This window comes from Paraburkholderia sp. CNPSo 3274 (genome assembly GCF_024206475.1).
Lineage (GTDB): Bacteria > Pseudomonadota > Gammaproteobacteria > Burkholderiales > Burkholderiaceae > Paraburkholderia.
The window spans coordinates 1-206,368 of the sequence record NZ_JAMBPR010000006.1; the positions used below are offsets into that span (position 1 = coordinate 1).

Genomic DNA, 206,368 nt, shown 5'->3' on the forward strand with positions numbered 1-206,368 from the left:
AACGACAACCTTCGAAGCAAACGTGGCTTGCGGCAGGTTCGCCAGCGCGGCGAGCATCTGGCCGGTCTGGTTCGAATCGTCGTCAATGGCCTGCTTGCCGAGGATGACCAGTTGCGGCTGTTCCTTGTCGACCAGCGCCTTCAGGAGCTTGGCGACGGCCAGCGGCTGCAGGTCTTCGTTCGACTCGATGAGGATCGCGCGATCCGCGCCGATGGCCAGCGCCGTGCGCAGCGTTTCCTGCGCCTGCGTAACGCCCGCCGACACCGCGATGACTTCAGTCGCCACGCCCGCTTCCTTCAGACGCACCGCCTCTTCCACGGCGATTTCATCGAACGGGTTCATCGACATCTTGACGTTGGCGATGTCGACGCCCGTGCCATCCGACTTCACACGAACCTTCACGTTGTAATCGACTACGCGTTTGACTGGCACAAGGACTTTCATTCACATGCTCCGAAGTTACGAATACGTCAACCTGGCGGACATTATAGCGATAGCCCTGTCGGGCCGATCTGCCACCAGCAATTTTCACGAACCACCGCTGCCGCACCCCGGTCGTCAGTAGCGAACGATCGTGCGATTTTACGGTGAAAAAAACCCGGGCATCAAGCCCGGGCGCCGAAAAATATCTCTAATTTCACGGCCTGGACGGGGCCTACCAGGCGGTGATGACCGCCCCGCCAAACTTCGTTTCGATGTACTGCTTCACTTCCGGCGAGTGGTACGCGGCGACCAGCTTCGCCACCCAGGGCTTGTTGCGGTCGGCCTCGCGGATAGCAAGGATATTCACGTACGGCCCCTTCGGGTCTTCGATTGCGATCGCGTCCTGTTTCGGCTTCAGGCCCGCTTGCATGGCGAAGTTCGTATTGATCGCCGCGGCGTCCACGTCGTCGAGCGAACGCGGAATCTGCGCCGCGTCGAGCTCGACGATTTTCAGCTTCCTGGGGTTTTCCACGATGTCGAGCGGCGTCGCCTTCAAACCTGCGTCGGCGCGCAACTTGATGAGACCCTGGCTCTGCAGCAGCAGCAATGCACGGCCGCCATTCGTTGGATCGTTAGGCACGGCGATGCGAGCGCCCGGCTTCAGTTCGGAGAGCGATTTGATCTTCTTCGAGTAGATGCCCATCGGGAACGTGACCGTGTCCGCGATCTTGATGAGCTTGTAGCCGCGATCCTTCACCTGCGCGTCGAGATACGGCGCATGCTGGTAGCTGTTGGCGTCGAGGTCGCCGCCCGCGAGCGCCGCATTCGGCTGCACGTAGTCGGAGAACTCGATGATCTTGATGTTCAGGCCGTTCTTCGCGGCCACGCTCTTCACGATTTCCATCACCTGCTCGTGCGGGCCGCCCGTCACGCCCACCTTGATGGTTTCGTCCGCGTGCGCAGCAAGCGGTGCGACGAGCGAAGCCGCGCCAAGCGCCGCCACGAGCCGGATCATGAAACGACGTTGCATACCCAACCTTTGTCTTGTGTAGTGGTGTTGATCGAAAAACTGCCTGTTTTAAGGCTTATTTATGGCTCAGGCGCCGCACGAGCCAGTCGCCGAACGACTGCACGAGCTGCACGAACACGATCAGGATCACGACCACGATCAGCATGACTTCGGGTTCGAAGCGCTGATAGCCGTAGCGGATGCCAAGGTCGCCAAGACCGCCCCCGCCGATCGCGCCAGCCATCGCCGAATAGCCGACGAGCGAGATGAACGTGATGGTGAGCCCCGCCACCACGCCAGGCAGCGACTCGGGCAGCAGCACCTTGAAGACGATCTGGCTCGTGCTCGCGCCCATGGCCTGGGCGGCTTCGATCAGGCCGCGATCGACTTCGCGCAGCGCCGTCTCCACGAGTCGCGCGATAAACGGCGCAGCGGCAATGGTGAGCGGCACGACGGCGGCCGCCGTGCCGATCGACGAGCCGACCACGAGGCGCGTGAACGGAATCACCGCGACGAGCAGGATGATGAACGGCGTGGAACGCACGGCATTGACGATCACGCCCATCACGCGATTCGCGGCGATGTTCTGCAGCACGCCGTTGCGGTCGGTGAGATAGAGCAGCACGCCGAGTGGCAGGCCGACGGCCGCGCCGACGAGTCCCGAGATACCCACCATGACGAGCGTCTCCCGGAACGACTGGACGAACATGTCGAACATTTCACTCCACATGGGACAGTTCCTCCACCACGACACCTTGCTCGCGCAGCCACGCCATGGCCTGCGCCACCTTCAGCGGATCGCCGCCCGCGAGCACCGCGAGCGAGCCGAACGCCTGCCCCTGGATCTCGTCGATCTGGCCGTGCAGGATATTGAAATCGAGTTCGAAGCGGCGAATCGTTTCCGAAAGAACCGGCTGGTCGACGCCCGTGCCCTTGAACGCGAGGCGCAGCAAGTGGCCGCTACCCTTCGCGAGATGCTCGGCCACGCGCGCCTTGAGCGCGGGCGGCAGCTCCTGGGCGATCACATCGCCGAGCAGCGCGCGCGTGACTTCGTGGTGCGGTTGCAGGAACACGTCGATCACGGGGCCGCTTTCCACCACGCGGCCCGCATCGAGCACGGCCACGCGGTCGCAGACCTGTTTGATCACTTCCATCTGGTGCGTGATCATCACGATGGTCAGGTTCAGTTCGCGATTGATCTTGCGCAGCAGGTCGAGAATCGCGCGCGTGGTTTCGGGGTCGAGCGCCGAGGTCGCCTCATCCGAAAGCAGCACCTTCGGCTTGCTCGCGAGCGCGCGCGCAATCCCCACGCGCTGCTTCTGGCCGCCGCTGATCTGCGAGGGATAGCGGTCTTTCTGCGCGGTGAGGCCGACGAGTTCGAGCAGCGGCAGCACCGTCGCTTCGATCTCGGCGCGCTTCACGCCGGCGAGTTCGAGCGGCAGCGCGACGTTGTCGAACACCGTGCGCGACGACAGCAGGTTGAAGTGCTGAAAAATCATGCCGATCTCGCGGCGCGCTTCGCGCAGGTCGGCCGACGAGAGCGACGTGAGCGTGCGCCCGTTGACGACGATGTCGCCTTCGGTGGGCCGCGTGAGCAGGTTGAGGGTGCGCACGAGCGTGCTCTTGCCTGCGCCGCTGCGCCCAATGATGCCGAACACTTCGCCCGGCGGAATCGTCAGATTGACGTTGTGCAGCGCCTCGATCCAGCCTTGTGGGCCGGCGAAGCGCTGGGACACGTTTCGAATTTCGATCATGGAAAAAAGCAAAACGGCGGGTGTGCCGCGCGCCGCTCGCGCAGGCCGCCCCTTTCGGGTAGCGGAAAACGCGTCGCGCCGGCAGACAGCCGCCGTTTGATGGACTGGATTTAGCTCGCCATTTTACCCTGGCACGCAAAATTCCTTTTAATAATCAATTTCGATAATTTCATAACTGGATTGCATTAGAGGGTTCTGGCAGCGCGTGGCCGCCCGCGCGGCCGCTACACTGCTGCCGACAGACTGATACCGAAAACGAACCGCCACGAAACGCCCAAACAGGGAGCGAGATGGAGACCAGTCAGAACATCGCCACGGCGCAAGCCGACGAACCGACCGCGCAATCGACGCTGCCTACGCGTGACGGCGTGGAACTGCCGCTCTACGTCTGGCGCGCGAGCGCGCCGCCGCGCGCGGCCATCGCGCTGCTTCATGGCCTGGCGGAACACGCGGGCCGCTATGCGGCCCTCGCCGCGCAGCTGAACGCCGTGGGCATCGATGTCTACGCAATCGATCTGCGCGGTCACGGGCATGCACCTGGCCGCCGCACCTGGATCGCGCACTTCGACGAATATCTCGACGACGCCGAGGCGCTTCTCGCCCATGCGAGCGCGCAATGCGCGACACACAGCGCACCGCTCTTCCTGATGGGACACAGCATGGGCGGAGCAATCGCCGCGCTTTATGCCGTCGAGCGCCTGCCGCAATCGCGCGTGCGGCTCGCGGGCCTGCTGCTCTCGAGCGCGGCGCTCGCGCCGGGCCGCGACGTACCCGCGTGGAAAATCGCCGCGAGCCGTGTGATCAGCGCGATCTGGCCGACCTTTCCGGCCATGAAGGTCGACGCGGCGCTGCTCGCGCGCGAGCGTAAAGTGGTCGAAGCCAATCGCGCCGATCCGCTCGTGCATCACGGCGCGATTCCCGCCCGCACGGGAGCGCAATTGCTGGAAGCGATGAAGCGCATCGAGGCGGGACGCGCGCACCTGCGGCTACCCGTGCTGATCTGGCATGGCACCGAGGACAAGCTCACCGAACCCGAAGGCAGCCGCGCATTCGGCGCGCACGTGGGATCGCCCGATCGCACGCTCACGCTCTATGAAGGCAGCTACCACGAAACGCTCAACGACCTCGATCGAGAGCGCGTGATTGGCGCGCTGATCGATTGGATCGACCGGCACTGCTGAGCGGCCTGGCGCGTTACTTCGCGCCGCGTTTCTCGATGAACGCCTGCACGCCGTCGAGCGCGGGGTCGGTCATCATGTTGCAGGCCATGGTCTGCCCGGCCAGTTGATACGCGGCTTCGATGCCCATTTCGAGCTGCCCGTAGAAGAGCCCCTTGCCCGCCGCGACCGCCTCGCGCGGCTTCGCGCAGATGCTCGCGGCCAGCGCGGTCACGGCGGCGTCGAGTTCGTCGGCGGGAACCACGCGGTTCACGAGGCCTTCGCGCAACGCCTTTCCCGCATCGATGAATTCGCCCGTCATCAGCATCTCGAATGCCGCCTTGCGGGAGACGTTGCGTGAGAGCGGCACAGCGGGCGTCGAGCAAAAGAGCCCGAGATTGATGCCCGACACCGCAAAGCGCGCCGAGTCCGCCGCCACCGCCAGGTCGCACATCGCGACGAGCTGGCAGCCCGCCGCCGTCGCCACGCCCTGCACGCGCGCGATGTCGGGCTGCGGCATCTTTTGAATGGCAAGCATCATCTTCGAGCAGCGCTCGAACAGTTTCGCGTAGTACTCATGCGAGGGCGCCGCGCGCATTTCCCTGAGATCGTGGCCCGCGCAGAACGCGCGCCCCGCCGCTGCGATCACGACCACGCGCGCGTCGGATTTCGCTAGCGCCGCGAGTTCGCCCTGCAATGCATCGATGAGCGCTTCGGAAAGCGCGTTGAACGCATCCGGGCGGTTCAGCGTGAGGCGCACGACGCCGGGCACGCCATACGCGTCGCGCGTGACTTCGACCAGCGATGGCGATGAGGAGGGAATGGCGCTCACGATGCGTGTCTCCTTCGTTCGAATGTGTGCGATGTGGGTCCGCGCTCAGGGCCGCGCAGACCGTCTAGATATCCGCCAGCACGCGCAGATGCGCCACCACGCTGCGGCCAAGCGCCGAGAGGTTATAGCCGCCTTCGAGGCTGCTCACGATGCGCCCGTTCGCATAGCGGCCCGCGATCTCGCGAATCTGTTCCGTGATCCACGCGAAGTCGTCCTCCACGAGCCCCATGTTGCCGAGGTCGTCTTCGCGATGCGCGTCGAAGCCCGCCGAGACGAACACCATCTCCGGCTTGAACTCGTGCAGCCGCGGCAGCCACATGATGTCGATGGCCTCGCGCACTTCCATGCCCTTCGTGCGCGCCGCAATCGGCAGATTGACCATGTTCGGCGCCGGATTCTCGGCCCCCGTGTACGGATAGAACGGATGCTGAAAGAAGCTGCACATCAGCACGCGCGAGTCGCCCGCGAACGCCGCCTCGGTACCATTGCCGTGATGCACGTCGAAATCGACGATCGCCACGCGTTGGAGGCCATGGACTTCGAGCGCATGGCGCGCCGCGATCGCGATGTTGTTGAAGAAACAAAAGCCCATCGCGCGCGCGGGCTCCGCGTGATGGCCGGGCGGGCGCACGCTGCAGAATGCGTTCTCGTAGCGCCCCGCGAGCACCGCGTCGGTGGCCGCGATCGCCGCGCCTGCCGCACGCAGCGCCGCCTGCCAGGTGTGCGGATTCATCAGCGTGTCGGGGTCGATGCTCGCGTAGCCTTCCGTGGGCGCCGTGTCGCGGATGAAGTCGATGTGCGCCTGGGTATGCACGCGCAGGAGGTCCGCCTCGGTCGCAAGCGGCGCTGATTCGTCGCGCTCGATCAGCGCGTCGATGCGGCTCGCGATCAGCTGGTCTTCGATGGCCTGCAGACGCGCGGGGCATTCAGGATGCCATTCGCCCATCTCGTGCAGCAGAAAATCGGGGTGAGAGAAGAAACCGGTCGTCATGAGTCGCACTGGCCGCGGGCTTCGCGCATGCGCGCGGCCGCGGGTCTCCGTCTGTCTTTTGTCTGGCGGCGCGCCGGTTGGCGCGCGAACAGACACCACGTTACCACAGCGACCTGGTGCTCATGCGCCACGGCGGCGCGCAACGGCCCAATTCCCATAAGGCGCTCGGTTATACTGCCCGGGTTCTTCCTGGACCGCTCTCCCCCTCTCTCTCATGACGCTCAAGACCGCTCTGTCCGCCTCCAGCCGCCCACGTCGCACGACCCTCGCACTCGCGCTTTGCGTCGCGGCGTCGTTGTGCACCGGCGCGGCGCGCGCGCAAACTGCCGCGCCGAAATCGCGACAGACGCCGCTCACGCTCGCGCAGGCACAGCCGCAGACGCCGACGCAGGGCCAGACGTTCGAAGAGGAGATCGTCCCGCAGCGCTACGCGAACAATCCGGACGTCGACGGCTTCATCAACGACATGGTGGCGCGCTACGACTTCGATCCCACCGCACTGCATGCGCTTTTCGCGAGCGCGAATTATTCGGCGACGGCGGTGAAGCTCGTCACGCCCTCGCCCGTTCCGGGCGTCAAGAACTGGCGCGCATATCAGGCACGCTTCCTCGACCCAGTGCGCATCAATGCGGGCGTGCGCTTCTGGCGCGCAAACCAGGCCACGCTGCAGCGCGCGTCGGAAGAGTTTGGCGTGCCGCCCGAAGTGATCGTCGGCATCATCGGCGTGGAGACGATCTACGGCCGCTACATGGGCAACTTCCGCGTGCTCGACGCGCTCACCACGCTCGCCTTCGATTATCCGAACACGCCGAACCGCGCCGAGCGCATGGCAACGTTCCGGAAGAATCTCGAGGATTACCTCGTGTGGACGCGCGATGCGCAGATCGATCCGTCGTCGGTGCTCGGCTCGTACACGGGCGCGATCGGCATTCCGCAGTTCCTGCCAAGCAGCATCGTGCAGTACGCGGTGGACTACGAGGGCAACAACCACATCGACCTGCGCGCGAGCACGGCCGACGCGATCGGCAGCGTAGCGAACTATCTGCGCCAGAACGGCTGGGAATCGGGGCGGCCCGTGGTCTGGAATATCGCCACCGATGCGGGCAGCCTCGGCATCGCACAGGCCGCTGCCGACGGCAAGCCAGAACCGCGCTGGCCGCTGAGCCAGTTGCTGCGTTCGGGCCTCGTGCTCGACCAGCCGGACGTCGACCTCGCCGCCGAGGCAGGCACGCCTGTCACGGTGATCGACCTGCCCTCGCCTGGCCGCGGCACCGAGTACAAGCTCGGCCTCAAGAACTTTTATGTGCTGACGCGCTATAACCGCAGCTTCTTCTACGCGCTCGCGGTGTATCAGTTGGGCATGCGCGTGAAGGCGCAGATGCTGGCGACGCAGCCGGGCGTGGGTGTGGGCCCGGCGAACGGAAATGGCGGCAATGGCGGCAATGGCGGCAATGGCGGCAACGGCAATGGCAACGGCAATGGGATGAACAGCGCCCCGAACGGTACGGGCACGACGCCACCCGGACAGCAAGACTAATTTCAGTGGTACAAATCAAAACGGCCTTCGGAAACACCGAAGGCCGTTTTTTTGCGCCCACGCTTCAATCAAGCGGGAAACACACCCGTAGAGAGATACCGGTCGCCACGATCGCAGACGATGAACACGATCGTCGCGTTCTCGAGCTGGCGCGCAAGACGCATCGCCACCTCGCATGCGCCGCCCGACGAGATACCCGCGAAAATGCCTTCGACCGAGGCAAGACGGCGCGCCATGTTCTCAGCGGCAGCCTGGCTCACGTTCTCCACGCGATCCACGCGACTGCGGTCGAAAATCTTCGGCAAATACGCTTCAGGCCACTTGCGAATGCCCGGAATGCGCGAGCCTTCTTCCGGCTGCGCGCCGACGATCTCGATCGCCTGATTCTTTTCTTTCAGGAACTGGGACGTGCCCATGATCGTGCCGGTCGTGCCCATCGACGAAACGAAATGCGTGATACGCCCTTCGGTGTCGCGCCAGATTTCCGGTCCGGTGGTCTCGTAGTGCGCAAGCGGATTGTCGGGATTGGCGAACTGGTCGAGGATGATGCCCTTGCCGTCGCGCTGCATTTGCTCGGCGAGGTCGCGCGCATATTCCATGCCGCCCTTGACCGGCGTGAGCATGATTTCCGCACCGTAAGCTGCCATGCTCTGGCGACGCTCGACCGAGAGGTCTTCCGGCATGATGAGCACCATCTTGTAGCCGCGGATAGCCGCCGTCATGGCGAGCGCGATGCCCGTATTGCCGCTGGTCGCTTCGATGAGCGTGTCGCCCGGCTTGATGCGGCCGCGCTCTTCGGCTTTACGGATCATCGAGAGCGCTGGACGGTCCTTCACCGACCCAGCCGGGTTGTTGCCTTCCAGCTTGGCTAGCACGACGTTGTTGCGGGCGCGGATGTCGTCGTCCGGCAGGCGAACGAGCTGCACGAGCGGTGTATTGCCGATCGTGTCTTCAATGGTCTTGTAGGGCATGGAAATGGCGGTGAGGCGCGATGACGTGATCTGTCGATTCTAAACCACGCGGGCAGCGACCGCAGGGGATCCATAACGCTGGTATGGACGCAGTCTGGCGACCCAACCTCCACGCGCGGCAAAAAGCCCGCGGCCCGAGCCGCGGGTCAACGTCGCGGGTCGACATCACCTGAGCGACACCTGAAGGAGACTGCGCCCCGCGACGGTGAAGCGCGACGCGCGGGGTAAAACGCAAACGCAAGCGGACGGCTACTTCTTGACCGCCACCGTAGCAGGCTGCGGTGCGCCCGTCTTCGCGGGCGTTGCCTGTGCAACCTTCGCCTGCGCCGCTTGGGGCTGCGCAGGACCGATCGCCAATCCTTCGGCCTGCAAACGTTCGACGGTATGGCCGCCCATGCCCTTCACGCGCTTGCCGAGATCACTGGCATCCTTGTACGGGCCGTGCGCGCTGCGCTCGTCGAGAATGGCCTTGGCGCGCGCGGGCCCAACGCCCTTGATGCCGCGAAGCGCGTCTTCGTTGGCGGTGTTGACGTCCACGGCCGCGAAGGCGTGGCTGAATACGGCCAGAAGCGCGGCCGCCGCAAGGACTTTTCGGAACATGCTGGATCTCCCTGAAAACGCCAGCGACCATCGCCGGCGAGGAGAATCCAGTTTATGAAGTCAGGGCTTCGCGTTACACCTGGCCAGAAAGCCAACGTACGTAACGATCCACCCCTTCCTGCACCGTCAGGAACGGCGCGTCGTAGCCCGCTGCGCGCAGCTTGGATTGGTCCGCTTGCGTGAAGCACTGATACTTGCCGCGCAGCGCATCGGGGAACGGGATGTACTCGATCAGCCCTTCCTTGACCTGCTCCGCGAGCGAGAGCGCGGACTTGCCATCCATCGCACGCAGCGTGTTCACCACGGTCGTGGCAATGTCGTTGAACGGCTGTGCACGGCCGCTGCCCAGATTGAAGATGCCCGTCTTCTCCGGATGATCGAAGAAGAACAGGTTGACCTTCACCACGTCCTCGACGGAGACGAAGTCGCGCGTCTGCTCGCCCGGCGCATAACCGTTGTATTCGCCGAACAGCTTCACGCGGCCTTCGGCGCGGAACTGGTTGAAGTTGTGGAACGCGACCGAAGCCATGCGCGCCTTGTGCGTCTCGCGCGGGCCATACACGTTGAAGTAGCGAAAGCCCGCAATCTGGCTTTGCGAAGTGGGCAGCACGCGGCGGATCACCTGGTCGAACAGGAACTTCGAATAGCCGTACACGTTGAGCGGCGCTTCCACGTCGCGCTCTTCGACGAAGCGCGTCGAGCCGCCATAGATCGCCGCCGACGACGCATACAGAAACTGCACGCGCTGCGCGAGGCACGTGTCGAGCACGGCGCGGCTATAGCGGAAGTTGTTGTCCATCATGTAGCGGCCGTCGGTTTCCATCGTGTCCGAACAGGCGCCTTCGTGGAACACCGCGCGCACATCACCGAAATCGCCGCGTGTGAAGCGCTCGACGAACTCGGTCTTGTCGATGTAGTCGTCGATCTCGCAATCGACGAGATTCCTGAATTTGTCCGCGCGGGTGAGATTGTCGACGGCGATGATGCGGTCTTCGCCGCGTTCGTTCAGCGCCTTGACGATGTTGCTGCCGATGAAGCCGGCCGCGCCGGTGACGATGAGGGTCATGATAGGTCTGCGGTGACGAGGTTCACGCGAGGTTGATACCCCGCCGGAAAAACGCTCCGGAAATTCCGGCCGGGGTGCGAGCGGTGCATGCTCGCGTACGCAACATTATTGAAAGAGTTCGTCGTAGTCGACGGTGGCCGTACCGAGCTTGCCGACCACGATGCCGGCCGCGCGATTCGCGAGCGCTACGCCCTCGACGAGCGGCAAGCCCGCGCCCAGCATGACCGCGACGGTCGCGATCACCGTGTCGCCGGCGCCCGACACATCATACACTTCACGCGCGTCAGCCGCCGCGTGCACCGCGCCGTCGTCGGAAAAGAGCGTCATACCCTCTTCCGAGCGCGTGAGCAGCAGCGCGTCGAACTGCAATTCGCGGCGCAGCTTCGTCACGCGCGCGTGCAGATCCTCCTCGGACTTCCAGGTACCCACCACTTCGCGCAGCTCCGCGCGGTTCGGCGTGATGAGGCTCGCGCCGCGGTAGCGCTCCCAGTCATCGCCCTTGGGATCGACGAGCACCGCCTTGCCCGCGGCGCGCGCCTTCGCGATCATCTGCGTAACGTGCGTGAGGCCGCCCTTGGCGTAGTCGGAGAGCAGAATCACGTCGTGCGTGGGCAGCAGCGCGTCGAAACGCGCGAGGCCGGCGAGCAGGATCTCGTGCGCGGGCGTGTTTTCGAAGTCCACGCGCAAAAGCTGTTGCTGGCGAGAAAGCACGCGAAGCTTGATGGTGGTCGGCAACGAGGGATCGCGCTCGAGATACGCGTTCACGTTGCTTTCGTCGAGCAGCTCGACGATGCGCTCGCCGGGTTCGTCGTGTCCCACCACGCACAGGAGGCCCGCATGAGCGCCGAGCGCCGCCGCGTTGCGCGCGACGTTCGCGGCGCCACCCAGGCGGTCTTCCTTGCGCTGCACATGCACGACCGGCACCGGCGCTTCCGGCGAGATGCGGTTGACGTCGCCGAACCAGTAGCGGTCGAGCATGACGTCGCCCACCACCAGCACGCGCGAGGTAGCGAGCTTTTCGCGCGGCACGACGCGCACTTCGGGCGCGATAGCGGTGGCAAGCGCTGCGACAGGCGTGGCTTCAGGCTGCGGAGTTTGCGAGATTGACATGAGGCCGCCCAATCGAGTGATAGTCAATGCCGAGCTCCGCCATGGTGTCGGGCTCGTAGAGGTTGCGTCCGTCAAAGATACGCGGTGCCTTGAGCACCTTCTTCAAATGCGCGAAATCGGGCGCCTTGAAGGCGGTCCACTCGGTGACGATCACGAGCGCGTCCGCGTCCGTGAGCGCGTCGTCCTGGCTCGACGCGAACGTAAGGCGCGCGTGCTGCTCCGGCGCGTGCGCGAGATCGAGCGCGAATACGCGCTGCGCCTCCTCGGCCGCGACCGGGTCCCACGCCGCCACGGTGGCGCCGCGCGAGAGCAGGTCGGCGATCAGGCGGCGGCTCGGCGCTTCGCGCATGTCGTCGGTGTTCGGCTTGAACGCGAGGCCCCACACTGCGAAGTGCTTGCCGGTGAGGTCATCGCCGCAGACTCTCGCGATCTTCTTCACGAGCACTTCCTTCTGGCCGTGATTGACCTCCTCGACGGCTTCGAGCACGCGCAGGTTCTGGCCCGATTCCGCGGCCGTGCGGATCAGCGCCTGCACGTCCTTCGGGAAGCACGAGCCGCCATAGCCGCAGCCCGCATAGAGGAAGTGATAGCCGATGCGCGGATCGGAGCCGATGCCGCGGCGCACAGACTCGATGTCGGCGCCCACGCGGTCGGCGAGATTCGCCATCTCGTTCATGAACGAGATGCGCGTGGCGAGCATGGCGTTGGCCGCGTACTTCGTGAATTCGGCGGAGCGCACGTCCATGTAGATCGTGCGTTCGTGATTGCGGTTGAACGGCGCGTAGAGACGCTTCATCTTCTCGCGCGCGGCGGTGCCGTTCTCGTCCTCGTCGAGGCCGATGATGATGCGGTCCGGGCGCATGAAATCGTCCACGGCCGCGCCCTCTTTCAGGAACTCGGGGTTCGAGACGACCGAGTAGCGGTGATCCACGCTATGCGCGAGGCCGCGCTTCGCCAACTCTTCGGCCAGCACGCCGTGTACGCGCTGTGCCGTGCCGACCGGCACCGTCGATTTGTCGACGACCACCTTGAAGCCGTTCATGTGGCGGCCGATGCTGCGCGCCGCCTCGAGCACGTATTGAAGATCGGCCGAGCCGTCTTCGTCAGGCGGCGTGCCCACGGCGATGAACTGCACTTCGCCGTGCTCGACGCTCGCCGCGATGTCGGTAGAAAAGGTAATGCGCCCGGCCGCCCGGTTGCGCGCGATGAGTTCGAGCAGGCCCGGCTCGTGAATCGGGACGCCGCCGCCGTTCAGGATATCGATCTTGCGCGGATCGACATCGAGGCAAAACACGTCGTGGCCGATTTCGGCGAGACACGCACCGGTGACGAGGCCGACATAGCCGGTACCGACAATGGTGATCTTCATAGGCGCTCCGGTGACAGATGCAGATGTTGGAATGACTGTGGGCGCGGCCGGCTAGGCGCGGCCGGCGAGGCGCGGCCGGCTAGGTGCCCGGCTGGGCGCGCGCGCCCATACGCTCAGCTCGACGCGGGAACCGGCTCGACACGGCGCGGCGCATAGGTTTCCCAGCCGCTGCAGCCCGGACACTGCCAGTAGAAGAGGCGCGCCCGGAAGCCGCAGTTCTGGCAGGTGTAGCGAGGCAGGTTCTTGGTGCGCTGCTGGAGCAGCTTGCGCATCAGCTCGAGCTCGCTGCGGCGAGGCTCTTCGGCCGTGGCCTGCTGCGCTTCGAGCAGGCGCGCCATGCCGGCGAGGTTCGGCGACTTCTGCATCTGCGTACGGGCGAGTGCGTGCGCCGCATCGGCGCCGCGCAGCGCGGCAACATACTTGTAGGCGACGTCGAGCAGATCGTTCGACGGATACGCGTCGACCCAGGTCGTGAGCAATTGTGCGCCCTCTTCGGCACGGCCAAGCGTCTCGTAGGCCTTCATGACCTTTTCGGCAACGAGCGGCAGATAAGCGGAGTTTTGCGCCTCGACTTCGCGCCAGTGGCCTAGCGCAGTCTCGCAATCGCCGCTTGCAGCATCGACGTCGCCCGCGAGGATCGTCGCGCGCACGTTCTGCGAGTTGGCCTTGAGCGCGAGCGCCAGTTGACGGCGCGCTTCGTCGGGCTTCTTCTGCTGGAGCGCTTCCTGCGCGAGTTCGCAATGGAACTGTGCGATCTCGAGGTCGAGCGACGCCGCGCCCATCGCTTCGAGATGACGTGCGGTGTCGATGCAGCGGTTCCAGTCCTTCTCGATCTCGTAGATCGCGAGCAGCGCGCGCTGTGCGCCGAGCGCGAAGTCGCCCGACTTGAGCTTGCCGAAGGTTTCCTCGGCGCGGTCGAGCATGCCGGCCTTCAGAAAATCCTGGCCGAGTTCATAAAGCGCGTGGTCGCGCTCGTTCACGGGCAGGTCGGAACGCGACAGCAGATTCTGATGGACGCGGATCGCGCGGTCGGTCTCGCCGCGGCGGCGAAACAGATTGCCGAGCGCGAAGTGCAACTCGACGGTTTCGGGGTCGAGCTTGGCGACCTCGATGAACGCGTCGATGGCCTTGTCCGGCTGCTCGTTGAGCAGAAAATTCAGGCCGCGAAAATACGAGCGCGGCAGGTTGGCGCTTTCGGAAAGCAGTGCCTTCAGGTCGTAGCGCGACGCCATCCAGCCGAGCGCGAAAGCCACGGGAATGACGAGGAGCCACCAAAAATCGAGATCCATGCGAGCGATGGTATGAGCGGGAAATCAGCCGCACGCGTTCAGGCGCGCGGCACGGCAATACAAATCAGATGAGCGGCGGCAGCGGCGGCTCGACGCTCGGCGTGGGCGTTTCACGCGCCACACGCAAATCGCGTTTGAGGCGCCCGTTTTCCATGCGCAGCCGGAACACGCCGGGCAGCGCGGAAAGCAGCCCCGCCAGCAGCCCCACGACAAAAAACGCGAGGCCGATCAGGATCAGCGGGGCCTGCCACGAATATCCGGCCAGAAAGTTCAGCGTCGCGGTTTGCGTGTTGGCGAGCGCGAGTACGAGCAACAGTACGAACACCAGCACACGGATCACCCAGGCGATCAATCTCATTGAAGGATTCTCTTGGCAGTTGAGAAAGGCGCCGGCGTGGCGGACATGCTGCGCCGCAGCACAAGCCGCGCCGAAGTGTCCCGTATTGTAATTGAACGGCTCGCGGGCCGACACGTGTGCGCGAGCGCAGCGCCAGATCAAATCGGGGCGCCCGCGCAAACAGCGTCGAAAAGGCGCAGACGAAAAAAAAGCGCCGGGGTTGTTCACCCCAGCGCTCTTTACCGGTCCATGCATTCTGGCCATCTGGCATTGACCGCCGACAACCGCAATCGCCCGATCGAAAACGATCCAACGCTTACAGGTCGTCGTCCGGCTCGTCCGCCTTCAGCGGCTCGCCCGAATTACGGTCCACGCGCTCACGCAGTTCCTTGCCCGGCTTGAAGTGCGGCACGAACTTCTCAGGCACCAGCACCTTTTCACCCGACTTGGGATTGCGACCGACGCGCGACGGCCGACGATTCAGGCCGAAGCTGCCAAAGCCACGAATTTCGATGCGATGGCCCTTGGCAAGTGCCTCGGACATCGCATCGAGCATCGTCTTGACCGCGAAATCCGCGTCCTTGAGAACAAGTTGCGGAAATCGCGTAGCCAGCTGCGCGACCAATTCAGATTTGGTCATACTTCAGCTTGCCCCCGTTTGAGGCTTACTGGTTCTGGCCGTCGAGCTTGGCCTTCAGCAGCGCGCCGAGGTTGGTCGTGCCGGTGGCAGCCGAACCCGTATCCGACGACATGCTGCGCATTGCTTCCTGCGTCTCAGCCGAGTCCTTCGCCTTGATCGACAGGTTGATGCCACGCGACTTGCGATCGATGTTGATGATCATCGCGTTGACCTTGTCGCCTTCCTTCAGCACGTTGCGAGCATCTTCCACGCGATCTTGCGCGATTTCCGAAGCACGCAGGTAGCCTTCGACGTCGGCGTTCAGCGTTACGACTGCGCCCTTGGCGTCAACCGACTTGACCACGCCGTCGACGATCGAACCCTTGTCGTTCATCGCAACGAAGTTGCTGAACGGGTCGCCTTCGAGCTGCTTGATGCCGAGCGAAATGCGTTCCTTCTCGACGTCGATGCCCAGAACCACGGCTTCGACTTCGTCGCCCTTCTTGTACTTGCGAACGGCTTCTTCGCCCGTTTCCGACCACGACAGGTCCGAAAGGTGAACCAGACCGTCGATGCCGCCAGGCAGACCGATGAAGACGCCGAAGTCGGTGATCGACTTGATTGCGCCTTGCAGCTTGTCGCCCTTCTTGAAGTTGCGGCTGAAGTCATCCCACGGATTCGGCTTGCACTGCTTCATGCCGAGCGAGATGCGGCGGCGGTCTTCGTCGATCTCGAGGACCATGACTTCGACTTCGTCGCCCAGCTGGACAACCTTCGACGGAGCAACATTCTTGTTGGTCCAGTCCATTTCCGACACGTGAACCAGGCCTTCGATGCCCGATTCGACTTCGACGAACGCGCCGTAGTCGGTGATGTTCGTGACCTTGCCGAACAGGCGCGTGCCCGACGGGTAACGGCGCGAAATGCCTTCCCACGGATCGTCGCCCAGTTGCTTGATACCGAGCGAAACGCGGTTCTTTTCCTGGTCGAACTTGAGGATCTTCGCGGTGACTTCCTGGCCAACCGAGAGAACTTCGCTCGGGTGACGCACACGACGCCATGCGATGTCGGTGATGTGCAGCAGGCCGTCGATACCGCCGAGGTCCACGAACGCGCCGTAGTCGGTGATGTTCTTGACCACGCCGTTGACGATCGCGCCTTCCTTCAGCGTTTCGAGCAGCTTTGCGCGCTCTTCGCCTTGCGTGGCTTCGATCACTGCGCGGCGCGACAGCACGACGTTGTTACGCTTGCGGTCGAGCTTGATGACGCGGAATTCGAGGGTCTTGCCTTCGTACGGCGTCGTGTCCTTGACCGGACGCGTGTCGACGAGCGAACCCGGCAGGAACGCGCGGATGCCGTTGACCATGACGGTCATGCCGCCCTTGACCTTGCCCGTGATCGTGCCGGTCACGAGTTCGTTGTTGTCGAGGGCCTTTTCCAGCGACAGCCACGAAGCGAGACGCTTCGCCTTGTCGCGCGACAGGATGGTGTCGCCATAGCCGTTTTCCAGCGCGTCGATCGCGACGGAAACGAAATCACCCGCCTGAACCTCCACTTCGCCCTGGTCGTTCAGGAATTCCTCGAGGGGAATGTAGGCCTCGGACTTCAGGCCAGCGTTGACGACCACGAAGTTGTGGTCGACGCGCACGACTTCAGCGGAGATGACTTCGCCGGCGCGCATGTCCTGGCGGGTCAGCGACTCTTCGAACAGAGCCGCGAAAGATTCGGTATTCGGGGTGGAGGTTTGCAGGTCGGACATAAAAATCTGGATTTGCATGGTTTTCGCTGCACCCCAGCCAGTTTTGACTGCGGGGCGTTGAGGCCGGAACGCTTATGCTCGCGGCACAGATGCAAAAGCCATACTAGGTTAAAGGGTTTAACATACGCCCTGTTGCTTTCCAGGGCACCAACTGGCACTGCTTACTGCTTTCTTTACTGCGCTTTGCCCCGTTCGTGGATTACCGTACGGGCCGCAGTTGGCTCGACTCCTGATACCACTGCGTCACCTGTTCGACCGCCTGGTCGACGGAGAGCGCCGAAGTATCGAGAAGCTGCGCATCCGCTGCGGGCTTGAGCGGCGCGGCCGCACGGTTACTGTCGCGCGCGTCGCGTTCACGCAAATCCCGAAGCAAGTCATCCATATTAGCAGAAAAACCTTTTTGGATCAATTGCTTATGCCGGCGAGCCGCACGGGCCTCTACGCTAGCCGTCAAAAACACCTTCAGAACGGCGTCCGGGAAGATCACGGTACCCATGTCGCGGCCGTCCGCGACGAGCCCGGGAAGCTTGCGAAACGCCCGCTGGCGCGCCACGAGCGCGGTGCGCACGGCCGGATGCGCGGCGATCATCGAGGCGCGGTTGCCCACTTCCTCGGCACGGATTTCGTTCGAAACGTCAACGCCGTCGAGTTGCGCAAGCCCCTCGCGGAACGTGATGTGGAGATCGTCGATCAGCTTCGCAAGGCTCTCGGCGTCGTCGGCCGCAATCGCGTAGCGCACGCTCGCGAGCGCCGCCAGCCGGTACAGCGCGCCGCTGTCGAGCAGGTGAAAGCCGAGTTGCGCGGCGACCAGCGCGGCCACCGTGCCCTTGCCGGAAGCGGTCGGGCCGTCGATCGTGATGACGGGAGTCGGATAAAAGGGACGGGTCGATTTCATGCGGCAAAGGTACTCGGCATCATTTGAATCAAGGTTGCGCGAGCGCCAGGAAGCGCTCGAAATAATCGGGGAACGTCTTGCCGACGCACTTCGGGTCGTTGATGCGCACCGGCACGCCGCCGAGGCTCACGAGCGAGAAGCACATCGCCATGCGGTGATCGTCGTAGGTGTCGATCGCAGCGTTCGGCGTAAGTTTCTCGGGCGGACGCACGATCAGGTAGTCGGGACCCTCTTCCACGTTCGCACCGACCTTGCGCAGTTCCGTGGCCATCGCGGCGATGCGGTCGGTTTCCTTCACGCGCCAGCTCGCGATGTTGCGCAGCGTGGTCGCGCCATCGGCAAAGAGCGCCGCCACGGCGATCGTCATGGCCGCGTCGGGGATCAGGTTGAAGTCCATGTCGATGGGGTCGAGCTTGCCGTGATCGTTGCCGATACCGCGCACCTCGATCCAGTCGTCGGCGACCGTGACGTTCGCGCCCATGCGCATGAGCGCCGCGGCGAACGCAACGTCGCCCTGGATGCTCGAGCGTCCCACGCCTTCCACACGCAGCGGGCCGCCGCCAATCGCGCCCGCAGCGAGGAAGTACGACGCCGAAGACGCATCGCCTTCGACCATGATCTTGCCCGGCGACTGGTAGCGCACGCCCGCCGGGATCTCGAAGCGATGCCAGCCGTGGCGCTCGACCTTCACGCCGAAGCGCTCCATCAGCTTGATCGTGATTTCGATGTAGGGCTTGGAGATCAGCTCGCCGTCCACCTCGACGATCGTCACGCCTTCCTTGGCGCGCACGAGCGGTAGCGTCATGAGAAGCGCCGTGAGGAACTGACTCGACACGTCGCCGCGCACGCGGATGGGCGCCTCGACCGAAATCGGCGCCGGGCGGATGCGCAGCGGCGGAAAGCCTTCGTTTTCTTCGTAATCGATCTTCGCGCCGATCTGGCGCAGGCCGTCCACGAGGTCGCCGATAGGCCGCTCGTGCATGCGCGGCACGCCGTGAATGCGGTAGTCGCCCCCGTTCACCGCGAGCGCGGCCGTGAGCGGACGCACCGCCGTGCCTGCGTTGCCGAGAAAGAGATCCGCGCGCACCGCCTGAAACGCGCCGCGCGTGCCCTGCACGACGCAGGTGTCGTCCTCGCGCTTGAGCTTCACGCCGAGCTTTTCGAGCGCGTCGAGCATCACGCGCGTGTCGTCGGAGTCGAGCAGGTTCGTGATGGTCGTTTCGCCCTCGGCCAGCGCCGCGAGCAGCAGCACGCGGTTCGAGATGCTTTTCGAGCCGGGCAGACGGATCGTGCCGGACGCACGGGTGAACGGTCCGAGATCGAGGTGTTCCATGAGCGTGTCCTGATAATGCCTAGCGTTGCGGCGCTCGCGCCGTCGGGCTTGGTCCTGTTTGCTTATTTGCCTGGTGCTATATCGATGGACGCTGCCGCGCCCTTGCCGCCGCGCTCCTGCCACGCCTCGCGCGCCGCGCGCGAGCGCGCGAAGACGGTTTCGAGCGCTGCGCCGTCGCTCGCGTCGATGGCCGCGCGCAGCCTCGCCAGCACTTCAGTGTAGCCGTCGAGTTCGGCGAGCAGCGCAGCGCGGTTCGCGAGGCACACGTCGCGCCACATTTCGGGGCTCGACGCCGCAATGCGCGTGAAGTCGCGGAAGCCGCCCGCTGCGAACGAGAATTTCAGCTGCGCGTCGGGCGAAGCGAGAATCTGGTCGACGAGCGCAAAGGACAACACATGCGGCAGATGACTCACCGAAGCGAACACGCGATCGTGCTGCGCGGCCGGCATCTCGCCGATCACGGCGCCCGTGGCGCGCCACATCGCGGCAACGCGCTCGACCGATGCCGGCGCGTTTTCCGCGAGCGGGCACAGCACGACGTTGCGGCCCACGTAGAGATCGGGCAACGCAGCGTCGACGCCGCTCGACTCGCGCCCGGCGATGGGATGCCCCGGCACGAACTGAGCGACGCGTGCGCCGAGCGCGGCACGGGCCGCAGCGATCACGTCGCTCTTGGTGCTGCCGGCGTCGGTGACGATGGTTTCTTGCCCCAGGTGCGGTGCGATGCGCTCGAGTAGCGCCTGGGTTTGCGCAACGGGAGCGGCGATCAGCACGATATCGGCGCCGTCCAGCGCGGCGGCGAGCACCGCTTCGTCGTCGAGCGTCGCGGCGGCGTCGATCACGCCCAGTTCGAGCGCGCGCGATACCGACTGCGCGCTGCGGCCCACGCCGATCACCTGCGCGCCTTTTCCACCATGCGAACCGCGCTCGCGCAACGCGCGCGCCAGCGACCCGCCGATCAGGCCCACGCCGAAAATCACCAGTTTGTTAAACGAAAACGCACTCACAACGTCACCGAATAAAGTAAGGGTTGCGCGCTCACGGCGCGCCAAGCGCTCGCTCGAGGGCCGCGACGAATGCAGCGTTCTCTTCGGGCAAGCCGATCGTCACACGCAGCCACTGCGGCAGGCCATAGTTGCCCACCGGTCGCACGATCACGGCTTGCTTGAGCAGCGCGAGATTCACGCGCTCGCCGGCGCCGTCGTCCGCTGCGTCCTTCGCCACGCGCACCAGCACGAAATTGCCGTCCGAAGGCACATATTCGAGGCCGAGGCGCTCGAACGCCGAGGTGAGCGTGCGATAGCCTTCGGCGTTGAGCGCCGCGCTGCGCTCGAGGAACGGCGCGTCGCCGAGCGCGGCGATGGCGGCTGCCTGCGCGAGCGTGTTGACGTTGAACGGCTGGCGCAGACGGTTGAGCAGATCAGTCAGTTCCGGCTGCGCGATCGCAAAGCCAATGCGCAGGCCGGCGAGTCCGTAGGCCTTCGAGAACGTGCGAGAAACGAGCAGGTTCGGATAGCGGCGCACCCACGCGATCGAGTCATAGCGCTTCTCAGCCGCGAGGTATTCCATGTACGCCTCGTCGAGCACGACCGCGACATGCGCGGGCACCTTCGCGACGAACGCCTCGAGCTCCGCGCCATCGACGAACGTGCCGGTCGGGTTGTTCGGGTTCGCCACGAACACGAGACGCGTGTCCTCATCGATCGCCGCCAGCATCGCGTCGAGATCGTGGCCGTAGCGCACGGCCGGCGTCACGATATGGCGCGCGCCGAGGCCCTGGGTCGCGAGCGCGTAGACCGCGAACGAGTACTGCGAATAGACGATCGACTGACCGCGCTCGACGAACGCATGCGCGGCCATTTCGAGAATGTCATTGCTGCCGTTGCCGAGCGTGATCCACTCGGGCGGCACGTCGTAGCGCGCGGCCAGCGCGGCCTTCAACTCGAACGCGTTCGAATCGGGATAGCGGCCCAATTCGCTCACGGCCTGCACGATCGCACGTTGCGCCGATTCGGGCATACCGAGCGGATTCTCATTCGACGCGAGCTTCACGATGCGCGCTTCGTCGAGCCCGAACTCGCGGGCAACTTCGGAAATCGGTTTGCCGGCGATGTAAGGCGCGATTGCGCGCACATACAAGGGGCCGAATTGCGTGGTCATGCGTCTCTCCAGGGCTCAGGGCGCCGGGCGTACAACGGTGTGTTCCGGGCGGATCGGGAAAGGCACGCCGCCCGGCATCCTCATGCGGCGGGCGGCGGTTGGCGGCGGGCCGCCCGCGCCTTCCGCGCTCTAGCGTGCGCGCGGATACGAGCCGAGGATCTTCAGATACGCGGCTTTCTTGCTGAGTTCGTCGAGCGCGGCGGCCACGGCGGGTTCGTCGCGGTGACCTTCGAAGTCGATGTAGAAGTAGTACTCCCACGTGCTGCCAAGGCGCGCCGGCCGCGACTCGAAACGCGTCATCGACACGCTGTGGCGCGCGAGCGGCTCGAGCAGCTTGTACATCGCGCCCGGCTCGTTCTTCACCGACACGATCATCGAAGTCTGGTCGCGACCCGTCGCGCCCGCCGGCTGCTTGCCGATCATGACGAAGCGCGTGCGGTTGTGCGGGTCGTCCTGGATCAGCGCGTTCACGATCAGGAGACCGTAGTGCGTAGCGGCGCGATCGCCGGCAATCGCGGCGACCGTCGGGTCGGCAGCGGCGAGGCGCGCGGCCTCCGCATTGCTCGACACGCTCTGCCGCTCGAGCTGTGGCGCGTTCGCCGTCAACCAGTGCTGGCACTGTGCAAGCGCCTGCGGATGCGCGCACACGCGCGTAACGCCCTGCAGGTTGCCGCTTTGCGTCATCAGATTGTGCCGAATCGGCAAGGCGATTTCGCCGCCAATGACGAGTTGCGTTTCGAGGAACAGGTCGAGCGTGCGCGAAACGGCGCCCTCGGTCGAATTCTCGACCGGCACGACGCCGAATTCGGCGGCGCCCGCCTCGACCGAGCGGAACACCTCGTCGATCGACGGACACGGCAGGCCTTCGATCGACTGACCGAAGTACTGGTACATCGCCTGTTCGCTATAGGTGCCGACCGGGCCGAGGAACGCGGCCGAAATCGTCTTTTCGAGCGAGCGGCTCGCGGCCATGATCTCGCGCCAGATCGCGCTGATGTGATCGTTGCCGAGCGGACCGTCGCTCATGTTCTGCAGGCGCTCGATCACCTGTTGCTCGCGCTCCGGGCGAAACACCGGCGCGTTGAAATGCTTCTTGACCTCGCCCACTTCGAGCGCGACCGAGGCGCGCTGGTTCAGGAGCGCGATGAGCTGTGCGTCGATCGCATCGATGCGTTCGCGCAGCGGCTTGAGTTGGGAGTTGAGTTCGTCGTCCATGCGTGAAACCGGCAATCTGAATGGATGCGCGCGGCCCCGCTTCGCCAGGTGGGCGAGGGGCGCTTACGCGTGCTTCGCCTCGAATTCCTTCATGTACTCGACCAGCGCCTTCACTGCTTCGAGCGGCACCGCGTTGTAAATCGATGCCCGCATGCCGCCGACGGACTTGTGGCCCTTCAGCTGCAACAGCCCGCGCTCTTTGGCGCCGGCGAGGAAATCTGCGTTACGTGTTTCGTCGGCGAGGAAGAACGGCACGTTCATCCGCGAACGCGCGCGGCGCTCCACCTTGTTGATATAGAAGCTGCTTGCGTCGATCGTGTCGTAGAGCAGCTTCGCTTTTTCCACATTGCGCGCCTCGATGACTTCGAGACCGCCCTGGCGCTTCAACCACTTGAACACGAGCCCGGCGATATAGATCGCGTAGGTTGGCGGCGTGTTGAACATCGAGTTGTTCGCGGCCACGGTTTTCCATTCGAACGCCGAAGGACAGATCGGCATCGAGCGCTCGAGCAGGTCTTCGCGCACGATCACAACCGTCACGCCCGCCATGCCGATGTTCTTCTGCGCGCCGCCGTAGAGCACGCCGTACTTGGCGATGTCCATCGGGCGCGACAGGATGTGCGACGAGGCGTCGGCCACGAGCGGAATGTCGCCGAGGTCGGGAATCTCGAAGGTCTCGACGCCGTCGATCGTCTCGTTCGTGCACAGGTGCACGTAAGCGGGGTCGTCGGAGAGCTTCCATTCGCTCTTCGGCGGCGAATGCGTGAAGCCAGCCTCGGTGCGGCCCGTCGCGGCGATATGCGCTTCGCCGTACTTGAGCGCTTCCTTCTGCGACTTCTGCGACCACGAGCCGGTGACGACGAAGTCGGCGCGCGGCTTCGAGCCGAACAGGTTGAGCGGCACGATCGCGTTTTCGCCGATGCCGCCGCCCTGCAGGAACAGAATCTGGTGACTTGCGGGCACCTGCATCAGCTCGCGCAGATCGAGCAGCGCCTCGGCGTGGATCTGCATGAATTCCGGGCCGCGATGGCTCATTTCCATCACGCCCATGCCGCTGCCGTGCCAGTCGAGCATTTCGTCAGCGGCCTGACGCAGGACCTCTTCTGGCAACGCTGCCGGTCCGGCTGAGAAGTTGTAGACGCGCATCGTAAAAAGGATCCCCGAGGCAGGCGCTGTGGCAAAAACCGCCGGAAACACGCCAGAAAAAGAAAATGGCCGCTTGCGCTTATCGCGCAAACGGCCATTATCGCATTGTCGCCGGTAACCCGCCACGCGTGCCGCGGCGGTGGGCTTCCCGGCCTACGCAGCCGATCCGGCCCCGCTACCGTACATCATGGCTGCGGACCAGAGGGTGCGTGATGCCAGCGTGCTTACTTGCCGACCTTGACCGAAGCGACTTCCTTGTCGGCCTGGTCGCGCGTTGCCTTGATCGACTGCGGCATGTACTTCTGCATCAGGCTGTTCACGACGTCGCGGCCAACCTGGTCTTGAACCTGAATGAACTTGCGGCCGGTCGGGCTGCGGTAGAACGTGGTCAGGTCCTTGATTTCCTGCGTGCTGTAGTACTTCGCATAAGCGTCGTACTGAGCTTGCATGGCGTCCGTCTTGAACGAGTCGGTCGCGAAGACCTGGCCTGCCGAGTCAACCAGCTTCGGCACGGCATTCTTCTGCAGCGACGGTACGGCAGCTTGCTTCTGCTTGTCCGTCATCGTCTTGTTTTCCGAGAGCGCGTCCGACAGGATGGCCGGGACGAGCTGCTTGGCTTGCATCTGGGCGCTGTTGCCGATTGCGCCGACGAGCTTCTGTGCGTCGATCGCGTCGAGCAGGTCCTTGATCGCGGCTTGCTTGGCCGGATCGACGGGTGCTGCAGCCGCTGCCGGTGCCTGGGCGGGCGCCTGGTTCTGGAGCGCCTGAGCCATGGCAAACGTCGGCACGAGAGCGGCCAGCAACATCACCTGCTTGAATCGTTTTTGCATCATTACTCCCTTTGAGAAATTAATCGATTTGCGCTGCCGTGCGGACTGCGGGGCGCCGCGTTGCGTTATGCGCCCGCTCACCAGTCCACCCGACACACCATTCATTTAGCTGACACTAACAAGGTTCGCTGAAACCCACCTTAAAGCCCGCGTAAGCGCATCGATTGAACACACTTCTGCGGGCCTGGATGACGCGTCACTCTTCGACTTCGCCTGGTTCGCCCTCACCTTCGGCGTCCACTTCTGCGTCCGCTTCGGCGACCTGCTGCAGCCCGGAAAGCTTCGTACCTTCGTCAAGGCTGATGAGTGTAACACCTTGCGTTGCACGGCCCATTTCGCGAATTTCCGACACGCGGGTGCGAATCAAAACGCCCGTGGTGGTGATCAACATGATCTGCGCTTCGGAGTCGACGAGTGTGGCCGCAACCACCTTGCCGTTACGCTCCGAAGTCTGGATCGCGATCATGCCCTTCGTGCCGCGGCCGTGGCGCGTGTACTCCGTGATCGGGGTGCGCTTGCCATAGCCGTTCTCGGTCGCGGTGAGCACCGACTGCTCCTCGTCGCCCGCCACGAGGAGCGCGATGACCTGCTGATTGTCTTCGAGCTGCATGCCGCGCACGCCGCGCGCTTCGCGGCCCATCGGACGCACGTCGTTCTCGTCGAAGCGCACCGCCTTGCCGGCGTCGGAGAACAGCATCACGTCGTGTTCGCCGTCGGTGATCGCAGCGCCGATCAGGTAGTCGCCGTCGTCGAGACCGACCGCGATAATACCCTTGCGCAGCGGGCGGCTAAAGGCTTCGAGCGGCGTCTTCTTTACCGTGCCCAGCGCCGTGGCCATGAAAACAAACTTGTCGGCCGAGAATTCCTTGACCGGCAGCACGACGGTGATCTTCTCGCCGTCCTGCAGCGGGAACATGTTGACGATCGGTCGACCGCGCGAGTTGCGTGAACCCTGCGGCACTTCATACACCTTCACCCAGTACACGCGGCCGCGATTCGAGAAGCACAGGATGTGATCGTGCGTGTTGGCGATGAAGAGCGTGTCGATCCAGTCGTCGTCCTTCATCGAGGTCGCCTGCTTGCCGCGACCTCCGCGTTTCTGGGCGCGATATTCCGACAACGGCTGCGATTTCACGTAACCGGCGTGCGACATGGTCACGACCATGTCCTGCGGTGTGATCAGGTCTTCGGTATTGAGCTCCGTGGCGTTCATCTCGATCTTCGAGCGGCGGGCGTCGCCGAATTCGCTCTTGATCGAGGTGAGTTCGTCGGAGATCATGGTCGTTACGCGCTCGGGGCGCGCAAGGATGTCGAGCAGGTCGGCGATCTGCGCCATGACTTCGCGGTACTCGCCGATGATCTTGTCCTGCTCCAGGCCGGTCAGGCGCTGGAGGCGCATTTGCAGGATTTCCTGCGCCTGCGTGTCGGACAGACGGTAGAGGCCGTCGGACTGCATACCATATTGCGGGTTCAGCCCTTCCGGACGGTAGGCTTCGCGCCCGCCTGCCGCCACATTGTCCTGCTCCGCGCGCGTCAGCATCTCACGCACGAGCGACGAATCCCACGAGCGGTTCATCAACTCCTGCTTCGCGATAGGCGGCGTGGGCGCGGCCTTGATGAGCTCGATGAAATCGTCGATGTTCGCGAGCGCAACGGCGAGACCTTCGAGCACGTGGCCGCGTTCGCGCGCCTTGCGCAGTTCGTACACCGTGCGACGCGTGAGCACTTCGCGGCGATGCGAGAGGAAATGCTCGAGCATTTCCTTCAGGTTCAGCAGCTTCGGCTGGTTGTCCACCAGCGCGACCATGTTCATGCCGAACGTGTCCTGCAGTTGCGTCGCCTTGTACAGATTGTTGAGGATGACCTCGGGCACTTCGCCGCGCTTGAGCTCAATCACGACACGCATGCCGCTCTTGTCGGATTCGTCGCGAATATCGGAGATGCCTTCGAGTTTCTTCTCGTTGACGAGCTCGGCAATGCGTTCGAGCAACGAACGCTTGTTCACCTGATACGGCAGCTCGTCGACGATGACCGCCATGCGCTGACCGCGATCAATTTCCTCAAAGTGCGTGGCCGCGCGCATCACGACGCGGCCACGGCCGGTGCGATAGCCGTCGCGCACGCCGGCGACGCCATAAATAATGCCGGCGGTCGGGAAATCGGGGGCGGGAATGATCTCGATCAGCTCGTCGATCGTTGCCTGCGGGCTCTTCAGCAGATGGTGGCAAGCGTCGACCACTTCGTTGAGATTATGCGGCGGAATATTCGTGGCCATGCCGACCGCGATACCCGACGAACCGTTGATGAGCAGGTTCGGAATGCGCGCGGGCAGGATCTGCGGCTCGCTTTCGCTGCCGTCGTAGTTCGGCCCGAAGTCGACCGTTTCCTTGTCGATGTCGGCCAGCAGCTCGTGACCGATCTTCGCCATGCGGATTTCGGTGTATCGCATGGCGGCGGCGTTGTCGCCGTCGATGGAGCCGAAGTTACCCTGGCCGTCGACCAGCATGTAGCGCAGGGAGAAGTTCTGCGCCATCCGGACGATGGTGTCGTAGACGGCCGTGTCGCCATGCGGGTGGTACTTACCGATGACGTCGCCGACGATACGCGCCGACTTTTTGTAAGCGCGGTTCCAGTCGTTATTCAGCTCGTGCATTGCGTAGAGCACGCGCCGGTGGACAGGCTTGAGGCCGTCACGAACATCCGGAAGTGCTCGCCCGACGATCACGCTCATCGCGTAATCGAGATACGAGCGGCGCATTTCCTCCTCGAGGGAGATTGGCAGAGTCTCTTTGGCGAATTGATCCATTATCGATGTCTTATTTGGGCACGCGGTGTGCTAGCGCCCCGCCCCAACTGGAAGAGCGGAGGTCGCCGCAATCACCGCGAGACGCCCAGCTGTCGCATGGACGCCGCGGACGCAGCGCATCACGCGATTCTACCATGCACGACACCCTCGCCCGCCGCCTGCGTATACCTATTAGAGGAGTGAAGCCGAAGCGCTCAAAAGCGCTTTGAGCGTGGCGCAAACGCCGCAGTGCGAACCGGAATCAGATGCACCGGCACCGATTTGGATGACAATGTGTGACGCTTCCCCTACCCAGGCGCACTACCAGGTAAAATAACGGGAACTTTTTTGTTGCGGGCGTACCACGTTCGACTAGCCGCAGTGAAAGGGGCGGACTTTTTTTATCGTCGGAGGGGAACGATATGGCAAAATGCCAACGCACAAAGTTAGACACTGCTCGAAGTCTACACAACGCAAAGCGTTCCCCACAACTTGCCAATGTTATACTTCGAGCAATGTATGACTTGTCTTCGTCATATGGCTCGCAGTAAACCTGCGGTAATCTCAATTTCGAGAGGAGAAATATGAATAAACTTTCAAAGCTCGCGTTCATTGCAGCTACCGCAGTTGTGGCTGCATCCGCTCAGGCACAATCGGTGCCGGCGTCGCGACAAGCCGTCAATGACAACTGGGTGAATGGTACCGGCGAATACGTGTGGATGAACGGCACGAACGAGCTTTGCTGGCGCGATGCATTCTGGACGCCGGCCACCGCCAACGCCAAGTGCGATGGCGCCCTGGTCGCCCAGGCACCGCAGCCGCCGGTCGCTCCGCCGCCGCCGGCCATCACCAGCCAGAAGATCACGTACCAGGCTGATGCCCTGTTCGACTTCGACAAGGCCATCCTGAAGCCGGCTGGTAAGGAAAAGCTGGACGACCTGGCAAGCAAGATCCAGGCTCTGAACCTCGAAGTCGTCGTCGCGACGGGCTACACCGACCGTATCGGCTCGGTTGCCTACAACGACCGTCTGTCGCTGCGCCGTGCGCAAGCCGTCAAGTCGTACCTGGTCAGCAAGGGCGTTCCGGCAGAGCGTATCTACACGGAAGGCAAGGGCAAGCGCAACCCGGTTACGACGGGCTGCAACCAGAAGAACCACAAGGCTCTCATCGCCTGCCTCGCACCGGACCGTCGCGTGGAAGTCGAAGTCGTCGGCACGCAAAAGCAGTAATCGCGAGCTTTCGACCGCAAGTCTCAAAAGCCCCGCTTCGGCGGGGCTTTTTTTATCCCGCGCTTTATCCTTCTTTCATTTCGCCTCTCTCCGCGGCTTCATCGTTTTGGAAAGAATTACGGCACGGCGGGGCATTTTGCCGCCTTGTGCACCCGCCTATATACTCGGGGTTTATTCTTTCCGACCCGCACCGCGCTTGAGGCTGCCACGACATGACGAATGCCGATCCCCACGAGCTCCAGAAATTCAGCGATCTCGCTCATCGCTGGTGGGACCCGAACGCCGAATTCAAGCCGCTGCACGAACTCAACCCCATTCGCCTGAGCTGGATAGACGGCCATGGGCATCTGCCGTCCAAGCGCGTGCTCGACATCGGCTGCGGCGGCGGCATCCTCTCCGAATCGATGGCGGGACTTGGCGCAACCGTAAAAGGCATCGACCTTTCGCGTGAGGCGCTCGGCGTGGCCGACCTGCATAGCCTCGAGAGCGGCGTGACGGTGGACTACGAGCTGATCGCGGCCGAAGCGATCGCCGCGCGCGAACCTGAGTCGTTCGACGTCGTGACCTGCATGGAAATGCTCGAACACGTGCCGCAGCCCGCCGAGGTCGTGAAGGCCTGCGCAACGCTCGTGAAGCCTGGCGGCTGGGTGTTCTTTTCGACGCTCAATCGCAACGTGAAGTCGTATCTTCTCGCCGTGATCGGCGCGGAATACATCGCGCAGATGCTGCCCAAGGGCACGCATGACTACGCGCGCTTCATCCGCCCCTCAGAGCTTGCTGCGTTCGTGCGCGACGCCGGCATGCATGTCGCCGAGATCAAGGGCATTACGTATAACCCGCTCACGCGGCACTTCGCGCTTTCAAACGATTCCAGCGTCAATTACATGATCGCTTGCCGGCGCCACGCCTGACGGCGTTTGCGCGAGCGGCGCCGCCGGATCACCCTGCTCCGGCGGCATTTCCTGCACACCGGCGCGCAGCGCCATCGCTTCCAGACATGAACTCATCCACGAACGCCCAAGCTGCCACGGACAGCGCCGCAGCGCTTGCCGCCTGCGACGCCGTGCTGTTCGACTTCGACGGCACGCTGGCCGATACGGCCCCCGACCTCGCCGCCGCAGTCAACCAGATGCGCCACGCGCGCGGCCTCGCGCCCGCGCCGCTCGAGAAGCTGCGTCCGCTCGCTTCGGCGGGCGCGCGCGGCCTGATTGGGGGCGCGTTCGGGATTGGCCCCGACGATCGCGAGTTCGCCGCCATGCGTGAGGAGTTTCTCGCTAACTACGAGGCGAATCTGCGCATCGAGACGGCACTCTTCGCGGGAGTCGACGCGGTCCTCGACGATCTCGACGCCCGCGGCGTGCGCTGGGGCATCGTGACCAACAAGGTCGCCCGGCTAACCGAGCCGCTCGTGAAACTGATGCATCTGGACACGCGCGCAAGCTGCGTGGTGAGCGGCGACACGACGCCCTATTCCAAGCCGCATCCGGCGCCCTTGCTGCACGCGGCCGAGGCGCTCGGCATTGCGCCGCAGCGCGTGGTGTACGTTGGCGACGATCTGCGCGATGTGCAGGCTGGCGCAGCGGCCGGCATGGCGACGATCGCCGCCGCCTACGGCTACTGCGGCAACGATGTGCCGCCTTCGCAGTGGAATGCGCAATTTGTCGCCGACACCACGGCGACGCTGTTCGCCCTGCTTCAGCACATCGGCAAGCCGGCCTGAGGCGTACCCACACGACTTTTGCACGGGGACAGCCCGCGCGCCCTTGAACCGGGCGCGGTTCGCCTCATCTCGCGAACTATGGGATAATTGTTTTTCCCTCTGGGGCCGACCTGGTTTCGACAGGGGTTATGAAGTAATCAGGGCATGCCGAGGACCCGTCACCTCGTTAATCAATGGGAAAAACGTAACTGCAAACGACGAAACGTTCGCACTGGCAGCCTAACGGCCGCCGTCCTCTGCCTGGCTCACTGACGGGCTAGCGTCGCAAGACCGGTAGCAATACCGCCAGAGGTCATTTACGTCAGTTAAGCCTTGGTGGCGTCACGACGCCAAGGTCGAAAATTTAGTGAATCGCCGTAGCGCAGCGTGTTCGTCCGCGTCGCTCCGGTTAAATCAAATGACAGAACTACGCATGTAGAACTGCTTATGGACTGCTTCTGGACGCGGGTTCGATTCCCGCCGGCTCCACCAGACATTTCCGGTCGTCCACGACGAACGGACTCGAGCCCCGGCGCCGCAAGGCTGTCGGGGCTTTTTTCTTGCCACGGTCATGACGCCGGCCGCGCCGCCAAAGCGCGCACAAAAAAACTCGCGACAGCCCGTTCGGGTCTCGCGAGTTTTTCTTGATTCCGCACGCGGCGCAGCTGCCTGAGCCTTTACGCCATCAATTGTCCTGCGGGCACTGCAGATTACAGCCGTTCTGATCACCCAGATCGCCACGCTTGCGTGCGGCAGTCGGCTTGCCATGCTGATACTTGGCCGACGGCGCCGACGCGGCGAACGGCATTTGCGGATGCTCGTTGAACTTGAACTGATCGCTCAGAATGCCACCAGGGACGCCCGGCGAGTTCTGCGCAAAGGCAATGTTGAACGTAGCAAACAACGCTGCCGCCGTAACGGCGGCTGCACCAACTTTGAGAACAAATTTCATGGTCGATCGGCGCGACGAGCGCGCATCTGAAACGTGAGAGCGAATACAAACTGAAAGTATCACAAAAAGCGCCTAAGTCTGCAGCGTAGCCCTGCCAATACGTTGCCTTCTATTACAACGGCCGCGGCTCGCCCCATGCGGATTCGAGTTCCACCACGTCGCCGCACGCCGCCGGATCGTATCCCTCCAGTTGCGCAACGGACGCACGGAATCCTGCGCCGCGCAGCAAACCCAGCACGGTCACCAGCGGTTCGTGCGCGAGATGACCCCGATCACACGCGAAGTAGTAGTCTTCGTCGGCAATTTCGATGAAATCGAGCCCAAAATGGTGCGCAGCCGGCTCCACGCCGAAGCCCACGTCGGCCATTCCGCTCGCCACGAACGCGGCGATCGCCGAATGCGTGAGCTCCGACGACGCGTAGCCGTTCACTCGCTCGGGATCGACGCCAATGCGTGTGAGCAGCAGATCGATCAGCATGCGTGTGCCCGAGCCCGGCTGCCGGTTCACGAAGCGGATATCGCCGCGCGCGAGGTCGGCCAGGCCCGTGACCTGCTTCGGGTTGCCGCGCCCGACAAAGAGCCCTTGCTTGCGCTGCGTGAGATGGATGAGCACGTGGCGCTGCGGGTCGAGCCACCTGCGGTAGGCGTTGGCACAGGCGGCCCGAAAATCGCCGCGCGGCAGATGAAAACCTGCCAGATCGCATTCGCCGCGCGCGAGCGCCGTGATCGCGTCCGCACTGTCGCGGTACTTGATCTCCACGGGCACCTGATCGGCGACGAGCGCCGTCACGAGCGCCGCCACCGCGTAGCCGTGCGAAGCATGGATGCGCAGATCCTGCGCATCGGGCGCGAGCCAGCGGTTCAGGTCGCTCGCCACTTCACTTGCCAGTGCCTCGAGGTTACCCTGCAGCCGCTCCCCGCACAGGCGCTGCGAGCGCAGCACAGCCTCGCCCAATTCGGAGAGCACGGACCCGCGGCCACGCGCTTTCGCGATCAACGCGCCCCCCAGGCGCTCCTCCACTTCACGCAATACACCCCACGCATGGCGATAGGACAAACCCTTACGCTGCGCGGCCTGCGCAATGCTTCCTTCTTCGGCGACGAGCGCAAGCAACGGCACAACGTCCGTCAGGCTTGCCTCGCGGCCTTCCGCGTCGCGCACGACTAGCTGCGCATGGCACTCGACCTTGATCATTATGAAATTTTCCTTCCTATTGCGTCTGCCTTTGCACGGGCCTATTGTTCGGTCAGACAACAAGACAACCGCAGCATAGATGCACACTTTATGAATAACAAGTGCATATATGCCCAGGAGAAGCCCCATGACGGAAGAGACAGCTGTTAGCGCGCCGGACGATCTCGTCCTGCGTCACGCGCAACCAGGCCGCACGCTGCTTGCGATCCTGCATGCGATCCAGGACGAAGTCGGCTTCGTGCCGCCGGCCACGGTCGTGCCGCTCTCGAAGGCGCTGAATCTTTCGCGCGCCGAGGTCCACGGCGTGATCACCTACTATCACCACTTCCGCACGGCGCCGCCCGCGCCGGTCACGGTCCAGCTGTGCCGCGCCGAGGCCTGCCGCAGCATGGGCAGCGAGGCGCTCGCGCAGCACGTCGAGGCGCATACCGGCTGCCGATTCGGACAGCACGGCCACGACGCCGAACACGCGCACGCGCATGAAGGTCCGGTCGCGCTGGAGTCCGTCTATTGCCTGGGCCAATGCGCGCTCTCGCCCACCATGATGATTAACGGCACGTTGCACGCAAAAGTGACCCCGCAGAAGTTCGACAAGCTCTACGCCGCCGCGCTCGCCACGGTCCGCACCGAGGAGGCCGCATGATACGCGTCTACGTTCCCCGTGACTCCTCGGCCCTCGCGCTCGGCGCGGACGCCATCGCCGAGGCCATCGAACGCGAAGCCGCCGCGCGCGGCGCGAGCATCGAGCTCGTGCGCAACGGCTCGCGCGGCCTGCTTTATCTCGAACCGCTCGTCGAAGTCGAAACGGCCGACGGCCGCGTCGGCTATGCGAACGTCGAACCCGATGAAGTGGGCGCGCTCTTCGACGCCGGCTTCCTGCAAGGCGGCCAGCACGCACGCAGCGTCGGCCTCGTCGAGCAGATTCCGTATCTGAGCAAGCAGCAGCGCCTCACGTTCGCGCGCATCGGCATTACCGACCCGCTTTCCACAGACGACTACGCCGCCCACGGCGGCCTCGAAGGACTGCGCAATGCGTTGAAGATGACCGGCGCCGATATCTGCGAAGCGCTGGTCGAATCGGGCCTGCGTGGCCGCGGCGGCGCGGCGTTCCCGGCCGGCATCAAGTGGCGCACGGTCGCGAACGCGCAAGCCGACCAGAAGTACATCGTCTGCAATGCCGACGAAGGCGATTCGGGCACGTTCTCCGACCGCCTCGTCATGGAAAGCGATCCGTACGTGCTGATCGAGGGCATGACGATCGCGGGCATCGCGGTGGGCGCGACCGTTGGCCATATCTACGTGCGCAGCGAGTATCCGCATTCAATCGCGGCGCTCGAGGAAGCCATCCAGCGCGCGTGCGCGGCGGGCTGGCTCGGCGACGACGTGCTCGGCAGCGGCAAGCGCTTCGAGCTGTTCGTGGCCAAGGGCGCGGGCGCTTACGTGTGCGGCGAGGAAACGGCGCTGCTCGAATCGCTCGAAGGCAAGCGCGGCATCGTGCGCGCCAAGCCGCCGCTGCCGGCGCTCGCCGGTCTCTACGGCAAGCCCACGGTCATCAACAACGTCATCACGCTCGCCACGGTACCAATCATCTTTGCAAAGGGCGCGGCGTTCTACAAGGACTTCGGCATGGGCCGCTCGCGCGGCACGCTGCCGTTCCAGCTCGCGGGCAATATCGCGCGCGGCGGGCTCGTGGAGCTTGCGTTCGGCGTGACGTTGCGCGAACTGATGGTCGACTACGGCGGCGGCACCGCGAGCGGCCGTCCGGCCCGCGCCGTGCAGGTGGGCGGCCCGCTCGGCACCTATTTGCCGGAAAGCCAATGGGACATTCCCATGGACTACGAAGCGTATGCGGCGGTTGGCGCGGTCGTGGGTCACGGCGGCCTCGTCGTGCACGACGACACGTCGAATCTCGCCGAACTCGCGCAGTACGCCATGGAGTTCTGCACGCTGGAATCGTGTGGCAAGTGCACCCCGTGCCGCATCGGCTCGACGCGCGGCGTCGAGGTAATCGCGAAGATCCGCAAGGGCGACACGTCCGAAAAGCAGGTCACGCTGCTGCGCGATCTGTGCGACACGATGGTGTCCGGCTCACTGTGCGCGATGGGCGGCATGACGCCCTACCCCGTGATCTCCGCACTCAACCATTTCCCGCAAGATTTCGGTCTCGAACCCGTCGCCCAACACGCAGGCCAACAACCGGCGGCCGCCTGAACGAGGAACCACCATGTCCGACACGCTCATGTCCCAAGCCGGTGGTTGCGGTTCCGGCAATTGCGCCTGCAAGTCCCTGGCAAAGAAGCAACGCTCGCCCTTCGACGAAACCGATTTCGGCACGCCGCTGGTCCACGCCGACGTGGACGTCACGCTCGAAATCGACGGCCAGTCCGTGACGGTGCCGGCCGGTACTTCGGTGATGCGCGCCTCCATCGAGGCCGGCATCAACGTGCCCAAACTCTGCGCCACCGACTCGCTCGAACCGTTCGGCTCGTGCCGTCTGTGTCTCGTGGAAATCGAAGGCCGCCGCGGCTATCCCGCTTCGTGCACGACGCCCGTCGAAGCGGGCATGAAGGTGCACACGCAAAGCAATCAATTGCAGAAGCTGCGCCGCAACGTGATGGAGCTGTACATCTCCGATCACCCGCTCGACTGCCTCACCTGCCCCGCCAATGGCGACTGCGAGCTGCAGGACATGGCCGGTGTGACGGGCCTGCGCGAAGTGCGCTACGGCTTTGACGGCGCGAATCACCTCAAGGACAAAAAGGACGAATCGAATCCGTACTTCACGTACGACCCGTCGAAGTGCATCGTCTGCAATCGTTGCGTGCGCGCGTGTGAAGAAACGCAAGGCACGTTCGCGCTGACCATCGCCGGTCGCGGTTTCGAATCGCGCGTGGCTGCGGGTGCGAGCGAATCGTTCATGGAGTCGGAATGCGTGTCGTGCGGCGCTTGCGTGGCCGCGTGCCCGACCGCCACGCTGCAGGAAAAGACCGTCGTGATGCTGGGCCAGGCCGAGCACTCGGTCGTGACGACCTGCGCCTATTGCGGCGTGGGCTGCTCGTTCAAGGCCGAGATGAAGGGCAACGAAGTCGTGCGCATGGTGCCGCACAAGAACGGCCAGGCCAACGAAGGCCATGCCTGCGTGAAGGGCCGCTTCGCGTGGGGCTACGCGACACACAAGGACCGCATCAAGAAGCCGATGATCCGCGCGAAGATCACCGATCCGTGGCGCGAAGTGAGCTGGGAAGAAGCGATCAACTACGCCGCGAGCGAGTTCCGCCGCATCCAGGCGAAGCACGGGCGCGATTCGATCGGCGGCATTACGTCGTCGCGCTGCACGAACGAGGAAACGTACCTCGTGCAGAAGCTCGTGCGCGCCGCGTTCGGCAACAACAACGTCGATACCTGCGCACGCGTGTGCCACTCGCCCACCGGCTACGGTCTCAAGACGACGCTCGGTGAATCGGCAGGTACGCAGACCTTCGCTTCCGTCGATCACTCCGACGTGATCATGGTGATCGGCGCGAACCCCACCGACGGGCACCCGGTGTTCGGCTCGCGTCTGAAGCGACGCGTGCGTCAGGGCGCAAAGCTGATCGTCGTCGATCCGCGCCGCATCGACATCGTCGATACCGCCCACGTGAAGGCCGAGCATCACCTGCAACTGCGCCCGGGCACCAACGTCGCGATAGTCAACTCGATCGCACACGTGATCGTCACCGAAGGGCTCGTGAATGAAGCGTTCGTGGCCGAGCGCTGCGAAACCCGCGCGTTCGAGCAATGGCGCGATTTCGTCTCGCTGCCGGAAAATTCGCCCGAAGCGATGGCCGAAGTAACCGGTGTGCCGGCTGAGCAGGTGCGCGCCGCCGCACGCCTCTACGCGCAGCAAGGCAATGCGGCGATCTACTACGGCCTCGGCGTCACGGAACACGCACAAGGCTCGACCATGGTGATGGGCATCGCCAACCTCGCGATGGCCACGGGCAACATCGGCCGCGAAGGCGTGGGCGTGAATCCGCTGCGCGGCCAGAACAACGTGCAGGGTTCGTGCGACATGGGCTCGTTCCCGCACGAGCTGCCGGGCTATCGCCACGTGGGCGATTCGATCGTGCGCGGCGAGTTCGAGGCGGCCTGGAACGTCGCGCTGCAAAGCGAGCCGGGCCTGCGCATTCCGAACATGTTCGAGGCGGCGCTCGACGGCACCTTCATGGGCCTCTACTGCCAGGGCGAGGACATCGTTCAGTCCGACCCGAACACGCAGCACGTGGCGGCGGCGCTTTCGTCGATGGAGTGCATCGTCGTGCAGGACATCTTCCTGAACGAAACGGCGAAGTACGCGCACGTGCTGCTGCCGGGCTCGTCGTTCCTCGAAAAGGACGGCACGTTCACCAACGCCGAGCGCCGCATCTCGCGCGTGCGCAAGGTCATGCCGCCGATCGCCGGCTACTCGGACTGGGAAGCGACGATCCTGCTCTCGCGTGCGCTCGGCTACGAGATGGACTACACGCATCCGTCGCAGATCATGGACGAGATCGCGCGCCTCACGCCCACGTTCCACGGCGTCTCGTACAAGAAGATCGACGAGATGGGCAGCATCCAATGGCCTTGCAACGAAGAAGCGCCCGAAGGCACCCCGATCATGCACATCGACGAATTCGTGCGCGGCAAGGGCAAGTTCGTCATCACGAAGTTCATCGCCTCGCCGGAGAAGGTCACGCGCCGCTTCCCGCTCCTGCTCACGACGGGCCGTATCCTTTCGCAGTACAACGTGGGCGCGCAGACCCGCCGCACCGAGAACTCGCGCTGGCACGAGGAGGACCGCCTCGAGATCCACCCGGTGGACGCCGAAGATCGCGGCATTCGCGACGGCGACTGGGTGGGCATCGAGTCGCGCGCGGGGCACACGGTGCTGCGCGCGAAAGTCAGCACGCGCATGCAGCCGGGCGTGGTCTATACGACGTTCCACTTCCCCGAGTCGGGCGCGAACGTCATCACCACGGATGCCTCCGACTGGGCCACGAACTGCCCCGAATACAAGGTGACGGCCGTGCAGGTCAGCCACGTGCAGCAGCCTTCGGAGTGGCAGCGCGAATACTCGCGCTTCAACACGACCCAGCTCGAGCTGCTGAGCCAGCGCGAACCGCTTGCAACCTCAGGGAAATAAGGCGATGAAAGCTGATCACTTGATCGAAATGGCGAACCAGATAGGCATGTTCTTCGACTCGCTGCCCGATCGCGAGGAAGCGCTCACGGGCATCGCGGAGCACATCCGCAAGTTCTGGGAGCCGCGCATGCGCCGCACGCTGCTCGCGGCGCTCGATGGCGAAGGCGAGCAAGCGGGCTTCACGGAGATCGTGCTCGCCTCGCTCACGAAGCATCGCGAGGCGCTCGTTCCTGCGGCGGCTTGAGCCGGGCCAGCCCGCCCGTCACGTGAGACGCATGGCGCCGCGCGGTTCAGACCGGCGGCGCCTGTCCAAAGCCCGCAGCCGCGTACCATGTCTCACAGTGGCGCAGCAGCGCATTGAGGTCCGACGCGGGACGCCCCCGCGCACCGATATAGCCGTCGGGCCGCATCAGATAAAACGCGGGCCGCGTGCGCCCGTACGATTCGCTTAGCGAGGCCGCGCCCTCGCCCGCCAGCGGCGTCTCGCCGTTGGCAAGCTCGGCGATCCACCAGACCCGCAGCGCCTGCGGAAACAACCGCTCGACGGCTTCGGCAAAACGCTTGAGCGCGGCGCTCACTTCCGCGCCGTTTTTCGCCGCTGCAGCGTCGGCGTCGCCCTCCACCAGCAGGAACAACGAAAAGCACGCCGGGTCGTGCAGATCGAAGATGCGCCCCTTGCCCGGCGCCTTGCCTAGCGGACCGTCCACCACGCGCACGAATGCGTCCGGGGCGCGCTCGCCCGCGCGAGGGCCGCCGTCCAGCACGCGCTCGAGCGTAAGCGGACTACGGCGATACTGGATCGACAGCTCGCTCACCGCCTGGCGCGCCGCGTCGCGCAGCGGCCCGAGCGCGACGAGCGCCGGCATCACGCGCTCGCGCAGCAGCTTGAGCGGGCCGTGATCGGCCTCCACCAGTTGCGTCATGAAGCTCGTCTGCTGCAGCACGAGCCGCTCGATCGGATAACGCTCCGCGTGATAGGTATCGAGCAGGCGCTCGGGCGCGCCGCGCGCGTGCACGCGCGCGATCTTCCAGCCCAGATTGAAGGCTTCCTGGATGCCCGTGTTCAAGCCCTGCGCGCCTGCGGGGCTGTGCACGTGTGCGGCGTCTCCGGCAAAGAAGGTGCGCTCGACGCGCAGCTGCCGCACCATGCGGCTGTTTACGCTGAAGTACGAAGCCCAGCTCATGTCCGAGACGGACACCGGATGGTGCACGCGCTGCAGGATGATGTTGCGGCATTCCTCCAGCGTGGGCACGGGGATCGTGCCTTCGGGCGCGGCGGGCAGCATTGCCTTGTGATCGGCGATCAGGCGGTAACGGCCTTGGCCGAACGGAAAGAGCGCGGCGAGACCGTCGCCCGAGGCGAAGATGTGGAACTCGTCGTCGGACCAGGGTGTGCTCGCGCTCAGGTCCGCGAGCAGGAACGATTGCGCCATCGTCTCGCCGTCGAACTTCATGTCGAGTCGATGGCGCACGGTGCTATGCGCGCCGTCGGCGGCGATCACGTAAGCGCAGCGCACCGACTCGACGCGCCCGTCGGGGCGGCGCACTTCCGCGCTCGCGCCGGCCGAGCCCTGGGTGTACTCCAGCAGCTCGCAGCCGCGCTCGATCTCCACGCCGAGCGTCGCGAGATGCCCGCCGAGAATGCGTTCGGTAACGGTCTGTTCAATAAAGAGCAGATAGGGATAGCGCGTGAAGAGCGGATCGAAGTCGAGCCGCGCGCGGCGCTGGCCGTTCGAATAGAGATTCGCAATATGCGCGCGGTGGCCGAGTTCGAGAAACGGCTCGACGATACGATGCTGCTCGAACAGTTCGAGCGTGCGCGCCTGAATGCCGATCGCCCGCGAGTGGCGTCCGGGCTGCGGCGCACGATCGATCAGCCGCACCGGGATATGCGCGCGCGCAAGACTCATCGCGGCGGCGAGCCCGGTGGGTCCCGCGCCCACGATGAGCACGGGCGCGAGAGAAGAAGCCACGGCCATGCAGACCTCCATGCGCTCGACACGATACGTAGTGTATCGCCCGCGCCCCGGCCGGTCGCGCGGCAGCGCATCAAATGCGGTCTGAATGGCGCGAGAAGTCGCTGCGCGTATTGCCGCGCTTCAGTGTGCGTGCGGATGCCCGTACGCTTGCGTGTGCCTGTGCGCGCCGTCCGGCATGTCCAGCGCGCAGCGATGCTCGCTCGTGCCAAGGTCCACCTGCAACGTCACGTGCCGCATGCGGAAACGCACCTGCAGCGACTCGACCATCTGATCGAGCGCGGCGTCACCGGGGTGCCCCGCCGGCATCACGAGATGCGCGCTCAGCGCGCAGCCCGTGGTCGAGAGCGCCCAGACGTGGAGGTCATGCACGTCGACTACGCCCTCCTGCTGCGCGAGGAAGCTGCGCACGCGCACGATGTCGACGTTCTCGGGCACTGCGGCAAGGGCAAGCCGCACGGACTCGCGCAACAGCCCCCAGGTGCCGTACACAATCACGAGCACGACCGCGATAGACATGAGCGGGTCGATCCAGCTCCAGCCGGTCGCAAGAATCAGCAGACCGCTCACGGCCACGGCGGCGGAAACGCCGGCGTCGGCGGCCATGTGCAGGAAGGCGCCGCGAATGTTCAGGTCGTCCTTTTGCCCGCGCATGAAAAGCCAGGCCGAAAAACCGTTGATCACCATGCCGATGGTCGCCACGACGAACACGTCGAAGCCCGCGACCGGCGCCGGATGGAACAGCCGGCCAAGCGCTTGCGCGAGGATCGCGCCACACGCGAGCAGGAGCAGCGCGGCGTTGGCGAGCGAGGCGAGAATCGACGAGCTGCCGAACCCGAACGTGAAGCGCGCCGACGGACGGCGTGTTGCGAGCCACGCGGCACCCCAGGCGAGCAGCAGGCCCAGCACATCGGAGAGATTGTGGCCGGCGTCGGCGAGCAGCGCGGTGGAATGCGCCAGCACGCCGTACACCGTCTGCACGACGACGATGATGACGTTCAGCGCGACGGCGATGGCGAACGCGCGGCCGTGCCCCGCGACGCCCGCGTGATGATGGTGATGGTGGCCGTGCGCGTGACCATGCCCGTGCTGCGCGTGGGCGTCGTGCGCATGGCCGTGGTCGTGCTCGCCCTCGCGCTTCCCGGCGCCTTCGGCGTCATGCGCGTGTTCGTGATCCGCTGCGCTCATGCGCCCTCCTGCCATTGCGCCGAGGGCTCGGCCACGTGTTCGAGCATGCCGGCGATCATCGCGCTGATATGCGCGTCCGCGGCCGCGTAGAACACCTGCTTGCCCTCGCGCTCGGCGCGCACAACGCGCGCGGCGCGCAAAAGCCGCAGATGGTGACTCACCAGTGACGGCGACAAACCGAGCGCATCGGCAATCGCCCCCACGGCGATCCGGTCCTGAACACAGGCGAGCACGATACGCAGGCGCGTGGCGTCGCCGAGCAGACGGAAGAGGTCGGCGAGCGGTACGACTCGCTCGTCATCGGAAACTGGGGTCATGAATACACACAATACATATGAATAGGTGTTCATATGTTAGTTCAGCAACGGATTCCGGTCAACTTTCGATCGACATTCGGCCAACTTCGGGAACGGGTCCGCGAGTATGGGAAAATGCCGCCTTTGTGTCTCGATCGTTTTGCTTCTTCTGCCATGGAACAGCTTTTTGTCCGCGCGTACGCCGCACATCGCGACGGCCGGCTGGACGACGCCGAGCGCGACTACCGCGCGACGCTCGCCGCCGATCCCGTGCACGTCGATGCGCTGCATCTGCTCGGCGTGCTACGGCATCAGCGAGGCCAGCACGCCGAAGCCGCGGACCTCGTGCGCCGCGCGGTCGCTTTGCGCCCCGACGACGCCGCTCTCCAGCTGAACCTCGGCAACGCGCTGAAGGCGCTCGGCGAACTGGAAGGCGCGATCGAGCGCTTTCGCAACGCGCTCACGCTCGCGCCCGCCTTTGCCCTCGCGCATTACAACCTCGGCAACGCCTATGCGGTGATCGGCCGGCACGAGGACGCGATGTACGCGTTCGGACAGGCCGTGCGCCTGCAGCCCGGCGACGCCTCGTCGCACAACAATCTCGGCAACGCGCTGCACGCGCTCGGCCGCCATGCCGAAGCCGCCGACTCGTTTCACCGCGCGCTGAAGATCCGCCCGGGCCACGCAGGGGCGCACAACAACCTCGGCATGTCGCTCAACGCGCTTGGCGACAGCGCGAGCGCGGTCGAACATTTCCAGAAGGCGCTGCGCGTGCAGCCGCGCTTCGTCGCCGCGCATTTCAATCTTGCGAATACGCTCGATGCGACCGGCCATCACGGCGAAGCCGTGGCCGCCTTCGAAACGGCGCTTTCGCTGCAGCCGCATCTCGCGCCGGCCCTCTTCGGGCTCGGCAACGCGCTTGTCGCGCTCGGCCGCCACGACAAAGCCATCGGACCCTACGAGCGTGCGATCGGCTTCGACCCGAAGTTCGCCCTCGCGTGGCTCGCGCTCGGCGCGGCGCATCACGCGCTCGGCCGGCATGCGGCCGCGCTGCGCGCCTTCGACGAGGCGCTGCGCGTGCGGCCGGACCTGGCCGCCGCGCATTTGAATCGCGCGCTCACGTGGCTCACGCTCGGTGACCTCCGGCGCGGACTGCCCGAGTACGAATGGCGGCTCGATCCGGCCGCACGCGACGACGCGCACGCCAACGCACCGCGAGGTGCAGGCTACGCCGCGCCCCCGCAGGGGCAGGCACAGATTGCGCCGCGCACGACGCAAAGCACGCTGCCACGCTGGCACGGCGAGGCTCTGAACGGCCGCACGCTGCTGATCGAGGCCGAACAGGGTTTCGGCGACACGCTGCAGTTCGTGCGCTTCGTGCCGCAAGTCGTGGCCACGGCACAGAAAACCAACGCGCGCGTCGTGCTCGAAGTGCAGCGCGCACTCGTGCCGCTCATCGCGCCCGCGGCCGAAGCCTGGCGCGTCACGCTCGTCGAGCAGGGCGCGCCTCGGCCCGCCGCCGACCTGCACTGCCCGCTCCTCTCGCTGCCGCTCGCGCTCGGCACGAGCATCGAGACACTGCCCGCGCGCACGCCCTACCTCAACGCCAGTGCTACCTACGGGCGCAAGTGGCGCGGCTCGCTGGGCGGCCAGGCGCGCCGCAAGATCGGCCTCGCGTGGTCCGGACGCATCCAGAAGCACGAGAATCGCGCGATTGCGCTCGCCGCGCTCGAACCGCTCTTCGCGCTCGACGGTATCGACTGGATCGTCCTGCAACCTGAACTCAGTGCCGAGGAACACACTGCACTCGACGCGCATCCACGGGCGCGCGCGATCCACCGACTTGGCGGCAAACTGCAGGATTTCGCGGATACCGCCGCCGTGATCGAACGTCTGGACGGTGTCGTGTCGATCGATACCTCGATCGCCCACCTCGCGGGCGCGCTTGGCGCGAAACTCTGGGTCATGCTGCCGTTCGCCGCGGACTGGCGCTGGTTTGCGGGCACCGACGAAAGCCCCTGGTACCCGCGCGCTCGGCTCGTGCGTCAGCCGCGCCCGCATGCATGGGCGGAAGTCGTGGAAACGGTCGCGCGCGAGTTGCGCGACGCGTAAGCGGCACAATGAAAAACGGGGCGCCTGAGCGCCCCGTTTTTCATTGCTTTCGCCGCGAGATGGCCGGATCAATCGATCGATCCGCCGGTCAAGCCGCCCTGTACTGATTGCGCGCTTCCGGCGTGCGATAGAGCACGAGCGTCGCAATAAGGCCGCACACGCCCGCGACGCCCATCCACGCCCCCGGCGCAGCCTTGTTGCCACTCACGTGGATGAGGTACGTCGAGATCGCCGGCGTGAAACCGCCAATCGTCGTCGCGAGGCTGTAGGCAAGCGAGAAGCCGGCTGTGCGCACGTCGGCGGGCATGACTTCGGTGAGCGCCACGACCATCGCGCCGTTGTAGCAGGCATAGAGGAACGACAGCCACAGTTCGACCGTGAGCAGGCGGCCGAACGACGGTTCCGTCACGAGCCACTGCACCGTGGGATACGCGGTGAGGATCGTGAGCACGGAGAAGGTGATCAGCATCGGGCGGCGGCCCACACGGTCCGAAAACGCGCCGGAAACCGGCAGCCAGAAGAGGTTCGACAAGCCGATGCAAACCGTCACGAGCAGCGTGTCGATTTCGTTCAACCTGAGCACTTCCTTACCGAAGGTCGGCGTGTAGGCGGTGATGAGGTAGAACGATACGGTGGTCATGATGACCATGCCCATACCGGCGATCACGACACCCCAGTTCTGCACCATCGACGCCATGATTTCGCCCATCGACGGACGATGCTTCTTCCTCGCGAACTCCGCCGTTTCCTGGAGCGAGCGGCGAATGATGAACAGGAACGGCACGATCAGGCAGCCGATGAGGAACGGCACGCGCCAGCCCCAGGCCGTCATATGCTCGACGGGCAGCAGGCGATGCAGCACCACCCCCAGGAGCGCGGCAAACACCACGGCGACCTGCTGGCTGCCCGACTGCCACGAGACGTAGAAGCCCTTGTTGCCCTTGGTCGCGATCTCGGAGAGATAGACCGAGACGCCGCCCAGTTCCACCCCCGCCGAGAAGCCCTGCAGCAGGCGCCCCAGCAGCACGAGAGCCGGCGCGAGTATGCCGATGGTCGCGTAACCTGGCACGACGGCGACCGCGAGCGTGCCGAACGCCATCAGGCCGAGCGTGAGCATGAGGCCCTTGCGGCGGCCGTGATGGTCGATGTATGCGCCGAGGATGATGGCGCCGAGCGGACGCACCAGGAAGCCTGCGCCGAACACGGACAACGTAAGCATCAGCGAAGCGAACGCATTGTCGCTCGGGAAGTAGGTCCGGGCGATCGCCGAAGCGTAGTAGCCGTAGACCATGAAATCGTACATTTCCAGGAAGTTGCCGCTGACGACGCGGAAAACGGTCCGGAATTTTGATTCGCTTGGGGATGCGTGGGACGCGGTAGACATGACATTCTCTGAAGAGACTGTCCGGGAAACCTGAGCGGCTCGCGGGACAGTGAAAGACAATCACTCGCGGTAAAGCGAGGGTCGCGCGGGCATTTTATTGTGCGGTACGCGGCGGGAGTCAGATATTCAGGCATTTCCTTAAAAGAGGCTAGCAAAAAGCATCAATACATGCCAATTCTTCCATTTTTGTTACGATAACAATTCACAATTCTTTCATGATTGGCGAGCCCGCCGCGAGCGTCCTCGAATGGGGCAAAATACCTTGCAGCAGGGCTCGGCGCGCGGCCCCCGACGCGCGCCCTGATCCGGACGCCCACACGTCCTCCATCCGCATGACCGAAATCCCAGCCCTCACGCTGCGCCCGGCCACCGTCGCCGATGCTCCCTTGCTCGCCGCCATGCACGCCGCAAGCTGGCAGGCCACGTATCGCGCGCTGCTGCCCGCCGCGTTTCTCGAACGCGAAGTCGACGCCGAGCGCGCGGCTTACTGGCGTGCGCGCATGGAGGCGCCAGGCGGCGAACGGCGGCTCGTTCTGATCGCCGAGCTTGCATCGGGTGCGGCCGTGGGCTTCGTGTGCGTCGAGCGCCAGCCGGGCTCCCCTTGGGGCGTGTTGCTCGACAATCTTCATGCGCTACCGGCGCATCAGGGCACCGGCGTCGGCAAGCGGCTCATGCGTGCCGCGCAGGACTGGGCGCGCGCCCAGGGCGAGACGCAGCTCTATCTGTATGTGCTCGACGGCAACACGCCCGCGATAGCGTTCTACGAGCGCCAGGGCTGGACCTATTCAGGCTCGGAGCCCGACCGCATGGGCGGCATCGACATTACGGCACTGCGTTACGTGTACCGGCTCGACGGCGAGTGAAGCTCGCTCCATACGCAGCACAAAGAGCCCAGGCTTTTAAGACCTTCCGATGGAACCGCGAAATCGTGACGGTCATGATCAGCGGCATCCCTTTAATTAGATGCGCCGCAGGCGACCCATCAACACGCGCCGTCGATGAGGACTCCGACGAAGGAGACCGAAATGTAAACGCCGCGCGCAGGTTGCGCGCGGCCAGGACGGGGTTCGTGCGATTCGTTGTGATCGCCCGTGGTTTGCGATCAGAAGCGTGTCTCGCGCGCAGTTCGCAAGAAGGTGTCGAGCAGCGGCGTGCAGTCGAGCAGTTCGGGGCCGCCCGCGCGATGGAACTCGGGGTGCCACTGCACGCCCACGACGAACGGCGAGCGCCGGTAACGCACCGCCTCGATGAGCCCGTCGCCCGCCGAAACGGCCTCGACGGTCAGGTCGCGCCCGAGGTGCTTCACAGCCTGATGGTGAATCGAGTTGACGATCGCCTCGCGCCGCCCGGGGAACATGGTCGCGAACGTCGAGCCTTCCGGGAACGTGACCGCGTGGCGATGCTGGTCGTAGTGCTCGCTCACGTGCACGCCAGCCGTCGGCACTTCGGTTGCGATGTCCTGAAAAAGCGTGCCGCCAAACGCCACGTTGATGAGCTGGCAGCCGCGGCACACGCCCAGCACCGGCTTGCCCGATTCGACGAACTCATGCAGCAGTTCGAGTTCGTACATGTCGCGCACGCGGTCGCCCGGCCATTCGGGGCGCGGCGAGACTTCCGCATACGTCTGCGGCGAGACGTCGGCGCCACCCTGCAGCAGCAGGCCGTCGAGATGCTTCGCGTAATCGCGTAAGCGGATATTGCTCGGGTGCAGCATCCCCTGGTGCCCGACCGTCGGGATCATGAACACGATGACGTCTCGAGACATCACCCAGTGTGCGATCGATTCCTCCAGGTATTGCAGCGTCTTGCCGCGCAGCCCTTGTGCACCCGGCTCCGGGTGGAAGATCCGCGCCGAGACGCCAATGCGCAGTGTGCGCTGCGTGATGCGCTGACCGGCGCGGTCGAACAGTTGCCGCGCATGCGCCACGACGATGCGGCCGAACACCGCCCAGGGCGAATCGCTCGGGCGCAGATAGCGCGGCGGTTCCGGCGGAATGGCGCTGGGCGGCGGCGGGTGTTGCGCCGTGAAGTCGGGCGCCTGGCCGAAGCCGGCGGGCGCAGCACCCGGACGTTGCGGCGCAGCAGACGCTGCCGTCTCGCGAGTGCTCGCCGGTTCGGTATGCGGGGCCGGCGCGGGCGCGGACTTGCCGGCCTCGGCGGTTTCGCTGATCGGAATACTCGGCGTAGTGGGTGCCGGCGCCTGCTTCGGCAACTCGCCAGCCGTGGATGCCGCGGCGGCCTCCCCAGCGCGAGGCGTGACGGTCGAAGCGCTTTCGGGCGCATCGGTCGAAGCGCGTTGCGCGGCTTCCCCAGAGGGCGGAGCGGAGGGCGATGCAGAGGGAGAACCAGCAGGAGCGCCGGGAGATCCGGCGGGAGGAGAGGACGAGGGCTCGGGGGCGCCGGCAGGACCGGCATCGGCAGGACGGCGTGCGCCGTCAGGGACCTCGGGGTGGTCTGATTTGTTATCGCTCATGACGTGGGGTCAGGCGCGCGGCGCGCGAACGAATGAACAGGCTTCGATTATCCGTCGCACGGCACGCCGCCGCCACCCCCGCGCACAATTGCTCACAACCCGTCACACCAGGGGCGCCCCGAACACGCTTGCGAGACGCGCCGCTTGCTAACCGCTGTCCAAGCGCTGGGTAACTTAGCGAGGTCAGGCATCCGGCCGCTCGTCGAGGGTCTCGCGCAACGCAATCTGCATCGACGCGTGGATCTTCACGCACCAGCGCCATAGCAGCATGGTGAGCGCTGCCGCGCACACCAGCACGCCGACGAGGAAGCCCGTGGGCGGCAGGATCGTCCCCGAGAGCGCCGCCACGAGCAGGAACACGCCGAACATCGAAACCACGGGCACTAGTTCCGCAATCACATGACGGATCGCGCGCGTAAAGCGCCCCGCCTTCTCCGGCTGCACGCTCACTTCGGCGAGCAACAGCGCGAGCGATTGCGTCTTGCGCCACACCGCCACGAGAAACGGCATCGCGAGCAGGAGCGCGGCGCTCCAGAGGACAACGCGCTGAATGCGCTCGTCGCCGATCCAGTGCGCAAGCAACGGCGACGCGTAGCGCGCGCCATACGAAACGCCGATGAAGATCGCCGAGACGAGCGCGAGATTCACCGCAATCTGCACGACGATGCGCTTCGTGAGCGAAAAGATCGTGGGGCCGTCCGAGCGCGGCACGAGGCAGCGCAGCCATTGGCTGTACATGCCGAACACGTTCGAGACGGCGGGCGGCATGGCGCGCGCGAGGCGCTGCGAGAGCGGATCGGCAATGCGGATGAGGTAAGGCGTGGTGAGCGTCGTGATGGCCGAAACGGTCACGGCGATCGGATAGAGAAACCCGCTCGTCACCTTCAGCGTGAGACCGAGCGAGGCGATGATGAACGAGAACTCGCCGATCTGCGAGACGGTCATGCCCACGCGCATCGCGGTGCGTCCGTCGCGGCCCGCGAGAAAGGTGCCGAGGCCGCACGACACCAGCTTGCCGAGCACCACGGCAATCGAGATCACGGCGATCGGCCACGCATAATCGACCAGCACGAGCGGGTTGAGCATGAGCCCGATCGTCACGAAGAAGATGGCGGAGAACGCGTCACGCAGCGGCGCGACGAGATGCTCGATGCGATGCAGATGGCGCGACTCGGCCATGACCGCGCCGATCAGGAACGCGCCGAGCGCGATCGAATAATCGAGCTTCACGACGAGCAGGCAAAAGCCGAAGCAAAAGCCCAGGACCGAGACGAGCAGCATCTCGTCGTTGCCCACGCGCGCGATATAGCCGAGCACGCGCGGCACGATCAGAATGCCCGCGAGCAGCGAGACGAGCATGAAAAGCAACAGCTTGCCGAGCGTGATGAGCGCGATGCCCGGCGAGAGCTCGCCCGTCTGCGCAATGCCGCCCAGCAGCACGAGCATGGCAATGCCGAGAATATCCTCGACGATCAGGATGCCGAACACGAGCTGTGCGAACGGCTCGCGCTTCACGCCGAGATCGGAGAGCGCCTTGACGATGATGGTGGTCGAAGAGATGGCGAGAATCGCGCCGAGGAACAGCGAATCCATCGTGGCCCAGCCGAACGCGCGGCCGATCTCGTAGCCGAGCCACAGCATCAGCACGATTTCCGAGAGCGCCGCGACGATGGCGGTCGCGCCCACCTGGAAGAGCTTGCGCAGGCTGAATTCGAGGCCGAGCGAGAACATCAGGAATACCACGCCGAGCTCGCCGAGCGTCTGGATGGTCTGCTCGTCGTGAATGAGCTGGAACGGCGGCGTGTACGGCCCGATGATCACGCCCGCCGCGATATAGCCGAGCACGACCGGCTGCTTCAGGCGATGAAACAGCACGGTGACGACGCCTGCCAGCGCCATCACGACTGCCAGATCCTGAATGAAGCCGATTCCGTGGTGCATGAAGGTCTTTCCTTACAAATAGCTATCGATTCTGCGCATGTTACCCGATGCGCGGCGTGAGCCAAATCGCACGCAAGGAAAAAAGCCGACCTACAATGATGCGACCCTTGCAGGCGCCACCGGCCCTCGGCGCCCTTCGCCGGCGGCCTGACCGCCTGCTCCGCTGAACTTCGCGCAGCGCGCCGCCGCGCATTGACCGAGTCCTCCGCCGCCATGACCACCGCTTTCACGCCATTCCCTCCCCTCGCCCAGCTCGCGGCCGACCTCGCCGCGGGCCGCACGACGAGCCGTGCGCTCGCCGAAGCCGCGCTCGAGCGCATCGCCGACCCGGCCGGCCAGGGCGCGACCGTCTTCACGCATGTCGATGCCGAGCGCGTGCGCGCCGCCGCCGACGCACACGACCGCCTGCGCGCGTCCGGCACGGTGCTTTCGCCGCTCGCGGGCATCCCCGTCTCGGTGAAGGATCTGTTCGACGTAGCGGGCGAAGTCACGCGCGCGGGCTCCACGGCGCTCGCGAATGCGGCGCCCGCCAAAGAGGACGCCACCGCCGTCGCCCGGCTGCGCCATGCCGGCGCGGTGCTGGTCGGCCGCACCAACATGAGCGAATTCGCGTTCTCGGGGCTCGGCCTGAATCCGCACTACGGCACGCCGCTCTCGCCCTGGCGCCGCGGCGTGGCAGGCGACGCGCGCGTGGCGGGCGGCTCGTCCTCGGGCGCGGCGGCCTCGGTCGCGGACGGCATGGCCGCCGTCGCGCTCGGCACCGACACCGGCGGCTCCATCCGCATTCCCGCCGCGTTCTGCGGCCTCACGGGCTTCAAGCCCACCGCCGGGCGCATTCCGAAAACGGGCGGCGTGCCGCTCTCCCCCACGCTCGACTCGTTTGGCCCGATCGGCAACACGGTGGCGTGCTGCGCGCTCGCGGACCGCGTGCTCGCCGGACTCGCGCCGCACGTGCCGGCCGCGCGACACCTCGAAGGCGTGCGCCTCGGCGTGCTCACCAACTACGTGACCGACGGCGTGGACCCCGAAGTCGCGGAAACGATCGATACGGCGCTCAAGCATCTGGATGCGGCCGGCGCGATCGTGAGCGAAGTCCGCTTCGCCGCCTTCGAGCGCCTCGCCGAAATCAACCGCATCGGCTTCTCGCCGATGGAAGCGTATGCGTGGCATCGCGAGCTGATTGCAAAGCATCGGGATCAGTACGACCCCCGCGTGCTGGTGCGCATCCTGAAGGGCGAGCACGCTACGGCAGCCGACTATCTGGACCTGATCGCCGCGCGCGCATCGGTCATGGACGAAGCCCTGGCCACGCTCTGGTCGCGCTTCGACGCCGTGATCGCGCCGACTGTCCCCATCGCGCCGCCTCCCGTCGCTCCGCTTGCCGCCGACGACGATGTCTTCGCGCGCACCAACGCGCTTGTGCTGCGTAACCCGAGCGCGTTCAACTTCCTCGATGCCTGCGCGCTCTCGCTGCCATGCCACCACCATGGCGCAGCGCCGGTCGGCTTGATGCTCGCCGCCGCGCCTGACAACGACGACGCGCTGCTCGCCATTGGCCGCGGCGTCGAGGCGGTGCTCGCGCCGTTGCGCTGACCTGAGCGCGAATCGCTCAAACAACCCCTGCGCGCGGGCAAGGACACGTCCGCGCCGCGCGCAACCTTCGCGCTAGAATCCCGTCACGCCGTCGCAGCCGCCTGTGCGCTGCGCCAGATAACCCGAACGAAAGAGCCTCATGAACGACGATAACGCGCTGTTGCGCCGCGAGCGCGGCCTGCTGGTCCTCCTTGGCCTGATCTGCCTCGCGCTTCTGGGCGGCGCCCTGTACTTCCAGTATGTCGAGCATCAGGACCCATGCCCGCTGTGTATCCTGGGGCGCTATTTCCTGATTCTGATCGCGGTCTTCGCCTTTCTCGGCGCGCGCATGACGAGCTGGCGCGGCGTGCGCGTGCTCGAAGCGCTCGTGGTGCTTTCGGCGGCAGGCGGCGCGGTCGCGTCCGCGAAGCTCGTCTGGGTGCAGGCGTTCCCCAACTACAGCTGCGGTTTCGACACGCTGCAGCCCATTGTCGACGGCCTGCCTTTCGCGCACTGGCTGCCCGGCGTGTTCAAGGTGCAAGGCCTTTGCGAAACCACCTATCCGCCGACGCTCGGCCTGACCATGCCGGTGTGGTCGCTGCTCGCATTCGTCATCGTGTTCCTGACCGTGATCCTGAGCCTGTTGCGCAACCGGCGCCGCCAGGTGTCGTGGCCCGGCATCCGCCGCTGACCGGCTAAAGGGCACGGCGCAGGCGCGCCGCGCCTATTCGATCTCTTCCAGCTCGGCCGCCTCATCCGCCGCCCAGCCATCGGGCGGCTCGCCCCGCCAGCGCGATTCGAGCGTCAGCCCTGCACGGCAGCCTCGAATCGCGCACGACTTCCGCACCTTCCCCCGCCATCCAGGCGCGATCGCCGCACGCAATGGCTTGGCACCGCCATGCGCGCTGTGACGGCGTCATGACCCAAGTCACATAACCCCCATCTTGCGGGGGAAATACTTTCCTGCGGCAAGCGGTGCTATCTTCGGAACTGGATGGCGATCTACGTGCGCGAGGCCGGTGTTGGCGCGCCCCTCTCGTAACGCGCGCCTGATCCGCAATGTCCCCGGGTCCACCATGACAACGCAAACCATCCGCTTCCTCCACCGAGGCTCCGTGCACGAAGTGCGCGACCTGCCTCCCACGCGCACGGTGCTTCAGCATCTGCGCGAGGATCTGCACGCCTGCGGCACCAAGGAAGGCTGCGCGGAGGGCGACTGCGGCGCGTGCACGGTCGTCGTGGGCGAACTCGACCGCGAAGGCCATCTCGCGCTCAAGGCCGTCAACGCCTGTATCCAGTTCCTGCCGACCCTCGACGGCCGCGCGCTTTACACCGTCGAAGACCTGCGTCAGCCAGACGGCGCACTGCACCCGGTCCAGCAGGCGATGGTCGATTGCCATGGCTCGCAGTGCGGCTTCTGCACGCCGGGCTTCGTCATGTCCTTGTGGGCGCTTTACGAGAACCAGCCTGCCGGCGCGGGCCTGCCGAGCCGCGAGGAGATAAACGAAGCGCTCTCGGGCAACCTGTGCCGCTGCACCGGCTACCGGCCCATCATCGAGGCGGCGCTGCGCATGTTCGACGAAAGCTGCCATGCGCGCGTGGCGCTCGATCGCGCTCGCGTCGAGGCGCAGCTGCGCGCGCTGCAGCGCGCCGGCACCTTCGAATATCGCGGCCCCGACGTACGAGGTGCCGCGCACGGCGAAAGCACGTTCTACGCGCCGTGCACGCTCGGCGCCTTCGCGGCGCTGCGTGCCGCGCATCCTGACGCGCGCGTGCTCGCAGGCAGCACCGATATCGGCCTGTGGGTCACGAAGCAGTTCCGCGACCTTGGCGACCTCATCTACACCGGCAACGTCGCGGAAATGGCGACCGTCGCGCGCGACGCCCAGACACTCACGATCGGCGCGGCCGTCCCGCTCGAACAAGCCTACGCCGCGCTCGCCATCGATTACCCCGAACTCGCGGAACTGTGGGCGCGCTTCGCCTCGCTACCCATTCGCAACGCAGGGACGCTTGGCGGCAACGTCGCGAACGGTTCGCCGATAGGCGACTCGATGCCCGCGTTGCTCGCGCTCGACGCCACGCTCGTGCTGCGCCGTGCGGCGCGCGTGCGAACGCTGCCGCTCGCGGCCTTCTACACGGGCTACCAGAAGAACGCGCTCGAAGCGGGCGAATTCGTCGAAGCGGTCCGCGTGCCGCGCCCCGCGCCGACACTGCGCTTTCGCACCTACAAGGTCTCGAAGCGCTACGACCAGGATATCTCGGCGGTGTGCGCCGCGTTTGCACTCGACGTGCGCGAGGACGGCACACTTGCGAGCGCGCGTATCGCCTACGGCGGCATGGCCGCGATCCCGCAGCGCGCCGCGCTTGCCGAAGCCGCCCTCAACGGCGCGCGCTGGGACGAAACCAGCGCACAGCACGCGATGGCTGCGCTCGCCACCGACTATCGGCCGCTCACGGACATGCGCGCGAGCGGCGCCTATCGCCTGAAGGTCGCGCGCAATCTGCTGTGGCGCTGCTGGCTCGAAACGCGCGACGACGCCCCGCTCGCGCTGTGCGACGTCAACGCGTTCGCTTTCGCCGAAGGCGACGACGATGGCCCCGGCTTCGCAGCCGCCGGAGTCACGCCATGAACGATCAGGCCGAACCGCTCGTCATGCGCCAGGAGCCAGGTGATGAGCCCGCCCACGAGCGCGCGCTCGGCGCGCCGCTGCCGCACGAATCCGCCGATGCGCACGTGAGCGGCGAAGCGCGCTACACCGACGACATCCCCGAACTGCACGGCACCGTGCACGCGGCGCTCGGCCTTGCGCGCCATGCGCACGCGCGCATCGTCGCGCTCGATCTCGAACACGTGCGCTCGTCGCCGGGCGTGCTTGCGGTGCTAACGGCCGCCGACATCCCCGGCGAGAACGACTGCGGTCCGGTCGTGCACGACGATCCGGTACTCGCGGGCGACGTCGTGCAATATCTCGGACAGCCCGTGTTCGCGGTGATCGCCGCGAGCCAGGAGCTCGCGCGCCGCGCCGCGGCGCTCTCCGCGAGCGAAGACGTCGTTCGCTACGAACCGCTCGAGCCCGTTCTCAGCATCGAAGAGGCGCGCACGCGCCAGCACTACGTGCTGCCGCCGCTGCGTCTCGTGCGCGGCGCGCCCGATGCTGCGCTCGCCGCTGCGCCGCATCGCCTCGCGGGCACGTTTGCCGTGGGCGGCCAGGAGCAGTTCTATCTCGAAGGCCAGGTGGCCTACGCGCTCCCGCAAGAGCAGACAGGCATGCTCGTCTACAGCTCGACGCAGCACCCGAGCGAAATGCAGCAAGTCGTCGCGCATCTGCTCGGTTGGCCTGCACATCGCGTCGCCTGCGAATGCCGGCGCATGGGCGGCGGCTTCGGCGGCAAGGAATCACAGTCGGCGCTGTTCGCGTGCGTCGCCGCGCTCGCGGCGCACAAGCTGCAGCGGCCCGTGAAACTGCGCGCGGATCGCGACGACGACTTCATGATCACCGGCAAGCGCCACGATGCACTCTACACATACGAAGCGGGCTACGACGACGAAGGACGGCTCCTCGGCGCGCGCGTAGAGATCGCGCTGCGTGCGGGCTATTCCGCCGATCTTTCGGGCGCAGTCGCCACGCGCGCGGTCTGTCACTTCGACAACGCCTACTTTCTTTCGGATGTCGAAATTGTCGCGCTCTGCTGCAAGACGAACACGCAGTCGAACACCGCGTTTCGCGGCTTCGGCGGCCCACAAGGCGCGCTCGTGATGGAGGTGATGCTCGACGAAATTGCCAGGGCGCTGGGCCGCGATCCGCTCGATGTACGGCGCGCGAACTATTACGGCATTGGCGAGCGTGAGCACACGCCGTACGGCCAGCGCGTGGAGGACAACGTGCTCGCGCCGCTCACCGACGAACTGGTCGCGTCGAGCCGCTATCACGAGCGTCGCGCGACCATCGCCGCGTACAACCGCACGAGCCCTGTGCTCAAGCGCGGCATGGCGCTCACGCCAGTCAAGTTCGGCATCTCGTTCAACGTGCCGCATCTGAACCAGGCGGGCGCGCTTGTCCATGTGTACCGCGATGGCTCGGTGCTCGTGAACCACGGCGGCACCGAAATGGGCCAGGGGCTCAACACCAAGGTCGCGCAGGTCGTGGCGGGCACGCTCGGATTGCCGCTTGCACGCGTGCGCGTGAGCGCCGCCGATACATCGAAGGTCGCCAATACTTCAGCCACGGCGGCCTCCACGGGCAGCGACCTCAACGGCAAGGCCGCCGAGGATGCAGCGCTCACGATCCGCGCGCGCCTCTCGGCGTTCGCGGCAGCACAATACGGCGGCGCGGCCGAAAACGTCGCGTTCGAAGATGGCCTGGTGCGAGCGAACGGCAAGGCGATAGCCTTTGGCGAATTCGTCGAACTCGCGTACATGAAGCGTGTGCAACTATGGTCCGATGGCTTCTACGCCACGCCCAAAGTGCACTGGGACGCGCGCACGCTCACCGGCCATCCGTTCTACTACTTCGCCTATGGCGCCGCGGTGTCCGAAGTGGTCGTCGATACACTCACGGGCGAATGGAAGCTCGTGCGCGCCGACGTGCTGCACGACGCGGGCCAGTCGATCAATCCGGCCATCGATCTCGGCCAGGTGGAAGGCGGCTTCATCCAGGGCATGGGCTGGCTCACCACCGAGGAGCTTTGGTGGAACCGCGACGGGCGGCTCATGACGCATGCGCCGTCCACGTACAAGATTCCGGCGGTGAGCGACACGCCAGAGGCGTTCAACGTGAAGCTCTATCGCAGCGGGGGCAACGACAACGTCGAGGCGACCGTGTTCCGCTCGAAGGCCGTGGGCGAACCGCCCCTGCTTTTGCCGTTCTCGGTATTTCTCGCTATTCGCGACGCCGTGGGCGCCGCGGTGCCCGAGGCACGCGAGGCCGCGCCGCTGCGCGCGCCCGCGACGCCTGAAGCGATTCTCGATGCACTGGACGCGCTGCGGGAAAACCACCGCAAATAGACTGACCGCGCGAACCTGCCGGCGCCTCGCACACTCCAACCGCGAAGCGCAGCCCGCGCGAAGCCACGAAGATTAACCGGCGGCACAGGCAACAACGTGCCGCCCCGTAGGGAGAACCGCCAGATGCAAGCCTGGCTTTCCAATCTGCAGCAACTGCTCGCGCACGGCGACGCCGCCGTGCTGGTCACCGTTGCGCGCGTCGAGGGATCGGCGCCGCGCGAGGCCGGCACCAAGATGATCGTCACGCGCGAAGCGGCCCGCCACACCATTGGCGGCGGCCACCTCGAATGGAAGGCCATCGAAATCGCGCGCCAGGTGCTGCGCGAAGGGATGCGCACGCCGCACGCGCGGCGCCTCGAGCGCCTCGCGCTCGGGCCGAGCCTCGGCCAGTGCTGCGGCGGCGCCGTGGTGCTCGCGTTCGAGCGCCTCGACGTAGCCGACCTCGGCTGGCTCGCCACCCTCGCGCGCCGCCTCGCGGCAGGCGCGTCGACCGTGCGTAGCGTATCATTTCGCTCCTCGCGGAACGGGAGCCCGGAAGGGGAAGGCACCGCAGCCGATCCGGCCATGCTGTCCGAGCCGGAACCGGGCGTGGAAGCGCCCGACTGCCTGCTTTGGGAAACGGGCGGCGCGCTGCTGCTCACCGAGACCATCGCGCCGAACGATTTTCCCGTTGTGCTGTTCGGCGCGGGCCACGTGGGCGCGGCGCTCGTGCGCGTGCTTGGCACGCTGCCCTGCCGCGTGCTGTGGGTCGACGAGCGCGACGCGGCGTTTCCGACGCCTGAGGCGTTCGCGCTGCTGAACGCGCCCAACGTAGCGATCGACGCCAACGACGCGCCCGACGAAGCCGTCGACACGGCCCCGCCCGGCACGAGCTTCATCGTGATGACGCACGATCATTCGCGCGATCTCGATCTCGCCGAGCGCATCCTGCGTCGCGGTGACTTCGTGTTCTTCGGCATGATCGGCTCGCACTCGAAGCGCAAGCAGTTCGAGCACCGCCTCGCCGCGCGCGGCATCGATCCCCTGCAGATCGCGCGCATGAACTGCCCGCTCGGCGTGGACGGTATCGTCGACAAGTCGCCCGAAGTCATCGCCGTCTCGGCCGCCGCGCAATTGCTGCAGGTGATCGAAGCAGCGAAGCTGGCGAGCGCAGCGCATGCCCCCGCCACCCATTCCGCGTGATGTCAAACACTGAAGAACCCATAAGCGAATCGAACCGAACATGACGATCACGACCACCGCCAACACCGCCGCCAACGCAAAGGCGCTCGTCGACAAGGCCGCCAAAGCGCCGAAGGCCGAACTGCACATCCATATCGAAGGCTCGCTCGAACCCGAGTTGATCTTCGCGCTCGCCCAGCGCAACAGCGTGAAGCTCGCCTACGACTCGATCGACGCGCTGCGCGCCGCCTACGCGTTCACCGACCTGCAGTCGTTCCTCGACATCTACTACGCGGGCGCGAGTGTGCTGCTCTCGGAGCAGGACTTCTACGACATGACGATGGCGTACTGCGAGCGCGCGCTCGCCGATAACGTCGTGCACACCGAAATTTTCTTCGATCCGCAAACGCACACCGAACGCGGCGTGGCGATCGAAACCGTGGTCGCGGGCATCGACCGGGCGCTCGCCGACGCCGAAAAGCGCGGCCTCACGAGCAAGCTGATCCTGTGCTTCCTGCGCCACCTGAGCGAAGCCGATGCGCTCGCCACCTTTGAAGCCGCGCGCCCGCTTTTCGAGCGCTACGCGCGCCTGATCGGCGTGGGCCTCGACTCGTCCGAGCGCGGCCATCCGCCGTCGAAATTCGAGCACGTGTTCGAGAAAGCGCGTGCGATGGGGCTGAAGCTCGTTGCGCACGCGGGCGAGGAAGGCCCGCCCTCCTACATCTACGAAGCGCTCGATCTGCTCAAGGTCGACCGCGTCGATCACGGCGTGCGCAGCATCGAAGACGCGGCGCTCGTCACGCGTCTGGCCGACACGCGCGTGGCGCTCACCGTGTGCCCGCTCTCGAACACCAAGCTGTGCGTGTTCGACGACATGACGCAGCACACGCTCAAGGCCCTGCTCGACAAGGGCGTCGCAGTGACCGTCAATTCCGACGATCCCGCCTACTTTGGCGGCTACGTCAACGAGAACTACCGCGCCATCATCGAAGCGCTCGAGCTCGACGACGACGAGGTGTACACGATCCTGCGCAATGGCTTCGAGGCTTCGTTCGTGACCCCCGAAGAGCGCGCCGCGCTGATCGCGAAGCTCGACGCGAACTGGAATCGCGCAACGGCTTAAAGCGTGAACTCAGGCGCAAACTAAAACGCGGACTCGTCCGCACAGCAAGCCCCAGCCCGGGCTGTCACACGAATCCGGTCCAGCGCGCGAGCGCCGGACCGTGGGCCCTCTTGCGTGCATTTTCAGGAGCGGCACGCGTCATGCGGGGCATGCATTGGACGAATACCTGAATCTATCGGAGACGAAGTTCCCATGACTCAATCGGCTTACCGCGCAAAACTGTTGACGTTCACTGGCGACCCTGCGCAATCGTCCGACGCCGCTGTCTTTGACGACGACGGCGTCGTGATCGTCGAAGACGGCCACGTGGTCGCCTCGGGCGCGTGGTCCGCGCTCAAGTCGCGCGTGAGCGCTGGCGCGACGGTTCACGATCTGCGCGACAAGCTGATCGTGCCAGGCTTCATCGACACGCACATCCACTATCCGCAGACGGACATGATCGCCTCGCCCGCGCCGGGTCTGCTGCCGTGGCTGAACACGTACACGTTCCCGACCGAGCGCGGCTTCGAAAACGAAGCGGTGGCGCAGGACACGGCGCGCTTTTTCGTCGACGAGCTGCTCGCTTGCGGCACGACCACGGCGCTCGTGTACTGCACCGTGCACAAGCAGTCCGCCGACGCCCTCTTTACGGCTAGTGAAGCGAAGAACCTGCGCATGGTAGCGGGCAAGGTGCTGATGGACCGCCATTGCCCCGAGTTCCTGCGCGACACACCGCAAACGGGCTACGACGACAGCGCCGAGCTGATCGAGCGCTGGCACGACCGCGGGCGCCAGATGTACGCGCTCACGCCGCGCTTCGCGCCGACTTCGACCGAGGCGCAGCTCGAAGCGTGCGGCGCGCTCGCGAAGGCGCATGGCGACATATTCATCCAGAGCCACGTGGCCGAGAACCCGGACGAGGTGAAGTGGGTCAAGGAATTGTTTCCGGGCCATCGCAGTTACCTCGACGTGTACGATCACTATGGACTCCTGCGCAAGCGGGCGGTGTACGGCCACTGCATCTGGCTCGACGACGAAGACCGCCGCCGCATGGCGCATACGGGCACGGTCGCCGCGCACTGCCCGACCTCGAACCTGTTCCTTGGCAGCGGCCTGTTCGACTTCGACAAGGCGGGCGAATCGTCAATGCCCGTGACGCTCGCCACCGACGTGGGCGGCGGCACCTCGTTCTCCATGCTGCAAACCATGAACGAGGCGCACAAGGTCGCACGCATGGGCGGCCACCACCTCACGGCCACCCGCATGTTCTGGCTCGCGACAGCGGGCGCGGCGCACGCGCTCGATCTCGCCGACAAGATCGGCACGCTCGCGCCCGGCAGCGAAGCGGACTTCGTCGTGCTCGATGCGCAGGCCACGCCGCTGCTCGCGCGGCGCACGGCGCGCGCGGAATCGCTGGAGGAGTTGCTGTTTGCGCTTGCCCTGCTCGGCGACGACCGCGCCGTGTTCGAAACCTACGCGGCAGGCAAACGCGTGCACAGCCGCGACGGCGCGCGCCGCTGACAGCCACACCCCGCGCGGGTTGCAGGAAAAAGCGCCATACTATGCGCCTCATTGGGGAGTAGCCGCCTCGCATCGCGCCGCAGCGCCGGTCTTCGGATCTCAGGCTTGCCGTGCGCGAATTCGCGGGGGCGTCCGTCAACAGACCTGGCCTGTAGGCCATGGCGGACGCAGCCTTTATCCCGGGCCTGGCGAGACCGATGACCCATGACCGCCGCAACAGGGCCCGGCGGTCCGTGGGTCGTCGCTCGCACACATCACGGCCCGAGGATCCATCACAACGTGAACCAAGCCTTTTTGGTCTCGACCGGCGCGGTCGCGCTCGCCGAAATCGGCGACAAGACGCAGTTGCTTTCGCTCGTGCTCGCTGCGCGCTACCGCAAACCGCTGCCGATCATCCTCGGCGTGCTCGTCGCCACGCTCGTCAATCACTCGGGCGCGGGCGCGCTCGGCACGTGGCTCGGCGCGCTCGTCACGCCGGGTGTCATGCGCTGGGCGCTCGCCGCCTCGTTCGTCGCCATGGGGCTCTGGATCCTCGTACCGGACAAGCTCGAAGAAGGCGAAGCGAACGTGAATCGCTCGCAGCTCGGCGTGTTCGGCGCAACAGTGGTGACCTTCTTTCTCGCGGAAATGGGCGACAAAACGCAGATCGCGACCGTGGCGCTCGCCGCGCGCTTTCACGACTTCTTTGGCGTGGTGGCGGGCACGACGCTTGGCATGATGATCGCCAATGTGCCCGCGATCCTGCTCGGCGACCGTTTCGCCCACAAGCTGCCGACGAAACTCGTGCATGCCGTTGCGGCGCTGCTGTTCGTCGTCCTCGGCGTGCTCGCGATTCTGGGCGTGGGGTTCTGACGTGCTGTCGCAAATGGCATAAAAAAACGCGCCGGACACAAGGCCCAGCGCGTCACCTGGTGGGCGGGCACGACGATTCGTGCCTATTGCGCCGGCGCGCTCCCCGTCGCAGTCGCACCGCCCTGCCCCGCACCCGCCGGTGCCGCACCCGTCTCATTCGGCGCGCCGCCGTTCTTGCCGACCGGAATCTTGACCTCCGTGACGGTGCCGTTGGCCAGCGGGAAATTCCCCAGCGCACTCTGCACGAGAAAAGGCATCACGCGTACGAGCGAGGGATCGTCGCCCGAGGTGCGCGCCTGCACGTTATAAACCTCCTTGCCACTCGCCTTTTCCGTGATGCGAATGCCAAGCGCATGCGAATACACCGGGTAGCTCTGGTTCACGTAGGCGGGCTGGTACGGTCCCCACGCGCCCCACGGGTTCCACGGTCCCCAGTACGGGCCCGGCCAGGGGTTGTAGAACACGGGCTGCGCGACCGTCACCGTGTCGGTGCGGCTGCCGTAGGCGAGGCCCACCAGATAGCGCGCCTGCGGGTCGGCCACCAGGCGGAACGCGTGCATCGCGAGCCCGTTGGCCACGAACTGCTCGTAGGTGCTTTGCTCGATACTCTGGCTCTGCTCAGGGCTGCGTGTGAACGCAAAGGTGCGCGTGGCGTCGCTACCGCCGTCCCATGCGGAGAAGGCGGTCACCTGGCTCGTCACGTAAGTCGTGCAGCCGGAGAGCGTGAGTGCGAGCGCCGCCAGCATCAGGAGGGCGCGGCGGGTCCATCTGTCGTGCATCATGGTCTTCTCGTAGCAGTGTTGCTTCAGTTGGAAAAGTGCAGTCGTGGGGGCCGCTCTCTCCGATACGAACTTTCCGCCGCGCTTATTCCGTGTTGTTCCACGTCCGAACCGTGCTGATTTCACGCCGGTCGTGTCTTGTTTTGCGCTCCGCTTGCCGCGCGGCAGGGCCTGATCATACTGACTCGTGGCGCGGCGCGAAAGTTCGGAGGCCGAGCCCCGACGGACAAAGCGGCCCGAGCCTTTGTACAATGGGGCGAACCGCCGCGCTCGCGCGACGGCAGGCAGCGCCCGACGGGCGCACACGCCGCCGCGGCCGGCCAATCCGATCCACACCGAGCGATCCATACCGATCCGACACGCCCCTATCCAGACCATGTCCGATACCGCCACGCCCACCGTGATCCGCCGCGAAGACTACGCGCCGCCCGCGTTTCTGATCGATACCGTCGACCTCGAATTCGACCTCGTGCCCGAGCGCACGATCGTCAAGAGCACCTTGCGCGTGCGTCGCAATCCCGACGCACAACCCACCGCGCATCTCGAACTCATGGGCGAGCAGCTCGAATTCATTGGCGCGGCGATCGACGGCAAGCCTTACGCGAATGTGCATGCACACGAACACGGGCTCACGATCGAGAACGTGCCCGATTCCTTCGAGCTCACGCTCACCGGCGCGTGCGATCCCGCCGCCAACACCACGCTCTCGGGCCTGTACGTGTCGAGCGGCAACTTCTTCACGCAGTGCGAGGCCGAAGGTTTTCGCCGCATCACCTGGTTCCTCGACCGACCCGACGTGATGGCGACCTACACGGTCACGCTGCGCGCAGACAAGATCGCCTACCCGGTGCTGCTCTCGAACGGCAATCTGATCGCCGAAGGCGAGCTGCCCGATGGCCGTCACTATGCGAAATGGGAAGACCCGTTCCGCAAGCCGAGCTATCTGTTCGCGCTCGTGGCGGGCAAGCTCGTGGCGCTGGAAGAGCGCATCCAGAGCGGCTCGGGCAAGGAAAAGCTGCTGCAGGTCTGGGTCGAGCCGCACGATCTCGACAAGACGCGCCACGCCATGGACTCGCTCATCCACTCGATCCACTGGGACGAGCAGCGCTTTGGCCTCGAACTCGATCTCGACCGCTTCATGATCGTCGCGGTGAGCGACTTCAACATGGGCGCGATGGAGAACAAGGGACTCAACATCTTCAATACGAAGTACGTGCTCGCGAATCCGGAAACCGCCACCGATGTCGACTTCGCCAACATCGAGGCCGTGGTCGGTCACGAGTACTTCCACAACTGGACCGGCAACCGCGTGACCTGCCGCGACTGGTTCCAGCTGAGCCTGAAGGAAGGCCTCACGGTGTTCCGCGATCAGGAGTTCTCGGCGGCGATGTCGGGCGGCGACGAGAACGAAGCGGCGCGCGCGACGAAACGCATCGAAGACGTGCGCGTGCTGCGCCAGATGCAGTTCGCCGAAGACGCGGGCCCGATGGCGCACCCGGTGCGCCCCGAGAGCTACGTCGAGATCAACAACTTCTACACGATGACCGTCTACGAAAAAGGTGCGGAAGTCGTGCGGATGTATCAAACGCTGCTCGGACGCGACGGCTTCCGTAAAGGCATGGACCTGTACTTCCAGCGCCACGACGGCGAGGCCGTGACCTGCGACGACTTCCGCCACGCCATGGCCGACGCCAATGGCCGCGACCTCGCGCAGTTCGAACGCTGGTACAGCCAGGCGGGCACGCCGCGCGTGAGCGTGACGACGAGCTACGACGAAGGCACGCGCTGCTACAGCGTGACGCTCACGCAGGGCTACGCCAACGGCTCGCCCGCCGCGCGCGAAACACAAAAGGGCCCGCTGCACATTCCGTTTGCGATCGGCCTGATCGGCCCGGACGGCGCGGACCTGCCGCTGCGCCTCGAAGGCGAAGCCGCCGCACACGGCACGACGCGCGTGCTGGAGCTGACCGACACGCAGCAGACCTTCACGTTCGCCGATGTGATGGCCAAGCCCCTGCCCTCGCTGCTGCGCAACTTCTCGGCGCCGGTCATCGTCGACTACGACTACGGCAACGACGAACTCGCGTTCCTGCTCGCGCACGACAGCGATGCGTTCAACCGCTGGGAAGCGGGTCAGCGCCTCGCCACGCGCGAACTGCTCGCGCTTGCCGGACGCGCCGCCGCGGGCCAGCCGCTCGAAATCAACGACGCGCTCGTCGATGCATTCCGCCGCGTGCTGACCGACGAATCGCTCTCGCCGTCGTTCCGCGAGCTTGCGCTCATGCTGCCTTCGGAAACGTATCTCGCCGAACAGATGACCGAATCCGATCCGGCCGCCGTGCATGCCGCGCGCCAGTTCGTGCGCAAGCAACTGGCAGCGGCGCTGCAAGGCGAATGGCTCGCGGCCTATGAGCGCAATGTCACGCCGGGCGCATACGAGCCGACGCCCGAGGCGGCCGGACACCGCGGGTTGAAGAACCTTGCGCTCTCGTATCTCTCGGAACTCGACGATTTCGCGCAAGCGGTGCGACTCGCCACGGCACAATACGATGCCGCGAACAACATGACCGACCGTTCGGCGGCGCTTTCCGCGCTGTTGAACGTGCAAGCGGCCACGGGCGGCGACGTCGCGCGCCGCGCGCTTGAAGACTTCTACGTGCGCTTCGAGAAGGAACCGCTCGTGATCGACAAGTGGTTCGCGCTGCAAGCCACGCAACGTGGCACGGCGCGACGCCCGACCATCGAGACGGTGCGCGCGCTCATGGGCCACCCGGCGTTCAACATCAAGAACCCGAACCGCGCACGCTCGCTGATCTTCAGCTTCTGCGCGGCGAACCCCGCGCAGTTCCACGCCGCCGACGGCTCGGGCTACGCGTTCTGGGCCGACCAGGTGATCGCGCTCGACGCGCTCAATCCGCAGGTCGCGGCGCGCCTCGCCCGCAATCTCGAACTGTGGCGCCGCTTCACGCCGGCGTTGCGTGACGCGATGCGCGCCGCGCTCGAGCGGGTAGCCAGCGAGGCCAAATCGCGCGACGTGCGCGAGATCGTCGAAAAAGCGCTGGCTTGATCAGACGAAACGGCACAAAGCGCGCGGCGCCTGAGCAGCGCCGCGCGGCGACCCACGAACCGGCCTTCGCGTCGGTTTTTTTGCGCATTTTTTTCGCGATTATTTTTGGCGGTGCGAAGAGAACCGTCACCGCGCGAAACGCCGCTCCAGCAAGCCCGACCGCGCCCCGGCGCTTTATTTTGGGCGGCTGTGCGGCGGGCGGTCACAGTCGAGCGGGTAGAATTGCGCTATTCCCAAGCGTATCCGGAGTACTGCAATGGCTTTGCAACGTCGCACCACCCTCACCAAGTACCTGATCGAGCAGCAGCGCGAGCACCGCAACCTGCCGGCCGACTTGCGTCTTCTGATCGAAGTCGTCGCGCGCGCGTGCAAGGCGATCAGCTTCAACGTCAGCAAGGGCGCGCTCGGTGACGCCCTCGGCACGGCCGGCAGCGAGAACGTCCAGGGCGAAGTGCAGAAGAACCTCGACATCCTCTCGAACGAAATCCTGCTCGACGCCAACGAATGGGGCGGCAACCTCGCCGCGATGGCCTCGGAGGAAATGGAAACGTTCTTCCCGATCCCGGCCAACTATCCGAAGGGCGAATACCTGCTCGTGTTCGATCCGCTCGACGGCTCGTCGAACATCGACGTGAACGTGTCGATCGGCACGATCTTCTCGGTACTGCGCTGCCCGGACGGCCAGCAGGCGAGCGAGGAATCGTTCCTGCAGCCCGGCACGAAGCAGGTCGCCGCAGGCTACGCCGTGTACGGCCCGCAAACGGTGCTCGTGCTCACGACCGGCCACGGCGTGAACTGCTTTACGCTCGACCGCGAACTGGGCTCGTGGGTGCTCACGCAAAGCAACATGCGCATTCCCGAAGACACGCGCGAATATGCGATCAATGCGTCGAACGCTCGCCACTGGCATGAGCCGGTGCAGAAGTACATCGGCGAGCTGAACGCCGGCAAGGACGGCGCGCGCGGCGACAACTTCAACATGCGCTGGATTGCGTCGATGGTCGCGGATGTGCACCGCATTCTGAATCGCGGCGGCATCTTCATGTACCCGGCCGACAAGCGCGACCCGTCGAAGCCCGGCAAGCTGCGCCTGATGTACGAAGCAAACCCGATGTCGTTCATCGTCGAACAGGCGGGCGGCATGGCGACCAACGGCGAAGAGCGCATTCTCGACATCCAGCCGAAGGGCTTGCATGAGCGCGTAGCCGTGTTCCTCGGCTCGAAGAACGAGGTCGAGCGCGTCACGCGCTACCACCATGAAGCGAAAAAATGAAAAAGATGAGGAATGGGCTTGCATAGTTCGCAGCAACTTCCTATAATCTTGCTTCTCTGATGCACGCCGGAATAGCTCAGACGGTAGAGCAGCGCATTCGTAATGCGAAGGTCGGGGGTTCGATTCCTCTTTCCGGCACCAGGATTCAAGCAAAAAGCCCAGTCTTCGGACTGGGCTTTTTGCTTTGCGCCTTCGGCGCACGGCACTGCGTGTGCGACGCCCATCCAGCGCCTCGCCAACCTCTACGATTTGCGGATCACATCATCCCATCGCCCCGGCTCGCGCTACGTGAGCCTAGGCACCCTCACGCTTCTCGCGCAGAAATCGATGAACGCACGCAGCTTGGGCGGCAGCTGCGCGCGGCCAGGTCGTCCGGAGTGACGGGCCGCGCGTGACGCTCGAAGTATTCCGGCGAGCCCACCACGACGATGCGAATCGGCCCGCCGATCGGCACCGCCGCCATGCCAGGCGCAACCGATTCGCCCAGGCGGATGCCTGCGTCGAAGCCGTCGCCCACCAGATCGGCAAAACCGTCGTCGAGCGCAAGCTCGAGCTTGATCTGCGGATAGCGCGTCATGAATTCCGCGAGGTGCGGCATGACGAGCAACTCGCTCGCTACGCGCGGCAGGACCCGATTTTTCCACAAAACGGAAAAGCGCAAGATGAGTTCGCGTTCGCCACTCACTCTTTGAGGAAACCGCCATGAAACTCGACAGCTACACCCTGCTCGGCCGCTCAGGCCTGCGTGTCAGCCCCATCGCCCTCGGCACGATGACGTTCGGGACCGAATGGGGCTGGGGCGCCGACGAAGCCGCCGCACAGCGACTCTTCGACCTCTATGTCGACGCAGGCGGCAATTTCATCGACACCGCCGACCTCTATACAGAAGGCACGAGCGAAACCTGGGTGGGGCGCTTCGCGGCGGCGCGCGGTCTGCGTGAGCGGCTCGTCATCGCCACCAAGTATTCCTACAATGCGGAAGCGGGCAATCCGAACGCGGGCGGGAACCATCGCAAGAACCTGCTGCGTGCGCTCGACGGCTCGCTCAAGCGCCTCGGCACCGACTACATCGATCTCTATTACCTGCACACGTGGGACCGCATGACGCCCGCCGACGAAGTGATGCGCGCCATGGACGACGCGGTGCGCGCGGGCAAGATCCGCTACGTGGGTCTCTCCGACGTGCCCGCCTGGTACGCGGGCCGCGCGCAGACGCTGGCCGACTGGCGCGGCTTCGAGCCGGTAGCGGCCATGCAGCTCGAATACTCTCTAGTCGAACGCAACGCGGAGCACGAATTCGCCGATCTCGCGACGCAACTCGGCATGGGGCTCGTGCCGTGGAGTCCGCTCGGCATGGGCGTGCTGTCGGGGAAGTATCGGCCGTCGCAGGCAAGCGAAAGCGTGAGCGGTGCGGGCCGCTTGCAGACGGTGGGCGCAAAGCCGCCGCCCGGCTTCGACAAGCTCTCGGCGCGCAACTTCGCGATCGTCGCCGAGCTCGAGCGGGTCGCGCACGAGGCCAACCGGCCCATGGCCCAGGTAGCGTTGAACTGGCTGTATCAGAAGCGCGGCGTGGCGAGCATCATCGTGGGCGCGACCAAGGCCGCGCAACTCGAAGAGTCGCTTGGCGCGCTCGACTTCACGCTCGCCCCCGAACTGGTCGCGCGTCTCGACGCGGCCTCCGAGCCCGCCCACCCGTTTCCGTACTACATGTTCGCGGACGGCCACCAGTCACGCATTCATGGCCAGGTGGACGTGCGCGCGACGCCCGCGAACCACGCTCAGGTGCAGCGCGTGCCGGCGCCGCCGGAGGCCCAAACGTAACGAATTATCGGAGTGCATCAATACGCCGCGCCCGAATGCGCGGCTATTTACGCACGTTCGTCATTAAATCGCGGCCAAATGACGCGCAACAAAGTATTAATCGCCCAACCGGATAGAAACGGACGCTTACATAGTTTTAATTCTTATTAACGTTTCGACGTCAACGGCTAAGCATAATCGACCGTTGTAGACGAATGGTGGATGCACGTCGAGCCGGAGGGAACGGCCTGCGCTTGCGGCGCCGCGCAACACGAACGCGGCAAGACGCCAGCGCGAACGCGGTTCTCAGAGCCGGGGGAAGAGCGATTGACGCGTTGTGCGGCTGCAGCAGCAGCCGCGCGGGAAATTGGGAGAAGCGTGGAACGCGCGATTCACGCAGCATGCGGCAGTGCGAAAGACATCTCAACAATTATATTCCCGCGCCGTTAATCATTTGTATGGCTGTGCGAAGAAAGCAACACGCGTGCGAGAAAAGCACTGTTACGGTAAGCGGGACTAGCGCAGCAGAAGTGCCGAGCCGGATAATCGGCTTACATAGGAGAAAGATCATGGACGCCAAACCGCCAAGGATTCCGACCCCGGACCAAGTCTTCAGCCCGGATCCGGAACCTGTGGCCGTTGAGTTTCTCGGCGACGAATTGCCCGCTCACGTGCGGGCGTTTCTTGACGAGCAACGCAAGGCACACGAACAGAAGTGACGGGGAAGCGCACACGTACGCGCTCGCGCGCTCACGCGCGCTGCGGACGTTCGTGTGCACATCAACACGCGTAGTTCGGGGACGCGCGTGTCATGCTACGCGCGCAGTTTTGCGTCGTAGTGGTTAGCGCTCGTCGCGCTCGATCGCGGGCGCGCCTTCATGCGACCATCTCGATTCGACAGCGCCGTTAGACGCAAGCGCACCATAACCGGCTATGCTTCGGTTTTTATTGCCGGCGTCTTCCTTCCACTCGATGACATTGCTGACCCGCGCGAGCGCGCGTTGCGCTGCTGCGCTGCTCTTCGCCCTGCCTATCGCATCCGTCCACGCCGACGGTGACGACACTGCCCTGACCAACCTCGTCGCGCTCGTTTCGCAGCGGCTCGCGCTCGCCGAGCCGGTCGCGCACTGGAAATGGCAGCATCACAAGCCGATCACCGATACGCCCCGTGAAGACGCCCTGCTCGCCGACGTGCAGAAGCGCGCCACGGCAGCCGGCGTCGATCCCGCGTTTGCGCGTGCGTTCTTCCGCGATCAGATCGATGCCAGCACGCAAATGCAGAAGTCGCTGTTCGACACGTGGCGCGCCTCCCAGGCACCCAGCGACCCAGCACCGGATCTCGCCACGGCGACGCGGCCCCAACTCGACAAACTCACCGGGCAATTGATCGGCGCGCTCGCGCGCGTGCAACCCCTGCGCGGCGCACCGGATTGCCCGGCGCGCGTCGCAAGAACCGTTGCGAACTGGAAGGAACTCACGCGATACGACTCCGCGCGCACAAATGCGATGAATCAGGCGCTGGAACACGTCTGCGAATCGGGCGGCGTAGGCGGAGTCGCCTAAGCGCCGTTATGCCGCGCTCGTGAGGCCGTCAACTTCGGAAGGCTGCAGCACCTGCACGCGCAGGCCGCGTTCGAAGTGCGTCTGCAGAATGCGCCAGGTCGAAAGCTCGAACACCCGCTCGGCGCCGCGGTCCACCAGCGCCTCAGCCTCGGCCGTGCTGAAAAAAGCGCCCATATAGCACCAGCGATCGATCAGGTGATAAATGTCGGCGCCATTCGTCGAGTCCTGCTCGAGCACGACCACCGCGCCGCCGAATGGCCAGGGTGCCGCCCCAAGGTCGGCGGGGTCGCGCTTCGACACACGCGGCACGCGGTTGAACGAAGGTTTGAGCGTAGCGATCCATTGTGCCTCGACAAGGAGCGCGCCAAGCTCGCCGCCTGTCGCACGCCACTCCACGCGGCGGACCTGTTGCGCCATCCGTTGTTCGCGCGAAGAGCGCCGCTCACCCGAAAGATGCGCGCGCACGCGCTGGCGCACCCGCACGCTGCGTCCCACGTAGAGCGGGACGTCGTTTTCGCCATAGAACGCATAAACGCCGTGACCTGCCGGCGCCGTATCGATGAGATCGTCGGTAATGTCCCCGGCCAGTACGTGACGGCGCGTCGTGCGCTCGATCTGCGACGCCAGCGCTTCCCCGGGCACCAGCGCTGGCAGGCGCTGCCAGAACTGCCAGAGGAGATCGGCGTCGGCGAGCGCGCGATGCCGATCCGACGGCACGAGCGCGTGGCGCTCGACCAGCGCATCGAGGCCGTGGCGCTTCTCACCCGGAAAAAGCGCCCGTGACAGGCGAACGGTGCACAGCACATCGGGGTTGAAGGAATAACCGGCACGCTCGAACTCCGCGCGCAGAAAGCCGCGGTCGAAGGCCGCGTTGTGCGCGACGAAGAGCTTGCCGGCGAGTCGCGCATGGAGTTCCACGGCAATGTCGGCGAAGCGCGGCGCGCCGCGCACCATCTTGTCCGTAATACCGGTGAGTTGCTGGATAAAGGGCGGGATAGGCTGGCCGGGATCGACGAGGGTGCTCCATCGTGTGACCTGCCCTTGCGCCACCTCCACAACGCCAACTTCGGTAATGCGGTGCTCGCCTGCCGAACCGCCCGTTGTCTCGAGGTCCACGAAGACGATGGGAAGGTCGCCGGCGGCCTGTGCGGCGCTCAAGGAGGAATCAAACATGGTGAAACGATGGGGGAAATGGAAAACGGCCCAAGTATGCACTGTTTGGACGCCACGCGCCGACGGTTCCGGCAGTGTCAGTGTGACTTTTGGCTTTTAGTGAAAACCCGAATCGAGAAAATCGCGGATTCCCAGGGTTTCCCCGATTAAATCCGTGAGTAAAAGACATGGCCATTAATATTGACTAAAAATCAATATGTCAAAAATAAAAAGCCCCGGGGTTTGCCCGGGGCCTGGTGCTGCATGAGCGCTCGCGAAGCGAGCGCTCGCACGCTGTACTTACAGCGGCTGGATGTTCGCGGCCTGCTTGCCCTTCGGACCGACCTTGACGTCGAACGACACACGCTGGTTCTCCTTCAACGACTTGAAGCCGTCGGAACGGATTTCCGAGAAGTGCGCGAACAGATCGTCGCCGCCCGCGTCAGACGTGATGAAGCCAAAGCCCTTCGCATCATTGAACCATTTGACGATACCGGTTTCCATGTTTCCGTTTCCCTCGAGATTTTAATGACGCGGGTAATAACCCTCACGCCGTATCCAGCCAATTCCCGCCGTCCCGCTTCAGTGAATTCCACGTTTTGAAATTGCAGCAGAACGAAAATCAGCTTTGCCGTTATACGGGGAACGACAATCGCCAGTCAAGAGAATTTTTTATAACAGCTTTCCCGATTCAACGATAAAAGCGGTATGCATCAAACAGCTGCAAGAAAATCGTATGCGATTCGAATCAGTATATAAAGTTACGTCATTTTTACTCGATTATCTCACTCACGTCATTTTTACCGGGAAGATTTCCCGGAATGTAACAATTCGTGTCAAACGTAAGTGTTTCTCCCGGTTGTTCGAGTAATACATTCAATTCATGATCCATATTGTTAGCGGCATCGGAGGTCATCATGCTGACGACTCTGCGGCGATGGATTCATTGGCTCGTACAAACGGACGGGATTGCGCCAACGGCTGAAGAAGCCGCAACCTATGGCGCATGGCACGGGGACCACTGGCACAACCTGCTGTGTTCCCCTATGGACGCAAGGCACTACGTAATGGAAGACTGGAGCCTGCAGCCTGAACCGCCGCAAGCGGGCACCCAATAAGGTACGCGTAGCGCGCGTGGCCTGAAGACGGGCAAAAAAAAAGCGCGGCTGAAAAGGCCGCGCCGACAAAGGTTTGGAGATCTTTTTCGTCAACGAAAAAGTCTGCTTCGGAAAGCAGCCATTGAAGTATAGCTGGACGCAGGTCTGACGATTAAGCATGCGGCGCACAATCATCTGTTACGCTGGGCGCAATAATCAGCTGAGACCGTTTTAAACGGTTTTCCGCAATCAATTGTTGTAGCGATCGCACAACGCTCGCGCGGTTGACAGTTTCACCCCCTCCCTCCGAAATCCGCTCAAAGCCTTTACCAGCAGGGCTTAAGACGAGCGAGATAATCATTTCAGATAGCGCAATACTTTATTGCGGAATTCGGAATACCCCCTCTTCGAGCACCCTCTCTACACTCTGCCTGTCTGGAAACCGACTCGCACGGATCGTCTTGGACGGATTAATTCGTACCACGCGAACTTTGCCTCTCGCTGCGCTTCGCATGGACGGTTTCCCAAACAGGGTTCAACGAAACCCACCTCTGTTCTCGGAGTTTACAAAGATGAAAAAGACTCTCATGGTCGCCGCCCTGACGGGCGTTTTTGCAACGGCTGCACACGCGCAAAGCAGCGTTACGCTGTACGGCCTGATCGACGCAGGCATCACGTATTCGAACAACCAGCGCGTGAACGCTACGAGCGGTCACAGCGCGTTTCAAGCTACGAGCGGCACAGTCAACGGCAGCCGCTGGGGCCTGCGCGGTGCTGAAGACCTCGGTGGCGGTCTGAAGGCAATCTTCACGTTGGAAAACGGCTTCAACATCGACAACGGCAACCTCGGTCAAAAGAGCCGTATGTTCGGCCGTCAGGCGTTCGTCGGTCTCGCAAGCGACCAGTACGGTGCAGTCACCCTCGGTCGCCAGTACGACTCCGTGGTCGACTACCTCGCACCGCTGTCGAATACCGGTACGCAATACGGTGGCACGATCGCCGCTCACCCGTACGATAACGACAACCTGAACAACTCGGTTCGTTTCAACAACACGGTCAAGTACTCCAGCGTCAACTACGCTGGCTTCAAGTTCGGCGGCACGTACTCGTTCTCGAACAGCACCGAATTCGCGAACAACCGTGCCTACAGCTTCGGCGCGACGTATAACTACGCCGGCCTGAACGTTGCAGCTGCTTACCTGCACACGAACAACGACATCAACAACCAGCAGTTCAGCCAGTCTTCGTTCTCGGGCGCACAAGCAGGCGACTACACCTTCGGTGCTGCTCGCCAAGCCACGTTCGGCGGCGGCGTGAACTACACGTTCGGCCCGGCGACGGCAGGCCTCGTCTACACGCAGACGCAACTGGGCAACGCGATTGGCATCTCGCCCACGCAGTCGGGTACGTCGAGCGGCATCAACCTTCACGGCACCAGCGTGCGCTTCCAGAACTTTGAAGGCAACATCCGTTACGCTCTGACCCCGGCCCTGAGCCTGGCTGGCGCGTACACGTACACCCGCGCGAACTTCGGCGGCGGCGTGAACCCGAACTACAACACGGTTTCCCTGCAGTCGGACTACGCTCTGTCGAAGCGCACCGATGTCTACCTCCAGGGCAACTGGCAGCACATCTCGTCGAACTCCGCAAACATCGGACCGTACCTCAACGGCCTGACGTCGGCTTCGGCAACGCAAGACCAGGTTGCTGTGACGGTTGGTATGCGTCACCGCTTCTAAGCAGCACGCTGCTGGCCGCCTCGGCCAGCACTGCAGCTGAAAAAGGCACCCTCGGGTGCCTTTTTTCATTTCTGAGGCAACGGATGCGCTCAGGCGCGCGGCGGCGGATAGCGCACATCGAGCACGTCGATGGGTTGCGGACCCGTAGGCGTATAGAGCGTCACCTGGTCGCCGATCTTCGCCTTCAGGAGCGCCCGCGCGACGGGTGAAACCCAGCTCACGTGGCCGCGGTCGAGATCGACCTCGTCGATGCCGACGATCGTGATCGTATGCGCCTCGCCGTCCTCGGTGCCGTACTCGACGGTCGCACCGAAGAATACCTGGTCCACGCTCTCCTGCCGGCTGCTGTCCACGACTTCGGCCAGATCCAGCCGCTTCGTGAGAAAGCGGATGCGACGGTCGATTTCGCGCAGCCGGCGCTTGCCGTAGATGTAGTCGCCGTTTTCGGAACGGTCACCGTTCGAGGCCGCCCACGAGACGAGCTTGACCACTTCGGGCCGCTCCTCGTCTATCAGGTGCAGCAATTCGCTGCGCATGCGCTCGTAGCCGGCGGGCGTGATGTAGTTCTTCGTGCCAGCGGGAATTTCTGGATGACCGGCTTCGAGATCGTCGTCGTCGTTGTCGGTCGATTCTTTGACAAAGGCCTTGTTCATGATGGGATCACTGCGTTACGTGTACTGATTCACTCACTAATGCCAGCGTACACGAACCTCGCCCCAAGACAAATCACAATAAGGGCCTTCCCTTTTTTCGAACCCCTGCTATAATCTCACTTCTGCGTGCGGCTGTAGCTCAGTTGGATAGAGTACTTGGCTACGAACCAAGGGGTCGTGGGTTCGAATCCTGCCAGCCGCACCATTCATTCGAAGCGTTTCCCGTCTATTTGATCTGGGAAGGGTTTCAAGCAGTATAGCGTTGTAAATAGTATCGCTTTAGCGTGCGGCTGTAGCTCAGTTGGATAGAGTACTTGGCTACGAACCAAGGGGTCGTGGGTTCGAATCCTGCCAGCCGCGCCACCAATTGAAGGGCCTTTCCGAACGGAAAGGCCCTTTGTCTTTTCAGCTGCAGAATTGGGTGCGCCTGGCGGCTCGCGACAAGCGAGACCCTAGCGCGGCGGCGTGCCGATGTCGCCGATCTGGGCATCGGGACGCGGCAGGTCCTCCACGTCGCCGACTGCGCTGGGCTCCGCCACAGGCTCCATGCCCATGCCCAGCAACGCCTGGGGCTGCCGCAGCATCTCCCCTACCGTCTCACCAAAACGGCTCGCGACGAACGCCCGTAGCAGCGCCTCGCGCGTGGTTTCTCCGTAGGCTTGAACAGCACCCGATTCACCCTCGAACTCGGCCACACAGGAAGACGGCTCGCCTTCGCGCAGTTCGACGCGCCTGGCGCGGTCGAGCACCACGCCGGCCGCCTCCCACGAATCGGTGGGCATGAAGCGGCCATCCCACGGACGCCCGCGGTCGTTGCCGCGCACGGCAACCGTCTCGCCACTGTCGGTGAAATAGATTTCGCGCACGAAGTCCGGCAGACTGCGCGCCACCCAGTAATCGAGCGCGAGGCCAGTCAGTTCAGCTACATTCATTGCTAGTCCCTCGTTTCGGGTCGAAGGAAGGTGGCGACGTGAGCGGCAAGCCCGGTCAGGCTGCCGCAAAGGTGCGGCCGATGAGATATCGATAGATTACCGCGCGAGGCGCGCTGTGGGAGCGGTCCGTGACACGAACCGGCGCCTCGCGCGAGCTCGCCGCTCGCAGCTACGCGCCCCGATCAATAATCTGCGCGCTCGCGCTCGATGCGCATGCCGCCGTCGTGGCGATGGTGCCCGTCGTCGCTCGAGCGCTCGCGCGCGATGCGCATCACGTCCGGATTCGTACGCACGCGGCGCATGACGTTCGCGAGGTGCACACGATCGCTCACCTGGATCACGAAGCGCAGCATGTTCGATTCCTGTGCCAGATCGTCGTCCATCGCGATGTGCACGATGTTGGCGTCCGCCGACGTAATATCGGCCGCCACGCGCGCGAACACGCCCTTGGTGTTCTTCACGAGCACCTTCACCGCAACGTCGAACAGACGCCCCGGCTGCGGCGCCCACGCCACGTCGATCCAGCGGCCCGGGTCGCGCCGGTGAATGCGCTGCGCGACGCGGCAGTCGGTCGTATGGATCGCCATGCCAAGACCAATGCCGATGTAGCCCATGATGCTGTCGCCGGGAATCGGGCGGCAGCAAGCCGAAAGCTGCACCGACATGCCCTCGGTGCCCGTGATGACGACAGGCGGCGCCGGCGGCGCATTCGGGTCGCGCGGCGGATGGTGATGTTCGGCGTCGTCGGCGTCCTGGCCGCTCAACAGCACTTCGATGCGTTTGGCCATGACCGCCGCCACGCGCCGGCCAAGACCGATGTCCGCGAAAATTTCCTGGCGATTCTTGTTGCCGGTCCACAGGACCAGCTTCTCCCACACTTCCGGGGTGACCTCCGAAAGCTGGTAGCCATAGCCCTTGAGCGCCTGATCGACGAGCCGCTCGCCCAGCTGGACCGACTCCGTGAGACGCATCGTCTTCAGGTAGTGCCGGATCGCCGAGCGCGCCTTGCCGGTACGCACGAAACCGAGCCAAGCCGGATTCGGCTTGGAGTACGGTGCGGTGATCACCTCGACGATGTCGCCGCTCTTCAATTCCGTACGCAGCGGCAGCAGTTCGTTGTTGATCTTCACGGCCACGCACTGGTTGCCGAGGTCGCTGTGGATCGAATAAGCGAAGTCGAGCGCCGTGGCGCTGCGCGGCAGCGCCATGATCCTGGACTTCGGCGTGAACACGTAGACGGCGTCCGGGAACAGGTCGATCTTGACGTGTTCGAGGAATTCGCTCGAGTCGCCTACTTCGCTCTGGATGTCGAGCAGCGACTTGAGCCACTGGTGCGCGCGCTTTTGCACGTCGTTGAGATCCGCGCCGCCGTTCTTGTAGAGCCAGTGCGCGGCCACGCCGGCTTCGGCGATCTCGTGCATCTTGCGCGTGCGCACCTGGAACTCGATAGGCGCGCCGAACGGCCCCACGAGCGTGGTGTGCAGGGACTGATAGCCGTTCACCTTGGGAATGGCGATGTAGTCCTTGAACTTGCCCGGAACCGGCTTGTAGAGCGCATGGAGCGCGCCGATGCAGGTATAGCATTCGAGCGCCGACTCGACCACGACGCGAAAACCGTACACGTCGAGCACCTGCGAGAACGACAACTGCTTGTCGCGCATCTTCTTGTAGATGCTGAAGATGGTTTTCTCGCGGCCGGTGACTTCGGCGTCGAGCTTCGCGTCGGCAATGCCGCGCTGCACCGCTTCGAGAATCTTGCTCACCACCTCGCGGCGATTACCGCGCGCGGCCTTCACCGCCTTTTCGAGCGTGGCGTAGCGATTCGGATTGAAGTTCGCGAAGCTCAGGTCCTGCAGCTCGCGATAGGTGTTGTTCAGGCCAAGACGGTGCGCGATGGGCGCGTAGATGTCGATGGTCTCGCGCGCCACGCGGCGGCGCTTTTCGGGCGGCACCGCGCCGAGCGTGCGCATGTTGTGCAGCCGGTCGGCGAGCTTCACCAGAATCACGCGCACGTCGCGGGCCATCGCGAGGAGCATCTTGCGGAAGTTCTCCGCCTGCGCTTCCTCGCGGTTGCGAAACTCCATCTTGTCGAGTTTCGACAGGCCATCGACCAGTTCCGCGACCTTCGCGCCGAAGCGCTCGGCGAGCTCCGCCTTGGTCACGCCCTGGTCTTCCATCACGTCGTGCAGGAGCGCGGCCATGATGGACTGCGCGTCGAGCTTCCAGCCGGCGCAGATTTCCGCGACGGCGACGGGATGGGTGATATAGGGTTCGCCGCTCTGGCGATATTGCCCGAGGTGGGCTTCATCGCTGAAGTGGAACGCCGCCTTGACCTCCTTGATTTCCTCGGGTGTGAGGTAACCGGAGAGCGCGGCGGTCAGATTAGCGATGGAGACGACCCCGTGCTTACGGGGCTGCTCCGGCGTCGCGGTCGGCCCGAACAGATGGCGAAACGACTGTTCGAGGACCGCGTCGATGTAATTGCGCGCAGGGCTCGCAGTCTCGGCTTCCTGGTCCACCTCGGTGGCCGGCGAGGGCGTGATGCTCATGTTCCCCTCCGTTTCAGGTTTGGCGTTGACGGTTAAGCCGGTTGACGCAACTGCGCGCGGTACGAACTACGTGGCTAACAGAATGCGTGCGAACGCGCCCTTAGACTGACAACGTCAAACGGGCACCTTCTTCAGCATTTCGAGGCCGACCTGGCCAGACGCGATCTCGCGCAGCGCGACAACGGTTGGCTTGTCGCGGCTTTCGATCTTGGGCGTGTGACCTTGTGCGAGCTGGCGGGCGCGATACGTCGCGGCGAGCGCCAGTTCGAAGCGGTTCGGAATCTGTTTCAGACAGTCTTCGACGGTGATGCGGGCCATGTCGGGTTCCTTCTCATTCTCAGCAGATTCTTATTCTACCTTATGTGCCCGATGCGCCGGGCTGCGGGTGGTGGATACCGAGCTGCACGAAGAGCTCGGTATGCCGCGCGTATTGCGAAGCGAAGCGCAAGCGCGTGGCGCTCACGATGTTACGCAGATCCTGCAACGCGCGATCGAAGTTCTCGTTGATCACGACATACTCCGATTCGCTCGCATGCGCGATCTCGCTGCCCGCTGCAAGCAGGCGTCGCGTGATGACGTTCGGCTCGTCTTCGCCGCGCTTTTTCAGGCGGTCGGCGAGCGCTTCGAGCGATGGCGGCAGGATGAAGATTTCCGCAGCATTGCGGAACTGCTTCTTCACTTGCTGCGCGCCTTGCCAGTCGATTTCGAGCAGGACGTCATGGCCGATTTTCATCTGGTCTTCGATCCACACGCGCGACGTGGCGTAGTAGTTGCCATGTACTTCCGCGCTCTCGAGAAACTCGCCCGCGGCGTGCCGCGTGAGGAAGTCGTCGACGGTCGTGAAGTGATAGTGCTCGCCATCGCGCTCCTTCGAACGCGGCGCGCGCGTCGTGTACGAAACCGACAGGCGGATCGCGCTGTCTTCTGCGAGCAGCGCGTTGACGAGCGTCGACTTGCCCGCACCCGAAGGCGCCACCACCATGAAGAGGTTGCCGGGGTACATGCCCGCGTACGGATTGCGCTTCTTGTCGTGCTTCGCGTCCGCTTTAGGGACGCTACTGTGGTCGGTCATGTTGGTTGCTTCCTTCATTCGAGATTCTGAACCTGCTCACGCATCTGCTCGATGAGCAGCTTGAGCGTCATCGAGGCGTCCGCGAGTTCCTTCGCCGCCGCCTTCGAGCCGAGCGTGTTCGCTTCGCGGTTGAGCTCCTGCATCATGAAGTCGAGACGCTTGCCGACGCGGCCGCCCTTCTCGATCACGTGGCGCGTTTCGTTCAGGTGCGCCGTGAGACGTGTGAGCTCTTCGGCAATGTCAATGCGAATGCCATAGATCGTCACTTCCTGGCGAATGCGCTCCGCGATCTCTTCGCGCGAGATGTTGCCGATGCTGCCGCCGTTGCCGTTGCTGTCCGGCGCGGCAATGCCGAGCGCTTCCTGCAGACGCTCGACGATCTTCTGCTGGTGCTTCGCGATCAGCTCCGGCACGAGCGGCGTGATGCGCGCGACGATCGCCTCCATTTCGGTCACATTCGCAAGCAGCATGTTGGCGAGCTGCGCGCCTTCGCGAGCACGCACTTCGATCAGATCGGCGATGGCCTGCTTGCCACAGCCGAGCACGGCGTCGCGCAGCACCTCGGCCGCCACGCCGCTCTCCGCCAGCACGCCGGGCCAGCGCAAAATCTCGCCCGTGCGCAGACGGCCCGACTCGGGAAACGCGTCGAGCACGGCGCGCTCGAGCCCGGCGAGCTGATCGAGCGCGTCGCGGTTGAGCGCGCCCGCGTTGGCGCCCTGCTCGCTGCGCTGGATGTTGATGCGGATGTCGACCTTGCCGCGCGAGAGCTTCGTCATCAGCATTTCGCGCAGCGTGGGCTCGCACACGCGCACGTCTTCGGGCATGCGGAAGTTCAGGTCGAGAAAGCGCGAATTCACCGTGCGCAATTCGACGGAGACACTGGCGCCGCCCGTGCCCGAAGCCTCAGCAAGCTCGCGCGTGGCGCTGGCATAGCCGGTCATGCTGTAAATCATGGTTCGTCTCGCGAAGAAAGCCGTGGCGTCGTGCGCAAGGCGCGCGGGTCACGGCGAGGAAATCGAGGCGCCCGGCGTGTTGTCGCGAATGGACGAAAAGCGCGGGGCGGAGAAACACCATTATCCCATTTTTGAGGGCGCGCCTTCGCAACCGCGGGCTGCAGGGTTCGCCCGGCCGGGGCGGCCCACTTTCCGCCTTCCCGCCACCTTCCGGCCGCGCCCATCGCGAGACGCGCGGAGGCGGTAAAATCACGGTTTCCCCTTCCCTCTCGTGCGCTCGCGCACCTTCACGATGACCCAATCCAACCAGCGCCCCTCCGGCCGCGCCGCCGACCAGCTTCGCGAAGTCCGCATCACCCGCAACTACACGAAGTACGCCGAAGGATCGGTCCTCGTCGAATTCGGCGACACGAAGGTGCTGTGCACCGCGAGCGTGTCCGAAAGCGTGCCGCCGTTCCTGCGCGACAAGGGCCAGGGCTGGCTCACCGCCGAATACGGCATGCTGCCGCGCGCCACGCACACGCGTAGCGACCGCGAAGCCGCGCGCGGCAAGCAAACGGGCCGCACGCAGGAAATCCAGCGCCTGATCGGCCGCGCGATGCGCGCGGTGTTCGACCTCGAGGCGCTCGGCGCGCGCACCATCAACCTCGATTGCGACGTGCTGCAAGCCGATGGCGGCACGCGCACGGCCAGCATCACGGGCGCGTTCGTGGCGGCCCACGACGCCGTCTCGAAGCTGCTGGCCACGGGCCGCATCGAACGCTCGCCGATCTCCGACTACGTGGCGGCGATTTCGGTCGGCGTGTACGAAGGCGTGCCGGTGCTCGATCTCGACTACGACGAAGACTCGCAGTGCGACACCGACATGAACGTCGTCATGACGGGCTCGGGCGGCATGGTCGAAGTCCAGGGCACGGCAGAAGGTGCGCCGTTCTCGCGTGAAGAACTGAATGCGCTGCTCGATCTGGCGCAAAGCGGCATCCGCTCGCTGATCGAGAAGCAGAAGGCGGCGCTGGAGATCTCGCATGGCTGATTTACAGCCAGATTCGGCGGCTAAAACCGCGGCTCGCGCGCTGTCGCGCGTCGTGCTCGCCTCGAACAACGCAGGCAAGCTGCGCGAGTTCGCGGCGCTCCTCGGCGCGGCCGGCATCGAGCTCGTGCCGCAAGGCGCGCTCAACGTGCCCGAAGCCGAGGAGCCGCATCCCACCTTCGTGGAAAACGCCCTCGCCAAGGCGCGCCACGCGGCGAAGCTCACGGGCCTGCCCGCGCTTGCCGACGACTCAGGCCTGTGCGTGCGCGCGCTGCGCGGCGCGCCGGGCGTGTATTCGGCGCGTTACGCGCAGCTCGCGGGCGGCGAGAAGAGCGACGCGGCGAACAACGCGCTGCTCGTCGCGAACCTGAAAGAACACGCGGATCGGCGCGGCTACTACTACTGCGTGCTCGCGCTCGTGCGCCATGCCGACGACCCCGAGCCGCTCATCGCCGAAGGCCGCTGGCACGGCGTGGTGCTCGACGCGCCGCGCGGCGATAACGGCTTCGGCTACGACCCTTACTTCTACGTTCCGGAACTCGAGGCCACGGCCGCCGAGCTCGATCCGGCGCTCAAGAACGCGTCGAGCCATCGCGCAATCGCCCTGCGCCAACTGCTCGCGCGACTCCAGGAGGAAGTGTGAGCCAGCAGCATCGAATTGGCATCGACGTGGTCCAGTCGTTCACGATGCCCGGCAGCATTCGCCTCACTTCGCTGCCACCGCTCGCGCTCTACGTGCATTTCCCGTGGTGCGTGCGCAAGTGCCCGTATTGCGATTTCAACTCGCATGAGTGGAAGGGCGAGCGCTTCCCCGAAGACGATTACCTCGACGCGCTGCGCGCCGATCTCGAACAGGCGTTACCGCTCGTCTGGGGCCGCCAGGTGCATACGGTGTTCATCGGCGGGGGGACGCCTAGCCTCCTTTCCGCAGCGGGTCTCGATCGACTGCTTTCGGACGTGCGCGCCCTGCTGCCGCTCGACGCCGACGCCGAGATCACGCTCGAAGCGAACCCAGGCACCTTCGAAGCCGCGAAGTTCGCGCAGTTTCGCGCGAGCGGCGTGAACCGGCTCTCGGTGGGCATCCAGAGCTTCAACGAGGCGCATCTGAAGGCGCTCGGACGCATTCACGACGCGGCGCAGGCGCGCCATGCGGTCGAGGTCGCGGCGCATACTTTCGACAACTTCAACCTCGACCTGATGTTCGCGCTGCCGCAGCAAACGCTCGCCGAATGCCAGGCCGACATCGAGATGGCGCTCTCGTTCAGGCCGCCGCATCTGTCGCTGTATCACCTGACGCTAGAACCGAACACGCTGTTCGCCAAGTTCCCGCCTGCCTTGCCCGACGACGACCAGTCCGCCGACATGCAGGACTGGATTCACGAGCGCACGTCGGGCGCCGGATACGGACGCTATGAGGTTTCGGCTTACGCACAGCCGGATCGCCAGAGCCGGCACAACCTCAACTACTGGCGCTTCGGCGACTACCTCGGGATCGGCGCGGGCGCGCATACGAAGCTCTCGTTTCCGAACCGCATCGTGCGCCAGGCGCGCTACAAGCATCCGGCGACCTTTATCGATCAGGCGCGGGCGCGCACGCCAGTCCAGGAAGAGCACGAAGTCAGCGCGCGCGATTTGCCGTTCGAGTTCATGCTCAATGCGCTACGGCTCGTGGAAGGGTTCCCGGTGCATCGTTTCATCGAGCGCACGGGACTGCCGATCACGACGATCGAACCAGCGCTGCAGGAAGCCGAGCGGCGCGGGCTCATCACGCGCGATTACGAAAAGATCGCGCCGACCGAGTTGGGGCAGCGCTTCCTGAACGACTTGCAGGCGCTGTTCCTGAAAGATCCGCACTGAGGTCGAAGCAGATCGACTGGGCGACTGCCGTCGCGTGTGCGTTTCGGGTTACAATGCGCGGCTCCGGAGGTGTGGCAGAGTGGTTGAATGCACCGGTCTTGAAAACCGGCGAAGGGGTAACCCTTCCGTGAGTTCGAATCTCACCGCCTCCGCCAATTCGTGAAACCTGGCGCGTCTCAGCGCCAGCGTGTCGTCAAAGTGCCGGCCGCCAGGCCGAAACACCACTGATCAACGAGATACGGTCCCTGTGCCGCGAGAGAACGCGTGGCCAACATCGCGCCGTTAATAATCAGGACTGCGAGTTATTTTGCGATGACAGATCGGGCGCACGCAGACCGCAGCGACACGCCGATCGCAATTAAAGGGTCAAACCCAAAAATCGCCCCACCAAATCGTCCTCAATTCACTAGGTGAAAACCCTAATCATGAGGTAAAATCCGACCCATTGATGGGAAAGATCGCCATGCCGCACCAATACCAACTGCTCGAAAAATTCGCGTTTTCGCTTGTCGTCCTGTTCGCCGTGATGTGCTCCAGCTACATCGCGTGGAAGAGCTCGCCCGATCTGCGCGACAACCTCCAGGTCGGCAAGGAACTGTTCCTGAAGAGCGGCGAGTATTCGTACGCCTGCGCGACGACCGTGGCCGATCCCTGCGCGCAGTTCCCGGTCGAATAAGTCGCATCGAGCATCCTCGTCGTTTCGCACGTCCCGTGAACTACGCGGGACAGTTCTAATTGCTTCCCGCTGCGTATCGTCTAAGCTCGATTCAGGTTCCGCTTCCGAGCTTGTTCGACATGCTCATCCGCGTCCAGTGGTCTTGCGGTTCATCCGCACCTCGCGCCTCCCTCGCACGGCGCCTCGGTCTGGTTTTGCTGCTCGCGATTCTCGGGTGCCTCGGCGCCTGCACGATCACGCCGCCGCCCAAGCCGCTCCTCGTCATCCCCCCCGCGGCGATCAACAGCGCCACACTCGACGACTACCGCACCACGGTCGCGAAGCACATCGTCGAGCACAATCCGTCCTACGTTCTGCACGGCGCGCCACAGGCCATGCTGCGCTCGCTCGTAGTCGTGTCGTTCACGATCAATCGCAGTGGCCAGATCGTGAAGTCATCGGTTTACCGGACCAACGGCGACGACGAAGCCGAAGCCACCGCCCTCGCAACACTGCGCCGTGCCGCGCCGCTGCCGCCGCCGCCCGGCGGCCTGCTCAATTCCGCGGGCCAGCTCGACATGTTCGAGGACTGGCTCTTCAACGACAACGGCAAGTTCCAGTTGCGCACGCTCGCTTCGCCGCAGGCGCAGAACTACCAGTGACCAACCACCTTCGCGCTGATGCCTGACGCGCGCCCGCCTGCTTACGCCCGCCTTGCCGCACGACGCGCACGGTCGTTATAATTTTTCGCTATCCCCAGCCGGCGCCCGCCGGCCATGCCTCTCGCCACGCGCCATCCGCGCCGCCGCGCGAGGCTTCGACCGCGCTCCCGCCCTTTTGCGCCAATCGGCGCGCGCCCTGGCCGGTCAGGAATCAACGCGTACGGCCAGCGCTGTGCGATGCATACTGGCGAAGCGTCGCCGCCTGACGGACGCTGCTGGAGCGTCGAGCGCAAACCATGCGCGCCGCCACGCTTCGAGCCTGAACAAAGACGCCCGCGCAAGCCTCGCAAGACTCAGGCGCAAGCGCGTCACAACGACTGGAGACCCTTGAATGTCCACCTCCCCCATTTCGCCCGCGCGCGCCGATCAGGCAAACGCAGCGAAGCAGCAAAGCACCGCGCGCGTGATCTTTGCGAGCTTTATCGGCACCGCGATCGAGTTCTACGACTTCTATGTGTACGCAACGGCCGCCGCGCTCGTGATCGGCCCCGTGTTCTTCCCGCACGGTTCGGCCACGGCGCAGGCGCTCTCGGCGTTCGTCACCTTCGGCATTGCGTTCGTCGCGCGGCCGATCGGCTCGTTCATCTTCGGCCACTTCGGCGACCGCATTGGCCGTAAATCGACGCTGGTGGCGTCGCTGCTCGTCATGGGCCTCTCCACCACGCTGATCGGCTTCCTGCCCGGCTATGACGCGATTGGCAGCCTCGCGCCGATCCTGCTGTGCATCCTGCGCTTCGGCCAGGGCATCGGCCTGGGCGGCGAATGGGGCGGCGCTGCCCTCCTCGCGACGGAATATGCGCCGCAAGGCAAGCGCGGCTGGTTCGGCATGTTCCCCCAGCTCGGGCCGTCGGTGGGCTTCCTCGCCTCGAATGGCCTTTTCTTCGGCCTCGCCTCGACGCTCTCCGACCAGCAGTTCCGCGACTGGGGCTGGCGCGTGCCGTTTATCGTCTCGGCAGTGCTCGTCGCGCTCGGTCTGTACGTGCGTATGAAGATCGCCGAAACGCCCGCCTTCAAGGCCGCTGTCGAGCGCGAGGAACGCGTCAAGGTACCGGTCGCGACACTGCTCTCGCAGTACTGGTGGCCGACGCTGCTCGGCGCGCTCGCCATGGTGGTGTGCTACACGCTCTTCTATAACGCCACGGTGTTCTCGCTCTCGCACGGCGTGACGGCGCTGCACATTCCGCGTCCGACCTTCCTCGGCATGCTGTGCATCGCGGTGGTGTTCATGGGCATCGCCACCCCGATCTCGGCCTGGCTTTCCGACCGCTTCGGCCGCAAGCCCGTGCTGATCGTCGGCTGCATTCTGGCGATTCTCTCGGGCTTCACGATGGAGCCGCTGCTCGGCAGCGGTGCGACGCCGCTCGTGTTGCTCTTCCTCGTGATCCAGTTGTTCCTGATGGGCGCCACGTTCGCGCCGATGGGCGCGCTGCTGCCCGAGCTGTTCCCGACCAGCGTGCGCTACACGGGCGCGGGCGTCGCGTACAACCTGGGCGGCATTCTGGGCGCTTCGGTCGCGCCGTATATCGCGCAGGTGCTGGCCGCGCGCGGCGGTCTCTCGTGGGTCGGCGCGTATGTATCGATCGCCGCCTGCGTGAGCCTGTTCGGTGTCCTGTGCATGCGCGAGACGCGCCATACGTCGCTCTCGTAACGCATCGCCGCATCAACGAAAAAGCGCAACGAAAAAGCGGAGGTCGCCAGGCGGCCTCCGCTTTTTTTATACCCCTTTTTTTATACCCTTTTGGATCGCGATTTTTTGATCGCTATGGGTACGCGCAACGCGTGTCTATACTCGAATCAACAAGCGGGGAGCGATCTTCCGGGGGAGCCGACGATGAACCTGCATCTGAGCAACGCCGACATTGTTCTGATCATCGCCCTCGCCCTGGGCATCTCGCTCCTGCTGGCGTTTCGCCTGCGCACCGCGAGCTGGCGAGCGGTCCTGCTCGAGGCGCTGGCGGCGAACGCCGCGGCAATTGCCGCGGTTATCGCGATTGAAATGCTGCTTGCCTGAAGGCCGCCATGCCGCTGGTGCCGCTGGTGCCGCTTGTGCGGGACCGTTCGGCGGCGATCAGCGATAGTAATAGCCGTGATGGTAGCCGCCGCCGTAGTAGCCGCCGGCCGGCACCACGACGCAGCCGCCCAGCGAAGCCGCGAGCAATGCGCCGGCGATGAGGGTAAGCGTCAATCGTTTCACAGTGTTCTCCCTTCAAGTCAGTGTCTGTGTCCGGCCATGCGATGTCGGGCTGAACAGTTACGATTGAACACGACGGCGAAGGCGCGAGGCGTTGCAATTTGTAAGCAGCGGTGTGGCCCATGTAACAGCATGGGCGCTCAAAGCCTTTTGCATGCGCTGTTAGACGCGCCCATGCAATACAAGCGCGACACTTTTAACAAGCTCGTAATGGGAAACGGCGGGGAAAACACCCGAGGACACGCCGCAACGCGCGCGCCGAACCGCGAAGACTCAAGCGGCGTGAACGCGCGATGACGGCGTAGATGCGCCGCCGTCGCGCGCCGGGTAGATGCGATCGACGGCATCGATCGCCACCTGCACGGGCGGCACGTGATGGCCGTCGCCGATCGAGATCGAGCGATTGGGCGCACGCACGCCGCTGTGCTCGGCGTCGGTCGAAACGAAGACCATCACGGTCGGCTTGATGAGCGCGTGCGAGAGATGCACGAAGCCCGTGTCGGTGCCGACCACGAGCGCGCAATCCTCGATGCGCTGCGCGACCTGAGAAACCGTGAGGCGCGGCAGCACCGTCGCGCCCGGGATAAGCGCCGCGATCTCGCGCGCCGTGGCGTGCTCGTTATCGGAACCCCACGGCAGTTCGATGCGCAGGCCACGCGCGATCAACGCGTTGCCCAGCTCGCCCCAATGCTCGACCGGCCACTTCTTCTCGTCTTTCGAAGTCGCGTGAAAGAGCAGCGCCGTGGGCGCGTCAGGCGCGGGCAGCGCGGTGCCGTCGCGCGGAACGCGCATCTGGAACTCGGGCGGCGTGTCGACGGTGTAGCCGAGCGCCTCGCCGGCGCTGATGCGCATGCCGTGCCACGCATCGCACTTCGGACGCGGCCCGAAGCGGCCGTTGTACGCGAAGGCCGCACCGCGCTCGCCGAGGTCCTGCGAGAGATAGCCGAAGCGGCGCCGCCCGCGCGCGAGAAACGCAATGATCGCGCTCTTGTACACGCCGTGAATGTCGACGATGGCGTCGTAGCGGTAGGCGCGCAGTTCCGAAATCGACGCCCAGATCGCCTTGAAGTCGCTCCAGCGGCGTGCCTTCTTGAAGCGGCGCAGTGGCGCGCAGAGTACGCGGTCGACGCCGGCGTTCCAGCGCACGATGTCGGCGAAGGCCTCGTCCGCGGCCCAATCGACCTTGACACCCGGGAAGGCGCGCTGCACGTCGGCCACAACCGGAAGCGCCTCGACGATGTCGCCGAGCGAAGTCACTTTGACAATCAAAACTCGTTTCATTGTGCTGCGGACCGTAGGGCCCGATATTCCAGTCTTCAAGGGATTTCCGGAGATTCTAGCGGACGAACCTTGCGTCAACCTGCGAATAGGCGATCCAGGACGAGCAAAATCTGTCCCTTTCTTACTGATTCCTCGTGTGGCATCGACAATGCACGCCGTAAAACGCGCCGGGCCCGACACGCCAATGCGCGCCGGGCCCGGTCGGGGCGATCCGTCGAGGGATCGATAAAATCGGTCAACGACTAGTAGATGACGACCGGTGCGGATCTCACGTACATGGGCCGCGCCGGCACGACGATGCAGCCCGCCAGCATAATCGCGAGCACGGCCGCCGCGAGCAGTTTTTTACTCATGATAGCGCTCCCTCTGGCTTAAAAGATCAGGCGGCCCAGTGGCCTTCGACCCAGTGCCAGTTCGGGCCGTGCGCGATCCAGTGGCCCGGCACCCAGTGATAGCCGACACGCTCAGCCTGCCAGTGGCCCCTCACCCACACGTACTGGCCGTGGTCCCAACGCCAGTGGCCCTTGTCCCACTCGTAGCCCACGCGCGGCGCCGGCACGACTTCCACGCGTTCGACTGGCGGCGGCGCGCTCGGCTCGACCACGACGATTTCGGCCAATGCGGGAGCCACCACAGCGCACGTGCCGGCAGCGACGATCGCGGCCTTGGCGATGAAGAGGCGAATGGAGTTGTTCATGTTGATCACCCTTGATTTTTTGACGCCTTGATTGGCGTTACCCGATCAATGCGCGAGCACGGCGTTGCGCTGACAGCGGCGGTGTAACGGCGCAGGGTGAAGTGAAACGGAATATTTCGGTATGGCGGGCGGCCGCAGCGCGCGAGCAGAACGGCGCGTAGGGAAAAGCGGGGCGAATACGACGAACGACGCGCGCAGCGCAGCGCAGCGGCTGCGCGCGTTAAAACTCAAGCCTGCGGAATCTCGATCTTGACCTCGAGCACTTCGAGATCGTCCTGACGTTCGAGGCTCACGCGAATGTCTTCATCGGAGATCTTCACGTACTTCGAAATCACCGCGACCAGTTCACGTTGCAGGGCCGGCAAATAGTCGGCGGGCGGATGGCCGCCTGCGCGCTCGTGAGCAATGATGAGCTGCAGGCGTTCCTTCGCTACCGAAGCGGACTTCTTCTTCTCGCCGAGAAAAAACGTAAGAAACGACATGACGTTCGCCTCCCTTACTTGCTACCGAAGAGGCGCTGCAAGAGGCCCGGCTTCTGGTAATCGGTGAAGCGAAGCGACTTGTCCTCGCCAAGAAAGCGCGACACGACGTCCTTGTACGACTCGGCGACGTCGGTGCCGTCCAGATGCACAGCCGGCAGGCCCTGGTTCGATGCGTGCAGCACCGCTTCCGATTCGGGAATCACGCCGATCAGTTCGATGCGCAGGATCTCCTGAATGTCGTTCAGCGAGAGCATCTCGCCTTCGCTCACGCGCTTCGGGTTGTAGCGGGTGATGAGCAGGTGCTCCTTGATCGGGTCCTTGCTTTCGATCGCTCGCTTGGTCTTCGACGACAGCATGCCGAGGATACGGTCCGAGTCGCGCACGGAAGACACTTCCGGGTTCGTCACGATGAGCGCTTCGTCGGCGAAGTGCATCGCGAGCAGCGCGCCCGACTCGATGCCCGCGGGCGAATCGCACACGATGTACTCGAAGTCCATCTTGCGCAGGTCCTCGATTACCTTCTCCACGCCTTCTTTCGTGAGCGCGTCTTTATCGCGCGTTTGCGAGGCCGGGAGAATGAAGAGGTTTTCACACTTCTTGTCCTTGATGAGCGCCTGATTGAGATTCGCCTCACCCTGGATCACGTTGATCAGGTCGTACACGACGCGGCGCTCGCAACCCATGATGAGGTCGAGATTGCGCAGGCCCACGTCGAAGTCGATGACCGCGGTCTTGTGGCCGCGCAACGCGAGGCCCGATGCGAAACTCGCGCTCGTGGTCGTTTTACCGACACCACCTTTGCCCGAAGTCACCACAATGATTTTTGCCATTCCCTTACCTTGCGTTCGTCAGTTTCTCAGTTTGGTCTCATCGCGTGCCGGTCATGCCCCTGCTCGCCTGCGCACGACGCTCGAGCTGCGACTCAGGTGAGCCTCAACGGTTCGATCAACAGCTTTTCTTCCTCGAGCCGGATTTGAGCCGGCTTGCCCCGCACGTCGTCGGCGAGTGGAACTTCAGTGGTACGGTAGATGCCCGCAATCGAAATCAGTTCCGCCTCGAGGCTCGTGCAGAAAATGCGCGCCTCGTGGTTGCCGTGCACGCCCGCGAGCGCGCGGCCGCGCAACGGCGCGTAAATGTGGATGTTGCCCTCGGCGATCACTTCCGCGCCGTTGGAAACGAGGCCGAGCACGACCACGTCGCCCTTCGCGTAGATGCGCTGGCCCGAGCGCAACGGCCGGTCGATCACGAGCGTAGGTTCCGCACCACGTGCGCCGGACGCGCCAGCGTCGAGCGCCGCCGCTGCGTTCACCGTTGCCGCCGCGCTCGCTTCGGCGGCGGCCGGATCCGTGTCGGCGGTAAAGAGTTCGGGCTGCGCAGCGGTGGCTTGCGGCGCGGCCGGAGCGGCGGCCGAAGCGATGGCAGAAGCATTCGATGCCTCGCCGTCGCTTGCGCCTTCTTCGGCGGCCGGCTTCGCGCCCGCGCCGCGGCGGTCGCGTGCCTCGAGGAACGGCAGGCCTGCCGCAGCGGCCCAGCCGTGTTGTTCAGGTTGTGCAACCACGCCTACCGGGCGCATGCGCACGCTTTCGAGCAGACGCGCAATGTCGCCGAGCGCAACCTGCTCGCCGTCGGCGAGACGCCGCACGTCGATCGCGACAGTGTCGTTTGCGAAGAATTCGGGTGTCGTCTCGAAGCGCCGCGTGAGCTCGGCGCGCATGGCATCGAGCTCGGTCGTCTTGACCACGAACAGAAGCGTATCGACTGAACCGCTCTTCAGTTCAAAATATGGCGATTTTCTGGGCGACATGGCGTTCGGCTAAAAATTTTGCGTATTTTACAGGCGTGGACGCACACGGCCATTATTTTTAATGGTGTATTCGGCCAAATTCGCTGCCAGATACGCACAAACAAAAATGGCGCAAAAAAGCGCGCGGCGCGTGCACGAGCGATCTGGCTCGGTGTGTCGTCCGGAGGGAAGCGAAACGCGGGCGCTAGCGCGCGCAGCGGCGCGAACGCCGGGCGTTACGGCGAGGAAGCCGACTTCGTGTGCTCGCCGAGCGCGCGCATGAGCAGCGTTTCCCACTGCTCGGGCTGCTGCTGGCTGCGCGCGTGGTCGCCGGTGGCCACGAAGCCGAGGCGCTCGTAGAAGCGCATGGCCGTGGTGTTCGTGTCGGTGATCCAGGCGTAGACCTGCGTGGCGCCTTCGCTCACGAGCCAGTCGATGGCGCTGTTGAGCAGCAATTCGCCGCCGCTCAGATGACGCACCGCAGGCGCGACCCACAGCGCCGAAACGAACGCGCGGCGCGCCGGCGCGCTTTCGAAGCTCGCGCCGATCAGACCGGCCGGATGGCCCTCGGTATAGAGAATGAACGACGTGCCCGTGTGCGAAACCGCATGCCGGGCCGCCGCAGCGTCGAAAACGGCGGCATCGGCGGATAGCGCGTCTTCGAGCGTGTCGCCGAATGCATAAGGCGCGTCGCGCAGCGAAGCTGTTCGAAGCTCGCGGAGCACGGCACCCTGATCGGCGGCGATACGGCGAACGGTCAGTGACGGACTCATGCAGTCGTAAACCCCAATAAAGCGCTAACGCGTAGCTTTAACCGAACTGGCTTGAGAGTCAAATCCTTATTTGACAATTGCCGGCACGCGACGCCCTGCGCGCGAGCCTTGACAGACGGGCCCAGAGGCCGCACAGCCACGCTCATGGGGCCTCGTAGGCGCCCGTGCCGTCCGGCCAGGGCGTAAGGAGTTCGTAGCCGTCGTCGGTGACCGCGACCATGTGCTCCCACTGCGCCGAGAGCGAGCGGTCCTTGGTGACGACCGTCCAGCCGTCGCGCTGCACCGTCGTGCCGGCGCGGCCCGCGTTGACCATCGGCTCGATCGTGAAGACCATGCCCGGCTTCAGGCGCACGCCCTGCCCCGGCTGGCCGTAGTGCAGCACCTGCGGTTCCTCGTGGTAGACCTTGCCGATGCCGTGGCCACAATACTCGCGCACGATCGAGAAGCCGTCCGCCTGGGCGCGCTTCTGAATGGCGTTGCCGACGTCGCCGAGCGTCGCCCCCGGCATCACCTGGCGGATGCCCGCGAGCATCGCCTCGTAGGTCGTGTCGATCAGCTGGCGGCCCACCGTGCTCGGCGTGCCGACGCAGTACATGCGGCTCGTGTCCCCGAAATAGCCGTCCTTGATCACGGCCACGTCGATGTTGATGATGTCGCCGTCCTTGAGCACCTCGCCGCGATTCGGAATGCCGTGGCAGACCACGGAATTGACGGACGTGCAGATCGTCTTCGGAAAGCCGAGATAGCCGACATTGGCCGGCACGGCCTTGAGTGTGTTGACGATGTAGTCGTTGCAGAGCGCGTCGAGGTCGTCGGTGGAGACGCCCGGCTTCACGTGCTCGCCGATCATCGCGAGCACGTCGGCGGCGAGCCGGCCCGAAATGCGCAGGCGGGCGAGATCGTCGGCAGACTTGTAGGTGATAGGCATCTGTGGACCGAAGTGGGCGCGGCGGTGCTAGAGAACACTGCGCCGCAAATTCAAAGGAGCGATTGTACCGGCGCTGCCGCGTCGCTAGCGCAGCAACCCGCAGCAACCCGTGTCATCCCTGTGACGCCGGGCGCGGAATTTTCAGATATCTCCGATTGTTCGAGCACGAGCCGCCGTCAAGAATGAGAAATATCTTACATCGCGAGCAGGCAGTCCGATCACGACCTCAAGCAATCCCGCCTCCATCCCCTCCACGCCGAACGCTATTTTTTGAGCCATCGCGAGTTCAGCAATCTGCTCTTTCTCGACACGGACATGGACTTCTCGCGCGAAGCGGTTCTGCGCCTGCTCGCCGGCGACAAGCCCGTGGCCGGCATTGCCCGCCCGTACCGCTTTTTCGACCGGGAACAGCGGATCACGAGCGCCGACGTCGGGCTCACGCTGCGCGAATGGCAGGAAGAGACCGTGGACTACACGGCGGTCCTCGCGGATCAAGCGGGCAGCAGCGTCGTATCCGACGGCTGGGCCGAAGTAAGTCATGTCGGCACGGGCATCTTCCTCGTGCGGCGCGACGCGCTGGAGGCGATCGCCGCACATACGGCGCTTTACCGGCCCCCCGCGCAGTACGCGGGCTACCTGCCGCACGGCAAGTTCCATGCGTTCTTCGACACCGTTAGTGAGAAAGGCGTGTACCTCTCGGAAGATTTATCGTTTTGCCGGCGCGTGCGCGCCGCGGGCAAGTCGGTGTGGGCGCTCATCGACGAGAAGATCGTGCATCACGGCGCATCGTCGATCTCGGGCACCTACCTGCATGCGCTGGAGATGCGCGGCCACATGCGCAAGTGAAAATGCGCTCCGGTATGCACACCGGAACAAGAGCAGAAAAGCAAAAACCCCTGCAGCGGTCAAGCGTGCAGGGGTTTTCTGAATCTGGCGGAGAGGGTGCCCGCCGGGAGTCGTGCCGCGAGAATCCGCCGCAATCCGCAGACCCCAATGCTGGTGGGCCTTCCATCAAATCGCCGTGTCGCCGTATACCGCACCAATCTTATTTACTAACGCTATGTAAGCTATTGCTGACAATTGTTGACAAAAATCAGTCCCGCCCTGTTGTCTCCGCTTTCCTGTTCGGGCTAGTGTTCGTTGAGGTAATCCGCACCCACTTAACAGGAACGCGAATCTGCCATGATTATCAGCCCGCCTTTTCTGCCACAACTGGACCCATCGAAGCTCGATCCCAGCAAACCTGACCCGATGATGGACGCCGTGGACGAGTTTGAACTCTTTCACGGCATCTATCCGATCGCCTTTGACCGCCGCCGACACTGCGGCGTGCATCTCTCACCCGACATGCACGGCGCGGTTTATGCCATCGCCGACGGCGAGGTGGTGGCCTACCGGGTCTGCCAGCACGCGATTGACCCTGACAACAGCCATGTGGGGTTTGTGCTGCTCCGGCACATGGCCGAAACGGGTGACGGTCGCAAGCTGACGTTCTATTCGCTCTACATGCATCTGCTGCCACTGGCCGAGTACCACACGTTCGGATACGACGCGAAGGGGCTGGCCAATTTTCTGCACATGCCGACCGGCGACACCCGGAAGGGGAAGGCCACACAAGCGGCAAAGGGCGACGGCAAAAGGGTGCGTCGCAAGGACATTCTGGGTTACCTGGGACAGTATGAGGGGCGAACCCATCTGCACTTTGAAATTTTCATGGTGCCGGATGATTTCGCTGCCTACTTCAATCACACGCAGCTTGGCCATCCCGCGCCGGATACGCCAAAAGGCACGGACTGCTGGGGACATGCCTATTACACGATCCCTGGCGGCCAGTCATTCCATGCGCAACCGCCCTACACCGGGGCGGACAGCAAGCTGCAGGGGATCGAGTTCAAGTCGGGCCACGAGGGCAGGAACGATCTGCCGCTGGCGGTCGAGACATATTTCTGCAACGGGACGAAATACACCAACGTCTGGAGCATCGCGGCGAACGGTGTCCGCACGCTGCTGACGCCGGAGCCGGTGCCCGAAGCAGGTTACGAATACGATCTTTACACGCGTGCGACGGCCCTTTACGCATGCCCGAGTGACGGGTACGAGATGCTGCGCTTCGGGCGTGTCCGGTCCTCAGCCGCGACGCCGTTGACATGGGCGTACGTGACTTATGCAAGCGGGAAGCAGGGCTACATCGATATCAGCAACGCGGCAATCAAGAAACTGTCCGACGCGGATTTCCCGGAGTTTATGGGCTGGCAAAAGGTTACCGATGGCAACACGCCCTTCGACAGCAACGGCATGTGTGATATCGACGTGCTGAAGAAACTCGTCAAGGATGCTGGGCCGGGCAACGAGCCTCCGGTGATAGAGGATGTGACGGAGGCCGGGAAGATGCAGCCGCTGTCAACCTACCTCATACTCGAAAACACGGTACGGCAGGCGCTACGTGGTTTTATCTGCTACGCGCCCAGCGAATGGGACAGCACGAACAACGAGACGCGCTACGCAAAGTTGCGCGATGAAGGCGGCTTCTATCACGGCAACGACGACGGCTACAACAAGTTCCTCAAGTACCTCAAGGAGGTTCAGTTCTGGGACGTGACCGGTTTGACCGCCGGGGGAAATCTCTGGTTCTTTCATCCACTCGCGTTCATCCGGCATTTCAGAAAGTGCGGCTGGCTCAGTGAAAGCGAATTGCTCAGTATGCTGCCAATGTCGGCACTGCGCTACGCCAAACCACCACATGTCCCGGGATATTGGACTTCCGAACAAATAAAAGTCATGGAAGTAACAAAGCGCCTTGTTGGTCAAAATTTAGCCTCCCTCAACGGGGCAATGCAGAAATTCGGTATTTCACCTCGCCCGTGGCGCATGGCTGCTTTTCTTGCGAACGCAATGGAGGAAACCCAATGGTTTAGTAAATTGCACGAAAACAATCGTTTAGCTAAATACTGGCCCTGGGACGGTCGTGGTTTTCTTCAACTCACCTGGCCAGATAACTACGTAAAATATTGGGAATTTATTGGCCGAAAAATCCCTGATGCTTTGAAGAAAGAGTTAAGCGAATCGGCGAAAATGGCTGACAAGGATGGAACTAATGCCCCCCTGCAAGACGGCAAGCACCCCACGCTAACAGCACAAATTCTTCAATGGCGTGAAGATGCGGGCGACAAAGCAATTTCAGCCACTGAAAGCGCGGGCGCGTATTGGGCATGGACGAAGGCGGCGGTGTATGCTGACAAATTCCCAATATTGGCTCTTCAAATTCAAAATATCACCAAACCTGGTTTCCAGCCTGTAATTTATTACAGTTGTCAAAGCTATGGGCAAGTAGCTGCCACGGTTAATTTTGGTAGCGCACCGAAGGACACCGCAAAAATTGCTCGCGTCAATGGAATATTGGCAAGATATCAAGCCTATACATCTGCATTGATAGTCCTTGCGGACGGGACACTCTTTCCTCGTTCTGAAGGCCAAGGCTGGGATAACCCCTCAGGTTATGAGCGGAGAAATATGTGATGAAATATTGTTTTTTGATGCTTGCAGCCTGCTTATTCACCAACTATGCATACAGCAAGTCCGCCGTTGAACTTCAGGTAACTTTAGATCAATGTAATTTCAATCTGAGCGATCCCTATAATGGAAAAATTTCCATTGATAATGAAAGCACGCCACATTCCGCTATTTACACATCAACAATTTCTCAAGACTCCAAGCATCCATTTGACACAAAAATTAAATTCGACTGCCATACCGATGTTGATGCAAGCAATCTCTCTGATTTGTCCGGCGCATCCAAAAAAAATGGAAAATGGATGATTGATGCTGGCGGAGATGCGGGAGCCGTTAATACAAAATTATATTTACTGCAAGGGAAAGGATGGGATGGGGCTGGAATTACCCAGGATCAAACATTTGGGGACGAGGATAGACGCACTCGTGGGTTTACGTTTTGCCTGGTTCACGGTACTAAGGCTCTATGCGGATTGGACGATACAGTTATGTACCTAGCCCATCCCAATGAAACCGTATTGCCTCAAATCATCCGATTGCTCAATAGCATCCGATTCTTAAATTAACCGCCTTGTGATGGCGCAGTAGCCTGCATGTGCCACCACACCGATTCGCGACGGGTGGTCTTCGGACCTTACGCAAGGTCAACGGTTTGACACACCATGTATCGGTGTGGAGACAGCCATTGCCACATGCGCCGTCGCGAGTCGGCGACCGCTACGTGGGTTATTTTGTGGGTCGAAAAAACGAAAGCCCCGTAAGTCATTGACTAGACGGGGCTTTCGCCATGAATCTGGCGGAGAGGGTGGGATTCGAACCCACGGTACGGGGAAACCGTACGCCTGATTTCGAGTCAGGTACATTCGACCACTCTGCCACCTCTCCGGGGTACTGCTTTTTTACTGCTTCCCCGGCGTTGGTCGGCAACCGGAGAAGCGAAGATTATAGAACATGTTTTGAATTTTGCAAGCCCTCATTGGAAAAAGTTTCGAGGGCAAGGAATTCAAACGTTCTGCGCGCGAGACAGCGCCTCAGGCGCCTGCTTCGAGACGCGCCACGCCGCCCATATACGGCCGCAGCACTTCCGGCACCTTGACCGAGCCGTCGGCTTCCTGATAGTTCTCCAGCACGGCAACCAGCGTGCGGCCCACGGCGAGGCCCGAGCCATTGAGCGTGTGTACGAGTTCCGGCTTGCCCTGCGCGTTGCGGTAGCGCGCCTGCATGCGGCGCGCCTGGAACGCTTCCGTGTTCGAGCAGCTCGAAATCTCGCGATACGTGTTCTGCGCGGGCAGCCACACTTCGAGGTCATAGGTCTTGGTGGCCGAGAAGCCCATGTCGCCCGTGCACAGCGTGATGACGCGATACGGCAGGCCGAGCTTCTGCAAGATGGCTTCAGCATGAACGACCATCTGCTCGAGCGCGTCGTACGACGTTTCGGGCGCAACGATCTGCACCATCTCGACCTTGTCGAACTGGTGCTGACGAATCATGCCGCGCGTGTCGCGGCCATACGAACCGGCTTCCGAGCGGAAGCACGGCGAGTGCGCCGTGAGCTTGATCGGCAGCGCGCTGCCTTCCACGATGCTCTCGCGCACCGTGTTCGTGAGCGAGATTTCCGAGGTCGAGATGAGGTACTGCGTGACCGTGTTCTCGCCGCCGCCCTTTTCCACGCGGAACATGTCATCGGCGAACTTGGGCAGTTGGCCCGTGCCGTACAGGATTTCCGGGTTGACGATGTAGGGCGTGTACGTTTCCGTGTAGCCGTGGTGGAGCGTGTGCGTGTCGATCATGAACTGCGCGAGCGCGCGGTGCAGGCGCGCGATCTGGCCGCGCAGCATCGTGAAGCGTGCGCCCGAGAGCTTCGCGCCCGTCTCGAAGTCCAGCCCCAGCGGCGTGCCGACGTCCACGTGATCCTTCACTTCGAAGGCGAACGTGCGCGGCGTGCCCCAGCGGCGCACTTCCACGTTGTCGGCCTCGTCCTTGCCCGCGGGCACGCTCTCGTGCGGCAGGTTCGGCACGCCGAGCAGCAGGTCCGAGAGCTTCGACTGGATCTCCTCGAGCTTGGCGGCCGACGTCTTCATCTCGTCGCCGATGCCGCCCACGTCGGCCATGACCGCCGAGGTGTCCTCGCCGCGGCCTTTCATCGCGCCGATCTGCTTCGACAGGCTGTTGCGGCGTGCCTGGAGCTCTTCGGTGCGGGTCTGGATGGCGCGGCGTTCCGCTTCGAGCGCGGAAAACGCCGCGACGTCGAGGGTGTAGCCGCGGTCGGCGAGGCGCTTCGCGACGCCGTCGAGGTCTTTGCGCAGCAGCTGGATGTCGAGCATGGGATTGTGAGACGCAGTTTCGTTGTGTGAAGGGACGATTTTAACGCACCGGCCAGGGCATCCCGGCGCGGCGGGCATCGCCGTTGTTCAGGGCGATTCAGCCCTTGCGCTTCCTCTCGCGGAGTTCATCGCGGTGCTCATCGCGCCATTGCGCGTCGAGGTCGGCAAGACGCGCGAGCTTTTCGCCGATCTTGCCCTCCAGCCCGCGCGGCGTGGGCTGATACCAGCGCGGTTCGCGCATGCCATCGGGCAGATACGTCTCGCCGGCCGCGTAGGCGTCGGGTTCGTCATGCGCGTAACGGTACTCGTGGCCGTAGCCCAGTTCCTTCATGAGCTTGGTCGGCGCGTTGCGCAGATGGATGGGCACCGCGCGCGACTGGTCCTTGCTCACAAAGCGCCGCGCCTCGTTATAGGCGTTGTAGCCCGCGTTCGACTTCGGCGCGACCGCCAGATAGATCACGGCCTGGGCGAGCGCGAGTTCGCCTTCGGGCGAGCCGAGGCGCTCGTAGGTCTCGGCGGCGTCGAGCGTGATGCGCCCGGCACGCGGATCGGCGAGGCCGATGTCCTCCCACGCCATGCGCACGATGCGCCGCGCGAGATAACGCGGGTCCGCGCCGCCGTCGAGCATGCGGCAGAACCAGTAGAGCGCGCCGTCCGGGTTGCTGCCGCGCACCGACTTGTGGAGTGCGCTGATCTGGTCGTAGAACGCGTCGCCGCCTTTGTCGAAGCGGCGCAGGTTTTCCGCTAGCGCGCTGCCGAGCAGTTCGCCGTCGATCTCGGTCTTCTTTTGCTGAGCGGCCGCGCGCGCGACGATTTCGAGGTTGTTCAGGAGCTTGCGACCGTCGCCGTCCGCGGAACCGATCAACGCCTTCTTTGCTTCGTCCGTGAAGGTCAGGCCGCCCAATTCCTTGCTCGCGCGGGCGAGCAGTTCGCCCTGCTCCTCCTCGTCGAGGCTCTTGAGCACATACACGGCGGCGCGAGAAAGCAATGCGCTGTTCACCTCGAACGACGGGTTTTCCGTCGTCGCGCCGATGAACACGAACAGGCCCGACTCCACATGCGGCAGGAAGGCGTCTTGCTGGCTCTTGTTGAACCGGTGGACCTCGTCGACGAACACGAGCGTCTGATGGCCACGCGCACGATGCAGTTGCGCCTGCTCCACGGCCTCGCGGATGTCCTTTACGCCCGAGAGCACCGCCGAGAGCGCGATGAATTCGGCGTGGAAGGCATCGGCCATGAGGCGCGCGAGCGTGGTCTTGCCCACGCCCGGCGGCCCCCAGAGGATCATCGAATGCGCTTCGCCGGACTCGAACGCGACGCGCAGCGGCTTGTTGGGCCCAAGCAGATGCTTCTGGCCGATGACCTCGTCGATGGAGCGCGGGCGCAGCCGTTCGGCGAGCGGGACGTTGGCACGGGTTTCTTCAAACATGACGTTTTCGCGATAATGACGGCTTTCCGGCTGGCCGCTCGTTCGTGACAGATTCGGGGACACAGCGCCCGACGCCACAAAACGGCCCGCCGCACCGGATGCAGTCGTGCATTATGACAGCGTGCGCCGCGGCGCGAAGCGCGGGTAGAGCCGCTCAAGCTAAAGCAACCGGACAAAACAGACAAAACAGACGATATAGAGGAAAGCGTTCCACATGACTCAAGATTCGCACGCCGGCCAGGCCGGCTCCACCTACGCGCCGAACGTCCCCGTGCCCGACGCGCGCCGTCAGTTCCGCACCGGCGACGCCTTCGCGCTGTGGTTTTCGCTCGGCATCGGCCTCCTGGTCGCGCAGGCGGGCGCGCTGCTCGTGCCGGGCCTCTCGCTGCCCCACGCGCTCATGGCCATCGTCATCGGCAGCGTGATCGGCGTCGTGCTGCTCGGGCTCGCCGGCGTAATCGGCACGGACACGGGCCTCGCCGCCATGTCGTCGCTGCGCCCGACGCTCGGCGTTCGCGGCGTGTCGGTGCCGGCCGTCATCAACATGGTGCAGCTCGTGGGCTGGGGCTCGTTCGAAATCATCGTGATGCGCGATTCCGCCGATGCGCTCGCCAGGCAAGCCTTCGGCCTCTCGATGCCGCTCGTCTGGACCGTGATCTTCGGCGTGCTCGCCACGCTGCTCGCCGTGAGCGGCCCACTCTCGTTCGTGCGGCGTTTCCTGCGCACCTGGGGCATCTGGCTGCTGCTCGCGGGCGCGGCCTGGCTCACGTGGAGCCTGCTCGTGAAGCAGGACGTGGGCGCGCTGATGCGCCGCCCCGGCACGGGCGAAATGCCGTTTGGCAGCGCCATCGACCTCGTGGTTGCGATGCCGCTCTCGTGGCTGCCGCTCATCGCCGACTACACGCGTTTCGGCCGCAAAGCGGGCGAAACCTTCCGCGGCACGCTGTTCGGCTATGGCATCGCGAATCTGTGGTTCTATGCGCTCGGCGCCATCTACGGCCTCGCCGCGGGCGGCGGCGACGCGCTCCTCACCACGGCGCTCGCGCAGGCCGGCGGCGGCTTCGCGCTGCTGCTCGTGCTGATCGACGAAATCGACAATGCCTTCGCCGATATCCACTCGGCCGCGGTCTCGACCGGCACGTTCTGGACGCGCGCCAGCGTGCCCTGGCTCTCGGCGGCGTTCGGCGCGCTCTGCACACTGATCGGCCTCGTCGTGCCGATGGCGAAGTACGAGAACTTCCTGCTCTTCATCGGCTCGGTGTTCGCGCCGCTCTTTGGCGTGGTGCTCGCCGATCACTTCATCGTGCGCCGCCGCCGTATCGACACGCAGGCGCTCGCCGATCTGAACGGCGCCTACGGCTATTCGGGCGGCTGGCACGTGAGCGCGTTCGTCGCGTGGCTGGTCGGTTTCGGCGCGTATCAGGCGCTCAACCAGTGGCTGCCGAACCTCGGCGCGACGCTGCCTTCGCTCGTGATCGGCGCGCTGTGCTATCTCGTGCTCGCGGGGCGCCGGCGCGCGGCTTACGCGTAACGCCCGGCACTTCCGTTGGACAATCAAAAACGCCAGGCTTCAAAGCCTGGCGTTTTTGCTTTTGGCGACGTGCGAAACGTCACTCGCAGTGGCCGCAGCCGCCGTGCGAATGACCGTGATGGTCGTGGTCGTCGGCGCTCAGATGCTGCGCGGCCTGCGCCGTGATGCCCAGACGCTGCAGCAGTTTGCGGTCGGCTTGCGCCTGCGGGTTGCTCGTGGTGAGCAGCTGGTCGCCGTAGAAAATCGAGTTCGCGCCCGCCATGAAGCACAGTGCCTGGAGCGCGTCGTCCATCTGCTCGCGGCCCGCCGAGAGACGCACCATCGCCTTGGGCATCGTGATGCGCGCCACGGCGATCGTACGCACGAATTCGAACGGGTCGATCGGTTCGGTGCCTTCGAGCGGCGTGCCCGCGACCTGCACGAGATTGTTGATGGGCACCGACTCCGGATACGGCTCCATGTTCGCGAGCTGGGCGATCAGGCCTGCGCGCTCGCGGCGCGACTCGCCCATGCCGACGATGCCGCCGCAGCACACGTTGATGCCCGCGTCGCGCACACGTTCGAGCGTCTCGAGGCGGTCCTCGTAGGTACGCGTCGAAATGATCTTGCCGTAGAACTCCGGCGACGTATCGAGGTTATGGTTGTAGTAGTCGAGGCCCGCGTCGGCCAGCGCCTTCGCCTGATGATCTTCGAGCATACCGAGCGTCACGCAGGTTTCCAGACCCATCGCCTTCACGCCGCGGATCATGTCCTTGATCGGCTCCAGATGGCGGTCCTTCGGATTGCGCCACGCCGCGCCCATGCAAAAGCGCGTCGCGCCGTTGGCCCTGGCCGCGCGCGCCGCGTCCAGCACGGCGTCGACTTCCATCAGCTTGCCAGCCTCCAGTTCCGTGTCGTGATGCGCCGATTGCGGGCAGTACGCGCAGTCTTCCTCGCAGCCGCCGGTCTTGATCGAGAGGAGCGTGGAAAGCTGCACGGCGTTCGCGTCGAAATGCTCGCGATGCACCTGCTGCGCGCGGAACATCAGGTCGTTGAACGGCAGCTCGTAGAGCGCGGCGACGTCGGCGACTTTCCAGCGCGCGGCGGCTTCGGCGGCGGCATGGGCGCTCGGCGCGGTGGCCTTCAGCGAGGTAATGTCGATGTGGGTTTGCGTCATGGTGTCGTGGTCCTTCTTTACGTGACTGTGCGTGACTGTGCGTGGCTGTGCGTGGCTGTGCGTGGCTGTGCGTGGCTGTGCTTGACTGTGCATTAAGCGTCGGCGCGCAGGCGCGCGAGCAACGCGTCGATGTTCAGATGTTCGGCTGCGTCGTCGGCGCCCGCACCGCGCATATGCGGCACGACACCGACGAGCGGCGCGCCGTACTGCGCGGCGAGACGCTCGCGCAACGCGGCGATGTTTTCTTCGGGGAACGTCATGGCCGGGTCGATACGGTTCGCGACCCAGCCCGCGAGCTTCAATCCGCGCGCGGCAATCGCTTCGGCCGTGAGCAGCGCGTGGCTGATGCAGCCGAGTCGCATGCCCACCACGAGCACCACGGGCAGACCGAGCGCGACGGCGAGATCGGCGGTGTCTTCGGTCGGCGTGAGGGGCACGCGAAAGCCGCCCACGCCTTCCACGACGATGGCATCCGCGCGCTCGCAGGCCGCCTCGTAGCAATCGACAATGCGCGCCATATCGAGCGTCACGCCTTCGAGCGCGGCAGCAATGTGCGGCGCGGCGGGCTCCTTGAGCAGAAACGGCGTGCGGATCTCGGGCGGCAGCAGCACGCTCGCGGCCGCGTCGAGCTGATCGGCGTCCTCGTTGTGCCAGACGCCATCGCGTTCGTAAGCGCCCGCGGCAATCGGCTTGAGCGCCGTGGCGCGCAGCCCCGCGTGAGCGAAGCCGCGCAGGAGCGCCGCGCTCACGAAGGTCTTGCCGATCTCGGTATCGGTGCCGGTGACGAAAAGCGAAACCGTCATTGCGCCAACTCCTGCGCTTCGTGGCTCGCGCGCTGCAGCGATGCGTTCAGCCGGTCGAGGTCGGCGTCCGAATGCGCAGCGGAGAGCGAAATGCGCAGCCGCGACGTGCCTTCGGGCACGGTGGGCGGACGAATGGCGGGCACCCACAGGCCATCGCGCTCCAGCGCGGCCTGCAACGCGAGCGTCGCTTCGTTCGCGCCGATGACGAGCGGCTGCACGGCGGTATGCGAATCGACGGGCTGCCAGCAGGTATCGTTGAGCAGCGCACGCGTGCGCGCGATCAGATGCTTGAGATGGGCGCGGCGGGCATCGCCCTCCGCGCCTTCGATCAAACGCAGGCTCGCGGACACCGCATGCGCAACCGCCGGCGACGAGGCCGTGGTGAAGATGTATGGCCGCGCACGCTGCACGAGCCACTCGATCACGGTGCCATGCGCGCAGATGAACGCGCCCGAAACGCCCGCCGCCTTCCCGAGCGTACCGACCATCACGAGATGTTCCGAGCGCAGCGCGGCTTGCGCGAGCGCGCCGCGGCCTTGCGGGCCAAGTACGCCGAAACCGTGCGCGTCGTCGACCACGAGCCACGCGCCATGCTTTTCCGCGAGTTCGACGAGACGCGCGAGCGGCGCGACATCGCCGTCCATGCTGAACACCGTGTCGCTCACGATCAATTTTGCGCTCGCGTCGGAGGCTTCGAGCATCGCGGCGAGCGCCGCCATGTCGGCATGCGGATAGATCTCGATGTCGGCGCGTGAGAGCCGCGCGCCGTCGATCAGCGACGCGTGGTTGAGCGCATCGGAAAAGATCGTCGTGCCGCGTCCCGCGAGCGCGGTGAGCACGGCCAGGTTCGCCATGTAGCCGGTGCTGAAGTACAGCGCGCGCGGCGCATCGACGAAGGTGCCCGCGAATGCCGCGAGATCGTCTTCGAGCTGTGCGTGTGCGCGCGAGTGGCCCCCGAGCAGATGCGAGCCGCCGCTGCCCGCGCCGTAACGCCGCGCGCCTTCTGCGATGGCCGCGACCAGTTGCGGGTGTGCGGCAAGACCGAGATAGTCGTTGCTGGCAAAGCCGATGGTCGCGCGGCCATCCACCTGCATGTGGGCGCTGCAAGGCGTGTCGGCGGTGCGGCGGCGGCGGCGCAGGCCGCGCGCGTCGATGTCGCGCAAGCCCTGTTCGAGGGTATCAAGCAATGCCATATCAGAGGTCCTCCGCGACGGTGGCGTCGAAAGTCTCGCGCGTGCGTGTGGCGAGGAACGCCTGCATTTCGTTGTCCAGAATATACGGCGGCATGACATAGACCGTCGTGCCGATCGGGCGCAGGAGCAGTTCGCGCTGCAGTGCGTTTTCGAAGAAGCGGCGCGAAAACGTCGCCGCGCGCTGCGAGTCTTCGAGCGCTACGTCGAACGCGAGAATCGTGCCGCACTGGCGCAGGTTGCGCACGAGCGGATGCGCGGCGAACGGATCGAACAATTCGCGCAGTTGCGCCGATTTGCGCGCGTTCGCAACCAGCACGTCATCGCGCTCGAACAAGTCGAGCGTGGCGAGCGCCGCGCGGCACGCGAGCGGGTTGCCCGTGTACGAATGCGAATGGAGGAAGCCGCGCGTCGTGTCGTCGTCGTAGAACGACTCGTAGATCGCGTCGCGCGAAAGTACGATCGAAAGCGGCAGATAGCCGCCGCTAATGCCCTTCGAAAGCGTGAGCAGATCGGGCCATATGGCCGCCTGCTCGCACGCGAAGAACGTGCCGGTGCGCCCACAGCCCACGGCGATTTCATCGGCGATCAGGTGCACGCGATGGCGGTCGCACAGATCGCGCAGGCCCTTGAGATACGCGGGATCGTGCATCGCCATGCCGGCGGCGCACTGCACGAGGGGCTCGACGATCAGCGCGGCGATACGCCCTTCGCGCTCGATGAAAAGACGCTCGACATCGGCCAACGCGCGGGCCGCGACATCCGCCGCCGTTTCGCCGGGTTGCGCCGCGCGCGCGTCGGGCGAAGCGACCACATGTGCGTGACGCAGCAGCGGATCGTAAGCATCCCTGAAGAGCTTCACATCGGTGACGCCGAGCGCGCCGATGGTCTCGCCGTGATAGCTGTTGGCCAGACAGACGAATTCGCGCTTGCCGCCCTCGCCGCGGTTGCGCCACGAATGAAAGCTCATCTTGAGCGCGATTTCGACGGCCGACGCGCCATCGGAAGCGAAGAACGCGTGACCGAGCACGCCGCCCGTGCGCGCCGAAAGCCGCTCGGCGAGCTCCACGGCGGGCTCGTGCGTGCAGCCCGCGAGCATGACGTGCTCGAGCGTGTCGAGCTGCGCCTTGAGCGCGGCATTGATCGAAGGATTGGCGTGGCCGAAGAGGTTCACCCACCACGAACTGATCGCATCCAGATAACGGCGGCCCTCGCGGTCGTGCAGCCACGGGCCAACGCCCCGCGCGACCGCCACGAGCGGCAGGCGCTCGTGATGTTTCATCTGGGTGCAGGGGTGCCACACGGCTCGCAGGCTGCGAGCGACCCAGTCGGTCGCGGCGCGATCTTCGCGGGCAAGGTGCGCAGGGTGCGCAGGGTTCGATAGCGAATTCAAATACGACTCCCGATACGACAGCGGGACCGAGATTAACGTGTTAGCTGCCGCAATGCACTACCCCCAAAATCGCCTGCCAACGCGCGGCGGCGCGGCGTTTCGAGCCGTTCGGGACAACTCCGGCCGGAAGAAAAATAAAGACCAGAAATGCGCGGAGATGACGACGGCAAAGTGAACCCGCCTTATGCAAAAAAATCTGCGCGCCGGTGCGAAATTGCAGAACGTGGGACGGTGCCCCGGATATTTTTGGCGACGCGTAGCAAGCGCGCAGGTGCGCGAAAGTCAGACAATATGGGGCGACACAACAGGTTGCAACCGAGGAGATGGCGGGCGGAACCAGAAAGCCAAGCGGCCCGTGCAAAAGCAAAGCGGCCCGCTTTGGGGCCGCAAGCTTCGGATGCGATGGAGAGTGTGAGCCCGGCAGTCGCCAGGCAACGCGCCTTACCGGCTCGCCAGCGGGTGGTCGCTGTCCTCGGCGTTGTTGTCCGCCGTGGCGCGCGTTGTGTCGCTGTCTTCGGTCTGAGCGGTCTGCGTGCCGCCGTTGTTCCAGACCACCGTGTTGTTGACAGCATAGAGGCGGCATGGATCGGAGCTGTGTTTTTCACAGTTCGAGATCGCAACGGCCATCGGATTGTCGCCGCCTTCGGCCCACGACCATGCGCCGGAGTCGGACACCGCGAAGGCGCGGCTCGGATACTGCTTGAGGAAGTTGCGATAACCGTCGCGGCCCGCCTGATCGACGAAAGGCACCGCACCGACCGAGTCGATCTGCGCGAAGCCGGTGCCGCGGGGCGCGCCTTGCGTGGCCACGCGGTACTGCACCGCCGTCGGCAGCCCCCGGTTGGCGAGGAACGCCTCGACCGTGGGCCACCAGATCTTCACGCCGTCGCGATCGCCCACGAGGCGATGCGCGTCGTTCTTGTACGCGCCGAAGTCCACGAGCTTCGCCGTCGCGGCCGGGCGATTCTCGTCCGTTTGCGCGTCGCGGTAGGCGGCGAACATCTTCGTGACGAGATCGGGCGACCAGACCGAGTCGTTGTCGCCGTAGAGCCAGAGCGAGGCCACGCGGGCCTTGCCGCCGTAGTCACCGAACGCCTGAGTCAGGTTGTTCTGCCAGCCCGTGCAGGCGTCCTGGCGCAGGCCGCCCGAGAAGTTGATGAGCGCGCGCACGCCGTTGGCCGCCTCGGTGCCATAGGCCATGGTGGCAAGGCCGCCGTGCGAGGTGCCCGCGACGATGATCTGGCTCGCGTCGACATAGGGCTGCTTCGACATGTACGCGATGGTCGAAGCGACATCGGCCGCCTGGCCGCGGCCGTTGCTCGCGACGTCGCAGCCGTCCTGCTGATACGAGCCGCCCGAATCCGCAAAGCCCTGGCGGTTCGGCGCGACGACGACATAGCCGCGGCGCACGAATTCGCGCGCGAACGAGAGCGGGTCGCTGCGAGCCTGGAGGTGCGGGTCGCCGGGAATCTTGCCGTGGTTGAAGATCACCATCGGGAACGGTCCGGGGCCGTTCGGGCGGTAAATCGTGGTTTCGAGCGTGACGTCGCCGGATGCATCCACGGGAACGCGGATCACCTGCGCGTTCATGCTGGCGGGCACGACGGGCAGATACGCGTCGTCGAGCGCAATACGCGGCACGTTGGCGCTACCGAGGGGACCGCCTGCGAGGCTGGATTGGGGAGCGTTGGCGGAATGCGTGGCCGTGGCATTGGCGGCGAGTTGCGGGTTCGCGCTCGCACTTGCCGGATCGGAAAGCGACGCTGCGTGAGCAACCGAAAGCACGCACGCGGTGCCGGCTACGACCCATCCGGTAAGGAGCTTCCTGAACGCCATGCGCTACACCACCTGCAAAAGACCTGCTGCTGTGAATCCGACATCCGTCCGACCTTAACCCGTGCTTCAGCCCTTTCAGGGCAAAACGAGACACCGTTGCGCCTGGCCGCGAAGGCAGGAGCGAAGGTGTGACCCGTAACGGGGAATTACATCGATCGGAACACCTGAGCGGCGCAGTTCTATCGTCGATCAGACCCGCCGCCAGCACCCGTTTTCAGTCGACACATGCACATGCGAAAAAGCTTTTTCACTATGCACTTACGTATCGTGCCGGGCACCGTGATTAGATACTCGCACGACAAATATTTGTTGTGCAATTCAGGGGTAACCCGGCATAAGGCGTGCCAACCGTCCGCAGCCCTATGAGGCGTGGCGCACGCACGGCGTTGGGTTCGTGGCGAACGTGCGAGTTTTTTAAAAAGGTCCGGGTGGCGAGCGTCGTGCGGCGGCAACAGTCGCGCGATTATTCAGTAAGCGTTTGTTTGCAAAGGCATTATTTCCGGCGCCATGACGGCGAACTGGGGCGGGAATCCGCTGCGGCAATTTTCGGCGGCAGTCAGTTATTCGTTAGCCTGCCGAAACGTCGCCGTCAACATAACGCCAGCGGCCGTCGTCGCCGCGCGTGAAGCGGCTCGTTTCGTGTAGCCGGAACGCCCGGCCGCCCGTTTTGTAGCGTGCGACGAATTCGACGATCGCGTGCGCGTCGTCGCGCTGTTCGTGGCGCTTCACGACAAGACCCAGCCAGCGCGGGGCGCCTTCGGCTGCGGGATCGACGTCGAGATCGGCGGGACAGGTTTCGGGCGCCCACGTCGAGCGCAGATAAGGCTCGTCGCCCAGCACATAGGCCGTGTAGCGCGAGCGCATCAGCTCGAGCGCCGTGGCGGGCACCGCCGCGTCGTCGATGAAACGGCCACAGCATTGTGCGTAGCGCGGCGCCTTGGCGAGCGCCTTCTGGTTGGGCGCTACACCGCCGCAGGGACAATCGGCAGGCCGTGCAGTGTGCGCGGTTTCGGCGTTCATGGGTCAAGGCTCCGTTGCGAGAGGCCGCAAGCGTAGCGCAGACGCGCGGCGCTTTACCAGTCGAGCTCGGTGCCGTCGTACTGGAAGAAGCGGCCGTTGAAGACGTCGCGCGCGGCGGCCGCCTCGGCCATCACCTCGCGCATGCCGGCGACGCTCACCGCCGGGTCGATCGCCGCGTGCGCGCCGCCCATGTCGGTGCGCACCCAGCCCGGATGCAGCGCGACGCAGGTCGCGCGGCGCGTTTGCAGCGAGGTGATCTTCAGCACGTCGTTGAGCGCGGCCTTGCTCGCGCGATAGAGCCAGCCCGTCGTGCCCGTGGTCTCCGCAATGCTGCCCATGCGGCTCGACAGCACGCCGAGCACACCGTGGGCATCGTCGACGAGCGGCAACAGGACGGGGATCAGTTGCATCGGGCCCCGCACGTTGGTGTTCATCACGTATTCGAAGTCCTCGGCCGAGACGCTCTCCACGCCCTCGGTGCGCGGGCCATAGACGCCGGAGACGACGAGCGCCACGTCGAGGCGCTCGCCGTCGAGCTTCCAGCCGAGCGCCGTAATCTCGTCCGGCTGCGCAATGTCGAGCTGGAAGGTCTGCGCGCCGATGGCGCGCAAGGCTTCGAGCGCTTCGGGCCCGCGCGCCGTGGCCAGCACGCGCCAGCCGGCCTTCGCATACTGCCGCGCGAACTCGAGACCCAGGCCCCGCGACGCGCCCACGATCAACGCTGTTTTCATCTCGTCACCTTGCTTGTCTGTGCATTGAAACCGCTGCAGCGCGCCGCCTCCCCGCTTTGCAAAAGGCGCGCTTCTTCTGGCGCTAGCCTACAGCAGTTCGACGCCCATCGCCGTGGCTTCTCCGCCGCCAATGCACAGCGTCGCCACGCCGCGTTTGCCGCCGCGTGCGCGCAACGCGCCGATCAGCGTCACGAGAATGCGCGCGCCCGAAGCGCCGATCGGGTGACCGAGCGCACACGCGCCGCCGTTCACGTTGACCTTCTCGTGCGGCAGATCGTGCTCCTTCATCGCGGCCATCGTGACCACGGCAAAGGCCTCGTTGATCTCGTAGAGATCGACGTCGCTCGCCGTCCAGCCGGTCTTCTCGAACAGCTTCCTGATCGCGCCCACCGGCGCCGTCGTGAACTTCGCGGGCTGCTGCGCGAAGGTGGAATGGCCCGTCACGCGAGCTAGCGGCTTGAGGCCGAGCTGCTTCGCCGTCGATTCGCGCATCATCACGAGCGCCGCCGCGCCGTCCGAAATCGACGACGAATTCGCAGCCGTCACCGTGCCGGTTTTGCTGAACGCAGGCTTGAGCGTCGGGATCTTGTCGAGATTGGCCTTGAACGGCTGCTCATCGCGCTCGATGGTCGTTTCGCCCGCGCGCGAGGCCACCTTCACCGGCGCAATCTCCCATGCGAACGAGCCGTCCTCGTTGGCGCGTTTCGCGCGCTTGAGCGACTCGATCGCGAATGCGTCCTGGCGTTCGCGCGAGAAGTCGTACTCGCCCGCGCATTCTTCCGCGAACGTGCCCATCAAGCGGCCCTTGTCATAGGCGTCTTCGAGGCCGTCGAGGAACATGTGGTCGAGCACCTGTCCGTGACCCATGCGCATGCCGGCGCGCGCCTTCGGCAGCAGATAAGGCGCGTTCGACATGCTCTCCATGCCGCCCGCGACGATCACATCGGCCGAGCCCGCCAGCAGCATGTCGTGCGCGAACATCGCCGCGCGCATGCCCGAGCCGCACATCTTGTTGACGGTCGTCGCGCCGGCTGCGAGCGGCAGCCCCGCGCCGAGCGCCGCCTGGCGCGCGGGCGCCTGGCCCTGCCCCGCGGGCAGCACGCAGCCCATCACGACCTCGTCGATCTGTTCGGGCTTCAACCCCGCGCGCTCGACGGCCGCCGCGATCGCCGCCGCGCCAAGCTGCGGCGCGGTGAGCGCCGCGAAATCGCCCTGAAAACCCGCCACCGGCGTGCGCGCCGCCGAGACGATCACGATGGCGTCCTGCTTTTGTGTCTCACTCATGTTTCTGCTCCTTGATGAATCCGTTTGAATCCGTTTGAACCTGTTTGCCGCGCGCTCAAGCAACGCGCGCGGCCGGCGCGTCTTCACGCGCGAAACGTTCGGGGTAACACACGCTAAAACGAATCGATGCGTCGTAGGGAAAGCAGTCCGGCACTTCGCCCGCAATAAGCCTCGCGCGACTCTCCTGCCAGAGCCCGGGCTCGAAGAAGTCCGCGTGATGGGCGAGAAATGCGCGCTTCACGCGCGGATCGCCAAGCAGGAACGTGCCGTACGTCTCCGGAAAGATGTCGCGCGGGCCGACTGCGTACCATGGCTCGCCCGATAGTTCGTCTTCCTCATTACGTGGTGGCGGCACCGCGCGCACGTTGCAATCGGTGAGATATTCGATCTCGTCGTAGTCGTAGAACACCACGCGGCCGTTGCGCGTCACGCCGAAATTCTTGTACAGCATGTCGCCCGGGAAGATATTCGCGCGCAGCAGGTCCTTGATCGCGTCACCGTATTCCCGGATGCCATGCTCGACTTCGGCGTCGCTGCCGTTCTGCAGATAGAGATTGAGCGGCACCATGCGCCGCTCGATGTAGACGTGACGGATCACGAGGTTATCGCCCTCGTACTCGAGCATGGAGGGCGCAAGCGTTTCCAGCTCGCGCACGAGCGCCTCGTCGAGCCTCGCGATGGGCAGCGCCACGCTCGAATATTCGAGCGTGTCGGCAAGGCGCCCAAGCCGGTCGTGACGCTTCACCAGCTGATACTTCGCTTCGACCTGCTCGCGCGTGGTCTCTTTCGGCGCAGGAAAGCTGTCCTTGATGACCTTGAACACGTACGGATACGAAGGCAGAGTGAACACGATCATCACCATGCCGCGTATGCCGGGCGCGACAATGAACCGGTCGCTCGAATGCGAGAGGTGGTGCAGCAAGTCGCGATAGAACAGGTTCTTGCCCTGCTTCTGCAACCCGAGCGACGTGTAGATTTCGCCCTTGGCCTTGCGCGGCATGATGGTGCGCAGAAACTCGACGTAGGCGGACGGCACTTCCATGTCCACCAGAAAATACGAGTGCGAGAAGCTGAAGAGGATGAGCAACTGCTCCGTGCGCAGCAGCACCGCGTCCAACGCAAGCTTGCCCGACTCCACATGACGAATCGGCACGACGAACGGCGCGAGCAAATCGCCGTTGATGATGCGCCCGACGATATACGCGCCTTTATGCCGGAAAAAAAGCGACGCAAGCACGTGAATCTGGAAGTTCGGCTTGGGCTCGACCACACCGAAGGTGTCGAGCATCGTCTGCATGATGCAGTCGACGTCGCGTCCGAGATCCTCGAACGGCGTCTCCAGCTGGAAGTTCGTGACGATGCGCTCGAGCGTCGCCGCGACGCCGTCCTTGCCCGGATAGTAAGCGCGGTAAGTGGGCTTCGCGGCGGGCTCGTCGTTCTCGATGTATTCGGTCGATATGGCGGGCCGCACGAAGATGAAATCGTTGTTGAAGTACGAGCGATGCAGGATCTTGCAGCACACGGAGTTGAAGAACGTCTCCGCGCATTCGGGCTGCCGGTGCGTCGTGAGCAGGCCAATGTAGTGCAGCTTGATCTGCTGCCAGACTTCATCGTCGATACTCTCGGCGCCGTATTCGTCTTCGAGCGCGACCACGCACTCCTTCACGCGATCGTCATAAGAGGCGATGCGCTCGCGCGCGAGCTGTTGCAGGGCGCGCCAGTCGGCTGCCTCGAAGAACGTCCGCGCCCTCGCCGCGGCGTCACAGAAGTTGCGGTAGTGACGGTTGAAGCCGTCGAGCATGGTCTGCGCGACATCGAAGCCGATCTGCGAAGAGAGCAGTTTCGGGAAGTGGTTCATGGCGGCCATGCCCGTTTCGCGAGCGCGAGCGTCAGGTTTTCGCGCGAGCGGCGGCGGGAGCATCGCTCTCGTGCGCCGCGCGTTCGTGCGCCGCATTCCTGTCGAGCAGCGCGCGCGCCTGGGCCTCGTACTGCGCGAGGTCTTCGAGCGTCGCGTCGAGGTCCGCTCGCTGGCGCTCGAGTATCTCGCGGTGATGCACCACCGTGTCGAGGAACGCCTCGAGCTGCGGGAGCGTGTCGGTCGGCGACTCGTAGAGGTCGAGCAGCGTGCGGATCTCCGAGAGCGTGAAGCCAAGGCGCTTGCCGCGCAGCGTCAGCTTCAGCCGCGTGCGATCGCGCCCCGAAAATACGCGCTTCAAGCCACCCGCGCCTTCGCGGCTCGGCGCGAGCAGGCCCTGGTCCTCGTAGAAGCGGATCGCGCGCGGTGTAACGTCAAATTCCCGGGCGAGTTCGGTAATCGTGTACTGGGTCGTCATGGTGTGCGAAAGGCGGCTGGCCCGGCTGTTGTCTGCACGACAGCGCAAGGGACGATAGAATCGACGTTTACGTTATCGTCAAGTACGCGGTTGCGCAACCGGCGACAATGAGATCCGCTTTGCATGGGACCAGAGTAAGCGCTAACTCTGGCCGACAGGAGAAGACACCCCCAATGAACGCCCTCGAACACCAGCTCGACTATCCCTACGCCGACACCCTGCCGGAGCCCGGCCTCGCCTTCGATGTCGCGCCCGGCGTGAAATGGCTGCGCATGCCGCTGCCGTTCGCGCTCGACCACATCAACCTCTGGCTGCTGCGCGATGAGATCGACGGCCAGCAAGGCTGGACCGTGGTGGACTGCGGCATCACCAACGACACCATCAAGGCCCGCTGGGAAGCCGTGTTCGAGAACCAGCTGGAAGGCCTGCCGGTGCTTCGCGTGCTCGTCACGCATTGCCACCCCGACCATATCGGCCTTGCGCACTGGATTTGCGCGGGCGGGGACAAAGCGCGCTGGGACGTGCGCCTGTGGGCCACGCTCGGCGAATACATGCAGGCCCGAGTGATGGCGGCCGGCGACGGCTCCAACGCGGGCGGCGAAGGCGCCGCGCGCCATTTCGCGCGTCACGGGCTCGTGGACGAAGCTTCGCTCGACAAGCTGCGCAACCGCCGCGGCTATTACGGCAGTCTCGTACCCGCGCTGCCCACGCAGTACCGCCGCCTGCGCGAAGCCGATACGGTGGCGATCGGCGGGCGCGACTGGCGCGTCATCACGGGCTACGGCCACTCGCCCGAGCATTGCGCGCTGTTCTGCGAAGGAACCGGCGTGCTGATCTCCGGCGATATGGTGCTGCCGCGAATCTCGACCAATGTCTCCGTGTTCGACATGGAGCCGGAAGGCAATCCGCTAGGCCTCTATCTGGAATCGCTCGGCCGCTACGAAACGCTGCCCGAGAATACGCTCGTGCTGCCCTCGCACGGCAAGCCGTTTCGCGGCGTGCGCACGCGCATCGCGCAGCTGCGCGCGCACCATGACGCGCGTCTTGCCGAAGTGATCGAAGCGTGCGAGCGAGCGCCGCAAAGCGCCGCCGACATCGTGCCGATGATGTTCAAGCGCGAGCTCGACATCCACCAGATGACCTTCGCGATGGGCGAAGCGCTTGCGCACCTGAACCTGCTGTGGCTCGCGGGCAAGGTCACGCGCACGACGGGCGCGGACGGCGTGATCCGCTTTACGGCCTGAAGAGCCACTGTGCATAAAGAAAAACGGGCGGCCCGCAATGAGCCGCCCGTTTTTGCGTGGAGCGCGATGCTAACGGCCTTAGTTCGAGCCGCCCGTGATCAGATCGGCGCCCTGCGGCCGCACGAACTTGAAGGTCGAAGCCGGCAACGACGGGTTCTTCTCGATGTTGGAGAACGTGAGCAGCGTCACGTTGCCGAACACATCGTGCAGTTCCATGGCTTCGAGGTTGCCGTCGCGAAAGCCGATGCCCACGCTCTTGAACTGCGTGTCCTTCGACTTCGGAATCAGCTCCAGCCAGTCGATGCCGTTTTTCACGCCCGCGTCGGAGAGTGTGAAGTTCTTGTCGAGATCGTTGCTGCCGAACAGGATCGCCGCCGGGCTCGCGCCGAGCGCGCCGCCAAGCTTGCGCTCGGTCACCTGGTTCAGGTCCTTGTCGTAGACGTAGAGGTTGTCGCCGTCCGACTGCAGCAGTTGCTGATACGGCTTTTCATAGGACCAGATGAACTTGCCGGGCCGCGCGAACACGAACGTACCGCTCGAGGTCTTGGCGTTCATCGTGGCCGTGGCAATGGCGTCGCTGGCGTTCTTCGCACCCGAGGGCGCCTTGAGTTCGCGCTGAACGAAACTGCCGCGCGCGGAGTGCACCTGCGCGACGAACTGCTTCAGTTGATCGGTGCCGCTCGCATACGCCTGCGAGACCATCAGGACCGACGCGCCGAGCGCGATGAACAGCGCGCGGCGCGCGGTGCGCGCAAAGCGGGTCGGAAGTCCAGCCGGATACTGCATCTATCGTTCTCCAAGAGGTGTGTCTTTGGCTGTCGGGTTGCCGGAGCCGTTGCCAAGCCGTTGCCAAAGCGCGGCGGCCTGGCGTGACCTATTCGGCGTCGCCGCGGTTGGGCACGAGGATCTCGCGGTTGCCGCTCGACGACATCGCCGAAACGAGCCCAGACTGCTCCATCTGTTCGAGCAGCCGCGCCGCGCGGTTGTAGCCTATGCGCAAGTGCCGCTGCACGAGCGAAATCGACGCGCGGCGATTCTTGATGACCACTTCGACGGCCTGGTCGTACAGCGGGTCGGACTCGTCGCCGGTGCCGCTGGTTCCCGCAACCGTGCCCTCGTCTCCCTCGCCTCCCACCCCGCCTTCGAGAATGCCCTCGATATAGTTCGGCTCGCCCTGCTCCTTGAGCTTCTCGACGACGCGGTGCACCTCGTCGTCGGCGACGAACGCGCCGTGCACGCGCACGGGCAGACCCGAGCCCGGCGGCAGGTAGAGCATGTCGCCCATGCCGAGCAGCGACTCGGCACCCATCTGGTCGAGAATCGTGCGCGAGTCGATCTTCGAGGAGACCTGGAACGCCATACGCGTCGGCACGTTGGCCTTGATGAGGCCGGTGATGACGTCCACCGAAGGCCGTTGCGTCGCGAGAATCAGGTGGATGCCGGCGGCGCGCGCCTTCTGTGCGATACGCGCGATCAACTCTTCGACCTTCTTGCCGACCACCATCATGAGGTCGGCGAGTTCGTCGATCACGACCACGATATGCGGCAGCTTCTGGCACGGTTCCGGATCGTCCGGCGTGAGGCTGAACGGGTTCGGGATCTTCTCCTCGCGCTTGTTCGCCTCTTCGATCTTGTTGTTGTAGCCCGCGAGATTGCGCACGCCCAGCTTGCTCATGAGCTTGTAGCGGCGCTCCATCTCGCCCACGGTCCAGTTCAGTGCGTTGCCGGCCTGGCGCATGTCGGTCACGACCGGGCAGAGCAGATGCGGAATGCCCTCGTAGACGCTCATTTCGAGCATCTTCGGGTCGATCAGGATCATGCGGACCTGCTCGGCGCTCGCCTTGTAGAGCAGCGAGAGGATCATCGCGTTGATCCCCACCGACTTGCCCGAGCCGGTCGTGCCGGCCACGAGCAGGTGGGGCATCTTCGCGAGATCGGCGCAAACCGGCTTGCCGCCGATGTCCTTGCCAAGGCCCATGGTGAGCGCCGAAGGCGCGTCGGCATAAACCGCCGAGCCGAGGATTTCCGAAAGACGCACGGTCTGACGGCGCTGGTTCGGCAGCTCCAGCGCCATGAAATTCTTGCCCGGAATCGTTTCCACCACGCGGATCGAGACGAGCGAGAGCGAACGCGCAAGATCCTTCGCGAGATTCACGATCTGGCTGCCCTTCACGCCCGTGGCCGGCTCGATCTCGTAGCGCGTGACGACCGGGCCCGGATACGCGGCCACCACGGCCACGTCCACACCGAAGTCCTTGAGCTTCTTCTCGATCAAGCGCGAGGTGAATTCGAGCGTGTCGTCCGAAATGGTTTCCTGGGTGGCCGACGCCGGGTCGAGCAGCGAGATCGCCGGCAGCGTGGAATCGCCCGGCAGGTCCTTGAAGAGCGGCACCTGGCGCTCTTTTTCCACGCGCTCGGAGCGCTGCGGCGTGACCACCGGCGGCACGATCGTGACCGGTTCGTGTTCCTCGATCTTCACGCGGCCGCGCTCGACCTTGCCTTCGCGCTTCACGGCCGCCGCTTCGCCGAGCTTGCGGTCGCGGCCCGCCTCGCGGCGCAGCCGGGCCATGGTCACGGCGTTGATGATGTATTCGCCGACCCTTTCAGCGACCGAGAGCCACGAGAAGCGGAAATAGAGCGAAAGACCGATAGCGAGCGCGAGCAGAAGCGCGAGCGTGCCGCCCGTGAAGCCGAGCGCGTGCGAAACGCCGCGCGCAACCGCGCCGCCCACCACGCCGCCGGGCGTCTGGGGCAGTTGAACCTTGAGCGACCACATGCGCAGCGCTTCGATGCCGCAGCTCGACAGCATGACGAGCACGAACGACAAGGCTTCGGCGACCCAGCTGATGTCGCGCGGCTTGTCGTCGTCATCGTCGGCGATCGCTTCGTGGCGCGTAATGCGCTGGTAGTTCGCCGAGACGAGGCGCCCGAGCAGCACGATCCACCAATAGGCGGAAAGGCCGAACAGCAGCAGCAGGATGTCCGAGACGCGCGCGCCGACGCGCCCCGCCCAGTTCGAGATGTGGTCGACCTGGGCCGCGTGCGTCCAGCTCGGGTCGTGGCGGCTGTAGCTGATGAGCGCCATCAGCAGGAACACGCCTAGCGCGACCTGCAGGATCCAGCGAATTTCGGTGAAAAGGCGCGACATGCGGTGAGGCAATGCCTGCGCCTGCGCGGAAAAGGGAGCTTTGGCCATTGAATCCTGGGCTGATTCTTGATGCGTTTGCGGTCCGCCAGTCCTTCCGTATGCCCGAAACCCCGGGCAGACGGGCGCGGCCGCCGTCGTCCGATCCGGCTTATTGTAAACGCGTTGTTTCGGCCCCGGCGCCCCTCGCTGTAAATGACGGTAACTGACAACGCCGCGGGAACGCCGCAGGGCGACATCCGGCCGCGCCGGACCCGTCGAGCCGCGCTGCACGGCCGGCCTCGAGGCCGAGGCTATCGCGCCGATGAGGAAGCTTCATCGAGCGGCGAACTCCCCCCGCCTTTATAATTGCGGGCTGATGCCCAACTACATGCGTGAGCCCCGCCGCGACGCCGGGCGGCCCCTGGCCGTGCGCCCCAAAATTTCGCGCCACGCAGCGTCTTTCTACGGAATTCGATCATGTCTGCAACCAAACACGCCAAAGTCCTGATTCTCGGTTCCGGCCCCGCCGGCTACACGGCCGCCGTCTATGCGGCGCGCGCGAACCTTTCGCCGCTGCTCGTCACGGGTCTCGCCCAGGGCGGCCAGCTCATGACGACGACCGACGTCGAAAACTGGCCCGCAGACCCGAACGGCGTGCAAGGCCCCGAACTGATGCAGCGTTTCCTCGAGCACGCCGAGCGCTTCAACACGGAAATCGTGTTCGATCACATCCATACGGCCAAGCTGAACGAAAAGCCCATCCGCCTGATCGGCGACTCCGGCGAGTACACCTGCGACTCGCTCGTCATCGCGACCGGCGCGTCGGCGCAATACCTCGGCCTGCCGAGCGAAGAGCTGTACATGGGCCGCGGCGTCTCGGCCTGCGCGACCTGCGACGGCTTCTTCTACCGCAACCAGCACGTCGCCGTGGTCGGCGGCGGCAACACGGCCGTTGAAGAAGCGCTCTACCTCTCGGGCATCGCAAAGAAGGTCACGGTCATTCACCGCCGCGACAAGTTCCGCGCCGAACCGATCCTGATCGACCGCCTGCTGGAAAAGGAAAAGGAAGGCGTGGTCGAGATCAAGTGGGAGCACGTGCTCGACGAAGTGAAGGGCAACGAAGGCGGCGTGAACGGCCTACGCATCAAGAACGTGAAGACGGGAGAGACCGCCGACCTCGATCTGCAGGGTCTGTTCGTCGCGATCGGCCACAAGCCGAACACGGACATCTTCGAAGGCCAGCTCGAGATGAAGAACGGCTACATCATCACGAACGGCGGCCTGAACGGCAACGCTACCGGCACGAGCGTGCCGGGCGTGTTCGCAGCTGGCGACGTGCAGGATCACGTCTATCGCCAGGCGATCACGAGCGCCGGTACGGGCTGTATGGCCGCACTCGACGCGCAGCGCTACCTCGAGACCGTGAACGAACTGGGCCAGGCGCGCGTGATGAGCGCCGAAGCCGACCGCTAAGTCTGGCGAGCGCAGAGATTTACCCAGCGTCTTTCGCCATGCCCAAGAACGTGCCCCACCCGGGCGAGCCCAAGCGCCCCGCCTCCGCTCGCCCTGCTCCGGCGCCCACGCCTGCTCCCGCAGCAGACGAAGCCGCGCCCGGCAAGACGGCTTCTGGCTTCGCCGGCCTCGGCAGCCTGCGCGACGCGCTCAAGGTGCAAACCCGCCAGCGCGAGCGCGAACGCGTGGCCGTGCAGGCGGCGCACGTCGAGGCCGTCGCCGACAGCAACCTTTTTCGCCGCGAGATCGGCCAGATCGCGCCGCTCAAGCAACCTGCGCGCGCGCAGCCGCGCCGCGCAGCACCCGTGCCGCTGCCGCTGCAAACGCGGCTCGACGAGCAGGCCGTGCTGCACGAAGCGATCTCCGACGAATTCGACCCGGAAGCGCTTCTCGACACCGACGACTCGCTGTACTACCACCGCCCCGGCGTGAGCGACGAGGTCGTCAAGAAGCTGCGGCGCGGCACGTGGATCGTGCAGGCGCAACTCGACCTGCACGGCATGCGCCGCGAGGAAGCGCGCGAGGCGCTGCAGAACTTCATCCGTGAAGCGGGCAAGCGCGGGCTGCGCTGCGTGCGCGTGATCCACGGCAAGGGCCTGGGTTCCGTCGGCAAGGAGCCGGTGCTCAAGGGCAAGGTGCGCGCGTGGCTCGTGCAGAAGGAAGAAGTCATCGCGTTCTGCCAGGCGCGGCCGCACGACGGCGGCGCGGGCGCTGTGCTCGTGCTATTGCAGCCGCATCCGGTCGGCCACGGACAACATCATCCTCAGGTGCCCTGACCGAACCTGTCATCGGCGTGTCGACATGAAAAAACCCCGTTGCCGCTGACGCGGCGAACGGGGTTTTTTATGGCGCCGGGACACCCGGCGCACAACGATCAGGCGAGGCGCTCTTCCGTCTTCGGATCGAACAGCACGGCCTTCGAAACGTCGAACAGCAGTTCCATGTTGTTGAGCGGCTGCGGGTTCGCACCCGGGTGCACGCGGCTCACGATGCGCTTGCCGTTCACCTGCGCGAACACGAGCGTGTCCGGACCGGTCGGCTCGATCACGTCGACCTTCACCGAGTGGCGCTGCAGTGCGTGGCCGTGGCCGTCGTGCGAGCTGCGCGCGTCGGTGATGCGCTCCGGGCGCAGGCCCAGCACCACTTCCTGGCCGATCTGGCCGCGCAGCTTGTTCGTTTCGAACGGCAGGTTCAGCACGCTGCGCGCCACACCGGTGTCGAGCTCGATACCGATGCCCGAGCCCTGCTCCACCAGCTTGCCGTTGATGAAATTCATCGGCGGCGCGCCGATGAAGCCCGCCACGAAGAGGTTCGACGGCGAGTCGTAGATCTCCTGCGGTGCGCCGAACTGCTGCACGATGCCGTCCTTCATGACCGCGATGCGGTCGCCGAGCGTCATCGCTTCGATCTGGTCGTGCGTCACGTAGACGATGGTCGTGCCCACGCGCTGATGCAGCAGCTTGATTTCCGAACGCATCTCGATACGCAGCTTCGCGTCGAGGTTCGAGAGCGGCTCGTCGAACAGGAACATGACCGGATCGCGCGCGAGCGCACGGCCCATGGCCACGCGCTGGCGCTGGCCGCCCGACAGCTGGCCCGGCTTGCGGTCGAGCAGGTGCTCGATCTGCAGCAGCTTCGACACGCGGCCGACGATCTCCGCCTGCTGGTTCTTCGGCACCTTGCGAATGTTCAGACCGAACGAGATGTTCTCGCGCACCGTCATCGACGGGTACAGCGCGTACGACTGGAACACCATCGCGATGTCGCGATCCTTCGGCGAGAGGTTATTGACCGTCTTGCCGTCGATCTGGATCTCGCCCTTGGTCACGGTTTCGAGACCCGCGATCATGTTGAGCAGCGTCGACTTACCGCAACCCGAGCCGCCGACGAGGATCAGGAACTGACCGTCTTCGATGTCGATGTTGACGCCCTTGAGGACGGGGACCCCGTTCGGGTAGGTCTTGTAGACGTCGCGAATGGAAAGGCTTGCCATGATGCTATGAATCCTTTTGATCGAATGCAGGGGTTAGCCCCGCAGTTAGCCCTTCACCGCGCCCGCCGTGAGACCGCGCACGAAGTAGCGGCCGGCGATTACGTAGACGAGCAGCGTGGGCAGCGCGGCGATGATCGCGCCGGCCATGTCGACGTTGTATTCCTTCACGCCCGTGGACGTGTTCACGAGATTGTTCAGCGCCACCGTGATCGGCATCGAATCGACGCCCGAGAACACGATACCGAACAGGAAGTCATTCCAGATCTGCGTGAATTGCCAGATCAGGCACACCATGAAGATGGGCAGCGAGATCGGCATCATGATGCGCGTGAAGATCATGAAGAAACCGGCGCCGTCGATGCGCGCGGCCTTCACGAGTTCGGCGGGCACGCTCACGTAGAAGTTGCGGAAGAACATCGTGGTGAACGCAATGCCGTACACGACGTGCACCAGCACCAGACCGCCGATCGTGTTCGAAAGGCCGAGGAAGCCTTCGAGACGCGCCATCGGCAGCAGGATGGCCTGGAACGGAATGAAGCAGCCCACCAGCAGCATCGTGAAGAGCGCGTCCGCGCCGCGAAAGCGCCAGTGCGTGAGCACGTAACCGTTGAACGCGCCGATGATCGACGAGATCAGCACGGCCGGAATCACCATCTTCACCGAGTTCATGAAGAACGGCTGCATGCCGTCACAGCGCACGCCGGTACACGCTTCGCTCCACGCCTTGATCCACGGCGCGAAGGTCGGGCTCGTGGGCAGCGAGAGCATGGTGCCCGAGTGAATCTGGTCGAGCGACTTGAACGACGTCGACAGCATCACGTAGAGCGGGAACAGGAAGTACAGCGCGAACAGGATCAGCGCCGCGTACACGACCACGCGGCTCACAGTCATCTTAGGCTGCATTGCGCGTGCTCCTCGATTCCAGATACATGAGCGGCACGAGTACGGCCACCACCGTCGCAAGCATCATCATCGACGAAGCTGCGCCGACGCCGAGCTGCCCGCGGTTGAACGAAAACGTGTACATGAAGATGGCAGGCAGCGACGACGACGTGCCCGGGCCGCCGGCCGTCAAAGCGACGACGAGGTCGAACGTCTTGATCGTGATGTGGCACAGGATCAGCAGCACGGAGAAGAACACCGGACGCATGCTGGGAATCACGATCTTGCGATAGATCGTGGGCAGCGTCGCGCCGTCCACCTGGGCAGCCTTGAAGATTTCGCTATCGACACCGCGCAGGCCGGCCAGGAAAAGCGCCATGCAAAAGCCGGTGGACTGCCACACAGCCGCGACCACGATACAGAAAATGGCCTTGTCCGGGTCGTTGAGCCAGTCGATATGGAAGCTCGTCCAGCCAATGCTGTGCATCACCTGCTGAATGCCGAGGTCCGGATTGAAAATCCACTGCCATGCCGTGCCCGTCACGATGTACGAGAGCGCCATCGGATAGAGGAACACCGCGCGCAGCGCGCCTTCCTGACGAATCTGCTGGTCGAGCAGGATCGCGAGGAACAGCCCGAGCGCCACGCAAATGGCGATGAACGGGATGCCGAACCATCCGAGATTCTGCGCCGACGTCCACCAGACGTCGTTGGCGAACAGCTCGCGATAGCGTTCGAGACCCGCGAATTCATAGCGCGGCATCAGTCGCGAGGTCGAGAGCGACAGATAGCCGGTAATGAGAATGAAGCCGTAGACGAATACGAGGCTGATCAGAATGCTGGGCGAAAGCACCAGCTTCGGGATCCAGCGGTCTGCGAGCGCCGCCATGGGCGACGCGCGGCGGGTAGCAGGCGTGGCCGCCTTGCCGTTGCCGCTAAGAGAAGCAGTCACTGCGCAACTCCTGGTACGGTGCGAAAACAGCTTTCGCACGATGATGGGGTTCAGAGGGTGAACCGTCATGCCCGGGGCGCGCCACGTATGGCGCCCCCCGTCTTACAGCACTAACCTGCTACGCTCACTTCGTCTTCGCAGCCTTCGCGAGCGCTTCCACCGCGCTCTTCGAATCCTGGTTCGAGTTCATGAACTTCGTCACGACGTCGGTGATCGCACCGGCCGTGGCGTCCGGCTGAGCCATGCCGTGAGCGAGCGACGGCACATAGCCGCCGGCCTTGATCGCGGTCTGTTCATCCGCGTACGACTTCTTCGCGCATGCGTCGAACTTGCTCATGTCGACGCCCAGACGGACCGGAATCGAACCCTTGTACAGGCTGAACTGCTCCTGGAATTCCGGGCTCATGATCGTCTTCGCGAGCGCCAGTTGGCCAGGCGTTGCAGCCTTCTGGCCCTTCTGCTGGAAGAACACGAACGAGTCGACGTTAAAAGTGTAGGCCTTCGCCGTGCCCGGCACCGCTGCGCAAACATAGTCCGTATCCGGCTGCTTGTTCGCGTTCGCGAACTCGCCCTTGGCCCAGTCGCCCATGAACTGCATGCCGGCCTTGCCGTTGATGACCATGGCCGTGGCGAGGTTCCAGTCGCGGCCCGTGCGGCCGTTATCCATGTACGACTCGATCTTGCGGACCGTGTCGAACACGCCGACCATCTGCTGCGACGTCAGGGTCTTCTGGTCGAGGTCGACGAGCGCCTTCTTGTAGAAGTCCGCGCCCTGCGAGAGGACCACGTCTTCCCACAGCGTCAGGTCTTGCCACGGCTGACCGCCGGCTGCGACCGGCTGGATGCCCGCTGCCTTGAACTTGTCAGCCAGCGCGAAGAATTCCGGCCACGTGGTCGGCGCCTTGCCGCCCACCTTGTCGAGCGCTGCCTTGTTGATCCACACCCAGTTCACGCGGTGCACGGAGAAGGGAGCCGCGACGTAGTGACCGTCTGCGTGGATGATCTTGTCGATTTGCGGCGGGAGGTTGGCCTTCCAGTCGCCGGCAACGGAGTCGACGTTCACCAGCACGCCCTGCTCGGCCCATTCCTGAATCAGCGGACCCTTGATCTGGGCAGCCGAAGGCGCATTGCCCGAGATCACCTGGGTCTTCAGTGCGGTCATGGCCGCCGCGCCCGCGCCACCGGCGACCGCGAAGTCCTTCCACACATAACCCTGCTTCGTCATGTCGTCCTTGAGCACGCCGACGGCTTTCGACTCGCCGCCCGAAGTCCACCAGTGCAGCACTTCGAGAGACTCGGCCGCTTGCGCCGTGGCGACGCCACCCAACAGACCTGCTGCGCACAGGGCGCCCATGATCGCGCGGAATTTCATTGCTTATCTCCTCCAGACACCTGAACAAAAAACGATTGGCCCCTGATCGCCAGGGTGCGGTGGTTGGTCAAACAGGCAAAACAGGCAAAACACTGGACGGACGGGCGCCGGAGTGCCGCGCGCGCGTGCTTTTCATTAGATGCGCGCGGGCCGCGGGCCGGTTACCGGCCGCAGGACGCTCAAGAGATGAGTGGTTCGGAATGCAACTTGAATGTCTCCTCTTTTGATTTTCACCGGCCACCTGGCCGGCCGAGGCGCCGCTTGCGTCACGCGGCCTTGAAGCCCCGCACGGTGGCGAACCGGGCGCCCGGCTCACTGGCAAGCCTGGCTGAGTCCCGCGTGGTTCTCCGTTAACATGAGGGGGCATTCCGTCCGCTCGCAAAACCGCGCAAACCGCCTTGCTGGCTGGGTTTCACGCTTTTTTCATCGAATGAACGTTACCTCTTGATTTGGATTGTAGTTAAACTACAATTCAGTGTCAAAAAAAATTTTATCGGACTACGGCCGCCCGATCGCCCACACGGAAGGGCACCCGATGTACCCTGCAGCGGCCCCCAGGACTCTGACTGAGACTCATGCAAACCCAGATCGATTCAGGTTTCACGTTCGTGCTCTTCGGCGCCACCGGCGACCTCTCGATGCGCAAGATCCTCCCAGCCCTGTATGAAGCGCACCGTTCAGGCATGCTCGCGGAGTCAGGCAAGATCGTGGGCGTCGCGCGCCACGAAGAGGATCGCGCAGCGTACATCCAGTGGGTCGACGCGCACGTCAAGCCGCATGTGACGAAGAACGGCGGCTTCGACGACAAGGCGTGGGCCAGCTTCCTCGAGCGCATCGTCTATGTGAAGCTCGACCTCTCGCGCGCCGAAGACTTCACGCATCTGCGCGACGGCATCGCGTCGCTGCCCGGCATTCGTGTGTTCTATCTCGCCACGGGCCCGTCGCTGTTCGTGCCGATCTGCCGCGCGCTTGCCGCCGTGGGTCTGAACGAGAATTCGCGCATCGTGCTGGAAAAGCCGCTCGGTTACGACCTCAAGTCGTCCAACGCGATCAACGACGCTGTGGGCGAGATCTTCGCCGAAGGCCAGATCTACCGGATCGACCACTATCTCGGCAAGGAGCCGGTGCAGAACCTGCTCGCGCTGCGTTTCGGCAACGCGCTCTTCGAGCCGCTGTGGCGCCGCGAATGGGTCGAGAGCATCCAGATCACGATTGCCGAAGAACTGGGCGTCGAAGCGCGCGGTGATTTTTATGACAACACGGGCGCGCTACGCGACATGGTGCAAAATCACCTGTTGCAGTTGCTCTCGATCGTCGCCATGGAGCCGCCGCATTCGATGGATTCGGATTCGGTGCGTGACGAAAAGCTTCGCGTGCTGCGCGCGCTCAAGCCGATCAACCCGCTCGACATCGGCAAGGTCGCGGTGCGCGGGCAGTATCACGCGGGCGTGATCCGCGGCCAGGCGGTGCCGGGCTATGCGACCGAGCATGGCGTGAAGCCCGAGAGCCACACCGAAACCTTCGTCGCGCTCAAGGTGGAGATCGAGAACTGGCGCTGGGCGGGCGTGCCCTTCTTCCTGCGCACCGGCAAGCGCCTTGCCGACCGCGTGGCCGAGATCGTCGTGAACTTCCGCCCGGTGCCGCATTCGGCGCTCGGCGCGCCGGCGCTGCGCCCCGGCGCGAACCGCCTCGTGATCCGCCTGCAGCCGAACGAGAACATCCGCCTCTACTGCCTCGCGAAGCAGCCCGGCGAAGGCATGAATCTCGCGAGCGTGCATCTGGATCTCGCGTTCGACCAGTTCTTCCGCGAAGGCCAGATGGAGGCCTACCAGCGCCTGCTGCTCGACGTGATCAACGGGCGCCTCGCGCTCTTCGTGCGCCGCGACGAGCAGGAAGCGGCGTGGACGTGGGTCGAGCCGATCCTCAACGAGTGGGCGGCAACGCCCCGCCCGCCCAAGCCGTACGCGGCCGGCACGTGGGGACCGGCGGCCGCGAGCGCGATGCTCGCGCAGCACGGCACCTGCTGGCTCGAAGAAGAGAACTGATGAGTTTGCATGGCGGCGCGCACAGTGAGCGCGACGCCGGACCGGACAGATGAACTACCCTGTAGACCTACAAAAAAGCAGCTTGGAGGAGAAGTGATCGAGCTTCACGTATTCGACGACCCGCGCGTCCAATCCGACGCGTTGGCGCGAGCCGTGGGCGACGCGCTACATGCGTCGCTCGCCGCTCAGCAAGCGGCGCCCGGTATTACCGCGCGCCGTGCAACGCTTGCCGTCTCCGGTGGCACGAGCCCGCGCCCCTTCCTCGAGGCCCTTTCGACGCACCGTTTCGACTGGGCGCACATCGACGTCACGCTCGTCGACGACCGCTGGGTGCCGGACACCGACTCCGCGAGCAACGCGCGCCTTGCGCGCGAGACGCTGCTCACGCACGCAGCGGCCAGCGCGCACTTCCTGCCGCTCGTCGACGTGGCACAAGATCTCGACGCGCATGTCGCCGCGCTCAACGCCGACCCGGCCCGCAAGCTGCCGAACGTCGCCGTGCTCGGCATGGGCGAGGACGGCCACACGGCCTCGATTTTCGCCGACGCCCCCGAATGGCACGAAGCCATCACTACGGCGCGCCCGTTCGTGGCCGTGCATCCGCAGGCCGCGCCGCACGCGCGCGTCTCGTGGTCGATGCAGGCGCTGCGCCAGATCGATCGGCTATTCCTGCTGATCGCGGGACAGCGCAAGCTCGAAGTGCTGCAACAGGCCGCCGCGGCCGAACAAAACAACGCCATCTCGAAGCTGGCGAACGACAAGGGAGTGAGACTCGATGTCTACTGGTGCGCCCAATAAAACCGCCCCTGGCGCAGGCCAGCACGCCGACGGTCCGAGGCTGCTCGCCGACATCGGCGGAACCAACGCGCGCTTCGCGCTGGAAACGGGCCCGGGCGAAATCGGCCAGGTGCGCGTGTATCCGTGCGCGCAGTATCCCGGCGTCGCGGAAGTGATCCAGCAATACCTGAAGGACAACAAGATCGGCCGTGTGAATCACGCGGCCGTCGCCATTGCGAATCCGGTCGACGGCGACCAGGTGCGCATGACCAATCACGACTGGACCTTCTCGATCGAAGCGACGCGCCGCGCGCTCGGTTTCGACACGCTGCTGGTCGTCAACGATTTCACCGCGCTCGCCATGGCGCTGCCTGGCTTGACCGACTCGCAGCGCGTGCAGGTAGGCGGCGGCCAGCGCCGCCAGAACAGCGTGATCGGCCTGCTCGGGCCGGGCACGGGTCTCGGCGTCTCTGGCCTCATTCCCGCCGACGACCGCTGGATCGCGCTCGGCAGCGAAGGCGGCCACGCAAGCTTCTCGCCGCAGGACGAGCGCGAAGACATCGTGCTGCAGTTCGCGCGCAAGAAGTGGCCGCATGTATCGTTCGAGCGCGTGTGCGCGGGGCCCGGCCTCGAGCTCATCTACCGTGCGCTCGCCGCGCGCGACAAGAAGAAGCTGCCCGCCGATCTCGGCACGGCCGAAGTCGTGCAGCGCGCGCATGACGGCGAGGCGCTCGCGATCGAGACCGTCGAATGCTTCTGCGGCATTCTCGGCAGCTTCGCGGGCAACATCGCGATGACGCTCGGTTCGCTCGGCGGCATCTATATCGGCGGCGGCGTGGTGCCGCGCCTGGGCGACCTCTTCACGCGCTCGTCGTTCCGCCAGCGCTTCGAGGCGAAGGGCCGTTTCGACACCTATCTCTCGAACGTGCCCACCTACGTGATCACGGCGGAGTATCCGGCGTTCCTTGGCGTTTCGGCCATTCTCGCGGAGCAGCTGTCGAATCGTGCGGGCGGCGGATCGTCGGCCGTGTTCGAACGCATTCGCCAGATGCGCGACGCGCTCACGCCCGCCGAGCGCCGCGTGGCCGACCTCGCGCTCAACCATCCGCGCTCGATCATCAACGATCCGATCGTCGATATCGCGCGCAAGGCCGACGTGAGCCAGCCTACGGTCATCCGCTTCTGCCGCTCGCTCGGCTGCCAGGGCCTCTCGGACTTCAAGCTCAAGCTCGCCACGGGCCTCACCGGCACGATTCCGGTGAGCCACAGCCAGGTGCATCTGGGCGACACCGCCACCGACTTCGGCGCGAAGGTGCTCGACAACACCGTCTCGGCCATCCTGCAACTGCGCGAGCACCTGAACTTCGAGCAAGTCGAGAATGCGATCACGCTGCTCAACGGCGCGCGCCGCATCGAGTTCTATGGCCTCGGCAACTCGCACATCGTCGCGCAGGACGCGCACTACAAGTTCTTCCGCTTCGGCATCCCGACCATCGCCTATGGCGACCTGTACATGCAGGCCGCTTCCGCCGCACTGCTCGGCAAGGGCGACGTGATCGTGGCCGTCTCGAAGTCGGGCCGCGCGCCGGAACTGCTGCGTGTGCTCGAAGTCGCCATGCAAGCGGGCGCGAAGGTGATCGCGATCACTTCGAGCAACACGCCGCTCGCCAAGCGCGCGACCGTGGCGCTCGAAACTGATCACATCGAGATGCGCGAATCGCAGCTTTCGATGATCTCGCGCATTCTGCATCTGCTGATGATCGACATCCTCGCGGTGGGTGTCGCGATTCGCCGTGCTTCGCCCGATGCGGACCTGGGCAACGCCGTCGAAAAGGCGCGCGAGCATGCCGACGACGACGCATCGGCCGTGCTCGACTGGCTGAGCCACGGCGCATCGCCCACTGCGCGCGACTGAAGTCTGCTCATTCGCCGGCTCATTCGAGCGGCGAAAAAAATGGGACGCCTCGGCGTCCCATTTTTATTTCGCGCGACGTACCAACGTACGGCTCACGGCGTTGCCGCTTGCGCCGCGCCTGGCGCCGGCGTGCCGTGCCACTTCACGACGAGCGCGCGCCCCACCCACGTCAGCAAGCCGCACACGCCGATCGTCACGCCCATGCCGAATGGCGAGATACCCGGGAACCAGCCGACCACGGCGCTCGCGAGCGCGCCAAGACCGAGCTGCGTCGCGCCGAATACCGCCGCCGCCGCGCCCGCGTTCTTCGGATAGCGGTACATGAGATCGGTCGCGCAGTTCGCGCCGAGCAGCCCGACCACGCTCACCACGAAGAAGAGGCCGAACACGATCGACCACAGGCCGCCCCAGCCCGTCACGCACATGAGCGCGACGAAGAGCGACGCGACGACGCTCACGCCCGAAGCGATCGACACCATGCGAAGGGTGCCGAGACGGCCGATGAAGCGCGTGTTGAGGAAGTTGCCTAGCATGATGCCGAACACGTTCGCGCCGAAGAAGAACCCGTAGTGCTGCGGCGAAACGTGGAAGTACTCGATATAGACGAACGGCGTGGCCGAGATGTAGGTGAACATCGCGGCGAACGCCATGCCGCCGCAGAGCATGTGCCCCCAGACGAGCGGATCGCGCAGCAAGCGCCCATAAGCCGCGAACGAGCGCAGCACGGCCGCGCTTTCGCGCTTTTCCGGCGGCCAGGTCTCGGGTACGCGCAGGTAAGCCGCCACGGCGCACGCGAGGCCGAACAGCGTGAGCACGACGAACACCAAGCGCCAGCCGCCGATCAGCAGCAACTGTCCGCCGATCAGCGGTGCGAGCAGCGGCCCGATCGCCGTGACGATCGCGACCATCGAGAGGACTTTGGCGGCATCGGAAGGCTCGTGGGCGTCGCGCGCGATGGCCCGCGAGAGCACCGAGGCAGCGCCCGCGCCGAGCGCCTGCAGAAAGCGCACGATCACGAGTTCGCCCACCGAAAACGAGAGCCAGCAGGCAATGCTCGCCAGCGTAAAGAGCGCGATGCCGCCGAGCAGCACGGGGCGGCGGCCATACGCGTCGGAAACCGGGCCGTAGAGCAGCATGCCGATCGAAAAGCCGGCCATGAAGCTCGTGAGCGTCGAGGCCGCAGCGGCGGCGCTCACGCCGAACGACTGCGCGATGGCGGGCAGGCTCGGCAGATACATGTCGGTGGCAAGCGGGCCACAGGCGGCGAGTGCGCCCAGCAACAGGATCAGCCGGCCATCGGGTCGGCGGCGCGGGGAATGGGACATGGTGTGTGTGGCGGCGAAGCTCGCGCGGTCTCGAAGTCATGGGCCGATTCATCCGTCGCTGCAGGAGCGGACAAACGCGGACAAAAACAGCAACGCGGTGCCGCCGAATTGTACCTGACGCCCTTTGCCCGCCATCCGCCGCCCCACATGCGGCATCGTCGCGGCTTTGCGCTAAGCTGCCCGCTTTCGCTCAACTTGCCACGTTGCCGACATGACCGCCTTCCTGCTCATCTGGAGCCCCAAGAAGTGGCCATGGCCTGAACTGCCCGACTTCGCGCGCCGTGTGCGCGCCGGGGAAGCCGTCGCCGACACCTGGGGATGCGGCTTCGCGCGCGGCATCCTGCCGGGAGACCGGGTGTTCCTGCACCGCGTGGCCGCCGAGCCGCGCGGCCTGTTCGGTTCCGGCTACGTCACGCGCGCGCCCTATGAGGTGCCGGACGCCGCGTACAAACGCGACTACCGGCTGTGTATCGACTTCGTCTACGACTGGCTCGTCGACGCGGGCGAGGAAGTGGTCATCGCGCGCGACGATTTGCGCGTGCATCCGTCTTCGATCCAGACCTGGGACGCACAGAGTTCGGGCACCGTCATCAAGCCGGCTGCCGAAGGCGCACTGGAAAAACGCTGGGCGGAGCTGACCGGGCGGCGGCCCATGCCGGCGTCGGCCGTCGCGGCCATGCACGCATTGCACGACGACCTGCGCGACACGGCGCCGCACCTCGCGCCGCCCGCCCGCAAACACAGGCAGTAGCTGGCAGCAAACGCGCTGAATCCGCCCGCGTGGGGAACGCCCAGGCCCACCCGGGGCTCCGGCCCGATCCGCGCGACTCCGGTACAATTTCGAGAGAACAGCCCCGTCGCCCGCGCCCTTGCGGCGCCGCATGGGTCCGTCCGCCGGCCCCTTTCGTCAGCGCCGCGCGCCACACCACTTTCGCAGGTCCAGCACTCATGTCCAACACCCAGTCCAGCACGCAGAACCGCAACGAAGCCCTCTTCGAACGCGCCCAGCGCACCATCCCGGGCGGCGTGAATTCGCCCGTGCGCGCGTTCCGCTCGGTCGGCGGCACGCCGCGCTTCATCGAGCGCGCGCAGGGGCCGTACTTCTGGGACGCCGAAGGCAAGCGCTATATCGACTACATCGGCTCGTGGGGCCCGATGATCGTCGGCCACGTGCATCCGGAAGTGCTCGAAGCCGTGCAGCGCGTGCTCGCGAATGGCTTCTCGTTTGGCGCGCCCACCGAGGCCGAGATCGAGATCGCCGAGGAAATCTGCAAGATCGTCCCGTCGATGGAGCAAGTGCGCATGGTGTCGAGCGGCACGGAGGCGACCATGAGCGCGCTGCGTCTCGCGCGCGGCTTCACGAAGCGCGACCGCATCGTGAAGTTCGAAGGCTGCTACCACGGCCACGCCGACAGCCTGCTCGTGAAGGCCGGCTCGGGCCTGCTCACGTTCGGCAACCCGACGTCGGCGGGCGTGCCGGCAGATGTCGCGAAGCACACCACCGTGCTCGAATACAACAACGTCGCGGCGCTCGAAGAAGCGTTCAAGGCGTTCGGCGACGAGATCGCCGCCGTGATCGTCGAACCGGTTGCGGGCAACATGAACCTCGTAAAGGCCACGCCCGAGTTCATCGGCGCATTGCGCCGCCTCACGGCGAAGCACGGCAGCGTGCTGATTTTCGACGAAGTGATGTGCGGTTTCCGCGTCGGCCTGCGCGGCGCGCAGGCGCTCTACGGCGTCGAGGCGGACATGGTGTGCCTCGGCAAGGTGATCGGCGGCGGCATGCCGGCGGCGGCATTCGGCGGCCGCCGCGAGATCATGGATCACCTCGCGCCCAACGGCACGGTGTACCAGGCAGGTACGCTCTCGGGCAACCCGATTGCGGTCGCGGCGGGCCTGAAGACGCTGCAGCTCATTCAGGCGCCCGGCTTCTACGAGCAGCTCACCGCGAAGACCGAACGTCTCGCGAAGGGGCTTTCGGCAGCGGCACGCGAAACGAAGGTGCCGTTCGTTGCGGATTCGGTGGGCGGCATGTTCGGCCTCTATTTCGCGGACAAGGTGCCGGGCAGCTTCGCCGAGGTCACGAAGAGCGACATCGCGCGCTTCAACCGCTTCTTCCACCGCATGCTGGACGCGGGCGTCTACTTCGCGCCTTCGGCCTACGAGGCAGGTTTCGTGTCGAGCGCCCACGACGACGCGATCCTCGACGAGACGATCGCAGCGGCGCGTAGCGCGTTCGCAGCGCAAGCCGCGGCTGAAAACGTGACGCAATAAGGCAGCACACCATCGACAGCCGGCGCGGCGCGCGCCTCGCCGGCCTCCACCTGACCGCCGCCCGAGAGAAAACCCGACGATGTTTTCGCAATCCGATTTCGTCCACATGGAGCGCGCGCTCGCGCTTGCGTACCGCGGCCTGTACACGACCGACCCGAACCCGCGCGTCGGCTGCGTGCTGGTGAAGGACGGCGTCGTGATCGGCGAGGGCTTCACGCAGCCGGCCGGCCAGGATCACGCCGAAATCCAGGCGATGAAGGACGCCCGCGCGCGCGGGCACGACCTGCGCGGCGCGACAGCGTATGTGACGCTCGAGCCGTGCAGCCACTTCGGGCGCACGCCGCCCTGCGCGAACGCGCTGATCGAAGCGAAGGTCGCGCGCGTGATTGCGGCAATGGAAGACCCGAACCCGCTCGTGTCGGGGCGCGGGCTTTCGATCCTGCGCGACGCGGGTATCGACGTGCGTTGCGGGCTGCTGGCCAACGAGGCGCGCGAGCTGAACATCGGCTTCGTTTCGCGCATGACGCGCAAGCGTCCGTGGGTGCGCATGAAGGTGGCCGCATCGCTCGACGGCCGCACGGGCCTGCCCTCGGGCGAAAGCCAATGGATCACGGGCGAAGCCGCGCGCGCCGACGGCCACGCCTGGCGTGCGCGCGCCTCGGCCATCCTCACGGGTGTCGGCACGGTGAAGGAAGACGACCCGCGCATGACCGTGCGCGCCGTCGACACCCCGCGCCAGCCCAAACGCGTGCTGATCGACAGCCGGCTCGACGCCTCGCCGCTCGCGCAGATTTTCGTGGGCGCGCCCACGCTCGTGTTCTGCGCGGCGCTCGACGCGAGCAACGAAGAACGCGCCGAAGCGCTGCGCGTGCGCGGCGCCGAAATCGTCGCGCTTGGCAACGACCACGGCAAGGTCGATCTGCCGGCCATGCTCACGGAGCTCGCGGCGCGCGGCGTGAACGAGCTGCACGTGGAAGCCGGCTACAAGCTCAACGGTTCGCTCCTGCGCGAAGGCTGCGTGGACGAACTGCTCGTGTACGTGGCGCCGTCGCTGCTCGGCACGAACTCGCTCGGCATGATCGACATCGCTGCGCCCGCGACGCTCGACGAGCGCACGCGCCTCGCATTTCATTCCGTCGATCGTCTCGGCAACGACCTGCGCATTCTTGCGCGCGTCGTCACGACGCAAGACGCCTGACCCTCACTGATGCACTGAACACAAGGAACAGCACGATGTTTACCGGAATCGTCGCGGCAGTGGGCCGCATCGAATCGATCAAACCGCTCGGCACGGGTGCCGACGCAGGCGTGCGCCTGGCCGTCAACGCAGGCAGCCTGGGCCTCGACGACGTGCAACTCGGCGACAGCATCGCGATCCAGGGCGCGTGCATGACCGTCATCGAGAAGTCGGCAACGGGGTTCGACGTCGATGTGTCGCGCGAAAGCCTGAACCGCACGGTGGGCCTCGCGGCGACGGGCGAAGTGAACCTCGAAAAGGCGCTACGCGCCAACGACCGCCTGGGCGGCCACATCGTCTCGGGTCACGTGGACGGCCTCGGCACCGTCGCGCGCTTCGCGCCCGTGGGCGAGTCGCACGAGCTGCGCATTCTCGCGCCGGCGGAAATCGGCCGCTATCTCGCCTACAAGGGCTCGATCACCGTGAACGGCGTGAGCCTCACGGTCAACTCGGTCGACGATCGCGCCGACGGCTGCGAATTCTCGATCAACCTGATTCCCCACACCGTGGAAGTCACCACGCTCAAGCATCTTCAGGCTGGCACGAAGGTGAATCTCGAGATCGATCTGATTGCGCGCTATGTCGAGCGGATGCTCTCGGCCGAGAAGGCTGCGAATTCGGCTGCGCAAGACTAAAAGCTGCCGAGCCGGCGCAATGCATGCCCCGGACGCGCGCAAGCACGCGCGCCGGGGCGCTGATAGAATCTAGCCTTTCCCTACGCACTCGCCGCACGGCGTGCCGCGTTCCCATCACCCGAATCGAACCAGGAGGCACAGTTGGCAACGATTGAAACGAGCGCCGCCATGCCGATGGTCCGGGTGATGTTGCAAGTTGCGTCTCGTCACGCAACCGTCCCGCTTCCAGCGCAGCCATAGCGCGTCCCGCGCGGCATGTTTTCAAACGCCGCGCCGTATTCAGCGAATTCGAGGTCAGGCCGTCCGGCAATCGATGCCCGGGCGTGCGAATCCCGTTTTCCGTCTTAACGCTTCATGCTTCCTTCAGGAGAGTCTTCGGGCGTCAGGTCCGGAGCATGCTGTCCATGACAGAGCTAAATAAAAAACCCGAATCGGGCGGACAAACGTTCCGCACGGTCCTCGGCTTCACCTTTCGGCACTGGGCGCGCCAACCGGTGCGCGTCTCGGCCGTTGCGCTCGCCTCGCTCCTCGGCGCGCTCGCCGACGTGCTCACGCCGCACTACGCGGGCCAGCTCGTCGATGCCCTCACGCACGACGGCGCAGCCAGCAGCACCGCCGCCTGGCATGCGGCGGTCGTCGCGTTCTGGGCGCTCACGGCGCTTGGGCTCGGCGGCACCATCATGCGGCAGGCCGCGTACCGCAACATCATCACGCTGACGCTGCGCATGATGAGCGAGATCGCCACGCAAGCCTTTCACCGCGTGCAGCGCTTCTCGACGGACTGGCACGCGAACAGCTTCGCCGGCTCCACGGTACGCAAGGTCACGCGCGGCATGTGGGCGCTCGACCTGCTCAACGATACGCTGCTCGTCGCCCTCTTCCCGTCGCTCGTCATGCTGGTCGGCTCGACCATCCTGCTCGCGGTGCAGTGGCATGTGATGGGCCTCGTGGTCGGCCTCGGCTCGGCGCTCTATCTGGCGATCACGGTCTCGCTCTCGCTGTTTTACGTCGCGCCCTCGGCCCGGCTCGCGAACCAGTGGGATACGAAAATGGGCGGCGCGCTCGCCGACGCCATTTCGTGCAACGCCGTCGTGAAAGCGTTCGGCGCGGAAACGCGCGAAGAAGCGCGGCTCGCGCGCGTCGTCACGAAGTGGAGCAGCCGCACGCGGCGCACGTGGCAGCGCGGCACGCTCAACGGCGGCGTGCAGGGCGCGCTGCTCGTGGGCATGCAGGCGGCCATCCTCGGTGCGGCGCTGCTGCTTTGGGCACGCGGTCGCGCAAGCGTTGGCGACATCACGTTCGCGCTCACACTGTTCTTCCTGCTCAAAGGCTACCTGCGCGATGTGGGCATGCACGTGCGCAACCTGCAGCGCTCGGTGAACGACATGGAAGAGCTCGTTGCGCTCGACGCGGCGCCGCTTGGCATCGAGGACCAGCGTGATGCGCCGCCCATCGTGATCGATCAGGGCGATATCCGCTTCGAGAACATGACGTTCCGCTACGGCAATCACGCCGCCGACAGGGCACTCTACGAGAACCTCACGCTGCGTATCGCGCCGGGCGAGCGCGTGGGCCTGGTCGGCCATTCGGGCTCAGGCAAGACCACGCTGATCAAGTTGATCCAGCGCCTTTACGACGTTTCCGGCGGGCGCATCACGATCGACGGCCAGGACATCGCGCGTGTGCAGCAGGCGTCGCTGCGCTCGCAGATCGCCATCGTGCAGCAGGAGCCGCTGCTGTTCCACCGCTCGCTTGCCGAGAACATCGCGTACGCCCGGCCAGGCGCCACACACGCCGAAATCGAGCGCGCGGCGAAGCTTGCGAGCGCCCACGACTTCATCACGGCGCTGCCGCACGGCTACGACACGCTCGTGGGCGAGCGCGGTGTGAAGCTCTCGGGCGGCGAGCGCCAGCGCGTGGCGATCGCGCGCGCGTTCCTCGCGAATGCGCCGATCCTGATCTTCGACGAAGCGACCTCGAGCCTCGACAGCGAAAGCGAAGTGCTGATCCAGCAGGCCATGGAGCGGCTCATGGAAGGGCGCACGACCGTGGTCGTCGCACACCGGCTCTCGACCGTGCGCGCGCTCGACCGGCTGCTGGTGCTCGAGCACGGACGCGTGGCGGAGGAAGGCACGCACGACGCGCTCGTGCGTCGCGAAAACGGCCTGTACCGGCGCCTGTTCGAGCGCCAGGCGCTGGAACTGACGAAAGGACTCGCCGACGACGTGATCCTGCGCTGACGCCGCGTACCTTCGCGCTCGCGCCCTCCCGCCGCAAACAGGCTCAGGCGGGAACGGCGCGCGCGTGCGGCGTGATCCGCGCGAGCACTTCGGCAAGTGCCTCGCTCGCGATTTCGGTGTCGTAGTGGGCCTGCAACTGCATCCAGCTGCGTGCGTCGGTGCCGAAATAAACTGCAAGACGCACTGCCGTGTCCGCGGTGATGGCCCGCTTGCCGAGCACGATCTCGTTGATGCGGCGCGGCGGCACGCCAATTGCCCTGGCCAGCGCGTACTGGCTGATGCCCATGGGCTTGAGCCACTCTTCGTTCAGAATCTCGCCCGGTGTGGCAAGCGGTACTTCACGTGCCATGGTTTTGCTCCTCAGTGATAGTCCACGATGCGTACGCGCGATGCCTCGCCGCCCGCGAAATGAAGCATGGATAGTAACGTCTTGCGTTAATAACGTAAAGCGTTACTAGTGTGGAACAGGCGCGATTCGCGCCCCAGTCGGCCCTTCGGCCAACATGGGCAGCCGCGCGCCGGCGCCCCGGCACGCCGGAACACAGGGCCGCAGAGCAAAAGGCGCTGCGCCCTCCCGCGTTCTGGGCGACGCGCCCGCCCGCGTGGCGTAAAATGTGGCCTTTCCAGCCAGAATCCCAACATGACGCTCGCCTCCACCCCTGAGATCATCGCCGAGCTCAAAGCCGGCAAGATGGTCATCCTCGTCGACGAAGAAGACCGGGAAAACGAGGGCGACCTCGTCATCGCTGCGGAGTTCGTCACGCCTGAAGCCATCAACTTCATGGCGAAATACGGCCGCGGGCTGATCTGCCTTACGCTCACCACGGAGCGCTGCAAGCTGCTCAACCTGCCGCTCATGACCTACCGCAACGGCACGCAGTACGGCACGGCGTTCACGGTCAGCATCGAGGCCGCCGAAGGCGTCACGACCGGCATTTCCGCCGCCGACCGCGCTCGCACGATCCAGGCAGCCGTCGCGCACGACGCGCGCGCCGAGCACATCGTGCAGCCCGGCCACGTCTTCCCGATCATGGCGCAGCCAGGCGGCGTGCTCGTGCGCGCGGGCCACACCGAAGCGGGCTGCGACTTCACGGCGCTTGCCGGCCTCACGCCGGCCTCGGTGATCTGCGAGGTCATCAAGGACGACGGCACGATGGCGCGCCTGCCCGACCTCATGGAGTTCGCGCAGGAGCACGGCCTGAAGGTCGGCACCATCGCCGACCTGATCCACTACCGCAGCCGCACCGAATCGATCGTCGAGCGAGTGGCCGAACGCACCATGCAAACCGCGCACGGCCAGTTCCGCGCGATCATGTACGTCGATCACCCCACGCGCACGCCGCACATCGCACTCGTGCGCGGCACGCCGAAGCCCGGCGTCGATACGCCCGTGCGCGTGCACGAACCGCTCTCGGTGCTGGATCTGCTCGAAACGGGCTCGTCCACGCACTCGTGGACGCTTGACGCCGCCATGCGCGAGATCGCCTCGCGCGACGTGGGCGTGATCGTCATGCTCAACTGCGGCGAACCCAAGGAACACCTGATCGACGTCTTCAAGGCGTTCGACCAGAAAGAGCGCGCGGAGGCGCTCGCCCGTCGGCCAGTGGACTTCAAGACCTACGGCATCGGCGCGCAGATCCTTCGCGAGCTCGGCGTGGGCCGCATGCAGGTGCTCTCGAAGCCTCGCCGCCTCGGCAGCATGTCGGGCTACGGTCTCGAGGTCACCGGCTTCGTGCCGATGCCTGGCGGCAACGCGGAAGCGCCCTGCCCGCCAGAAGCCGCTGACCCTGCCTCGTCGCGCGCCTGAAGTCGCATCGCGCTCTTTTCACGCGTCACCACGCTCAACCGAACTTACGGACACCACATGGAAATCGGACAATACCAACCGAACCTCGACGGCGACGGACTGCGCATCGGCATCGTCCAGTCGCGCTTTAACGAACCCGTCTGCAACGGCCTCGCCGACGCCTGCATCGAAGAACTCGAACGCCTGGGCGTGACGGGCGAAGACGTGCTGCTCGTCACCGTGCCGGGCGCACTCGAAATCCCGCTGGCGCTGCAAAAGCTCGCCGAAAGCGGTCAGTTCGACGCCCTGATCGCGCTCGGCGCGGTCGTGCGCGGCGAGACGTACCACTTCGAGCTCGTCTCGAACGAAAGCGGCTCGGGCATCTCGCGCGTCTCGCTCGACTTCAACGTGCCCATCGCGAACGCCGTGCTCACCACCGAGAACGACGAGCAGGCCGTGGCCCGCATGACCGAGAAGGGTCGTGACGCCGCGCGTGTCGCCGTGGAAATGGCGAACCTGACGGTGGCATTGGAACAGCTCGACGGCGGCGACGACGACGAAGAGGACGAGGAAGACGAAGAGGAACAGCAATGAAGAGCGCGCGCCGCCGCTCCCGCGAACTGGCCACGCAGGGGTTGTATCAGTGGCTGCTGTCGGGTGTGCCCGCCGGCGAGATCGATGCGCAGCTGCGCGGTTCGCAGGGCTACGACAAGGCCGATCACGAGCATCTGGACGCGCTCCTGCACGGCGTCATCCGCGAGTCGGACGAACTGTCCGCCTCCATCACGCCGTGCCTCGACCGTCCGATCGAGCAGCTTTCGCCCGTCGAACGCGCGGTGTTGCTCGTCGCGACCTACGAGTTCAAGCATCACGTCGACATTCCGTACCGCGTCGTGATCAACGAGGCGGTCGAGCTCACGAAGACCTTCGGCGGCTCGGACGGCTACAAGTACGTGAACGGCGTGCTCGACAAGCTCGCGGCGCAATTGCGCGCCACCGAAGCGCAAAACGCCCGCAAGTCGTAAGAACGCGAGCCGCCGGGGCAAGCGGGTGCGCCTGAGCGCCCTGCCCCGCGCGCCGCGTGATCTGTCAGTACTGGAAAGACCCGCATGAACACCGTTGCCGAACCGCTGCTGCGGCTAGCCGCGCGCGTCGACGAGATCCAGCCTTTCTACGTCATGGAACTGGCGAAGGAAGCCGCGAAGCTCGAACACGCTGGACGCGACATCATCCACATGGGCATCGGCGAGCCGGACTTCACGGCGCCCGAGCCCGTAGTCGAGGCCGCGGCCGCCGCGCTGCGCCGCGGCGTCACCCAATACACGAGCGCGCTCGGCATCCACGCGCTGCGCGAGGCGATCGCCGCGCACTACCAGCACGCGTACGGCCTCACGGTCGACCCCGCGCGCATCGTCGTGACGGCCGGCGCCTCGGCGGCGCTCCTGCTCGCCTGCACCGCGCTCGTCGACCGGGACGACGAAGTGCTGATGCCCGACCCCTGCTATCCGTGCAACCGCCACTTCGTGGCCGCCGCGGAAGGCAAGCCGGTGCTCGTGCCGAGCGGCCCGGAGGCGCGCTTCCAGCTCACCGCCGCCGATGTCGAGCGCCTGTGGTCGCCGCGCACGCGCGGCGTGCTGCTCGCCTCGCCGTCGAACCCCACCGGCACCTCGATCGAGCCCGACGAACTTAAGCGCATCGTGCAAAGCGTGCGCTCGCGCGGCGGCTTCACGATCGTGGACGAAATCTATCAAGGCCTGTCGTACGACACGCCGCCCGTCTCCGCGCTGTCGTTCGGCGACGACGTGGTGACCGTCAACAGCTTCTCGAAGTACTTCAACATGACCGGCTGGCGTCTGGGCTGGCTCGTGGTGCCGCCCTCGCTGGTCGGCGCATTCGAAAAGCTCGCGCAGAACCTGTTCATCTGCGCGTCGGCGCTCGCGCAGCATGCCGCCCTCGCGTGCTTCGAGCCGGACACGCTGAAACTCTACGAAGGGCGTCGGCTCGAATTCAAACGCCGCCGCGACTTCATCGCGCCAGCCCTCGAGTCGCTCGGCTTCACGGTGCCCGTGATGCCCGACGGCGCTTTCTACGTCTACGCCGACTGTTCGAACGTCACGCACCCCGCCGCCGGCGACAGCGACGCGCTCACCCGCGCGATGCTGCACGACGCGGGCACGGTGATGGTGCCCGGCATGGACTTTGGCGTCGCTGCGCCGCGCCAGTACGTGCGGCTCTCGTATGCCACGGCGTACGAGCGCCTGGAGGAAGCGGTCGACCGGCTCCATACGTTCTTCGGGCGCTGATCCGCAGTGGTCGAGAAATAGAAAAAGGCACCCGAGGGTGCCTTTTTCGTTTTGTCCGGTCTCTCAGCTAGATGCTCAAGCACCCAGTTCGGACGAAGCGTGTTTCTGAGCCGTCGTGCTGGTACTGGCGTCGTCCTGATCGGAGCCGCCGTTCGCAGACGACTTCTCGACCATCGCGTGGGCGCTGTCGAGCGTCACGTGCACGCGCTTCTCGCCGTTGACGCTCGCCACCTTCTGCGACGCAGGCGTGCTGGCCGTGCTGGTGACAGGCGCCTGCGGCGCGTTGATCGGCACGTTGCGGCCGCGTGCGACATCGCGCAGACGCCCGCGCTCGGCCATCACCTTGGCGCCGTAGCCGCCGTCGTCGGGCGAACTCGAACCGACGTAGAGACGCAGGCCGCCCGGCAGCGAACCGCCGCGCGCGATGCAATCCTTGAGCACCAGCGCGCCGACCTTGATGTTCGCAAGCGGATCGAGCGCCGCGCGCTGGCCGCCGAAGTACTGGAACTTGTCCGAATGCACCTTCGACATGACCTGCATGAGGCCCTGCGCGCCCACGCCGCTTTCGGCGTACGGGTTGAAGCCCGATTCGATCGCCATCACGGCGAGCAGCAGCAGCGGATCGAGCCCCACTTCACGGCCGGTGTCGAACGCCGCTTTCACGAGTTCACCAACCGGCTCCTGCGCCACACGGTAGCGGCGCGCAAGATAGGTGGCAACGACGGCCTGCTCGCGCGCCGAGACGAGCACGCGGTCATCGCGTGCGTCGGGCGTAATGCGCTGGGGCGGAATCATGCGCGCCAACGAGCCGACGCTGGTGGGCAGCGCACGCGGATCGAGGCCGTTGAGCGTCACGGCGTCGAGCGTCGCGATACCGCCGTTCGACACCGAGGTCGCGACCTTCGCGACCGTGCCGCTCGAGCCCGCGGGCGAAATGCCCGTGGCGCCGGCAGGGTCGATTCCACCAGCGGCACCAGCAGCGGGCGCGAGCGCCGTAGGCAGCATCGCGCCGTCGGCGTTGTCGTCATTGTTCGCCACACCGGGGGGCGCGAACGAGGGCAGCGGGTTGCCTTGCAGCAGACGTGCCGGGCCGGCCTGCACCGCCGCCGAGACGAAGGGCATCACGCGTGCAGCGAGCGTGATGCGCCACGTGGGCAGCAGCCAGACGGCAACCGCGAGCAGAACGGCACAGCCGCCAACAATGCTGAACAGGTGATGGCTTAGGCGCGTGCCAAGACGCAGCAACGCGCGCAGGCCAAGAGCTCCACGCTCGTCGGCGCGCCACCACGATAACCAGGTATTCATCTACAGATCTCCCATGTTGCATGATCCAGCGGGAGGGTCGGCGCGAAGCAGACGGCCAATCGCAGGATCAAGACACCGCGCGCCCTGGCTGGTGCGGCAGCGGCGTCGGGAAAACGGCAAGTCGCCGTGGGTGGAACTCCTTTTGTACGACGAGGCACGCAGTGTGCGCGCACGGAGTTCTCACGCGAAAAGTCAGCGCGAAGGGGCGCTGACGAGAACAGCCAATCTAAACCGTGGACAGCCGTGCAGGGATGCGGCTAAACGGCGACGCGTTGCGTCTGAAGGACCGGGAAGGTGGCTAAAAATTTCAAAACCAGCAACCAATGTCGACGGATTCTAGCAGCGTTTTATAGATCGTCAATACTATAGAATCCAAAAAACATAACCAATAGTAATGATAAACACTGTTCAATCCGGCGAAATCCGCGTCGTACGCGCGTCTGCGGGCGCTTATGCAGATTGGCACCCAGCGTGCGCTAGCCAACGCAGGTAAAATCGACAATCGTTAGCCGCGTCTCCCCGGCCAGATGTCTGATACGTCTTGATACGTCTGATACATCTGATACGGCGGCCGCGGAATCCGTGCCGCTGCCCATGCGGCCCCCAAGCCGGCCACCCGTGTTGGCCACGATTGGTTCCCGATGAAATACAAAGACCTGCGCGACTTCGTTGGTCGCCTGGAGACGCTCGGCGAATTGCGCCGCGTCCCGCAAGCTGTCTCTCCGGTGCTGGAAATGACCGAGCTGTGCGACCGCGTTCTGCGCGCCGGCGGCCCGGCCCTACTCTTTGAGAACCGTTCGACGCACGCGTTCCCCGTGCTCGGCAATCTGTTCGGCACGCCCCGGCGCGTCGCGCTCGGCATGGGCATCGACGCGCCAGAAAGCGGCGGTGACGGCGCAGCGCTCGATTCGCTGCGCGACGTGGGGCGCCTGCTCTCGGCGCTCAAGGAGCCCGAGCCGCCGCGCGGCCTGAAGGACGCGGGCAAGCTCCTCACGCTCGCCAAAGCCGTCTGGGACATGGCGCCCAGGACCGTGAGCGCGCCGCCCTGCCAGGAGATCGTCTGGGAAGGCAACGATGTCGATCTCGCGAAGCTGCCGATCCAGACCTGCTGGCCCGGCGACGCCGGCCCGCTCGTCACCTGGGGCCTGACCGTCACGCGCGGCCCCAACAAGACGCGCCAGAATCTCGGCATCTACCGCCAGCAACTCATCGGCCGCAACAAGCTCATCATGCGCTGGCTCGCGCATCGCGGCGGCGCGCTCGACTTCCGCGAGTTCGCACTGAAGAACCCCGGCAAGCCGTACCCGGTGGCCGTCGTGCTCGGCGCCGACCCCGCGACGATCCTCGGCGCCGTCACGCCGGTGCCCGACACGCTCTCCGAATACCAGTTCGCAGGCCTGTTGCGCGGCGCCCGCACCGAGCTCGCGAAGTGCCTGACGCCCGGCGTCGACACGCTCCAGGTGCCCGCCCGCGCCGAGATCGTGCTCGAGGGCTTCATCTACCCGCAGGCGGGCGAGCCCGGCCCGGCGCCCGCTGGCGCGCCGCCGCGCCCCGCCAAAGGCGCGAGCGCCGCGTACGAACATGCGCTCGAAGGCCCCTACGGCGACCACACGGGCTACTACAACGAACAGGAATGGTTTCCCGTGTTCACGGTCGAGCGCATCACCATGCGCCGCGATGCGATCTACCATTCGACTTACACGGGCAAGCCGCCCGACGAGCCCGCGGTGCTCGGCGTGGCGCTCAACGAAGTGTTCGTGCCGCTCTTGCAGAAGCAGTTTCCCGAGATCACCGACTTCTATCTACCGCCCGAGGGGTGCAGCTACCGCATGGCGATCGTGCAGATGAAGAAGAGCTACCCCGGGCACGCAAAACGCGTGATGTTCGGGGTATGGAGCTTCCTGCGCCAGTTCATGTATACAAAGTTCATTGTCGTGGTCGACGATGATGTGGACATCCGCGACTGGAAGGAGGTGATCTGGGCGATCACCACGCGGATCGATCCGGCGCGCGACACCGTGCTCGTCGAGAACACGCCGATCGACTATCTCGACTTCGCTTCGCCGGTGGCCGGCCTCGGCTCGAAAATGGGGCTCGACGCCACCAACAAGTGGCCTGGCGAGACGGACCGCGAATGGGGCCGCGCCATTGAGATGGACGCGGCCGTGAAGACGCGCGTCGACCGTCTCTACGATGAGCTCGGCTTTAGCCGCAGCTAGCGCGACCCGGCGCAGTGCCCTCGGGCGCCACGCCGGCCGATTCATACGCGACGCCTTTTCGCGACGCCGCGCTTACCGCGTCACGCCTCGTGCATGGCATGAGCCGCGGCGCCAGTGAACCTGAGGAGACTCGAGGATGATGCCCGCATCGGAGCGCCTGACGCAACTGAACGATCCCGCCCTCTTCAAGACCCGCGCGTACATCGACGGTGAATGGAGCGGCGGTGCGGCCACCTTTGCCGTGCTCGACCCCGCCGACAACGCAGAGATCGCGAGCGTGCCCGACTTTGGCGCCGACGAGGCGCATCGCGCCATCGCCGCCGCGAACGCCGCGCTCCCCGCGTGGCGCGCGAAGACGGGCAAGGAGCGCGCAGCCGTGCTGCGGCGCTGGTTCGACCTCGTGATCGAGCATGCCGACGACCTCGCCGCGATCATGACCGCCGAGCAAGGCAAGCCGCTCGCCGAGGCTCGCGGCGAAGTGATATATGGCGCGTCCTTCCTGGAATGGTTTGCCGAAGAGGCCAAGCGTGTGAACGGCGACGTGCTCGCGAGCCCCGCCAGTGACCGCAAGCTCGTCGTGCTCAAGCAGCCCATCGGCGTGTGCGCCTCGATCACCCCCTGGAATTTCCCGATCGCGATGATCACGCGCAAGGTCGCACCGGCCATCGCCGCGGGCTGCACGATCGTCGTGAAGCCCGCCGAGCAAACGCCGCTTTGCGCGCTCGCGCTCGCCGAACTGGCGCAGCGCGCGGGCGTGCCCAAGGGCGTGTTCAACGTGGTCACCGCCGACTCGGCGAACTCCATCGAAATCGGCAAAGCCCTATGCGAGAGCGACGTCGTGCGCCATCTCTCGTTCACGGGATCGACGCCGGTGGGCCGCATCCTCATGCAGCAGTGCGCGCCGACGGTGAAGAAAATCGCCCTCGAACTGGGTGGCCACGCCCCCTTCATCGTGTTCGACGACGCCGATCTCGACGCCGCCGTGGAAGGCGCGATGATCTCGAAGTATCGCAACGCGGGCCAAACCTGCGTCTGCACGAACCGCTTCTATGTGGACGACAAGGTGTACGACGCTTTCGTCGAGAAGCTCGCCGCCGCCACGCGCAATATCAAGGTGGGCAATGGCTTCGATGATGGCGTGAACCAGGGGCCCTTGATCGACGACGCAGCCGTCGCCAAGGTTGCGCAGCACATCAGCGATGCGACCGCCCAGGGCGCGAAGCTCGTGGCGGGCGGCAAGGTCAGCTCGGGGCGCTACGTCGAGCCCACCGTGCTCGCCGACGTCACGCGCGACATGCTGATCGCGCGCGAGGAAACCTTCGGCCCAGTCGCGGCGGTATTCCGCTTCAGCGACGAAGCCGAAGTGATCGGCCTCGCCAACGACACCGAATTCGGCCTCGCCTCGTACTTCTATAGCCGCGACATCGGCCGCGTCTGGCGCGTGGCGGAAGCGCTCGAGTACGGCATGGTCGGGGTCAACACCGGACTCATTTCGAATGAGGTCGCGCCGTTTGGCGGCGTGAAGCAGTCGGGTCTCGGGCGCGAGGGTTCGAAGTACGGCATCGACGAATATGTCGAACTGAAGTATCTGTGCATCGGCGTTTGAATCACGCGTGAACCAGGTTTGAGCCGCGACGCCCGTTTCTCACAGGCGGGCGTACGCGGCGCGAAGTCCATACCAACAAGAAATCGTTTTCATGTCTCACGTTTCCCTGCTTTCCGACGGCTTTTTTCTGTCGCTTTCGCTTTGCCTCGACATCGGTCTCGTCAACGTCGCCATCATCTCGCTCACGCTCACGCACGGCTTCCGCCCGGGCTTCTGGCTTGGGCTCGGTTCGTGTTTCGGCGACCTGATCTACGCCGCGCTCGCGCTTGCGGGCATGGCCGCGCTGCTGCAGTTTTCGGCCGTGCACTGGATCGTCTGGATCGGCGGCTCCGCCCTGCTGCTCATGCTCACCTGGAAGATGGCGCGCGAAGCGCTCAATCCGGCGTCGGCGCCGCCCGTGGAAGGCGAAGCCGATAACGCCGCGCCGCTGCCCAACCCGTGGCGCAGCTTCGGGCGCGGCGTGCTGCTCGCGCTCTCGTCGCCGAGTGCGATTCTGTGGTTTGCGGCTGTCGGCGGCGCGCTCATCGCAAAGTCGGGGGCGACGAGCGCTGGCGCGGCCTCGCTCTTTCTGCTGGGCTTTTTTGCGGGCGGGCTCGGCTGGACCTTGTTTCTTTGCGGACTGGCCAGCCATGGCCGCAAACGCGCCGGCACCGGCCTGCTACGCGCCTGCCACGTGCTCTCGGCGTTGCTGTTCGCGTACTTCTCGTACAGCGTGATCGTGCACGGCTATCGCGATCTGATCCTGCAGGGTGCGGGCGCGACGTAGTCCGTGGCAGACGCCGCGCACGCGGTGAAAGCGAACGCCAAAAACAAACAGCGCAACGCGGCTTGAGCCAGCGTTGCGCCGTTCGTGAAACCTGCAGCCGGGCGGCGGGCGCCGCCCGTCACGCTCAACGACGGTAGTAGCCGCGGCCGTAGTAACCGTGGCCGTAGTAGCCGTGATGCCAGTACGGACGGCCGTAGTAGCCGTAACCACCGTAGCCGCCTACGACGACGGCAGGCGGCGGCGCGTACACCACCGGCGGCGGCGCATAGACCACGGGCGGGGGCGGCGGTGCGTAGACCGGCGCAGCATAGACGGGATAAGCCGGCGCAACCGGAATGCCAATGCCGATACCCACCGAGACGTGCGCCTGGGCCGCGCTGACGAACCCCATACCCAGCGCGGCGGCAACGATGAACGATACGGTCTTTTTCACTTCTCTTCTCCTGGCGGCCGCCAGCGGCGACGCGCATATAACGGGCACTGCCCACAGATTCAATGTATCGAAAACGGCGGCCGTCATTGGTAGCCATTTGTTTCGAATTGCAATCCTGTTTGGGGTGCGCTTAATAGCGCGTCAAGCCCGGTGGGCGCGGCTGCCGCGAAAAAACGCCGTGCATGCGCCCGATCACGACGCCATTCGTTACAAAAACCAGGGCGCTGTCATTGTTACCTGCGCGAGGGCATCGCGAGGCAAGTCTCCCGGTAATGTTTGATTACAAATTGGTTGACCGGGACTACGCTCGGACCGCTACCGCCATGCGCGGCGAGGTGTAAACGACGATGCCCGGTCCTGGGACCGGGCATCTCATCCGACCAGCCGGCGGCGCACAACCGCCGGCCACGTTAAGCAAACTCTCCGCTATCCGACTTTCACGTAGGTGAACTCGCGCGTGACGTTCGGTGGCACGTAGGCGCCGCTGATGCGCACGCGCGGCGTCAGGCGCTTCTTCTGATCCCACCAGCGGCGGCGTTGGAAGGGCGTGAGGAACCGCAGATGCTTTCGGTAAGCGAAGATGCTCATGGTGAACTCCCCGAATCGGACTACCGACAGGAACAAACCCAATTGCACGACTGCAACAACGAAACCGAAACGATTAAAAATATTGTGCTCAGATTCCGCGACAAAAATTGCAGTGTTGCGAGATAGCCTCACGAGCGCCGTATATGCGCAGCGCACTGTTGGTTGCGGCCTCCCCATGCTGGGTTTGAGTTGCTGCGCATAGATGCGCCGCCAGCCACCCGCAGAAATCGTGCCGCGTAGACCACTGGCGCGACGTCGCGCCCATCACTGCCATTTGTAGTCGCACCGTCCACGCGTAATCGGTACGAAAGCGAACATTTCGGGAGCCGGCGCGGCCCCGACGCAACACTCGGGCCGTGAAGCGCCTGACTGGCACGGTCTGTCGGAAACACTGTAGCCGTTCGCGGAAAAGCCTGCCGTGAGCGCAGCCATTTTGCGCGGCGCGCACGCCAAAAGCAGCGGCCGCCGCCGCGCGCCGGGCCTTCGCGCCAGCGTCGATCGCGGATACTGGCGAGGCGTGAGCCGTGGTAATGTGGCGACGGCGCGCGCATCGCAACGCCGCCCATGGGACTCACCGACGAGCACGCATAATGATCAAGGTCAGCATCCTCTATCCGTATCGCGAGAACGGGCGTTTCGACACCGGGTACTACTGCACGCACCACATGCCGCTCGCGGCGAAGCTCTTTGGCGCGTCGCTCAAGGGCTGGTCGGTCGACATCGGCATCAATGCCGGGCCGCCGGGCACGCCGCCGCCGTACGTCGCGGCCGGACACTTCCTGTTCGAGACGGTAGATGCGTTCTACGCGGCGTTTCAGCCGAATGCCGACACACTCGTCGACGACATTCCCAACTACACCGACGGCGGAAATGGCACCATTCTGATCAGCGAGGTCAAGCTGTCCGTCTGACGTGCTCCGCGCGGTTGAACGGGGCGAGCGGACCCCGGCATGACCTTTTATCGGCCGCCACACGCCAAGCGCGCCGCCACCCAACATAAGAAGGAAACAACACCGATGTTCGGCGATATCGCCCGCTTTCTGCTCAATACGGTCTTCACGCTGTTCGGCGCCGCCCTGCTGCTGCGCGCCTGGCTCCAGTTCGTGCGTGTGCCGCCATACAACCCCGTGACCCACGCGATCCAGCAGGTCACCAACTGGCTGGTGCTGCCGCTGCGGCACGTGATTCCCGGCGTGCGCGGCATCGACTGGGCGAGTGTGGTCGCCGCGCTGGTCGCGGCCATTGCCTACGTGCTGCTGATGGTATGGATCGCGGGCGTGGACCCATTGGGTCTTTTGCCGACGCTTCTCATCGTTGCCGTGCTCACGCTCGTGAAATGGGCGCTCAACCTGCTGATCTGGCTGACGATCCTGATGGCGCTGCTCTCGTGGCTCAATCCGCGCTCGGCGGCGATGCCCGTGCTCTTCCAGCTGACGGCGCCGTTCCTCAACCCGCTGCGCCGTATCCTGCCGAACCTGGGCGGCCTCGACCTCTCGCCGATTCTGCTGTTCGTCATCGTGCAGGTGCTGCTGATGGTGGTCACGCGTGCGGCTGTTTCGCTCACGCTGTTTGGGATTTGAGAACGCATCGGCGCACGGTCTGGTTCATCCGGCGGCGCGCTCAGCGCGCCGCGTCATTGCGCAAGAAGGCCAAAACCGCGTAAAATAGCGCGCTCTGCGGGCGTCGTATAATGGCCATTACCTCAGCTTCCCAAGCTGATGACGTGGGTTCGATTCCCATCGCCCGCTCCACGTCGGTTTTTGCCGACCTCTCTTCGAGGCCAGGGCTTTCGAACGGCACCCCTCCCGGGACGCCATGCCCGACCGGCACATGCCGGGCACGACCTGAATTCCTCCGTTGCACAATGCACCCTGGCGCTCCTCGGAGCGCTGCGGCCCCGCCGCGCCGCCAGAGCCGTGCGAGCGCGCTGATATAATGCGCGACGGCTTCGGAGCCGCTGGGCTTCCAGCGCGCCGCGCCCGCCTGTCGGGCCGAAGGCCATCGCCGATTCCGGCGAACGCCAAAGCGGCCCTCAAGGCGTCCGGCCACGCCGGCCCGCGTAGCCCCCAGCACTGCGTGGCCCCGCACAGCCCGAGATGCCCCGCACCGAGCCGAAGGCGCAGCCCGCCCCTATTATCGACAGCCGCGACATCCGCCGCTCTCACACCCACCCGCGAAGATGAATCACGATCCCAACGACGCCGCCCGTCCTGACTGCGCGCCGTCAGACGCACAAGACGCCGCCTCCGACATAAACGCGCAATCCGAGGCCGGCGCCGGCGACGCGCTGCACCACCGCCGCATCCGCAGCTTCGTGACCCGCGCCGGCCGCGTCTCGACCGGCCAGCGCCGCGCGCTCGACGAGTTCGGTCCGCGCTTCGTCGTGCCCTACGCCCCCGAAGCCGCCGACTGGGACGCCGTGTTTGAACGGCACGCACCGCGCATCCTGGAGATCGGTTTCGGGATGGGCGCGAGCACGGCGGAAATCGCCGCGTTGCGCCGCGAAGACGACTTCCTCGGCGTCGAGGTCCACGAGCCTGGCGTTGGCGCGCTGCTGAAGCTGATCGGCGAGCAGAATCTGGAGAACATCCGCATCATCCAGCACGACGCCGTGGAAGTGCTCGAGCACATGATCGCGCCGGCGAGCCTCGACGGCGTGCACATCTTCTTCCCCGATCCGTGGCACAAGGCCCGCCATCACAAGCGCCGCCTGATTCAGCCGAAGTTCGTCGCACATCTCGTCTCGCGCATGAAGCCGGGTGCGTACCTGCATTGCGCGACCGACTGGCAGAACTACGCCGAGCAGATGCTCGAAGTGCTCAGCGCGGAGCCCGCGCTCGAGAATACGGCCGCCGACTACGCGCCGCGCCCCGACTACCGCCCGGTGACGAAGTTCGAGCGCCGCGGCCTGCGGCTCGGTCACGGTGTGTGGGATCTCGTGTTCCGCCGCCGCGCGGACTGAAACTGAAAACCGTATAGAAAAACGGGCGCCGTGATGTCAAACGGCGCCCGTTGCGTTTTTAGTCGTCCCAGCCTAGCCCGCCGCCATAGCCGAACAGCAGGATCACGAGACCGAAAGCGATCCGGTACCAGGCGAAGGCGGTGAAATCGTGTGAAGCCACGAAGCGCAGCAGCCAGCGCACACACGCGAACGCGCTGACGAACGCGGCGACGAAGCCGATGCCGAAGAGCCCGAGCCAGTCCACGGAAAGCTCGTGCCAGCTCTTGTAAAGCTCATAAACGGTCGCGCCAAAGATCACGGGAATCGCAAGAAAGAACGAGAACTCAGTCGCGACGCGCCGCTCGAGGCCGAACAGCATCGCGCCGATGATGGTCGAGCCCGAACGCGACATGCCCGGAATCAGAGCGAAGCACTGCGCGCAGCCCACCTTGAATGCGTCGAGCGGCGTGATCTCGTCAATCGAGTTCACGCGCGCGCCGCGCTGCGCGGCGACCGGTAGTTCCTTCGGGCCGCGCAGGCGATTTTCGACCCACAGGATGACGAGGCCGCCGCCAACGAGCGCGAACGCTACCGGCACCGGCGCGAAGAGAACCGACTTGATCGCCTTCTCGAACATCAGTCCGAGCACGACTGCCGGAATGGTGGCGACGATCACGTTGAGCGTGAAGCGCCGCGCATCGGGCCGCGAGGGCAACCCTACGACCACCTCGCCAATTTTGCGCCGGAACTCCCAGCATACGGCGAGAATCGCGCCAAACTGGATCACCACGTAGAAGGTCTTCGCATACTCGCCGTCGAAATTTAGCACGCTGCCGGCGACGATCAGATGCCCCGTACTCGAAACGGGCAGAAATTCGGTCAGCCCTTCGACGATGCCGAGAATCAAGGCCTTGCAGGTCAAAATCCAGTCCATCCCTTTTATCCCTCTTCTTTGAGTGTCGGGACGGCGCACGCCGCGCCACGCGACCGACGCCGGCCGCGTGCGCTGGCGTTTCGTCTGCTTACTTCTCGACGATCTGCACGCGTATGCCGTTTGTAAGGATGGTGATTGTACCGGGTTCGTAGTTGACACCGGCAAATTGGAGCTGGTCGGGCTTGAACGTATAGACGGGGTAATTGTTGAGCAACTGGGTGGCGACGAGCGCGGCGACCGCGCTCACCTGCGGCGCGTAAGCGGCGGCGTTGCCCGCCATGTCGACGCCATCGACCGAAGGCGAGCGCAGCACCACGGCGCGGCTCGCGCTGTCGTAGGCGAGTTCGCTCGACACCGTGAACGCGCCGCTCACCGGCTGCTGCATCAAAGGGCTTTCGAGGTGCGCGTCGAGCCGCACGGCCACGCGATTGCGATCGGGCTGCAGCGTCACGACAGGGTTCGTGAGCGAGACGTCGAAAATCTGCTGCATCGAGCGGTGATAGGGAAACTTGCGCTGCACCGCGTCCTGCAGCTGCTGCTGCGAAAACGTGTAGTGATCGGGAATGAACGGGAAAATCCCCGTCGCACACGCGCCGAGCGACATCGCCGTCCCCGCCGCAGCGCAGGCTGTGAACAGGAAGGCGCGCCGGGAAACGCGCGTTGCGGTGTGGGCCATGCGAAATCTCCTTGTCAGGCCGGGATTGGCGCGCTGTCATTCTGGCGCATAGCGCCTGGCCGACGCAGTTTGCGCGGGATTCAGCGCGCGGCTGGCGATTGCGGCTGGGTTTGCGCCTCGAGACGCGTAAGCCAGACGATGGCCTCCTCACGCGACGCCCCGCACATCTCGGGCTGCGGCTGCAGCCCCGAGCAGCACGCCGGCCGCAACGGTGAGCCGAAGATCATGCAGCGCAGGTCCTCGCCGAGTTGAACGCAACGCGCGCCGGCCGGCTTGCCTTGCGGCATGCCCGGAATCGGGCTCGTAATGGACGGCGCAATGCAGCACGCGCCGCAACCGGGACGACAGGCGTGCACTGAGGCATCGGCGGGAAAAACGGTACTCACTTCGGCTTCCTGGAACGCTGAGAAATGGTGTCCGCGCGGCGACGGACCAGACGCATTGTGCCATCGCCCGCATGCGACCTTTTTACACAATCGCTTCTTCCTACTCGCTCGTACACTTTGTCCATCTGGCGCTGTAGGACAAGGGACAGGCCATCTGTGCGTGGCGTTCCGCGGCGCCGGACGCTGCCCACCCAAGCGCCGCCCTTCCCAGTGAGCCTTGCATGAGCGACGCCGACCTGCTCTTTCGCCCCGACCTGCTTGCCAAATATGGCGCCAACGGCCCGCGCTACACGTCCTACCCCACCGCCCTGCAATTCCGCGACGACTTTGATCCCGCCGACTACATGCGCGCGGCGGCCGATCCGGGCGCAAGCGAAACCGACCTCTCGCTGTACTTCCACATTCCGTTCTGCGACACCGTCTGTTTCTATTGCGGCTGCAACAAGGTCATCACGAAGAACCGCGGCCGCGCGAAACCCTATCTCGCGCAGTTGATCCGCGAAGTGGAGTTGCAGGCCGCGCTCTTCGACACGAAGCGCCCCGTTTCGCAGCTGCATTGGGGCGGCGGCACGCCCACCTTTCTCTCGCTGGACGAAATGAGCGCGCTCATGGCCGCCACGCGCGAACACTTCGCGCTGCAGCCCGACGACACCGGCGAATACTCGATCGAGATCGACCCGCGCGAAGCCACGGCACAGACCATTGCGCATTTGCGTTCGCTCGGCTTCAACCGGCTGAGCCTGGGCGTTCAGGACTTCGATCCGGTCGTGCAGAAGGCGGTCAACCGCATCCAGCCGCTCGAGCTGACCGTCGACGTCATGAACGCCGCGCGCGCGAACGGCTTCGAATCGATCAGTGTCGATCTGATCTACGGTTTGCCGCACCAGAACGTCAAAACATTCGGCCGCACGCTCGAGACGATGTTGCTGCTCGCGCCCGATCGCATCTCGGTGTTCGGCTACGCGCACATGCCGCATCTGTTCAAGATGCAGCGTCAGATGGACGAAGCCACCTTGCCCACGCCCGCGGAGCGCATGGCGCTGCTGAGGCTCGTGATCGAGCAGCTCAGCGAGGCGGGCTACGTCTACATCGGCATGGATCATTTCGCACTGCCCACCGACGAACTCGCGCGCGCCCAGGCGCAGCGCACGCTGCACCGCAATTTTCAGGGCTACAGCACGCGCGCCGATTGCGACCTGATCGGCTTTGGCGCCTCGGCGATCGGCAAGGTCGGCGACGTCTACGCGCAGAACGCGAAGGACCTGATCGGCTACGGCGCGGCCATTGGCGCGGGCAAGCTCGCGACCGCGAAAGGCGTGCGCCTCACCGCCGATGACCGTCTGCGCCGCGACATCATCACGGAACTCATGTGCAATCTCGAACTGCGTTACGACGAGTTCGAGGCCGCCTACGGTGTGCGTTTTCCGGCGACCTTCGCGGCCGAACTCGAACGGCTGCGCGAGTTCGAACGCGACGGGCTCGTTGCGCGCAGCGCCGACCGCCTCGAGGTGCTGCCCGCTGGGCGCATGCTGGTGCGCAATATCGCGATGGTGTTTGACCGCTATCTTGGCGCACAACAGCCCGAACGGTTCTCGCGGACGATTTGACGGCTTGCCGCCGCCGCGTAGTTGCCTGGGCGGCCGATTTGCGTCATAATCTCCGGCTACTTCGAGCGCTTGCATGTTTGCGCTCGGATGCGAGAAACACGCAAAAGCACGCAAATGCACGCAAAAACACGCCTCGGTGGTGAAATTGGTAGACGCGCCGGACTCAAAATCCGGTTCCGAAAGGAGTGCCGGTTCGATTCCGGCCCGAGGCACCAGAATGCTTTCCGGCAATTGCCGCCGGAATCCTGAAACCCGCGAAAGCTTAAGGCTTCGCGGGTTTTTTGTTGCCGGCTTGAATCCGACGTGCCCTTCTTTGGACGAAGATCAAGCGTCCCGCGGATGTCGCACGGCGTGCCGCGCCCCGCTGCTATCGTTGTCGAAGTTATTGAGACAGCAAACCGGGAGCGTACGATGGACCGCATTTTCATGACGCGAGAGGAAGCCATACGCATCCTCATCGAGGCCCACGAGTCCGTCACCGGACGCACCGCCGCAACGTTGATCCGCTCAAGCGCAGACCGATCCGCCAGCCTCGAAGCGCTAGACCGGTTGCTGCTCGACGTGCGCGCGGGCCGGGTCGATGAATTTCGCACCTGGCCAGAGGACAGCACCTGCGTCTCGATCACTGACTGACGCAGGTCTGCCGCACGAGCCTCAGCGCAAATTCGTCTGCGCCAACTCCACCACCTCGTCTCCGCGCCCGCTCAGCACCGCGCGCAGCATATAGAGGCTGAACCCTTTCGCTTGCGCCCACTGCAGCTTCGGCGGCATGGCCAGTTCGTGCTTCGTCGTCACCACGTCGACGAGCGCCGGCCCTGCGTGCGAGAACGCCGCGCGCAACGCCTCATCGAGCGCTTCAGACGTCTCCACGCGCACGCTGAAGAGGCCCGCGCCTTTCGCGATTTCTGCGAAGTTGGTGGCCGCAAGATCGGTGCCCGTCTCCATGTAGCCGCCGGCCTTCATCTCCATTGCAACAAAACCGAGCGAGCTATTATTCAGGACAACGATCTTGATCGGCAAATCGAGCTGACGCGCCGTGAGAATGTCGCCGAGCAGCATCGAAAGGCCGCCGTCGCCGGAGAGCGAGACCACCTGGCGCCCGGCGTGCGCTGCCTGCGCGCCGAGCGCCTGCGGCATGGCGTTCGCCATCGAGCCGTGGTTGAACGAGCCGTGCAAGCGGCGCCGGCCGTTCATCGTCAGGTAGCGCGCGGCCCAGAGCGTGGGCGTGCCAACGTCGACCGCGAAGATCGCATCATCCTCGGCGATCGCGTCGAGCCGCGACACCACATACTGCGGATGCAGCGGCTTGCCAGCGGCTGCCGGGCGCGCAAGTTCGTCGAGTCCCTTGCGGGCGCTCGCATAGTGCTCGCGCGCATGCTCGATGAAGCGCCGGTCGGTCTTGCGCGTGAGCTTCGGCGTGAGCGCGCGCAACGTTTCGCGTACGTCACCGATGAGCCCGAGCGTGAGCGGCGCGCGTTTGCCGAGCGCGGCCGCGTCGCGGTCGATCTGCACGATATTCGCGTGCTGCGGATAGAAGTTGCGATACGGGAAGTCGGTGCCGAGCATGACGAGCGTGTCGCACGACATCATCGCGTGGTAGCCCGAGCTGAAGCCGATCAGCCCGGTCATGCCCACGTCGTATGGGTTATCCCATTCGACGTACTGCTTGCCGCGCAGCGCATGCACCGTCGGCGCGCCGAGCGCGTCCGCGAAGGCCACCACTTCGTCATGCGAGCCCTTGCAACCGCTGCCGCACAGCAGCGTCACCGCCTCGGAGCGATTCAGCAGCACGGCGAGCCGGTCAATATCCGCCGACGAAGGCAGGGTCGCCGGACGCGCCGCCTGGGCCCATGCCGGCTCCTCATCAGACGAGTCCAGAAGCGCCACGTCGCCGGGCAGCACGATCACGGCGACGCCCTTCTGGTCGATCGCGGTGCGCAACGCGGTGTCGAGCACGCGCGGGAACTGCGATGCGTTCGTCACCAGTTCCACGTAATGGCTGCACTCGCGGAAGAGTTCGGTCGGGTGCGTCTCCTGGAAATAGCCGAGGCCGATTTCCGTCGACGGAATGTGCGCCGCGATCGCGAGCACCGGCGAGCGGTTGCGATGGCAGTCGTAGAGACCGTTGATGAGATGCAGATTGCCAGGCCCGCAACTGCCCGCGCACACCGCGAGCCGGCCGGTTGCCGCGGCTTCCGCGCCCGCCGCAAAGGCGGCGACTTCCTCGTGCCGCGTGTGCATCCAGCGGATCGTGCCGAGCTTGCGCAGGCTCGCCGACAACCCGTTCAGGCTGTCGCCGGTCACGCCCCAGATGCGCTCGACGCCGACTGCCTCGAGCGTTTTCGCCAAATGATCCGCTATTGTCTTCGCCATGGTGTTCTCCACGTGAGCCGTATGGCGCAGCGCGCGCTCCGAGGCCGGGCGCTGCGCGAGAAGAAAATTGGGGGTCGACTATTCAGGCGTCCAGGCCCTGCAACCCGGCCGGACCTGCCAATACCTTGCGCTACGTTACGCCATCCGCCCGAAATACGCGGTCAAGCCGTGCGAAGCGGACAGGCGGCGGGCACGGCGGCGCGGACCACGTCGCCACGGATAAAATAGCCGGCTCTACGCTGTTCGCCGTCCGTCATGAATCTCGAAAGCATTCTCTTCAGCCAGGGTTTCGGCTCACGCCGCCAATGCCGCGCGCTCATCGCCGACGCGCGGGTCGCCGTCGCGGGCGAGCCGTGCACCAACCCGCTCGCAACGTTCGACACGGCCAGCCTGGTCTTCAGCGTGGACGGCATCCCGTGGCCGTTTCACGAGCGCGCCTACATTGCGCTCAACAAGCCCGCGGGCTATGAGTGCTCGCGCGATCCGCAGCATCACTTGAGCGTGTTTCATCTGCTGCCGCCGCAGTTCGCGCAGCGCAACGTGCAATGCGTAGGCCGCCTCGATCAGGATACGACCGGCCTCCTGCTGCTTTCCGACGATGGCCAGTTCGTCCACGCTTTCACATCGCCCAAGCGCAAGGTGCCGAAGATCTACATGGCGACAACGCGCCATCCGCTCGACGAAACCCAGCTCAAAGCCCTGCGCGAAGGTGTGCTGCTGCACGGCGAGCGCGAGCCGAGCGCCGCCGTCGCCGCAAACGCACGTGCAGACCACGAGCTGGAGCTGACCGTGCTCGAAGGCAAATATCACCAGGTCAAACGGATGGTGGCCGCGGCCGGCAACCGCGTCGAGGCGCTCCACCGCGAGCGCATCGGCGGCTTTTCGCTGCCCGACGCCCTGGCGCCGGGCGCCTGGCAATGGCTCGACGCCGCAGCGCTCGACGCGTTGCGCAACAAGGGGTAAACCACCACCGGGCGGCGCGAGCGCCCGCCGCTCAGTGCGTTGACGCACCGATGCTTGCAAACAGGTATCGTTTTCGCCGCACCGCAACATGTCCTTGCCGAGCTTCCGCCCTATACTCGTCTGCATAACCATTACAAGTTGCAAGGAGGGGCATCATGATCATCAACGGCTCATTCGAAATCTCATTCATGTTGATGGCATTCATGGCGCTTGGGGCGGTTCTGATTGGGGGCCTGCTCGCGTCGATGCATATGCGACATCAGTATCATCCGAACCTCATCGGGGCGCTCATCGGGGCGCTATTGTGCTTCCTCCTGCTCGAAGCGCTGCCGGCCATCACGTGAACGGCACGCTTTGCGCCGCGCCGCCCGCCCGGAGTCACGGGTGCGGCGGCAGCGTGCGCAAGAACGCATCTACGTCGGCATAACGCAAACGCACGCGCAGTTCGCGCTTGAGGCGCGTATTGGCGAGCCGTCGCGACTCCCGCATGAACGACAGCAAGACAGGCTCGAGTTCGCGCTCGGCCTCCGCGCGGCTCACGCGCGGTGCGCGCGCGAGCCCGAGGGCATCGGCTACGCGGTCGAAATACTCGCCCATCTTCAGTTCGCTGTCGTCCGTCGCGTGGATCGTGCGCCCCGGGCGACCGTGCGTCGCGAGGCGCAGGAGAATCGCCGCGAGGTCGTCTGCGTGGATGTGGCTCGTGTAGACGTCGTCGCTAGCGACGAGCGCCGGCGTGCGCTTCTCCAGCCGCGCGAGCGGGAGGCGGTTCGCCGCGTAAATGCCGGGAATGCGCGCGATCGTGGCGCTGAGCGCGCCGCGCGCCGTTGCGCGGCGCAGTTGCCGTTCGGCCGACACCCGGCGTATGGCGCGGGCGTTGGCGGGCTGCACCGTGCGTGTTTCGTCGATGCGCGCGCCGCCGCAATCCCCGTACACCCCCGTCGTACTCGCGTAGACGAGCCTCGGGCGTTCGAAGCGCTTACGCCGGGTGCGAGAAAACCGCCGGATGCGCTCGGGTACAATAACGGATGCTCCAAAGGCTGCGGGATGGCCGAAAGCGCTGCGGCGAATGCGGTCCACGAGGCAATGCAATGGGGGCCGCAATGCGCGCGGCGCGGCGCCCGCCAGCGCAGGCCGCGACACCGCGCGACGCCGCGCCGCAAGCGCTGCGATCAGGCGGCGCGTGCGCAGGTCGTCGTCGCCGGATTTTTGCGGTGGCGCGAGGTGCAGTACGGTGCCAGCCAGGCCCGCGATCCGCGCGAGACTCGTGCGCGAGTCGAGGTCGCCGCGCACCGGCGTTGCGCCCGCGGTCCGCACCGCGTCTGCGCGCTCGGCACGGCGCGTGAGCGCAAATACGCGCGCACGGTCTGGCCGTTCGCGCAACTGGGCGACGGCGCGCAGGCCGACGTCGCCGCAACCGACAATCAGGATGCGCGCACGGCGCAAGTTTCGTGTGGCAATCATGGTGGAACCATTTTAGCGGCCCTGGCCTCGCGGCGAAGGCCTGCAAGGAAACGCGGCAACTTACCCTAAGCGACCCGCGCCCGGAATCAACCCTCGGATACAGACTTACGCTTCCCTGAATATGGCTTTCAACGTAACGCTCAAGCAAAGCGGCCGGCAATTCCAGGTCGAGCCCGACGAACCCATTCTCAACGCGGCCCTGCGCCAGGGCGTCGGCCTGCCGTATGGCTGCAAGAACGGCGCGTGCGGCTCGTGCAAGGGCGCGGTCTGCAGCGGCGAAGTCGAGCAGCGCGCCCACGCGGCTTCGGCGCTTTCCAATGACGAAAGAACGCGCGGCATGGCCCTCTTCTGCTGTGCGACGGCGCAAACCGACCTCGAAATCGATATCCGCGAAGTGGCGGGCGTGGGCGACGTGCAGGTGCGCAAGCTGCCTACCCGCATCGCCGCCATCGAGCACAAGGCAGACGACGTCGTTGTCCTCAAGCTGCAACTGCCCGCCAACGAGCGCCTGCAGTATCTCGCCGGCCAGTACCTCGAATTCATCCTCAAGGACGGCACGCGCCGCAGCTACTCCATGGCGAGCGCGCCGCACGAGGAAGGCCCGATCGAGCTGCACATCCGCCACATGCCGGGCGGCAAATTCACCGACCACGTCTTCTCGCAGATGAAGGAGCGCGACATCCTGCGCTTCGAAGCGCCGCTCGGCACCTTCTTCCTGCGCGAGGAATCCGATAAGCCCATCGTGCTGCTCGCCTCCGGCACCGGCTTCGCGCCGCTCAAGGCGATCGTCGAGCACGCGGTCCACAAGAACCTGAACCGCCCGATGACGCTCTACTGGGGCGCGCGCCAGAAGAAGGACCTGTACCTGATGGATCTCGCCGGGCAATGGGCGAAGGAGATCCCGAACTTCCGCTTCGTGCCGGTGCTCTCCGAGCCAGCCGCCGGCGACAACTGGACCGGCCGCATGGGCTTCGTGCACCGCGCCGTGATCGAGGATCTGCCCGATCTTTCGGGCCACCAGGTGTATGCGTGCGGCGCGCCGGTGATGGTGGAGTCCGCGCAGCGCGACTTCACGCAGCACCACGGTCTGCCCGAAGACGAGTTCTACGCGGATTCGTTCACGAGCGCCGCTGACCTCGCGAACGCCGTCTGAAGCGCGCCTGAGTGGGTCGTTGCGTGTGCAATGCATCGACCCGCCGGGCAGCCGTCAGGAAAAATTCTTCGGCCGATTGAAAAAATTCGGCACATTGATGGTTTACATCGCCATTCGGCTTGTCGTATTCTTGCGCCCATGAACTGCATCCTGTCCGCCCTTCGACGTCGCCGCTCGCCCCATCTTTAGGGCCTGGCTACTCGCGGACGCGCGTTGCACCTCAACGCACAGCAAGTTCGAATCACGAAAGCCACGGCCAGTCCGTGGCTTTTTGTTTTTCCGCCGTATCTTCTTCAACCCTTTTGCAGCCCCAATGCGGAGCCCGTTGCCATGAATTATTCCGAGTACCCGATCGAGTCGCTGATGTACATCACCAACCGGCCCGAAATCGTTTTCACGCATGGCAAGGGGTCGTGGCTCTACGACAATGAAGGCAAGCGATACCTGGACTTCATCCAGGGTTGGGCCGTCAACAGCCTCGGGCACTGCAACGAAGGCATGATCGAGGCGCTGGAGAAGCAGGCGCGCCTGCTCATCAACCCGTCGCCGGCCTTCTATAACGAGCCGATGGCGAAGCTCGCGGGGCTGCTCACCGAGCACAGCTGCTTCGACAAGGTGTTCTTCGCCAACAGCGGCGCCGAAGCGAACGAAGGCGCGATCAAGCTCGCGCGCAAGTGGGGCAAGAAGCATCGCGACGGCGCCTACGAGATCATCACCTTCGACCACAGCTTCCACGGCCGCACGATCGCGACGATGTCGGCGAGCGGCAAGCCGGGCTGGGACACGATCTACGCACCGCAAGTGCCGGGCTTCCCGAAGGCCGACCTGAACGACATCGCCTCGGTCGAGAAGCTCATCAACGCGAAGACCGTCGCCGTGATGCTCGAACCGATCCAGGGCGAAGGCGGCGTGATTCCCGCCACGCGCGAATTCATGCAGCAACTGCGCGCACTCACGAAGAAGCACGGGATGCTGCTGATCGTCGACGAAGTGCAGAGCGGCTGCGGCCGTGCGGGCACCCTCTTCGCCTACGAACTCTCGGGCATCGAGCCGGACCTCATGACGCTCGGCAAGGGCATTGGCGGCGGCGTGCCGCTCGCGGCGCTGCTCGCGAAGAAGGAAATCGCCGTGTTCGAGGCGGGCGACCAGGGCGGCACGTACAACGGCAACCCGCTGATGACCGCCGTGGGCTATTCGGTGATCTCGCAACTGGTTGCGCCCGGCTTCCTCGAAGGCGTGCGCGCTCGCGGCGAATATCTGCGCGAGAAGCTGCTCGAGCTTTCGTCCGAACGCGGCTTCCAGGGCGAGCGTGGCGAAGGCTTGCTGCGCGCGCTGCTGCTCGGCAAGGACATCGGGCCGGAGATCGTCGAGAAGGCGCGCCTCATGCAGCCGGACGGCCTGCTGCTCAACGCCGCGCGCCCGAACCTGCTGCGCTTCATGCCGGCGCTGAACGTGACGACGCAGGAAATCGACCGGATGATGGCGATGCTGCGCACGATCCTCGACTCGCTGTAATCGGGCGGAGCACGAGGATGTCCGTCACGATCCGCGTGTTCAGCGAAGCCGATACCGAGGCGGTGGTCGCGCTTTGGCTGCGGGCATTTCCCGAGTACAACGATGCGAGCCGGCCGCATCGCAATCCGCGTCTGTCGATCGCGAACAAGCTCGGCACCCAGCCGGAGCTTTTCTTCGTTGCCACGCGCAACGTCGACGGCGCGCTCGTCGGCACGGCAATGGCAGGTTACGACGGGCATCGCGGCTGGCTCTATTCGGTCGCCGTCGCGCCCGAAGCGCGGCGCCACGGCCTCGGCACGCAGCTAGTGCGCCATGCGGAAAACGCGCTCGCCGCGATGGGCTGCCTGAAGCTCAACCTTCAGGTGCTCACCGACAAGGCCGAAGTGCTCGCGTTCTACGAACGGCTTGGCTATCGAGCCGATGCCGTGGTGAGTCTCGGTAAGCGGCTCGCCGTGCAGGAGTCCGAAGCGGTCGTCTGAGCCTTACCGGTCGACGCCGTGAAAAAAAGCCGCATGGGCTTCACACCCATGCGGCTTTTGCTTTTATGCGGCCGCGAGGACCGCAATGCAATGCAGCTTACTCGCCCAGGTACGCTGCGCGCACCTTCGGATCGTCGAGCATCTGCTTGGCCTCGCCTTCCATCGTCACGAGGCCCGAGTCCATCACGTAGCCGCGATTGGCCGCCTGCAGCGCGAGACGTGCGTTCTGCTCCACGAGCAGCACGGTAATGCCTTCCGACGAGATCGTGCGCACCACTTCGAAGATCTTCTCGACCATGATCGGCGAGAGACCCATCGAAGGCTCATCGAGCAGCAAAAGCTTCGGCTTGCTGATGATCGCGCGCGCCATGGCCAGCATCTGCTGCTCGCCGCCCGAGAGCGTGCCCGCGAGCTGCGTCGCGCGTTCCTTCAGGCGCGGGAAGAAGCCGAACATGCGCTCGACGTCCTTCTGGATGCCCTCGTTGTCGCTGCGCAGGTACGCGCCCATCTGCATGTTTTCGATGATCGACATGCGCGCGAAGATACCCCGGCCTTCCGGCACCATCGCGAGGCCCCGCTTGAGCAGCTCATGCGCGGGCACGCCCTTGATCGACTGGCCCATGTACTCGATGTCGCCAGCCGAGTACGGCTTCAGACCCGTGATCGCCTTCATCGTCGTGGTCTTGCCCGCGCCGTTCGCGCCGATCAGCGTGACGAGTTCGCCCGCGCGAACTTCCATGTCCACGCCCTTGACCGCCTGGATCCCGCCGTAGTTGACCTGCAGACCCTTGATTTTCAGAACCGATGTCGACATCAGTGAACCCCCGCACCCAGATATGCCTCGATCACCTTCGGGTCCTTCTGCACGTCATGCGGCAGCCCTTCGGAGATCACCTTGCCATAGTCGAGCACTGTCATCCGGTTGCACAGGCCCATCACCAGTTTCACGTCGTGCTCGATCAGCAGAATAGTCTTGCCATCGGCGCGGATCTTGTCGAGCAGGCGCGTGAGTTCGACCTTCTCGGTCGCGTTCATGCCGGCCGCCGGCTCGTCGAGCGCGAGCAGCTTCGGGTCGGTCGCGAGCGCGCGCGCGATTTCCAGACGGCGCTGGTGGCCGTACGAGAGATTGCGCGAGGTGTAGTCCGCGTATTGCGCGATACCCACGTATTCGAGCAATTCGATCGCGCGTTCCTTGATCTCGCGCTCTTCCTTGCGCTCCGCCGGCGTTTGCAGCACGGCGCCGATCAAGCCGTGCTTCGTGCGCACGTGGCGGCCGACCATCACGTTTTCGAGCGCCGTCATGCCGCCGAACAGACGAATGTTCTGGAAGGTACGCGCAATGCCGGCCTTCGCCACCTGATAAACGGCGGTCGGCGTGTAGGCAGTGCCATCGAGCTTGAATTCGCCCGAATCAGGCGTGTAGAGACCGGTAATCACGTTGAAGAACGTCGTCTTGCCGGCGCCGTTCGGACCGATCAGGCCGTAGATCGTGCCTTCCTCGATTTGCAGGCCGACATCGGACAGCGCCTGCAGGCCGCCGAAGCGTTTGTTCACGCCCTTCACGGACAGGCGGATAGGTTTGTTGCTCATATTCTGTTCTCCCCGTTATGCGCGAACCGGCTTCTTGCTCGCGCGCTTGGCGATCTTCGCGATCTTGTCTTCGTGCTTCGCCGCGGGCCACAGGCCTTCCGAGCGGTACAGCATGATGACGACCATCGCAAGGCCGTAGAGCAGCTGGCGAATGACTTCCGTATCGACGATTTCGTGGCCGAACAGCATGTGCTGGAGCGGACCCATCGTCGAGCGCAGGAACTCGGGGAAAATGGCGAGCAGCACGGCGCCGAGAATCACGCCGGGGATGTGGCCCATGCCGCCGAGCACCACGCAGGCGAGCACGACGACCGATTCCCAGAAGGTGAACGATTCCGGCGACACGAAGCCCTGGAACGCACCGAACATCGCGCCCGAAAGACCGCCGAACGACGCGCCCATTGCGAACGCGAGCAGCTTGACGTTACGGGTGTTGATGCCCATGGCCTTGGCGGCAATTTCGTCTTCGCGGATCGCGGCCCATGCACGGCCGATACGCGAGTGCTGCAGACGCGTACACACCCAGATCACGAGCAGCGCGCAGATCACGAACACGTAGTAGTACATGTAGACCGACGTGAACGTGAAGCCGAGGATCTCGTGCGGCTGCGCGAGATTGAAGCCGAACACCTGCAGCGGCGCGACGCCCGTAATACCCTGCGGCCCGTTGGTAATGTTCACCGGACGGTCGAGGTTGTTCATGAAGATACGAACGATTTCCCCGAAGCCGAGCGTCACGATCGCGAGGTAGTCGCCGCGCAGACGCAGCGTCGGTGCGCCGAGCAGCACGCCGAAGAGTGCGGCGAGCGCCATCGCGCCCGGCACCACGATCCAGTACGGCGTATGCAGCCCGCCCGGGAACATGTTGGCGATCCACGCGAACTGCGTGGTGAGGTGCGGCGACGTCAGCAACGCGGCCACGTAGGCACCCACCGCGTAGAACGCGATATAGCCCAGGTCCAGCAGGCCGGCGAAGCCCACCACCACGTTCAGGCCCAGCGCGAGCATCACGTAGAGCATCGCGAAGTCGAGCACGCGCACCCAGTAGTTGCCGCCCGCGGCGCCGACCACGAAGGGGAGCGCTGCCACGACGATGGCCGTCACGATGCCGACCGTGAGGGTCTTCGTCATGTTCTTTTCGGGGATGAGCGTCGTCGACGGCTCGATCGGTTGAATTGAAGTCATGTTGTGTTACTCCCTCTTATGCGCGGTCCGCGACACGTTCGCCCAGCAGCCCCGACGGACGGAACACGAGCACGACGATCAGCACGATGAATGCGAAGACGTCCTGATAGTTACTGCCGAACACCCCACCGGTCAGGTTGCCGATGTAGCCTGCGCCGAGCTGCTCGATCAGACCGAGCACCACGCCGCCGACCATCGCGCCGCCGAGGTTGCCGATACCGCCCAGCACCGCGGCCGTGAAGGCCTTCATGCCGGGGATGAAACCCATGTAGAAGTGCGCGTTGCCGTATTCCGAGGCGATCATCACGCCGGCCAGTGCCGCGAGCGCGGAGCCGATCATGAACGTGGCCGAGATCACGAAGTTCGGATTCACGCCCATCAGCGAGGCATTGTTCGGGTTCTCGGCAATCGCGCGCATGGCGCGGCCGAGCTTGGTCTTGTGCACGAGGAGCAGCAGACCCGCCATCACGAGGAACGCGACGACGATGATGACGATTTCCGTCATCGAGATCACGGCGCCCACGCCGGTTTCAGTCGGCTTGATGACGTTGATCGGGTCGGTCGAGATGAGCTGGGGGAACGCGAGCGGATTGCGGCCCCAGATGATCATGGCGAGCGTCTGCAGCAGGATCGACACCCCGATCGCGGTGATCAGCGGCGCGAGGCGCGGCGCGCGGCGCAGCGGCCGGTAGGCGACCTTTTCGATCGTATACCCGACGACCGCGCACACGACCGCGGCAACCACGAGCGCGATGCACAGCGTGGGGATGTTCCCGAGGCCCGGGAAGTGATTGTGGAGCACGTTGATCGCGGAGAGCGCAACCATGGCGCCCACCATGAGCACGTCGCCGTGCGCGAAGTTGATGATGCCCAGAATCCCGTACACCATCGTGTAACCGAGGGCGATGATGGCGTAGATGCTGCCAAGCACCAGCCCATTCAGGATCTGCTGGATGAAAATATCCATTTAATGCTCCTTAGCCCGTGCAACCGGATTCGCGCTCGTCATCGGCCGGTGGGCGATGTTTTACGGAACCGCAACGACACTTTCGGGTATTGAAGTAAAAACCGGTAACGGTTGGCCGCCCTGGTTCGCGTTGCCGCTGTGTTGCAGCGCCAGGCTCGCCAAAAGCGGATGCAAAAACGGCACCGTCGGATGGTTCGGTGCCGTCGGGTTCAATCAACTACGCGTCATATTCGCGTTGGCGTATTCGCGGCGAGCCTTGCGGCCAGCAAACGCGAATGCGTCAAACGCCATGACTCCCTCTCCCCGGCCGCCCGCGCACTCCGGGATCTCACCTGCGAGATCCATCGCACCCAGGCGGCGAACCGGCATGACTACGCCGCTGCATGCAAAAGCAATCTGCATGCCAGGAAAGATCGATGTTGCGCTCGTGCCCGCCTCGACATTGCGACTGTGCCACGCGTGGCGCGGCGCAACCGCATTTACCGATGACGCGGCAAAAGCTGGCTTGAATTGCATTAATCAGGTCTCCTGCGCCTTCCGAAATGCTTGCCTGATGGCCTTCTCATGGATGTCCAGCCTTCAGAACGCGCGCATTGTAACGCCAATTATGCGACGGGCAATATTGTTGAACCGGCAGGGTTTTCCTGCATTGCAACCATATTTTTAGTTAACCACCTGTTTCGGGTTGCACCACAGGTTGCGCCGCATTATCGTGCACCAGTTGCACCAAAAATCGCCAGGCTTCGCATCATGTGTTGCAGATAATGCCCGCAATGCCTTGTCGGGCGGGCATTGGGTCAAATGAATGGTATTTAAGAGAGAGCATAAAAATCCCGCCCCGGCGCGGTGCACTCATGTCGAAAGCGTGTCAATCGCCCCATAAATTTGGGGTCACACCACACAACTCGGTCCCGCACTCTAGAGAAAACACTAATAAGAACACTCGCCCAATGTGAGGTTAACCTGCCTTTTCTCATCATACGACCCTAATTATCGGTGTTCCCCAGCTCTCGCGGGCATAAAAAAACGCGCCGGATGGGCGCGTTCTTGCGGAGTGCGGGAGGCGTCAGACCTGTTGACCAAGTCCGCGCGGCAAGGGGAATGCAATGTTCTCCTCGATGCCTTCGAGCGCGCGCACGTTGCGCGCACCAAGTTCGTGCAGGTGGCGAATGATCTCCTGAGCAAGCGCTTCGGGAGCCGACGCTCCGGCCGTCAGGCCGATCCGGCGTTTGCCGGCGAGCCACCGGGGGTCGATCTGCTCTGGCGCATCCACCATATAGGCAGGAATGCCGCGCTTCTCGGCCACTTCGCGCAACCGGTTCGAATTGGAACTGTTCGGGCTGCCCACCACGATCACGACATCGCACTGGGGCGCCATGAACTTGACGGCGTCCTGGCGATTCTGCGTGGCGTAGCAGATGTCCTGCTTCTTCGGCTCGCGAATGGCCGGAAAGCGCGCCTTGAGCGCGGAGATGATTTCCGCGGCGTCGTCCACCGAGAGCGTGGTTTGCGTGACGAACGCCACGCGCTGCGGATCGCGCAGCTTGAGCGCCTCGACATCGGCAATGTCTTCGACGAGGTACATACCCTCGGTCACCTGCCCCATGGTGCCTTCCACTTCCGGATGGCCCTTGTGGCCGATCATGACGATGTCGAGCCCCTCGTCGCGCATCTTCGCGACTTCCACGTGCACCTTCGTGACGAGCGGGCAGGTCGCGTCGTAGACGCGCAGGCCGCGCGCCTCGGCGTCGGCGCGCACCGACTTGGAGACGCCGTGCGCGCTGAAGATCACCGTGTTGCCGGACGGGACCTCATCGAGTTGCTCGATGAAGATCGCCCCCTTCTTGCGCAGGTCTTCGACGACATAAGCGTTGTGGACGATCTCGTGACGCACGTAGATCGGTGCGCCGTGAAGCTGGATCGCGCGCTCGACGATCTCGATGGCCCGATCGACGCCGGCGCAGAAGCCGCGCGGTTGCGCGAGCAGGATTTCCGCGTCGGCCAGTTCTGCGATGAGGGACGTGTCCGTGTTGGTCATGGGCTTTAAAGGATTCCGATGATTTGCACTTCGAACGCAACCGCCTGGCCAGCGAGCGGGTGGTTGAAATCGAACAGGGCGGAGGTCTCGTTCACTTCCTTGAGCACACCCGCATAGCGGCCGCCGTTGGGGGCGTTGAATTCGATCAGGTCGCCCGGGCTTAACTCCTCGCCGATCATGCCATTCTCGCGCAGGGTCTTGAGCGAGACGCGCTGGATCAGCTCGGGGTTGCGCTGCCCGAAAGCGACGCCAGGTTCTAGCTGAAAGGTCGAGTGGTGACCCACCTTCAGGCCCTGCAAAATGTCTTCCAGCGGCGGCGCAAGCTGGTCGGCGCCCATCAGCAGGGTCGCGGGACGGTCGACAAAGGTATTGACGATTTCGGTGCCATCGGCGAGCGAAAGCCGGTAATTCAGCGTCACGTGGGAACCGGATTTCACTTCGGAGATGTCAATGATGCTCATGCGTAACTCATTTCGTCGGAACGCGCGCTTCGCGCGTGCGCGCCGCAAGGCGCCGGTCCGGCCTGCCTCGGGCGGCCGGAAAACATCTATTGTAAGCCACTTGGCCGAGGCGGTCGCGGCACGATTGTGCACTGCCAACGCTCGCACTCGTGCACGCCGCGCACCCTTTATTTGTCTGTGGAGATTGCCATGACGGAACTTGCCTGCATGCCGGACACGGCGCCCGATACCCTTGGTGACGCCCTCGCTGGGCGCCTGCCCGGTCCGGGATGCGCAGAGCGTGGCCCCTGCGGCGCCGGAGTCCCCGCGCGCGCCGCGTCTGCCGTGTCGGCCCGCGATAGCGCGGCGCCTGCGGCACGACGCCGCGACATGCCCCGCGAGCGACTGCGCACGGCCGGTGCGGCCGCGCTCTCGGACGTTGAGTTGCTCGCGATCCTGCTCGGCTTTGGCTTGCCGGGCCACGATGTCTTCGAGGTGGCTCGCACGCTGCTGGCCCAATTCGGCTCGCTGCGCGCCATGCTCGACGCACAGCGCGAAGAATTCGAGGCCCTGCGCGGCATCGGGCCCGCAAAATCCGCAATGCTGCAAGCGGTGACGGAACTCGCGCGGCGGGCGCTTGCGCAAGCGCTCGACGACAAGCCGCTCGTCGACTCTCCCGGTGCGGTCGAGGACTATTTGCGCCTCCTGATCGGCGGGCGGCCGCACGAGGTGTTCGTTTGCCTCTTTCTGGACGCGCGCCATCGGCTGATCCGCTCGGAGGAAAGCTCGCGCGGCTCGCTCACGCGCATGGCGGTGTATCCTCGTGAAATCGTGCGGCGCGCGCTAACGCTCAATGCCGCGAGCCTGATCGTCGCCCATAATCACCCATCGGGCGCGGTGCAGCCGAGCGCGAGCGACCGGCGCCTCACGCGGGTGTTGCGCGAAACGCTTGCGCTCGTTGAGGTTCAACTCATCGATCACCTGGTCATTGGCACACGGGAGACGTTTTCCTTCGCGCGCCATGGCTGGATTTGAGGCGACGACGCGCCAAGCGGCGGCAAACAACACCATGTGCAAATCGAGTTTGATTTTCCATGGCTTTTTCTGATAGAATCACGGTTTGCCTATTTCCAACCCTGTTCCGAAGCCCGTCGCGGCATTCCAGGGGAAATATGGCCTGGGTTCGAGGTTGTCTCTCATCCATACGTGAGCGCGCTCCTATTCTGGCCATTTCTCGCCTGGGAAACTTAAGCGGCTCTCGAACTCAGAATTTCCGTAGGAGTGTCTCATGGCACGTGTATGCCAAGTCACTGGGAAAGCGCCGATGAGCGGCAACAACGTTTCCCACGCTAACAACAAAACCAAGCGCCGTTTCCTCCCGAATCTGCAAAACCGCCGTTTCTGGGTTGAAAGCGAAAACCGTTGGGTGCGTCTGCGCATCTCGAACGCAGGCCTGCGCCTGATCGACAAGAACGGCATCGATTCCGTGCTCGCAGACCTGCGCGCACGCGGCGAACTGTAAGGAGTAAATCATGGCCAAGGGCATCCGCGACAAGATCAAGCTCGAGTCGACCGCAGGTACGGGTCACTTCTACACGACCACGAAGAACAAGCGCAACATGCCGGAAAAAATGTCGATCAAGAAGTTCGACCCGGTTGTTCGCAAGCACGTCGAGTACAAGGAAACCAAGATCAAGTAATTGATCGGGTTTCGAGCCTGACGAAGACAGAAAAACCCCGCTATTTAGCGGGGTTTTTCTTTTTGCACGCCCGTCCCGCCCCGGTTCGCGCCATGCAACAGTGTTTTAACGGCAGCGCCCAAACTGCCGCTATCCGTTCGCTCCTCTCTCGGAGTATGCTTCCCGCTTTATATCGGCTGCCACACGCGTGTCATATGCCACTGACGGCGCCAGGACCGCGGCAAACGCGGCGGCCAGAAAGCGTAGAACAAGAGCGACGGAGAAGCAGGATCATGAATTACGATGTAGCGATCGTCGGCAGCGGCCTCGCAGGACTGAGCGTCGCGCTGAATCTCGCCGATTCGCGTCGCGTCGTGATCATCGCCAAGCGCGCGATGACCGAAGGCGCGAGCGACCGGGCGCAAGGCGGTATTGCCGCCGTGCTCGATTCGGCCGACAGCGTGGAGAACCACGTGGAGGATACGCTCGTCGCCGGCGGCGGCCTGTGCGACGAGGCGGCAACGCGCTATATCGTCGAGCATGGCCGCGAGGCCATCGAATGGCTGATCGCCCAGGACGTGCCGTTCACGAAGGACGCCGCCGCCGAACTCGGCTTTCACCTCACGCGCGAAGGGGGCCACAGCCATCGCCGCATCATCCACGCCGCCGACGCCACCGGCCACGCGGTCGTGCAAACGCTGCTCGAGCGTGCGCGCTCACACCCGAACATCACGATCCTCGAAGACCATCAGGCGATCGACGTCATCACGTCCGACCGGCTCGGCCTGCCGGGCCGTCGTTGCCACGGCCTCTATGCGCTCGACCTGAAGAACGACCGCACGGTGACGATCCAGGCGCCGCACACGGTGCTCGCCACGGGCGGCGCGGGCAAGGTCTACCTGTACACGACGAACCCCGACACGGCCACCGGCGACGGCATCGCCATGGCGTGGCGCGCGGGCTGCCGTGTGGCGAACATGGAATTCATCCAGTTCCACCCCACCTGCCTCTTCCACCCGCACGCCAAGTCGTTCCTGATTTCGGAAGCCGTGCGCGGCGAAGGCGGCGTGCTGCGCCTGCCCGACGGCACCCGCTTCATGCCCGCGCACGACGCGCGCGCCGAGCTGGCACCGCGCGACATCGTCGCCCGCGCGATCGACTTCGAGATCAAGAGGCACGGCATCGACTGCGTGCATCTCGACATCAGCCATCAGCCGCCGGCGTTTCTCGAAGAGCATTTCCCGACCATCCTCGCGCGCTGCCGCGAATTCGGCATCGACATCACGAAGGAGCCGATCCCGGTCGTGCCCGCCGCGCACTACACCTGCGGCGGCGTCGTCACCGACCTGGCCGGGCGCACCGATCTCGCGGGCCTCTACGCCGTGGGCGAGACTTCGTACACGGGCCTGCACGGCGCGAACCGCCTGGCGAGCAATTCGCTGCTCGAGTGCCTCGTGATCGGCCGCTCGGCGGCCGAGGCGATCGAGGCGGAAGGCTTCAGCGCGGGCGCGCATGCACCGCTGCCCGACTGGGACGAAAGCCGCGTCTCCGATTCCGACGAGGAAGTCGTCGTTGCCCACAACTGGGACGAGCTGCGCCGGCTGATGTGGAATTACGTCGGCATCGTGCGCACCGACAAGCGGCTCGAGCGCGCTCAACATCGCATCTCCCTGCTGCGAGATGAAATTCTCGAGTACTACGCGAATTTCCGCGTCACGCGCGACCTGCTGGAACTGCGCAACCTTGTCGAAGTCGCTTCGCTGATCGTGGAAAGTGCGCGCTCGCGCCGCGAGAGCCGTGGCCTGCATTACAGCCGCGACTGGCCAAACTCGCTACCCAAGGCGCTGCCGACCGTGCTCGCGCCGGAGCGCGTACGCAATCGCACGATTTCATGAGCCTGACAAACTAACAGCACCGCAAAAGCAAAGGCCGCCTCATCACGAGACGGCCTTTTTCGTTTTGGTTCAGCTGGGCGAACTTGCCGCTTCAGACAATGCGCATCGAAAAGTCCGTCGCGCGCACGTCCTTCGTCAGCGCGCCAATCGATACGCGGTCCACGCCCGTTTCCGCGATCGCGCGCACCGTGTCGAAGTTCACGCTGCCCGAGACTTCGAGCACCGCACGCCCCGCCGTGAGCTTCACCGCGTCGCGCATCATGTCCAGGGAGAAGTTGTCGAGCAGCACCGACTTCGCGCCGTGCGCGAGCGCCGTTTCGAGCTGCTCGAGCGTCTCGACTTCGATCTGGATCGGCACGCCCGCGTCGAGCGCGAGCGCGGCGTCCATCGCCGCACCCACACCACCTGCCGCAGCAATGTGGTTTTCCTTGATCAGGATGCCGTCGTAAAGTGCGAGACGCTGGTTTGCGCCACCACCCACGCGCACGGCGTACTTCTGCGCGAGGCGCAGGCCGGGCAGCGTCTTGCGCGTGTCCAGAATGCGCGTGCTGGTGTGCGCGATCATGTCGACGTAGCGGCGCGTCACGCTCGCCACGCCCGAAAGCAGCTGCAGGAAGTTCATCGCGTTGCGCTCGGCCGTGAGCAGCGAGCGCGCCGGACCGCGCAGCGAGCAGACGGTCGTGTCGGCGGCCATGCGGTCGCCTTCGCGATAGTGCCAACGCACTTCGATGCGCGGATCGACCTGCTTCACCACGCCGTCGAACCAGAGCACGCCGCACAGCACCGCTTCTTCGCGCACGATGATGCGCGCGTCGCGCATTTCATCGGCGGGCACGAGACGGCCGGTCTGGTCGCCAGGGCCCACGTCTTCTTCGAGCGCATCGGCCACGTTGCGTGCGATCGCGGCGTCGAACGCGGCGCCGTACTGCGAGCGCACCTCACCCAGCACGGGCGCAACGGCATCGACTGCGAGCAATTCGAGTGCACCCATTTACGCCGCCCCCACTTGCGAGAACAGCGCGGTATCGCGCGCGAGGTCGCCGCTCGCCTGCACGCGGCGCTTGTGGTCCGCCGCGAACGCCAGCATGCGATCGATTGGCAGACGCGCGCGCTCGCCGATCGCAGCGTCGACGTGAATCTCGTTGTGACCGCGCTCCAGCACGTCGACGAGATTTGCCAGACCGTTCATGGCCATCCACGGGCAGTGCGCGCAGCTCTTGCAGGTCGCGCTGTTGCCGGCCGTCGGGGCTTCGATGAAGGTCTTGCCCGGCGCCGCGAGGCGCATCTTGTGCAGGATGCCGAGATCGGTTGCGACGATGAAGCGTTGCGCGTCGAGCTTCACGGCGGCATCGATCAGCTGTGTGGTCGAGCCGACCACGTCCGCGAGCGCGACCACGCCCTCGGGCGATTCGGGGTGGACGAGAATCTTGGCGTCCGGATATTCGGCGCGCAGCAGATCGAGCTCGATGCCCTTGAATTCGTCGTGCACGAGGCAGGAGCCTTGCCACAGCAGCATGTCCGCGCCGGTCTTCTTCTGAATGTAGCCGCCCAGGTGCCGGTCCGGCGCCCACAGAATCTTTTCGCCCCTGGCGTGCAGGTCGGCGACGATCTCGAGACCGATGGACGACGTGACCATCCAGTCCGCGCGCGCCTTCACGGCAGCGCTCGTGTTCGCATAGACGACCACGGTGCGGTCCGGGTGCTCGTCGCAAAACGCCGAGAATTCGTCGATGGGACAACCGAGATCGAGCGAGCAGGTCGCGTCGAGGTCGGGCATGAGAATGCGCTTGTTCGGACTCAGAATCTTCGCGGTCTCACCCATGAAGCGCACGCCCGCCACGACGAGCGTCTGTGCCTCGTGGTCGCGGCCAAAGCGCGCCATCTCGAGCGAATCGGCCACGCAGCCGCCGGTTTCGTCGGCAAGCTCCTGCAATTCAGGATCCACATAATAGTGCGCGACAAGCACCGCCTTCTCGCGCTTGAGCAACGCGCGAATCCGCTCCTTCAATGCAACGCGCTCTGCCGTGGACGGAGCATCGGGCACACGCGCCCACGCCTGTCCAACGCTGCAGACGGCACCCTGCGGCCGGTCATATTCGACCTTCCTGATCGCCTGACTCATCATCTCCTGCCCCTACCGATCGCCGCGCCATTGAAGCCATTGTGGGGACTCCGGCTTTTTTGCGGCCCAAAAAGAAAAACCCCGCCAGCGCGGGGTTTTGTGACGTCTCGTCATTCTAAAGGATTTTCTTACGCCCCACTGAGGGGCCAAAATCCGCGCGGGACGATCAGGCCAATCAAGCGTAACGGCGCAGGCGCGAAGCGAATTCCTGCAGCGCCTTGATACCGCTTTGTTCAGCGCGATGGCACCAATCCTGGAGCTGCGTGAGCAGTTGTTCGCGCGAAGCGCTCGAACGTTCCCAGATCGCGGCGAGTTCGTTGCGCAGTTCGATGTACGTGCGCAGCTTCTGGCTGTTCGCGAAAATTTGCGGAAGCTGGCGCTTCTGCGGCTCGTTCAGGCTGGCTTCTTCCTTGTCGACCCATTTGCGCGCACCGCGCATGACCTTGTACTTCTCGCGCTCGCCCACTTCCTTGAGGTGTGCGAGTTCCTGACGGTACGCCAGCTTCACGGCCTTGGCGTAACGCGCCATCACTTCGTAGCGATTGGACAGCACGGCCTGCAGCGTTTCGTGGTCTGGCACCAGCTTGCCCTTGGTAAGGCGCGGCGTGGGGGCGACCTTCTTCACCTTGGCAAGGCCAACCGCCTGCATCATGCGGATGTACATCCAGCCGATGTCGAACTCGTACCACTTGTTCGAGAGCTTCGCGGAAGTCGCGAACGTGTGGTGGTTGTTGTGCAGCTCCTCGCCGCCGATGATGATGCCGAACGGCAGAAGGTTCGTGCTCGCGTCAGACGAATTGAAGTTGCGGTAGCCCCAGAAGTGGCCGAGGCCATTCACGACGCCCGCAGCCCAGAACGGAATCCACGCCATCTGCACGGCCCACACGGTGAGGCCGACTGCGCCGAACAGCGCGACGTCGATCACCATCATGATGCTCACGCCGAGAATGGGGTAGCGCGTGTAGACGTTACGCTCCATCCAGTCGTTGGGCGTGCCGTGGCTGAAGCGGCGCAGCGTTTCTTCGTTCTTCGCTTCGGTGCGATAGAGCTCAGCGCCTTCGAGCAGCACCTTCCAGATGCCGCGCGTTTGCGGGCTGTGCGGATCTTCTTCCGTTTCGCACTTGGCGTGGTGCTTACGGTGGATCGCCGCCCACTGGCCCGTGAGCATGCCCGTGGTCATCCACAGCCAGAAACGGAAGAAGTGGCTCGCAATGGGATGCAGATCCAGCGCGCGGTGCGCCTGGCAGCGGTGCAGATACACCGTCACGCCGATGATCGTGATGTGGGTGACCACCACCGCGAACAGCACGATCTGCCACCACGAGAAATGGAGCACCCCGTGGGCGAGGAAATCAAGCAGGGAGTTCAACAAGGCATTTACCTGTGAAGCGAAGCGCGTCGGCCTTTCAGCCAGGCGCCGGTGTCAAGAAAGTGAAAGCGACTAGATGCGGTTGGACGGCATTCTACTAGAACCGTTCCAAGTGTTTGTAACAAAGGGAGATTTTTTTCTTTATTGGTTACGGCGTCAACGTCTGAAGGGCGTTTCGAGGCGCTTTGCCGCACCCCAATTGGCCCTTTGCGTGATATCTGGCCCCATCCAGTCTTTCACTGCGATCCGCACCTCGCGTTGCGCAGCGGTATCGCGATCCCATGTTCCGCGCTCTCTATTCAGAATCCTAGTTCGAGTTGCGCGGCGTCGCCCGGAAATTCGATCAGATTCAGCGTTCGCCGAAAATCAGCTCCCGATGGCGCGCACATCATCCAGCCCTGAATATCGCCCGCGCTGATGGTGTCGCCAATACGCAACGAGCGGTTGGCGAGCATGATGACCGTGATGCGGCACGATCTGCCATCTGCCGCACAAGCAATCGCGGGCCGCCCGGCTAATCCCGGCCGGACGGTCCCGCAAACGTCGTACCCGCCGCGCGCCTTACTCCAGCGCGGAGTCCGGCTCGGCGGCTTCGCTTTCCTGCGCCTTCGCGATCACGTCGGATGTCTCTTGCACCGCTGCGGCTTCTTCGGGCGTGGTCTGCGCGCCGGCCGCCTGGGTCTTCGGCTTGGCTTCGCCCCGACGCTCCAGCACAGCCGCAAAGAAGCCGTCGGTGGCGTGGCGGTGCGGCCACAGCGAGAGGTAATCGCCCGTGTCGAGGCCCACACGCTGCTCGGCCAGCACGTCGCGCGCGCTCACCAGCACGAACTCGGGATGCGCCTCGAGGAACTGCTTCACGACCGCTTCGTTCTCGGCTTCGAGAATGCTGCAGGTCGCATAGACGAGACGGCCGCCGCGCTTGAGCAGCCGCGCCGCGCTCGTAAGAATCGAAAGCTGCTTGGGCGCGAGTTCGGCCACTGACTCCGGCGACTGGCGCCACTTGAGGTCGGGGTTGCGGCGCAGCGTGCCGAGGCCCGAGCACGGCGCATCCACGAGCACGCGATCGATCTTGCCGATCAGTCGCTTGATCTTGGCGTCGTGCTCGCTGTCGATCAGCACGGGATTGACGTTCGACAGGCCGCTGCGCGCAAGGCGCGGCTTGAGCTTGGCGAGACGCCGGTCGGACACGTCGAAGGCATAGAGACGGCCCGTCGAACGCATCATCGCGCCAAGCGCCAGCGTCTTGCCGCCCGCGCCCGCGCAGAAGTCCACGACCATCTCGCCGCGGCGCGGCGCCAGCAACGTGCACAGCAGCTGGCTGCCCTCGTCCTGCACCTCGAACCAGCCGTTCTTGAACGCGTCGAGTTTCGCGAGCGCGGGCTTGCCCGTCAAGCGCACGCCGAACGGCGCGAACGGCGTTTCGCCACCTTCGATGCCCGACTCGGACAGCGCGCGAATCAGCTCTTCGCGATTCGCCTTGATGGGATTGGCGCGCAGATCGAGCGGCGCCGGGTAGTTCAGCGCGGCGGCCAGTTGCGCGAGTTCGGCGGGCTCAAACCGCGTTTCCAGCGCCTTCATGATCCACTCCGGCAGATTCAGCTGCACGCGCAGCGGCAGGCTGGCCGGGTCGATCTTCGAGACGTGCTCGAGCCAGGTGGCCTCGGCGTCCGATACGAACGGACGGATCGCCGAGCGGCCTGCAGTCGCCATGAGGCCGAGCAACGTGAGGCGGCGCGTCGGGCTGCCCGTGCCGCTTTCGGCCAGGTGCGCGAACTCCATGCGCCGGCGCAGCACGGCGAACACGGCTTCGGCGATCACGCCGCGCTCAGCGTGGCCGAGCTTCGGATGCTCGCGGAAGAAGCGGCTCGTCATCGCGTCCGCCGGGCCCGTGAATTTGAGGACGTCGGCGAGCAACGTTTCGGTCTGTCCAATCAGAAATCCATGCAGTCTCATGCGCCCTCCCCGGCGGCTTGCGAGTCGTCAAAGAAGAGCCACTGTGGCTCGGCCGGCGTAAGCGTCACGCGTTCGCCGTCGAGCGCGAGGCGCCCTTCGACGAACCAGCGCACCGCGCGCGGATACATCATATGTTCGGTCTTGAGCACGCGCGCGGCGAGCGCCGCGGCGTCGTCGCCAGCGCGCACCGGAACCACCGACTGCGCGACGATCGGGCCATGATCCAGCGTAGGCGTGACGAAATGCACCGTCGCACCGTGCACGCGGCAGCCGGCGTCGAGCGCCTGCTGGTGCGTTTTGAGGCCCGGAAACATCGGTAGCAGCGAGGGATGGATATTAACCATCCGACCCGAATAATGGTCGACGAACGATTCGGTCAGCACGCGCATGAAGCCCGCCAGCACGACGAGGTCCGGCGCATGGCCGTCGATGACTTGAGCGAGTGCCGCGTCGAAGCTGGCGCGATCGGGAAACTGGCGGTGGTCGACCACCGCCGTGGCAATGCCATTCGAAGCCGCGAACGCAAGGCCCGCGGCGTCAGGACGGTTGGCAATCACGGCGGCGATACGCGCGCCCCAAGCTTCGTGAGCGCAAGCGCGCACGATGGCTTCCATGTTGCTGCCCCGCCCCGAAATCAGGATGACGAGATTTTTCATCCGCGGATTTTATCATCGGGGGGCCTGCCCGACGCTCGTGCGGCGGCGATCGTCGCCTCGTGCGTTTATAATCTTCTGTTTCGTCGCGGTCCTTGGGCCGCGAGTGGCCAAGTCAGTCGGTCAGCAGTCGATCATTAGCACGCGTGCTGCGCCAGCGCGCTTTTCGAGGTTCCACCAGGTTCCGCTATCGTGAGAGTCTTCCGCGGTCTTCCCAATGCCGAAAGCCGCGCGCCCTGCGCGCTGACCATCGGCAATTTCGACGGTGTCCACCGCGGGCATCAGGCATTGCTCGCGCGCGTGCGCGCAGCAGCCGACGCGCGCGGCCTGCCCGTCTGCGTGATGACCTTCGAGCCGCATCCGCGCGAGTTCTTCAACCCCGCCAGCGCCCCGCCACGCATCGCCATGCTGCGCGACAAGCTCGAAGCGCTGCGCGAAAACGGCGTGGACCGCGTCGTGGTCGAGCATTTCAACCACACGTTCGCAAGCCAGTCGCCCGAGGCGTTCGTCGAGCGCATCATCGTGGGCGGGCTGCACGCGCGCTGGATGATGATCGGCGACGACTTCCGCTATGGCGCGAAGCGCGCGGGCGACTTCGCTTCGCTGCAGGCCGCGGGAGCGCAGCATGGCTTCGAAGTCGAGCAGATGGCGACCGTCGCCGACCCTTCGGGCGTGCGCATTTCCAGCTCCGCCGTGCGCGCGCAACTGCACGCGAGCGACCTCGACTCCGCGCGCGCCTCGCTTGGCCGCGGCTATCACATCAGCGCGCACGTCACGCACGGCCTGAAGCTTGGCCGCGACCTCGGCTTCCCCACGATGAACCTGCGGATCGGCCACAAGCGGCCGGCGCTCAAGGGGATTTTCGTCGTGATGGTGCATGGCATTGCCGACCATCCGCTGCCAGGCGTCGCGAGCCTCGGCCTGCGCCCGACCGTGGACGACTCGGGCCGCGTGCTGCTCGAAGTGCATCTGCTCGACTGGCACGGCGACGCCTACGGCAAGCTCGTGCGCGTCGAGTTTCTCAAGAAGCTGCGTGACGAGGAGAAGTTTCCCGACCTCGAAACGCTCACCGCCGCGATCGCTCGCGACGTGGCGAACACCCGCGCGTGGTTCGCCGCCGCGGGCGCAGACGTGGCCGGCGGCGCATCCACCGGCTTCGCCACCTCGGCCACCGACCGAATTTGACCCGCGGCCCGCGTACGCGGGCTGCCCCGCCCCCAGGCGCCGCGTGCACAAAGCACGGCATGCAGCGCCCGAGGCAACGGTTGCGCGGCATCGGCCGCAACGCTGACGCCATGCATCCCCCGAATTCCACGTGATCTCACCATGAGCGACAAGAAAGCATCCTCCGGCAAGCCGCAGAAGTCCGAATCGAAGTACCCCGTCAACCTGCTTGACACCCCGTTCCCGATGCGCGGCGACCTGCCCAGGCGCGAGCCGCAATGGGTCAAGGAATGGGAAGAGAACCAGGTCTACGAGAAGATCCGCGCGGCTTCGAAGGGCCGCAAGAAGTTCATCCTGCACGACGGCCCGCCGTATGCGAACGGCGACATCCACCTCGGCCACGCGGTGAACAAGATCCTCAAGGACATGATCGTCAAGGCGCGCAATCTCGCGGGCTTCGACGCGGTCTACGTGCCGGGCTGGGACTGCCACGGCATGCCGATCGAAATCCAGATCGAAAAGCAGTTCGGCAAGTCGCTGCCCGCCCAGGAAGTGATGAAGAAGGCGCGCGAGTACGCGGCCGGCCAGATCGAGACGCAAAAGAAAGGCTTCAAGCGACTGGGCGTGCTCGGCGACTGGAACAACCCGTACAAGACGATGAACTTCGTGAACGAGGCCGGCGAAATCCGCGCACTCGCGAAGATCATCGAGAAGGGTTATGTGTTCCGCGGCCTCAAGCCCGTGAACTGGTGCTTCGACTGCGGCTCGGCGCTCGCTGAGGCCGAAGTCGAGTACAAGGACAAGACCGACCCGACCATCGACGTGCTGTTCACGTTCGCGCAACCCGCCGAAACGGCGGCTGCGTTCGGCCTGCCCGCGCTGCCGCGCGAGGAAGGCGGCATCGTGATCTGGACCACCACGCCCTGGACGATTCCGTCGAACCAGGCGCTCAACGTCCATCCCGAGATCGACTATGCGCTCGTGGACACGCAACGCGGCCTGCTGATCCTCGCCGTCGAACGCGTGGAAGCGTGCATGAAGGACTTCGGCCTCGACGGCAAGATCGTCGCCACGACGAAGGGCGAGAAGCTCTCGCTGCTGCGTTTCAATCACCCGCTCGCCTCGGCGCACCCGGGCTACAAGCGCACCTCGCCGATCTATCTCGGCGACTACGTCACGACGGACACCGGCACGGGCATCGTGCACTCGGCGCCCGCTTACGGCGTGGAAGACTTCGTGTCGTGCAAGTCGCACGGCATGGCGGATTCCGACATCATCAGCCCGGTGATGGGCGATGGCCGCTACATCGAGTCGCTGCCGCTGTTCGGCGGCCTCTCGATCTGGGCGGCGAACCCGAAGATCGTCGACGCACTCGACGCCGCCGGCACGCTCCTGCGCAGCGAGAAGTACCTGCACAGCTACATGCACTGCTGGCGCCACAAGACGCCGATCATCTACCGCGCCACTTCGCAGTGGTTCGCGGGCATGGATGTCACGCCGAACGACGGCGGCAAGACCTTGCGCGAAACGGCGCTCGAAGGCATCGAGGCGACGGCGTTCTACCCCTCGTGGGGCAAGCAGCGCCTGTATTCGATGATCGCCAACCGCCCGGACTGGACGCTCTCGCGCCAGCGCCAATGGGGCGTGCCGATGGCGTTCTTCGTGCACAAGGAAACCGGCGAGCTGCATCCGCGCACGCTGGAGCTGCTCGAACAGGTCGCGCAGCGCGTGGAGAAAGAAGGCATCGAAGCGTGGCAGACGCTCGACCCGCGCGAGCTGCTCGGCGACGACGCCAATATGTACGAGAAGAACCGCGACACGCTCGACGTGTGGTTCGACTCGGGCACGACGCACTGGCACGTGCTGCGCGGCTCGCACAAGGACGAACTGCAGTTCCCGGCCGACCTGTACCTGGAAGGCTCGGACCAGCACCGCGGCTGGTTCCACTCGTCGCTGCTCACGGCTTCGATGCTAGACGGCCGCCCGCCCTACAACGCGCTGCTCACGCACGGGTTCACCGTGGACGGCGAAGGCCGCAAGATGTCGAAGTCGCTCGGCAACGGTGTCGATCCGCATGAAGTGGCGAACCGTCTGGGCGCGGAAATCATCCGCCTGTGGATCGCCTCGACCGACTACTCGGGCGAGCTGGCCATCTCGGAAGAGATCCTCAAGCGCGTGACGGAAGGCTATCGCCGTATCCGCAACACGCTGCGCTTCCTGCTCTCGAACCTCTCGGACTTCGACATCGCGAAGCACGCGCTGCCCGCGAGCGAATGGCTCGAGATCGACCGCTATGCCGTCGCGCTCACGCATACGCTGCAAAACGATGTGCTCGCCCACTACGACCGCTACGAGTTCCACCCGGTCGTGGCCAAGCTCCAGACGTTCTGCTCGGAAGACCTGGGCGGGTTCTACCTCGACGTGCTGAAGGACCGCCTCTACACGAGCGCAGCGGACTCGAAGGCCCGCCGCGGCGCGCAAACGGCGCTGCATCACATCACGCATAGCCTGTTGCGCATCCTCGCGCCGTTCCTCTCGTTCACGGCCGAAGAAGCGTGGAAGGTGTTCCAGCCGCAAAACGAAACCATCTTCACCGAGACCTTCCACGCCTTCCCGGACGTCGAAGGCGCGCCGGAGCTGATCGCCAAGTGGACGCTGCTGCGCGAAGTGCGCGGCAACGTGACGAAGGCGCTCGAGGAGGCACGTGTAGCGAACCAGATCGGCTCGTCGCTGCAGGCCGAAGTGCGTATTCTCGCGAGCGGCGCGCGCTACGACGCGCTCGAAAGCCTGGGCGACGACCTCAAGTTCGTGCTCATCACCTCGGCGGCGGAAGTCGTGAAGGTGGAAAGCGAAGCGGAAGAAGGCGTCGAAGTGGTCACCTCGAAGTACCTCAAGTGCGAGCGCTGCTGGCATTACCGCGAGGACGTGGGTGCGAACGCGGAGCATCCGGGCCTGTGCGGCCGCTGCGTCGTGAATCTGTTCGGCGACGGTGAAATGCGGAGCGCGGCATAATGGCAAAAACCCTGCCGAAGCAGTCCAGGTCGAATGGCGCGGGCGGCACGCTCGCGCCGTGGCTGGGGGTCGCGGTCATCGTGATCCTTGCCGACCAGCTCACGAAAATCGCCATCAACAAGGTGTTCAGCTACGGCGAAGGCCGCGTGATCACGCCGTTCTTCAACCTCGTGCTGGTCTACAACAAGGGCGCGGCATTCAGCTTCCTGTCCGCCGCGGGTGGCTGGCAGCGCTGGGCGTTCACGGCGCTCGGCGTGGTGGCGGCGCTCGTGATCTGCTATCTGCTCAAGCGCCACGCCACGCAGAAGCTCTTCTGCACGGCGCTCGCGCTCATCATGGGCGGCGCGCTCGGCAATGTGATCGACCGCCTGCTGTACGGCCACGTGATCGACTTTCTCGATTTCCACGCAGGCGGTTGGCACTGGCCGGCGTTCAACCTCGCCGATAGCGCGATCTGCATCGGCGCGGCGCTGCTGGTGTTCGACGAATTGCGGCGCGTGCGCGGCGCGCGCTAAAGCTCGGGTATCGCCCAAAGAGGAGCTGTGACTTGAACACGTCCGCTGCAAACCCAGGCGAACTGGCCGGCCGTCACCTCGTGCTCGGCATGACGGGCGGCATTGCCTGCTACAAGATCGCCGAACTCACGCGCCTGTTGACCAAGGCCGGTGCGACCGTGCAGGTCGTGATGACTGAGGCGGCCACGCAGTTCATCACGCCGGTCACCATGCAGGCGCTCTCGGGCCGCCCCGTCTACACGAGCCAGTGGGACGGCCGCGTGCCCAACAACATGGCGCACATCGACCTCTCGCGCGAGGCCGACGCCATCGTCATCGCGCCCGCCTCGACCGACTTCCTCGCCAAACTCGCCCACGGTTTCGCCGACGACCTGCTCTCCACGCTGTGCGTGGCGCGCGACTGCCCGCTGCTGGTCGTGCCCGCGATGAACCGGCAGATGTGGCAAAACCCGGCCACGCAGCGCAACGTCGCGCAACTGCGCGCGGACGGCATCGAAACGCTCGGTCCCGATTCCGGCCCGCAGGCGTGCGGCGAGATCGGCGACGGGCGCATGCTCGAACCCGAGGCCGTGTACGAGGCGATCGTCTCGTTTTTCGCGCCGAAGGTGCTCGCGGGCCGCAAGCTTCTGATCACCGCCGGCCCGACCTTCGAGCCGCTCGATCCCGTGCGCGGCATCACCAACCGCTCGAGCGGCAAGATGGGCTTCGCGCTCGCGCGCGCGGCGCAGCAGGCGGGCGCCGAGGTGCATCTGGTCGCCGGGCCGGTCGCGCTGGAAACGCCGTGGGGCGTCTATCGCGAAGACGTCCAAACCGCCCAGCAGATGTACGACGCGGTCATGCGCGCCGCGACCGATGCCGATGTCTTCATCGGCGTGGCGGCCGTGGCCGACTGGCGCGTCGATCACGTCGCCGAACACAAGATCAAGAAGACCGCCGGGCACCGCATGCCGACGTTCACGTTCGTCGAGAACCCGGACATCCTCGCCTCGGTCGCGGCCTTGCCGAATCCGCCGTACTGCGTGGGCTTCGCCGCCGAAAGCGGCGACCTCGACGTGCACGGCGAGGAAAAGCGCGCGCGCAAGAAGGTGCCGCTGTTGATCGGCAATCTCGGCCCGCTCACCTTCGGCCAGGACGACAATGAAGTCGTGCTGTTCGAGGCGGGTGGCCGCAAGCCGCTGCCGCGCGCGGCCAAGCAGGCGCTCGCGCAGACGCTTGTCGCCGAAATCGCGCGGCGTCTGCCGGACCCGAGCATCATCTCGTGACGCGCGCGCCGGCGCATCCGTGTGCCGGCGCGCGGCGCCGCGAACACAGGCAAGGAGCAGTACTGCCATGACACTGCTTTCCGTACTCGACCAGTCGCCCGTCATCGCCGGGCACAGCGCGGCAGACGCCATCGCCGCCACCATGGAGCTTGCACAGCTCGCCGACGACCTCGGCTACACGCGCTACTGGTGCGCCGAGCATCACGGCCTGCTCGGCGTATGCAACCCCTGCCCCGAAGTCATGCTCGCGCGTCTGGGCAGCGTCACGAAGCGCATCCGCATCGGCTCGGGCGGCATCATGCTGCCCTATTACAGCCCCTTCAAGGTCGCCGAGCAGTTCATGATGCTCGAAGCGCTCTTTCCGGGGCGCGTCGATCTCGGTGTCGGGCGTGCGCCTGGCGGCGACATGCGCACGGCGCAGGCCGTGGCCGCGGGCACGTACAACCGCGGCGACCAGTTCACACAGCAAGTGCAGGACCTCGTCGGCCTCATGGACGGCACGCTCCCCGCCGACCACCTCGCGCACGGCGTGGTGCTGCAGCCGCAGATCGAAACGCGCCCGCAGCTCTGGGTGCTCGGTTCGAGCGACTTCGGCGGCATCCTCGCCGCCCAGCTCGGGCTGCGCTTCTCGTTCGCGCACTTCATCAACGCGCACTTCGGGCATCTCGTGGCCGAGGCGTATCTCGACCGCTTCAAGCCGGGCCATGAAGCGAAGCCGTATCTCGCGTGCGCCGTGTTCGCGATCTGCGCCGACACCGAAACCGAAGCCGCCGACCTCGAAAAAGCCGTCGACCTGCGCCGCGTGCAGATGGCCTACGGCCTGAACGCGCCGATCCCGAGCCTCGACCAAGGACGCGCGCAGGAGTACGGCGAGCGCGAACAGGTCGTGATCGACCGCGAGAAGCCGCGCAGCGTCATCGGTACGCCCGAGAGCGTCACCGAGCGCCTTCTTGCGATCAAGGACAACTTTCGCGCCGACGAGCTCATCGTGCTGACCGTTGCGGGCAGCTACCAGGCCCGTCTGCGCTCTTATGAACTTCTCGCCGAGGCGTTCCAGCTGCCTCGCGCCTGAGCGATCCACCACCGCCCTATCACCCTGACTTCATGAAAATCGACATCAAGATCCTGAACGAGCGCATGCGCGACCAGCTGCCCCACTACGCCACGCCGGGCAGCGCCGGCCTCGACCTGCGCGCGTGCCTCGACGCGCCGATCACGCTCGAACCGGGCGAAACGAAGCTCGTGCCGACGGGTCTCGCCATTCACGTGGCCGATCCGGGCTACGCGGCGCTGATCCTGCCGCGCTCGGGTCTTGGCCACAAGCACGGCATCGTGCTCGGCAACCTGGTCGGCCTGATCGACTCGGACTACCAGGGCGAACTGATGATTTCGACCTGGAACCGCGGCCACACCACCTTCACGCTCAACCCGCTGGAGCGCCTCGCGCAGCTCGTGATCGTGCCGGTCGTGCAGGCGCAGTTCAACATCGTCGACGACTTCGAGGCGAGCGAGCGCGGCGCGGGCGGTTTCGGCAGCACGGGCAAGCACTGACCCAAGCTGTTGCGCTGGCAACAAAAAAGCACGCCTTGGCGTGCTTTTTTGCATTTAGACGGAGGCTTCGGTTCGCTGCGCTGCGCCGGGGCGCCGGCGATACCAGAGCGCATACACCACGACGAGCACCGCGAGGAACGCGAGGCCGTAGGCGAGTGTCATGCGGAATTCGCGCGTAAAGGCTGTGCCGGCCAGAATGCCGAGCATCAGCAGCGCGCCCAGCACGCTCGTGAACGGGAAGCCCCACATGCGGAACGCGAGCGGCGCGCCGCCTTCGCGCGCCTGTCGCACCCGGAAAAAGATCTGCGTGACGAAGATCATGAACCACGTGAACATCGCGCCGAACATGGCGATCGACATCATCAGCGTGAACGCTGCCTGCGGCCAGAGTGCGTTGAGCACGGCCGCCACCGCAATGCCGATGGTGGACAGCGAAAGCGCCGCCGTAGGCACACCGTGACGCGTGAGACGCCCGAACGCCGCCGGCGCGTAACCCGCGCGCGAGAGGCTGAACATCATGCGGGTGGTGATGTAGAGCTGGCTGTTCATGGCCGAGAGCGCCGCCACGAGCACGACGAAGTTGATCGCCCCCGCCGCGTAAGGCACGCCCGTTGCGGCCATGACCTTCACGAACGGGCTCTCATTGCCGCCCGCCTGGGTCCACGGCACGATGGCTAGCATGAGCGCGAGCGTGAGCAGGTAGAACAGCACGAGGCGCAGCACGGTCGCGCGAAACGCGCGCGTGACGGCGCGTTGCGGGTCCTGCGCCTCGGCGGCCGCCACGGCGATCGTCTCCACGCCCAGGTAGCTGAAGAGCGAGACGATCGTCCCCACCCACACGCCCCACCAGCCGTGCGGCAGCAAGCCGCCGTGCGACGTGTAGTTCGCAAAGCCCACGCCGGAGCCGGCTGGCGAGCGCCACACGAACCATGCACCCAGCACGATGAACGCGACGATGGCCGCGATCTTGAGGCTCGAAAACAGATATTCGATGGCGCCGTACGCGCGCACACTCATTGCGTTCACAACGATCAGCGCCGCTGAAAATCCGACGATCCAGTAGAGCCCCGGCACGTGGGGAAACCAGAATTTCATGTAGATGGCGATGGCCGCGACCTCGGTGCCCACCGCCAGCACATACGCCGACCAGTACGCATAGCGCACGACGAACCCGGCGAGCGGCCCGATGTAGTGCTCGGCGTACGCGCCGAACGAGCCCGATACAGGATGCGCAACGGTCATCTCGGCGAGCGCGCCCATCAGCAGCAACGCGATCAGCGCGCCGATCGCGTAGGAAATGAGTACGCCGGGCCCGGCGAAAGAGATCGCGAAGCCGCTGCCGAGAAAGAGCCCGGTGCCGACTGCGCCACCGATGGCGATCATCGTCATCTGCCCGGCGGACAAGCCCTGACGCAGCCCCTGTTCGCGCTCGACGATGGCTTCGAACGCGCCCGATTTACGTGGTACCACTGTTACACCCCTGCTTCGCGCGAGACGCTACTGAGCGCTGCGCATCAAGAAAACGCCGACGGCGGACAAACGCGCATTTTACCGGCTGACGGCTGGCGCGCCTGCGCGGCACGGCGCAACACCCAGACCTGCAGGCACGAAAGAAAAACGGCGCAGTCCTTTCGGACTGCGCCGTCTTGCCTGAAGGCTGTTTGCGCAGTAGCGCCGCCGCTTATTCCACTTCGACCGCTTCCGGATTGCGCGGCGCCGGCTGCTCGTCGAACGTGAGCTGGACCTTGTCTTCCACGTCCACGTCCACGGTCACGCGGCCGCCGCTCATGAGCTTGCCGAACAGCAGTTCGTCGGCGAGCGCACGGCGGATCGTGTCCTGGATCAGGCGCTGCATCGGCCGCGCGCCCATGAGCGGGTCGAAGCCGTGCTTTGCCAGATGCTTGCGCAGCGCGTCGGTGAAGACCGCGTCGACCTTCTTCTCGTGCAGCTGGTCTTCCAGTTGCATGAGGAACTTGTCGACCACGCGCATGATGATTTCCTCATCGAGCGCACGGAAGCTGATCGTCTGATCGAGCCGGTTGCGGAACTCGGGCGTGAACAACCGCTTGATATCGGCCAGTTCGTCGCCCTGCTCGCGCCGGGTCGTGAAGCCGATCGTCGACTTGTTCATCGCCTCGGCGCCCGCATTCGTCGTCATGATGATGATGACGTTGCGGAAATCCGCCTTGCGGCCGTTGTTGTCGGTCAGCGTGCCGTGGTCCATCACCTGCAGCAGCACGTTGAAGATGTCCGGGTGCGCCTTCTCGATTTCGTCGAGCAGCAGCACGCAGTGCGGCTTCTTCGTGACGGCTTCGGTGAGCAGACCGCCCTGGTCGAACCCGACGTAGCCCGGCGGCGCGCCGATCAGACGGCTCACCGCATGGCGCTCCATGTACTCGGACATGTCGAAACGGATCAGCTCGATGCCGAGCGTGAACGCGAGCTGGCGCGCCACTTCGGTCTTGCCGACACCGGTCGGGCCAGAGAACAGGAACGAGCCGATCGGCTTGTCCGTCTTGCCGAGACCCGCGCGCGCCATCTTGATCGAAGCCGAGAGCGCGTCGATAGCCGGATCCTGGCCGAACACCACGGCTTTGAGATCGCGGTCGAGCGTCTGCAGCTTGCTGCGATCGTCCTGCGACACGCTTTGCGCCGGCACGCGCGCGATCTTCGAGATGATCTCTTCGATCTCGCTCTTGCCGATGGTCTTCTTCTGCTTCGACTTCGGCAGAATGCGCTGGGCCGCGCCCGCTTCGTCGATCACGTCGATTGCCTTGTCGGGCAAGTGACGATCGGTGATGAAGCGCGCCGACAGTTCAGCGGCCGCGTTCAGCGCGCCCGACGAATACTTCACGCCGTGGTGCTCTTCGAAGCGCGACTTCAGACCGCGCAGGATCGCCACGGTTTGCTCGACGGTCGGTTCGACCACGTCGACCTTCTGGAAGCGCCGCGACAGCGCCGCGTCCTTCTCGAAGATGCCGCGGTATTCCGTGAACGTCGTCGCTCCTATGCACTTGAGCGTACCCGACGAGAGCGCCGGCTTGAGCAGGTTCGACGCATCCAGCGTGCCGCCCGACGCGGCGCCCGCGCCGATCAGCGTATGAATTTCGTCGATGAACAGAATGGCGTGCGGACGCTCTTTCAGTTCTTTCAGCACCGTTTTAAGGCGTTGCTCGAAGTCGCCGCGATATTTCGTGCCTGCAAGCAGCGCGCCCATGTCGAGCGAGTAGACCTGCGCATCTGCAAGAATGTCCGGCACTTCGCCGCGCGTAATGCGCCAGGCGAGCCCTTCCGCGATCGCGGTCTTGCCCACACCGGCCTCACCCACGAGCAGCGGATTGTTCTTGCGGCGGCGGCACAGCACCTGCACCACGCGCTCCACTTCCAGTTCGCGACCGATGAGCGGATCGATCCGGCCGTCCTTCGCCATCTGGTTCAGGTTCTGCGTGAACTGGGCGAGCGGGGTTTCCTTCTGGCCGGCGGCGTCTTCGGCTTCGGCATTCGCGTCGCTGGCCTTGGCGGCTTCGCCGCTGCCCGTCTTCGCGATACCGTGCGAAATGAAATTCACGACATCCAGACGCGTGACGCCCTGCTGCTGCAGGTAGTACACCGCGTGCGAATCCTTCTCGCCGAAGATGGCGACCAGCACGTTCGCGCCCGTCACTTCCTTCTTGCCGTTGGAAGTGGACTGAACGTGCATGATCGCGCGCTGGATCACGCGCTGGAACCCAAGCGTCGGCTGCGTATCGACGTCATCCGTGCCGGGAACCGTAGGGGTATTGTCGTGAATGAAGTTGCGCAGGTTCTGTCGCAGGTCTTCAATATTGGCGGCACACGCGCGCAACACTTCCGCCGCTGTTGGGTTGTCCAACAGCGCCAGCAGCAGATGCTCGACCGTTATGAACTCGTGCCGTGCCTGACGTGCTTCCATGAACGCCATGTGCAGGCTGACTTCCAGTTCCTGGGCAATCATGCTTCCTCCATCACACACTGCAGCGGATGCCCGGCCTGCCGTGCGTGGGTAACGACTTGCTCAACCTTGGTCGACGCGATGTCCCGCGTATAGACCCCACAAACACCCCTGCCCTCGCGATGGACCTTCAACATGATCTGCGTTGCGGTCTCGCGGTCCTTATTGAAATATTCCTGCACGACCATCACGACGAATTCCATCGGCGTGTAGTCGTCATTCATTAGCACGACCTTGTACATGGAGGGCGGTTTGACCTTTTGCTCCTGCCGCTCCAGTACGGTTGAATCCTGCTTGTCCGGGATAATCGCCATACACCCATTCTAAACAACTCGGACAGGCCCGCAATCCTGCCGTAACCTGACCGGCCGGCCGGTGACCCCGGCGCTCCCGACCTGCGACCCGCTGCAAGCAATTCATGCGCCCTGGCCCGGCCCCGATCCCTTGGACCGGCTGCGGGGCCGGTACACAATCCTGCTCTCAGCAGCTTTCACGCCACCGTTGAATTGAGTATCGCACAACCTTGACGTTGCCGTGGGAAGCTACTGTAGGCGCCCGCACGCTCAGTGTCAGATTCCATGGTGCGCTGCGTCGCATATGCGTCACCTGCGCGTTTTTTCAAGACGCTCTCGTACACTTGCTTTATGCACCGGCGCTCAGCGTCGGCGAAAAGCAGGAAAAACCCTGGAAATGCGCTCTTTACAACGCGTCAAGGGGCGTCTCAAAATATTCTTGACAGCAGAATAAAGACCCTCAACAATCAAGCTGGCACTTTTTTCAACCGCCTTAAATTCGAAAAAATGCCGTTGGTGAGCTTGTGAGGAGGGGGCGATCGCACCGCGATCGTTTAGCTTTTCGAACTGCTCGTGGTAGTGACATGAGTTACAGGGGAAGTTGGTATGGCAACCGGTACGGTCAAGTGGTTCAACGACGCGAAGGGTTTCGGGTTCATTACGCCGGATGAAGGCGGCGAGGACCTGTTCGCTCACTTTTCGGCTATTCAAATGAATGGCTTCAAGACCCTCAAAGAAGGTCAGAAAGTGAGCTTCGAGGTCGTGCAAGGCCCGAAGGGTAAACAGGCATCGAACATTCAGGCAGCAGCCTGATCTGTTCGGTACCCGTACCTTGGAAACCCGGCTTCGGCCGGGTTTCTTTTTGGCGTCATCGTTTTTTAACGTTCGCGCGCTAGGTCACGCGCAACATACCCATCATGCCGAGATCCTCGTGCTCGAGGATGTGGCAATGAAACATACGGTCGCCCGCCTCATGCTGGACGGTTGCAATGTGCACCGTTTCGCCGGGCCGCACGTTGACCGTGTCGCGCCATGCCAGCAGTTGTTCCTCCTTGCGCACACCGCCCCGCTCGCGCGCCAGCACCTGAAATTGCGTACCGTGCAGATGAAACGGATGATCCATGTCCGTGCCGTTTGCTATCGTCCAGTGCTCGACTTCCCCGCGCCGGCTCGCCAGCGTCACGCGCGCCGGATTGAATACCGCCCCGTTCACCATGAACTGCATGCCGCGCGGCATGGCCTGCGTGGACGCACCCGGTGCGTGCATCGCTTTCATGTCCATGGCCTCGCTGAACACCACGCTTTTTTTCGGAACCGTTAGAGGATCTGAAGAAACGAGCGGCCCAATCTCCCGCAGGCGCGCCGGCAGTGCCGATTGTGTCGCGCTTGCCGGTGCGAAGCCAACGTTCGCCAGGATCAGCGATGGCCCCGCAGGCAAGCTGCCGGGCGTCATCGCCATCTTGTGGCGGTCGTATTGCGCGGCAATCAGCGACGCACGCGAGGCGCCCTGTCCCACGCGCACGATCAATTCCGCGCGTTCGCCCGGCGCGAGCAAAAGCGAGGCTATACCGTCGCGCGGCGCGCCCAGCAGCCCGCCGTCGGTCCCCACCTGCGCGAACGCGCGGCCGTCGTCGAAGGCGAGTTGCAGATAGCGCGCGTTACAGCCATTCCAGACGCGCCAGCGCTCGTCACGCACGACCTCGATGTGCGGCCGATGGGCGCCGTTGACGAGCACGTACTGACCTTCGCGGCCATTCATCCAGTCCATCATGCCGTTCGCGGGAATCGTGCCGTCTGCCGCGAGCTTCAGGTCGGACACGAACAGATGCCGCTCGGGCCACACCGCGAGTGGATCGTCGGCGGCGCGCACGACGAAGGGCCCCGCCAGCCCGCGGAACACCTGCTCGGAACTCAGCATGTGCGGATGCGGGTGATACCAGTAGGTGCCCGCGCTCCCCGGCGGCAGCTTGAAGCGATAAACGCGCTGTTCGCCCGGCGCGACGGGTTTCGACGGATTGCCGTCCTGATCGGGCGGCACGGGCAGGCCGTGCCAATGAATCGTCGAAGGCTGGGGCAGCCGGTTCACGAACGTGACTTCGACAGTGTCGCCCTCGCGCACGTCGATCAACGGGCCGATGACAGGGCCGTCGTTTGCGGCCGCCGCCCCCGCGTCGAGCGCATCGTATTGCCAGAAGACCGTTTGCGGCTTTCCGGGCAGCAGCGCACGCGCAGCGAGCTGAGCGATGAGCGTCGCGCGAAACTGGCCCGGCTCGCGGCTCTGGTTGACGAGCGTACGCAGCGCGGCAAGCGGCGCGCCAGCGGGCAACGCATCGGCAGGCGCAAGCGGCCCCGGCCCTTGCATCATGCCGCCCGACATCGCCGGCATGCCCGTCATGCCATGCATGGCGTGCGTCGCATCGCCCGCATCTTGCGCGAACGCACGGCGCGCGAACAGAGTCGCGGTGGTGGCGCTCAGCGCGCCGGATAGAAATGCTCTTCGTTTCATCGATGAAATCCTCATACCTCGTTCATGCCTGAGCACGCGACGCGCGACAACACGCACGCCGTGTACACGGGATTCGTTTCGCTCGCGCAAAGCGCGAGCGCAGTACCCCGCCCGGAGCGAGCGGCCCTGCTCAGGCGATGGGAGGAGGCAAAGGAGGCGCGTGCGTGATGCCGGCGCGCAAGGCTGCGGGGAGCACGGTAAGCGCGGAACGCGCGCCAGTTTGTGGGTCGAATGCGGTGACGGCGGAAAGCACGCTGCAATGCGCGCAGCTGCCCGCGACGCAGCAACTTGCGCTGCAACTGGAATGCGAACCGTGACCGCGGGTGCTCGTCCCGGCGCAACGATCGCTGACAGCGACGACGACGTGCGGCGTGAGCGCAGCGTGCGCCGTTAGTGCATCGTGCTGCGTGCGCTCGCATGCCATCGCGCCGCGCACGGAAAGCAGCGCGAGCAGGCAGACGAGAAGGAAGCGATAGACGACTGGCACGTTGAACGAAGCTGCGGATGAACTCGATTGACCGCTGTCATGATAGCGCACGGGGTGATTGAAATCGGGTAACCGATCTATTCGTGACGGATTCACGGCGAGCGGATAAAAAAACCGGCAGACCTTTTCAGTCTGCCGGTTTTTTTCTACTGGGACAGCGATGAGCCGTCTTCCGCCTACATATTCTCGATCATCACCTGCCCGAAGCCCGAGCACGACACCTGTGTCGCCCCTTCCATCAAACGTGCGAAGTCATAGGTGACGCGCTTCTGGAGAATCGACTTCTCCATCGAGGCAATGATGAGGTTCGCCGCCTCGACCCAGCCGAGATGACGCAGCATCATTTCCGCCGAGAGAATTTCGGAGCCCGGATTCACATAGTCCTTGCCCGCATACTTGGGGGCCGTGCCGTGAGTCGCCTCGAACATCGCCACGGAGTCCGAAAGATTTGCACCCGGTGCAATACCAATGCCGCCCACCTGTGCCGCCAACGCGTCGGAAATGTAGTCGCCGTTCAGGTTCAGCGTGGCGATCACGTCGTATTCGGCCGGGCGCAGCAGGATCTGCTGCAGGAAGGCATCGGCGATCACATCCTTGATCACGATGTCGCCGCCCGTCTTCGGATTCTTGATCTTCATCCACGGGCCGCCGTCTATCAGTTCCGCTGCGAATTCCTTCTGCGCCAGTGCGTAACCGTAGTCGCGGAACGCGCCTTCGGTGAATTTCATGATGTTGCCCTTGTGCACGAGCGTGACCGAGCGGCGCTCGTTGTCGATCGCATACTGGATCGCCTTGCGCACGAGACGCTCCGTGCCCTCGCGCGACACCGGCTTGACGCCGACGCCGGAACTCTCCGGGAAGCGAATCTTCGCCACGCCCATCTCTTCGCGCAGGAACTTGATGAGCTTCTTCGCGCCTTCGGACTCCGCGGGCCATTCGATGCCCGCATAGATATCTTCAGAATTCTCGCGGAAAATGACCATGTTGACCTTCTCCGGCGCACGCACCGGCGAGGGCACGCCCTTGAAGTACTGCACAGGGCGCAGGCACACGTACAGATCGAGTTGCTGGCGCAGTGCAACGTTGAGCGACCGGATGCCGCCGCCAACCGGCGTCGTGAGCGGCCCCTTGATCGACACCACGTATTCCTTCACGACGTCGAGCGTTTCTTCGGGCAGCCACACGTCGGGACCGTAGACCCGAGTCGCTTTCTCGCCTGCGTAGATTTCCATCCAGTGAATCTTGCGCTTGCCGCCGTAGGCCTTTTCTACTGCCGCATCGACCACCTTCAGCATGACCGGCGTAATGTCGACGCCCGTGCCATCGCCTTCGATGTAGGGGATGATCGGCTGGTCTGAGACGTTGAGCGAGAAGTCCGGATTGACGGTGATCTTTTCACCGCCGGTCGGAACCAGGATGTGCTGAAACGGCATGATCGACTCCAGTAAGGGCAACGCTGTTGTAGCGGGTTTGACGCGGCGCTCGGCGCCTCGCGGCGGCGGCGAAGCCTTTTCGCCCGGCGAGAGAAGCATCTCGCCGTTACGGCTTCTCGACAACCGGCGCGGTCGATATTCGCAGCAAGACTGTCCAGGGACACGCGACGCACAGCGCGCAACTTAGCGCAGTAAGCGGCTTATCGAGCGGCTTGCCACGCGGCGCGAGCGGCCCGTCGGCGTGAGGGTCTGGCGGCTATTCTAGCCCAGGCCTCGCGCATCCGTGCCGCGCACTTCACACGGACGCCAGCGCAAGGCAAGCCCCTTGCGGTGCTGCGGCGCACATGGCGAACACGTCCGCGCCGCGCGCAAAGCGTCCTCGCACGGGTTGTCGGAGCCGCAAAGGGGTGATCCGGTCCGCTCTTGTCTTATGTCTTATATAAGACGCAGAAATCGGCTAGGCGCAATATGCATTAAGATCTCGGCGCTAGCCAGTCATCCATTCGTACCCGTCGCCCTGTCATGCGTTTAATCGCCCTCAATAAGCCGTTCGGCACGATCTGTCAGTTTTCGCCGCACGAAACACGCCAGTCTCTCGCGGACTGGGTGAAGGTGCCGGGCGTCTATCCCGCGGGCCGGCTCGACTCCGATAGCGAAGGTCTCCTGCTCCTCACCGACGACGGCGCATTGCAAGCGCGCATTGCCGAACCGAAACGCAAGCTCGTGAAGCGCTATTGGGCGCAAGTGGAAGGCGAACCCGATGCAGGAGCACTTGCTGCGCTCGAACGCGGCGTCGATCTCGGTGACTTCGTGACGCAGCCGTGTCAAACAAGAATCATTGTTGCGCCCGAAAATTTGTGGCCGCGTAATCCGCCGATTCGTTATCGCGCGGCAATACCCACCACGTGGGTGGAGATCGCGATCAGCGAAGGCAAGAACCGGCAAGTGCGACGGATGACCGCGGCAGTGGGCTACCCAACGTTGCGACTCGTACGCGTCGCGATCGGCGCGCTCGATATTTTTTCGCTTGGCCTCACGCCCGGCGAAAGCATCGACGTGCCCACCAATGGGCCCTGGCAAAACACGTCTCACAAACACAAGTGATTGTTGCGCAAGCACTTTTCGCTTGCTGATCGATTTTTTTCGAATCACGCAGCACGTCCCTCACCTTTCTGTTGCGTCTCGTTACGAAGCAAATGAAAGTTTGCGTCAACCGTCTCGCGAGACCATGCGTTATTCGACGCAGATGCCGCCAGAAGCTATCCGGCATCCAGCCTTCAGGGTCCTCGCAGCAATGTACGGTCCCGACCGCTGGCAGACGCAGAAATCAAATTCACGCGAATTTGTCGAAAGCGACTGTCAACCGAAAGGTGGATGGCACGTTTACCGACCTGACTCCAAAAACCGGGTCACTTGGTTAATTAACTCAAGCTTGAGGATTCACAACATGAACAAACTGATCGCTGCTCTGGTCGCTGGCCTCTTCGCATCGGCTGCATTCGCACAAGCTTCGGCTCCGGAAGCTGCTTCGGCTGCTCCGGCTGCTGCTGCTTCGGCTGCTCACAAGTCGTCGCACAAGAAGGCACACAAGAAGTCGACGCACAAGAAGGCAGCGAAGGCTGAAGCCGCTTCGGCAGCTTCGGAGTAAGCTTGCTGTAAGACGCATGAAGAAGCGGTATTCGTTGCCGCTCTTCAGCGCGACGAAAGGCAGAGCGCTGCAAGGCGTTCTGCCTTTTTGTTTGGCTGCTTGATTATTAGCCATTTTTTTGACACGCACGCGCACCACATCACGTTGATGACGTGAACCGCGCCGCGCATTTTGACCCGTTCAGACCTGGTCGCGTAACATGCGCGGATTAACCTACAGCAAGGAGTCTCTCGTGCGATTTTCCCTGCGCTCGTTCTTCGTGCGCTGCGCGCTTGCCGTCGCATTGCCATTTGCCGCTTTTGCGGCGCTCACGTTCACCGCGGCGGCAACGTCGAGCATCGCACAGGCGCAGCAGATGCCGCCGGGCGCCAAGCAGCCGGGCGAATTTCCGCGCGTGAAGCTCACGGCAGGCATGTTCGTGATCGACGCAGCGGTCGCCGCCAACGACGCGGACCGCGAACAAGGCCTCATGTACCGTTCGCAGCTCGGGCCCAATGAAGGCATGCTGTTCGTGTTCGGCGAAAACGCCGTGCACTGCTTCTGGATGAAGAACACGCTGATCCCGCTGTCGATCGCTTTCATTCGCGCCGACGGCACGATCACCGACATCGACGAGATGCAGGCCGAAACGACCAACAACCACTGCCCGCGCAACAACGGCACCTTCGCGCTCGAAATGCCCAAGGGCTGGTTCACGTCGAAGGGCATCAAGCCCGGCATGGTGATTCAGGGACTGCCGCCGCTGCAGTAAGCGCGCGGTGACCCAGCGCGCGGCATTCGCGCGCTGCGCGAACAGTGCAAGCCGGCCCCGCACGCACGCGGCGCCGGCTTTTTTGCGCCAGAGTTTCTATCCACGAGCGGTGGTACCTGCGAGCGCCCGCATGCGCGGTGCCACGGCGCATTGCGCGCGCCTGCCCGCCAGCGCGCCGCCTGGCGCCGCCGCGGCCCGCTGTCGCCACTTCCCGCGCCGCGACATACGTCCTGCAAAACCGGCGCGCAAGCGCTATCCTATTAATCCCACGCATGGCACGTGCCACCAAGGCGCACGCCGTGCGGCGCATCGGGCCGCGCGCTGGCCGCGCCGCGTGCCGCCCGGCAGCTTCCATGGCGCGTCATTCCAAGGAGATCACCGTGCCTCGCAAGACCCCCATCGAGCGCTATCGCAACATCGGGATCAGCGCTCACATCGACGCCGGCAAAACCACGACGACCGAGCGCATCCTTTTCTACACCGGCGTGAATCACAAGCTCGGCGAGGTTCACGACGGCGCGGCGACCATGGACTGGATGGAGCAGGAACAGGAACGCGGCATCACGATCACCTCGGCCGCGACCACTGCGTTCTGGAAGGGCATGGCCGGCAATTACCCCGAACACCGCATCAACATCATTGACACTCCGGGGCACGTGGACTTCACGATCGAAGTCGAGCGTTCCATGCGCGTGCTCGACGGCGCGTGCATGGTGTACGACTCCGTGGGCGGCGTGCAGCCGCAGTCGGAAACCGTGTGGCGTCAGGCGAACAAGTACAAGGTCCCGCGCATTGCGTTCGTCAACAAGATGGATCGCGTGGGCGCAGACTTCTTCCGCGTGCAGCGGCAGATTGGCGAGCGCCTGAAGGGCGTGGCCGTGCCTATCCAGATTCCGGTGGGCGCGGAAGACCACTTCCAGGGCGTGGTCGATCTCGTGAAGATGAAGGCGATTGTCTGGGACGACGAAAGCCAGGGCGTGAAGTTCGAGTACGAGGAGATTCCCGCGAATCTCATCGAGCTCGCGCACGAGTGGCGCGGGAAAATGATCGAAGCCGCCGCCGAAGCCGACGAAACGCTGCTCGAGAAGTATCTTCACGACCACGAAAGCCTGACCGAAGAGGAAATCAAGGGCGGCCTGCGCAAGCGCACGATCGCCAACGAAATCGTGCCGATGCTCTGTGGCAGCGCGTTCAAGAACAAGGGCGTGCAGGCGATGCTCGACGCCGTGATCGACTACCTGCCCTCGCCGGTGGACGTGCCCGCGATTCTCGGCCACGACCTCCACGACAAGGAAATCGAGCGCCACCCGAGCGACGAAGAGCCATTCTCCGCACTCGCCTTCAAGATCATGACCGACCCGTTCGTCGGGCAATTGATCTTCTTCCGCGTCTATTCGGGCGTGGTGAATTCGGGCGACACGGTGCTCAACGCGACCAAGGACAAGAAGGAGCGCCTGGGCCGTATCCTGCAGATGCACGCGAACGAGCGCAAGGAAATCAAGGAAGTGCGCGCGGGCGACATCGCGGCCGCGGTGGGCCTGAAGGAAGCGACGACGGGCGACACGCTCTGCGATCCGGCGCATGCCATCGTGCTCGAAAGGATGATCTTCCCCGAGCCCGTGATCTCGCAGGCCGTCGAGCCGAAGACCAAGGCCGACCAGGAAAAGATGGGCATCGCGCTCAATCGCCTCGCACAGGAAGACCCGTCGTTCCGCGTGCAAACCGATGAAGAGTCCGGCCAGACCATCATCTCGGGCATGGGCGAGCTGCACCTCGAAATTCTCGTCGATCGTATGAAGCGCGAGTTCGGCGTGGAGGCGACCGTCGGCAAGCCGCAGGTCGCGTATCGCGAGACCGTGAAGAACAAGGTCGAGGACATCGAAGGCAAATTCGTCAAGCAGTCGGGCGGGCGCGGCCAGTATGGCCACGCAGTCATCACGCTCGAACCGCAGCCGCCGGGCAAGGGCTACGAGTTCGTCGACGCCATCAAGGGCGGCGTGATTCCGCGCGAGTTCATCCCGGCAGTCGACAAGGGCATTCAGGAAACGCTCAAGGCGGGCGTGCTCGCGGGCTACCCTGTGGTCGACACGAAGGTCACGCTCACGTTCGGCTCGTACCACGACGTGGACTCGAACGAAAACGCCTTCCGTATGGCCGGTTCGATGGCCTTCAAGGACGCGATGCGCAAGGCCAAGCCGATTTTGCTCGAGCCGATGATGGCCGTGGAAGTGGAGACGCCCGAGGACTTCATGGGCAACGTGATGGGCGATCTGTCGAGCCGTCGCGGCATCGTGCAGGGCATGGAGGACATCGCGGGCGGCGGCGGCAAGATCGTGCGCGCCGAAGTGCCGCTCTCGGAGATGTTCGGCTACTCCACGTCGCTGCGCTCGCTCACGCAGGGCCGCGCCACGTACACGATGGAGTTCAAGCACTACGCGGAAACGCCGCAGAACGTGGCAGAAGCGGTCATCAACGCGAAGAAGACGTAAGGCAGGCGACGTGCAGGCGTTGCTGTGCACGTGAAAGCCCGTCCCCTTGCGGACGGGCTTTTTTGCATGCACGCGGCGCAATTTTGACCATGCCACAATGGGGCGGTAACGCTGCGACGCCCACAGTCAAGGAGACACGACGATGAGTCACGAACACGACCATGAGCATCCTCATGAACACCCTCACGACGACGCCCCCATCGACTGGCGCGAAAACGGCGTCAAGGTGATACGCGGCGATCAGCTCGACACGAACACGGCGCAAACGCCCGGCATGAACCGCGCGGCCGCGATCAGCGCCGCGCGCGTGGGCGCGCAGAAGATCTGGGCGGGCACGGTGACGATCCATCCGAACGCGAAGACCGGCGCGCATCATCACGGCGCGCTGGAAAGCGTGATCTATGTCGTGCGCGGTCACGCACGCATGCGCTGGGGCGAGCATCTGGAGTTCACGGCCGAGGCGGGCCCGGGCGACTTCATCTTCGTGCCGCCCTACGTACCGCACCAGGAGATCAACGCGAGCACCGACGATCCGCTCGAATGCGTGCTCGTGCGCAGCGACAACGAGGCCGTCGTGGTGAACCTGAACATCGACGCCGTCGAAGCGCCGGAAACCGTGTACTGGGTCGATCCCATCCACCGTCATCCGCACGACCATTGAGCGCCCGGCGGCACCTGCCGCCTTCCATGACGCAATGACGCAATGACGCAATGACGACGCCCGCCGCCTCGCTCCGCGCCCGCCTGATTCCGCTCTATGCCGCGCTCATCGCCGCCAATCTCGGCGCGTGGGCGTGGGCGCTGATCGCGTTTCGCCACTATCCGCTGCTGCTCGGCACGGCGGCGCTCGCCTACGGCTTCGGCCTGCGCCACGCGGTGGACGCCGACCATATCGCCGCCATCGACGCCGTCACGCGCAAGCTCATGCAGCAGGGCCAGCGCCCGCTCGGCGTGGGACTCGCGTTTTCGCTCGGCCATTCGACGGTCGTGATCGCCGCCACGCTCGGCATCGCGCTCACGGCGCTCTCGCTGCATGGCCGCTTCGAGCAGTTCCACGAGATCGGCTCGACCATCGGCACGCTCGTTTCGTCGACGTTCCTGCTCGTGCTCGCGGGCGTGAACCTCGTGATCCTGCGCGATGTGTGGATGCGTTACCGCCGCGCGCAGCAAGGCGGCGACGTCGCGCTCGCCGCCGATGCGCCCGCGCCCGCCGGCCTCTTCTCACGCGCGCTGAGGCCGCTCTTTGCTCTCGTCACGAAAAGCTGGCACCTGTACCCCGTGGGCGTGCTGTTCGGCCTCGGCTTCGACACGGCCACTGAAATCGGCCTGCTCGCCATCGCGGCCGCCGAAGCGGGCAAGGGCCTGCCGATGTATTCGATTCTCGTGTTCCCCGCGCTCTTCACGGCGGGCATGACACTCGTCGATTCCACCGACAACGTATTGATGGTCCACGCCTACGGCTGGGCGATGGACGATCCCAGGCGCAAGCTCTACTACAACGCGAGCATCACGTTCGTCTCGGCGCTCGTGGCGATCGCGATCGGCGGCGTGGAAGCCCTCGGGCTCATCGCCGACAAGCTCGGCGCGAGCGGCGGTGCGTGGACGCTCATCGCCGGCCTGAACGAGCGCTTCGGCGAGCTGGGCTACGGCATCGTCGCGGCATTCATCGCCTGCTGGATCGGCTCGGTGCTGCTCCATCGCTGGCGCCGGCCCGCCGCGGCCCGCTAAAACACTCACGCGCCTCGCACGGCGCGCCTCGGGCGCGCAACCCCGCGAAACCCTACCCTTCGCCTCGTTTGCCGAAAGCGCGTAAACTAGGCCCAGCCATTGCATTCGATCGCCCCGTCAATCGTTTCACTTTGCTGCACCCATTCGTCGTCTGCCGTACCGCATGCCGCCGTCGCGCAAGCCCTCTGGCCTCGCGCGTCCCCTGAACGGAATCGCACGGAAACCCGCACCGATGAAACGACCGCAGTCCCGCCGTCCGCATGACGTGTCCAACCCGTCCCGCCTCGAAGCGCTGCGCCCTCAGGCCGGCGATCACGGCAACCACGCACTCGACGAATTCGCTGCCGGCCGCCTCACGCGCCGCGAGTTGCTGCGCTACGCAAGCGCGGTAGGCCTCACTGCACTGCCTGCGTTTGCCGGACTCATCGCGCCGCGCGGCGCGCACGCACAGGGCGCGGCGAAGCCCGGCGACCAGACGATCCGCGTGGCGCACCTGATGCCCGCGGGCGCCGTCGATCCGCTTACCGTGACCGATGCGGGCGCGCTGTGTCTCCTGAACCAGACCGGCGAATTCCTCGCCAACGACGACGCGCAAGGCCATTTGCAACCCGCCCTCGCGCTCTCCTGGCAAGCCAACGCCGAAGCGGACGTCTGGACGTTCAAGCTGCGCCCCAACGTGAAATTCCACGACGGCCAGCCGTTCGGCGCGAAGGACGTGGTGGCGACCTTCGATCGCCTGGCCGACCCCGCAACCGGCTCGGCGGCGCTCTCGGTGCTCAAGGGCGTGCTCTCGAAAGGCGGCACGAAGGCCATCGACGATCACACGGTCGAGTTCCACCTCGACGCGCCCAACGGCAACTTCGCCTACTACGTTTCTTCGGACAACTACAACGCCGTGATGCTGCCCGCCAACTATGCGGGCAATTACGAAAAGAGCTTTATCGGCACCGGGCCGTTCAAGCTCGATAAATTCGAAGCGCGGCGCGGCGTGAGCTTCGTGCGCAATCCCGACTATTGGGGCGACAAGGCGCTGCCCGCGCGCGTGGAATTCGCCTTCTACGCCGACGAGCAGGCGCAATTGCTCGCGCTGCAAGGCCACCAGGCCGACGTGATGGGCACCTTCACCGTGCAGGGCGGCATCGGCATCCTGAACAATCCCGACTTCAAGGTGATCGGCGTGCGCTCGAGCGCGCACCGCCAGATCCACATGCGCAACGACTCGCCCACGTTCAAGGACAAGCGCGTACGTCAGGCGCTCGCGCTTGCGCTCGATCGCGACGTGCTCGTGCGCGGGCTGTTCAAGGGCCGCGCGGTGGTGGGCAACGACAGCCCGTTCGCGCCCATCTTCCCTTCCACGGCAACCGATGTGCCGCAGCGCAAGATCGATGTCGCGAAGGCACGCCAGTTGCTCGCGCAGGCGGGCGTCACCAACGGCTTCGACGTGACGCTCACCACCGAGAAGTACATGGAAATACCGGACATCGCCGTGGTCGTGCAGAACGCGGCGAAGGCGGTCGGCATTCGCATCGCGCTCAAGGTGGAAAGCCAGTCGCAGTACTACGGCGCGGGCACGTTCGGCAAATCGGACTGGCTCGACTCGCCGCTCGGCATGACCGACTATGGACACCGCGGCGTGCCGAACGTGTTCCTCAACGCGCCGCTCACCTCGGGCGGCACGTGGAATGCTGCGCACTTTCGCAACGCGCAGTACGACAAGCTGGTCGCGCAGTTCGCGGCGACGCTCGACGTGGCGGCCCAGAAGCAGGTGGCAAGGCAGATCCAGACGCTGCTGCTCGACGAGACGCCCGTGATCATCCCGTACTTCTACGACCAGTTGATCGCACAGCGCGCCGTGCTTTCGGGCGTGCGCTTCACCGCGCTCGCCCAGCTCTATTTCGACCGCGCGACGCTCGCCGCCTGAACCGGCACGCGAGGCTAGCGCACCCGAAACGGAGGTCCGATGGCTACTCCGCTCCCGCCCATACCGAATCCGACCGGCGCCGTGCGCGCATTCGCCCCGCGCGCGGGCGTCGCACGCTTTCTCGGCCGGCGCGCCGCCTGGGCGATCTTCACGCTCTGGCTGCTCTCGGTGCTCGTGTTCGCGGGCGGCCAGCTGCTGCCCGGCGACATCGGCCGCGCCGTGCTGGGCCCGCTCGCCGACGCGCGCGCCGTGGCCGCACTCAATCACGAACTGGGCGCGGACCGGCCGGTGCTCGATCAGTACGTTTCGTGGATCACGCATGCGCTGCGCGGCGACTTCGGCATGTCGTGGAGCTACAAGCAGCCCGTGGCGCCGTTCGTGGGCGACGCGCTTCTGCAGTCGGCCAGGCTCGGCCTGCTCGCGTTCGTGGTGGTGGTGCCGCTCGGCATCGCGGGCGGCGTATGGGCGGCGCTCCACGAAGGCCGCCTGATCGACCGCGCGATCAGCACGGGCGGCCTGTGCGCGAGCGCCGTGCCGGAGTTCGTCTCGTCGATCGTGCTGATCCTGATCTTCGGCGTGTGGCTGCGCTGGCTGCCCATCGAGGCCACCGCGCCCAGCGGCGCGGGCGTGCTCGAACAATTGCGGCATCTCGTGCTGCCCGTGCTGCCGCTCGTGCTCGTGTTCTTCGGCTACCTCGCGCGCATCGCGCGCGCGGGCACGATCACGGCGCTCGACGCCGACTACACGCGCACCGCGATTCTCAAGGGACTGCCGAGCCACGTCGTGATCATGCGGCACGTGCTGCGCAATGCGCTGCTGCCCAGCGTGACGGTGGCGGCCACGCAGCTCGGTTATCTGATCGGCGGACTCGTCGTGGTCGAATCGCTGTTCCGCTATCCGGGCATAGGCTCCCTCATCTTCAACGCCGCGAAGGCCAAGGACTTCCCGTTGCTCGAAGCGGGCGTGCTCGCGGTGGGCGCGGTCTATACAGTCGCCAATCTCGCCGCCGACGCCCTGCACGCGTTCCTCGACCCGCGCCTGCGAACGCCGGGAGGCACATGACCGATATGGCCTCCGAATCAATTTCTCCGGGCGGCGAACCGCCTGGTGCGCAACCGTCTGGCGGGCCAGGCGAAGAAACGCTTGCCGATACGCGTCTGCGCGACACGCTGCATCTGCTGCTGCGCTCGCCCTCGTTCGCCGCGGGCGCGCTGATCCTCCTGTGGTGGATCGTCTGCGCACTCGCGGGCCAGTGGTTCGCGCCGCACGACGCCTATGCGTCCGATCCGCTCAGCTCGCTCCTGCCACCGGACCATACGCACTGGTGCGGCACCGATCAGCTTGGCCGCGACATCTGCTCGCGCGTGATCGTGGGCGCGCGCGACATTCTCACGATCGCGCCGCTCGCCACGCTCGTCGGCACGCTCGCGGGCGCGGCGCTCGGGCTCGTCACGGGCTATTTCGAAGGCGCATTCGGCACGCTCGTCGCGCGCACGCTCGACGCCGTGCTCGCGCTGCCGCTCGTGATCGTCGCGCTGCTCGTGCTCGCGGCCGTAGGGGCCTCAAATCTCGCCGTGGTGCTCGTGATCGGCATTACGTTTGCGCCGCTCGTCGCGCGTACGGTGCGCGCGGCGGTGCTCGCCGAGCGTCATCTCGACTACGTGGCGGCCGCTCGTTTGCGCGGCGCGAACGCCCTCGCCGTGATGTTCACGGAGATCCTGCCGAACGTATGGCCGCCCATCGTCGTCGAGGCGACGGTGCGCCTCGGCTATGCAATCTTCGCAGTGGCGACGCTCTCGTTCCTCGGCTTCGGCATCCAGCCGCCGTCCGCCGACTGGGGGCTCGCGCTCGCCGAGTCGTACACGCTGCTCGCGGGCGGCGCATGGTGGACCGTGGCTTTCGACGCGCTCGCCATCGCCTCGCTCGTGGTGGCCGTGAACCTGATCGCCGACAGCCTGCGCGAGGTGCTCCAGTCGTGAACCGCCCCGCTTCTTCACGCCCCGCTCTCGCCACTTTCAGCGCGCCGCGCGACGACGACGCACTCGCGCTCGTCGGCCTCACTGTCGCTTACCGCATGCGCGGGCGCGACCGCGACGTGCTCACCGACGTCTCGCTGCGCATCCGGCGCGGCGAAGCGTATGGGCTCGTCGGTGAATCGGGCTGCGGCAAGTCGACGGTCGCGCTCGCCGCGCTGCGCTATCTCCCGCGCAACGGCCGCGTGAAGGCCGGGCGCATTGCGATTGCGGGCGGGGACGTGCTGGCGCTCGACGCCGACGGCCTGCGCACGCTGCGCGCCAACGCCGTTTCGATGGTCTATCAGGACCCCGCTAGCGCGCTCAACCCCACGCTCACGATTGCCCGCCAGCTAAACGAAGCGTTCGAAGCCGCGGGCGCCGACGCAAGCGCGGCCCGCTCGCGCTCGCACGCGATGCTTGAACGCGTGCGCATTGCCGACCCGGGCCGCGTGCTGGCGAGCTATCCGCATCAGCTCTCGGGCGGCATGCAGCAGCGCGTGGTGATTGCGATGGCGCTCGCGTCGAACCCCGCGCTCCTGATCCTCGACGAACCCACCACGGGCCTCGACGCCACTGTCGAGGCCGAAGTGCTCGACCTCATCGCGAAGCTGCGTGCGGAGCTCGGCATGGCGGTGCTGCTCATCAGCCACGACCTTGCGGTGATCGGGCGCATGTGCGAACGCGTGGGCGTGCTCTACGCGGGACGGCTAGTCGAGGAAGGCGCCACGCGCGACGTGTTCGAGCGCGCGCGGCATCCGTACACGGTCGGCCTGCTGCGCTGCCTGCCAGCGCACGGCCGCAACAAGCATGGGGGCGCGCTCGACACGATACCGGGCGAGTTGCCGGCGCCAGGCGCGGGCACCACCGGCTGTATCTACGCACCGCGCTGTCGCCTCGCCGACGCGCGTTGCCGCGTGGAAGCGCCGCCACCGCATCGCATGACGTCGCCCCACGGGGAGCAGATGTCACGCTGCCACTTTCACGAACGCGCGATCGAGTTGCCGTTCGGCAATCTGATCGGAGGCAGCGACGATTCGCAGACCTCGAGTAACGGCTCTTCGAATGGCGAAGCCGAGCCGCGCGTCGTTTTGCGCGCGCTCGACGTCTCGCGCACCTTCGGACACGGCGCGCAAGCCGTGCGCGCACTCGACAGCGTGTCGATCGAACTGCATGCGGGGGAGACGCTCGGCCTCGTGGGCGAATCGGGCAGCGGCAAGACGACACTCGCGCGCATGCTGCTCGGCCTGCATGCGCCAGATGCTGGCGGCGCCGTCGAGCTCGACGGCAAGCGCCTGCACGCTCACGTCGCGCGCCGTCGCGCCGACGAGCGCGCGGCGTTGCGCGTCGTGTTCCAGCATCCGGACGCCTCACTCAATCGCGCGCTGCCGGTGAAACGGCTGATCGAGCGCGCGCTGTCCCGGCCGCACGACGACACGCCGGCAGATCACCAAGCCTCGGACGAATCGCGCATCGCGGGCCTGCTCGAAGCCGTGCGCGTGCCGGCGCGCTATCTCGTGGCGCGCGCACGGCAACTCTCAGGCGGCCTCAAGCAGCGCGTGGCGATCGCCCAGGCGTTCGCGGGCGAGCCGCGCATCGTGATCTGCGACGAGCCCACCTCGGCGCTCGACGTCTCCGTGCAAGCCGCGATTCTCAACCTGCTCGCGCGCCTGCAGCGCGAACGCGGCGTGAGCTACCTGTTCATTTCGCATGACCTCGATGTCGTGCGCTATCTCGCCGATCGCATCGTCGTGCTCTACGCGGGACGCGTCGTGGAAAGCGGCCCGGCCGGCGCCGTGTTCGACGGCCCCTGGCATCCGTATACAGAAATGCTGCTGGCCGCGCGCGCGCTCGGCGTGGCTTCGCCAAACGGCGCGCAGGCCGCGGGGCGCGGCTGCATCTTCAGCGCGCACTGCCCGCGCAAGCTCGGCGCCATTTGCGACGACGCGCCACCACCGCTCGCCGACGCGGGTGGCGGCCATCGCATTCTCTGCCACATTCCCGTAGACGAATTGCGCGCACAACAGAGCGCCACCACGGCCACACAAGCGGCGCCCTGACGGTGCGATAGCGTTCGTATCGCACCAGCATCGTTGCGCCGTCCGCTTTCGCAACGCAAATCGCGCCATTCGGCGCGCGCGTTTCATCGCCGTAACGTTTTCCGCGCTTTTTCTGCCACGTGGGCGACACATCAATTGTTAAGTCCACCCCGCACGCCCCTCCCCGCCCGATGGCACAAAACTGGCTATATCGGCACCAGGCATCCGGCCGCTGCAATCCAGTGCAATCCACCCCGACACGCGCGGGTCGTCGCACCGGGCGGACGGATGACCGGCTGCTCGACGCGCTTGTAATCTGCCGTCCCACGCCATGGGTTCCGGCAATCCACAAGTAGTCCTGCACAAACCGGTCATCCTGCGCGCGGCCTGACCGGGTGCCTTTTGTTTGGCGAGTTCCGCTCCAGCCGGATCGAACCTGATACGCCGGCACGAAGCGGGTAGCGAGCCTGACGGAGTCGGCGCACGCGCACAAGGCGTGCAGCCTGCACGGGGGCATGAGGGACGACAGCGCATCACGCTGCCGTCTTGCGGGGAGAACAAGATGAAAAAGACCAACATTCATCAGTACAGCTATTGGATAAGACGGGGAGCTGGTATGTGCGCGGTGGGCGCGGGCGTTTTGTTCCCCGCGATCTCTGCCCACGCCGCAGGCGATGCCATCAATCCGGTGATCCTGCTCGCAGATGCACCTTTGCCGGCGAGCGGGGCCGAGGGCTTCGGGGCTTTCAGCGCACCGGTTGCTGCGCGATCGCCTGCCGCCAGCACCTCGTCGAAAACGGATTCGGAGTCCGATTCAGCTACGCTGGCGAGCGACGTTTCTACCGTATTCGCACCGAACGATTGCATCAGCCGTACGGGCAGCGCGTGTTTCCGGGGCAACGGCGGCGGCCACGGCGGCTCAGGTTCTTCGAGCGGCAGCAACGGAAGCAACGGCGGCGGCGGTGCGGGCGCCGCGACGGCCAGTACGGGAGGGCTTGGCCGCAGCGGCAGTTCTGGCGTGGGAGGGACGGGACCGAGCGGATCGGGAGGCGGTTCCAGCAACTCCGGCGGCGGGAGAGGCGGCAGTGGAAAAGG

182 protein-coding genes, 7 tRNA genes, 1 other RNA gene, 1 pseudogene and 1 riboswitch are annotated in these 206,368 nt (G+C 64.8%); of the genes and pseudogenes, 96 read left to right on the plus strand and 95 right to left on the minus strand.

All coding sequences use genetic code 11. The annotated features are described in order from the left end of the window. From M3I54_RS05300 to M3I54_RS05315, 4 genes and pseudogenes are all read right to left on the minus strand, one after another. Positions 1-444, minus strand: a pseudogene (locus tag M3I54_RS05300) (electron transfer flavoprotein subunit beta/FixA family protein); the annotation flags it as partial. A gap of 211 nt (positions 445-655) precedes the next feature. Continuing rightward, complete coding sequence (locus M3I54_RS05305; RefSeq protein WP_254333663.1) at positions 656-1,453, minus strand: MetQ/NlpA family ABC transporter substrate-binding protein; 798 nt, start codon at positions 1,451-1,453, stop codon at positions 656-658. A 55-nt stretch (positions 1,454-1,508) separates the two neighbouring features. Then, entirely contained in the window at positions 1,509-2,162 is a 654-nt protein-coding gene (locus M3I54_RS05310) for a methionine ABC transporter permease (protein WP_254333665.1), read from the minus strand. Beyond that, positions 2,152-3,186 (minus strand): methionine ABC transporter ATP-binding protein, encoded by a 1,035-nt coding sequence (locus M3I54_RS05315; RefSeq protein WP_254333666.1) that lies wholly within the window; start codon positions 3,184-3,186, stop codon positions 2,152-2,154. Before M3I54_RS05315 ends, M3I54_RS05310 begins: the two co-directional genes overlap by 11 nt. Before the next feature lie 290 nt (positions 3,187-3,476). Between M3I54_RS05315 and M3I54_RS05320 the strand changes: the two genes are divergently transcribed. Continuing rightward, positions 3,477-4,367, plus strand: a complete 891-nt coding sequence (locus M3I54_RS05320; RefSeq protein ID WP_254333667.1) for an alpha/beta hydrolase — start codon at positions 3,477-3,479, stop codon at positions 4,365-4,367. Positions 4,368-4,380: 13 nt separating this feature from the next. On the opposite strand, the gene M3I54_RS05325 is transcribed toward M3I54_RS05320, so the two are convergent. After that, a complete protein-coding gene (locus M3I54_RS05325; RefSeq protein ID WP_254333668.1) occupies positions 4,381-5,175 on the minus strand; it encodes an enoyl-CoA hydratase in 795 nt (264 codons plus the stop codon). Positions 5,176-5,239: 64 nt separating this feature from the next. Then, the gene (locus M3I54_RS05330) at positions 5,240-6,166 is read right to left on the minus strand and encodes a histone deacetylase family protein (RefSeq protein ID WP_254333669.1); all 927 of its coding nucleotides are present in this window, start codon (positions 6,164-6,166) and stop codon (positions 5,240-5,242) included. Between the two features lie 214 nt (positions 6,167-6,380). Between M3I54_RS05330 and mltB the strand changes: the two genes are divergently transcribed. Then, positions 6,381-7,703, plus strand: coding sequence for a lytic murein transglycosylase B (mltB, locus tag M3I54_RS05335; protein ID WP_254333670.1), 1,323 nt, complete (start codon positions 6,381-6,383; stop codon positions 7,701-7,703). Between the two features lie 68 nt (positions 7,704-7,771). Here mltB and cysM read toward each other — a convergent pair whose 3' ends face one another. The 17 genes from cysM to gyrA form a co-directional block, all read right to left on the minus strand. Continuing rightward, positions 7,772-8,674, minus strand: coding sequence for a cysteine synthase CysM (gene cysM / locus M3I54_RS05340; protein ID WP_254333672.1), 903 nt, complete (start codon positions 8,672-8,674; stop codon positions 7,772-7,774). Positions 8,675-8,923: 249 nt separating this feature from the next. Beyond that, positions 8,924-9,274 carry a helix-hairpin-helix domain-containing protein gene (locus M3I54_RS05345; protein ID WP_254333674.1) on the minus strand — a complete coding sequence of 117 codons (351 nt, stop codon included), beginning with the start codon at positions 9,272-9,274 and terminating at the stop codon, positions 8,924-8,926. Positions 9,275-9,347: 73 nt separating this feature from the next. Next, positions 9,348-10,340 carry an ADP-glyceromanno-heptose 6-epimerase gene (gene rfaD, locus M3I54_RS05350; RefSeq protein ID WP_254333675.1) on the minus strand — a complete coding sequence of 331 codons (993 nt, stop codon included), beginning with the start codon at positions 10,338-10,340 and terminating at the stop codon, positions 9,348-9,350. Between the two features lie 105 nt (positions 10,341-10,445). After that, positions 10,446-11,450: a D-glycero-beta-D-manno-heptose-7-phosphate kinase gene (rfaE1, locus tag M3I54_RS05355; RefSeq protein ID WP_254333676.1), complete on the minus strand. Its 1,005-nt coding sequence runs from the start codon at positions 11,448-11,450 to the stop codon at positions 10,446-10,448. Next, positions 11,422-12,819: a UDP-glucose/GDP-mannose dehydrogenase family protein gene (locus M3I54_RS05360; protein WP_254333677.1), complete on the minus strand. Its 1,398-nt coding sequence runs from the start codon at positions 12,817-12,819 to the stop codon at positions 11,422-11,424. Before M3I54_RS05360 ends, rfaE1 begins: the two co-directional genes overlap by 29 nt. A 113-nt stretch (positions 12,820-12,932) precedes the next feature. Continuing rightward, the gene (gene lapB, locus M3I54_RS05365; RefSeq protein ID WP_254333678.1) at positions 12,933-14,108 is read right to left on the minus strand and encodes a lipopolysaccharide assembly protein LapB; all 1,176 of its coding nucleotides are present in this window, start codon (positions 14,106-14,108) and stop codon (positions 12,933-12,935) included. Positions 14,109-14,172: 64 nt separating this feature from the next. Further along, positions 14,173-14,466 (minus strand): lipopolysaccharide assembly protein LapA domain-containing protein, encoded by a 294-nt coding sequence (locus M3I54_RS05370; RefSeq protein WP_028208175.1) that lies wholly within the window; start codon positions 14,464-14,466, stop codon positions 14,173-14,175. A gap of 295 nt (positions 14,467-14,761) precedes the next feature. Beyond that, positions 14,762-15,085 (minus strand): integration host factor subunit beta, encoded by a 324-nt coding sequence (locus tag M3I54_RS05375; protein WP_027817382.1) that lies wholly within the window; start codon positions 15,083-15,085, stop codon positions 14,762-14,764. 25 nt (positions 15,086-15,110) lie between these two features. Next, entirely contained in the window at positions 15,111-16,841 is a 1,731-nt protein-coding gene (gene rpsA / locus M3I54_RS05380) for a 30S ribosomal protein S1 (protein WP_254333679.1), read from the minus strand. A 181-nt stretch (positions 16,842-17,022) separates the two neighbouring features. Then, the gene (cmk, locus tag M3I54_RS05385; protein ID WP_254333680.1) at positions 17,023-17,718 is read right to left on the minus strand and encodes a (d)CMP kinase; all 696 of its coding nucleotides are present in this window, start codon (positions 17,716-17,718) and stop codon (positions 17,023-17,025) included. 28 nt (positions 17,719-17,746) lie between these two features. After that, the gene (gene aroA, locus M3I54_RS05390; RefSeq protein ID WP_254333682.1) at positions 17,747-19,051 is read right to left on the minus strand and encodes a 3-phosphoshikimate 1-carboxyvinyltransferase; all 1,305 of its coding nucleotides are present in this window, start codon (positions 19,049-19,051) and stop codon (positions 17,747-17,749) included. Positions 19,052-19,113: 62 nt separating this feature from the next. Continuing rightward, the gene (locus M3I54_RS05395; protein WP_302058853.1) at positions 19,114-20,103 is read right to left on the minus strand and encodes a prephenate dehydrogenase/arogenate dehydrogenase family protein; all 990 of its coding nucleotides are present in this window, start codon (positions 20,101-20,103) and stop codon (positions 19,114-19,116) included. After that, a complete protein-coding gene (hisC, locus tag M3I54_RS05400) occupies positions 20,090-21,211 on the minus strand; it encodes a histidinol-phosphate transaminase (RefSeq protein WP_254333686.1) in 1,122 nt (373 codons plus the stop codon). The genes M3I54_RS05395 and hisC overlap by 14 nt, the downstream gene beginning before the upstream one ends. 129 nt (positions 21,212-21,340) lie before the next feature. Further along, positions 21,341-22,426 carry a prephenate dehydratase gene (gene pheA / locus M3I54_RS05405; protein WP_254333688.1) on the minus strand — a complete coding sequence of 362 codons (1,086 nt, stop codon included), beginning with the start codon at positions 22,424-22,426 and terminating at the stop codon, positions 21,341-21,343. Between the two features lie 63 nt (positions 22,427-22,489). Further along, positions 22,490-23,572 (minus strand): 3-phosphoserine/phosphohydroxythreonine transaminase, encoded by a 1,083-nt coding sequence (serC, locus tag M3I54_RS05410; RefSeq protein WP_254333690.1) that lies wholly within the window; start codon positions 23,570-23,572, stop codon positions 22,490-22,492. 224 nt (positions 23,573-23,796) lie between these two features. Next, on the minus strand, positions 23,797-24,402 hold the full coding sequence (locus tag M3I54_RS05415; RefSeq protein WP_028208183.1) for a DUF2059 domain-containing protein: 606 nt from the start codon (positions 24,400-24,402) through the stop codon (positions 23,797-23,799). A gap of 196 nt (positions 24,403-24,598) precedes the next feature. After that, complete coding sequence (gyrA, locus tag M3I54_RS05420) at positions 24,599-27,208, minus strand: DNA gyrase subunit A (protein ID WP_254333692.1); 2,610 nt, start codon at positions 27,206-27,208, stop codon at positions 24,599-24,601. A gap of 563 nt (positions 27,209-27,771) precedes the next feature. Between gyrA and ompA the strand changes: the two genes are divergently transcribed. The 4 genes from ompA (at position 27,772) to ssrA (ending at position 30,607) form a co-directional block, all read left to right on the plus strand. Then, on the plus strand, positions 27,772-28,416 hold the full coding sequence (gene ompA / locus M3I54_RS05425; RefSeq protein ID WP_254333694.1) for an outer membrane protein OmpA: 645 nt from the start codon (positions 27,772-27,774) through the stop codon (positions 28,414-28,416). A gap of 212 nt (positions 28,417-28,628) precedes the next feature. Continuing rightward, positions 28,629-29,327 carry a bifunctional 2-polyprenyl-6-hydroxyphenol methylase/3-demethylubiquinol 3-O-methyltransferase UbiG gene (gene ubiG / locus M3I54_RS05430; protein WP_254333696.1) on the plus strand — a complete coding sequence of 233 codons (699 nt, stop codon included), beginning with the start codon at positions 28,629-28,631 and terminating at the stop codon, positions 29,325-29,327. Positions 29,328-29,413: 86 nt separating this feature from the next. Beyond that, on the plus strand, positions 29,414-30,136 hold the full coding sequence (gene gph / locus M3I54_RS05435) for a phosphoglycolate phosphatase (RefSeq protein WP_254333698.1): 723 nt from the start codon (positions 29,414-29,416) through the stop codon (positions 30,134-30,136). Positions 30,137-30,237: 101 nt separating this feature from the next. Further along, positions 30,238-30,607: a transfer-messenger RNA gene (gene ssrA / locus M3I54_RS05440) on the plus strand. Between the two features lie 193 nt (positions 30,608-30,800). Here the strand turns inward: ssrA and M3I54_RS05445 are convergent. Both M3I54_RS05445 and M3I54_RS05450 read right to left on the minus strand, forming a co-directional pair. Beyond that, complete coding sequence (locus tag M3I54_RS05445) at positions 30,801-31,067, minus strand: hypothetical protein (RefSeq protein ID WP_254333701.1); 267 nt, start codon at positions 31,065-31,067, stop codon at positions 30,801-30,803. 112 nt (positions 31,068-31,179) lie between these two features. Continuing rightward, complete coding sequence (locus M3I54_RS05450) at positions 31,180-32,262, minus strand: substrate-binding domain-containing protein (RefSeq protein WP_254333703.1); 1,083 nt, start codon at positions 32,260-32,262, stop codon at positions 31,180-31,182. A 127-nt stretch (positions 32,263-32,389) separates the two neighbouring features. Between M3I54_RS05450 and M3I54_RS05455 the strand changes: the two genes are divergently transcribed. Genes M3I54_RS05455 through M3I54_RS05470 form a run of 4 tightly spaced genes read left to right on the plus strand, consistent with a single transcriptional unit; the run spans position 32,390 to position 37,667 of the window. Continuing rightward, positions 32,390-32,905, plus strand: coding sequence for an NAD(P)H-dependent oxidoreductase subunit E (locus tag M3I54_RS05455; protein WP_254333705.1), 516 nt, complete (start codon positions 32,390-32,392; stop codon positions 32,903-32,905). Next, the gene (locus M3I54_RS05460) at positions 32,902-34,473 is read left to right on the plus strand and encodes an NADH-quinone oxidoreductase subunit NuoF (protein WP_254333707.1); all 1,572 of its coding nucleotides are present in this window, start codon (positions 32,902-32,904) and stop codon (positions 34,471-34,473) included. Before M3I54_RS05455 ends, M3I54_RS05460 begins: the two co-directional genes overlap by 4 nt. A gap of 13 nt (positions 34,474-34,486) precedes the next feature. After that, entirely contained in the window at positions 34,487-37,423 is a 2,937-nt protein-coding gene (gene fdhF, locus M3I54_RS05465) for a formate dehydrogenase subunit alpha (protein WP_254333709.1), read from the plus strand. A gap of 4 nt (positions 37,424-37,427) precedes the next feature. Beyond that, entirely contained in the window at positions 37,428-37,667 is a 240-nt protein-coding gene (locus M3I54_RS05470; protein ID WP_254333710.1) for a formate dehydrogenase subunit delta, read from the plus strand. Between the two features lie 46 nt (positions 37,668-37,713). Here the strand turns inward: M3I54_RS05470 and M3I54_RS05475 are convergent, their stop codons facing one another. The 3 genes from M3I54_RS05475 to M3I54_RS05485 form a co-directional block, all read right to left on the minus strand. Further along, on the minus strand, positions 37,714-39,402 hold the full coding sequence (locus M3I54_RS05475; protein ID WP_254333712.1) for an FAD-dependent monooxygenase: 1,689 nt from the start codon (positions 39,400-39,402) through the stop codon (positions 37,714-37,716). A 120-nt stretch (positions 39,403-39,522) separates the two neighbouring features. After that, positions 39,523-40,602, minus strand: coding sequence for a cation diffusion facilitator family transporter (locus tag M3I54_RS05480; RefSeq protein ID WP_375542094.1), 1,080 nt, complete (start codon positions 40,600-40,602; stop codon positions 39,523-39,525). After that, positions 40,584-40,904, minus strand: a complete 321-nt coding sequence (locus tag M3I54_RS05485; RefSeq protein WP_254333714.1) for a helix-turn-helix transcriptional regulator — start codon at positions 40,902-40,904, stop codon at positions 40,584-40,586. Before M3I54_RS05485 ends, M3I54_RS05480 begins: the two co-directional genes overlap by 19 nt. A gap of 153 nt (positions 40,905-41,057) precedes the next feature. Between M3I54_RS05485 and M3I54_RS05490 the strand changes: the two genes are divergently transcribed. Beyond that, positions 41,058-42,995, plus strand: coding sequence for a tetratricopeptide repeat protein (locus M3I54_RS05490; protein ID WP_254333715.1), 1,938 nt, complete (start codon positions 41,058-41,060; stop codon positions 42,993-42,995). A gap of 88 nt (positions 42,996-43,083) precedes the next feature. Here the strand turns inward: M3I54_RS05490 and M3I54_RS05495 are convergent, their stop codons facing one another. Next, positions 43,084-44,379, minus strand: a complete 1,296-nt coding sequence (locus M3I54_RS05495; RefSeq protein WP_254333716.1) for an MFS transporter — start codon at positions 44,377-44,379, stop codon at positions 43,084-43,086. A gap of 332 nt (positions 44,380-44,711) precedes the next feature. On the opposite strand from M3I54_RS05495, the gene M3I54_RS05500 reads away from it, so the two are divergent. After that, a complete protein-coding gene (locus M3I54_RS05500; protein WP_254333717.1) occupies positions 44,712-45,242 on the plus strand; it encodes a GNAT family N-acetyltransferase in 531 nt (176 codons plus the stop codon). 239 nt (positions 45,243-45,481) lie between these two features. Here M3I54_RS05500 and M3I54_RS05505 read toward each other — a convergent pair whose 3' ends face one another. Together M3I54_RS05505 and M3I54_RS05510 are read right to left on the minus strand one after the other, a co-directional pair. Beyond that, positions 45,482-46,852 carry a gamma-glutamyl-gamma-aminobutyrate hydrolase family protein gene (locus M3I54_RS05505; protein WP_254333719.1) on the minus strand — a complete coding sequence of 457 codons (1,371 nt, stop codon included), beginning with the start codon at positions 46,850-46,852 and terminating at the stop codon, positions 45,482-45,484. 183 nt (positions 46,853-47,035) lie between these two features. Then, positions 47,036-48,793 carry a cation:proton antiporter gene (locus M3I54_RS05510; protein ID WP_254333721.1) on the minus strand — a complete coding sequence of 586 codons (1,758 nt, stop codon included), beginning with the start codon at positions 48,791-48,793 and terminating at the stop codon, positions 47,036-47,038. Between the two features lie 213 nt (positions 48,794-49,006). Here M3I54_RS05510 and M3I54_RS05515 point away from each other — a divergent pair, with 213 nt between their 5' ends. The 8 genes from M3I54_RS05515 (at position 49,007) to M3I54_RS05550 (ending at position 60,009) form a co-directional block, all read left to right on the plus strand. Beyond that, on the plus strand, positions 49,007-50,386 hold the full coding sequence (locus M3I54_RS05515) for an amidase (RefSeq protein ID WP_254333723.1): 1,380 nt from the start codon (positions 49,007-49,009) through the stop codon (positions 50,384-50,386). 139 nt (positions 50,387-50,525) lie between these two features. Then, positions 50,526-51,056, plus strand: a complete 531-nt coding sequence (locus M3I54_RS05520) for a disulfide bond formation protein B (RefSeq protein ID WP_254333725.1) — start codon at positions 50,526-50,528, stop codon at positions 51,054-51,056. A gap of 385 nt (positions 51,057-51,441) precedes the next feature. Next, positions 51,442-52,998, plus strand: coding sequence for a xanthine dehydrogenase small subunit (gene xdhA, locus M3I54_RS05525; protein ID WP_254333726.1), 1,557 nt, complete (start codon positions 51,442-51,444; stop codon positions 52,996-52,998). Then, complete coding sequence (gene xdhB, locus M3I54_RS05530) at positions 52,995-55,373, plus strand: xanthine dehydrogenase molybdopterin binding subunit (RefSeq protein WP_375542095.1); 2,379 nt, start codon at positions 52,995-52,997, stop codon at positions 55,371-55,373. The genes xdhA and xdhB overlap by 4 nt, the downstream gene beginning before the upstream one ends. A gap of 123 nt (positions 55,374-55,496) precedes the next feature. Next, positions 55,497-56,555 carry a xanthine dehydrogenase accessory protein XdhC gene (gene xdhC, locus M3I54_RS05535; protein ID WP_254333727.1) on the plus strand — a complete coding sequence of 353 codons (1,059 nt, stop codon included), beginning with the start codon at positions 55,497-55,499 and terminating at the stop codon, positions 56,553-56,555. 40 nt (positions 56,556-56,595) lie between these two features. Continuing rightward, complete coding sequence (locus tag M3I54_RS05540; RefSeq protein WP_254333728.1) at positions 56,596-57,657, plus strand: adenosine deaminase; 1,062 nt, start codon at positions 56,596-56,598, stop codon at positions 57,655-57,657. 192 nt (positions 57,658-57,849) lie between these two features. Beyond that, entirely contained in the window at positions 57,850-59,157 is a 1,308-nt protein-coding gene (gene guaD / locus M3I54_RS05545) for a guanine deaminase (RefSeq protein WP_254333740.1), read from the plus strand. Positions 59,158-59,198: 41 nt separating this feature from the next. Continuing rightward, positions 59,199-59,381: riboswitch (yybP-ykoY riboswitch) on the plus strand. A 55-nt stretch (positions 59,382-59,436) separates the two neighbouring features. After that, positions 59,437-60,009 (plus strand): TMEM165/GDT1 family protein, encoded by a 573-nt coding sequence (locus tag M3I54_RS05550; protein WP_254333741.1) that lies wholly within the window; start codon positions 59,437-59,439, stop codon positions 60,007-60,009. Between the two features lie 83 nt (positions 60,010-60,092). On the opposite strand, the gene M3I54_RS05555 is transcribed toward M3I54_RS05550, so the two are convergent. After that, positions 60,093-60,791, minus strand: a complete 699-nt coding sequence (locus M3I54_RS05555) for a DUF4136 domain-containing protein (RefSeq protein WP_254333742.1) — start codon at positions 60,789-60,791, stop codon at positions 60,093-60,095. A 373-nt stretch (positions 60,792-61,164) separates the two neighbouring features. Between M3I54_RS05555 and pepN the strand changes: the two genes are divergently transcribed. The 3 genes from pepN to M3I54_RS05570 all read left to right on the plus strand — a co-directional run bounded on the left by pepN (position 61,165) and on the right by M3I54_RS05570 (position 65,269). Beyond that, positions 61,165-63,855 (plus strand): aminopeptidase N, encoded by a 2,691-nt coding sequence (gene pepN, locus M3I54_RS05560; protein WP_254333743.1) that lies wholly within the window; start codon positions 61,165-61,167, stop codon positions 63,853-63,855. Positions 63,856-64,111: 256 nt separating this feature from the next. After that, positions 64,112-65,128 carry a class 1 fructose-bisphosphatase gene (locus M3I54_RS05565; protein ID WP_254333744.1) on the plus strand — a complete coding sequence of 339 codons (1,017 nt, stop codon included), beginning with the start codon at positions 64,112-64,114 and terminating at the stop codon, positions 65,126-65,128. A gap of 65 nt (positions 65,129-65,193) precedes the next feature. Continuing rightward, positions 65,194-65,269 (plus strand) — tRNA-Thr (locus tag M3I54_RS05570). A 163-nt stretch (positions 65,270-65,432) separates the two neighbouring features. On the opposite strand, the gene M3I54_RS05575 is transcribed toward M3I54_RS05570, so the two are convergent. Continuing rightward, entirely contained in the window at positions 65,433-65,789 is a 357-nt protein-coding gene (locus M3I54_RS05575) for a LysR substrate-binding domain-containing protein (RefSeq protein WP_254333745.1), read from the minus strand. Between the two features lie 41 nt (positions 65,790-65,830). Between M3I54_RS05575 and M3I54_RS05580 the strand changes: the two genes are divergently transcribed. The 3 genes from M3I54_RS05580 to M3I54_RS05590 all read left to right on the plus strand — a co-directional run bounded on the left by M3I54_RS05580 (position 65,831) and on the right by M3I54_RS05590 (position 68,491). Further along, positions 65,831-66,949 (plus strand): aldo/keto reductase, encoded by a 1,119-nt coding sequence (locus M3I54_RS05580; RefSeq protein WP_254333746.1) that lies wholly within the window; start codon positions 65,831-65,833, stop codon positions 66,947-66,949. A 548-nt stretch (positions 66,950-67,497) separates the two neighbouring features. Continuing rightward, complete coding sequence (locus M3I54_RS05585; RefSeq protein ID WP_027795377.1) at positions 67,498-67,647, plus strand: hypothetical protein; 150 nt, start codon at positions 67,498-67,500, stop codon at positions 67,645-67,647. Between the two features lie 253 nt (positions 67,648-67,900). Next, positions 67,901-68,491: a chorismate mutase gene (locus M3I54_RS05590; protein WP_254333747.1), complete on the plus strand. Its 591-nt coding sequence runs from the start codon at positions 67,901-67,903 to the stop codon at positions 68,489-68,491. A 6-nt stretch (positions 68,492-68,497) separates the two neighbouring features. On the opposite strand, the gene M3I54_RS05595 is transcribed toward M3I54_RS05590, so the two are convergent. After that, complete coding sequence (locus M3I54_RS05595; protein ID WP_254333748.1) at positions 68,498-69,664, minus strand: exonuclease domain-containing protein; 1,167 nt, start codon at positions 69,662-69,664, stop codon at positions 68,498-68,500. A gap of 279 nt (positions 69,665-69,943) precedes the next feature. Next, positions 69,944-70,147 (minus strand): cold-shock protein, encoded by a 204-nt coding sequence (locus M3I54_RS05600; RefSeq protein ID WP_233863970.1) that lies wholly within the window; start codon positions 70,145-70,147, stop codon positions 69,944-69,946. A 413-nt stretch (positions 70,148-70,560) separates the two neighbouring features. Between M3I54_RS05600 and M3I54_RS05605 the strand changes: the two genes are divergently transcribed. Continuing rightward, positions 70,561-70,761, plus strand: coding sequence for a hypothetical protein (locus M3I54_RS05605; protein ID WP_254333749.1), 201 nt, complete (start codon positions 70,561-70,563; stop codon positions 70,759-70,761). A 551-nt stretch (positions 70,762-71,312) separates the two neighbouring features. Then, complete coding sequence (locus M3I54_RS05610; protein ID WP_254333751.1) at positions 71,313-72,479, plus strand: porin; 1,167 nt, start codon at positions 71,313-71,315, stop codon at positions 72,477-72,479. Positions 72,480-72,568: 89 nt separating this feature from the next. Here the strand turns inward: M3I54_RS05610 and greB are convergent, their stop codons facing one another. Continuing rightward, entirely contained in the window at positions 72,569-73,132 is a 564-nt protein-coding gene (greB, locus tag M3I54_RS05615; RefSeq protein WP_254333753.1) for a transcription elongation factor GreB, read from the minus strand. Positions 73,133-73,260: 128 nt separating this feature from the next. Between greB and M3I54_RS05620 the strand changes: the two genes are divergently transcribed. Together M3I54_RS05620 and M3I54_RS05625 are read left to right on the plus strand one after the other, a co-directional pair. Then, positions 73,261-73,337: transfer RNA gene (locus M3I54_RS05620), tRNA-Arg, on the plus strand. A gap of 81 nt (positions 73,338-73,418) precedes the next feature. After that, positions 73,419-73,495 (plus strand) — tRNA-Arg (locus tag M3I54_RS05625). 89 nt (positions 73,496-73,584) lie between these two features. Here M3I54_RS05625 and M3I54_RS05630 read toward each other — a convergent pair. From M3I54_RS05630 to M3I54_RS05650, 5 genes are all read right to left on the minus strand, one after another. Then, on the minus strand, positions 73,585-74,064 hold the full coding sequence (locus M3I54_RS05630) for a phage protein NinX family protein (protein WP_254333755.1): 480 nt from the start codon (positions 74,062-74,064) through the stop codon (positions 73,585-73,587). A gap of 182 nt (positions 74,065-74,246) precedes the next feature. Then, positions 74,247-76,613: a bifunctional (p)ppGpp synthetase/guanosine-3',5'-bis(diphosphate) 3'-pyrophosphohydrolase gene (locus M3I54_RS05635; protein WP_254333757.1), complete on the minus strand. Its 2,367-nt coding sequence runs from the start codon at positions 76,611-76,613 to the stop codon at positions 74,247-74,249. A 114-nt stretch (positions 76,614-76,727) separates the two neighbouring features. Continuing rightward, entirely contained in the window at positions 76,728-76,931 is a 204-nt protein-coding gene (gene rpoZ, locus M3I54_RS05640; RefSeq protein ID WP_027817423.1) for a DNA-directed RNA polymerase subunit omega, read from the minus strand. A gap of 40 nt (positions 76,932-76,971) precedes the next feature. Next, positions 76,972-77,685, minus strand: coding sequence for a guanylate kinase (gene gmk / locus M3I54_RS05645; protein WP_254333758.1), 714 nt, complete (start codon positions 77,683-77,685; stop codon positions 76,972-76,974). Between the two features lie 14 nt (positions 77,686-77,699). After that, the gene (locus tag M3I54_RS05650) at positions 77,700-78,638 is read right to left on the minus strand and encodes a YicC family protein (protein ID WP_254333759.1); all 939 of its coding nucleotides are present in this window, start codon (positions 78,636-78,638) and stop codon (positions 77,700-77,702) included. 292 nt (positions 78,639-78,930) lie between these two features. Here M3I54_RS05650 and rph point away from each other — a divergent pair, with 292 nt between their 5' ends. From rph to M3I54_RS05690, 8 genes are all read left to right on the plus strand, one after another. Continuing rightward, the gene (gene rph / locus M3I54_RS05655) at positions 78,931-79,671 is read left to right on the plus strand and encodes a ribonuclease PH (protein WP_254333760.1); all 741 of its coding nucleotides are present in this window, start codon (positions 78,931-78,933) and stop codon (positions 79,669-79,671) included. Beyond that, positions 79,664-80,311: an RdgB/HAM1 family non-canonical purine NTP pyrophosphatase gene (gene rdgB, locus M3I54_RS05660; protein WP_254333761.1), complete on the plus strand. Its 648-nt coding sequence runs from the start codon at positions 79,664-79,666 to the stop codon at positions 80,309-80,311. The genes rph and rdgB overlap by 8 nt, the downstream gene beginning before the upstream one ends. A 44-nt stretch (positions 80,312-80,355) precedes the next feature. Continuing rightward, positions 80,356-81,525 (plus strand): radical SAM family heme chaperone HemW, encoded by a 1,170-nt coding sequence (hemW, locus tag M3I54_RS05665; protein ID WP_254333917.1) that lies wholly within the window; start codon positions 80,356-80,358, stop codon positions 81,523-81,525. Between the two features lie 65 nt (positions 81,526-81,590). Beyond that, a tRNA-Ser gene (locus tag M3I54_RS05670) sits at positions 81,591-81,680 on the plus strand. Positions 81,681-81,988: 308 nt separating this feature from the next. Next, a complete protein-coding gene (locus M3I54_RS05675) occupies positions 81,989-82,201 on the plus strand; it encodes a hypothetical protein (protein ID WP_254333762.1) in 213 nt (70 codons plus the stop codon). Between the two features lie 119 nt (positions 82,202-82,320). Continuing rightward, positions 82,321-82,842 carry a TonB family protein gene (locus M3I54_RS05680; RefSeq protein WP_254333764.1) on the plus strand — a complete coding sequence of 174 codons (522 nt, stop codon included), beginning with the start codon at positions 82,321-82,323 and terminating at the stop codon, positions 82,840-82,842. A 391-nt stretch (positions 82,843-83,233) separates the two neighbouring features. Beyond that, the gene (locus M3I54_RS05685; protein WP_069262692.1) at positions 83,234-84,550 is read left to right on the plus strand and encodes an MFS transporter; all 1,317 of its coding nucleotides are present in this window, start codon (positions 83,234-83,236) and stop codon (positions 84,548-84,550) included. Positions 84,551-84,733: 183 nt separating this feature from the next. Then, complete coding sequence (locus M3I54_RS05690) at positions 84,734-84,913, plus strand: hypothetical protein (RefSeq protein WP_069262693.1); 180 nt, start codon at positions 84,734-84,736, stop codon at positions 84,911-84,913. Positions 84,914-84,970: 57 nt separating this feature from the next. On the opposite strand, the gene M3I54_RS44790 is transcribed toward M3I54_RS05690, so the two are convergent. From M3I54_RS44790 to map, 8 genes are all read right to left on the minus strand, one after another. Next, positions 84,971-85,096: a hypothetical protein gene (locus tag M3I54_RS44790; protein ID WP_256094537.1), complete on the minus strand. Its 126-nt coding sequence runs from the start codon at positions 85,094-85,096 to the stop codon at positions 84,971-84,973. Positions 85,097-85,366: 270 nt separating this feature from the next. Continuing rightward, on the minus strand, positions 85,367-86,374 hold the full coding sequence (gene waaC, locus M3I54_RS05695) for a lipopolysaccharide heptosyltransferase I (RefSeq protein ID WP_254333766.1): 1,008 nt from the start codon (positions 86,372-86,374) through the stop codon (positions 85,367-85,369). Positions 86,375-86,753: 379 nt separating this feature from the next. Beyond that, positions 86,754-87,071, minus strand: coding sequence for a YXWGXW repeat-containing protein (locus M3I54_RS05700; RefSeq protein ID WP_254333768.1), 318 nt, complete (start codon positions 87,069-87,071; stop codon positions 86,754-86,756). A gap of 227 nt (positions 87,072-87,298) precedes the next feature. Continuing rightward, positions 87,299-87,553 carry a cell division topological specificity factor MinE gene (minE, locus tag M3I54_RS05705; RefSeq protein ID WP_028205180.1) on the minus strand — a complete coding sequence of 85 codons (255 nt, stop codon included), beginning with the start codon at positions 87,551-87,553 and terminating at the stop codon, positions 87,299-87,301. 14 nt (positions 87,554-87,567) lie between these two features. Beyond that, positions 87,568-88,383: a septum site-determining protein MinD gene (minD, locus tag M3I54_RS05710; RefSeq protein ID WP_254333770.1), complete on the minus strand. Its 816-nt coding sequence runs from the start codon at positions 88,381-88,383 to the stop codon at positions 87,568-87,570. 92 nt (positions 88,384-88,475) lie between these two features. Beyond that, a complete protein-coding gene (gene minC, locus M3I54_RS05715) occupies positions 88,476-89,357 on the minus strand; it encodes a septum site-determining protein MinC (protein WP_254333772.1) in 882 nt (293 codons plus the stop codon). A 215-nt stretch (positions 89,358-89,572) separates the two neighbouring features. Further along, positions 89,573-90,109 carry a GNAT family N-acetyltransferase gene (locus tag M3I54_RS05720; RefSeq protein ID WP_254333773.1) on the minus strand — a complete coding sequence of 179 codons (537 nt, stop codon included), beginning with the start codon at positions 90,107-90,109 and terminating at the stop codon, positions 89,573-89,575. 142 nt (positions 90,110-90,251) lie between these two features. Continuing rightward, positions 90,252-91,037, minus strand: a complete 786-nt coding sequence (map, locus tag M3I54_RS05725) for a type I methionyl aminopeptidase (protein ID WP_254333774.1) — start codon at positions 91,035-91,037, stop codon at positions 90,252-90,254. Between the two features lie 270 nt (positions 91,038-91,307). Between map and M3I54_RS05730 the strand changes: the two genes are divergently transcribed. The 3 genes from M3I54_RS05730 (at position 91,308) to M3I54_RS05740 (ending at position 95,113) form a co-directional block, all read left to right on the plus strand. Next, positions 91,308-91,883: a glycosyltransferase family 2 protein gene (locus tag M3I54_RS05730; RefSeq protein WP_254333775.1), complete on the plus strand. Its 576-nt coding sequence runs from the start codon at positions 91,308-91,310 to the stop codon at positions 91,881-91,883. Positions 91,884-92,219: 336 nt separating this feature from the next. Then, positions 92,220-94,553: a M23 family metallopeptidase gene (locus M3I54_RS05735; protein WP_254333776.1), complete on the plus strand. Its 2,334-nt coding sequence runs from the start codon at positions 92,220-92,222 to the stop codon at positions 94,551-94,553. Continuing rightward, a complete protein-coding gene (locus tag M3I54_RS05740) occupies positions 94,553-95,113 on the plus strand; it encodes a hypothetical protein (RefSeq protein WP_254333777.1) in 561 nt (186 codons plus the stop codon). Before M3I54_RS05735 ends, M3I54_RS05740 begins: the two co-directional genes overlap by 1 nt. 228 nt (positions 95,114-95,341) lie before the next feature. Here the strand turns inward: M3I54_RS05740 and M3I54_RS05745 are convergent. The 3 genes from M3I54_RS05745 to M3I54_RS05755 form a co-directional block, all read right to left on the minus strand. After that, positions 95,342-95,432 (minus strand) — tRNA-Ser (locus tag M3I54_RS05745). Positions 95,433-95,578: 146 nt separating this feature from the next. Further along, positions 95,579-96,871, minus strand: a complete 1,293-nt coding sequence (gene serS / locus M3I54_RS05750; protein WP_254333778.1) for a serine--tRNA ligase — start codon at positions 96,869-96,871, stop codon at positions 95,579-95,581. 97 nt (positions 96,872-96,968) lie between these two features. Then, positions 96,969-98,300, minus strand: coding sequence for a replication-associated recombination protein A (locus M3I54_RS05755; RefSeq protein ID WP_254333780.1), 1,332 nt, complete (start codon positions 98,298-98,300; stop codon positions 96,969-96,971). Positions 98,301-98,514: 214 nt separating this feature from the next. Here M3I54_RS05755 and cytX point away from each other — a divergent pair, with 214 nt between their 5' ends. Then, positions 98,515-99,831 carry a putative hydroxymethylpyrimidine transporter CytX gene (gene cytX / locus M3I54_RS05760; RefSeq protein ID WP_254333782.1) on the plus strand — a complete coding sequence of 439 codons (1,317 nt, stop codon included), beginning with the start codon at positions 98,515-98,517 and terminating at the stop codon, positions 99,829-99,831. A gap of 79 nt (positions 99,832-99,910) precedes the next feature. On the opposite strand, the gene bioB is transcribed toward cytX, so the two are convergent. From bioB to M3I54_RS05810, 10 genes are all read right to left on the minus strand, one after another. After that, positions 99,911-100,987: a biotin synthase BioB gene (gene bioB / locus M3I54_RS05765; protein ID WP_254333784.1), complete on the minus strand. Its 1,077-nt coding sequence runs from the start codon at positions 100,985-100,987 to the stop codon at positions 99,911-99,913. A gap of 92 nt (positions 100,988-101,079) precedes the next feature. Then, positions 101,080-101,790 carry a dethiobiotin synthase gene (gene bioD, locus M3I54_RS05770; RefSeq protein ID WP_254333786.1) on the minus strand — a complete coding sequence of 237 codons (711 nt, stop codon included), beginning with the start codon at positions 101,788-101,790 and terminating at the stop codon, positions 101,080-101,082. After that, complete coding sequence (gene bioF / locus M3I54_RS05775) at positions 101,787-102,983, minus strand: 8-amino-7-oxononanoate synthase (RefSeq protein ID WP_254333788.1); 1,197 nt, start codon at positions 102,981-102,983, stop codon at positions 101,787-101,789. Before bioF ends, bioD begins: the two co-directional genes overlap by 4 nt. A gap of 1 nt (position 102,984) precedes the next feature. Beyond that, the gene (gene bioA / locus M3I54_RS05780; protein ID WP_302058854.1) at positions 102,985-104,373 is read right to left on the minus strand and encodes an adenosylmethionine--8-amino-7-oxononanoate transaminase; all 1,389 of its coding nucleotides are present in this window, start codon (positions 104,371-104,373) and stop codon (positions 102,985-102,987) included. 441 nt (positions 104,374-104,814) lie between these two features. Next, on the minus strand, positions 104,815-106,209 hold the full coding sequence (locus M3I54_RS05785; RefSeq protein WP_254333789.1) for a dienelactone hydrolase family protein: 1,395 nt from the start codon (positions 106,207-106,209) through the stop codon (positions 104,815-104,817). Between the two features lie 567 nt (positions 106,210-106,776). Continuing rightward, positions 106,777-107,229 (minus strand): YchJ family protein, encoded by a 453-nt coding sequence (locus M3I54_RS05790; protein ID WP_254333790.1) that lies wholly within the window; start codon positions 107,227-107,229, stop codon positions 106,777-106,779. A 53-nt stretch (positions 107,230-107,282) separates the two neighbouring features. Beyond that, the gene (locus M3I54_RS05795) at positions 107,283-107,960 is read right to left on the minus strand and encodes an SDR family oxidoreductase (RefSeq protein WP_254333791.1); all 678 of its coding nucleotides are present in this window, start codon (positions 107,958-107,960) and stop codon (positions 107,283-107,285) included. An 87-nt stretch (positions 107,961-108,047) separates the two neighbouring features. Then, positions 108,048-109,244, minus strand: a complete 1,197-nt coding sequence (locus tag M3I54_RS05800) for an acetyl-CoA C-acetyltransferase (RefSeq protein ID WP_254333792.1) — start codon at positions 109,242-109,244, stop codon at positions 108,048-108,050. A gap of 55 nt (positions 109,245-109,299) precedes the next feature. Continuing rightward, positions 109,300-111,102 (minus strand): bifunctional isocitrate dehydrogenase kinase/phosphatase, encoded by a 1,803-nt coding sequence (aceK, locus tag M3I54_RS05805; protein WP_254333922.1) that lies wholly within the window; start codon positions 111,100-111,102, stop codon positions 109,300-109,302. A gap of 31 nt (positions 111,103-111,133) precedes the next feature. Then, a complete protein-coding gene (locus M3I54_RS05810) occupies positions 111,134-111,577 on the minus strand; it encodes a MerR family DNA-binding transcriptional regulator (protein ID WP_254333793.1) in 444 nt (147 codons plus the stop codon). 173 nt (positions 111,578-111,750) lie between these two features. Here M3I54_RS05810 and M3I54_RS05815 point away from each other — a divergent pair, with 173 nt between their 5' ends. Continuing rightward, the gene (locus M3I54_RS05815) at positions 111,751-112,821 is read left to right on the plus strand and encodes an MBL fold metallo-hydrolase (protein ID WP_254333795.1); all 1,071 of its coding nucleotides are present in this window, start codon (positions 111,751-111,753) and stop codon (positions 112,819-112,821) included. A 78-nt stretch (positions 112,822-112,899) separates the two neighbouring features. Here M3I54_RS05815 and lolA read toward each other — a convergent pair whose 3' ends face one another. After that, a complete protein-coding gene (lolA, locus tag M3I54_RS05820) occupies positions 112,900-113,607 on the minus strand; it encodes an outer membrane lipoprotein chaperone LolA (RefSeq protein WP_254333797.1) in 708 nt (235 codons plus the stop codon). 88 nt (positions 113,608-113,695) lie between these two features. Then, complete coding sequence (locus M3I54_RS05825; protein ID WP_254333799.1) at positions 113,696-116,017, minus strand: DNA translocase FtsK; 2,322 nt, start codon at positions 116,015-116,017, stop codon at positions 113,696-113,698. A gap of 408 nt (positions 116,018-116,425) precedes the next feature. Between M3I54_RS05825 and trxB the strand changes: the two genes are divergently transcribed. Both trxB and M3I54_RS05835 read left to right on the plus strand, forming a co-directional pair. Further along, on the plus strand, positions 116,426-117,421 hold the full coding sequence (trxB, locus tag M3I54_RS05830) for a thioredoxin-disulfide reductase (protein ID WP_254333802.1): 996 nt from the start codon (positions 116,426-116,428) through the stop codon (positions 117,419-117,421). Between the two features lie 38 nt (positions 117,422-117,459). Then, positions 117,460-118,236 carry a Smr/MutS family protein gene (locus M3I54_RS05835; RefSeq protein ID WP_254333804.1) on the plus strand — a complete coding sequence of 259 codons (777 nt, stop codon included), beginning with the start codon at positions 117,460-117,462 and terminating at the stop codon, positions 118,234-118,236. Between the two features lie 98 nt (positions 118,237-118,334). Here the strand turns inward: M3I54_RS05835 and M3I54_RS05840 are convergent, their stop codons facing one another. From M3I54_RS05840 to M3I54_RS05855, 4 genes are all read right to left on the minus strand, one after another. Further along, a complete protein-coding gene (locus tag M3I54_RS05840) occupies positions 118,335-119,453 on the minus strand; it encodes an ABC transporter ATP-binding protein (protein WP_254333806.1) in 1,119 nt (372 codons plus the stop codon). A gap of 45 nt (positions 119,454-119,498) precedes the next feature. Beyond that, positions 119,499-120,356: a carbohydrate ABC transporter permease gene (locus M3I54_RS05845; protein ID WP_233882460.1), complete on the minus strand. Its 858-nt coding sequence runs from the start codon at positions 120,354-120,356 to the stop codon at positions 119,499-119,501. Then, complete coding sequence (locus M3I54_RS05850; RefSeq protein ID WP_254333808.1) at positions 120,346-121,287, minus strand: carbohydrate ABC transporter permease; 942 nt, start codon at positions 121,285-121,287, stop codon at positions 120,346-120,348. The genes M3I54_RS05845 and M3I54_RS05850 overlap by 11 nt, the downstream gene beginning before the upstream one ends. Positions 121,288-121,411: 124 nt before the next feature. Further along, positions 121,412-122,659, minus strand: a complete 1,248-nt coding sequence (locus M3I54_RS05855; protein WP_254333810.1) for an ABC transporter substrate-binding protein — start codon at positions 122,657-122,659, stop codon at positions 121,412-121,414. A 575-nt stretch (positions 122,660-123,234) separates the two neighbouring features. Between M3I54_RS05855 and zwf the strand changes: the two genes are divergently transcribed. From zwf to M3I54_RS05870, 3 genes are all read left to right on the plus strand, one after another. Further along, the gene (gene zwf, locus M3I54_RS05860; RefSeq protein ID WP_254333812.1) at positions 123,235-124,704 is read left to right on the plus strand and encodes a glucose-6-phosphate dehydrogenase; all 1,470 of its coding nucleotides are present in this window, start codon (positions 123,235-123,237) and stop codon (positions 124,702-124,704) included. Positions 124,705-124,797: 93 nt separating this feature from the next. Continuing rightward, a complete protein-coding gene (gene pgl / locus M3I54_RS05865; RefSeq protein ID WP_254333813.1) occupies positions 124,798-125,502 on the plus strand; it encodes a 6-phosphogluconolactonase in 705 nt (234 codons plus the stop codon). Next, positions 125,480-127,396: a bifunctional transcriptional regulator/glucokinase gene (locus M3I54_RS05870; RefSeq protein WP_254333814.1), complete on the plus strand. Its 1,917-nt coding sequence runs from the start codon at positions 125,480-125,482 to the stop codon at positions 127,394-127,396. The genes pgl and M3I54_RS05870 overlap by 23 nt, the downstream gene beginning before the upstream one ends. A 92-nt stretch (positions 127,397-127,488) precedes the next feature. On the opposite strand, the gene M3I54_RS05875 is transcribed toward M3I54_RS05870, so the two are convergent. Further along, positions 127,489-128,721: a Bcr/CflA family multidrug efflux MFS transporter gene (locus tag M3I54_RS05875; RefSeq protein WP_254333815.1), complete on the minus strand. Its 1,233-nt coding sequence runs from the start codon at positions 128,719-128,721 to the stop codon at positions 127,489-127,491. A 211-nt stretch (positions 128,722-128,932) separates the two neighbouring features. Here M3I54_RS05875 and M3I54_RS05880 point away from each other — a divergent pair, with 211 nt between their 5' ends. From M3I54_RS05880 to M3I54_RS05900, 5 genes are all read left to right on the plus strand, one after another. Beyond that, positions 128,933-129,472, plus strand: a complete 540-nt coding sequence (locus M3I54_RS05880) for a hypothetical protein (protein WP_254333816.1) — start codon at positions 128,933-128,935, stop codon at positions 129,470-129,472. Positions 129,473-129,669: 197 nt separating this feature from the next. Then, the gene (hemL, locus tag M3I54_RS05885; RefSeq protein ID WP_254333817.1) at positions 129,670-130,995 is read left to right on the plus strand and encodes a glutamate-1-semialdehyde 2,1-aminomutase; all 1,326 of its coding nucleotides are present in this window, start codon (positions 129,670-129,672) and stop codon (positions 130,993-130,995) included. A gap of 79 nt (positions 130,996-131,074) precedes the next feature. Beyond that, positions 131,075-132,193: a bifunctional diaminohydroxyphosphoribosylaminopyrimidine deaminase/5-amino-6-(5-phosphoribosylamino)uracil reductase RibD gene (gene ribD, locus M3I54_RS05890; RefSeq protein WP_254333818.1), complete on the plus strand. Its 1,119-nt coding sequence runs from the start codon at positions 131,075-131,077 to the stop codon at positions 132,191-132,193. A gap of 35 nt (positions 132,194-132,228) precedes the next feature. Further along, positions 132,229-132,867, plus strand: coding sequence for a riboflavin synthase (locus tag M3I54_RS05895; protein ID WP_254333820.1), 639 nt, complete (start codon positions 132,229-132,231; stop codon positions 132,865-132,867). A gap of 404 nt (positions 132,868-133,271) precedes the next feature. Continuing rightward, positions 133,272-135,107 (plus strand): ABC transporter ATP-binding protein, encoded by a 1,836-nt coding sequence (locus M3I54_RS05900; RefSeq protein WP_254333822.1) that lies wholly within the window; start codon positions 133,272-133,274, stop codon positions 135,105-135,107. Positions 135,108-135,150: 43 nt separating this feature from the next. On the opposite strand, the gene M3I54_RS05905 is transcribed toward M3I54_RS05900, so the two are convergent. Next, the gene (locus M3I54_RS05905; protein WP_254333824.1) at positions 135,151-135,456 is read right to left on the minus strand and encodes a HigA family addiction module antitoxin; all 306 of its coding nucleotides are present in this window, start codon (positions 135,454-135,456) and stop codon (positions 135,151-135,153) included. A gap of 291 nt (positions 135,457-135,747) precedes the next feature. Here M3I54_RS05905 and ribBA point away from each other — a divergent pair, with 291 nt between their 5' ends. The 4 genes from ribBA (at position 135,748) to M3I54_RS05925 (ending at position 139,196) form a co-directional block, all read left to right on the plus strand. Further along, positions 135,748-136,914, plus strand: a complete 1,167-nt coding sequence (ribBA, locus tag M3I54_RS05910) for a bifunctional 3,4-dihydroxy-2-butanone-4-phosphate synthase/GTP cyclohydrolase II (protein ID WP_254333826.1) — start codon at positions 135,748-135,750, stop codon at positions 136,912-136,914. A 57-nt stretch (positions 136,915-136,971) separates the two neighbouring features. Then, a complete protein-coding gene (gene ribH, locus M3I54_RS05915; RefSeq protein WP_112171437.1) occupies positions 136,972-137,487 on the plus strand; it encodes a 6,7-dimethyl-8-ribityllumazine synthase in 516 nt (171 codons plus the stop codon). Next, positions 137,484-137,918, plus strand: a complete 435-nt coding sequence (nusB, locus tag M3I54_RS05920; RefSeq protein ID WP_254333828.1) for a transcription antitermination factor NusB — start codon at positions 137,484-137,486, stop codon at positions 137,916-137,918. Before ribH ends, nusB begins: the two co-directional genes overlap by 4 nt. Before the next feature lie 84 nt (positions 137,919-138,002). Next, the gene (locus tag M3I54_RS05925) at positions 138,003-139,196 is read left to right on the plus strand and encodes a pyridoxal phosphate-dependent aminotransferase (protein WP_254333830.1); all 1,194 of its coding nucleotides are present in this window, start codon (positions 138,003-138,005) and stop codon (positions 139,194-139,196) included. Positions 139,197-139,271: 75 nt separating this feature from the next. Here M3I54_RS05925 and M3I54_RS05930 read toward each other — a convergent pair whose 3' ends face one another. Beyond that, the gene (locus M3I54_RS05930; protein ID WP_254333832.1) at positions 139,272-140,501 is read right to left on the minus strand and encodes a transglycosylase SLT domain-containing protein; all 1,230 of its coding nucleotides are present in this window, start codon (positions 140,499-140,501) and stop codon (positions 139,272-139,274) included. 641 nt (positions 140,502-141,142) lie between these two features. On the opposite strand from M3I54_RS05930, the gene M3I54_RS05935 reads away from it, so the two are divergent. From M3I54_RS05935 to M3I54_RS05945, 3 genes are all read left to right on the plus strand, one after another. Further along, positions 141,143-142,720 carry a UbiD family decarboxylase gene (locus M3I54_RS05935; RefSeq protein ID WP_254333834.1) on the plus strand — a complete coding sequence of 526 codons (1,578 nt, stop codon included), beginning with the start codon at positions 141,143-141,145 and terminating at the stop codon, positions 142,718-142,720. Positions 142,721-142,859: 139 nt separating this feature from the next. Continuing rightward, entirely contained in the window at positions 142,860-144,326 is a 1,467-nt protein-coding gene (locus M3I54_RS05940; RefSeq protein ID WP_375542098.1) for an NAD-dependent succinate-semialdehyde dehydrogenase, read from the plus strand. A 91-nt stretch (positions 144,327-144,417) separates the two neighbouring features. After that, positions 144,418-145,092 (plus strand): LysE family translocator, encoded by a 675-nt coding sequence (locus M3I54_RS05945; RefSeq protein ID WP_254333838.1) that lies wholly within the window; start codon positions 144,418-144,420, stop codon positions 145,090-145,092. A gap of 124 nt (positions 145,093-145,216) precedes the next feature. On the opposite strand, the gene M3I54_RS05950 is transcribed toward M3I54_RS05945, so the two are convergent. Next, positions 145,217-145,525, minus strand: coding sequence for a hypothetical protein (locus M3I54_RS05950; RefSeq protein ID WP_254333840.1), 309 nt, complete (start codon positions 145,523-145,525; stop codon positions 145,217-145,219). Between M3I54_RS05950 and M3I54_RS05955 the strand changes: the two genes are divergently transcribed. Next, a complete protein-coding gene (locus M3I54_RS05955; protein ID WP_254333842.1) occupies positions 145,503-145,805 on the plus strand; it encodes a hypothetical protein in 303 nt (100 codons plus the stop codon). The two genes, M3I54_RS05950 and M3I54_RS05955, sit on opposite strands and share 23 nt — an antisense overlap. 146 nt (positions 145,806-145,951) lie before the next feature. On the opposite strand, the gene M3I54_RS05960 is transcribed toward M3I54_RS05955, so the two are convergent. Beyond that, a complete protein-coding gene (locus tag M3I54_RS05960; RefSeq protein WP_165822777.1) occupies positions 145,952-146,113 on the minus strand; it encodes a hypothetical protein in 162 nt (53 codons plus the stop codon). Positions 146,114-146,703: 590 nt separating this feature from the next. Here M3I54_RS05960 and M3I54_RS05965 point away from each other — a divergent pair. The 4 genes from M3I54_RS05965 (at position 146,704) to trmB (ending at position 149,075) form a co-directional block, all read left to right on the plus strand. Then, positions 146,704-147,024: an EthD family reductase gene (locus M3I54_RS05965; RefSeq protein WP_254333844.1), complete on the plus strand. Its 321-nt coding sequence runs from the start codon at positions 146,704-146,706 to the stop codon at positions 147,022-147,024. Positions 147,025-147,129: 105 nt separating this feature from the next. Further along, the gene (locus tag M3I54_RS05970) at positions 147,130-147,693 is read left to right on the plus strand and encodes a YggT family protein (protein ID WP_254333846.1); all 564 of its coding nucleotides are present in this window, start codon (positions 147,130-147,132) and stop codon (positions 147,691-147,693) included. 96 nt (positions 147,694-147,789) lie between these two features. Further along, a tRNA-Gly gene (locus tag M3I54_RS05975) sits at positions 147,790-147,864 on the plus strand. Positions 147,865-148,292: 428 nt separating this feature from the next. Continuing rightward, the gene (gene trmB / locus M3I54_RS05980; RefSeq protein WP_254333849.1) at positions 148,293-149,075 is read left to right on the plus strand and encodes a tRNA (guanosine(46)-N7)-methyltransferase TrmB; all 783 of its coding nucleotides are present in this window, start codon (positions 148,293-148,295) and stop codon (positions 149,073-149,075) included. Positions 149,076-149,133: 58 nt separating this feature from the next. Here the strand turns inward: trmB and M3I54_RS05985 are convergent, their stop codons facing one another. The 3 genes from M3I54_RS05985 to M3I54_RS05995 all read right to left on the minus strand — a co-directional run bounded on the left by M3I54_RS05985 (position 149,134) and on the right by M3I54_RS05995 (position 151,050). Continuing rightward, positions 149,134-149,988, minus strand: a complete 855-nt coding sequence (locus M3I54_RS05985; protein WP_254333851.1) for an undecaprenyl-diphosphate phosphatase — start codon at positions 149,986-149,988, stop codon at positions 149,134-149,136. An 88-nt stretch (positions 149,989-150,076) separates the two neighbouring features. Then, on the minus strand, positions 150,077-150,664 hold the full coding sequence (locus tag M3I54_RS05990) for a DUF1439 domain-containing protein (RefSeq protein ID WP_375542097.1): 588 nt from the start codon (positions 150,662-150,664) through the stop codon (positions 150,077-150,079). An 80-nt stretch (positions 150,665-150,744) separates the two neighbouring features. After that, positions 150,745-151,050 (minus strand): YkgJ family cysteine cluster protein, encoded by a 306-nt coding sequence (locus M3I54_RS05995; protein WP_254333852.1) that lies wholly within the window; start codon positions 151,048-151,050, stop codon positions 150,745-150,747. 221 nt (positions 151,051-151,271) lie between these two features. On the opposite strand from M3I54_RS05995, the gene hemN reads away from it, so the two are divergent. From hemN to M3I54_RS06010, 3 genes are all read left to right on the plus strand, one after another. Further along, a complete protein-coding gene (hemN, locus tag M3I54_RS06000; RefSeq protein ID WP_254333853.1) occupies positions 151,272-152,657 on the plus strand; it encodes an oxygen-independent coproporphyrinogen III oxidase in 1,386 nt (461 codons plus the stop codon). A 130-nt stretch (positions 152,658-152,787) separates the two neighbouring features. Further along, a tRNA-Leu gene (locus M3I54_RS06005) sits at positions 152,788-152,872 on the plus strand. Between the two features lie 196 nt (positions 152,873-153,068). Further along, positions 153,069-153,290: a hypothetical protein gene (locus M3I54_RS06010; protein WP_254333854.1), complete on the plus strand. Its 222-nt coding sequence runs from the start codon at positions 153,069-153,071 to the stop codon at positions 153,288-153,290. A 21-nt stretch (positions 153,291-153,311) separates the two neighbouring features. Here M3I54_RS06010 and poxB read toward each other — a convergent pair whose 3' ends face one another. Then, positions 153,312-155,030, minus strand: coding sequence for a ubiquinone-dependent pyruvate dehydrogenase (poxB, locus tag M3I54_RS06015; protein ID WP_254333855.1), 1,719 nt, complete (start codon positions 155,028-155,030; stop codon positions 153,312-153,314). A gap of 255 nt (positions 155,031-155,285) precedes the next feature. On the opposite strand from poxB, the gene M3I54_RS06020 reads away from it, so the two are divergent. Together M3I54_RS06020 and M3I54_RS06025 are read left to right on the plus strand one after the other, a co-directional pair. Continuing rightward, the gene (locus M3I54_RS06020) at positions 155,286-155,993 is read left to right on the plus strand and encodes a pseudouridine synthase (RefSeq protein WP_254333856.1); all 708 of its coding nucleotides are present in this window, start codon (positions 155,286-155,288) and stop codon (positions 155,991-155,993) included. A gap of 155 nt (positions 155,994-156,148) precedes the next feature. Further along, on the plus strand, positions 156,149-156,337 hold the full coding sequence (locus tag M3I54_RS06025) for a hypothetical protein (RefSeq protein ID WP_254333857.1): 189 nt from the start codon (positions 156,149-156,151) through the stop codon (positions 156,335-156,337). Positions 156,338-156,371: 34 nt separating this feature from the next. Here M3I54_RS06025 and M3I54_RS06030 read toward each other — a convergent pair whose 3' ends face one another. Continuing rightward, on the minus strand, positions 156,372-157,454 hold the full coding sequence (locus tag M3I54_RS06030) for an NAD-dependent epimerase/dehydratase family protein (RefSeq protein WP_254333858.1): 1,083 nt from the start codon (positions 157,452-157,454) through the stop codon (positions 156,372-156,374). A 121-nt stretch (positions 157,455-157,575) separates the two neighbouring features. Here M3I54_RS06030 and M3I54_RS06035 point away from each other — a divergent pair, with 121 nt between their 5' ends. The 3 genes from M3I54_RS06035 to M3I54_RS06045 all read left to right on the plus strand — a co-directional run bounded on the left by M3I54_RS06035 (position 157,576) and on the right by M3I54_RS06045 (position 160,601). Next, positions 157,576-158,607, plus strand: coding sequence for a CDP-6-deoxy-delta-3,4-glucoseen reductase (locus M3I54_RS06035; RefSeq protein ID WP_254333860.1), 1,032 nt, complete (start codon positions 157,576-157,578; stop codon positions 158,605-158,607). Positions 158,608-158,937: 330 nt separating this feature from the next. Then, positions 158,938-160,122 carry an acetylornithine transaminase gene (locus tag M3I54_RS06040; protein WP_254333862.1) on the plus strand — a complete coding sequence of 395 codons (1,185 nt, stop codon included), beginning with the start codon at positions 158,938-158,940 and terminating at the stop codon, positions 160,120-160,122. A gap of 17 nt (positions 160,123-160,139) precedes the next feature. After that, on the plus strand, positions 160,140-160,601 hold the full coding sequence (locus M3I54_RS06045) for a GNAT family acetyltransferase (RefSeq protein ID WP_254333864.1): 462 nt from the start codon (positions 160,140-160,142) through the stop codon (positions 160,599-160,601). 97 nt (positions 160,602-160,698) lie between these two features. Here the strand turns inward: M3I54_RS06045 and M3I54_RS06050 are convergent, their stop codons facing one another. From M3I54_RS06050 to M3I54_RS06065, 4 genes are read right to left on the minus strand one after another with little or no spacing between them, the layout of a single operon-like run. Further along, positions 160,699-161,415 (minus strand): ABC transporter ATP-binding protein, encoded by a 717-nt coding sequence (locus M3I54_RS06050; protein WP_254333866.1) that lies wholly within the window; start codon positions 161,413-161,415, stop codon positions 160,699-160,701. Next, positions 161,415-162,191, minus strand: coding sequence for an ABC transporter ATP-binding protein (locus tag M3I54_RS06055; RefSeq protein ID WP_028205256.1), 777 nt, complete (start codon positions 162,189-162,191; stop codon positions 161,415-161,417). Before M3I54_RS06055 ends, M3I54_RS06050 begins: the two co-directional genes overlap by 1 nt. Positions 162,192-162,206: 15 nt before the next feature. After that, the gene (locus M3I54_RS06060) at positions 162,207-163,376 is read right to left on the minus strand and encodes an ABC transporter ATP-binding protein (RefSeq protein ID WP_254333868.1); all 1,170 of its coding nucleotides are present in this window, start codon (positions 163,374-163,376) and stop codon (positions 162,207-162,209) included. Between the two features lie 16 nt (positions 163,377-163,392). Further along, on the minus strand, positions 163,393-164,343 hold the full coding sequence (locus M3I54_RS06065) for a branched-chain amino acid ABC transporter permease (protein ID WP_201695419.1): 951 nt from the start codon (positions 164,341-164,343) through the stop codon (positions 163,393-163,395). A gap of 367 nt (positions 164,344-164,710) precedes the next feature. Between M3I54_RS06065 and M3I54_RS06070 the strand changes: the two genes are divergently transcribed. Next, positions 164,711-165,010, plus strand: a complete 300-nt coding sequence (locus M3I54_RS06070; protein WP_254333870.1) for a hypothetical protein — start codon at positions 164,711-164,713, stop codon at positions 165,008-165,010. Between the two features lie 399 nt (positions 165,011-165,409). Here the strand turns inward: M3I54_RS06070 and ispH are convergent, their stop codons facing one another. Beyond that, positions 165,410-166,381 (minus strand): 4-hydroxy-3-methylbut-2-enyl diphosphate reductase, encoded by a 972-nt coding sequence (gene ispH, locus M3I54_RS06075; RefSeq protein WP_254333872.1) that lies wholly within the window; start codon positions 166,379-166,381, stop codon positions 165,410-165,412. Positions 166,382-166,386: 5 nt separating this feature from the next. Continuing rightward, positions 166,387-166,842, minus strand: a complete 456-nt coding sequence (locus tag M3I54_RS06080; protein ID WP_254333925.1) for a peptidylprolyl isomerase — start codon at positions 166,840-166,842, stop codon at positions 166,387-166,389. Positions 166,843-167,031: 189 nt separating this feature from the next. On the opposite strand from M3I54_RS06080, the gene radC reads away from it, so the two are divergent. From radC to nadB, 4 genes are all read left to right on the plus strand, one after another. Then, on the plus strand, positions 167,032-167,856 hold the full coding sequence (gene radC / locus M3I54_RS06085; RefSeq protein ID WP_254333874.1) for a DNA repair protein RadC: 825 nt from the start codon (positions 167,032-167,034) through the stop codon (positions 167,854-167,856). Between the two features lie 253 nt (positions 167,857-168,109). Beyond that, the gene (gene rpmB / locus M3I54_RS06090) at positions 168,110-168,343 is read left to right on the plus strand and encodes a 50S ribosomal protein L28 (RefSeq protein WP_027794135.1); all 234 of its coding nucleotides are present in this window, start codon (positions 168,110-168,112) and stop codon (positions 168,341-168,343) included. 10 nt (positions 168,344-168,353) lie between these two features. Further along, complete coding sequence (gene rpmG / locus M3I54_RS06095; protein WP_027817504.1) at positions 168,354-168,521, plus strand: 50S ribosomal protein L33; 168 nt, start codon at positions 168,354-168,356, stop codon at positions 168,519-168,521. A 272-nt stretch (positions 168,522-168,793) separates the two neighbouring features. Continuing rightward, complete coding sequence (nadB, locus tag M3I54_RS06100) at positions 168,794-170,395, plus strand: L-aspartate oxidase (RefSeq protein ID WP_254333876.1); 1,602 nt, start codon at positions 168,794-168,796, stop codon at positions 170,393-170,395. Positions 170,396-170,486: 91 nt separating this feature from the next. On the opposite strand, the gene nadC is transcribed toward nadB, so the two are convergent. The 6 genes from nadC to purN form a co-directional block, all read right to left on the minus strand. After that, positions 170,487-171,386 carry a carboxylating nicotinate-nucleotide diphosphorylase gene (nadC, locus tag M3I54_RS06105; protein ID WP_254333878.1) on the minus strand — a complete coding sequence of 300 codons (900 nt, stop codon included), beginning with the start codon at positions 171,384-171,386 and terminating at the stop codon, positions 170,487-170,489. Beyond that, the gene (gene nadA / locus M3I54_RS06110; RefSeq protein ID WP_254333926.1) at positions 171,387-172,517 is read right to left on the minus strand and encodes a quinolinate synthase NadA; all 1,131 of its coding nucleotides are present in this window, start codon (positions 172,515-172,517) and stop codon (positions 171,387-171,389) included. Between the two features lie 175 nt (positions 172,518-172,692). Beyond that, entirely contained in the window at positions 172,693-173,889 is a 1,197-nt protein-coding gene (locus M3I54_RS06115; protein WP_254333881.1) for an acyl-CoA desaturase, read from the minus strand. Between the two features lie 296 nt (positions 173,890-174,185). Then, positions 174,186-174,341: a hypothetical protein gene (locus M3I54_RS06120; protein WP_254333882.1), complete on the minus strand. Its 156-nt coding sequence runs from the start codon at positions 174,339-174,341 to the stop codon at positions 174,186-174,188. Positions 174,342-174,447: 106 nt separating this feature from the next. After that, positions 174,448-175,839 carry an RsmB/NOP family class I SAM-dependent RNA methyltransferase gene (locus M3I54_RS06125; protein ID WP_254333883.1) on the minus strand — a complete coding sequence of 464 codons (1,392 nt, stop codon included), beginning with the start codon at positions 175,837-175,839 and terminating at the stop codon, positions 174,448-174,450. Next, positions 175,836-176,495 (minus strand): phosphoribosylglycinamide formyltransferase, encoded by a 660-nt coding sequence (gene purN / locus M3I54_RS06130; RefSeq protein ID WP_254333884.1) that lies wholly within the window; start codon positions 176,493-176,495, stop codon positions 175,836-175,838. Before purN ends, M3I54_RS06125 begins: the two co-directional genes overlap by 4 nt. 189 nt (positions 176,496-176,684) lie before the next feature. On the opposite strand from purN, the gene M3I54_RS06135 reads away from it, so the two are divergent. From M3I54_RS06135 to dut, 6 genes are all read left to right on the plus strand, one after another. Beyond that, complete coding sequence (locus M3I54_RS06135; protein ID WP_254333885.1) at positions 176,685-177,677, plus strand: bifunctional riboflavin kinase/FAD synthetase; 993 nt, start codon at positions 176,685-176,687, stop codon at positions 177,675-177,677. Positions 177,678-177,818: 141 nt separating this feature from the next. Then, positions 177,819-180,668, plus strand: coding sequence for an isoleucine--tRNA ligase (ileS, locus tag M3I54_RS06140; protein ID WP_254333886.1), 2,850 nt, complete (start codon positions 177,819-177,821; stop codon positions 180,666-180,668). Next, positions 180,668-181,183, plus strand: coding sequence for a signal peptidase II (gene lspA / locus M3I54_RS06145; protein WP_254333887.1), 516 nt, complete (start codon positions 180,668-180,670; stop codon positions 181,181-181,183). The genes ileS and lspA overlap by 1 nt, the downstream gene beginning before the upstream one ends. A 32-nt stretch (positions 181,184-181,215) precedes the next feature. Further along, positions 181,216-182,445, plus strand: a complete 1,230-nt coding sequence (coaBC, locus tag M3I54_RS06150) for a bifunctional phosphopantothenoylcysteine decarboxylase/phosphopantothenate--cysteine ligase CoaBC (RefSeq protein WP_302058856.1) — start codon at positions 181,216-181,218, stop codon at positions 182,443-182,445. A 67-nt stretch (positions 182,446-182,512) separates the two neighbouring features. Beyond that, complete coding sequence (locus tag M3I54_RS06155) at positions 182,513-183,517, plus strand: LLM class flavin-dependent oxidoreductase (RefSeq protein WP_254333889.1); 1,005 nt, start codon at positions 182,513-182,515, stop codon at positions 183,515-183,517. Between the two features lie 32 nt (positions 183,518-183,549). Continuing rightward, positions 183,550-183,996, plus strand: coding sequence for a dUTP diphosphatase (dut, locus tag M3I54_RS06160; RefSeq protein ID WP_028205273.1), 447 nt, complete (start codon positions 183,550-183,552; stop codon positions 183,994-183,996). A 54-nt stretch (positions 183,997-184,050) separates the two neighbouring features. Here dut and M3I54_RS06165 read toward each other — a convergent pair whose 3' ends face one another. The 3 genes from M3I54_RS06165 to clpS form a co-directional block, all read right to left on the minus strand. Beyond that, positions 184,051-185,466 carry an amino acid permease gene (locus M3I54_RS06165; RefSeq protein WP_254333891.1) on the minus strand — a complete coding sequence of 472 codons (1,416 nt, stop codon included), beginning with the start codon at positions 185,464-185,466 and terminating at the stop codon, positions 184,051-184,053. A 211-nt stretch (positions 185,467-185,677) separates the two neighbouring features. Beyond that, entirely contained in the window at positions 185,678-187,969 is a 2,292-nt protein-coding gene (gene clpA, locus M3I54_RS06170; RefSeq protein WP_254333892.1) for an ATP-dependent Clp protease ATP-binding subunit ClpA, read from the minus strand. Next, positions 187,966-188,280, minus strand: coding sequence for an ATP-dependent Clp protease adapter ClpS (clpS, locus tag M3I54_RS06175; RefSeq protein WP_028213389.1), 315 nt, complete (start codon positions 188,278-188,280; stop codon positions 187,966-187,968). The genes clpA and clpS overlap by 4 nt, the downstream gene beginning before the upstream one ends. A 585-nt stretch (positions 188,281-188,865) precedes the next feature. Between clpS and cspD the strand changes: the two genes are divergently transcribed. After that, positions 188,866-189,072: a cold shock domain-containing protein CspD gene (cspD, locus tag M3I54_RS06180; RefSeq protein WP_017776809.1), complete on the plus strand. Its 207-nt coding sequence runs from the start codon at positions 188,866-188,868 to the stop codon at positions 189,070-189,072. Positions 189,073-189,151: 79 nt separating this feature from the next. Here the strand turns inward: cspD and M3I54_RS06185 are convergent, their stop codons facing one another. Next, positions 189,152-190,765 carry a multicopper oxidase family protein gene (locus M3I54_RS06185; RefSeq protein ID WP_254333893.1) on the minus strand — a complete coding sequence of 538 codons (1,614 nt, stop codon included), beginning with the start codon at positions 190,763-190,765 and terminating at the stop codon, positions 189,152-189,154. Positions 190,766-191,428: 663 nt separating this feature from the next. Next, positions 191,429-192,685: an NADP-dependent isocitrate dehydrogenase gene (gene icd / locus M3I54_RS06190; RefSeq protein ID WP_254333894.1), complete on the minus strand. Its 1,257-nt coding sequence runs from the start codon at positions 192,683-192,685 to the stop codon at positions 191,429-191,431. 522 nt (positions 192,686-193,207) lie between these two features. Here icd and M3I54_RS06195 point away from each other — a divergent pair. The 11 genes from M3I54_RS06195 to M3I54_RS06245 all read left to right on the plus strand — a co-directional run. Further along, the gene (locus M3I54_RS06195; RefSeq protein ID WP_254333895.1) at positions 193,208-193,789 is read left to right on the plus strand and encodes a pseudouridine synthase; all 582 of its coding nucleotides are present in this window, start codon (positions 193,208-193,210) and stop codon (positions 193,787-193,789) included. A gap of 343 nt (positions 193,790-194,132) precedes the next feature. Beyond that, positions 194,133-194,333 carry a hypothetical protein gene (locus M3I54_RS06200; RefSeq protein ID WP_254333896.1) on the plus strand — a complete coding sequence of 67 codons (201 nt, stop codon included), beginning with the start codon at positions 194,133-194,135 and terminating at the stop codon, positions 194,331-194,333. A 232-nt stretch (positions 194,334-194,565) separates the two neighbouring features. Then, positions 194,566-195,084 carry a DUF192 domain-containing protein gene (locus M3I54_RS06205; protein WP_254333897.1) on the plus strand — a complete coding sequence of 173 codons (519 nt, stop codon included), beginning with the start codon at positions 194,566-194,568 and terminating at the stop codon, positions 195,082-195,084. Positions 195,085-195,464: 380 nt separating this feature from the next. After that, on the plus strand, positions 195,465-197,573 hold the full coding sequence (fusA, locus tag M3I54_RS06210) for an elongation factor G (RefSeq protein ID WP_254333899.1): 2,109 nt from the start codon (positions 195,465-195,467) through the stop codon (positions 197,571-197,573). A gap of 142 nt (positions 197,574-197,715) precedes the next feature. Beyond that, the gene (locus M3I54_RS06215) at positions 197,716-198,234 is read left to right on the plus strand and encodes a cupin domain-containing protein (protein WP_254333901.1); all 519 of its coding nucleotides are present in this window, start codon (positions 197,716-197,718) and stop codon (positions 198,232-198,234) included. A 50-nt stretch (positions 198,235-198,284) separates the two neighbouring features. Further along, entirely contained in the window at positions 198,285-199,301 is a 1,017-nt protein-coding gene (locus M3I54_RS06220; protein ID WP_254333903.1) for a HoxN/HupN/NixA family nickel/cobalt transporter, read from the plus strand. Between the two features lie 232 nt (positions 199,302-199,533). Then, on the plus strand, positions 199,534-201,222 hold the full coding sequence (locus M3I54_RS06225) for an ABC transporter substrate-binding protein (protein WP_254333905.1): 1,689 nt from the start codon (positions 199,534-199,536) through the stop codon (positions 201,220-201,222). Between the two features lie 39 nt (positions 201,223-201,261). Next, positions 201,262-202,284, plus strand: a complete 1,023-nt coding sequence (locus M3I54_RS06230) for an ABC transporter permease (RefSeq protein WP_254333907.1) — start codon at positions 201,262-201,264, stop codon at positions 202,282-202,284. A 5-nt stretch (positions 202,285-202,289) separates the two neighbouring features. Next, positions 202,290-203,201 carry an ABC transporter permease gene (locus M3I54_RS06235; RefSeq protein ID WP_375542099.1) on the plus strand — a complete coding sequence of 304 codons (912 nt, stop codon included), beginning with the start codon at positions 202,290-202,292 and terminating at the stop codon, positions 203,199-203,201. Beyond that, positions 203,198-205,294: an ABC transporter ATP-binding protein gene (locus M3I54_RS06240; protein ID WP_254333911.1), complete on the plus strand. Its 2,097-nt coding sequence runs from the start codon at positions 203,198-203,200 to the stop codon at positions 205,292-205,294. The genes M3I54_RS06235 and M3I54_RS06240 overlap by 4 nt, the downstream gene beginning before the upstream one ends. A gap of 541 nt (positions 205,295-205,835) precedes the next feature. After that, positions 205,836-206,368: hypothetical protein (locus M3I54_RS06245; RefSeq protein ID WP_254333913.1), on the plus strand; the 533-nt coding region annotated here is incomplete at its 3' end.

Excerpts from the sequence above, each read along its gene's own strand:
- rpmG (WP_027817504.1), top strand. The coding sequence starts at position 168,354 with ATGGCCAAGGGCATCCGCGACAAGATCAAGCTCGAGTCGACCGCAGGT.
- M3I54_RS05495 (WP_254333716.1), bottom strand. The coding sequence starts at position 44,379 with ATGTCTACCGCGTCCCACGCATCCCCAAGCGAATCAAAATTCCGGACC.
- M3I54_RS05735 (WP_254333776.1), top strand. The coding sequence starts at position 92,220 with ATGATTATCAGCCCGCCTTTTCTGCCACAACTGGACCCATCGAAGCTC.
- lolA (WP_254333797.1), bottom strand. The coding sequence starts at position 113,607 with ATGCAGTATCCGGCTGGACTTCCGACCCGCTTTGCGCGCACCGCGCGC.
- map (WP_254333774.1), bottom strand. The coding sequence starts at position 91,037 with ATGCCTATCACCTACAAGTCTGCCGACGATCTCGCCCGCCTGCGCATT.
- hemN (WP_254333853.1), top strand. The coding sequence starts at position 151,272 with ATGAGCGACGCCGACCTGCTCTTTCGCCCCGACCTGCTTGCCAAATAT.
- xdhC (WP_254333727.1), top strand. The coding sequence starts at position 55,497 with ATGCAAGCCTGGCTTTCCAATCTGCAGCAACTGCTCGCGCACGGCGAC.
- M3I54_RS05450 (WP_254333703.1), bottom strand. The coding sequence starts at position 32,262 with ATGATCAAGGTCGAGTGCCATGCGCAGCTAGTCGTGCGCGACGCGGAA.
- rfaD (WP_254333675.1), bottom strand. The coding sequence starts at position 10,340 with ATGACCCTCATCGTCACCGGCGCGGCCGGCTTCATCGGCAGCAACATC.
- M3I54_RS05635 (WP_254333757.1), bottom strand. The coding sequence starts at position 76,613 with ATGAGCATCACGCCCTCGCCGGCCACCGAGGTGGACCAGGAAGCCGAG.
- bioD (WP_254333786.1), bottom strand. The coding sequence starts at position 101,790 with ATGACGGTTTCGCTTTTCGTCACCGGCACCGATACCGAGATCGGCAAG.
- M3I54_RS05800 (WP_254333792.1), bottom strand. The coding sequence starts at position 109,244 with ATGAGTGAGACACAAAAGCAGGACGCCATCGTGATCGTCTCGGCGGCG.
- M3I54_RS05955 (WP_254333842.1), top strand. The coding sequence starts at position 145,503 with ATGAACGATACGGTCTTTTTCACTTCTCTTCTCCTGGCGGCCGCCAGC.
- M3I54_RS06185 (WP_254333893.1), bottom strand. The coding sequence starts at position 190,765 with ATGAAACGAAGAGCATTTCTATCCGGCGCGCTGAGCGCCACCACCGCG.
- rpmB (WP_027794135.1), top strand. The coding sequence starts at position 168,110 with ATGGCACGTGTATGCCAAGTCACTGGGAAAGCGCCGATGAGCGGCAAC.
- hemW (WP_254333917.1), top strand. The coding sequence starts at position 80,356 with ATGCCCGGCAGCATTCGCCTCACTTCGCTGCCACCGCTCGCGCTCTAC.
- rpsA (WP_254333679.1), bottom strand. The coding sequence starts at position 16,841 with ATGCAAATCCAGATTTTTATGTCCGACCTGCAAACCTCCACCCCGAAT.
- greB (WP_254333753.1), bottom strand. The coding sequence starts at position 73,132 with ATGAACAAGGCCTTTGTCAAAGAATCGACCGACAACGACGACGACGAT.
- zwf (WP_254333812.1), top strand. The coding sequence starts at position 123,235 with ATGCAAACCCAGATCGATTCAGGTTTCACGTTCGTGCTCTTCGGCGCC.
- M3I54_RS06080 (WP_254333925.1), bottom strand. The coding sequence starts at position 166,842 with ATGAGCATCATTGACATCTCCGAAGTGAAATCCGGTTCCCACGTGACG.
- hisC (WP_254333686.1), bottom strand. The coding sequence starts at position 21,211 with ATGACCACGCAATTCGGCCCCTTGTATGTGCGCGCAATCGCGCCTTAC.
- M3I54_RS06040 (WP_254333862.1), top strand. The coding sequence starts at position 158,938 with ATGAATTATTCCGAGTACCCGATCGAGTCGCTGATGTACATCACCAAC.
- M3I54_RS05490 (WP_254333715.1), top strand. The coding sequence starts at position 41,058 with ATGGAACAGCTTTTTGTCCGCGCGTACGCCGCACATCGCGACGGCCGG.
- M3I54_RS06195 (WP_254333895.1), top strand. The coding sequence starts at position 193,208 with ATGCGTTTAATCGCCCTCAATAAGCCGTTCGGCACGATCTGTCAGTTT.
- M3I54_RS05515 (WP_254333723.1), top strand. The coding sequence starts at position 49,007 with ATGACCACCGCTTTCACGCCATTCCCTCCCCTCGCCCAGCTCGCGGCC.
- M3I54_RS05330 (WP_254333669.1), bottom strand. The coding sequence starts at position 6,166 with ATGACGACCGGTTTCTTCTCTCACCCCGATTTTCTGCTGCACGAGATG.
- M3I54_RS06215 (WP_254333901.1), top strand. The coding sequence starts at position 197,716 with ATGAGTCACGAACACGACCATGAGCATCCTCATGAACACCCTCACGAC.
- minD (WP_254333770.1), bottom strand. The coding sequence starts at position 88,383 with ATGGCAAAAATCATTGTGGTGACTTCGGGCAAAGGTGGTGTCGGTAAA.
- M3I54_RS05315 (WP_254333666.1), bottom strand. The coding sequence starts at position 3,186 with ATGATCGAAATTCGAAACGTGTCCCAGCGCTTCGCCGGCCCACAAGGC.
- M3I54_RS05810 (WP_254333793.1), bottom strand. The coding sequence starts at position 111,577 with ATGACGACCCAGTACACGATTACCGAACTCGCCCGGGAATTTGACGTT.
- ompA (WP_254333694.1), top strand. The coding sequence starts at position 27,772 with ATGAATAAACTTTCAAAGCTCGCGTTCATTGCAGCTACCGCAGTTGTG.
- radC (WP_254333874.1), top strand. The coding sequence starts at position 167,032 with ATGACGGAACTTGCCTGCATGCCGGACACGGCGCCCGATACCCTTGGT.
- cysM (WP_254333672.1), bottom strand. The coding sequence starts at position 8,674 with ATGCCCTACAAGACCATTGAAGACACGATCGGCAATACACCGCTCGTG.
- M3I54_RS05565 (WP_254333744.1), top strand. The coding sequence starts at position 64,112 with ATGGCTTTGCAACGTCGCACCACCCTCACCAAGTACCTGATCGAGCAG.
- serC (WP_254333690.1), bottom strand. The coding sequence starts at position 23,572 with ATGCGCGTCTACAACTTCTCAGCCGGACCGGCAGCGTTGCCAGAAGAG.
- M3I54_RS05720 (WP_254333773.1), bottom strand. The coding sequence starts at position 90,109 with ATGAGTCCGTCACTGACCGTTCGCCGTATCGCCGCCGATCAGGGTGCC.
- fdhF (WP_254333709.1), top strand. The coding sequence starts at position 34,487 with ATGTCCGACACGCTCATGTCCCAAGCCGGTGGTTGCGGTTCCGGCAAT.
- M3I54_RS05840 (WP_254333806.1), bottom strand. The coding sequence starts at position 119,453 with ATGGCAAGCCTTTCCATTCGCGACGTCTACAAGACCTACCCGAACGGG.
- M3I54_RS06125 (WP_254333883.1), bottom strand. The coding sequence starts at position 175,839 with ATGAGACTGCATGGATTTCTGATTGGACAGACCGAAACGTTGCTCGCC.
- trxB (WP_254333802.1), top strand. The coding sequence starts at position 116,426 with ATGTCTGCAACCAAACACGCCAAAGTCCTGATTCTCGGTTCCGGCCCC.
- M3I54_RS06030 (WP_254333858.1), bottom strand. The coding sequence starts at position 157,454 with ATGATTGCCACACGAAACTTGCGCCGTGCGCGCATCCTGATTGTCGGT.
- M3I54_RS05460 (WP_254333707.1), top strand. The coding sequence starts at position 32,902 with ATGATACGCGTCTACGTTCCCCGTGACTCCTCGGCCCTCGCGCTCGGC.
- M3I54_RS05740 (WP_254333777.1), top strand. The coding sequence starts at position 94,553 with ATGAAATATTGTTTTTTGATGCTTGCAGCCTGCTTATTCACCAACTAT.
- M3I54_RS05945 (WP_254333838.1), top strand. The coding sequence starts at position 144,418 with ATGTCTCACGTTTCCCTGCTTTCCGACGGCTTTTTTCTGTCGCTTTCG.
- M3I54_RS05650 (WP_254333759.1), bottom strand. The coding sequence starts at position 78,638 with ATGATTTACAGCATGACCGGCTATGCCAGCGCCACGCGCGAGCTTGCT.
- M3I54_RS05895 (WP_254333820.1), top strand. The coding sequence starts at position 132,229 with ATGTTTACCGGAATCGTCGCGGCAGTGGGCCGCATCGAATCGATCAAA.
- M3I54_RS05905 (WP_254333824.1), bottom strand. The coding sequence starts at position 135,456 with ATGGCACGTGAAGTACCGCTTGCCACACCGGGCGAGATTCTGAACGAA.
- M3I54_RS05690 (WP_069262693.1), top strand. The coding sequence starts at position 84,734 with ATGAACCTGCATCTGAGCAACGCCGACATTGTTCTGATCATCGCCCTC.
- ribBA (WP_254333826.1), top strand. The coding sequence starts at position 135,748 with ATGACGCTCGCCTCCACCCCTGAGATCATCGCCGAGCTCAAAGCCGGC.
- cmk (WP_254333680.1), bottom strand. The coding sequence starts at position 17,718 with ATGAAATCGACCCGTCCCTTTTATCCGACTCCCGTCATCACGATCGAC.
- M3I54_RS05375 (WP_027817382.1), bottom strand. The coding sequence starts at position 15,085 with ATGACCAAATCTGAATTGGTCGCGCAGCTGGCTACGCGATTTCCGCAA.
- minE (WP_028205180.1), bottom strand. The coding sequence starts at position 87,553 with ATGTCGTTTCTTACGTTTTTTCTCGGCGAGAAGAAGAAGTCCGCTTCG.
- icd (WP_254333894.1), bottom strand. The coding sequence starts at position 192,685 with ATGCCGTTTCAGCACATCCTGGTTCCGACCGGCGGTGAAAAGATCACC.
- ispH (WP_254333872.1), bottom strand. The coding sequence starts at position 166,381 with ATGACCAACACGGACACGTCCCTCATCGCAGAACTGGCCGACGCGGAA.
- nusB (WP_254333828.1), top strand. The coding sequence starts at position 137,484 with ATGAAGAGCGCGCGCCGCCGCTCCCGCGAACTGGCCACGCAGGGGTTG.
- M3I54_RS05900 (WP_254333822.1), top strand. The coding sequence starts at position 133,272 with ATGACAGAGCTAAATAAAAAACCCGAATCGGGCGGACAAACGTTCCGC.
- M3I54_RS05360 (WP_254333677.1), bottom strand. The coding sequence starts at position 12,819 with ATGAAGATCACCATTGTCGGTACCGGCTATGTCGGCCTCGTCACCGGT.
- M3I54_RS05845 (WP_233882460.1), bottom strand. The coding sequence starts at position 120,356 with ATGCAGCCTAAGATGACTGTGAGCCGCGTGGTCGTGTACGCGGCGCTG.
- M3I54_RS05505 (WP_254333719.1), bottom strand. The coding sequence starts at position 46,852 with ATGAGCGATAACAAATCAGACCACCCCGAGGTCCCTGACGGCGCACGC.
- M3I54_RS06070 (WP_254333870.1), top strand. The coding sequence starts at position 164,711 with ATGACTACGCCGCTGCATGCAAAAGCAATCTGCATGCCAGGAAAGATC.
- M3I54_RS06010 (WP_254333854.1), top strand. The coding sequence starts at position 153,069 with ATGGACCGCATTTTCATGACGCGAGAGGAAGCCATACGCATCCTCATC.
- M3I54_RS05585 (WP_027795377.1), top strand. The coding sequence starts at position 67,498 with ATGGACGCCAAACCGCCAAGGATTCCGACCCCGGACCAAGTCTTCAGC.
- M3I54_RS06050 (WP_254333866.1), bottom strand. The coding sequence starts at position 161,415 with ATGTCGACATCGGTTCTGAAAATCAAGGGTCTGCAGGTCAACTACGGC.
- M3I54_RS06035 (WP_254333860.1), top strand. The coding sequence starts at position 157,576 with ATGGCTTTCAACGTAACGCTCAAGCAAAGCGGCCGGCAATTCCAGGTC.
- M3I54_RS05835 (WP_254333804.1), top strand. The coding sequence starts at position 117,460 with ATGCCCAAGAACGTGCCCCACCCGGGCGAGCCCAAGCGCCCCGCCTCC.
- M3I54_RS05590 (WP_254333747.1), top strand. The coding sequence starts at position 67,901 with ATGACATTGCTGACCCGCGCGAGCGCGCGTTGCGCTGCTGCGCTGCTC.
- M3I54_RS05445 (WP_254333701.1), bottom strand. The coding sequence starts at position 31,067 with ATGAAATTTGTTCTCAAAGTTGGTGCAGCCGCCGTTACGGCGGCAGCG.
- M3I54_RS06025 (WP_254333857.1), top strand. The coding sequence starts at position 156,149 with ATGATCATCAACGGCTCATTCGAAATCTCATTCATGTTGATGGCATTC.
- M3I54_RS05485 (WP_254333714.1), bottom strand. The coding sequence starts at position 40,904 with ATGACCCCAGTTTCCGATGACGAGCGAGTCGTACCGCTCGCCGACCTC.
- serS (WP_254333778.1), bottom strand. The coding sequence starts at position 96,871 with ATGCTCGACATCCAGCTGCTGCGCAAAGACCTCGACGGCGTCGCGAAG.
- M3I54_RS05790 (WP_254333790.1), bottom strand. The coding sequence starts at position 107,229 with ATGAACGCCGAAACCGCGCACACTGCACGGCCTGCCGATTGTCCCTGC.
- M3I54_RS05940 (WP_375542098.1), top strand. The coding sequence starts at position 142,860 with ATGCCCGCATCGGAGCGCCTGACGCAACTGAACGATCCCGCCCTCTTC.
- nadB (WP_254333876.1), top strand. The coding sequence starts at position 168,794 with ATGAATTACGATGTAGCGATCGTCGGCAGCGGCCTCGCAGGACTGAGC.
- M3I54_RS05580 (WP_254333746.1), top strand. The coding sequence starts at position 65,831 with ATGAAACTCGACAGCTACACCCTGCTCGGCCGCTCAGGCCTGCGTGTC.
- nadC (WP_254333878.1), bottom strand. The coding sequence starts at position 171,386 with ATGGGTGCACTCGAATTGCTCGCAGTCGATGCCGTTGCGCCCGTGCTG.
- lspA (WP_254333887.1), top strand. The coding sequence starts at position 180,668 with ATGGCAAAAACCCTGCCGAAGCAGTCCAGGTCGAATGGCGCGGGCGGC.
- rfaE1 (WP_254333676.1), bottom strand. The coding sequence starts at position 11,450 with ATGTCAATCTCGCAAACTCCGCAGCCTGAAGCCACGCCTGTCGCAGCG.
- waaC (WP_254333766.1), bottom strand. The coding sequence starts at position 86,374 with ATGAAACGAGTTTTGATTGTCAAAGTGACTTCGCTCGGCGACATCGTC.
- purN (WP_254333884.1), bottom strand. The coding sequence starts at position 176,495 with ATGAAAAATCTCGTCATCCTGATTTCGGGGCGGGGCAGCAACATGGAA.
- aceK (WP_254333922.1), bottom strand. The coding sequence starts at position 111,102 with ATGAACCACTTCCCGAAACTGCTCTCTTCGCAGATCGGCTTCGATGTC.
- M3I54_RS06045 (WP_254333864.1), top strand. The coding sequence starts at position 160,140 with ATGTCCGTCACGATCCGCGTGTTCAGCGAAGCCGATACCGAGGCGGTG.
- M3I54_RS06065 (WP_201695419.1), bottom strand. The coding sequence starts at position 164,343 with ATGGATATTTTCATCCAGCAGATCCTGAATGGGCTGGTGCTTGGCAGC.
- minC (WP_254333772.1), bottom strand. The coding sequence starts at position 89,357 with ATGTCGCCCAGAAAATCGCCATATTTTGAACTGAAGAGCGGTTCAGTC.
- M3I54_RS05455 (WP_254333705.1), top strand. The coding sequence starts at position 32,390 with ATGACGGAAGAGACAGCTGTTAGCGCGCCGGACGATCTCGTCCTGCGT.
- M3I54_RS05970 (WP_254333846.1), top strand. The coding sequence starts at position 147,130 with ATGTTCGGCGATATCGCCCGCTTTCTGCTCAATACGGTCTTCACGCTG.
- M3I54_RS05520 (WP_254333725.1), top strand. The coding sequence starts at position 50,526 with ATGAACGACGATAACGCGCTGTTGCGCCGCGAGCGCGGCCTGCTGGTC.
- M3I54_RS05310 (WP_254333665.1), bottom strand. The coding sequence starts at position 2,162 with ATGTGGAGTGAAATGTTCGACATGTTCGTCCAGTCGTTCCGGGAGACG.
- M3I54_RS05965 (WP_254333844.1), top strand. The coding sequence starts at position 146,704 with ATGATCAAGGTCAGCATCCTCTATCCGTATCGCGAGAACGGGCGTTTC.
- M3I54_RS06225 (WP_254333905.1), top strand. The coding sequence starts at position 199,534 with ATGAAACGACCGCAGTCCCGCCGTCCGCATGACGTGTCCAACCCGTCC.
- lapB (WP_254333678.1), bottom strand. The coding sequence starts at position 14,108 with ATGGATCTCGATTTTTGGTGGCTCCTCGTCATTCCCGTGGCTTTCGCG.
- M3I54_RS05305 (WP_254333663.1), bottom strand. The coding sequence starts at position 1,453 with ATGCAACGTCGTTTCATGATCCGGCTCGTGGCGGCGCTTGGCGCGGCT.
- M3I54_RS05990 (WP_375542097.1), bottom strand. The coding sequence starts at position 150,664 with ATGGCCCACACCGCAACGCGCGTTTCCCGGCGCGCCTTCCTGTTCACA.
- rdgB (WP_254333761.1), top strand. The coding sequence starts at position 79,664 with ATGGCTGATTTACAGCCAGATTCGGCGGCTAAAACCGCGGCTCGCGCG.
- ileS (WP_254333886.1), top strand. The coding sequence starts at position 177,819 with ATGAGCGACAAGAAAGCATCCTCCGGCAAGCCGCAGAAGTCCGAATCG.
- M3I54_RS05755 (WP_254333780.1), bottom strand. The coding sequence starts at position 98,300 with ATGTTTGAAGAAACCCGTGCCAACGTCCCGCTCGCCGAACGGCTGCGC.
- M3I54_RS05880 (WP_254333816.1), top strand. The coding sequence starts at position 128,933 with ATGACCGCCTTCCTGCTCATCTGGAGCCCCAAGAAGTGGCCATGGCCT.
- M3I54_RS05475 (WP_254333712.1), bottom strand. The coding sequence starts at position 39,402 with ATGGCCGTGGCTTCTTCTCTCGCGCCCGTGCTCATCGTGGGCGCGGGA.
- M3I54_RS06060 (WP_254333868.1), bottom strand. The coding sequence starts at position 163,376 with ATGACTTCAATTCAACCGATCGAGCCGTCGACGACGCTCATCCCCGAA.
- M3I54_RS06220 (WP_254333903.1), top strand. The coding sequence starts at position 198,285 with ATGACGACGCCCGCCGCCTCGCTCCGCGCCCGCCTGATTCCGCTCTAT.
- guaD (WP_254333740.1), top strand. The coding sequence starts at position 57,850 with ATGACTCAATCGGCTTACCGCGCAAAACTGTTGACGTTCACTGGCGAC.
- M3I54_RS05685 (WP_069262692.1), top strand. The coding sequence starts at position 83,234 with ATGTCCACCTCCCCCATTTCGCCCGCGCGCGCCGATCAGGCAAACGCA.
- M3I54_RS05870 (WP_254333814.1), top strand. The coding sequence starts at position 125,480 with ATGTCTACTGGTGCGCCCAATAAAACCGCCCCTGGCGCAGGCCAGCAC.
- M3I54_RS06200 (WP_254333896.1), top strand. The coding sequence starts at position 194,133 with ATGAACAAACTGATCGCTGCTCTGGTCGCTGGCCTCTTCGCATCGGCT.
- M3I54_RS05795 (WP_254333791.1), bottom strand. The coding sequence starts at position 107,960 with ATGAAAACAGCGTTGATCGTGGGCGCGTCGCGGGGCCTGGGTCTCGAG.
- bioB (WP_254333784.1), bottom strand. The coding sequence starts at position 100,987 with ATGACGCAAACCCACATCGACATTACCTCGCTGAAGGCCACCGCGCCG.
- M3I54_RS05935 (WP_254333834.1), top strand. The coding sequence starts at position 141,143 with ATGAAATACAAAGACCTGCGCGACTTCGTTGGTCGCCTGGAGACGCTC.
- dut (WP_028205273.1), top strand. The coding sequence starts at position 183,550 with ATGAAAATCGACATCAAGATCCTGAACGAGCGCATGCGCGACCAGCTG.
- clpS (WP_028213389.1), bottom strand. The coding sequence starts at position 188,280 with ATGGCGATTATCCCGGACAAGCAGGATTCAACCGTACTGGAGCGGCAG.
- M3I54_RS05930 (WP_254333832.1), bottom strand. The coding sequence starts at position 140,501 with ATGAATACCTGGTTATCGTGGTGGCGCGCCGACGAGCGTGGAGCTCTT.
- rph (WP_254333760.1), top strand. The coding sequence starts at position 78,931 with ATGACCCAATCCAACCAGCGCCCCTCCGGCCGCGCCGCCGACCAGCTT.
- M3I54_RS05370 (WP_028208175.1), bottom strand. The coding sequence starts at position 14,466 with ATGAGATTGATCGCCTGGGTGATCCGTGTGCTGGTGTTCGTACTGTTG.
- M3I54_RS05700 (WP_254333768.1), bottom strand. The coding sequence starts at position 87,071 with ATGAACAACTCCATTCGCCTCTTCATCGCCAAGGCCGCGATCGTCGCT.
- cspD (WP_017776809.1), top strand. The coding sequence starts at position 188,866 with ATGGCAACCGGTACGGTCAAGTGGTTCAACGACGCGAAGGGTTTCGGG.
- M3I54_RS05500 (WP_254333717.1), top strand. The coding sequence starts at position 44,712 with ATGACCGAAATCCCAGCCCTCACGCTGCGCCCGGCCACCGTCGCCGAT.
- M3I54_RS06055 (WP_028205256.1), bottom strand. The coding sequence starts at position 162,191 with ATGAGCAACAAACCTATCCGCCTGTCCGTGAAGGGCGTGAACAAACGC.
- M3I54_RS05480 (WP_375542094.1), bottom strand. The coding sequence starts at position 40,602 with ATGGCAGGAGGGCGCATGAGCGCAGCGGATCACGAACACGCGCATGAC.
- xdhA (WP_254333726.1), top strand. The coding sequence starts at position 51,442 with ATGACAACGCAAACCATCCGCTTCCTCCACCGAGGCTCCGTGCACGAA.
- M3I54_RS06235 (WP_375542099.1), top strand. The coding sequence starts at position 202,290 with ATGGCCTCCGAATCAATTTCTCCGGGCGGCGAACCGCCTGGTGCGCAA.
- M3I54_RS06230 (WP_254333907.1), top strand. The coding sequence starts at position 201,262 with ATGGCTACTCCGCTCCCGCCCATACCGAATCCGACCGGCGCCGTGCGC.
- ribD (WP_254333818.1), top strand. The coding sequence starts at position 131,075 with ATGTTTTCGCAATCCGATTTCGTCCACATGGAGCGCGCGCTCGCGCTT.
- clpA (WP_254333892.1), bottom strand. The coding sequence starts at position 187,969 with ATGATTGCCCAGGAACTGGAAGTCAGCCTGCACATGGCGTTCATGGAA.
- M3I54_RS05470 (WP_254333710.1), top strand. The coding sequence starts at position 37,428 with ATGAAAGCTGATCACTTGATCGAAATGGCGAACCAGATAGGCATGTTC.
- M3I54_RS05960 (WP_165822777.1), bottom strand. The coding sequence starts at position 146,113 with ATGAGCATCTTCGCTTACCGAAAGCATCTGCGGTTCCTCACGCCCTTC.
- trmB (WP_254333849.1), top strand. The coding sequence starts at position 148,293 with ATGAATCACGATCCCAACGACGCCGCCCGTCCTGACTGCGCGCCGTCA.
- M3I54_RS06155 (WP_254333889.1), top strand. The coding sequence starts at position 182,513 with ATGACACTGCTTTCCGTACTCGACCAGTCGCCCGTCATCGCCGGGCAC.
- M3I54_RS05925 (WP_254333830.1), top strand. The coding sequence starts at position 138,003 with ATGAACACCGTTGCCGAACCGCTGCTGCGGCTAGCCGCGCGCGTCGAC.
- xdhB (WP_375542095.1), top strand. The coding sequence starts at position 52,995 with ATGAACGATCAGGCCGAACCGCTCGTCATGCGCCAGGAGCCAGGTGAT.
- M3I54_RS05595 (WP_254333748.1), bottom strand. The coding sequence starts at position 69,664 with ATGTTTGATTCCTCCTTGAGCGCCGCACAGGCCGCCGGCGACCTTCCC.
- hemL (WP_254333817.1), top strand. The coding sequence starts at position 129,670 with ATGTCCAACACCCAGTCCAGCACGCAGAACCGCAACGAAGCCCTCTTC.
- M3I54_RS05415 (WP_028208183.1), bottom strand. The coding sequence starts at position 24,402 with ATGCAAAAACGATTCAAGCAGGTGATGTTGCTGGCCGCTCTCGTGCCG.
- M3I54_RS05875 (WP_254333815.1), bottom strand. The coding sequence starts at position 128,721 with ATGTCCCATTCCCCGCGCCGCCGACCCGATGGCCGGCTGATCCTGTTG.
- M3I54_RS05610 (WP_254333751.1), top strand. The coding sequence starts at position 71,313 with ATGAAAAAGACTCTCATGGTCGCCGCCCTGACGGGCGTTTTTGCAACG.
- cytX (WP_254333782.1), top strand. The coding sequence starts at position 98,515 with ATGACTCAAGATTCGCACGCCGGCCAGGCCGGCTCCACCTACGCGCCG.
- M3I54_RS05680 (WP_254333764.1), top strand. The coding sequence starts at position 82,321 with ATGCTCATCCGCGTCCAGTGGTCTTGCGGTTCATCCGCACCTCGCGCC.
- mltB (WP_254333670.1), top strand. The coding sequence starts at position 6,381 with ATGACGCTCAAGACCGCTCTGTCCGCCTCCAGCCGCCCACGTCGCACG.
- gyrA (WP_254333692.1), bottom strand. The coding sequence starts at position 27,208 with ATGGATCAATTCGCCAAAGAGACTCTGCCAATCTCCCTCGAGGAGGAA.
- M3I54_RS05675 (WP_254333762.1), top strand. The coding sequence starts at position 81,989 with ATGCCGCACCAATACCAACTGCTCGAAAAATTCGCGTTTTCGCTTGTC.
- ubiG (WP_254333696.1), top strand. The coding sequence starts at position 28,629 with ATGACGAATGCCGATCCCCACGAGCTCCAGAAATTCAGCGATCTCGCT.
- M3I54_RS05345 (WP_254333674.1), bottom strand. The coding sequence starts at position 9,274 with ATGTTCCGAAAAGTCCTTGCGGCGGCCGCGCTTCTGGCCGTATTCAGC.
- M3I54_RS06120 (WP_254333882.1), bottom strand. The coding sequence starts at position 174,341 with ATGCTCGCCAACCGCTCGTTGCGTATTGGCGACACCATCAGCGCGGGC.
- bioF (WP_254333788.1), bottom strand. The coding sequence starts at position 102,983 with ATGGCATTGCTTGATACCCTCGAACAGGGCTTGCGCGACATCGACGCG.
- pepN (WP_254333743.1), top strand. The coding sequence starts at position 61,165 with ATGTCCGATACCGCCACGCCCACCGTGATCCGCCGCGAAGACTACGCG.
- M3I54_RS05555 (WP_254333742.1), bottom strand. The coding sequence starts at position 60,791 with ATGATGCACGACAGATGGACCCGCCGCGCCCTCCTGATGCTGGCGGCG.
- M3I54_RS05785 (WP_254333789.1), bottom strand. The coding sequence starts at position 106,209 with ATGGCGTTCAGGAAGCTCCTTACCGGATGGGTCGTAGCCGGCACCGCG.
- M3I54_RS05605 (WP_254333749.1), top strand. The coding sequence starts at position 70,561 with ATGCTGACGACTCTGCGGCGATGGATTCATTGGCTCGTACAAACGGAC.
- M3I54_RS05825 (WP_254333799.1), bottom strand. The coding sequence starts at position 116,017 with ATGGCCAAAGCTCCCTTTTCCGCGCAGGCGCAGGCATTGCCTCACCGC.
- M3I54_RS05320 (WP_254333667.1), top strand. The coding sequence starts at position 3,477 with ATGGAGACCAGTCAGAACATCGCCACGGCGCAAGCCGACGAACCGACC.
- rpoZ (WP_027817423.1), bottom strand. The coding sequence starts at position 76,931 with ATGGCCCGCATCACCGTCGAAGACTGTCTGAAACAGATTCCGAACCGC.
- M3I54_RS05600 (WP_233863970.1), bottom strand. The coding sequence starts at position 70,147 with ATGGAAACCGGTATCGTCAAATGGTTCAATGATGCGAAGGGCTTTGGC.
- aroA (WP_254333682.1), bottom strand. The coding sequence starts at position 19,051 with ATGGAACACCTCGATCTCGGACCGTTCACCCGTGCGTCCGGCACGATC.
- M3I54_RS05510 (WP_254333721.1), bottom strand. The coding sequence starts at position 48,793 with ATGCACCACGGAATCGGCTTCATTCAGGATCTGGCAGTCGTGATGGCG.
- M3I54_RS05630 (WP_254333755.1), bottom strand. The coding sequence starts at position 74,064 with ATGAATGTAGCTGAACTGACTGGCCTCGCGCTCGATTACTGGGTGGCG.
- poxB (WP_254333855.1), bottom strand. The coding sequence starts at position 155,030 with ATGGCGAAGACAATAGCGGATCATTTGGCGAAAACGCTCGAGGCAGTC.
- gmk (WP_254333758.1), bottom strand. The coding sequence starts at position 77,685 with ATGACCGACCACAGTAGCGTCCCTAAAGCGGACGCGAAGCACGACAAG.
- nadA (WP_254333926.1), bottom strand. The coding sequence starts at position 172,517 with ATGAGTCAGGCGATCAGGAAGGTCGAATATGACCGGCCGCAGGGTGCC.
- M3I54_RS05855 (WP_254333810.1), bottom strand. The coding sequence starts at position 122,659 with ATGAAATTCCGCGCGATCATGGGCGCCCTGTGCGCAGCAGGTCTGTTG.
- M3I54_RS05985 (WP_254333851.1), bottom strand. The coding sequence starts at position 149,988 with ATGGACTGGATTTTGACCTGCAAGGCCTTGATTCTCGGCATCGTCGAA.
- M3I54_RS06020 (WP_254333856.1), top strand. The coding sequence starts at position 155,286 with ATGAATCTCGAAAGCATTCTCTTCAGCCAGGGTTTCGGCTCACGCCGC.
- M3I54_RS05540 (WP_254333728.1), top strand. The coding sequence starts at position 56,596 with ATGACGATCACGACCACCGCCAACACCGCCGCCAACGCAAAGGCGCTC.
- M3I54_RS05815 (WP_254333795.1), top strand. The coding sequence starts at position 111,751 with ATGAACGCCCTCGAACACCAGCTCGACTATCCCTACGCCGACACCCTG.
- pheA (WP_254333688.1), bottom strand. The coding sequence starts at position 22,426 with ATGGACGACGAACTCAACTCCCAACTCAAGCCGCTGCGCGAACGCATC.
- ribH (WP_112171437.1), top strand. The coding sequence starts at position 136,972 with ATGGAAATCGGACAATACCAACCGAACCTCGACGGCGACGGACTGCGC.
- gph (WP_254333698.1), top strand. The coding sequence starts at position 29,414 with ATGAACTCATCCACGAACGCCCAAGCTGCCACGGACAGCGCCGCAGCG.